The sequence below is a fragment of the Clostridium swellfunianum genome, from assembly GCF_023656515.1.
Taxonomy (GTDB): domain Bacteria; phylum Bacillota; class Clostridia; order Clostridiales; family Clostridiaceae; genus Clostridium_AT; species Clostridium_AT swellfunianum.
In genome coordinates this window covers 1-230,686 of record NZ_JAMOFV010000006.1, presented here as the reverse complement: position 1 = coordinate 230,686, position 230,686 = coordinate 1, and the positions used below count along the sequence as shown (strand labels likewise).

Genomic DNA, 230,686 nt, shown 5'->3' with positions numbered 1-230,686 from the left:
AGTTCAAAAAATAAAAAATAACGCACAAATTTGTACGTTATCTAATATTTTTATTTCCAATTTCTATCGATAATATCCCACATCATCTTTCCTAACTTAGATATGGTTACAATTCCATAGACATTATTAGGAAGAGCCTTAGACATTACTACAAATACAAAATTACCTTTGTCCAAATTCATTATAGATGCATCATTCTCAATACCATCAAGACTTCCTGATTTATTACCTATCTTATTCCATTCTCTTTCTGGTATATAAAAAGGAATCTTCTCTCTATTTTGACTTCTTCTTAATATGTTTAAAATAAAATTACTGCTTTCCCTATTCAAAAAACTTCCTTGATACAGTCTTTTCAGGCAGCGTGCCAAATCGAAACTACTACTAAAATTATCAAGTCCATTTTCCCTAGCTTCAAAGTCCATCATTTTTCTTTTTATAATTGTTTCCTTAAGCTTTAATTCTCTTATAGTATTATTTATTTTATCCATACCCAGAACATCTATAATCTTATTAGTTGCGGTATTATCGCTTTGAATTAACATAACTTTCAAAAGTTCTTCTAGACTGTATTCCTTTTCATTCATCTCATGAATAATACCAGCTCCATCAACCATTTCCTGCTTGCTAATAAAATACTTTTGATTTAAATTGAGGGCTGAATTATCAACTTCCTTTAGTAATGACATAGCTATAGGAATCTTTATACAACTTGCAGAAGGCATGGCCGTTTTTTCATTATAACTGTATGTATATCCACTGTCTATATCTTCGAAATAAAAACTATATTCCCCAATTCTTGTATCAAGATATCTTTTTAATTCCTTCATGACACTCCTCCATTATGAGTAAATAGGCATGCAAAATTCTGCATGCCTATATTTTAGTCACCAAATGATATTCCTATACTTCTTGCAACAGTAACTAATTCACCATCAGGATCAACATTCTTAGTTTTTCCTATAACATTTTCTAATGAATCGTAGGAAAGTTGATTACCTTTCAGGCAAACCATATTGCCGAACTTGCCTTCGTTAATTAAATCAACTGCAGCAACGCCATATTTTGTGGAAAGAACTCTATCATAAGTTGAAGTAGTTCCACCTCTTTGAATATGTCCAAGCACTGTGCTTCTAATTTCGTGGTCTTTAATTAATCTTTCAAGATCAAGAGCAAGCTTATTAGCAATTCCTCCAAGTCTAACTGGATCTGGACTGTCTTCAACTATCTTGCTGATTACAACGTCTCCATCTTTTGATTTAGCACCTTCAGCAACTACAATAATGCTAAATACTTTACCCTTTTTCTTTCTGTCGTAAATTTTCTCGACTACTTTATTTATATCATAAGGAATCTCAGGAAGAAGTATAACGTCTGCAGAACCTGCAATACCAGATTCTAAAGCTATCCATCCTGCATTTCTTCCCATAACTTCAAGTATCATAATTCTATGGTGTGATTCAGCAGTTGTATGAAGTCTATCTAAAGCTTCAGTAGCAACTCCTACAGCTGTATTAAATCCAAAGGTTACGTCTGTTGATGCTAGGTCATTATCTATTGTTTTTGGAACACCTATAACATTAATACCTTTTCTTGCAAAGTCTCTAGCACTTGTTAACGTACCATCTCCACCTATAACAACTAGAACGTCTACGCCTTCATTTTTAAGGTTTTCAACAGCTACATCAGACACGTCCTTTTTAACCACTTTCCCTTCTTCTTCTACATGATAATCAAACAAATTGTCTTTATTTGAACTATATAATATTGTACCACCTCTATGTAATATACCGGATGTACTATCAAGATCTAGCGAAATATAGTCGTTATTGTATAATCCTCTATAACCAAACTTATAACCTATAACTTCATATCCATATTTTAAAATCGCTGTTCTAGTAGCTGCCCTTATTACTGCGTTTAGTCCAGGACAGTCTCCACCGCCTGTCAGTAGTGCAATCTTTTTCACTTTATCTGCCATTCACTAATCCCTCCAAAACTTTTAGTTCTATTATACAACGTAAAATGCTAAAATTAAACATAGTTATAAACAATTTGCACTTTTTCTAAATCTGCATAATAAAGCTTAAATATGCTAAGTATTTAATGTTTTTTTATCAAGTAGCATAACATATTTCTATTTTTAGCACATGATTCTATTTTTCATCTTAAGTTTATTATTACCCTTTCGTTATAAAAATACTTAAAAATAATAAAAGCTCTATGAATATTTGCATTCATAGAGCTTTTATTACATTGTAACCTTAATTACATTTAATGCTGCTAATGCCAATAATATAACACCTATGAAGATTCTATAAATAGCAAATATTCTCATAGGTCTCCTCTGTAAAAACTTAATAAACTTTTCAATAACTATATATGCTACAATAAATGAAACCACGAATCCAATGCAAAGCGCTATAACCTCTGTTGAGCTTTGAATAGCCATACCTTTTTTTAATAGAGTCCAACCTGAAGCAGCTACCATCGTAGGAAGAGCTAGAAAGAATGAAAATTCAGCTGATGCCACTGTGGATAATCCGCTAATCCAAGCTCCCATTATAGTAGAAGCTGACCTCGACATTCCTGGCCATAGCGCAAGGCATTGGAAACAGCCAATCATAAATGCTTGCCTAAGAGTTACGTCCTCAATATTATTAATACCTTTTCTTTTTCTGTACTTATTTTCAATAATTATCATTAAAAATCCACCAAAGATTAAGGCGGCAACAACTGTAATAGTTCCGAATAGATGTTCATCTATGTAGTCATTTAAGAGTATTCCAATCACCGCTGATGGTATAAAAGCTACTAGAATATTAGACCATAGCTTAAAGCCCCATTTTCCAGGCATTAAGTTTTTAAGAGAATTCCAAATCTTGTCCCAATATAAGAATACTACAGCTAATATAGCTCCTAGTTGAATAACTATTTCAAACATATTAGCAAAATCGCCTTTGAAATTAATTAAGTCTCCTACGATTATCATGTGTCCAGTTGAAGATATAGGAAGATACTCCGTTATTCCTTCAACTATACTGATTATAATTGCCTTTAAAATCAATATCATTTGTTTCACTCTCTCTCATCAAAAATTATAAATAACTATTCCTATTATACTACTTTATTAAACATATTCAATTAAAAAACAGGAGAATTGCACCTAAAGTTCTCCTGTTATAAAATTTATTCAGTTACAACTTCGCTTAATATTTCCTGTTTAGATTTTTCCATATTAGGAACAAAGCTTTTTAGAAGTTTTACTACACCCTTTATTTCATATTCACCTAGGCTAGCAGGTATAAGAATACTATCTCCCTTTCTAATACTCTCTTTATTACCATTTGAAATTATTTCGCCTGCTCCTTCTACAACTGTAAATATGTAGAATCTCTCGTTATCGCTACATTCCTTAAAACTTTCAGTTACCTCATAAAGTTCTAAAGCAAAATGTTCACACAAGCAATAATAAGTTTTAGAGAATCCGTTTCTTTGAACCAATAATCCTCTACTCTTTTCACCTCTTAAGCTTAAGTTAACTACATCTAATGCCTTATCTATGTGAAGCTCTCTACCTCTGTTATAATCATAAACTCTATAGGTAGTATCACTATTTTGCTGAATCTCCGCTATAATAACTCCTTCTCCAATAGCATGGACAAGACCGCTTTTTACGAAGTATACATCTCCCTTTTGAACAGGTATTTGATTCATAAGCTCATCAAACTCACCAGTTTCTATGGCTTTTTTAAACTGCTCTCTTGTGCAATCTTTAGTCCCTACTACTAAGTTAGCCCCCTCAAAAGCTTCCACAACATACCAAGCTTCAGTTTTTCCCATTTCCCCTTCTGCTTGCATTCCATATCTATCGTCAGGATGAACTTGTACAGATAGTTTATCTTTAGCATTTATTAGTTTAACCAATAAAGGAAACCACTCTTTAGAAATACTTGTACCTATAATTTCACTGCCTACTTTTTTAATCAGTTCATCAAGTTTCATTCCTTTATATTCGCCATTTGCAACCACGCTAGTCCCATGTGGATGGCATGCTACATCCCAGCTTTCTCCTATATCTCCTTCAGGAAGATTGCTTCTAAAAAGCTCTAAGTCTCTCCCCCCCCAAATTTTATCAAAATAAATATTTTCAAATTTCAAAGGATACATTTAATTCACTCCTAATAATATAGTATTTTTACATATTATCTATTTTATTTTATGGTAACACTATAATCAATAAAGAATTATAATATTTTATTGTCTCAACAATATTTTTATGTTAATATAGGCTTGTCTGAATTTTATCATTCATTTTTATTTTTATATTGCAATATAAATTTCAATTTTAGGAGGTTGTCTTGCACATGAAAGATTTAATAAAAGAATATTCTTTAATACTGCTTGGAAGCGTTATACTTTCTATTGCTATAGCAGCATTTTTACTCCCATCTCAAATAGGTAGCGGAGGTGTTACAGGTATAGCAATGGTAATAAACAATATATTTGGAATTAAGGTAGGTCTCTTAACTATCATACTTAATATTCCTCTTTTCATTTTTGGATATAAGCTAATAGGAAGAAAATTTGCAGTAAGAAGTGGATTTGTTGTTGTTTTATCTTCACTCCTTATAGATTATTTCAACTCCATATTTCACTTCAAACCAATAGATGATATCCTTCTATCTTCTATTTTCTGCGGAGTGCTTTTTGGAGTTTCAGTATATCTTATATTTATGTCTTATGCTTCAACCGGAGGCTTAGATATACTAGCAAAGATAATAAACAGCAAATTTAAAAATCTTCAGCTTTCAAATATACTTCTTGTACAAGATTTTATCGTATACAGTCTTATAGCTTATGTATTTGGTCCGCGCTCAGTTATGTATGCTCTTATAGCAAGCTTTATCAGAACAAAAACTATAGACGCAATACAGGAAGGTATAGCTTCCTCAAGACAATGTATAATCATATGTCAGAATTCAACTGAAATGATATCTGTCATAAATACCCAGCTTGTTAGAGGCGTTACTGTTTTGGATGCAGTAGGAGGTTATTCAAACGACAAAAAGAAACTTATATATGTAGTTATTCAAAGAACTCAGCTAAATGCACTCAGAGCCATAGTAAAGGAAATAGAACCAAATGCTTTTGTTGCAGTTTCACCTGTAAATGATATCTTAGGTAATTACAGACAACTTTTAACTATGCAGTAATTTATACAAATAAAGGATGGTATCCCCAAAAATTTCTTTTAGGATACCATCCTTTTTAATAAAATAATGTAAGTTCAGGCATTTTTAAAGTTTCATTTGATCCAGTATTATACTTATCTAAAAGCTCCTTAACTTTTTTATAATTGCTCTTTATTGTATCTGCAGTATATTTGTCAGTAGCTTCTGTAATTCCCTCTTGAGCTTTTCTGAGGTTATATTCTCCTCTTTCGAGATTTACATCCTGAGTTACATAATAGCATCCAGCATTATTGAGGTTCATTATATCAGTTTCGTCAGAGCCATATGCATATCTTATTTCCTTAATAGCTTCTTCATTCTTTCCATTTAATAAATAAATTGCACCCAAAGTCCTATGATACTTTGCTGTACTATCTGATATTTTAATGGCTTGCTTTAGAAGGTCGATTGCACTATTAACGTTTTTATTTGATATATTAATCAAAGCCATATTATATTTAATTTCTCCATCATTAGGCTTTACAATTTCGGCGAACTTGAAATACTCTAATGCTTTTTCTGTATTTTTAGTAGTGTACCAATAGTAGTTAGCTATTGTAAGCATTATGTTATAATTATAAGGTTCCTTATACATTGCCGTTCTAAAATAAGGTTCTCCTTCCACACTCTTCCCTTGAGCTTTAAGAATTTCAGGCATTAAAAATCCATAATTATCTGTATAATTTTTATTTTTTGCTATAGATTCTCTGCAGTATCTTTCCGCATCAATATAATTAGCCTTATTTAGATAGTACCAACCAGCAGTATGAAGCACTCTGTAATCATTTTTATTCTCAGCTATAACATTCTCAATTAGCTCGTCAGCTTTTTCATTTTGCTTTAAACCTTGAAGTGCAGCAGCTTCTATAAGTTTAATCTCAATTTTACCAAGCTGGTTTTGCTTCAACTCATCAATCAGTTTAACAGCTTCCTCAGAGGTAGCATCGCTTAATGAATATATTTTAGCTAACCACATCTTATAAGCTAAATTGTTCGGATTTTTTTCAGCTAGGCTTGTAACATTTTCTATTAATGTATCCTTATTATACATTGATATTTGTGCAAGAACATCATAAATCTTATACTCATCCTTGTCTATGTCCCAAGCTACTTTAAGTTCCCTATACCCTTCCTCCCATTGACCTGCTATCATTAACATTCTTGCATATTCAGCAATTTCGTAAGCTGATCTAATATCAACAGGATATCTTGATATTAGTTCTTTAGCTTTATCAAGCATGTTATTCGCCATATATATAGTAAACATTGTTTTTATAAGCTGTTTATCATTAGGAAACTGTGTCAAAGCCTCCTCACCATGCTTTAAAGCTGAGCTATAATCTTTATTCATAAACTCAGTGAATGCAATATAATTAAGTACTTCTGGATTCTTATTTCCAAGTTCCTTTGCCTTTACTATATACTCCTTTGAGCTTTCAATGCTTCCCATAACAGAATATATCTCAGATATTTTTGCATACCAAATGCCTTCCATAGAACCTTTTTCTTGGAGCTTTAAGTATTCCTCGAGAGCTTTATCATATTGTCCTTTATAAAAATATTCTTCAGCTTCATTACTTGTTATTAAAACCTTTTGTACTATACCAGAAGATGTACTAACTGAACTTTGAAGTCGCTGTACGGAAATTCCAAGTGATGAAATAATAAAAACTCCTACTACACCAAAAGCAATATAGGATATAGTATTTTCTTTAAAACTCTTTTTTAGACTTTCTATTATGTCTTGGGCATTTTCTTTATTAATGTTCTTCTTTATTTTATTTACTGCAGACAGTATATCATGCTTACTTACTTTTAGCTTAGACAACTTGTCCTTATTTAAGACAGCCTTCAACTTACTAATATCTATCATTATTATCCTCCTATGTTACGCTAAAATCATACAACTAATTACATTAATAACTTCTCATATGTTAAAAAACGTATTTATAAACATTTTAACAAAAGTCAACTGAAAAAGCCATAAAAATAAGGTAGAAAATTCTGTATTTGTTTAGTTTAAAGCCTTATGCTAAAATAAAGATAATTTATTTAAATTTATGGGGGGATTTTTTTGAGAAAAAAGCGAAGCAGTAAACATAAGAATAAACGTAAAAAAGTCATTATAGCAATTTTAATAATCCTATCTTTATGTGGAGCATTATTTTACGCTTATAAAAGTCTTGCAGAAAACAAAAAAAATCAAAATGTTATCAGTTCTGAAGTAAAGCCAATTGTTCAACAGGAGGAGCCCCAACAAGAAAAAATCAAGCCTATTGAAGAACGCAAAACTCCTGTTAAAAAAGAAGTTATAGTAAGCAGCACAGGTGATTCAACTTTAGGCTGGGATGAAAAATTTTCCTTTAATGGTTCTTTAGGGCATGTTTTTGACAAGAATAATAAGGACTACTCATATTTTTATAAAAATGTAGCTCCTATATTTGAAGCTGATGACATAACAACTACAAACCTGGAAACAACCTTTACCAATTCAAATATTAAAGCATCTAAGGAGTTCACATTCAAGGCTCCTCCGGAATTTGTTCAAGCTTTAACTAACGGTTCTATAGAAGGGGTGACTATCGCTAACAATCACACAAGAGATTATTTGGAACAAGGTCTAATTGATACAAAAAATACATTAAAAAAAGCTGATGTAAAATATTTTGGAGAAGGTGAAAAATGGATTGAAAATGTTAAAGGTCAAAACTTCGGCTTTTTAGGTTACAAAGGCTACAGCTATGATAAAGCCTTCCTGAAAAAATTAGACGCAGATATTGAAGAATTAAAAAATCAAAATGCAATTATATTAATTAATTTTCACTGGGGAGACGAAGGAACATATTATCCAAACAATGTTCAAAAGTTTCTAGCTCATTATTCTATAGATAAAGGAGCTGACATCATAATCGGTCATCATCCCCATGTTATTCAAGGTCTTGAAAGTTATAAAGGTAAAGTAATAGCTTACAGTCTTGGAAACTTCTGCTTTGGAGGAAATAAAAATCCATCTGATAAGGATAGTTTTATTCTTCAAACTAAATTTAATTTTGAGGACGAACAACTCAAATCCTATGAAATAAAAGTTATACCTTGCAGTATTTCTTCAGTAACCAATTTAAATAACTATCAGCCAACTCCACTAGAAGGAGCTAAAAAAGAGGAGTTTTTTAAGAAGATAAATAAACTTTCTCAAAACTTAAACTTTGAATTAAAAGATGATTTTTTCTTAATTGATGTCAATAATTAATATATGAGTTATAATAGTCTTCGCTGTTATTTTACAAAAGGTGGTGTCTTAAATAAATACGAAATCAATTTTAAGCGTTATAATCTCCAAAATAATTATAAAACTCTCAAAGCTTCTTTTTAAAGGCGGAAGTAATTTTCCTGGCAAAATAGCATTAAAAATAGATAAAAATATATTAAAAACTGTTGCAAAGGGCTATGAAGTTATACTCATAACAGGGACTAACGGAAAAACTACTACTACAAATATGATTTATAACATGCTTGAGGAGAGTTCTAAGACCGTAATAACAAATAGTACAGGTGCAAATATGCTCCCCGGTATAGTTTCCTGTTTTATTGAAAACTACACCTTTAAAAAAAGTAATTCAAAAAAATATGCGGTAATTGAAGTGGATGAGGCAAATGTTCCTTTAGTAACCGAGTACATAACTCCAAGAATTATAACAGTTACAAATCTTTTTAGGGATCAACTAGATAGGTATGGCGAAGTATATACTACACTTCGTAAAATAATGGATGGAATTAAAAAGGTACCATCATCATCCTTAGTTCTAAATGGTGATGAATCTCTTCTCGGAGATTTAGAGTTAGAAAATGAATTGATTTACTATGGTTTTGATTTTGCAATGGATGAAAACAAACAAATAGATATTAATGCAGATGCAAAGTTCTGTAAAAAATGCAAAAGCCCTTACCGATATAATTATATAACCTACAATCATTTAGGCAGCTTTTACTGTGAAGAATGCGGTTATGCAAGACCAGACCTTGATTATACGGTTAATAATATAGTAGAGCAAACTCCGAGTGGTTCCCTTATATGGCTTGACGGTATAGAATTTTTCATAAATCAGCCTGGTACTTACAATATATATAATGCCCTTTGCGCTTACGCTGTTGCTAAAACCTTGGAAGTAGAAAGTACAATTATATATAAAGTTTTAAAAAGTACTTCCTCAAGTTTTGGAAGGCAGGAATCAATTACTATCGAAGGTAAGGAAGTTAAGATAATTCTTGTTAAGAATCCCGCTGGCTTCGACCAGGCAATTAATACTATAAGCCTTGATAATAGAACTATAAGTACAGCTTTTATACTAAACGATAATTATGCAGATGGTAGAGACGTTTCTTGGATATGGGACGTTAATTTTGAAAAGCTTACAGATTTAGATATAGATACGATACTCATAGGCGGAGTCAGATTATATGATATGGCTGTTAGACTTAAGGTTGCAGGACTCCCCAAGCAAAGTTTCAAGCTGTGCGAAGAATACGAAATTCTTCTTGATGAAATTAAGAGTATACAAACTCCTACTGTTTATATACTTGCAACTTATACCGCAATGATTAACTTTAGAAAGTATCTTCATAGCAAAGGTTTCATAAAAAAACTTTGGTAAACTATAATTAGGGAGGGTTATACTAATGGAACTAAATATTTGCCACCTGTATCCCGATTTATTAAATGTATATGGTGATTTAGGAAATATTTTAATTTTAAAATATAGAGCTGAAAAAAGGGGCATTAAGGTCAATATCTTCAACCTTTCCATTGGAGATGCCTTTGAAGCCGAAAAATATGACATAGTATTTTTTGGAGGCGGCCAAGATTATGAGCAATCTATAGTCTCTAAAGATCTAATGGATATTAAAAGAGACGAACTAATCAATTTCATCGAAGATTCCAAGGTTTTCCTATGTATCTGCGGTGGTTATCAGCTCCTTGGAAAATACTATACTACTCCAGAAGGTGAAAAGCTAAGCGGCCTAGGTGTGCTTGATATATATACTGAAGGAGGAGATAAGCGTTTTATAGGCAACACAGTTATTTACAACGAAGAATTTAACGAAACCTATACAGGATTTGAAAACCACTCAGGAAGAACCTATATCGGGGACCTGAAACCCCTAGGAAAGATTATTGCAGGCTATGGCAACAATGGTGAGGACGGGTATGAAGGCTGCATATATAAAAATACTTATTGTACTTATTTCCACGGATCTCTGCTTTCAAAAAACCCTGAGCTAGCAGACAGACTTATTTTAAAAGCTATGGAGCATAAGTATGATGATGTTGAACTTGAACCTATCGATGACACTTTTGAAATCAAGGCTCGGGAATTTATAGTAAATAGAGAAAAAAACAAAAAGAAAATGTAGGCTTACGGTCTACATTTTCTTTTCCATTGTTAATGCTAAGTTGAAATAATTAACAGACTCATTCACTTGGCTCAAATTATAGTACATATATCCCATTTCAATATATCTATTATATATTTCCTTTTTATTACCAAATCTTAGCAAAGCATCCAATGACAGATTCATATACATCTCAGAGGCGATCAAATTATTTTCTCTTCTTAAAATACGAGACTTTAGATAATACCCTCTTTCAATAAATTTGACATCGTCTAGGCTGATAGCATAATTCAATGCCTCATCACATATATTTTGAGCATATTCAAGCACATTATTATCTATAAGTTCATCTACAACAAGCAGCATAAATCTAACCAACTTTTCCGCATTACTTTTAGGAAATAACGTTAACGAGTTTCTAATATAATCTAAGGCTTTCTCATTTACCCCTATATCAAACATTGCAGTAGCATAATTATAAATAGCCATAGCCTTGTATTCTAACTCATAGCCATATAGTTTATAAGATTTTTCTTCATACTCCTCAAATTTACCTTTATCCATTCTTAAGGATAACACACCAAGCATGTGATACGCCTCTGCTCTGCTTAAATTTCCTTCCAAGTAATCAATTAACTCTTCAAGCCTTATTGCTATTTCATAGGCTCTACTCTGGTTTTCTAGCATTATATAACAAGCAGCCTCGTTAAAAGTCGCCCTTGCCAATATAGTCATTTTTTCTTTTTCCTTAGCATACTTTCTAACATTGCTATAGTAATTAGCAGCCTGAAGATACTCCTTTGTAGTATATAAAAATCTAGCCATATCCATGTAATAAGTTAAGTAATTTTCATCCTCATCTGATTTTTGACAATATTCATAATACCTTGTACCTAAAGATTGAAGATTATCCACATTTCCTCTATCAAGATAATAATTAAAAAGTATATGTATCAATCTAAAACATAGATCATAATAATGGTACTTTTCAGCAAAAGTTAGATTATACAAAGTCTGTTCTTCTATATTTTCAAGCGAGTAATTTTTCCTAAGGTTTTCTATATTACTCTCAATCTGTTCTTTAATCCCCTGTTTTAAATATTCCTTATCTATAGAAAGCTTTTCAGAAATTATATCTAATATCCAATCTTCTGCTTCAACTTTATCATTCTCAATACAACTCATTTTAGAAACAGAAATTTTATTCTCACAAATATCTTTTAAGGTATATCCTTTGTAAACTCTAGCTCTTCTTATCTTTTCTCCTGCAGATAGTACTTCCAAAGTTATTCCCCCTCTCACTTGCTAATCAAAACCTTTAAAAACTCCTAATCCCTTAAAAATATCTACTCCTCTTTGAAGGTATTTAAAGGCTTCTTTTGCCTGACCCTTATCAGTATAAAATTTACCTAATTGCATGGCTATTTCAGCTTCCTCTCTTTTGTGCTCACCACTATTCACATAACTTAGAGCCTTCTTCAAGGTTTCTTCTGCTTCTGTCATATTATTGTCTAATACTTCGATTCTATATCTAAGCATATAATAATTTATTCGTACCTTATAGTCATTTTCTGAGGAATTGTCTAATATTTGCTGAAGAATTCTTCTAGAACTTTCAACATCCTTTTTCTTTATATAGCTTTCGCAGATGTTGACCAAAGTTTCAGAAAGCCTTGAATCTTTATTTCTTTCTCTTAATTCTTTTGATTTACTAAGATGAAAAAAGGATTCTTCATAGTCTTCAAATTCGAAAAACAGTTTTCCTAAATTGTTCTCAATCTCTGCTAGATATGAATTATCATAAAGTTCTCTAAAGATTGATAAGGTTTTTCTAGAATATTTTAATGCATTATTAATATCACCTTTTTCACCATATCGTTTGCAAACATCCAACAACGAAGCTGCATATTCTTTCTTTTCATCAAGCTGCCTGAACTTTTCTCTTGACAATTTTGCATGTTCCACTGCCTTCTGAGTATTTTCTAGCTTAAAGTATGTGAAACTAATGTAATAATATATCTCACCTAGTAAAAAATCATTTCCTACATCATTATCCTTGAACACTTTTTCAGCCTGCTTAAAATAGCTATAAGCTAACTGATATGCTTTAAGTCCTAATGCTATAATCCCTAGCTTTAAAAATGTAAATATTATATCCTCATAACTGTTTAATTTGATAAATATTATATTAGCAGCGAGAAAGTTTTTTTGAGCTAATGAGTGCTCATATCTTCTTATATAAATTACACCTCGAAGATACAGGTTTTTAGCCTTTCGATATTCTAAATTATACTTCTCAGCATAATAAAGAGCTTGTTCAACCTGCTTGTCTGCAGAGACTAAATCTTCATTTAATATACAGGCTTCAGTCATATTTTCAAAAAAAGCGCAGATATTTTCTGCTTGGGTTTCCTCTGATTCCATCAAATACTCAATGGAAGTATTTAATGTACTAGCCAAATACTCTAAAAGATCCATGCTTGGATTAGATTTGCCTGATTCTACAAGGCTTATTTGCCCAGGCGTTATCCTATCGCCAGCTAAATCCTTCAAGGTCATATTTAATTCTTTTCTTCTTCTTTTAAGTTTTTCCCCCAAAGATAATATTTCCATAAGTAATCTTCCCTTTGCATATTTAATAAAATTCAAAAAGATACATAAAATTTTAAAATCATTATAGCATATTTTGTGAATAAACGCTAAATTTATTATTTAATTTTCAAAATATACGTAAAAAACTCGAGAATTTAAATTTCTCGAGTTTTAAAAATTTATCTCATTTTCCTCATCATATCATCATAGATGTCGCCCATTATGCCCATCATCATATCACTTGATCTTCTAAGTCTTTTTCTTGTATTTCTATTTAATTGAGGAGCAATCATCATTCCTGCTGCTGTGCCTATAATAGCACCTGTAGTCACATTCTTAATCATACTCATATATAAACACTCCTTTCAAATATATTATAATATTAGAGTGCTCAGATTTGGATTAATTAAACGTTGAAATTACTGTTAAGAAGTTCATCCATTGCATCGTTGGCAAGTTTATCACATCTGTTATTGTATGGATTATCGGAGTGTCCTTTAACCTTTATAAATTCAACTTTATGATATTTTATAAGATTTATAAGTTTTTCCCAAAGTTCTCTGTTTTTAACTGGTTCCTTTGTTGAACTTTTCCATCCATTTCTCTGCCAATTGTCAATCCATTTTTGATTTATAGCATTTATCACATATGCAGAATCGCTGTATAATTTTACATTGCAGGGTTCCTTAAGCATAGAAAGAGCCTGAATAACTGCTGAAAGTTCCATTATATTATTGGTCGTATTTCTAAAAGCTTGCTTAACTTCCTTTTCAATACCGTTATATATAAATACTATTCCAAAAGCACCAATTGTATTTTCTTTCCCGTTTCCTCTGCAAGCACCATCAGTGTATATTTCCACGTTTTTCATCTTGTAACTCCTCTTTTGCACCCTTTACTGAAAGTTTTTTAATATAGCCTAAAAGCTTTGCTACATTTTGACTTCCCACAAGCTTTGCTATGAAAGCAACACCTTCTTTAACTGTTCTAATTATATCCTCTTTACCTGTCCAATTTGCAAGTATAACTTCTTCAGGCACTTCATTTATTATTTTATTCATAGCAAAGAAAACCACAGCCACATCATCAATTTTCCCTATCATTGGTATAAAATCTGGAAGCAAGTCTATTGGCGAAGCAATGTAAGCAATAAGTCCACCTACTAGAAGTTTTGTCTTTATTTGAACTCTCTTGTCTCTAAATAATCTCCACAAAAGCGCTGCGATATCTGGTATTAATAAAGCATATTCTACTATATTTTTATATTTATCTGGCACCCTTGTTTCTATGTTTTCTCTTACCTTTGTATAGTTGTCCGCAATCTGTATTTGAGTTTTATCAGCCTTATCACTTTTTTTAATTAACGAAGAAACTTCCTTTTGTGGAGCATAGATAATATCCTCCATCTCCACCTCTATAGCATCCTTTACTAGCTCAACAGACTTTAAAGTAAAAATCACATACGGTACTACTTTCATAAGAGTATCTAAATCAATAGTTAAAATATCCTTATCAACTGTAATTCCATCTATATTAATTTCTTTCAATAAATTCTTTAAAGCAAAATTTTTAATTGGTGATAATATTCCCACCTTTGCTACTTTAAATTCAAAGATTTTTACATTAACTATATTACCTTGTATACTTCCAATACCAATAGCAGCTTGAAATGGAATTTCAACACCTTTTTTATAACTTCCATATACAGTTATTATATTATCTATTTTTATATTCTTTATAGTTAAACCTTCAACTACTACATATTCCCTTATTATGCCTAGAGCATCCTCTGAAGATAATCTAGCCTTTGCATTAGTAAGCTTCATAGCTCTACCCCCTATTCACATATCTTTTTACAACATAATTAAAGTATATAGCAATTAAAAATTTATGCAACAACCAATTATTTAGTTAACAAAATTTACTTTAGCAAAATTTATGATTTTCGTTAGACAGAAAAAATTAAATCTATATAATAAGATTATGCGATGGACAACCAATCAAAATAATCATAAATGGGAGATGCAAAGATTTGATTATTCTTTGCATACAGAACAAAAATTTCAGGAGGGTTACTATGAATAAGAACATGAAACGATACTTCTATATTCCGATGTTTACTGCACTTCTCTCCTTGGTTTTGCTAATAATATTTAATTTAGATAATAAATCAGTTAACTCCAAATTATACGTAGATTTTTTAAAGGATACTTCAAACAAAAGCGTTTCTACTGTTTATGTAACTAACTCACCAATCATTAAGGTTAAACTAAATAATGGTCAGATATACGAAACGGATAATCCAAGAACAGATAACTTTAAAGAGGAACTTTTAAAGCAAGGAATAAAGGTTTCAGAAAATGCTCCTTTTTCAGCTAAAGAAGCTATACCCACTGTGCTTTTTAGTGCTTCATTGGTTTTTATTGCAGTGATGGCAGTTAAAACTTCAAGTATTCCTTCAAGAAGACTGAAAGGAGTTGACGCTCTTGATGTTACAGCTGTATCAAATGCTACCTACAATTTTGACTATGTGGCAGGTAATGAAGAAGCCAAAGAAAGTGTAAAAGATATTGTAGATTTTCTTAAAAGTCCTGAAAAATATAGCGCTTATGGAGCAAGAATGCCTAAAGGTATTATGCTTTATGGCGAACCTGGTACAGGAAAGACTCTTCTTGCAAAGGCTGTTGCTGGAGAGGCAGGTGTTCCTTTCTATGCCATATCTGGATCTGACTTTGTTCAGGTTTATGTAGGGGTTGGTGCTAGCAGGGTAAGGCAGTTATTTAAAAAAGCAAGATCTAACGGAAAAGCAGTAATATTTATTGATGAAATAGATGCTATAGGTAAGAAAAGAGATGGTACGAAATCCGGAGGAGGTTCAGACGAAAAGGATCAGACTCTAAATGCACTACTTACAGAGATGTCAGGTTTTAATGAAAAAGAAGGTATAGTTGTAATTGCTGCAACTAACAGGCTTGATACACTTGACCCTGCTCTTTTAAGACCTGGTAGATTTGACAGACATATAGAAATTAGTTTACCTGATGTGGCTGCTAGAGAAAAGATACTTGCTCTACATTTGAAAAATAAGCCAACAAAAGATATCAATATCCATGAGTGGGCGCAAAAGACCTCTTATTTTTCTGGTGCAAAGCTTGAGAGTTTAGTAAACGAAGCTGCTATATTAGCCGCAAAGGAAGATAGTAAATTCATTCAGAATATTCATATTGATAGGGCTTACTCTATAGTTCTTGCAGGCTATGACAAGATAAACAGAGATCATATCAAGGATAAGGATAAGAGAATTACAGCTTACCATGAAGCGGGTCATGCTTTATTAACTCTTAAAGTACTTCCAGATGACAAACTTTCAAAGGTAACTATAATACCAACAAGCAAGGGCGCTGGTGGTTATACCTTAAGCATACCTGAGGATAAGCTTTATCAAAATAAGGATTATCTATATCGAAGAATGATGGTACTTTTAGCTGGTCGTGCTGCTGAGGAGATTATCTTCGGAGAAGACTATATAACTACGGGTGCATATAACGACTTCCAGCAGACTACAAGAATGGTTTCTAGCATGGTTACACAGTATGGAATGGGGGAAAGTTTAGGACTTCTAAACCTTGAAGAGCTTTCTCACTTAAACTTTAACAATACTGAAGATATAGTTAATGAATGCAAAACAACAATTGATTCTCTATATGAAGAAGTAAAGAAAACCATTATAGAAAATAAAGACTTACTAGATAGAATAACAAATGAACTGCTTGAAAAAGAAACACTATTAGCAGAAGATATAGACATGCTGGTTGCATAATAGGCATATAAAAAGTGAAAGGAAACTAGTCCTTTCACTTTTTTCTTTGTAAATTTAATATTACGGCTGTGATTGCTCCACCTAAAAGCCCTCCTATGTGTCCAAAATTATCTATATTGGACATAGTAAAGCCAATAAATAGGTTAATGATGATTACTGAAGCAATATTTTTTAAAAAGTCCTTGCCTAAGTTTTTTCTCATCTTTATAGCAAATACTAATGCAGTTCCGAGAAGGCCAAAAATAGCTCCTGAAGCTCCAATAGAAACACTGTCTGAAAAAAGATAACTTAATAAGGAAGATGCGATTCCACTAATAAAATATATAAATATATATTTATTTCTTCCATAAATTCTCTCAATTAATGGTCCTATAGAATTTAGTGCATACATATTTAAAACTAGATGCAGCAATCCCCCATGAAGAAACATGCTTGTTATAAGTCTGTAATACTCTCCTGATGCTATTAACTCGTTAACCTTTGCTCCCAATAACACTAAAACATTTATATCGCTATCTATTATATTTCCAGATAAAAATGCTGTAAGCGCATACATTATTACATTTATACAAATGAAAGTATAAGTAACCCATGGCTTACTCTTATTACTTTTCTCTTCAGTCCTCTTGGAGTCATAATAGTTAATCAAATTTACTAATTCCTGTGCTGTTTCCTCACATTCATAGCCATAGGCAAGCAGTTTGTTTGAGGTATAGTCCAAAGTAATAACATCTTCTTCGTACATGACGTCGTTATTATCTTGAAATATTTCATCTTTTTTTACAGTATTTACTTTCACTAGTTGAAGGTTATTACAGTTAAGAATTTCTCTTAAATTAGTTAATAACACTTCCTGATTAAACTCTTTAGTATAATCCATAAATATAATAACTCTTTTAGAGCTTATATCAATATTTCTCACTAGGGCCCAGGCAGTACTTAACCCTTGGATGCTGTTCAGTTCTATGACACCATAATCATAGAACTTACAAAAACCATTTATAATATTTTTAATAAAAATGTCTTTCATAAAATTCTCCCTTTTCTTTTATTATGAGATCGCTAATAACTTAATATTAATTATCTACAGCTAAAAATTCAATACTTATATTACTGTTTTAATATATTACTATGTTATTCAGTTTTTATTCTGTTAGAATAAAAAACGTCTGAATATATCACTAACCCAATATGTAATTATATACTCGCAACCGTTTATGAAAGGTATTAAAAAAAGTGTCTGATTCAGACACTTTTTATACTACAATGGATGTTATTACTAAATTAGAATGTTCTAAAAGATCTATTTCATAAAATGGAATTGGTGCCTTTGTTTCACTATCATACAGCACCCTAATAACAGGACGATCAGGGAAATTTCTGTTCTGTCTTATAACATAACCTTCTACTGAATTGGAAAGCTTCACACAACATCCTAAAGGGTACACTGCAAAGGTCTCTCTAAAGTTTAAAACCATCTCGCTGTCAAAAGCTGTACCACTACCAGCCAATATAAGCTCATAGGCTTCATTAGGACTAAATTTTCTTCTATAAACTCTATCATTGCTTACAGCATCATAAACATCACAAATACATACAATCTTGCCGAACTTTGATATTTCTTTGTCTACTAATCCGTATGGATATCCCCTACCATCAATTCTCTCATGATGTTGAATTACAGCCTTTATAGCATTATCCGGAATTCTTAAATTCTTTTTTAGTATTTCCTCACCATATTCTGGATGCTTTCTTATCTCTTTAAATTCCTCTTCTGTTAAAGCCCCATTTTTAGTAATTATTTTATTATCAACCCTTACTTTACCTATATCATGCAGTATTGCACCGATAGCCAAATCTTTAAGTTCTCTCTCATTAAAACCATTTGTTAAACCTAGAAAAGATGCCATAATACAAGTATCTAGCGAATGAACATACGTATAATTATCATATGTTCTTATATCATAGAGGCTTGTATTAACATCGCCCATTCTAATTATATAATCAACCATATCTTCAACAATATTTAAAGAGTCTTTAACCTCTCTACTATTACACGTATAAACATTTTTCATAATTTTAGACATATTATGTATTGCTGTTTGCTTAAGCTCAGTCAATTCCTCATCTTCACTTAGAATATCATCTAACCTAACGTCTTCAACATAAACAAAAAATACCCCTAGTTCCTTAAGTTTTTCTACATATCTACTGTTTAAACTAACTCCGGATCTTAAAAGTATCTTTCCATCGTTAGTTAAAATATTCTTTCCAAGAACTTCGTTTTCTTTAACTCTATCTATAAATTCTAGCCGCATACTTTCCTCCATTTTGCGGGAGCACTAATCAGTTAATGACTCTTGCTGCCATTCAAAGACTGTTCAATAAATGACCTTCATACCTTTGATATACGAGTGTCCCTTTTTTGGATATTAATATTATACTACACATTTCTCTGAATTTCAGCAGATTTCTTACATTTTTTATAATTCTACTATTTCTCTAATAAAAAAAGGATAACCATAAATTATCCTTTTGAAGAAGACTTATTCCTCATACTCTTCTTCTTTGCCTTTAATTTTTTCAAAAACTTTATCTATTTCTTCTTCTATAATTGTACAGGCCTCATTTATCTTATCTTCCATTTCACCATGGTCTTCAATAAAATCAAACTTTAATACCCAAGTTGGATTATATTCTTCAACCATTTCCTCTATTATAAAACCATTATCTTCGAAAGCCTCTAGATTGAATAAATCAAATATTGCTGAAAACTCCCATTCTTCTACATCTCTTTTGGTATCAAACACTAGGTTTACTTTTTCTCCATTATAGAAAAATTTTGTAACATAGGCTGCGCCTTCATGAACCTTATAACTTCCAATTTCCTTCAGAAAAAAATTTGTTTCATTGTCTCTTTCCATTAACACCAACGATGAAAAATCCAAAAAAATCATCCTCTCTTTACCTAATATCTTTTAATATAATAACACATATTTATTATTTTTAAACAGTAAAAATAATAGTAACCTTTACTAATTTACAATTATTGGTTATCATTTTATTAGAAGTAATTTTTTAGAAGCAGGAGAGGGGTTATGAAAAGGCATAGAACTAGAATTCATATTATTCCTATATTTATAATACTGACATTAATTATTGCCAGCTGTACTATAGCTTATAGATACAGTCAAAATAAATATAAGGATATCAATTTTACTGCAGAACGATATTTGACTACAGGACTTTTAAATAAGTTTAAACTGTACAAGGTAGAAAAAATGGATATAAGTTTTTCTGATGGAAGTCTTGCGGTTATTACCGTATCGGGACTTGAGAATAAGGCACCTCATAAAAATGTAATGTATAAAATGATCTTAGAAAAAAATAAGTATGGTGTCTGGAAGGTAAGAAAAGTATATAAAAATCTACAAGATACTAAAAGTTTGAATTAAAACATGAAATAGATTTATAATAATTAAGGATTAATCAAAGACCAAAATGGTCTTCAATTAATCCTTCTTATTTTTTACTCTATTTGGTTTTGCCTTCGGTCTTATAATAACATCTTTCTTGTTACTTTTCTTTCCAAAGCCACTAGTTGTAGCTTTTGAAGAATTAGCTCTTTTATTCCATCCACTTAAATCAATAAACCATAGAAAAAGAACTATAAATAAACTTGATGGTCCATATATCCAAAATACGTTATTCTGAATATTTAATTTTAAGGCTCCAACTAAAATATTTGGTAAAATAAGCACTATTACAGCTACTGCAAAAACAATCCATTTGTTTATTTTTATTTTTGATAGCACATAATACTTAAGCACGTTGTATACCACAAGAACTATTACTGCAAATAACAACATCTGAACTAAAAGCTTTACCCATACCATGATATAACCTCCTTTTGTGTACAAGTTGCGTCTGTCTATATAATATTATGATATATTTTTGAAAATATATCAATAAGTAATGTTTTTTATATAGATTAAATTTTTTCAAAAATATTTGTTATAAAATTGTCAAAGTGTCATTTTACTGATATAATATAAATTACATAATAGATTATTATACATTAATTTATAAATTCATTTTCGTTGTCGGACTAGCCTATAGATTAATTTAACTACACTGTTTAGTGATGCGGGGAGGGAATAGTATGGATGGAGTGTGCTGTCAAGGATTAGATGAATTGGATTTTCAAATATTAAGTATATTATTTAACGATTCAAGAACTCCTTTTCTTGAAATTGCTAGGCAATGCCATGTTAGTGGAGGAACAATCCATGTAAGGATGAAAAAGATGGAGGACATGGGGATAATTAAAGGTACCAAACTTTTAGTAGATCACTCAAAGCTTGGCTATGATGTATGCTGCTTCGTTGGAATACGTCTAGATAAATCTTCTTCTCATTCCTCAGTAATAGAAGATTTAAAGGCTATAAGTGAAATAGTAGAACTACATTACACTACGGGTGATTATTCACTTCTTATTAAGATATTGTGTAAAAATATAGCCAATCTTCAAGATTTATTAATGAACAAAATACACAATATACCTGGAATTCAAAGTACAAACACCTTTATATCTTTGTTAAAGCCTATAGACAGGAATATAACATTATAGTTAAACGATAAAAGGTCTCATCTAAGAGACCTTTTATTGTTTAGTATATATCTTCCTCATTCATAATTTTTTCAAACCTCTCTCCTTTTGTGGTTTGGATTGTAATATTCGGCGTCACTCCAGTTACTTTAACTACTGTATAAGGATATGTTATAGCCTGGATTACGTTGATATCTGGTGATGGTCCTTTATCTTCAATAGTTATAAGTGTTTTTCCTTCATTGTCTTCAATTGATAAAACTCTAATACTGTATCCACCCGTATTCTTCTTTCCTAAAAGTACAGCTACATAATAATACCCATCCTTTTCATACACTAAATATCCTTTGTTAGCCTTCAAGTTATTTATAGAATTACTCATATTCTGAGGCAAAGCTTCTTTTCTCACCTCTTCAAAAGTTATTTTATTTGCGTTAATCCCTTGAGGTTCTCTATTTTTTTCTTCAAAAGAAGCTGTATTTCCTTTTATAGCCTCATTAGTATTCTTATTTTTTATTCCTTTTGTTTCCGTACATCCAAACAAAAATATAGTAAGCAAAAATAAAACGGCAGTTCTTTTCCATCTAATCATATTATCATCCTTTAAAAATATTTCAAAAAATACCTATTAGTATAATTGTATCCATTTAATGAAGTTTTTATTATTAATTTATACGAAACAAACAATACTAATAATTTTTAAAAAAATGTAAATACTATTTATGTATACTAAAATACAAAGGAGATGTACCATATGAGATTTTTGGATACACTAGCATTATTATTAGTAATTATTGGTGCTGTAAATTGGGGTCTAATAGGATTTTTTGATTTCAATCTAGTTTCAGCATTGTTTGGAGAAATGACAGCTTTCTCAAGAATAATATACGCTTTAGTTGGTATAGCTGGTCTATATTCTCTATCTTTTCTTGGAAGAGACAGAAACTATGATAGAAATGATGGCACAGTTAAATAGGTGTGTTAATTGCAAAAAAGGCAAGCGCTTAGCTTGCCTTTTTTGTTAGAAATCAATATTAAACCTTTCTTTTTCCAACTTATCTTTTACATTATACCTGTCAATGATAGTATTTATGTAACTCATTTCATCAACTTCATTAAAATAAAGTTCTTTATCTAATGCTTGAGCTTTATTCCTGTATACTTGTGCATAATTAATTATAATCTGCTTTTTTAAAACAAAAAGCTCCTTTGTAAGCTCATCACCCTTTGTCCACTTAAATGAATCATAAAGCTTTTCCATAGAATCAGCTCCTTGTTCAAGCCGAGCTATTATTTGCCTTTTATTAAGCTGATTTTCGTAGTATAGCTTTTTATATTTCTCTACTTCTTCTATATTTTTCTTAAAGGTTGCATCTATTTTGCTTTCATATTTTTTATAGTCCTTGTAATGTCCTTTATCATTGCTTGGAAAGAACCAAATAATACAGAACAATAGCATTACGCTTAAGTATGCAATTATAATCCAACCCAAAATACTACCTAAAGATTTACGCAACGAAGTCAACTCCCTAAAATACTTCTATTTTATATTTATAAAAGCATTTTAGGGAAATAGAACTACTTTATAGAGATTTAATAATTTCAAAAAGTCTTATAGCAGCATTCTTAGGTCCATCCTTTTCTTTCCCTTCAACCCCAAGACAAGTTTTTATCTGTCCTACCTTAACTCCTGTTTTAAAGAAACTATCAAAATATCTATCTATAAGTATATCTGTTTCTTTTTGCTTTTGGTGAGGTCCAAAAGGATTAGCAAAGTAGGATTCTACCAATCCCTTTTCAGATGTTGTACCCTTAGCCATTCTAGCCCCTGCCCTAAATACAGGTACTGCATCTTTTAGACTTTCAAAGTATTCTATTTCTGATTCACCTTCTTCAACATCCTCATAATTGTTTGCATAAAGAAATAAATCCACGGCATATCCCTTTATAATTTCTTTATAGGTTGCAACTGGCATTACCAATCTAGCATTTATCTTGTCTGGATTCATGAATATACTTCTATCTATTTCCTTAAAGGCATATCCCTGATCTAAGTCATCCAATCTTACAAAAGCTCCAATTTCAGTTCCATAGCCTAATGGCTTTCCTTTTTCATTAAGCTTTAGTACTCCCATATCATCAAATACTATTGTCATATCACTTATATAATCTTCGCTTAACCCTCTAAAAGCCTCAAGACTTTCAGACTTTCCTGCGCCGCTATCACCCATTATTACAACATTAGCTGATTTGCCATTTTTCATAACTATATTAACCATAGCACCATGAATTGGCAGATACCCTCTTTTAATCATTAAAACATTATGAAGAGTAAGAGTCATCTTCTTCATGTATCCAAAGTAATCTATTGCATCACCATAGCTTACATAACCAAGCATAATATTATTTTTATCGTCATCATAAAATACAGTTTTAACCGCCGCATCATCATCTCTAGCACCAAATACATATACTATGTCTGGTTTGCGATCTGCATAATCCTCTTCTCTTGCCATTTCAAATAAGTTACTCAAAGTAACCCCATGAGACATAAAATCTCTATGGAAATATATAAATGCTAGAAGACTTCCTACCTTTGCAGGATAGCAGAAAAAGTGATCCTTGTTTATTGTACAATCACTTAGTGGATTTTCAAAAGTTTCGTTAAAGAAGCCGCTTCTTGTATTTTTTTTAGGGTATGATATAAACGGTGCGTTTAAAAGTATAGAAGTTATAAATGGAATATTTTTTAGAGCTGAGTAATCCTCTGGCAAATCCCATCTATTATTGTTTACTATAAGACCTGCATTGCCTCCAGCAGGAAGTTGTCTATAAACTGTTGGTTTATGACCTAAAACATGCTCTTCTATTCTTCTATAAGTATTTAGCACAAGTTTAGAAAAGTTCGTATTAGCATCTATGAAGCTTACATTTTCATAGCCTTCTCCACCATTAACTTTACTGCTTTGAACTATTGTATATCTTTCAAGCCTTCTCCAAAAACTGTATAAATCCTCTATAAAATCAACAAAGCCTTCTTTATCTCTTAATATTTTTTCATATTTTGAATTTAGGTCTATTACCTCTGATGCCTTCTCAATAGTTAAAAGTTTCAAAAGCCCAACAAGCTCTTCAGCGTATACTTCAGTTTCTTTAACTCCCAAGCTCTCTTCCAAAAACTTATAAATATTTGTTTTTCTTGCTTTAGCTCTTTCTAAGTGTGAAATTACAACCCTTTTAAAACCACTGCTATCTATAAGCTTCTCCATAGTATCACAATATTTAACTGTAAAATTTATCATAGCTTTATCATTGCTTAGGGAAAAATCTTTTTTCATCTTAATCCTCCTAGTTAATATAAAGTTTAATTTAAGAATAAGTAGATTATAAAAAATAAACCAACCTATCCCAATTTATACTCTAACATAAAAAATGAATAAATAACATACAAATTACTTCACTTTCACAATAATTTAAAATTTACACTCTACTCCACCACGAGCCTTGGCCTTTCTATTCATCTGTTTTTGAAGCCTTGATTCTATTTTATCTCCATTTATAAGTTTTTTAACCATGTGCTTCTCTGTAGCAAAAAATATTCTTCAATCATAGTATGTACCAGGATGTCTTTTTTCGAACAATTAACAGGAGGGAATTTTAGTGTATTTTGGAATAAACCCCGAGTATTATGAGGACCTTTATAGGGAGCACCTGCCTAAAAGAGAGAATTTATTGGATTTAATCAAGGAAGCGATGAAGGATGAAAGACATGATAGAATAAAATATAAAAATATGATGGAAATGTCCAAAACTGAAAAAATTAGAAAACAAATTGAATTTGCTTATATGGACGAGGGCAAACACTACAAAATGTTCCAACAGATATATTATGCTCTTACAGGAAAGATGATTGACATACCTGCTCCACAAGTAGAAACCTATAATAAGCTTATTGATGCTGTGGAAACAAGTATTAACGGTGAACTGGAGGCTGTTGAGCTCTATAGAAAAATTCAATCTATGCTTCCAAATATGAAGCTTAGAGATATGCTTTTTGAAATTATAACAGATGAGCAAGAGCATGCTACTAGATTTGTTTATGTGTTTTCTATTCTTGATAAATAAAATTTGCTATAAACTTTTACAAACTACAAGTACTTGAGTTACTTAAACCTTAAGTACTTGTAGTTATATATATACCTTTTTAGATAATTAAATAAGAATTGTTTTTATAAATTATAATATAATAGTATTGCAAACAATTTGCATTTAGTTATATAATTATACTTAGGCTATTTTTAGTCAATACTTTATATATCATTTATAAATGGAGTTAATATTTTTATGATTAATATTAGGAACTTATGTTTTTCTTATAATTCTGCTCAGCCCTACTTGCTAGACAATATAAATCTGAACATTAAGGCTGGATCGTACGTATCAATACTGGGGGAAAACGGAAGTGCAAAGAGCACCCTCATAAAGCTAATTTTAAAACTCTTAAAGCCTCATTCAGGAAGTATAAGTTTGAGAACAAATATGTTAGGGTACGTTCCTCAAAGAATGGAGAGCTACAACTCTCAATTTCCTATAACGGTTAATGAGATGCTTATGTGCCATCTCAAAACACTTAAACTTAAAGATAAAAATTTAATTACTGACAGCTTAAAAAAAGTAAACATGCTTCAGTATAAGAACTCTCTTATTGGAACTTTATCTGGAGGCCAGCAGCAAAAAATTTTTATTGCAAGAGCCATTATGGCTACTCCCAAACTTATCATTCTTGATGAACCTTCAACAGGAATTGATATTCCAAGTCAAGAAGAAATATACAGTTTCTTAAAGAAATTAAATAAAGACTTGGGTGTAACCATTGTCTCTGTAGAGCACAACTTAAATGCTGCTCTGGAAAACTCTACTCATATATACAAAATGGAAAGAGGAAATGGTACTTTATATACTGTTGAAGAATGGAGGAAAATATGTTAGAGTACAGCTTTATGCAAAATGCTTTAATAGCAGGCATTTTGATTTCCATACTATGCCCAACCGTTGGAGTTTTTCTTGTGCTTAGGAGATATTCCATGATGGGTGACACCCTGTCTCACTCGTCCTTGGCAGGAATCGCTGTTGGACTAATTTTTGGTTTTAACCCGCTTCTGAGCGCATTTATATTCACTTCAATTTGCGGGCTTTTAATCGAATTTTTGAGAAACTATTATAAAAAATACGCTGAGCTTGTTATGTCAATTATACTTACATTTAGCGTAGGCCTTGCTATCATTTTAATCAGCACAGGAAAATCAACAGCAAATGTGAATACATATTTGTTTGGAAGTATACTAACAGTGACTAGGAAAGACTTATATATAATAGCTATATTGAGTATAATTTCAATAGTTGTCTTGTTATTTTTATATAACAAACTTGTATATATAACTTTTGATGAAGAAGGAGCTTACACCTCAGGAATAAATGTTAAGCTCATAAATTATTTATTTACACTCCTAGTTGGAGCAACCATAGCCGTTTCTATAAGAATAATGGGAATACTGGTTATATCCTCTATGATTGTTATCCCTGTTGCAACTGCTCTCCAGCTTAATTTAGGTTTTAAGAAGACCTTGATGTTTTCTATTTTGTTTGGATTAATTGACATTATTACAGGACTTGTTTCTTCCTATTATATAAACAGTGCACCTGGAGGTACTATTGCTCTTGTGTCTGTAGTCGTTCTTATATTGGTCTTAGTTTTTAAGGGAAGCAAATCATCTTTATTAAAATAAGAAATGGGTTGGTATTTAACATGCCAACCCATTTCTTTATTTATGTTTTTTGCAATCCTCACAAATACCTTTAATCTTCAAATCATGTTCCATAAGAGTAAAGCCAGTTCTATTTTTTATTATCTGCTCTATCTGTACCATAGGACAGTCTATCTCCACCTCTTTATGGCATAAACTGCACTCTAAAGTATGCTTATGAACTTCCTTTTTGATTCTATAATTAAACTTACCTTCTCCAAGATTAAATTTATCTATAATACCTTTGCTCTCTAGAATCTCCATAGTTCTATAAACTGTGGACAAATCTATAGATAAGCCCCTGCTTTTGCATTGTTCATATATATAATCAACACTTACCGCATCTTCACTGTTTAAAAGTATTTCTAGTATATTTAATCTTCCTTTTGTTACTTTAATGTTACATTTTTTAAGATAAGCTTCAAGTTCCATCATATCACCACACAAACAATTATGGTAACATTATAACACATTCTTTATAAATCTCTAAGCATTTTATATCTTTACCTAGCTATTCTTTTTTACAAGTATTTTTTTAATCCTTCTGTTTTCAACTTCTAAAACCGTAAATACATTATCCTCAATTAGAATACTCTCACCTTTTTTAGGAAATCTGCCAAAAGAATCAAGCAGAAGTCCGCTTACGGTATCATAGTTTTCAGAATAATTTGTATCTAGCAGATCATTAAGTTCTGTCATATTAATTCCACCATCTATTTCAAATTCGTTCTCTCCCTTTATTGCTATTTCCTCTTCCATCTCATCATACTCGTCATAAATGTTGCCTACTATCTCTTCCAGCATATCTTCTATAGTTATAAGTCCAGCTGTAGTGCCATATTCGTCAATAACTATTCCTATATGTGTACTCCTCTTTTGCATTTCCTTAAGCAGCATATCTATTTTCATATATTCAGTAACAAAATAAGGTTCCTTAATAAAATCAGAAAGTTTAAATTCCTCCTGTTCACTGTTAAAAGCCATATAATCTATTATATCTTTTGTATATAAAACACCAGCTACATTGTCGATGTTATCTTCATATACCGGTATTCTGGAATACTTCTCATCTATAATCACCTTTAAAGTTTCCTCAAAACCACTATCAAGTGAAAGCATTACCATATCAGGTCTTGGTGTCATAACATCGCTTACAGTAGTATCATCAAATTGGAATATACTGTTTATCATATCCGTTTCAGTTTTTCTAAATATCCCTCGCTCTTCACCAACATTAATCATCATTCTAATTTCTTCTTCAGTGATTTGATCTTCATGTTCACTTTCAGAGCCATAAATTAGGTTTACAAAAAAATTTGTTGCTTTCGTTAAAGCCCATACTAAAGGCATAGCTATCCTATCTATAACTCTAATTACTCCAACTGCCATTGAGGCAATTTTTTCTGACCTTCTAAGAGCAAGCCTTTTGGGTATTAGTTCTCCGAAAAGCAAGGATAAAAAAGATATAAATATAGTAATAAAAACAAAAGATATGGTATGAGCAAATTTAACTAAAAAGCTAATACTTGAAACTCGTAGGGAATCTTCCAATACTTTTGATAAGCCAACTGCAGCTGAGGCTGATGTAAAAAAACTTGCTAGTGTTACTCCTACTTGTATTGTGGATAAAAACTTACTTGGTTCTTTAATAATGTTCAATAGCTGCTCTGCTTTCTTATCACCTTCATTAGCCTTTTTCTCTAAAGTTATTTCTCTTAAAGAAATAATACTTATTTCTGCAGCAGCAAAAAAAGCATTAATTCCTATAAGTATCACTAAAATAAAAATTTCTCCAAGCAAAATATCTCACTCCTTTGCTAAAAGAGTATATAATATAGCATTGCCATAAAAACTATAAATATAAACTAAAAATAAAAGTTAGGCTGTTATACCTAACTTTTATCACATATGTATTTATGCTTTATAGAAGTATCATTTTTAATCCAAACAATACAAGTATTACTCCCCCTAAGTAATCCGCATATTTTCCTATATAATCAATTCTCTTTAAATATCTAGATAGGAAAAATGCTCCTAAAGACATTACCAAGGTTACAACTCCTATGAATATGGTATCACTAAGTCTAGCGGCCATACTTGCAATATCGTGAAAAGCTGTAAACCCAACCACCATTGCATCAATGCTTACAGACATACCTAAAACAAAATACATGCTTGGCTTAATAAGAGGACATTCACCCTGGTTTTCATAACCTTCTTTTATCATCATAGCTCCTACAAGAGCTATAACAATGCCGCCAACAACTTCAGGCATACTGGCTATATATGTATTAAATAAAAAACCTGCATAAGCTCCTATTAATGAAAATAAAAACTGAAAAAACCCAAATGATAATGCAAATAAATATTTATTATTCCTTCTTACTTGGTTATTTAAGCCTATGCAAACTGCAACACCAAAAGCGTCTAAGGACAGTGCAATTGCTATTGAAAAAAGCGAATAAAAGCTCAATCACCTAACCTCCCAACTATATAATCCTTATATATAAATACTACATTTTTATTTATCTGCTCGTAAGCAGCATTATTATTTTACTTTAAATTATATAAAAAGTCTAATGCATTTTATGACAAATAATTGTAAATATAAGAGCAGAATTAATTTCTGCTCTTTGTTATGGATAAATAATTTTAATTCCGTTTTTTATTATTTTAAATTCTGCTATCTTTCCCTTCGTAATCTCTCCATCAATATTAAAAGCCACAGGCTTGTCGCTTTCTATTCTCACTTTACTGCCTTGGTAAAAAGAAACTTCTTTAATATCCTCGTGAGTTCCCTTTATAACCTTCGGAAAAAGAGCAAGTATTTTTAATCTGCTGACTTTTTCTATAGCACAAATGCTGAAAAGACCATCATCTATTCTAGCTTTTGGCGCCACAAAAATACCTCCGCCATAATATCTACCATTTGCGATAGCCGCAAGAAGTCCATCTAATTCTAAAACCTTTTCGTCAATGTTAATTTTAAGCTTATAGCTGTTATATTTAAATACAGTTATAATAATTCCAATAATGTAGGCCAGCATTCCTCCCACACAAGGAAACTTTTTGACTTTTATTGCATTGTATGCAACCTCTGCATCAAAGCCTACAGAAGCGATATTAATAAAATATCTATAGTTAAAAGTGCATAAGTCTATAAATTTTTCTTTTCCATTTATGATTTTCATGAGTAAATCCTCAATTTTATAGTTTTTTGAAAAATTATATATACTCTTTATAAAATCATTACCCGTTCCGCATGGGATTACTGCTAGAGAGCTAGAACTGTTCACCATTCCGTTTAAAACCTCATTGAGAGTTCCATCTCCTCCTACAGAATATATTCTGTAATCTCCCTTTTGACTATAGCTTTTTGCTATTTCGGTTGCATGACCAGCACATTTTGTTATTTCAATAAAATACTTGTCCTCTTTATTTTTAAATATTTCTTCAATTATAGGTATAAGTTTAAGGTTTTTTCCTTTACCTGCTGCCGGATTAATAATAAAAAGATGCTTCATATGTCACCTCAATCTTTTGTGAATCTATTCTACGCTATAGTTTATATTATTGAGGATTATAAGTAAAGTCTGATTGCATAAGAAGATATCATGATATCACGATATCTTCTTATCTAGATGAAAGCTTTTACTTAGTGCCTTCTAATTCTTTATACTGCAGTTTATAAAGATTATAGTAAAGCCCTTCTTTTCCAAGCAGCTCTTCATGATTTCCTATCTCTCTAACCTTTCCTTTGTGAAGTACGATAATCTTATCTGCATTTTTTATGGTTGATAGCCTATGAGCTACTATTATAGTAGTTCTATCTTTAGTTATCTTATTTAATGCATCCTGTATCAGACTTTCTGTTTCTGTATCTATATTTGATGTTGCCTCATCTAAAACAAGAATTGGAGGATTGAATGCTATAGCTCTTGCAAAGGCTATAAGCTGTCTTTCTCCTTGAGAGAATGTAGTTCCTCTTTCATTTACAGCATCATCATACTTATTAGGAAGTTTCTCAATAAACTTGTCTGCATTTACATATTTACAGGCTTTTATAATGTCCTCATCAGTTATGCTGCCATTATTTAATCTTACATTGCTCTTAATATCACCAGTAAATAGGAAAACATCTTGAAGAACTGTTGCCAAGTTTTTTCTCAGCTCCTGCTGATCCATTTGCTTTATGTTTATTCCATCTATCAGTATTTCACCCTTTTGTATATCATAGAGCCTGCTTATTAAGCTTATTATAGAAGTTTTTCCTGCTCCAGTTGCCCCTACAAAGGCTATCTTTTCTCCAGGTCTGATTTTGAAACTTACATCTCTTAAAACCCATTGCTCATCATTATAGGCAAACCAAACATTTTTAAATTCTATTTCACCTTTAAGTCTTTCAATATGAACGGGATTTTCTATATTTTTTATCATATCCTTATTATCCATAAGCAAAAATATTCTCTCCGCAGAAGCCATTGAAGACTGAAGTATATCATACTTTTCAGTCAAATCAAATATAGGCTGGAAGAATTGCATTAAGTAGCTTACAAAGGCAAAAAGCATTCCCACAGGTATATCCTGATTCAACACCTTTAATCCACCAAACCATAAAAGTCCCGCCAAAGTTAAGGTTGAAAGCAGATCTACTGAAGGCCTAAATAGTGCAAAAATAGTAAGCTGTTTCATTGAAGCTTGGAAATAGGATTTATTTATTCCATCAAACTCATTAAACATTTTCTCTTCTTTATGATATATCTGAACTGTCTTTACTCCGGATATATTTTCTGAAAGGGAAGAATTTATTTTAGCAAGCTTTGCTCTAACATCTCTGTAAGCATCTCTATCATATTTCTTAAATATGATAGAACCAGCTAAGACAAAAGGGACTGATGCTAGTATAACTAGAGCAAGCTTTACATTTAGAGAAAACATTGCAATGAGTATGCCCACAATAATAAATATATCCTTAAATACATAAACCAAAACGCCAGTATACATTTCATTTAAGGCTTCTACATCGTTAGTTACTCTTGTTACAAGCCTTCCTACTGGATTCTTATCAAAGAAGGAAAGCGACAAGCCTTCAACATGCTTAAACAGATCATTTCTAATATTGTAAATTATTTTTTGACCAGCTACCTGAAGAAGATACATCCATACATATCCAAGTGCGAATACTGAAATGCATATTAACAAAGTATAAATCACTGTCTTTATAACACCTGCAACATCATCTCTTCTAAGCACTTTTAACTCTTCACTAGTTAAAGGATATACTGTATATGTATTTCCCTCTTGAGTAAGCTTATCAACATTTATAGCATAGGGCTTTTGTTCATTTACTCTTCCATCGGCAATGAAGTATTTTTTATCATAGTAAAGCATAGTAACAGCCTTACCTCCTGCCCTTTCTCCTTGAGCAACATAGCTGTCTCCTATTTTAATGCTGTTAGCAACAGGCTCTTGAAGCATAGTATAAGGCTTTTTGTAACCATTTATATTATTATCTATGGCATTTTTAATAAGTATTGGTCTTAATAAATCTAATCCTGTACCTAAAAGCATCAACAAGATAACTGCTATCAGATACATTCTAAACGGCTTTGCATAAATTAAGAGCCTTTTCATAAGTCTTGAGTCATAGGATTTAGCTAAGCTCTCTTCGTTGTATTTTTCCATAACTAAACCTCCCCCTGCTCTTGTATTTTCTGCTCAAGCTGCTGTTTTTCATATATATCATAGTAAAGTCCTTTATTAGCTAACAGCTCATTATGAGCGCCAAGCTCAATTATTCTTCCCTCATCAAAAACTGCAATTAAATTCGAATCCTTAACTGCTGAGATTCTATGAGAAATTATTATAGAGGTCCTGTCTTCCATGATTCTTTTCAAGTTTTCAAGAATCTTTGTCTCTGTCTTAGCATCAACTGCCGACAAACAATCATCTAATATAAGAAGTTCAGGATTCTTTATAAGGGCTCTAGCAATAGATATTCTTTGTTTTTGTCCACCTGATAAGGTTACACCTCTTTCTCCTACTACAGTATCAAACTGCTCAGAGAAATCCATTATGTTTTCATATATATCAGAATCCTTTGAAGCTTGAATTACCTTGTCCATATCAAGTTTCTCAAAGGGAAGATTTATGTTTTCTCCAACTGTAGATGAAAATAAGAAGGAATCTTGAGGAACAAAGCCTATGTTTTCTCTTAGAACCTTTAGTGGAATTTTACTTATGTCCTTTCCACCAATGGTTATTTTACCTTCCTCTACGTTGTAGAGCCTAACAAGCAGATTTACCAAGGTGCTTTTGCTACTTCCTGTCCTACCTATAATACCTAAGGTATCTCCGCTTTTAATATAAAGACTTATATTATTAAGAGCTGGTACTTCTGTCCCTGGATAACTAAAGGTTAAATTGTTTACTACTATGTCTCCTTTAATGGAGTCTGTTTCCTCAACAGCCTTATCAACTATTTCTGCCTTTTCATTCATAACCTTTTCTATTCTCTCTAATGAAGCAAAACCTCTTTGAATATTATTAATAACCCATCCAAAAGCCATCATGGGCCATATTAAATTTCCTAAATACATATTAAAGGCAATAAAATCTCCAAGTGAAATATAGCCGTAGATAACAAATATACCTCCTACCCCTAAGAAAATTACAAAGCTTAAGGAAGCTATAAATTCTATAACGGGATGAAATATAACTATAACCTTTACTAAGGACATATTGGTTTCTAGATAGTTTTCATTCTCTTCTAAAAACTTTTCATATTCCTTCTGTTCCTGTACGAAGGATTTGATAATTCGTATGCCTGAGAAATTTTCTTGAACCATTTCAGTAAGCTTTGAAAAAGCCTTTTGAACCTTTAGGAATCTTTTATGAATGTTTTTTCCGAATTTTAGTGCTACTAGAGTTACAAATGGAAGTGGAATTAGCGAGAGCAGTGTAAGTCTTAAATTAATTGAGATCATTATTATTATAGTTGTTATAGTTAAAGTTATGGAGTCTGTAAGCATCATAACTCCCTGACCTAAAGCCATTCTTACAGCATTTAAATCATTAGTAGCCAGAGCCATCAAGTCTCCAGTTTTATTTTTATTGTAAAAATTAATAGACAGCGTTTGAAGATGTTTAAAATAATTGTTTCTCATGTCATATTCAATTCTTCTCGATGTGCCTATTATATACATTCTCCATACGTATCTGCCAATAGCCATAAGAAAAGCAATAGCAATTATGTATGCTATGTACTTTAGAAGCAAGTCTTTAGTTGCTGTTCCTCTCGATATGTTATCTGTTATATAGCCTAAAAGTTTTGGCGGTATAAGTTGAAGCATGTCCACAAGGATAAGAAAACTAATGCCTATTAAGTACTTAAAGCGATATTTATAGGCATATCTAAATAATGTTTTGATTTTTTTCATATTAATCCCCCCCAGTATTATCTTTTTACATAAGTACTATTAGTCCTTATGTCCCCTTTTGTATACCTTTTCAATTTAACTCGAAAAAAAGTCCGCCTATAGCGGACCTGTATTAAGCTGTTTGCTCGCTAGCCTTAAATACCTTCTCAAAAGCTCCTAATGCAAATTCAAGCTGTTCTTTTGTATGTGTTGGCGTATAGCTTGTTCTAAGTAGTGCACAGCCTGGTTCTACTGCAGGTGCAACTGCTGGATTTACATATACCCCTTCCTCAAGAAGCATCATAGTTAGCTTAAAGGCCTTAAAATCCTCTCCTGCAATTATAGGAACTATTGGAGTTCTAGTTTCTCCAACTGGTAGTCCAATAGCCTCAAAGCTTTCCTTCATGAACTTAGCATTATCCCAAAGTCTTTTAATTCTTTCTGGTTCTTTTTGTAAAATATCAAGAGCCGCCATAGCTGCTGCTGCACTTGCTGGAGGTATTGAAGCACTGAAGATAAATGGTCTTGAATGATGTTTTATATAATCTACTACATCTTCCTTGGAAGCAACATATCCGCCAAGACTTGCTAAGGACTTACTGAAAGTTCCCATTATTATGTCAACCTCATCCTCAAGTCCAAAGTATTCTGCCGTACCTCTTCCGTACTCTCCCATAACCCCTAATCCGTGGGCATCGTCAACCATTACTCTAGCTCCGTACTGTTTAGCTAGTCTTACTATTTCTGGAAGGTTTGCAATATCTCCTTCCATACTAAATACCCCATCAACTACTATAAGTCTTCCCTTATCCTCTGGTATTGACTTTAAAATCCTTTCCAAGTCTTCCATGTCATTGTGCTTAAACTTTAAAAACTTTGCAAAACTTAGTCTGCAAGCATCAACAAGACTTGCGTGATTCTGTTTATCTCCGATTATATAATCATTTCTTCCTGCTATTGCAGATATAATTCCTAAATTAGTTTGAAAACCAGTACTAAAAACAAGTGCAGCTTCCTTTTTAACAAAAGCTGCCAATCTTTCTTCAAGCTCAATATGTAAATCTAGCGTTCCATTTAAAAACCTTGAACCTGAGCAGCCTGAGCCATATTTTTCTACAGCTTTTATAGCTGCTTCCTTAAGTCTTGGGTCTGAGGTTAGTCCCAAATAGTTATTGGAGCCAAGCATTATTACTCTTTTTCCCCCGATTATAACTTCTGTATCCTGCCCAGAAGTAAGGGCGTGAAAATAAGGATATATTCCAGCCTTTATCGCCTCTTTAGCATCATTATAGTTAAAACATTTTTCGAAAATATCAGCCATTAGATAATTTCTCTCCCTTCGGTATGAATAAAAAAGAAAAATATAATTCCAACACAAAATAATTATAAATATATATTACCATATAAATATAATAATACCTATAATTTTTTATTAAGTTTTATATTTTTACTCATATTACCATACTTTAATAATCCTACAAGTCAATGGTATCACTTAATTATTAAATAATTATCTAAATAATTCTTAAGTTTTCCTTAAAACTAATTAACTGCTTCTATAGTTTGACTAGAGAAGCAGTTAATCCACACTTACTTATTAATCTTAAGTTATCTCTGTTCTTTTATAAGACCTTTCCTATATGCCTCAAGCAGCATTTCCAAAGCTCTTATCTGCTGCTTAAGTTCAATTCCTATATCAGTATCTCCTACCCGCTTTCTCTCAACCTCCTGCTCTAAAACTACAGTTGTAGAAAGTATATCTTTTTCCTCTTCTATTGCCTTCTGAGTAGATTCAAAAGGTTCGTGAGAAACTAAAACTAATCCATATGAATTATATATAAGAGTATAACCCGCTATTCCTGTCTGCCCTTGATAAGCTCTTGAAAAGCCCCCATCAATAACTAACAACTTACCTTTTGCTTTGATTGGACTTTCACCTTTCTTGCTTTTTACAGGTATATGACCATTAATTATATGTGCACTTTCAGGATTAAGTCCAAATTCTTTTAAAATAGAAGCACACATTTTTTCATCGTCTCTATATTTAAAATATGGATTTTTCTTTTCAACATGAGTTTCTTCCTCTGCTATAAAATATCTTTCAAAGGTAGTCATCTTGTTTTTACCGAAGAGAGGCGAATCAGTTCCAGTCCAAAGGTACCATATAACATCCATACCATAAAGCTTGGCTTCAGGATTGTTCTTATAAAAATAACCTTCTCTTGCCAGTATTTCAAATCTATCTAAGAGTTCTTTTCCTTTGTACTCTCGTCCAGTAGCACCTATCTTAACTTTTTTTAAACTTCCATCTTCATTTAAAGGAATACATCCGTGATATAAAAGATTCGAATTATAGTTTAAATACATGCTGCCTTTCGCAAAGAGAAAACTTATATGCTTTTGAAGCTTTTCGCTATTTAGGAAAGAAGACTTAAGCTTTTCCATAAGCTCTCTTTCTTCTATAGTGAGCTCATATGGATTTTTAGGGTCTATAGTAGGAAAATGTATGTCCTTCAATTTGTAATTTTTCCCTTCTAAATCAATTGTACCCTCACCATAATTTATCTTTTCTAAAAGAAGTCTATCCTCCATGTTGAAATGAGAACGCCTCTTAATTATTTCACCTTCAAGTTTAAATTGGATAATTGCAATAGCCTTATGCATTTGAGCTATAAGCTTAATATCTTTTTCACTGTAATTTTTATCGCTTTCTATTTTAGGTTTAAAATTCAAACAATCATCATTTTTATAAAATTCCAATGCAAATGTAGCAAGAGGCAGAAGATTTATTCCATAACCATCTTCTATAGTATCTAAATTAGCATATCTGGCACAAATTCTTAGCACAGTAGCAATACATGCTTCACTTCCTGCTGCTGCTCCCATCCAAAGAATGTCGTGATTTCCCCATTGAATATCTACTGAATGATAATTCATAAGAGTATCCATAACAATATCAGCACCAGGTCCCCTATCAAATATATCTCCTACAATATGAAGCCTATCAACTACTAATCTTTGAATAAGTTTTGATATAGCTGTAATAAATTCATTTGCTCTTCCTATTCTTATAATTGTCATTATTATTTCACTGTAGTATTCTTCCTTATCAAGCCTATCCGGCTGTTCATGAAGCAATTCTTCGATTATATATGCAAAGTCTTTGGGAAGTGCTTTTCTAACTTTTGAACGAGTATACTTAGAAGATACATATCTGCATATTTCAATGAGCCTGTATAGAGTTATTTTGTACCAATCTTCTATGTTACTCTCATCCTTAAGCATAAGCTCAAGCTTTTGCTCTGGATAATAAATGAGTGTAGCAAGACTTTTTATATCCTTTTTTCTCAAAGAGTTCCCAAAAATATCATTTATTTTCCTTTTTATAACACCTGATGCATTTTTAAGCACATGGATAAAAGGCTCATATTCTCCGTGAATATCCGTTAAGAAATGTTCTGTTCCCTTTGGCAGATTAAGTATAGCCTGAAGATTAATAATCTCCGTACAAGCTTCTGCTATTGTAGGATATTGATTTGACAAAAGCTTTAAATATTTCAAATCATATTCCAGTCCTTCTGTTAGATTTTCCTCTGCAAGTGCCATTACCCTTCCCCCTAATTTCATGATAAAAATGATAACAATACACAATATTATATGTAAAATATCACAATTATGATACCATATTATTTATATAATATATCACATACCGATTATTATCAAGGCATATTTATGATATATAACAAAAGCGTAATCTTGTACTAAATACACAAGATTACGCTTTTTTAATGCCTTCTATACTTTATCATAGTTATCAGCCATTTCCACAGCAGTTTCAGCATTTAATATTCCAAAACCCGTACTTTTATCTTTTCCTTTTTCCATCACATCATCTGCTGTTTTATTTAGTATTTGTTCTATTTGTTCTGGTGTTAAATTGGGATTAACCGCCTTCATCATAGCTGCAGCACCAGCTACTATTGGGGCCGCCATGCTTGTACCATTTCTATAATCATAATTACCTCCAGGAATAGTACTTAGTATATTCTCACCTGGAGCTGAGATTTTTACCGAAGAACCAAAATTAGAAAATATGCTTTTTTCATCATTTGAATTAATAGAAGCCACTGTATATGCCCCCTCATCTCCTGCAGGGCTAGTAAAGTCGGAGTTTCTATCATTGTTTCCTGAAGATACTACCACAAAAACTCCTTTACTTCTTGCATATTTAATAGCTTCCCCAATATAAGGATCCATAACATCAAAACCTACACTAAAATTTATTATGTCTACACCTTTGTCTGCAGCATATTTTATTCCGATAGCCATTATATCAGAAGATCCTTCGCCTTTTCCATTTAGAACCTTAACAGGTATTATCTTTACATCATAATTTCCAACTACACCAGCAACCCCGAAGTTATTTGAAGTATCCGCAGCTATTATCCCCGCCACATGGGTGCCATGCCAGTTGTCATCCATTGTATCATTGCTGTTATTTATAAAATTAAACCCCTCCTCCTTTAACACTCTATCTTTAAGATCAGGATGATTATAATCTACCCCTGTATCCACTACAGCAACCTTTATCTGCTTCTTCTGTTTATGAACCTTCCATGCTAAATTGCTTTTCGTGTGGATTATTGCCCACTGCTCTGTCAAATCTATATTATCAGCAGTGCCAGCATTTGAAAATTCTTGTACACTACTTGTCATGTTCTCATGTTGGGCAGTATCTATCTTTGGTGAGCAACCGCTTAGTAAAATACAAAAAGAAGCCGATGTTAAAAGTAAACTTCTCATAAATCTATTCATATTTTTAAACCTCCTCACCATATTAATAAATTTATTTATTGTGCCTTTTATTATACAAGGTCACATGACGAGTTTATATGAGGAGTTTATGGAAAACTAACCAATCACCTCTTTCCCTCCCCCTAAAAATCAAAAATAAAGTTAATATTTTGCTTGTACAATTGCTATGAAACATAATATTATATTATTTATGCACAATATACTTAAAGACTTACAGTAATATACTTAGGAGGAATCTATGAAAAAATCTTCAAAAGACATAATAGTAATCGGCTTTGCACTTTTTGCAATGTTCTTCGGAGCAGGAAATTTAATTTTCCCTCCAACTTTAGGAAAAATGGTTGGAACTAAATTCTTACCTGCTATAATCGGCTTTCTTTTAACCGGAGTTGGACTTCCTCTTATGGGCATTATTGCTTCAGCTAAAATCAATGGCAGCTTTGATGATATGGCCAGCAAAGTGTCAAAAAATTTCTCACTGATTGCAGGTACAGCTTTAGTACTTGCTATTGGTCCTCTTTTGGCAATACCAAGAACTGCTGCTACTACATATGAATTAGGTATAAAGCCTTTGTTCCCATTTATAAGTCCACTAGCAGCTATCATAATATACTTTCTAATTAATTTAGCTTTTGTATTGAAGCCTTCTTCAATAATTGATAACATAGGAAAAATACTAACACCAATTTTACTTTTAATGCTTGCCTCAATAATTATTAAAGGTATTGTTACACCTATAGGGGCGATAACTGCAACTCCAGTTGCAAATGTACTGCCAAGAGCACTTCTAGAGGGATACCAAACTATGGATGCAATGGCTTCTGTTATGTTTTCTTCTATAATAATTGCCTCGGTAGCTTCTAGAGGCTATAAGAAAAACTCTGAAATAGTATCCACAACAATTAAAGCAGGTCTTGTTGCAGTGCTTGGTTTAGCTTTTGTATATGGAGGACTTCTTTACTTAGGTGCTCAAACAGTTCAAATATTTCCCCAAGATATAACGAAGACTGAATTAGTTATTGAGATAGCGCGTAGAACTTTAGGCAGCTTTGGCAGCATAGCACTTGGACTTTCTGTCGCTCTTGCCTGCCTGACTACTTCCATTGGTCTTACAGCTACAGCAGCAGAATTTTTCAGCAAAACACTTACGAATGGAAAAGTTTCCTATAAGGTTAATGTGATGCTTATAACAGTATTAAGCATATTTGTTGCAATGATGGGAGTGGATAATATTGTGCAGTTTGCTTCTCCAATTCTCAGCATACTTTATCCAGTGGTTATAGTCCTCATATTAACTACACTGATGGGAAAATTGATAAAGCACAATAAAGTAGTAGCTGCAGCAGTTTATACAACACTTGTTGTCAGCATAATTGATACTTTAACTGGTCTTGGTTATTTGCCTACAGCAATTAAAAGCATATTCCTTCTGATTCCTTTAGCAAGCAATGGTTTCGCATGGGTTATACCTGCATTTGTTGCTATGTTTATAAGCTCTTGGCTTATAAAGGATGAAGGTATAGATAGAGAAGAGTTAAAAAAGACAGCTTAAAAAATAATTTTGATTTACTGAACAGACTTTATTATATGGTCTGTTCATTTTTTGTAACATTCCTGCTTTAGTTGAATATAATGGTAAGAGATTGATTTATCCTTAAAAATATTGGTATGAGGTTATGTATTAATGAATAAGAAAGCCTTAGCATTTGTCTTACCATTTTTACTTGCTGTTTCGTTAACCAGCTGTACTAAGGATACTAACTTAGGTCTTGATCAACCTAACACTCCTGTTATTATACCAGTAACAACCGAGCCTGCTAAAGATCAAGTAAAGCCTGCTCCAATTTCTGAATCTCCTAAAGAAGAAATAAAACCTACTCCCCCTGCTGATCAACTACCAAAGGAACCTACAACTTTTAGGCAGGGTGATAAAGGTAAAAAAATTAAAGAAATACAGCAAAAGCTAAATAAGTTTGGCTACAAACTTATTGTTGATGGTGATTATGGTTCTTCAACAACCGCTGCTGTAATAGATTTTCAAAAGAGAAATAAAATTAATGCAGATGGAGTTGTTGGACCTGCAACCTTCAAAGCTCTAGAAAAAAATCCTACTGCAGAGACTACGTATATACCGCCAGCACCAAAGCCCTCATCAGTGACTCCACCAAAAACCAATGGTGCAGCATCATTGGAGCAATATATAAACAATAAAAATTTTCCTAGCAAAACTAAATATCTTATTTGGATTGATATTCCAAAACAGAGGGTTAATATTTTTACAGGCTCAAATAAGAATTGGAAGCTTCTAAAATCAATGGTCTGCTCTACTGGAAAGTCTTATACTCCGACAATTAAAGGAAACTTTGAAGTTGGTGTAAAGGGCAGTTACTTCATAGCAGATGGAGGAGCTCGCTGCAAGTGGTATACCCAAATCAAAGGTAATTACCTTTTCCACAGCGTATTATATGATAATAAAGGCGAAAGAATTATAGACAGTACCTTAGGTGTACCTGCATCGCACGGTTGTGTAAGACTTGCAACAGAAAATGCAAAATTTATATATGACAACATACCTGCAGGAACTGCTATTTGGTCGAATTAATTTAAGAAAAGGCTAGTCCTTTTCTTTTTTATTTATTAAAAACAGTTAAAAATGCTATACTAGTAATATAAGAAATGATTTGTCCTTGAAATGAGGTAGATGCAAATGAAAATTGAAACGACTAAAGATGTATCTTTCATATTAGATACTTTAAATAAAAATAATTTCGAAGCCTATATAGTGGGTGGCTGTGTTAGAGATAGCTTGCTGAAAAGACAGCTTAGGGACTGGGACATAACCACCAGTGCACTTCCTGAGGAAATTATAAAGCTTTTTGATAAAACCATTCCTACAGGCATAAAGCACGGGACTGTTACTGTGGTAATAAATAAGGAAAATTACGAGGTAACAACTTATAGAATAGATGGCGAATACTCAGATAACCGCCATCCAGATGAAGTTGTATTTACTCGTTCCTTGAAAGAAGACTTGAGTCGAAGAGATTTTACCGTAAATGCCTTGGCTTACAATGAGGTTGAAGGCCTTGTAGATATGTTTAATGGTATTGAAGATCTAAAAAATAAGACAATTAGATGTGTAGGTGATCCGAATAAACGCTTTACTGAAGATGCTTTAAGAATGCTTAGAGCAATAAGGTTTGCTTGTCAACTTAGGTTTAGTATAGAGAAAGACACCTATGAAGCTATAGGCAGTAACTATCATCTTCTTAAGAATGTAAGCTCAGAAAGAATCCGTGATGAACTAGATAAAATTCTTATGTCACCTGTTCCTAGTAGAGGTATTATAATGCTCCAGGAGACTAAACTTTTAGATAATATAATTCCTGAGCTTAACGAATCTGTAGGCTTCGACCAAAAAAATCCACACCACGACAAGAATGTGTTTGATCATATTATGGCGGTTTTAGATAATTCTATTGAAAGCCTGCCTGTTAGATTAGGTGCTCTTCTTCATGATATAGGAAAGCCAAGAACCTTTACTATCGATAAAAAAGGTATCGGCCATTTCTACGGTCATAATATAGTTAGCGCAGAAATGTCGGAAGTTATTTTAAAGAGATTAAAATACGACAATGCTACAATTAAGAAGGTTCTAATTATTGTAACAGAGCATATGTCTGCATATAATAACATGAAAAACAAAACGCTGAAAAAATTTATTTCACGCGTTGGAGTTGAGAACTTAGACGATCTTTTTGAACTTCAGATTGCTGACAGCAAAGGCCATAAAAAGAATGCAGATTATAGCCCCATCCTGAAAAGAAAAAATGATGTTAAGAAGATACTTGATAATGGTGAACCATTTACAGTAAGCCAGCTCAAAATTACTGGAGATGATTTGATTAAGCTTGGAGTTAAGCCTGGTAAGGAAATTGGTGTTGTTTTAAAGGATTTACTTGAGAAGGTTATGGAAAAGCCGGAGTTAAATACTAAAGAAAAACTCTTGGATATAGCTAAAAATAAGTTTAGATAACATAGAAGCGAGAACCAAGTTTGGCTCTCGCTTCTCTTTTTACAACTGTTCTGCAAATTTTACTAGCAGGTCAGCTTTATCAGTGTCAATCATTTTTCCTCTTTGTACTTTAACTTCACTTATATAAGTTTTTAGCATGGCTTCTTTCTGCTTTAAATTTCCCTTACCCTCAGCAGATTTTGCCTGTTGAAGCTTGTTAACAAGAGATGGATTTTTCTTATTGGCAAATCTTTCTGTTAAGCTGCCCAGACTGTCATAGGTTACTTTCACTTCGAACTCCACATTAAGCACTGCCTTATTCCCAGCCTTGTCGATAGCTTCTACCGTAACTATATTCTTACCTATACTCAAATTGTAAGCTTCAGCTTTATAATCAACAATACTCAGTAATAAAACGCCTGTTAAGTTATCTGATGCTGAGAATTTAAAATTAACTGTTTCATCCAATTTATATTCAGTTTTGTTCCCAGAAACAGTTATTTCAGGTGCTGTAGTATCAATAATAAATTTTATAGAAACATTGCTTCTATTTCCAGCCTTATCAACTGCCTCAACACTTAATACATAGCTTCCGTCTTCTTTAATCTCTTCACCATTATATAGCTTATCATTTAGTGTCATAACATAGCTACCTTCATTAACTGATACAAGCGGAGTAACTGTTCTATTATAAGTTCCACTATCCTCAACTCCACTTATTGAAATAACAGGAGCTGTCTTATCAATTATAAAATTAATGATGGTTTGGGAAGAATAATTATCTCTATTTACTGCGGTTACCACTAGTATATAAGTGTTCTCATCAGTTATAGGCGTTCCATAGTAATTATCTCCATTTAAAGTCATTGAGTAAGTACCCTTGTCAACACTTACAACTGGAGTGACAGTTTCCTTATAAACCCCATCGTTCTCTAAGCCTGTAATAGTGATAACAGGTGGAACTGTATCTGTTAATCTTACTATCTCTGTTGTGTTTCTTATTCTTAATCTATGCCCTTCTGGATCCTCAGAAGCTAGACCTATTACGCTTACTCTATCTCCAACTATTATTGAAGAATCCCACTTGCCATTCTTATCAGTATTTCCACTTCCATCATTGATATAGCCTTCCACATAGGCTCTCGCTTCCCCAGTTCCATCATTAACAAAGATATTTTGTCCATCTATCTTTGTAACCTTGCCTTCGACCTTTACAAGCCAACCTTCGTTTTCGTCTTTCATGCTGTCAGCTGTACTCATAGCCTTTGGTGCTACAGGATTTATTGAAGTATCAATTATTTGAACATCTTTAATTTCGTTGGCAACTTGAAGTTCTGAATCTCCTCCATAAGCATCCACATAGCCTGTAACTCTAACTTTTTGCCCAAGCTTAAGTTCAGTTTTAGAAACACCGAACACTGTTATTCCGCCTGTAGCGTCTTGAACATAAACAACTTCAAAGAATGCATTCTTAGGAGATACAGCCTCTGATTGAGCTGTAACTATTCCTTCAATAGCAAATCTCTTACCTAGGTTATCCGGTACTCCATTTTTGTCTGCATCTACTCTTACTTCAGCAATTGTTTTAAGTTCTGCTGGCGCTGCTTCAGACATCCAGCTTATAACATTTTCAGTAATTTGCTTATTTGAATAAGCATTATCTCCACCTGCTGTTTCAAAATCTGAGAAGAAAGTTGTTCCTGCAACTACTACCTTACTTCCATTTGAAAATTTTTCAGCAGCTAAGGAATAAACATTTCCCTTTTCAACTGGAACAGCATCATTTTGAAGGTCTGAATCTAAAATCTCTGTTGTATCAAGTCCTTTTACAAGCCAATCTACAGCGCTTTCGTCTCCATTTTGCTTTAATATAACAGAACATCCACTGTAAGCACTGTAAGTATATCCATCAAGAATATTATTAGTTAAATTATATTTTGAACTAGTATAATTATTGAAATACAGTCTAAATTCTTGTCCTCCGTTTGAAGTCTTGTCTATTACTTCATCATCGTTAAATCTCAGGTTCGAGCCTATAGCTTCAAGGATTGTGTTTCCTTGGGCCGCACTCTGATAGCTAGGATCAGTAACACCCTTATCATTGTAGTCCGCTCTAGAGGTTATTATTAAATTTCCACCAAGCTTTACAAAGTTTTTAATAACTTCAATTTCTGCATCTGTAAATTTAGATTTGTAAAGACCGTATTTACTGTCATCTTTACTTTGAGGGTCTGTTATTATAAGTACCTTGGTGTGCTCTAAATCAGATGCAGTTAATTCGTCATTATTTTGTACAAGCATGAAGCCTTTTTGCTGCAATGTATCTGCTAAAGTAAGCATCTTGCCCTTGTAATCTCCAGATACATATTGATTATAATGCCCTCCATCAATTACAACTTTAACTAACTCTTCCGCAGTACCCACGCTCATAGAAGTCGTATTTGTAAAATTGTTTTCTTTTCCATCTATTGTTATAGTTGTTTTTGCATAAAGCTTAATTTCTCCTATAGTTTTTGGTGTCCAAGTTGTTTTGGTTGTACTTGTTAATGCGGATGCTACTGAAGCTATAACACCTTCACCTATTTTATGTTCTGCATCTATAGAACCTTCAAAAAATTCAACCTTAACATCTTTCAGTTCAGTAGTTCCGTTGTTATAAACTGTTGCAGTTATATCTACCGGATTATTTACTATTTGTGGGTTTTGTGATACTTCTAGCTTTGATATTCCAACTGGTACTACGCTTCCTACCCAAACTGGAGCAGTAACAGCTATATCTTTGTCACTCTGATCAACTTTCACATAGTAATAGGTATTTCCTTCAGGAAGTGTTAAATTCCACTCAGCGATATTGCTATCAAAGGTCTTTGAAACAGCTACAGCTCCACCATTAACTATAATAGAAACTTTTCCAATTTTATCAGTTAAATCTGGATCTTCTATTTTAATCTTAGCGTTTAAGCTTCCAGTATTGCTTAAAATACTTCCCATTGGTTTATCATTTACCGTATAGAAAATCTTAAGATTTTCATCTTCAGTAGAATATATTCTTCTATTTCTCATTGCATCATAAAGAGAATCTCTTGTTAGGTCTTCTGCTAACATAACAGTTCTTGCTGTATTAGCATTAACCCATTTCCCTTTATGGTTATCCTGGTTATTAGTTGGTGCTAAGTGCCATCCTTTATCAAGAGCTCTTGTGTAGTACTCATAACTTGGGAAGTATCCACTACCTCTTACTGGCCCTTCACCATTACCAACCTCAACCATGTTTACTACATTATCAGCAGCTACAGAATAAAAACCGAAGTCTGCAAAATCCCCAAAGGTCTTGCCTGGGTGATTTAGCTGAGATATAGAATTTGTATCTCCAGCAATTTTATTGTAGTATGTTTTTAGATCCATTGCTGAATTGCTTCTTGAAGCAAACCAAGGAGTATTAAAGGTATTTATGTGTCCCCATCCACCTGTACTTCCACTCCAAGTCATTTCAAATCCAGCTATTCCTACAAATTTTCCATTCTCAGTATATTTATCTGCAGAAGTATGAAGCTGTTTCCACTCTGTGCTTGTAGACTGGCTGACATCAGTTATATTTTCGCTTGCTTTATCATTATCAAACCAATTGGAATGATCTGTTATAGCAACATAATCAGCCTTTGCATTGTTTTTCGCCCATTCATAAGCTTCATCAGGAGTACCTACACCATCAGATAGGCTGGTATGGGCATGAAGTTGACCATAGTATAAGTTGTATTGCTTTTGTGCTGCTTTTCCTACTGTAAAAGACCACTCTCTGGTTGAAGGATTTCCTTTTGTATCAGAAAGTTCAACCTTAGCATAGTGGCTCCCTTCACTTAGTGGTGTACTCAATTTGTAAGATATACTTGTAGCAGTTTTTTCAACACTTGTTAATGCAGTACCATCTAATATAAGTTTGATAGTATTTTCATTTACACCGGAAACATCACTAAACTCTACTCTTATTGCCTCAGGTTGAGTATTAACATCAACAGTTTCTCCATCTGCTGGCACTACCCTAGTTATAGTGGGACCTTCTTTATCTTCAATAGATTTAACAACAACTTTAGTTGAAGCTTTTATATCAGAATGTATCTTTGAAGTTGCTGTAATTGTGGTTTCTCCTGCTTTAACACCTGTTATTTTACCATCAGCTACAGTTGCTATTGTTTCATCTGCTGAATTCCAATTCACACCCTTTTCAGTGGTATCAATTGGATCATAAGAAACAGCAATCGTTTTATTATCTCCTTCTGTTAATTCAACTATTTCAGGAAGACTTAAGTTTTTAAGAAGAATCTGAACTGAGCTAACCTCTTCTATTTTAGTTGTGCTCTTTAAACCTGGATGTGGTGTAAAATAAGGAGTCAAATTTCCTGTAAGCTTTACATATTTCCCAGCTGCGGTTGGATTTGTCTTCAATCCAAAATTCGCTCTTAATTCTGATGGAGTTTTTGGCAGCTGCACATAAAGCATTTTAGTAACATCTTTTTCATCTTTACTATCAGCTATAGCAAATGCAGTATCTCCATCAAAATCAGAAAATAAAACAGTTTTTTCTGATGTTGGCTGCCCGACAATATACCCTTGTACTGTGGCTATCCTGTTGTCTTGTACTGGAATTGCTTCAGTCACGCTATAAGGCAATTCCCAAGTACCTGCCCCTGCAGCCTTAACTATATTTATATTGCCTATACCAACAAAGTTAGAAAAAACTAGTAAGAAAGTCATTACTAATCCCAAAATTTTAAAATCTTTTTTCTTTAACAAACAATGTTCCCCCTTGATTTTTGTATTTTACACAGCAATCACTAGTTGTTATGTAGCTAAGTTTATACAATGTTGGGTAATGATATAATAAACTTGTCTTATCCCTCCTTTATTTTAATAATCAATGAAAATATATATTAAGTCTTGCTTAGTAGTTCATACTTAAAATGAATTCAAACTTGTAGAGTATTAGTATTATATTAAATTTATGTAATTTTATTACATTTCGCTAAGAAACAAAAACTTAGGATTAACCCCTAAGTTTTTTATTGTTATTAAATTTAAGATATTTGCTTTCAATAAACGCCACTGAAATAAACGCAGTAATCGGCACAGTAAGTACAATACCAATACTTCCCGCCAAACTTTGAATAAGTTCTGTACATATCAAATCCATATTCATAATTTGCAAATATGGCATACTAGATGCCATTATTAAAATAATTAATGGCAGCGAGCTTCCAGCAAAAGCTAATATAAGAGTATTTGACATTGTTCCGATAATATCTTGTCCAACATTCATCCCTGAATTAAAAAGCTGCTTTTTATCTAATTTTGGATTTACACTGTGCATTTCATAAATTGATGAAGCAATTGACATTCCTACGTCCATTACAGCTCCTAAAGAAGCTATTAGAATTGCAGCAAACATTAAGCCATTTATACTGAACTTTGAATTTTCAGCAACATATATAAGGTTCTCGGCATTATCCATGGTTACACCTGAGAGATGTGCAGCTTGTCCTGCTAAATAAGATATAACTCCAGCAACTATTACTCCAGAAATTGTTCCAAGCATTGCAGATGCTGATTTTTTACTCCAGCCTGTGATGAGTAAATGCGTAACTACTGTTGTTGCAATAGCTGTTATGATTGCTGCGGTTATTGGGCTTAAGCCCCTAAACATCATTGGAACCATAAAAAATAAAACCATAACTCCTGTAAAAATTAAGGATACTATAGATTTTAGTCCCTTTAGCTTCCCTATTGCTAATATGACTAAAAAGAAAATTGCAATTAATACATATATAACCTTATCCCTTTTATAGCTGTAAAGGCTTATATCGCTAAGTGTTCCATCATTAAGATAAAGGCTTGCAATAACCTCCATATTCTTTTCAACTTTAACATTGTATAGTCTGCTCAATCCATTTTTTACAGCAAACCTTTGTTTTGCGTATTTTCCTGTAAGTATTTCTATATCTATATCCTGATTTCCTAATTTCATGCCTTCCACTACTGTATCATCATTTAACTTTTCAGCTTTTATATTAATTACCTTGGCTCTTTCATAAAGCACTGTCCTTTTTCCTCTGGAGGTCAGTACACTAGGCTTTCCCACCATTCCTGAAAAATAAACTATTAATATGCAGGCTGCTATAGCAAGTAAAATTGATATGACAGTATACTTTTTATTCATAGGCTATCCATCCTTTGTTTAAAACTATATTAATTTCAATAGCTTTGCTTACTAACGCAAGTAACTTCAGGTTACTCACAATGTATTTATATACTACCATATATTTACATAATTATCAATTTTCTATTGGTTTGATTTTGTATATATTTCAAAAAATTTTAAGAGCATGACCACCTGGTCATGCTTCACTTAAATTAGGACACCTCAATCTTCATAAAATGCATCTTCTTAGCCTTTTCTTTAACATGAGTTGCATTTCTCAGGTTATAACTATGCTGAGAAATCAGAGGAACTCTTCCACCTTTATCTATGCTAAAAGCTGTTACCATTGCAGAATGATATATTCTTCCACTTTTATCTTCATACTGTATGATATCTCCAAGTTCCAAAAGCTGAATATCATTTACTTCCTTAGCCTTTAATCCTCTTAGTCTTGACTGATTTCTCACCTTTAGAGTCCAGTAAAGAGAATGAGCTACAGTCCAGGAAACAGACCAAGTATCATCTGATGATCTTGAGCCGTTCATTCTGTACCACCAGGGTGAAGAATCAAACGCCAAGGGAGCTCCGCCTGCCTTCAGGCATTGAGAAATAAAATTAGTACAATCTCCTCCGCCATCATCACGCCCTGGGATAAATTTAAACTCAGGATTTGGGTTTAAAGCATAGGTCAGCGCGTATCTTACTGCGTTTTCATGGTTATATCTATTAGTTCTATCAAAATTACCGAAGTAATACATAAAATGCTCCTATTACTAATTATTATTAATTATATTCTATGCTAGAGCACCTTTAAAGGTTTCTTTCTCTTACCTTAATTTATAGTGTATTTACTTAATACATAATAAAAAGAGCCTAAGCTCCGCTTAGACTCTGCTAATCTTCAATATTACTTTTTAATCTTCTTAATAGCCATCACAATTGGTACAGTTATAAGAGTGCCAACAATTACTTCAGGAATTCCATTTGTCAAAGCTATTCCGTAAATAATTTTTGCAGCACTGTTTGCTCCTGCTCCTGGCTTTAAAAATGCAAGGTTAGGATACAAAAGATAAATCATGGTAAGTACAACAAAAGTATTTGTAAGAGTTCCTACTACTGCTCCTGCTCCAACCTTTATATTTTCATTTTTTCCAAGCATTAATTTATAGGAATAATAGCTTACTATACCTATTAAAATTCTTGGAAGAACAGAAACTATTGGATTTTGAAAAGCTGGCGAGAAAATACTGCTTGGAGCCGTATAATTTTGAATAAGGCTGAACATTCCAAAGAAGAACCCTATTACTGCTCCTACCAAAGGACCTTCAATGATAGCCCCTACAATAACTGGAATGTGAAGTATTGTAGCCTTAGCCATTGGCAATGGTATAAAACCATAACCTGTTGCACCTAGTACAATAGAAATAGCTGACAGCATACCAATAGTAGTTAGCTGTCTTGTGCCAAGCCTATGACCTGACCTTGTTGTTGATACGTTTTGATTCATTTTTACCCCTCCGTTCTTACTCCCCTTAAGGATATAAGTCGAATTTTAAATATAAATTTTTAGCGGTTCAGTTTCGTAAAGAATACCGACCATATAGTATTGTAGCACTTTTTTATTGTAATTTCCATAACACTTATTCAATTTTTTTACAATTAATTAATTGCTTTAGTGTAAAACACAAAAACCTCTTCTTGTTGAAGAGGTTTTTTATATATCTATTTAACTTTTAACACACCAAGCTTAGCAATATCATAAACTGAATTCTTTTCTTCCCTGATAACTATTTTTTCCTCTATGGTTTTCCCATCCTTTGACATTGTAAAAATTATTGGAGCTATAACTTTTAAAGATACTCTATTGGAGCTATTTATAATTTCAACAACTCTTTCACTATTATAGCCTCTGAGTTTGAGCTTTAATTCTCCTAAAACCTTCAGGCACTGTCCTTCCAACTGCTCCTTTAAGAAGCCTTTGTCTTCGCAGGATTTTAAAGCTAAAGCAGCTACTATACATAGTCTTTCATCAAACCAAGCTTCATTTTCTTCAAAGGACTTAATTAAAAATTTCACTGACTTTCCAAGCTGATTAATATATATGACAAGGTCTTCCTTCCCCATTGTAAAAGCAAGCAGTGTCATTGAAGTTACTTCTATCTTATTGTAAAGTCTATCCTTGTTTGCATCAGCAAAGCTTCCATCTGCAAATTGATTTTTTGCGAGCACCCTTAATATGTTATATCTTGGATACTTATAGTCTAATATTGCATTATCACCTTTTTTCTCAATCTCAGCTTTGCTTGGCATACCAGCAGGTTTGTAAACAAAGGTAGGGACATCAAGGAAGTTGGCTCGTGAAATATCCTTGCTGGTTTCCTCAGATATATCCACTGGAACAATGTGAGTTATAGGCATGCCTAACACTGGGTCTTCAATTATCTCAAGCATTATGAATGAAGTTTCAGGGCTAATTATTCCGTATTCCTTTGAAAGCTCAATAACCTTGGCTCTCATAGAATCGTAAACTTCTCCTCTTTCAGTTTTCATTCTTTCTTCAATAGAATCTATTCTTTTTCTCGTCCAAACCTTTTGAACAAGCTCTGCATTTTCCTTTAAATCCAAGCCGTCTAAATCTACAGTCTTTGTATAATCCTTATCTCCAACCTTGCCTTTTATAGTAATCTTTCCTTCTATGTCTCCAGACACCTTTGCAAAGATTGAAAATGGTTCTCTGTCATAGATATAATCTATAGTCCTAGGATAAGTTCTGTCAACCTTCATGCTTCCCCAGTCTATCTCTTGAACATCTACCTGAGGGTTTTCAATTCTAGAAAATTGCTTAATAATCATATCTTCTATACTTTCGCCTTCATAAAGAAATTCTGCTTTTCCATAGCCAAGCTGTGCAAGTTTATTAATTACATAGCTGTTGGCTGAAGTATCTATTCCAAAAGTAAAAATTCTATTATCACCTATATTTTTTCTAACATAATCAAGCATCTGTTCTTCATTTTCAATTATATCATCAGTAAAGAGAAGAATAGTACTGTATCCAAAAGCATTCTTTTCTGAAAGTGCATACTTGAGTGCCTCAAAAATTTGAGCTCCTTTTTTAGCTTCAAGGTTGTTAATCCAATCAGTAGCCTTTCTTAAATTTTCATCATTAAATGGCACTTTTCCAAGTTCAGAAAAGAAATGAAGCCTACTTTCAAAAGCAACTATGTTAAAGCTGTCTCCCTCAGATAAGTTTCTTATACAAAGTTGAAGTGCATCCTTAGCTTCTTCAAGCTTTGCACCTGTCATAGAATAAGAAATGTCCACAAGAAAGATATAATTATTTGGCCTTTCCTCTTCCAAACTTTGAAGCTTTGGAAATAGTCTTAAGTAGAGTATTCCTTTGTCTTCATTGTCCTCTAAATATTTATACAGCATACCAGCAGCTTCTACCGGCTTTTCTTCCTTAAATACAAGTACAAGATCATTATCAAGTTTTGAATTATAATTCTCAAAAGTAACTTTTGCTAAGTTTATCTCTTCTTCCCATTCAACCCTTATATCATGGCTAGGAGATTCTATACTTATTTTAGTGAGAGGCTCAACTAAAAGATTCAAACTGCTTTTATAGCTTACAATCCCTTCAGCACTGCTTTCATTTTCCTGAGCCCTATCTGCATGCAAAGGAGGAATTATAGAAGGTATAGTAAGCATTAAGCTGTCATCTTCATAAACAAGCATATCCATATAGGAGAACTTTATTTTAACGGATTCCCCGGGCAATATTTGACCTATAGTGAATTGATACACATTAGGATAAGGCTCATCTAAAGAAAGAGCATTAACCTTTGTTTCCTCTGAATCCTCATACATTCTTTTAGCCTCTTCCCAGTCCTCAACTACAGCTTTTAAGGTTCTTCCGCCTAAGGTAGCCTCAAAGCCGGTTATAACTGCAGTATCAGGAATAGGAAACGTATACATACCATCTATACTCATGCTTCCTTTGTTCTCATAAACCTGCTTAATTGAAATCTCAGCATATTCTCCGCATAAGTTTCCGCTAATTCCAACCTCTTTCAAGCGCACCTGCGCCTCAGGCTGCTTGCTGCTCTTTAGACCATAACCTAACATAAATTCCCTCCTGTATTCTTTACTTGTACGTGACAATTACTAATAGCCACGAATCCTCATAAATACTTATCATAAACCCAATAATTACATACTACTTATACTTTCCATATAAAAAATAATTATTAATTTTTTTGTTGTAAGATAGTGTGGCAATATAGTGTCAGATTCCTCGTAGAAACCATTGAGGTAAAAAGCCTAAGTGTCTTTTTACGGTAATCTTGTGAGTGAGAATGAGGACTCTTAAGTTGCCACTTTCTTAACACAGCTAACGGCTTACTGGAGGAATTTGACCCTCTATAATCCACACTATTTTAAAACAACATCTATATTTCTTTTTTATATAATCTGTAGGTTCTGTAAAGGAGTCCCCCTGTTTTCTCAATATCAATTCTCATAGCATGGTTGGTTTCTCCTATAGTAGACCCCTCACCATATTTATACCCATTTTTTATAGCGTTCTCATAGCACTTATAGAGCATTGCTCCGCTTACTGCTTTTTTTCTAAACTCAGGAACAACAAACATTCCAAATATTCTAAGCCCGTCTATATTTTTCTTATACCATAAAAATTTTATGAATCCAAAAGGAAATAAACTTCCATTAAGCTTCTTAAGCACTTGGTTATAGTCTGGAAGTGCAATTAAAAAACCCACTGGCTTTCCTTCGCTTCTTGCAAAGATGATAATATCCTTATCTGCTAAAGGCTTTAATCTGGCTATTTCAGCCTTAACTTCCTCTAAAGTTGGTGGTGCAAGCTCTTCCCAATCATCAGGCATGCCTATTTCCATTATCTCCTTGGCATCCTTTGCTTCTCTATCTAAATTATTTAAATCTATAGTTTCAACCTGAAAATTATAGCGCTTCATTGCATATTCAACTAACTTGCGGTTTTTGTCAATTGAAGCAGCAGAATCGATATCATGATAATAAGCATATAAGTCCAAAGATTTACTAAATCCATATTCATTGAAAAATTCCACATAATACTCAGGATTATAGGAATTCATAAGCACTGGAGGGCCATCAAAGCCTTTAACTAAAAGACCTTTATAGTCATCACCATTTGTAGGAGAAAGAGGTCCCTTAATTGAATTCATTCCTCTTTTCTTAAGCCATGAGGAAGCTTTATTAAATATAGCAAAAGCAACTTCTTTATCATTAATACTTTCAAATAAGCTTATATAGCCTTCTTTCATGTTTTTCTTTTCATTTAAAGATTCATTAATCCCAACGCAAATTCTTCCTGCAGGCTGACCATTTAAGTAAGCAATAAAAAACGCATGCTCACCTTGCTCAAACAAAGGATTATCTTTACCTAGCAAGGTTTTTAGCAAATCTCCCTTTAAAGGAGGAACCCAATATGGATCTTCCTTATAAATTATCCATTGTATATCAATAAATTTCTTTAGTCCTTTTTTATCTTTAACCTCAATTATCTCTACCATGCTCCACCCACCCCTAATCTCTAGTTTGACATAGATGTATTAAATCCCACATGTGCATCAAACTTTTCATGTGATAGATACTCAAAGTTCTCTTCACGAAGTACAATATCTTTTAAAAGTTCTGTTTTGCCTTCATAAGTTCCGCAGTAAGAGCTTAAAAGTTTTTCAATACTTTTCCTATATTTGTCCTTGTTCATTAATATCGCTTCAAGAGCCTTCACTGCATCCTTATCATTTTCTGCAACCTTTCCTATGTTATATTTTTCAATCATAGTAAGTGTTCCTATATCATTTGTTGTTGCCTTTCTAAATGTAATTTCAGGAGTTTTGTTTAAGAGGCTTTCAATAAAAATTCCTGCTGAAGGTCTGCCAATTAAACAATCAGCTGCTGCAAGCATTTCGTCAAAGTTACCAATATATTGAAAAGGCATTATATTAATATCTATATTAGTATTCATAGCTTTAAATTTATTAATTTTCTTATAAATTTCCTTATCTCTTCCGCAGACTACTATTAGGTTTAATGGCTTTTGGTAATCACTGCATATAAGCTTAACCATATTCATTAAGAGGTTTCCGCCTATGCTTCCGCTGGCTAAAATTACACTATCTCTTCCATTATTTAATTCATATTTTTCTTTTATTTTTTTAACATCTTTGTGTTTAAAGTGCTTCTTTTCTGCTAAAGGTCCTATAAGCCTGTACTTTGCATCATTAAGCTTATCAAGCTTTTTATTAGGGTTTTTGTATATAGAATTTTTATAGGCTTGAATTACAAAATCCTTGTAATAACCAAGTACATATTCTATCTTTTCAAACAAAGTAGTTTCCTTATTGATGTCAATAGAAAAATAAGTTTTACTGAAATCAAAGTTTTGTATAGCTTCTCCTGTTTCCTTAAAGTAACAAATATGAGTAGCATACGGATTTACTAAGTCTAGAAATGTAGAAATCTCTGTTATGAATATGTAAAAAGGTACGCCCTTCTCCTTTGCATATACTCCAATAGCCTTGTTAAAGCCATCTGCAGTAGATACTATGATGTCAGGTTTTACCTCCTCCAGCTTCTTATAATATGGCGCTGTATCGGAAACCTCAATGAATGGAAGAATAAACATTCTGGCAATAAAGTTCACAACTAAATCTAGGGTTCTAATAAAGTTTTTTCTTATTAAAAAGTTCCAAAGCCTTACTATGCCGCTTACACTGTCTGAACCTATCATTTCACTACCAGCCATGACTGTAACTTCGGCTTCCTCACCTTGAAGTATGTCTTCAAGTATCCTTGCCATTCTAAGATGACCCATCCCGAATTTTTCGTATACAATTAAAACTTTCTTAGGCATTATATAAACCTACCTTCCATTTTGATGCAGAATAATCTATGCTGTCTGATTTATTATTAATATAGATAAAATAATTATTCCTAGACTAATTATACTACAGTCCGTATGAAAACTAAATAGTAGTAATAATGAGAGTATGGCAAAAATTTGGATATGCAATTATAAATCTATATAAATCAGCGATATTTGAAAACATACTTACATATAATTAACTATAATTAGGGGGGTTGATTATTAATGGAAAAAACAAAAAAGCTAGTGGAAGAATTAAGAAAATTGAATTTTTCCAAAATGTACAATGAAGATTTTCTTCTTACTTGGGAAAAAACTGAGGATGAACTTTCTGCAGTATTTAAGGTGGCTGATATATTAAGAGACCTTAGAGAAAACAATATTTCTACAAAGCTATTCGACAGCGGCCTAGCTGTTTCCCTATTCCGTGATAATTCCACTAGAACACGATTCAGCTTCAGCAGTGCAGCAAATTTATTAGGTCTTGAGGTTCAAGACTTAGACGAAGGAAAATCTCAAATTGCTCACGGTGAGACTGTGAGAGAAACAGCAAACATGATCTCCTTTATGGCAGACGTTATCGGCATTCGTGACGACATGTATATCGGCAAGGGAAATACATATATGAGAGAAGTAAGCAAAGCCGTAAAAGAAGGACATAAAGCAGGAGTTTTAGAACAAAGACCAACCCTGGTTAACCTTCAATGTGATATTGATCACCCAACTCAGACAATGGCAGACATGCTTCATATTATTAATCACTTTGGCGGGGTAGATAATTTAAAAGGCAAAAAAATTGCTATGACTTGGGCTTATTCCCCTAGCTATGGAAAGCCTTTATCAGTGCCTCAAGGTATAATTGGTTTAATGACACGTTTTGGCATGGAGGTTGTTCTTGCTCATCCAAAGGGCTACGAGGTAATGCCAGAAGTGGAAGAAATAGCAATTGAAAATGCAGCTAAAACTGGCGGCAGCTTTACAAAAACAAATTCTATGGAAGAAGCTTTTGCTGATGCAGATATGGTTTATCCTAAAAGCTGGGCATCATTCTCAGCTATGCAAAAAAGAACAGAGCTTTACGGAAATGGGGATTTTGATGGCATTAAAGCTCTTGAAAGAGATTTGTTAGCTCAAAACGCTAATTATAAAGATTGGGAATGCACCGAGGAGCTGATGTCATCTACAAAGGGAGGAAAAGCACTTTATTTACACTGCCTTCCTGCGGATATTTCCGGGGTTAGCTGCATAGATGGAGAGGTTGAATCTTCTGTGTTTGATTGTTATAGAGATCCATTGTACAAACAAGCAAGCTATAAGCCATATATAATTGCTTCAATGATACTGCTTGGCAAAGTTAAAGATCCTGTTGCTTTGTTTGAGAGACTATTGGAGGATAAACCCGAAAGATTTATAGGTTAGACAAAATATTTCTATATAGTATAGGGTGCCTAAGCACCCTAATTTATTTTAGTTAACTCTATTATTTATTATTATTCTAAAATCATAAATCAACTCATATTGTAAATTAGTATTAATTATATTGGGTCTAATGATGGATGAATTAACTATAAAAGAGAATTTATCGCCAGAGCTTTACTGTGAACTTAAGATGCTTTTAAACAATATATCAACTATATCAAGTAACACTAAAGTACATTTCATAAAATCATCGGGTGAAATTTGTTTTATCTACACATTAGATAAGAATAACTTAAACAGTATAAGAAACATAGAAATATATGGCCTTTTTGCCTCCAGCATAAACCAATTTAAAAGTCTCGAAGACTATCTATACATGGAGGTTGGAATAAAGCTTCAAGCAAGCGGTACACCTTTAGAAATTAAAACCATAAACGCTGGAAAACTTAAGCGCTGTGGAAGAGGCTCTCAAGGTATTAGATTTTTAGAAGAAATACTAATACCTGAAATCAATGAAATATTACATCACTATAACTATACCGAAAATATTAAATATATTTATGGCATAAGCGCAGAACTATCTCCAGAGACCAATTCTTTAGCCAGAGCAAAATTCTATAGTAAAAATGGATTTATAATGTCAAATTGTCATTTTTATAAATATTTATAAAGCTATAGCTTTTATTCTTATCATGATTTCACGAAAAGAAGATAACTAGATATCGCGATATCATGATATCTAGTTATCTTCTATACTATTTAATTCATGTGTTAACCATAAACTATGGGCTCCTTGTTCGATAACTACCTGATTAATTCAATCTAGTTTATAAATTCTATATATGATAAAGCAAGGCTGTTACTATTGTCTATATTAGTCCCTTAAGCATTAATCCCGCCACCGCTAAAGCCGCCTTTTCATGCGCTGAAGCATAGCCTTCCACATTAAATAAGATTTCTTTTTCCCTTATAATATTATTACCTTCAATAATACCTAATATCTCTCCTAAATTATTATTTCCTTCCCTTATAAAATTGCCGTCCAAATTAGCCAGTATTTCCCCGCTTTGTCCTGCTCCTTCTCTAATAAACCTTCCTTCAAAATTAACCAATATATGTCCAAAGTCATCACTGCCATCCTTTATATATCGCCCTTCTACCTTAGCTAGAACCTTACCCTTTGCAGGGCCTCCATCCCTTAAATATCTCATATTCTCATCCCCCAACAATTGTAGAAATATCTTTTATTAAATTTTATGTTTATAAATTGTTATTATTACAAATAAATATTAATGAAGGAGTTGATTTTAATGAGATATGTAATAGTTTGCCTTATAAAAGGAGAAGCTTTAACTTTCCACGAAAAACTTGTAAGTGAAATTTGCACTAAATTTAAGGTTAAAAGACAAAGACTTCCGGCACATTTTACTATTAAAGCACCCTTCGAGCATGAAGATATAAGTCAGCTCGAAAGGCTTACGGAAGAATTCTGCAGTTCAGCACAAATTACTAATATTAATCTGAATGGTTTTGGACACTTTAGAGAAGACGTAGCCTTTATAGATGTAAAGACCTCTAGCCAGGCAGTTAAAGTTCACGACGACTACATAGATGCTCTTAAGACTATTTCATGGCTTGAATGGAAAAGAAACGAAGGAAAAGGAAGAGTATTTCACTGCACTCTTGTTTCAAAGATTCCTAAAGGAAAGTTCAAGGATATTTGGAACTATATATCAACCTTTAATTGCCATTTCGAAACGACCTTTGATAATATTTCAATACTTAGATGGGATAAGGATAGATGGGTTACTCACAATGAATATATGCTAAATTCTGAAAGTAAAAATACTGAGAAACTATAGAAGGGTAGCTTCCTCTTGAAAATTTTTTACTGAGCCAGGAAAATATAATGTTAGTTCGGCGTTTTCTACGAGGAAACTATCTGCCATATCATAACTATTTTTGCTTTAAATTCACCTTAAATATCATTATCCTTAAATTTTTTACTTAGCTCCCCCATATCTTCAGCAACTCTACCAATGCTAGCACTGTGATACTCAAATCTTCCACCTAAGCTTGATATTATATCTTTTGCCTTTTGTGCCATGCTAAAATCAGTTTCAACAACAAGTTTATAGTTGTTGTCATTGAACTCAGAAAAGCCTCCAGTTACATTTACTATAGGACTTATAGCAGTAAGAGGCGACCTTTTCATATCAGAAGGATCTATGCTAAGATTTGAAAGACCATAGGCAGAACTTGTATCTGCTAGGTTTCTCTTTATATTTCTATTGTTATCATCTATCTTAATGTGGCTATTGGTATAACCCGCTGCTTTTAACTTTGCCATGGCTTGATTTGCTCTTTCTAGAGTCATAAAATAACCTTCTACATACATAGTATATCCTCCTTAATAACTTTTCTCAGAACTTAATTTATAATATTTTTCTCTTTATATAAAATTATTATTCTTATATTATTTTTCTCAAACCTTCTAAATATATAGAATTACTTTAGCAAACCATGGTAATAATATTATTACATAACTAGGAATTCATAACAGGATACATTTAACAATTGTATCATTTCAAAACGGAATACAGGAGGCGATACAATTGATTATTGTATCGTGCAAAAAAGAAATACAGGAGGGTAAACAACTATGAGAATTCCAAATCATATTGGAATTATACCTGATGGTAATAGAAGGTGGTCTATAGCTAAAGGGTTAACAAAGGAAAAGGGGTATGATAAAGGCCTTGATCCTGGTGTACAGCTATTCAGGCTATGCCAGAAGCTCGGAGTTAAAGAATTAACCTACTATGGGTTTACAACGGACAATACAAAAAGACCCTCGATTCAAACAAGAGCCTTTACGGAAGCTTGTGTTAAAGCAGTAAGCCTTCTTGCACAAGAAGATGCTTCTCTTTTAGTAGTTGGAAATACTGAATCTCAAATGTTCCCTAAAGAACTTATACCTTTTACCGAAAGAAGAAATTTTGGAAATGGAGGTATGAGGGTAAATTTTCTGGTAAACTACGGATGGGATTGGGATTTAAGCAGTCTTAGCGTTTCAAGTAAAAGCATTAAAAACAACTTAAAAGGCGGTATACTTGGTTATCTGAATTCCTACGATATATCTCGTGTTGATTTGATAATACGCTGGGGGGGCATGAGAAGGTTAAGCGGTTTTCTTCCTGTTCAGTCCATCTACTCAGATTTTTATGTTGTAGATGACTATTGGCCTGATTTTAAGTCAGAACATTTATACACTGCTTTAGAATGGTACGGAAAACAAGATGTTACCCTTGGAGGATAAAAGAACTGAAGATTTAATTCTTCAGTTCTTTTTGTTCTAATTCAGTTATCCCCTCAATTATGTTAACAAAATTCTCAGTTAGTTCTTCTGCCTTCTCAATATCTTTAGCCTCAACAAAAAGCCTGCATAAAGGTTCTTCAGTATCTGGCAGTATAAGCACCCATCCGCTTTCAAAGGTAAGCCTCACACCCTCTATTAAATCTAAAGAGTTGGAGTTGCTTTCTTCAATTATGCTTCTCATAACTTTCCCTTTCATATTCCAAGGACAAGTTATATCTTTTCTCCTATTGAAGTATTTTGGAATTTGTGAAGCTAGACTAGATAGAGGAAGATTCCATGAAGCCATTAAATTTAAACCATATACGCACATACTTATAGCATCCAAACTCATTAAATATGAAAATACAACCTCTCGTCTGCTTAATTTATTTTCATTTTTAATATAGCTTTCCAATATATTCTTCTGCGACGTCTTTGCTCTTACAAACTTCGCCCCACACTGCTCTGCTATATATTCCATAACTGAAGATGCAGTTACAGGAACCACCAAGGTTTTAAGCTTTGTTGACTTTAAAAGCACAAGGGCATTTAACGCTTCAATTAAGCTATCCTTTATTATATTTCCTTTCTCATCCACAACTACTGCAAAATCCCCTTCTTCGGAGATATTTACACCAAGGCTTGCGCCACTTTCGACAACTTCTTTACTTAAGCCTAAAATATTGTTATATTCGGCATAGAGCTTTACATTTATTCTAAGCTCAGCGAACATGCTTTGCATTATTGAAAGCAGCATAGAATTTCTTACACTAAGTACAATCTTATATCTTTGGCTTCTTATATTGTGAACACCCACTCCATTAATTATCTGCCTTACATAATACTCCATGTAATCTGACATATGAATCATTCTTCTAAAATCGTCAGTTTTAACCCTTCTAAAATCCTCCCTCACAAAGGAATTCTCTATTTTTCTTTCCACAGTCTTCTCAATATCACAACCATTTGCATCCATGAAAAGAATATTAACCTTTTGAGGATTATCTTCACTAATTGAAACGTGAATAGCGCCTTGAACTCCAAAAAACAAAGTTGCATACCTAGTCATCGGTGTTACCATCTTTTTAAGATCATAAACCTCAACTCCCATTGACAACAGGCCTGTAGCTAAAGAGTATTTAAACATCTGAGCAGCCCCATTATCACTGCAGCTTATAGCTACCTTTGCCTCATGCTTTAAAAGTGACCCATAGGCCGAACCTAACTTCGATACAAATTCAGGTGTAATGTCCACGTTAACAATTCCACTTATTCCGCGCTTTCCGAACAAGGATCTGGAAAACTTGCCCCCCCAGATTATATTTTCTTTAACTACAGTGCTTGACTCAATTTCTTTATTTGGCCATATCCTAACTCCAGGTTTTATAATTGCTCTTTCACATACTAGAGTTTCATCACCAATAGCACAGTATTCAAATGCTGAAACCTTAGATTCAAGCTGAACATTATTGCACACTACTGCACCTTTTATTTGCGTATTGCTTCCCACGTAGCAATTGTTTAGAAGTATGCTTCTTTTAACCTTAGTTCCTGTAGATATTATATTTGACTTTCCAAAAATACTGTAAGGTCCAATTTCAGTTTCAGAATATATTTTACAGCCACTGCCTATATAAACAGGTGCTTCTATGGAAGCTACAGAAGATATCTCACAGTTATCCCCAATCCAAATTCCATCCCTATACTTATCCCCTTTTATATTCACTTTTACTATTCCCTTTAGTATATCAAAGTTACATTTCATATATTGCTCAATATTTCCTATATCACACCAATACCCATCCTCCACAAAACCATAGACTGGCCTATGGTTTTCGAGTAATATAGGGAATAAGTCATTGCTAAAGTCGAACTTCTGGTCTTTTTCATAATAAGAAAAGATTTCGGGCTCTAAAATATATATTCCAGTGTTCGCCTTATCACTAAACACTTCCCCCCAGCTTGGTTTTTCCAAGAACCCTGTTACCCTTCCTTCCTTATCTGTTACTACAACCCCATACTCTAGCGGAACTGCAACCTCCTTTAAAACCAAAGTAGCAATTGATTTCTTATCTCTATGAAACTCGATGGCCCTTGATAAATCAATATCCGTTAAGGCATCTCCGCTTATTACGATAAAAGTATCGTCTAAAAAATTCTCACCATTCTTAACGCTTCCTGCCGTACCTAGAGGGAACTCCTCAATAAAATATCTAATGTTTACGTCAAAATCTTTCCCATCCCCAAAGTACTTTATAACCTCATCTGGCAAATATTGCAGAGTTACCGCTATGTCTGTTATACCATATTTTTTTAAAAGCTCTATGGTATACTGCATGACTGGCTTTTCTAGAATAGGCATCATTGGCTTTGGTGTATTGCAAGTTAGCGGCCTAAGCCTTGTACCCTCACCACCTGCCATAATTACCGCTTTCATAGTTGTTGTTTCCCCCTTATACCACTTAAATAAAAATAAAATTAAATGTTTGCTGCTTTCTTTCTTGTTCTCTTTGGCCTAGTTTCTTTATCTGCAGCACTTTCTTCTATAGCTGTATCCTCAGACTTTTTCTTTCTTGAAGCTGCTTTTTTCTTTACTTTAATCTCTGTAACTTCCCATTCGGTACCCTTGGCTTCTTCTCTTACTTTTTCATATAAAGCTATAGTGTCAGCTGCGATCTTATCCCAAGTATACTTTTTAAGGACTTCACCATATGCATTTTCACTTACAGCTTTTCTAAGAAGATCATTATCTAAAAGTTCAATCACATTATCTTTAATACTATCTTTTGAACCAGGTATAAGCTTCATTCCGCTAACCTTGTGCTCAACAATTTCCTTTAGCCCCCCTACATCAGAAACAGCAACTGGGCATCCTGCTGCCATAGCTTCAAGTGCTACAATTCCAAAAGGCTCATACAAGGATGGGAATACTGCAACATCTGATGCTTTATATAGCTTGGCCTTTTCATCATCTTCAAGATAGCCTAGAAATAGTATCTTATTCTCAAGCCCCATAGCTCTTGCCTTCTGCTTAAGTTCCTCTGACATAGCCCCCTTGCCCGCTATAACAAATTTAACTTCGCTGCAGGCACTTAATATATCCGGAGCAGCTTCTATTAAAAGCTGAATACCTTTTTCATAAACATGTCTTCCCACGTAGAAGATAATTTTCTCTTCATCTCGTGCAAAGTTTCTTCTAAATTCTGCTATGTTAAAGCAGCCTTCAAATGCCTCCACACTTACTCCATTTGGCACAATATAAAGCTTGTCTAATGGAGTGTTAAAAACACTGTGTATCTCTTCCTTCATATATTGGCTGCATGCTATAACCTTCCAAGCCTCATAAGTCATCATCCACTCAACTGATGATATATAACTTTGCATTTCAGTTCTTATTCCGTTGTTCCTTCCATGCTCTGTAGCATGAATTGTGCAAACCATTGGTATATTATAAGAACCTTTTAATACTTTTGCAGCATAAGCTGAAAGCCAATCATGCCCATGTATAATATCAAATTTCCCATTAGCATTAATTAGTTTTATACCTGCTTCTATCATTGCAAAGTTAAGATGCATTACCCATTTGGTAAAATCAGAACTGTCAAGGCTATAAGGAATAACTCTATGTACAAATACCCCTGCTCCCTCTTCTTCTAGAGGAATATTTTCTTCTTCACAGGTTATAACATGTACTTCGTGCCCAAGCCTACCTAAGTTTTTAGATAAGTAATAAACATGATTGGATAGTCCCCCAATATTTTTAGGTGGATACTCCCAGGACAACATTAATACTTTCATAATTTACCCCCTCTTTTGTATTAGAAAATGCAATTTTAAACTTCAAGTATTTCATTTAAGCACGCTAGCATTTTTGTTCATATTTACAATTATATACCATTATTATAAAAATTCAACTATTCACTCTATATTTTACATAAATTATGTTAAATTTAAGTTTATTAAGACACAAACAGCGATTAGTCTTATTTATTTAAAGCTTACTTTCGTTTTCTTCATAATATTTTATTTTTATACCAACTTCCATTTAATTCAATACGTTTACATTTTGCTGCAAACGTTTCACCTCAACAAAATATGCATTAAGCAATTATTTTTCTTTCATTTGCAAAAAATGTATAAATAGATTTTCATATCATTAATTATCGTAACATTTTTTCAGAAATATCATAGTATGTATTGAAAGTTGACAAGCTGCTTTCAAAAATTTTATTAGGATGGTGTGAATTGATGAGAAGAGCTTACAATAATTACTGGAGTCCGCTTGGTTATATCGACGGCGATACAATATATTCAAATGATGGTAACGTGCTTGGTTTCTACGCTGATAATAATATATATAATCCCTATGGCTACCGTCTAGGTTATTATGATGGTAATAGATTGTATAATCACTATGGGGAATACAATGGTTACTTAAATAATAATGTTGTTTATAATTCCTACAATAGTCCAGTAGGCTTTTTAGACAATTCCCTAGATTTCCTTCTTGCATTAGCTTTATTGTTTTTCTTCCTATAAATCATAATAAAAAAGGTTAAAACTTCTTAATTGAAGTTTTAACCTTTTTTATTTACAAGACTACTTTTTAAGAAGCTCGCTTATTGCAGCTATATTTCCAAAAGTAGAGATAGCTTCATTTGGAATTATGAGTTTATTAGCTGGGTTCTTAGCCATTTCCTGAAGAGCTTCAACCTGTTTTAAAGCTATGACTGTCTCGTTAGTACCTGATTCTATTATAGCCTTGTTAACTTGGGCAATAGCTCTTGCCTGAGCTTCTGCTATAGCCTCAATAGCTTTAGCTTTACCTTCAGCCTCTAAAAGCTGTGACTCTTTTAAACCTTCAGCACGTCTAATATTAGCTTCCTTTTCTGCTTCTGCTGTAAGTATCTTAGCTTGCTTTTCACCTTCTGCTCTTGCAATATCACTTTGCTTTTGCCCTTCTGCTTGAAGTATAACTGCTCTCTTGTCTCTTTCTGCCTTCATCTGTTTTTCCATAGCCTGCTGAATTTCAGCTGGAGGAATTATATTTTTTATCTCAACTGAAAGTATTTTAATACCATAAGCATCTGTTATTTCATCAACAACTTTTAATAACTCGGAGTTAATAACATCTCTACCCGACAATACTTCATCAAGAGACATATTACCAACAATATTTCTCATATTAGTTATAGTTGAGTAAACAATACCTGATTTGTAGCTTTCTATATTATAAACTGCGTCCTTAGCATTCATAACCTTGTAGAATATAACATTGTCTATATTTATCTTTACGTTATCTTTGGTGATAACATTCTGAGGTTCTATATCAAGAATTTGCTGTTTTGTAGAAACCTTTTTTCTAACAAAATCTACAAAAGGTATAACAAAGTGCCAGCCTGGTTCTAAAACTCTATGAAATTGTCCTAGTCTTTCAACTACGTACAAAGAACCAGTATTAACAATTTTAATTGATGAGAATACAAGAATTAATAAAATAAGCGCTATTACAAAGCTTAATAAAACATATTGCATATTATTTTTCCTCCTCTATCTTTTCAAAACTTTCTTTCATTACAACTAATTTGTTGCCATCTAAGCCTGTTATTCTAACTTTATCTGCCTTTTTAATCGGTTCCCCTATATTTTTTATTGTCCAGTATATACCGTCAATCTTAACTTTTGCTGTTTCAATTACATCTTCGTCTACAATTAGCTCTCTTCCAATGTAACTTTCTTCCATAGTAGAAGTTTTCTTAACTGTATTTTTTAGTGTTCTTTTCACTAGTGGATAACCTAGCGCCATAGATACTGCACTTACGGCTATAAAGGTTATAGTTTGAGTAGCCATGTTAGCTCCAACTATTTGTGCTATTATAGCTGCTATACCCCCTACCGTAAACCAAACAAATAAAAAAGCACTGGTTGCTATGTCAATCACCAAGGCTGCCACGGATATTATTATCCAAAGAATTAATGGTTCCACGGTTTCCCCCTCCTCTTCTATATTAATTAACTAAAATTTTTAGTCCTATAAATATAATTATATAACAGAGCTTCCTAAAAAAGTATTGTTTAAAACTTATTCTCTATTATTATATATACTATCGGGCTATGAATATATAATACACTATTTTATAAAATTAATAAAGTTTTGATTAACGCGTTTATCGGTTACTTTGTACCTTTTATCCTGATTAACTTTACTTCTATAAAAGTAGCTTAATCAAGCTTGATTTATCTTGAAAATTTGCAGTTTTGCTTTACTGACAGATTTCTAATGGTATAATAATGTTGAATTTGAAAAATTATAAAAACAAATATATGATTGAATTGGAGTGAAATTTATGAATTTTATTAGAGTTGCAGCAGCTTCTCCCGTAACAAACGTGGCTGATGTAAATTTTAATTTAAAGAATATAAAAGAATGCATAGACAAAGCTGTACATGAAAACTCAAAGCTCATAGTTTTTCCCGAGCTTGCAGTAACTTCTTATACCTGCGGAGATTTATTTTTGCAGCAGAGTCTTTATATCAAAGCTCTAGAAGCAGTTCATGAACTTTGTAAATTCTCCTTTACAAAGGATATATTAATTGCAGTAGGTGCTCCACTTGTATATAAGGACAGCATGTATAACTGCGCTTACATAATATTTAAAGGAAAGATTCTCGGTATAGTTCCAAAGAGCTTTATCCCTAATTATAGTGAATTCTACGAAAAAAGATGGTTTACTCCAGGGCTTAATATAATTGATAAAACAGTTAACCTTAATTTTCAAAAGTGTATTCCCTTTGGAACAAATTTGATATTCAGCTGCGGTCGTTTCAGATTTGGCTTTGAAATCTGCGAGGATCTTTGGGTTACTATTCCTCCAAGCTCCTACTTAAGCTTAAGCGGCGCAAATATAATAGGAAACCTTTCCGCTTCCAACGAGATAGTAAGCAAGGCAGATTACAGAAGAAGTCTGGTTGAAGCTCAAAGTGCTCGCTGTATGAGTTCGTATATATATGCTTCATCTGGAGTTTTAGAATCCAGTACAGATTTAGTATTCAGCGGACATCTTTTAATAGGTGAGAATGGGATGCTTTTAAAGCAAAATGAACGCTTTAAAAGAGAAAATGAAGTTATAACTGCCTTAATTGATATAGATAAACTATCTAACGAAAGGATAAAAAATGTAAGCTTCAGCGATAGCAGAAAAATAGTTCCATATGAAGCACAAGAAATATATTTTGAATTTAGCTCCAATAAAATAGAAAACTTTGATAGATTTGTACATAAGCACCCCTTTGTACCGGCTGATGAAAGCCTTAGAGAAAAGCGCTGTAAAGAGATATTTACAATTCAGGCTTCTGCTCTTGCAAAGAGACTTTCACATACAGGTCTTAAAAAAGCTGTTATTGGGATTTCAGGTGGATTGGATTCAACTTTAGCTCTTTTAGTAATTCTTAAAACCTTTGATATATTAGACTTACCTAGAGAAAACATAGTTACAATAACTATGCCTGGCTTTGGAACCACAGACAGGACTTATACAAATGCAGTTAACCTCTGTAAGAACCTAGGTACCGATTTAAGAGAAATAAATATTGTAGATGCCTGCCTTCAACACTTTAAGGATATAGGACATGATGCTTCCTTACATGATGTAACTTATGAAAATGTTCAAGCAAGAGAAAGAACACAGATACTTATGGACTTGGCTAACAAGGAAGGTGGAATATTGGTAGGTACAGGTGACTTATCAGAATTGGCTCTTGGATGGGCAACCTACAATGGAGACCACATGTCCATGTATTCTGTAAACTGCTCAATACCAAAGACTTTAGTAAGATATCTTGTAAGATATGCTGCTACTAAAGAAGTGGATGAAGAAATCTCAGCAATACTATTAGACATTTTGGATACTCCAGTAAGCCCGGAGCTTTTGCCTAAAGACAAAAATGGAGAAATATCACAAAAGACTGAGGATATAGTTGGCCCTTACGAGCTTCATGACTTTTTCCTATACTACTTTATAAGGCAGGGAGCTTCACCAGAGAAGATATTATTCTTGGCTAAGCACGCTTTTAAAGAGGATTACGACAGTGAAACTATAGAAAAGTGGTTTGATAAGTTTACCAGAAGATTCTTTACTCAACAGTTTAAGCGTTCTGCCCTTCCGGATGGTCCAAAGGTTGGAACTGTAAGCTTATCCCCTCGTGGTGATTGGAGAATGCCATCGGATGCTAGTTATAATTCGTTTATATAAAATATTATCTCAAAATTAAATTCAGACTAAAATTATGGCGAAAATATATAAAATATGCTTCCTGAGCAGATCACTATAAAGTACTCTCTAAGCTCAATCAGCATATTTAATATTTTTTCGCTATTTTTATTATAAATCATCCTATAAGCAAACTGCATTACCTATATATATCGACTACAAGTCCAGAAATTTCATCTATAGTAGAAGCAATACTCAGGTTATCCTTTTCCTCAGACAATAGCATTTCAGTAAGTTCTTTAAGCTTTTCATCGATGGTTTCAACAGTCATAAAGTACTGTGTCTGCCAGAAACTTACGTCCTTGTTCACATCATACATATAAGCTAAAACAGATTTCAAATAATCCTGTATAAGCTTTTTATAAGCATGAACATCTGAGTAACACTTAGTTATAGCAAGCCTATTACCCTTTTTCTTTATATCCTCCTGCAGTTTTTTAAGCTGCTCTTCATTTTTTTTATCTCTTGCAAAATTAAAATTTTGCGAAAAATCTTTTTTAGAAGCAACACCTTTTTTATCCTCAGAGGAAACTGGAGTATTTCTCTTTACTCTTGATATTTCCAAACACTTCACCCTCTCTATATCTGATTAACTTATACTTATTATATCGGATTGTTATTGAAAATATAAAGAGCCACTATTTTAAATTTCCTCTATATTAACTTCCCTTTTCTCTCTGCTTGACTTATAGCATGCCTCTACAACCCTTTGTGCCTTAAGGCCATCTTCAAAGGTTGGGGTAAGCCCTTCTTCCACTTCTTTTCCTAAAATTATTTCTGCAAAATTAACTATACTTGCCTTATGGCTGTCATAGAAGAATCCCATGGTTGATCCACCATAGTATTTTAAAATATTTTTGTTTCCCTTTGCACTTTTTATGTATGAAATATTTTTGTTGAAATCATATATTTCTATATTCATAGAGTCAGCAGAGGTCATTCTAAGGCTTCCTTTTGTTCCGTAAACGACAAAAGTAGTTGATTCTTCCTTATCTGCAAAGACCCTTGAAACCTCCAGATTTCCCCTTATGCCGTTTTCAAGATGCAGCTCGCAGTTTGAGATTTCATCAACACTTGTTCTATCCTCAAAAAATATTCGCGACTCCGCCTTAACTTTTTCTACTTCACCCATTGTAAAATGAATTATGTCAATTAAATGAATTCCTAAGTCTAAAAGAGCTCCCCCTCCTGAAGCTGCCTTGGTTCTCCAAACGCCTTTCTTATTAGAGTCTAAATAGCTTTTGTGATAAAGCTTTATTTTAAAGTCTATAATTTCTCCTATAGTACCTTCCTCAAGTTCTTCTTTAATTAGCCTTACAGCTGGTACAAACCTATAGATTAAGGCCACAGCATTTTTAATCCCTGCTTCCTTAACAAGCCTTGTCATCTCTTCAGCTTCCTTACAGCTTGAGGACAAAGGTTTTTCGCAGTATATAGGCATTCCCGCATGAGCAGCAGCCTTGACTATATCCATGTGAGAATCATTGGGAGTACAAATATCTATAAAATCAATATTTTTATCATTAACCGCCTCGTCTAAATCTTGTGTGTTTTTTGTACCATTTACAGAACCTTGTGCAGGTCTTCTTGTATAAGTCTTAACCAAATTTAAATTATAAGGCAAATTCAAAGTCATATTTGCTGCATAAGCACTTATAGCATGAACCCTGCCTATGCCTCCAAGCCCTGCTATTGCAAAATTTACATTCCTTCGTTCTTCAGCATACATATTTTAAAACCTCATTCCAAAATCATTTACACACTGCTTTATAGCTTTTTCAGTACTTAAAAACTCAATTCCTAAATTTCTAAACTTTTTATTGGAAATTCTAATATCCCTTGGCAAGTCCTTATACCTTTCCTCATCCTTTTGAATTATATTCTCAATTCTATAGGATAAACCAAGCTCTTCTACAACTAGCTTAGCTATGTCATAGGTACTTAAATTATTTTCGCTTCCTGTGTTATAAATTCCATAAGGCACTTTAATTATATTTGGAATATTTTTAAGCAAATCATAAGCATAGGTCATGCCTCTAAATTCATTGGTAGGAATCTTTAAGCTGTTTCCTTTAATAGCTGCAGAAACTACATTCCAAACTATGTTGGAATTAACCTTTTTAAATCTTTCAGGAAGTCCAAACATCCAAGTTAGCCTTAAAATCCATGCTTCTTCTAAAATATTTTTAATCTCTTCTTCAGCTTGAAGCTTGTGCTTTCCGTAGGTTGTGTTAGCAACTGGAATACTCTTCTCGCTGTATGGTCCTGCTTCTACATTTCCATTAAAAATCTGCTCAGTACTAAAATGAAGAAGCTTTGCTTTAGACAAGCTGCAAGCCTTTGCAATATTTATGCTTCCTTTAACATTTATAGCAAATGAAAGTTCTTTATTTTCCTCGCACTTTCCCGTATCTGCTAATGCAGCAGTATGAAGCACATAATCAGGCTTAGCATCTCTTATAGTTTCAATAACCTTTGCTTCATCAGTAATATCCAAATCTCCTCTTTTTAAAGAAATAATATCATACTTGTTCTTATAAACTTCGTAAAATCTTGAGGCAAGAAATCCTCCTGCCCCTGTTACCAATATTTTTTGCATGAATACCTCTCCTATCTTTAGTAATAAAGCTAAAGTATAAATACCAGCTAGATATCTTCTTATCTTGATATCTTGATTTCTAGTTGCTCTTTAAAATAACCAAGCATAGCAGTATTTTTACCACAGGCTGCTTTTATATTTCTTGTCCCTTACCTATATTTCACCACAATATTTAAGCTCTTGCAATCTATTTTGCCTGCTGATTGATTTTTTCTAAATCTTTTCTAATTTTCTGTTCTATATAATAAGTCTTTCTAGATAGATTATTTTTATTTTGAGAGAGCTCCTCCTCTTCCTTTTCTTTTATTTCTATTTGATGCATTGCATATAAATAAGTGGTTTTAAAAGATACAGCACATCCGATAAAAAATAGCATTAATGCTATAAAACCTATTAAAACCCTCTTGCTAAATACCTTGCTTGTCTTAATAATTCTTGCGTCTTCAACTAAATCATATTCGTTCATCATTTTACTACCCCTCATTTCCTTTTTACCTTCGATTAAATTGCTTTATACAATATATGAATCATAAAAATCCTATATACTGAATTATTGACAAGAATTAATCAAAAATTTCACTTACCACATATTGAGTTTTAAAAAACCATATGCTATAATTAAGAAAAAGGGGAGTAGCTAAAGCTTTTTAAGCTTTTAATTGTTCGTCATTACGGCCGAAAGCCCGGGCAATTAGCTCTATTTGAGATGCAAGACCTTTGTTCACACTGCTGAGCAAAGGTCTTTTTATTTTGCTCTAATAAAGTTTTTTTATTTGTTAATAATATGAAAGAGGTGAATTGTATGTGGTTTGTAAAAAGTAAAGATGAAGTTATTAATGAACTTCAGGTTAATGCGCTTCATGGACTTACGTCAGAAGAAGCAAAAGCTAGACTAGAAAAGTATGGTGAAAACAAGCTTGCTGCTAAAAAAAGTAAAAGCCTGTTCCAATTGTTCTTTGCTCAATTAAATGACGCAATGATCTATATTCTATTAGGTGCAGCTCTTATTTCTGGCATACTAGGAGAAATAAGTGACTCAATAATAATTGCACTTGTTATTCTTATCAATGCTATAGTAGGCCTTATTCAGGAATCCAAGGCTGAAAAAGCTCTTGAGGCACTCAAAAAGCTTTCAACCCCTAAAGCAATTGTTAAAAGAGATGGAGAGCTTAAAGAAATTGCTTCAGAGGAAGTAGTTCCTGGTGATTTAGTAATTATAGACGCAGGAAGATATATTCCCTGCGACTTAAGACTTATTGAAACAGCAAATCTTCAAATCGAAGAATCAGCACTTACAGGCGAATCCGTTCCAGTAGATAAAAACTCAGATTTAGTTTTAGATGCTCCAGATACTCCTCTCGGGGATCAAAAGAACATGGCCTTCATGTCAACTCTATCAACTTATGGTAGAGGTGTTGGAGTAGCTGTTGGAACTGGTATGACTACTGAAATAGGTAAAATCGCTAAAATGCTTGAAGAAGGTGGAACTGAACAGACTCCACTTCAGAAGAAGCTTGCTGAGCTTGGAAAAATCTTAGGCTTTGCTGCTCTTGGTATATGTGCTGTTATGTTCGTAGTTGGTATAATCCAAGGAAGAGACTTATTTGAAATGTTCTTTACAGCTATAAGCCTTGCAGTTGCGGCTATACCAGAAGGCCTGCCTGCTATAGTTACTATAGTTCTTGCTATAGGCGTTCAAAGAATGATAAAGGAAAATGCCATTGTCAGAAAACTTCCTGCAGTTGAAACACTCGGATCTGTAAACATAATTTGTTCCGATAAAACTGGTACATTAACACAAAACAAAATGACAGTTGTTAAATTCTATGCAGACAATGCTTTTGGCGAACTTTCTTCATTAAATATAGATGAACCAGAGCATAAACTTCTTTTAGAAAACATAGTGCTCTGTAATGACGCTACTTATACTGAAGAATCAAAAACTGGCGACCCAACAGAGATAGCTCTTTTAGAGGCAGGAGTTAAATTTAATATATTTAAGACTGATCTTGAAAAGCAGCATCCTAGAATAAACGAAGTGCCTTTTGATTCTGATAGAAAGCTTATGACAACAGTTAACAAATATGATGAAGAATACTATGTATTCACAAAGGGTGCAACAGACAACCTTCTTAAGATTTGTAAAAATGCTTATATAAACGGCGAGGTAGTTCCATTAACTTTAGATATAATAGACGAGATAATGAACAAGGCAAATGCTATGTCTGATGACGCTCTTAGAGTTTTAGGTTCAGCCTTTAAAAAGATTGAGTCACCTCACGTTGAAATAGATACTTTAGAAACTGAATTAACCTTCATAGGTCTAATAGGTATGATTGACCCGCCAAGGCTTGAGGTTAAGGACTCAATAGCACTTTGCAAGAAGTCTGGAATAAAGACAATAATGATAACCGGAGACCATAAAAACACTGCTTTTGCAATAGCTAAGGAGCTTGGCATTGCCGACGATCCATCACAGGCTATTTTCGGAGCAGAGATAGATAAACTTTCTGATGAAGAGTTAAGCAATAGAATTGACAACTTAAGAGTATTTGCTAGAGTTTCTCCAGAGCATAAGGTTAAAATAGTTAAGGCCTTCAAGGCAAAGGGAAACATAGTATCCATGACAGGAGACGGTGTAAATGACGCTCCATCACTAAAAGCTGCTGATATCGGAGTTGCAATGGGAATTACAGGAACGGACGTTGCAAAAGGTGCATCTGATATGATACTTACAGATGACAATTTTAAGACTATAGTTTCTGCAATAGAAGAAGGAAGAAATATTTACAACAACATTAAGAAATCTATTATCTTCCTATTATCCTGCAACACTGGAGAAATAATTGCCTTATTCTTTGCTATACTTCTTGGTTGGGCATCACCGCTTAAACCAATTCACATACTATGGGTTAACCTTGTTACTGATACGCTTCCAGCATTATCTCTTGGAGTTGACCCAGGAGACCCAAATGTTATGGAAGAAAAGCCTCGTAATCCTAAGCATAGCTTGTTTGCTCAAGGTGCAGGCGTAAGTTTAATTTTAAATGGTATCTTGATAGGTTTATTAACACTGGCTGCCTTTGTTATAGGAGCAAGAGTTTACACAGGTACAACTGCTTTATTCCCAATCTTCCCTGAAAATATTTCAGAAGATGCTTTAACTCATGCACAAACTATGGCCTTTGTTGTACTTAGCGTATCTCAGTTGGTTCACTCAATAAACATGAGACACCCAAGCAAGTCTATTTTCCAAATTGGCTGGTTTACAAACAAGTTCCTTATAGCTTCAGTTCTATTTGGAATATTCCTACAGGACGTAGTTATAACAGTGCCATTCTTAAGAGATGTGTTCAAGGTATTTGATCTTAACGCAAAAGATTGGTTATTTGTAGGCGCTTTATCAATAGTACCTCTTATAGTAAATGAAATTGCTAAGATATTTATAAGAATGAAACATAAAAAGTAAAAAAGAAAAACTGGAGATTTTTCTCCAGTTTTTCTTTTTTACAATTAACCTAAATTAAAGTTCATCCCAATTAATATACTTATTAAGCTTATCAACAAACTTAGCTAAATATTGTTCTTCAAGCTCTGTAAATCTATTAAGTTCTGGGCTGTCTAAATCCAAGACACCATAAACTACATTATCTTTTACTATAGGAAGAACTATCTCGGAATTTGAAGCAGAATCACAAGCAATATGACCCGGAAAGTCATGGACATTAGCTATTCTTTGAATTTTTCTTTCAGCAGCTGCAGTTCCACATACTCCCTTTCCAACAGCAATTCTATTGCAAGCAGGAAGTCCTTGAAAAGGTCCAAGCACTAGCTCACCGCTTCTCATAAAATAAAAACCCGCCCAGTTTAATTTATCCATACATGACTTTATAATTGCACTTGCATTACTTAAGTTAGCTAAAGCGTCCTTTTCGGAACTGCACTGACCTTCCACAAGTATAAGCATATATTTATATTTTTCTTCAGTTGTCATTTTTGATAAAGCATCTAGTTTAAACATTATATGTAGTCCCCCTTGTAATTTCACCTATATTTTAAATAATGTTTATTGTATCACTTTACTAGTTATAATTTCAATCTCTTTATTTTCAGGTTTTGCTTTAACAAGTATATTTCCATTCATATCTGTTCTAAATATTGCAGTCTTATAATTTTCATATCTATTCAATATTTCTCTGCTTGGACTTTCTCTTCCATCGCAGGTAATTATTACAGCTCTAGGATTTAACACCCTAACCAATCCTTCTGCTGAACTTGTATCTAATCCATGATGAGGAACCTTAACGATATCTGCATTTATAAGTTCTTTTTCTTTTACAAGGCTTTTTTCTCTATCCAATTCGACATCAGCCATGAAAGCATACTTTACATTATCTATTGTTCCGACAAGAACCGTTCCATTGTTATTTTCAATTTCCATATCTTCTTTTTTAGGCAAGAGTGCTTTTATATTTATACCTTCATTTTTTATAACAAAATTTTCATTTATGTATTCAACTTCAACATCTCTATCATTCAAATATGAAAATACTAACTCTCTATACTTCTCCTGATGTCTTGGAAGAACAACCTTCTTAACCAAATCATTCTTCACAAGCTTTTCTAGACTTCCATAGTGATCATCATGATAATGTGTTATAATAACCTCTTCAAGCTTACTTACTCCTCTGGATTTTATATAGTTTGATATATTCTCATAAGAACCTTCAAAGCCTGTATCAATTAAATAGCTTTTATCTGGTCCTTTTATTAAAATACAATCGCTTTGTCCTGTATCAATAAAATGAACCTCATATTTATTTGTTTCTGCATCCACTCTATACCCAAATATCAATATAAATATGAGAGTTATAATCATAATGCGTTTTTTCACTGCTTTTCACTCCTTTCCAAACTTAATAATAGTTTTTCTTACCTCAAAGTAATTATGCAAAAAAACAAGAAACAGCAGGTTAATCCGCTGTCAAAAATCTATAGCTATAAAAATAATTTTACCATTACAGGTGCTAAAACTACAGTTATTAATCCGGCTACTCCAATAGAAAGACTGCTCATGGCTCCTTCTGTTTCGCCAAGTTCCATAGCTTTTGTAGTTCCTAAAGCATGGGCCGCAGTTCCTATAGCCGTACCAACTGCTACCTTATCCTTTATTCTTAGAAGCTTGCAGATTAAATCACCTGCCACAGCACCGAAAATTCCCGTTATAATAATAGCTGCAACAGTTATAGCAGAAACCCCTCCAATTTGATTTGATATCTCAATACCAATAGGAGCAGTAACAGATTTTGCAATCATAGAAGTTTTTATCAGTTCCTGCAACCCAAACAATTTCCCTAGTAATATAACACTTACCATGCCAGCAACTGAACCAGCTGTTATTCCTATTAAAATAGGTGCAGCATTTTCCTTTAAAAGTTTAATCTTCCTATATAGAGGTACAGCAAGTATAACCGTTGCAGGGGCTAGAAAAAATGATATTAACTGCCCGCCTTTATTATAAGACTCCACACTTATATTAAATTTAATTAAGAATAAAATAATTAAACTTTGACTTATAAGTAGCGGATTAAAAATAGCCTTCTTTGTTTTCTTATTTAAATAAACCCCTATTTCAAAGGTTAAAAGCGAAATCATTATCCCAAATAATGGAGTGTCAAAGAGCTCCCTCATATTACCTGCCTCCTTTCAAAAGCTGCACTGTGATTCCTGTAACTGCTATAACTATTATCGTAGACAAAACAATCACTATAAGCATTGGGATAAGGCTAGTTTTTATAATATCAAAACTAGATATAACTCCAATCCCTGCAGGCACAAAAAAGAAAGCCAAGTGCTTAAGTAGAAAATCAGTTACACCTTCTATTGACTCAAGCTTAATAATGCCAGTAATTAAAGCGATAAGAAGTATAACCATACCTATAACATTACCTGGTATAGGTATATTGAATAATCTATTTAGGGCTTCACCTAAGAAACAAATGACTAATATAATAGCAAGCTGTCTTAAATACTTCATCTGTAACTCTCCTCCCAGTTTATTCTCCAGCAAATTTACTATATTATCATACCACTTTATCACTTATATTTTTGCATTGTTTGAAAAGAATAAAAATATAGACAATAAAAAATTAAAGAGCCTAAGTCTTCTTAAGCTCTTTAACAAATCCCTTATTAACTTTTAAGCTGCCACTACTCTTGATACTATAATAGCTATTCCAAGAAGCATGCCTGCTATAACTATTGCTACAGCTACATTTCCTTTCTCAAGCTCTTTGTTAAAATCTAGTGGAATCATTTTGTCAAATATAACGTAACCTACTGCTAATATAAGTATTCCTAAAAGTCCGAATAACGCACTAAGTCCTAAGTTATTTAAAACCTCCATACTAATACCCCCTTGTCTTTTTATTTAATTATACCATAATTACTTAAATTTTCTAGCAAATTTTATATAGTTCTTGGCAGAATCTTCAAGCTCTTTCTTTTCTTCATTAGTGAGTTCTCTTACAATCTTTACAGGAGAGCCAATAGCTATAACTCCTGAAGGTATCTTCTTCCCACTAGTGACTAGACTTCCTGCTCCAATAATAGTATAGTCTCCAACCTCAGCACCATCTAAAACAATTGCTCCCATACCAATTAAACAATAATCACCAATAGTGCATGCATGAACTACTGCATTATGCCCTATAGTCACATAATCTCCTATTCTTGTTGCATAATCACTGTTGTTTATATGGACAGTACAATTATCTTGTATATTAGTGCCTTTCCCAACCTTTATATAATTTTCATCACCTCTAATAACAGCTCCAAACCAAACACTTGAGTCCTCATCTATTGTAACGTCACCAATCACATCCGCACTTGGAGCGATAAAAGCACTACTATGTATTTTAGGATATTTATCTTCGTATTTATAAAGCATTAGATCACCTCTTATAGCTATATTTTAAGCTTTAGCATTCTCATTCACCTTAGGAGGTGCTATGAAATAATTTACGGCAATAGCTACCGTTATCCCCACAAAGGTATCTAGAATTCTATTTATACTGTAAAGAATAGGGCTATTTCCTTTTAAATTAAGCATTATAGCACAAAATACAACCCCTGCAATAGAAGCAGACTCCTTCCAATTTAAAAGGTTGCATAAGTAAATTACGCAAACAATTCCTAATCCAACTAGAATAGGGTTTTCAGGGCTTATAGAAGCGCAAATAAAACCAACCAAGGCTCCTATCATAGTTCCAAGCATTCTGTTTCTCCCAGCCTTAAAGGAATTCTCCACAGAATTCTGCAATGAAATAATGGAAGCAATAGCTGCATAAAAAGGATATTCCATTTTAAGCGACTTTGATATAAGCACTGAAATAACCACAGCTATAGCAGTTTTTATATTCCTCATCCCTACTTTTTTAAACTGAAGCTTCATTATACTTTCCTTTCTTATATACTTATAATTGTAGTCATCTACAAATATAATTTTATCTCTTAAGCTAAAAGATTTTTTTCATTATTGTAGATATTCCCCTAATAGAATGTTAACCTGCGCTTTTTGACCTTAGCTTTTTACATTTTCATATAAAACATCTCTTTATAGGCATTATAATGTGTATAGAAAAAGTGTGCAACTATATAAGTGCTAAAATTCTGATCTTTTAGCTGAATAATATATAAAAAAAAACCATGCCTCATCAGTATCTGCATGGTTTTTTATACTATCTATCCTAATATAAATTATCTAAATACTTACGTTTTTTCCCTCAAAATAAATATTCTTTATTTTCTTCAGATAGAATTACATTCTCAAAAAATTGATATGCTTCTTTAAAATATGTTTCTCTCTCTTCTTCAAACCAAAAATGTGTTAAACCCAAGAGCTTAACCTTAGCCTCAGATGCAATTAAAGCAGCTTCACGAGGAGTGAGATGTGGTATATTGGGAGCCATACTTTTCATTCTCTCAGTAGCAGTTGCCTCGCACATGAAAAAATCCGAGTTTTGTGCTAAACTTTTAATATTATCATTAAAAACTGTATCACCACTATAAGAAAATACTTTACCGTTATTTTCCACCCTTATTCCATAGCTTTCTACACTATGGCTCATTTCAAAAAAGCTTACCTTTATACCTTTTATATCTATAGTATTTCTATCTTGAATAGAAAATAATTTGTATACATCTTTATATATAAAGCTTTTGTATTCATCAAATGGAGTAAGCGGCAAATATACCTTTATCGCTTTATTCATTGTTTTAAACTCCATCATAGTCTCAATAGCATATTTTAAAATATGCATATCCGATGTATGATCCCTATGTAAATGAGTTAAAACAATTGCATCTAAATCATTTATACTGCAGTAATTTTGAAGCCTGCTCATAACTCCGTTACCACAGTCAATTAGTATATTTACTCCTTTATCCTGCAGCAAGTAACCTGAACATGCACCATTTTTTCCCGGAAACGTCCCATAGTTACCTAAGACTATAAGCTTCATTTATATTTCTCCTTACAAATAGCTTTACTGTCATTATATTTTAAATTAATCATTATAAATATGAAATAGGAACCCAATCTACACATCACTAATAGTTCAATTTTCAAAAACAATAAAGCTTAGTTGTGATTGCGGCACTTGTATTGTCATTTTATTGTCTACCTTATCAATCACATAATTATAATTACTTCCACATTCTAAAGCATAAGAAACTGAAACTCTTCCAGCTTGCTGTACCTCAAAAAACCCCTCTTTTAGATCCTTATTGCCAATCACATATACGTCGCTATTATCTCCAACCCAATGGGTCACGTTGATGTTCTTTGAAATACTAATTATTTCCTCATCATCAACAAATCTACATTCTTTTATATAGGTGTTAAGTTTTTTACGAAAATTTATTGCTTTCCTTAAATATTCTAACAAGTTAATGTCCTCTTCATTGTATATATCGAATTTAGTTAAAGGATTTACCCATAACACAGACCCTAATAATACAGCTCTTTCAATATCTTTATAAAATAATTCCTTTCTGAGTTCTGAGTCACTTACCTCTTTAGGATTAACCATATTTATTTGCACATATTCGGGAAAAGTATACTTATACAGGTTAAAGAATTCGTCTCTAACATCTCCGTTCCAGGTTAGGTTCCCCCAAATATAGCTACCATATATATCCCCACAATTTTCTATCATAATAAAAGTGTCTTGATTAAGCTCGTTTATCTGTGCTTTAATATCCTTAAGAATTTTTAAATACCCCTGTGGGAACTCTCCAATATCTTTATGAGAATGACTATAATCATAACACGTGCAAGGCTCAGCCGACCCTAATTGATCCAGATATATTCCTTTAGCACCATAAGCTTTTATCATCCAAGTAGCTGTATCTATTACATACTTTTGCCATAACGTATCTGAAGGGCAGGATACAGTAAACTCATAATCTCCATATTTCTCAAATATCATGTTTCCTTTACTATCTTTTATAGCCATTGTTTTCCCCAAAGTATTAAAGTAATCAGATTTTACATCAAAAATTCTAGTATTAATATAAAATGTAGAAATACCGTTATTGTCTTCTATATACTGGCATCCTTTGTGTAGATCCATAGAGGTTCCTAATTCAAGGTCAGGATAATATTCAGGATAGTTTTGATCAAATCCCATCCTATTCCAACCCGCCATAAAAAAATGATCTATACCAAAACTTTTAGCATAATTAAATAAATAAGGTATGTCACTAAATGAATATTGAACTTGTCTTTCTCTTTTAAAATTATACATATTCATCAAAACACATTGATCTTTTAAGTATTCTGGATTCTCTGGCATTGTTATATATCTATCTATCCATTTCCTATATATCTTAGCCCCCCAATGCCAATCTTTACAGTTGATGGACATAATATATGGCTTTGAATTCCAGCTTTCATTCCTAGATATTTTCTTGTATTTTCTTATGGCAAACCCTACCCATGGATTTATGTCATTTGAAGTCTCAAATCTTAATGCTGTAATTGGAAATTCATCATCACAAGAACTTATATAGAATCCGTTATTTTTATCATAATAATACATCCATGTCATAGATGCTAAACCACAATAATTTAATTCCCTATAATTAAAGTTTTCTTCTTTAACTCCCGCTCTCCACATATTTTTAAAAACAGGTTTTTTATATTCTTCATAAGGATTTATTGTTTTTTCCCCTGCATGATGTGGAAGTATAATAATATCATCTTCCCAAGTATCACCTAAATAAATCCCCCTAATTCTTGGGTATAAAATCTCAACAATATCATACTTATTGCTATTATTATCAATAGCAATACTCCAATTAAGTAAATCCGACTGCTGGCTTATAGATATATCTGTTGTCACCTTAAAATCATCATTTACTAAATATTTAACTCTTAGAGTCTCGCTATTTCTTTTTTGTATTATTTCTGCACTTTCAACTTTTGTTGGATAAACCTTGTATAGTTTATTTTCAAAGTCTATACAAGTAAGTTCAAATATTTCAGCATCATTTTCTTGTTTAATATACTCATCGCCAGAAATCAGATTAATTATTGAAACGATTTTCATCTTATTAGTATCAAAACCAACAGATAAGAACCTATTCTTAAGTTCCATAATCATAATCTATTCTCCTAATATCCATTTCTTTCATATTGTTCCCAAGCAACTTTATTAAGTCTTAGCGCATCTGGCATATGATTACTAATATAAATAGAAGGATCTTTTCCCAACTTAATCAACTTCTCAACAATTTCAGCTTGTAATGCCCAAATTAAATAAGCTGCAGCTATCCCAGAAGATGGGCAAATATCTTTATTTATCTCATTTACATGCACTAACGTATCCCCTATGTTGCCGCAATTATCAAGAACTATATCACAAACTTCATATAATCTTTTGCCTGATTGGTGCTCTCCATTTAATTTACTAGAGTATTCCACTGATGTAATACCTATTGTATTTATTCCTCTTTCTTTAGCTCTTAAAGCAAGTTCAACTGGCAATATATTTTTTCCTGATACAGAGCCTATAATAAGGACATCTCCAGGTTCCATATTTGACTTGTTAAGTATAAACTCTGGAAAACCCTCAATACCATCAAGGTACGCTGTAGGTCTATTTAGGTTAACCCTCTTTCTAGTTGGATTTTCTACCTGCACAGAAAGCCTAACTGGTCTCATTGACATTAGCCCACCTGTTCTTCCAACTGCTTCATACATAAGCATATGCCCCGTATCCATTAAGTGAAGCATTCCATTATTAGTTATTGAATTTATAATAATTTCAGCTGCTTTATCAATAGCTTCTCCTTGTGTTCTTTCAATTTTATCTAATATCTCCCTCATGCTTTTAAAATAAATACTAGATAACACTAATCTTCACATCCTTTAATGATTTTTTTATCCCCTCAATATTTTTATCTAAATTACTCCTTCCAGTTTGTATAAAGCATAATATAATACTTCCAACCACTGGTGTAAACTCCGGTTCTTTTATATGAATATTTAAATATTTATTTTCTAGAAGTTCATTTAAGGGATTTAATATTAACCCTTTAAAATTACTTATCCCCCCAGTTAAGCATAAATTATATTTTTCATCGTACATTTCTAATCTATTAATAACTCCCTCTGCTAGTTGAAATAACTTATAAGCACAGTCATTTGCAATGTCTTTACATACAAAATCATGATTTTCTGCTCCATACTTAACGAGCTTACTGAGTGCAGCTATCTCTTTCACTCCACAACTACCATTATACAAAAAGCTTTTTAAATCATTTATACTTTTTATATTAAAAGCTTCTAGAATTAAATTCGAAAGTATCGTATCTCTACCCATAGAATCATAGTTTCTCATCACAGCCTTTAATGCCTGTACTCCCATATAATAGCCACTTCCTTCATCTTGTGATATTGCTCCCCACCCCCCCACTGTATGCATCTTTCCAATGCTATTTCTTCCAATCGCAAATGAACCTGTTCCGCTTAAAATTACTATTCCTCTATCGTTACCTAAAGCACCATAGAAAGCATTCAACTCATCTCCCATAATACTAAACTTAGTTTGAAATTCTTTTAGTAAAGTAATTTGACTAGAGTATTTTTTTAAACCCGGAACACAAATTGATATATAATCCACATTAGATTTATCTATTCCCAGCAAGGCATTATTAATTAATTTTTCTATGTTGTTTATAGCTTTATCTTCACGTATATTCGCTGTATTCGTACCCTCGGTAATTAAATGCTTTTTCACCTCACCTTCTTTGTTGCATAACAGAAGTTCAGTTTTACTTCCTCCGCCATCAATTCCAATATAATAGCCCATATTAAAAGCTCTTTATCCTTTCTTTATATTGAGAAATCAGTTTTTCATTAAATTCATATCCACCTTCTACATTAGCAGTCATAAATACAGGTGGAATTGTATTGTTTTTTAAAAATTCATTAACTACATCAATGACTATTCGGTTTACTATATATGAACCAACTATAGTAGATACAGGAGCTACTAATTGATTGGTTTGTTCTATTTTAATGGCTGCATCACTATCCTTTATGCAATTGTCTATTACTATATCTGCCAAATCTTTAAGCTTGAGTCCAGAACTATGTCTTGATTTTGCTTTTTCTGATACGCTTGCTGAGGTTATTGCAATAACATTAAGTCCCATTTCTTTTGCTATAATAGCTGCTTCAATTGGAACAGCATTTATACCTGAATTTGAGCATATTAATATATTTTCGTCTTTTCTAATATCAGCGTTATTTAGTACTACTTTTGCATACCCCGATAATCTTTCCAATTCTGTGCTCTTAAGAACACCCTGATGAAGCATTGTATTGCTATCAAAAATAGGGTTTACAGGAACTAATCCACCAGTTCTGTAGAACATTTCTTCCATTATCATATGAGAATGCCCTGTAGAATAAGTATGAAGCACCCCTCCATTATTAATAGATTCATATATTAACTTTGATGCTTTTTCAATATTATCAGCCTGAGTTTTCTCAATCTCTTGTAGCATATCTCCAATTATTTCCAAGTAGATACCTTTGCCTACCATAATTAATCCTCCATATTTATAAATAAGGAAGGATCTTACTCCCTCCTTTATACTTACTAATACTATTTATTAAGCATTGTATTACCTTGACTATCTATTGATTTTGTAACTTCGTCAATCTTTGCTTGATTGAACCAGATTTTTTCGAGGCTCTTATTAACTAAGTCATAGTATTCGGCACCATTTGAAAGTGTTGTGAATGGAATAGAATACTCCAAAGCATCTATTAAATGTTTATTATCTTCTCTTTCTTTTATAAATTCGGATATATCTACACTTTTACTTGCTGGTAAGCCCATTTTTGTTGAAAGTGCTATTTGCTGTCCTTCTTTGCTAGACAGGAATTCTATAACCTTCCACGATGCATCTGGGTTTTTAGCACCTTTTGGAATAGTCCATGAATTTACAAAAGCTGTAGTCGCTTGCTTCTTTCCTATTGGAAGCGGCACCTTAACATAATTAATACCCGCTTTATCAAAGGCAACAGACGTTGATAGTCCTCCAATCTGCATTGCTACTTTTCCTGCAAGAAACGCAGCACTATCATCTGTACCAAATTGTTTTGCCTCTGTTATAGTCGGTGACACCTTATGTTTATAAGTTAAGTCATATAAAAACTGTATTGCTTCTTGTGATTCTTGAGAACTGAGTATACTTTGTTTTTTATTACTTGTGGTATAACCAGCACCATTTTGTATCAGCCATGTGAAAATTGAATCATTAGTTTTAGAAAAATGATATCCCCACTGAACTGGCTTTCCATTTTCTAATTTAGTAAGTTTTTTAGCAGTCTCTAAGAAATCATTCCAAGTCCATCCTGCCTTTGGTATAGGAACCTTTGCATCTTCAAACATTTTTTTATTGCAATACATTACAAATGAAGTTATATCACGCGGAGCTGCATATATCTTTCCATCAAATTGTAATGCATCTAAAACTACAGGATATAAATCCTTCTTATAGCTGTCTGTAATATACTTATCTAGAGGCTGTATGGCACCTGCTTTAGCAAACCTTGGTACCACATCCATAGCTAGCATCATTACATCTGGTACTTGGTCTCCTCCACCAGCTACAACTGTAAGAACTTTATCAGCATACTTAGTTGCAATTTGGTCAAATTGAAGTTCATAATCAGGATTAGCGCTTTCAAATTTAGACTTTAATTCCTTAAGTGGTTTAGAATCTTGAAAATTCCACCAAGACATAACCCTAACTACTGTCTTCTGCTTTGGTGCATTAGTTTTAACTTCTTGTTCTTTTCCACATCCAAAACTTGATGTGCATAAAATTGCTGCCATAGTTGCAATAGCTAGTAACTTTTTCATTTTACATTTCATAACAAAGCCCCCCATTATTTTTTATGTAAATACCTTTATTAATACAGGTACTTAACAATCATAATTAATCTACTTTCCACCCATTCCAGAGGTTAATGTTCCATTTACTATATACTTTTGGAATATTAGAAATACCAAAATTACCGGAAGTATAGCCATCGTAGTTCCAGCAAGAAGAGGTCCTCCTGTTTGCTGCGAAATGCTCTTAAAATAGGCTATTCCAACTTGGATAGGCATTTTTTTAACATCATTCATCATTATTAATGGATACAAGAAAGAATTCCAATGAGAGTTAAAGCTTATAATAGCAAATGTAGCCATTGCTGGTTTTGCATTAGGTAATATAATTCTCCAAAATACGCCATATCGTGAACATCCATCTATTATAGCTGCATCTTCAATTTCCTTAGGTATTGATAAAAAATATTGTCTTAAGATAAACATTCCTGTAACACATATACCCGAGAAAATTGTAGGTATTAGCAATGCTTGATATTTATTCAACCAATTAAAGTTTCTAAGTAATATATAATTAGGAATTAAAGTCACCTGACTCGGAACCATCATCGTACCTAGAAATAATATAAAAATAATATTTTTACCCTTAAAACTTATTTTAGCGAAAGCATAGGCAGCCATAGATGCCACTAACACCTGAACTGTTGTAACAAACAATGTAATGAATACAGAGTTTAAAATGAACCTTCCCATAGGTACTGTCTTCCAAGCTTCTTTATAGTTTGACAATCTTATAGGTTTAGGTATTAAGTCTAATGGATTACTATTTAAAAATTGCTGAGTTGATTTTAGTGACGATGCAATAGTCCAAATGAAAGGATATATAGTTATAAATGCATATAGAATTAAAATCAAATACAGTAAACATTTACACAGAGATTGTGAGAATTTACTTCTGCTTTTATATGTCTCTCTTTCCATTAATATATATCCTCCTTCTTAAATTTAAATTGAATTAAGGTCAAAACTATTAATACTAAAAATAAAAACCATGCTATCGATGACGCATATCCCATATTATAAAGCCTAAATCCATTATGATATATATAATACATTAATGTATCAGTTGCTCCTGCTGGGCCACCTTCTGTCATTACATAAACGGCTTCAAAAATATTAAAGGATTCTATAGTAAGCAGTATTATTACCAAAAACATTGTTGGTGCAAGTAATGGAAGAGTTATATGTCTTATCTTTTCCCATTTAGTTGCTCCATCTATTTCTGCAACTTCGTACAAACTATCCGGAATCGTTTGCAGTCCTGCTAAAAACATCAACATATAATACCCGCTTGCCTGCCATATTCTCATGATAACCAATGCAGGCTTTGCAGTTAGTGGGTTACCCAGCCAATCTACACTAGATATTCCAAAGGTACCCAAAACAGAATTAAGAACTCCATTTTGAGGGCCATAAATCCATAACCAGACCATACTTATAGCCACTGTTGATGTTATACATGGAATGTAGAAAGCAGCTCTAAAAAATCCCCTGCCTTTAAGTCCTTTATTTAGTATAAGTGCTAAGATTAATGATATCACTAAAATTGAAGGAACCATCGTCAACACAAAAAACAAAGTGTTACTAACACATTTTATAAATGATGAATCTTTAATTAATCTTGTGTAGTTTTGTAATCCAACAAATTTAGGGGCCTGAAGTAGATTCCAATCTGTAAAAGATATGCCTAAAGAAGTGATTATTGGAATAAAGCAAAATATGCAAAACCCTATTAGCATTGGTAAGATAAAACTCCATCCAACTAAAGACTCTTTCGTAGAATTTTTCAAACCTTTTCTATTACGAGGTTTTTGTAAGTTAGCGGTATACTGTTTTATAGTGTCCATAAATACCTCCCATTCTCTCCCCTATATATTCTCAATTAAATTAATTAATTTATAAATTATGGTTTATAATTCGAATTGTAAATATTCTAATATCCATGCTACTACCCTTTATTTATTAAGCATTACATAAAACTTATACTTATCTCCCCTATATAGAGATGTAACATATTCCATAGGTGTATTGTTGTTTAAATATGATATACGCTCTATTTTTAATATAGGTGCCTTTAGTTTTATATTAAGGATTTCATGCTCCCGTTTATTTGCGAGATCAGCTTCTATTGATTGACTTGCTTTTACCGGGCTTATCTTATAGTAATTTTGTAAGATTTCATATAGAGAATTGGTTAAATTGTGATTTTCTAAATCTGGACAATAAAAATACGGTATAAATACTGTTTCAATTGCCATTGGTTCATTATCCGTATATCTTAATCTTTCGATAGCATAGACCTTTGAGTTTTTTTCTATCTGAAGCTTATTTGAAACTTCTTGTTCTGCATTAACGAGTTCAAATTTCAATACTTTTGAAGTTACCCTTATTCCTCTTGATCTCATTTCTTCAGTGAACCCCTGAAGGGAATTTAGCTGCATTACCATTAATGAAGTATTTACATAACTTCCTTTTCCATGCTTCCTAATAATATATCCTTGATGCATAAGTTCATCGTAAGCCTTTCTAACGCTAATTCTGCTTACATTAAAATAGGAGCATAATTCTTCTTCTGTTGGAAGCTTCTGGCCCTCTTTAAATTCTTTCTTCTCTATTTTATCAATTATGTATTGAATAATTTGCTGGTATTTAGGCGTCTTGTTTAGTAGATTGTTCATACTACACTTCCTTCCAAGTGCTAATTTGCTATCATATACTATTGATATATTGACATGTTATAATGTTGTCATTACAACCTATAATTTAATTATATCACCATAAACCTCCAAGTCAATAGTACTATTTCAAATTTTCTATATTTTTCAATTATTTTTTATTTTCCTTTAATTTTTAAGATCTTAAAAATTAAAGGAAAATAAAAACAGCAGCCCCCTCAGGTCACTGCTGTTTTTTATTATGCTGAAAGCTTTTCTTCTTCAAAGCTTCTTATTTGTTTCATCTTAACGGAATCCTTAAGCCTAACATATAAATAGAAAGGAACTCCAAACAACATCAATAGGAAGCCGTACATAACTACCTCAGCTCCTGCTCCATATACAGCCCAAGTTGCATAAGCGAATCCCATTAAAGGAACTATTGAAGCTTTAATAAACTTCCAAAGGTTAAACTTGCCTTCACACTTAACTAGCAGCATTATCTCTGCTGCAGCTGTACTAGCGTATACTGGCAGATATGCTAGGGTTGCTAAAATCATTATAAAGTTAAAAGCCGCGAGCATTGACTTTGAGTAGTTCATTACAAGTAATATATTAACAAGCACTGAACCTATTATAAGTGAAGCGTGGGGAGTATTGTACTTAGGATGTACCTTTGCAAATATTTCTGGAAATACTCCATCTTCTCCTGCAGCATAAGACATTCTTGCAGTAGACATTATCCATCCCATTGCTGTTCCCATAATTCCTAATACTGAAACTATTAATATAATATTAGTTACTCCGCTTCCAAGGTACTGAGCCAATATATCAACTATCGGTGAGGAACTATTTGCCAATGCATCTTGAGGCATAGCTCCCATGGCAAAAAAGCTTATAGCCATATAAATAATTACTGAAATTATCATTCCAAGTATTGTACTAAGCTTAATGTTTCTTTCAGGGTTTTTAATTTCCCCTGCAGTAACAGATGCACTCTCAAAGCCTGTAAAAGCCCACAGTGTTGCAGCTGCTGCAGCTGGGATAGTTTCTACACCTTTTCCTTGTGGAAAAGCTGGTCTTATATATTCAGGATTAAAATGATAAGCAGTCAAAGCAACAAATATAGTGAATAATACCACTTTAATAATTGTTGTCGCAGTCTGTGCTATTCCTGCCTTTTTAACACCCATAACGTTAACTAGTGTGAAAATCCATAATATAGCACTTGTGTATAAAAATGCAGCTAATTTATTATTAGCTATAATAGGAAATAATTTACCAGTATAACTGGCAACAGAAGTAATAATTGCAGCATTACCTATCCATGACGCATTCCAGTAAAGCCATGCATTCATAAAACCCATAAAATCACCAAAGGCAAGCTTTGAAAACTCGTATGGACCTCCAGTTTTAGGTATCTTTGAACCTAACTTTCCAAAAGAAAGTGCCAAAAATATTGATCCAATTCCTGTCAATATCCATGCTATCATAGTAGCCCCAGGTCCCGAACTGCTAGCTAAAGTTGCAGGCAGCATAAATATTCCTGACCCTACCATGTTTCCTACTACAAGTGCTGTAGCAATAACTAGTCCTAACTCCTTTTTAAGGTGGGTGTTTTTGTTCATTTATCATTCCTCCGATATTATTAAATTATAACAGGATAACCTTAATACTCTCCTTACAGCCTGCTAGGTTACCCGTTGAAATCCAATTAGAAATTCAACCTAGAAAACAATATCACACAGCATGTCCCTAGTCAATAATTTTACGAATAATTTTTCAAGGCAAATGTATAAATATTATCCTTTTCCGAAAATTCAAATTAATATGTGATTATTTTGTAGAACGATAGTAGTTGAATTCTAATAGAAGTTATTTTATAATATTTTAAGTAATACTACATATAGTGGTAATTTGCAGAATAAAATACTATATGTAGATAATTTTATATCGGGGGTTATAGCTATGAAAAACAGCATAAAATCTCTGTTTAAGAGAGTTTATACAGCAGACTTAGAAAAGGATAAAAACAAAACTGTGTACGATTTATTCAATTGGAAGACAGTTGATGTATTTTTAAAGGACTATAAAACCTCAAAGGTTATAGTTGATATGAAGGACTTGGAGTTTCCTGAGCACTATTCCCAAAATGCTTGTAATATTATAGCTTCTAAATATTTTAGAAGGGCTGGAGTTCCTAATGGACTTGGATACGAAAACAGTATGAAGATGGTAGCACATAGAATGGTTAACTTCTGGACTGATTCGTTAGTAGATGAAGGTATTATTGAAACTGAAGAAGAGAGAAGCATTTTCTATGATGAGATGGTTTATGGGCTTTTAAATCAGATGTATGCGCCAAATTCACCTCAGTGGTTCAACACAGGGCTAGCTCAATCTTATAATATAAAAGGTTCTAAACAAGGCAGCTTCTACTATAATGAGGTTTTAGACAAGGTAGTTGAATCTGAGGATAATTACTCAAGAACTCAAGCTTCTGCCTGCTTTATAGTTTCCATAGAAGATAAGCTTTTAGGACATCACTCAATTTCTGAACAGTTTGTTACAGAAACTAAACTTTTTAAAGGCGGCTCAGGTACAGGTACAAACTTTAGTTCGCTAAGAGCCAAGGGCGAAAAGCTTTCAGGTGGTGGAGTATCCTCAGGGCTGATGAGTTTTTTAAAAGGTCTTGACAGAAACGCTGGAGCAATAAAATCTGGCGGTACAACAAGACGTGCTGCCAAAATGGTTTGTCTCGATGTTGATCATCCTGAAATAATGGAGTTTATAACCTGGAAAGCTAAGGAAGAAGATAAGGTAAGAGCTCTTGGGAAAATGGGATATGATACAGATATAGATGGAGAAGCTTATGAAACAGTTTCAGGACAAAATAGTAATAACTCTATAAGATTCTCAGACAAATTTATGACAAAAGTTAAAAACCTACATAACAATCCTGAAGAAGAATTGGAGCTTAAAGGAAGAATAGACAATAGATTAGATAGAAACATAAAAGTTTCAGAACTTTGGGATGCTTTCAACGATTCCGCTTGGCATTGTGCTGACCCCGCTCCTCAATTCGATGATACATTTAACGCTTGGCACACCTGCCCTGCTGGCGAGGATGGAGTTTATGGAGCAGACTATAATAGAATCAACTCCACAAATCCATGTGGTGAGTATGCCTTTTTAGATGATTCCTCCTGTAACCTTGCTTCTATAAATGTATTTAAATTTTATATACATGAGGACAAAAGTTTTGATCTTGAAGGCTATATGCATTTAGTTGGCTTAGTTCAATTAGTTTTAGAGGCTTCTATTCATTGGGGACAATATCCAACTGAAGACATCGCAAGAAAGACCTATATGTTCAGAACCACCGGTCTTGGTATAGCAAACCTTGCAGCTTTATTTATGGTTATGGGCTACCCTTACGACTCTGAAGAAGGAAGAGCTCTTGCAGCTTCCATAGTAGGAATTATGACTGGCCACTCCTATTTTGTTTCTTCACTTATGGCTGAAAAGGTTGGAGCTTTTAAAAAGTATGATGTAAACAAGGAATATATGCTTAGAGTTATAAGAAACCATGCCAGAGTTGCTGGAGCATTAGCTTCAAACTACGAAGACTTAAACTATGAACCAGTTAAGGTTAACCACGACCTTTTAAATAAACTTGGCTTGTCATCTATGAGCGCAGCTGTTAAAAAATCATGGAAAAATGCTCTTGAGTATGGTGATAAGTATGGTTTTAGAAACGCTCAGGTGTCAGTTATAGCTCCAACAGGAACTATATCTTTTGCGATGGATTGTACTGCGACATCAATAGAACCTTTCTTCAGCCATATAGTTTATAAAAAGCTTGTTGGTGGTGGATATATGACAGTGGTGAACCCTGTTATAGAAATGTCTTTAGAAAATTTGGGATATGCTAAGGATCAAATTGATGACATATTGAATTTTGTTTTAAGAAAAGAAGTTGTGAAAGAAAAGGACTATGAGTATGAACGAATACTTGATGGAAAGATAGAAGGAGCTCCACATTTAAAGAAAGAGCACTTGGCAATATTTGATACTGCAAATAGGTGTGGAAGCGGAGAAAGATATATTAAACCAATGGGACACGTTAAAATGGTTGCAGCAATAACTCCCCTTATCTCAGGAGCAGTTTCAAAGACTGTAAACCTTCCTAAAAATGCCACTGTAAAAGATTTTAAGGAAGTTGTTCTTGTTTCATGGGAAGTTGGTGTAAAGGGGATAACCTTGTACAGAGATTCCTCAAAGGCAGCACAGCCTTTAAATACAAGCTTAAGCCTGGAGAGTGATGATATAAATCTAGATAGTCTTACCTACGCTCAGCTTCTTCAAAAGGCTAAGGAACTTCAGACAGATAGACATTACTCAAAGCGAGACAAACCTGTTGGAATAAGATATGGTACTACGCATCCAGCTCAAATTGAGGATGTTAAGGTATATACTACTGTAAACAGACGTGAAAATGGAGAGATTTCAGAAATTTATATAACTACAGACAGAGAAGGAACTATAATTACTGGACTTTTAAACTCCCTCTCAAAATCAATTTCAGTAATGCTTCAATATCATGTACCCCCAAAGGATATAGCCAAAATGCTTAGAGGTCAAAAATACGAACCTTATGGTTTTGTACAAAAGCACCCATACATCAAGTATGTAAGCTCAATTTCAGATCTTATAAGCAAAATTATAGATATTGAGCTTGGAGATTTCTCTCGCTGCCAGGTTAAACCAGATGACTATATAGGCAGCACTGTAGAAAAAAGTCCTTTCGCTCAGCACCCAATAACTAATGCAGTGACTGAGGCAGCCTTTACCGACCCTTCTAAATCAAGTCACAGCCACGGTGACTCTGATGGAGAAAAGCTTTATGGAGTAACTTGCCCTAACTGTTCCAGTACCCGAATGGTTAGAAACGGAACCTGCAAGGTTTGCTTGGATTGTGGATCTACAACTGGCTGCAGCTAGTACCTTACTGGATTTTTGAAAGTATAGCTAATCAAAAAAACTGTAATTTAAAGAGGTGTGAGACTAGTCAATCACACCTCTTTACCATTGAAATAAACTAGAAAAAGCTAGTTTAAATTATGCAGTCAGTTTTTTAATCTTTACTATTATAATTATTAGAATTGGAAAAAAAACTTGAAATGGAAGAGCATAGTATTTATAATACTTTATAGTCCATGAAACCAAGCTCATTACATCTTCGTATAGTATATCAGATAAATTAAGAAGAATCATGCCCACTGGCAAACATAAAATCTTGTAATTATCTATTTTTAGTAATCTACTAATTCCTAAAGATGCAGCATACAAGCATAAACTTATTTTTATCATTCCAAAAATATTAAGGATTACACCTCCAATTATCTCAAGTCTCTGAATGAATTCACCAACTCTAATTCTGCTAAGTAAAGTATAAAATGGGAAGTATAGGAAACCTATTGCTTTTTCACTTAAAACTGAAACCTCTAAGAAAGTGATTAATAGTAAAAATGCTCCTCCGAGAACTAAACCAACGAAATAGCCTTTTCTTAATGCCTTACGGTTATTTACATTAGCAAATATAACAGTAAATAGTACACATTCTCCAAATGGAAAGGTAATGGCAGACCAACTCCCTAATAAAACCGGAGATATACCTCTGGCCATTATAGGCAAAATTTTTCTAATATCCACCTTGCTTAGAAGAAGACTGCTTAGAACAACTAAAATAATTAGGGTTGATATGCTTGCAAATAATGCAAATCTGCCTATAACTTCGCATCCTTTTTTAACCATATATACAGCAGTAATTGTAGATAAAAGTGTAATTGTTATTCGTGGAACCTCTGGCATGGTTAACACACTCATAAATTCTCCAAAATCTCTTAATGTAAGTGATCCTATATGCAAAAAATACCATACATAAAGAATATTAATAGTGTTTCCTAATATTTTTCCCATGGCTTCCCTATTTATTGTGTACAAGTCTTTTTCAGGAAAGAGTGTATTTATCTTACAATAAAGCATAAACAATATAAAAGATATACTAATAGCTATAATTATAGAAATCCACGAATCTCTTCCACCTTCTGCCGCAGTTGCAAATACCATTGCTCCATCAAGAATGACCGCTATTACCAATGCTATTGATTGCTTTGATGAAATTATCTCTTTCATATTACTTAATCCATTCTCCTATAATCATAATAATAATCTTTCTAATTCCCTCTGAAGGATTTGGTATTTTTACATTCAATGCAGTTAAGAGGCTTAGCGTAAATGCCGCAGCAAACATTAATATATACGAAATAGATTTTTGAAATGTATATTCCCTCAACACAGGATAGCCATCAATAATAAATAGAATTCCATACCCTATGATAACAAATGCTATAATCAAGTTATTTCACTCCCCGCTTAGTTTTGTAACTTTTCCTGTGCTCCTTATATTTGCAATTACTTCTATGCTTACTGGCACTTCTTTGAATTTTTCATCCCAGTTATCTTTTATACTGTTCCAAGCCTTAGAATTATCTATTTCTATCTGCTTTCCAAAACCAAATATATCTGAACTATAATTTTGCTGAACACTTTTAATTGTTTTGCTAATGCGTTGTTCTATATCAGACTGGAGGAGATTTTGAAGTTCTTTTATAGAATCTTCATCCAGATAATTCATAGAATAATTCATTTCAGCAATTGATGCATCCATTTCAATAGAAAGTGAAATACTTACATTTTTATCATCAGTATTACTTCTGATTTTTGTTTTGGAGTTAAAAACTTCCATGGTTACTACCTTGTTATCTATTACATTTTTGCTATCATTAATCGGAATAATTAATAAAGGATTTTCAATTTTATTTTTAACTATAAGCACCATTAAAGTTTCATAGGGGCTCAATTCTCCAATCTTCTTATGATTACGAATTACTGCTGCTCCCTCAATCTTTATACCATTTTTGTCCATATCGTGAGTGACTCTAACAATAGGAAGAATAGGTTCAAAGCTTTCTTCTAAAGACTCCGAAAAAAAGTCCATTAAATCAACTCTTGGAAACGTTCCTGTAAATCTTTCAGTTTTCACTGCATATCTTAAAGTAAAATATCTTTCACTTTGCAAATCTGATTCTAATCTCACCATCTCTTCAGCTGATGAGCCACTGCTAATAAATAGTATATTATCCTGCCTTACTTCAGCATCCCTATAAAAAAAATCCAAGGCTTTAAAAACATTCTCTTCCGCTATACTTTCATTGAGTATAATAGACTGAAGATGACTCCAATAGAGTTTCCTTCCATATAATACTGCACATTTTCTTATAGCCTCAAATATACTTTTTCCTTTTCCAGCTAAAACTACAGGAACTAATTCAATTCCTCCAGAGGTTGGTTTTGCATTTACTGCCTTCATAGTAACCTTGTACATCTCTTCACCTTCCACGCAATCTATACCCACAGCAGTAATAATAAATCTTTCTTCAACTTCCGTATAGTTCCAACACCCACTCAAAAGTGTGCTGCAATAAATAAGCAATAATGTATATATATTTTTTTTCCACTTCATTATATAGTATCACCTCGTAGAAATTTATTTCTTGACACTCTTTCGGATAAGATTTCTAGCGGCAACTATTCTTGTTCTATACTTCATATACCACCATGGAAGTCTGAGCATAGTATCTTGTATATCATAACTTTTGAAGGTAGTAACTCCAAGAGTATACGGAACCCCAAAAGATCGAAGTGACAGCATATACACTATTAACAACATAAGTGCAAAAACAAGCCCATAAAACCCTAATACTGCGGAAAATGCAAGACAAAATAATCTTATAAAAATAACTGGGCCTGCTGTAAATGGTATTAAAAAGCTTGTAGTCCCTGATACTGCCGTCATAATTATAATTGGTGCGCTAACTAATCTTGCAGTTACTGCCGCTTGCCCAAGTATTAATCCACCTACAATGCTTACAGTTGGTCCTATGTTCGGAGGCAGTCTTCTGCTTGCTTCTATAAGAGTTTCAAAAACCAGAAGCATCAGCATAAGCTCAAAAATTGTTGGAAATGGTATTGAACTTCTTGCAGCCATGATGCTGTAAAGTAAATTAGTTGGTATAAGCTCTTGGTGATACGTCACCATGGACAAATAGATAGATGGTGCTAAGCATGTTATAACAAAGGACATATATCTTAGAACTCTATAAAAGCTTGCTATAGCATAATTCTTATAATAATCATCATTTGACTGAAAGTTTTCAACAAATAAGTATGGAACTGTTATAACATCCGGACTTCCATCGCATATTATTACAATCCTACCTTCTAATAGCTTTGAACATGCAATATCAGGTCTATCAGCAAAGCCTGTAGTAGGGAAAACAGAAAGAGGCGCATCAGTGATGAAACTTTCTATGTAGTGAGAATCCAAAATTCCATCAATGTCTATTCTTTTCATTCTTTCAAAAAGTTCTCTTATAATACTGCTAGAGGCAATATTCTCCATATAAGCTACACATATCTTTGTTTTTGTTTGAGCACCTATTGTTAAATAGTTTATCTTAAGATTATGGCTGTGAATTATTTGCTGTATGAGTGTTACATTAGTTTCAATTGATTCCGTAAATCCTGCTTTTGGGCCTCTCGAAACCTTATTTGATTCAGGTTCTGTAATGGATCTTTCTCTTCTATTGGCACAGTCTGCAACAACGGCTTCTCTAGAACCTTCTATAAACAATACTGTATTTCCTCTTGTAAGCTTCTCTATGCATTGGTTAATTGAGTTAATCTTGCTATTATCATGAGTGAAAACTACCTTTGTAAGGACAAAGTCTACTCTTTTTGCTCCTTCAATTTTGCAGCTAATATCTTTCAACATGATAGGACTTATAATATTATCTACTACTTTGTCAGTATCGCATAGATTTTTTATAAATACAGAACAGAATTTTACACTGTCTTCTGCTGAACTCTCGAATTTTTTAAATGCAATTTTCTGATTGTTGCTTAGAATATTTTTAACAATTTCTAAATTTTTATCTATATTATCTGAAATAGGTATAATATTCTTTTTAATGTCCATATCTATCCCCATTTTCTTTAACTGATTTAAAAAAGTATATATTAGTATATATTATCCTAATATGTTTAAAGATTTATTCTAAAGCCGGTATTTCAAACAAATAGAAAAATAGAATGTTCCGCTTTTGCAGAACATTCTATTTTTCTAATTAGCTCTAGCTTCCTTCATAGCTTTCTCGCCTTTTTCCTGAGCTGTCTTTAATGCTTCATCAATAGTCTTCTTGTTGTTAAACACTTGATCAAGCTCTGCTCCTAAAGTATCTAATGCAGGTATAACTCCTATTTGCCTTGCTCCCATCCAGCCCTTATCTAAAGATTTAAGGGGAACTTCTTTTACTGGAGTTTCCTTTAGAAATTTTTGATATACTTCACTCTTTATAGCAGAGTCTCTAACCGGCATATAACCTGTTTGCATTGAAAAGTAGGCTGTATTTTCAGTATTAGTTAAATATCTTAGGTACAACCAGGCTGCAAGCTTTTGTTCTGGCTTAACAGTATTAAACATAGCCACATTTGTACCATAATATAATTGAACTTGTTCCTTGCTAGTTGGAAGCGGAGCTGCAAACCACTTAGCCTTTAAGCCCTTTTGAATATAAGGAATTGCTGAAGTAGACGCTACGCACATCGCTGCTCCACCTTTTATTAAAGTATTGTTAGCATTTTTATCTTCCCCTGCTAAAGTAGCAGTCTTATTCTGAATCATGCCGTTTATTAAATCAATAGCTGTTTTTGTTTCTGGTGTGTTGAAGTTTATTTTATCTATCTTTTCATCAATAACTTCTCCACCAGCTTGCCTTACCCAAATTCCAATATCAGTTGAAATATTATTTTCAAAGGCTACACCGTAAACCTCTGGCTTTCCATCATTGTTAGAATCAACAGTAAGCTTTTTAGCTGCATCTTTAAATTCATCCCAAGTTTTTGGAACTGACACACCTTTTTCCTTAAGCATGTCCTCATTATAATAAAGCACCATCATGCTCTTATTAAACGGAACAGCAAAGGTCTTGTCCCCAAAGGTATTATCATCTCTGTATATTTTAGGTATATCATTTATTTCTTCCTGGGTCATACCTACTTCTTTGTTGTTTAAGTATGGATTTAAATCTTCAACTAAGTTCTTATCAATATACCAAGTTAGTCTGTTGTTATAAATTTGAGTTATAGTAGGAAGCGTGTTGCTTTTTGCTGCCCCCATAAGCTTATCAAATAGTTCTCTGTAGTTTCCTTGATTTACAAGCTTAACCTTTATCTTTGGATTCTTTGTCATAAAGTCGTTTGTTATCTTCTGCATAGCTTCTTGATTTACACCACTCATGGCATGCCAAAACTCGATTTCAACCTCATTTTCTATTTTAGTTTGAATTTGCGCTGGCTTTTGTCCTTCTGCTGTTGAAGTATCCTTCTTAGCTCCGCAGGCTGTTAAGCTAATTGTCATAACCCCTGAAAGTATTAGCGATAGTAATTTTCTGTTCATCTCTAAAATCCCTCTCTTATACAAAATATTTATCCTTTAATCCCACTGCTGCCTACACCGTTTATAATGTATTTAGACAGCAGAATAAAAATGATTAGCATAGGTAAAATGATTACGGCCGACGCCGCCATAAGTATATGGTAGTCCATACCTGCCTCTGATGAGAACTTTGATAGAACTATGGGCAGAGTCCTCATTTCCTCATTATTTGTTACAATAAGAGGCCACATAAATGAATTCCAGCTATTTATTATTTTCAAAAGTGCTATAGTAATAATTGCAGGCTTTGCAATAGGCATCATTATTCTTGTAATGTACTTAAAGTCGCCGCAATTATCAACCTTTGCAGCGTAATAAAGTTGTTTTGGAATTCCTAAAAAGTATTGTCTTAAGAAGAATATAGCAAATACGCTTGTGCACCATGGAATAATCAATGCCTTGTAGGTATTTATCCATTTAAGATGGCTTAAAAGAACAAAATTTGGTATTAAAATCACTTCCCCAGGCACCATCATGGTTGCCATAAGAATTGTAAATATGATATCTCTTCCTTTAAACTCTAAATTTGAAAAAGCAAAGGCTGCCAGTATTGTAGTTATGAGTTCCCCCAAGGTTATAGATACAGTTACTATAACACTGTTAAAAAGATATCTCGCAAAATTCTTGAGCTTAAGTACTTCTAAGTAGTTATCCCATCTAAATTTTTTAGGCAAAATCACTATTTCTTTTGTAAATATCTCATCTGGCGCCTTTACGGAAGTGAGAAAAATCCATATAAAGGGCAGAAGAATTAATAAAGCTCCTGATATTAGAACTAAATATATTAAAAACTTATCTAGAATTTTTTTACTCATATCCCTTCGCTCCTTCTAGTAATGAACTTTCTTTTTAGCAATATAAAATTGGAATATAGTAAAAACCAGTATTATCACTAGAAGTATAAAAGATGCAGCTGAAGCTACTGAAAACTGCCAGTTCATATAAAACTTATTAAATATATAGTAAACAATAGTCATTCCGCTGTTTAATGGCCCAGCCCCTCTATCGTACAGAACAAATATCTCGTCAAATATTTTAAATCCTCTTATTATGGATGTTATGCTGAGAAAAAATATAATTGGGGATAAAAGCGGCAGAGTTATTTCTCTAAAAACCTTAAAGCTGCTGGCTCCATCCACCTTAGCTGCATAATAATATCTGTCATCAATATTTTGAAGCCCTGCTAAAATTATTACTACATCATATCCTAAGCCTTTCCATATACTTAAAAGTATTAACAGAGGCATTGTAAACCTGCTGTCTCTTAAAAAAGAATGCGTTTGGAACCCAAGACTGCCTAATATGTAGTTAATGAGTCCTGCATCTGTATTGAATATCCATTTCCACCCTACTGATATGGCTATTGTAGATGTTACAAATGGTAAAAAATATACACTTCTAAAAAAGCTCCTCAACTTAATATTTTGATTCAATAAAACTGCTATAAATAATGCTAGTCCAATTGAAAGAGGAACGGATATTAATACATACAAAACTGTATTTTTAAGTGCCATATAAAAATCACTATCTGTGAGAACATAAGTGAAATTATCAAATCCTCTTTTATATACTATATCTCTTATATAATCAAACTTGGTATAAAAGCTCATTGCAAGCATTTTTGCCACAGGATAAATTTGGAACAAGGTTGTGATAATGAGGCTTGGAAGTAGATATAAATAACCTTTAGTGTTTCTCAGTTTCATTCTCTGAAATAATGAACCCTTCTAAAATGTATATACACCTTGTCCCCTGTGCTAAATTGAAAATTACCCATCATTAACCCTCTTAATATTATTCCATCTGCTTCAAGCTTGAAGTGCGTCTCTTTTCCTAGGTTTTGCAGGTCACTAATAATGCCCTGAAGGTCATCTTTGGCAATTTTACTATCCTTAGAAATAATAATATCTTCAGGCCTTATGCCTATTATCTCTTGCTCCCCAACTTGTTTATGCTTTATTTTCAAGCCTACATCCTGCTTAATTAAATTTATCTTAGGACTTCCAATGAAGCTGGCAGAGAATATTGAATTTGGCGAAGTATAAAGTTCTTCTCCTGTAGAGTACTGAATAGCTCGGCCTTTATTCATTAAAATAATTTTATCAGATATAGCCATGGCCTCTTCCTGATCATGAGTTACAAAAAGAGTTGTTATATTAAGCCTATTTTGAAGTTCTTTTACTTCTTCTCTCATTTCAACTCTTAAAGCTGCATCAAGGTTTGAAAACGGTTCGTCCATCAAAAGAAGTCTAGGCTTTTTAATAAGAGCTCTTCCTATGGCTACTCGCTGCTGTTGCCCACCAGAAAGTTCCTTTGGCTTTCTTTTTAATAAATCTCCTATCCTAAGAATTTCAGAAATTACTAAAGCTTCTTCCATAGCTTGCTTTTTCTTCACGTTAGCCATTCTAAGAGGAAAAATAAGATTCTCCATCACAGTCATGTGAGGATACAAGGAGTAGTTCTGAAAAACAAGACCGATATTTCTTTTTTCTATAGGAACTTCATTTATTCTAGTCCCTTCGAAAAATATAGAGCCTTCCGTAGGCTCTATAATTCCTGCGAGCATATATAAAAGCGTACTTTTTCCACAGCCGCTTGGTCCCAAAATGGATACAAGGTTTCCGCTGTTAATCTCAATATCCAAATTATTTACTGCTAAAACTTCATTGTATTTTTTAGTCAGTTGTTCTATTTTAATTTTCATATTATCACCAATAATAATTAATTTGATTTCGTATGGATTATAACATTGTATATATAAATTTACCAATAGTAAAAAATAATAGTTAAAATTGCAATTATTGGGGTTTTGAATAATGAATAAATTTCATAGATAAGTCTACAATCTAAACAGGGACTTAAAAGGATAGAATGTATTGTGGCAACAGGCATTCTATCTTTTTTGCTTTTAATAATAGTTCTATTGAGTTAAAATATTTCTATAAATAACTAATATAAGGTTGGTGAAAGCATGGCTATATACTTTAATGGAAATATAATAACGCTTGAGGAAAACAAAACAGCTGAGGCTTTTTGTATTAGAAATGGAAGCTTTTTAGCTGTAGGGTCAGAAAAAGAAATTTTAAAACTAAAACAACCGAATGAGGAATTGATAGATTTGATGGGCAGAACAATAGTGCCTGGCTTTAATGACTCTCATATGCATTTTTTAGGTTATGCTGTATTTAAAAGTAGGGTTAACTTGAGTGAGGTATCTTCTATAGATGAATTAATAGAGAAAACCAAACAGTACATAAAGGAAAATAATATCTCGAAAGGTGAATGGGTTATATCAAGAGGCTGGAACGATAATCATTTTAAAGAACTCAGACTACCAAACAGATTTGATCTAGATAAGATAAGCACTGACCACCCTATATTTTTTTCAAGGGTATGTGGTCATATTGGTGTTGCTAATTCCAAAGCTTTAGAGCTTTGCAATATAACCTCAATATCAGATAATCCTGAAGGCGGTATAATAGACAAAGAAAACAATCAACCAACAGGAATACTTAGAGAAAACGCTATGAATTATATATTTGAAAATCTTCCTTCCATAACAAAGGAAGATATAAAAAAGGTTTTAAAAAGCGCCTTCGAAGATGCCTTAAGCTGTGGGCTTACTACAATCCATACTGAGGACATGGGTACAGCAGGTGACTTAAAAACACTAATTGATGCCTATAAGGAGCTAGAAACAGAAAAACATCTTCCCTTAAGATTTGTACTTCAGCTTAACTTAAATAATATAAAACTTATAGAAAAGGCGAAATCCCTTGGTATTAAATCAAGACTTGGAAGCAACAGATTAAATATCGGTGTTCTTAAGCTTTATCAAGACGGCTCCTTAGGCGGAAGAACTGCTGCCATGGAAAAACCTTATGAAGATGCTGATACTGATGGTGTGACAATATATAGTCAAGAAGAACTGGATGCCTTGGTACTTGAAGCTCATAGAGCAGGCTTTCAAATAGCTATTCATGCTATTGGTGATAGGGCTATGAGAATGATCTTAGATTCCTATGAAAAGGTAAAAAGATTATATCCTAATAAAGACTTGCGCCCTATAATAATCCATTGCCAGTTTACAAATAAAGACCTACTCGAGAGATTCAGAAATTTAGGTGTAGTAGCAAATGTTCAGCCTTCCTTTGTCATGACAGACTTCCCAATAGTTGAGAAAGCTGTTGGAAAAGAACGTGCTGTTGAAAGCTATAACTGGAAAACTATACTTGACATGGGCATCAATGTTTCCTTCAGCTCTGACGCACCTATAGAGAGCTTTAATCCTCTTTACGGAATACATGCCGCTGTTACCAGAAAAGATTTAATTGGAAGCCCTTTTGAAGGTTGGTATAAAGAACAGTGTATTAGCGTTGAGGAAGCTCTCAAAGCCTTCACCTTAGGCTCAGCTTATGCTAACTTTGAAGAGACTATTAAGGGTTCTATCGCTCCTGGCAAGCTTGCAGACTTTGTAGTACTTTCAGATAATATACTTTCCATAACCCCTGATAATATAAAGGATATCGTAGTATTAGAAACCTATGTAGATGGCAAACAAGTATACAAAAGATGATTTTATCAAAAAACACCTATACTCACTATTGAATATAGGTGTTTCTAATATTTTTTATAAATTTTAGATTACATATATATAGCAGTTATCCCTTTCTTCTTTTATTCCTCTGTGCAAAATCTTTATCAATTTTTTCTTTCCAGCGCTCATCAATCTTTTTGCTTGCACGAAATTCGCTTACAACATTGCTGACGGACTCATAATTCAATCTCGTTCCCTTACCATCAGCATTGTAATTCGCGGCTCTATCTGCTCCAATGCCGAATTTAGCAGCTGTAGAGATTGCATCAATATTAGCTCCGAGGAAAATAAACTCCCAGTCATATTTCTCCTTTTGTCTTTGAATCATGTATTTTATCTTTTCGCAAGTAAATTCCTTACTTGCATTTTCAATTCCATCTGTAGTAATCACAAACATCACCTTGTCAGCTCGACACTCTTCGCTAGTATGCTTTTGTGCATTTCCAATTTTATGTATCGTCTTTCCAATAGCATCTAAAAGTGCCGTGCATCCCCCAACAAAATAGTCCTTTTCTGTAATTGAGCCAATCCCTCTAATATTGATTCTATCATGAAGAAGTTCGTAATTATCATCAAACAATACCGTTGTTACAATTACTTCCCCCTGCTCCTGCTGTTGCTTTATCAGCATTGCATTATAACCCCCAATAGTATCGCCTTCAAGTCCTGACATAGATCCACTCTTATCAAGAATAAATACCAATTCTATTATGTTTGTTTTCATTTTGTTACCCTCCTCTATATGTGTTAAGATTAACGATATCTATAGGTCTCGTTAATCTTTCATAACCTAAGGATAACAATTTTAAACTTTCATTTGGTCGCTTTGTAAGCGACATCTACACACCAAGTAAAGCTTGGTCAAAAAAGAACAACGCCTCATTTATTTCATGCACATTATAAGTGCCTTCTTTTATAAAATACTCAATAATCACATCAAATTTATTGCTGTTAGACAATGCATAACCTGCTTTGCTTAGAAGATCACTAGTTTCATCTAAATTAAGCTTTAGAGAAATGGCGAAGGCTAGAGCTGTTTCTCTGCTTGGCTTATATCCTTTATTGCTGCGTATTTTAGAAAATAGCTTGCGGTCTATATTTTCTCTGTTATAAGTCTCAACATCTGTCATGCCTTTTTCATCGATAAGCCTTAAAAGCATTTGAGAAAAAGATTCTTCCAACTATATGAATAATATATTTTACGGGCAGATTGTAGCCTTTCGTCGTCACAGCTTGACCAACCTCGCAGTTTCCAATATAATTGCATTCTTCTTGTAGCCTTTTAGCACCGGCAGCAGAAAAAACAGCTCCGCATACTCCAGCACCCATCTTGAGAGCCCTATTTGCAGCATTTACTACTGCATCTACTTGCATTTTAGTTATATCATTTCGAACTATTTGCATTGGCATACTATCCACTCTCCTTTATCAAGCTTCTTACTCCTAAAAATAATTATAGCCTTAGCTGCAAGGTTATTCAAACATACAAAGCAATCCAATATAATCAATTTTTATAAAAAATAATGCTTGATCTTATATAAAATCAAGCATTATTTTTACCTTTATATTTAGTGATGATTTTTCTCAGCTGCTTCTGCATCTGCCTTAGTTTCATGAACCGTACCAAATGGATGTTGGGGTGGTGCATAAATAGAATACAGCTTAAGAGGTATATCTCCTGTATTAATTATATTATGCCATGTATTTGCAGGTATCAAGATTGCAAAATCATCCTGTACGTTTGCTTGAAAATCAAGCTTGTCTTTCCTACTTCCCATTTTAACAATTCCCTGACCTTCTTCAACACGTAAAAACTGGTCGAGGTTTGAGTGAATTTCCAGACCTATATCTTCACCCACTGGAATACTCATAAGTGTAACCTGAAGATGCTTTCCCGTCCACAAGGCAGTTCGGAAAGCATCATTTTGCTTGGTAGCCTTATTGATGTCAACTACAAATGGTTTTGGTCCATAATCCTTTAATTGTATTGGGTTATTGTCCTCTAAATCTTCTGAACCATCAAATCTGTAATCATAACCTGTTACATCATCAAAGGGAATATAGGGTTCGTTATTCTGTCTATAAAACTCTGAATCATATGCTGGCATGCAGCTGAAGCAAGGGCATTGACAGTTGTTATAAGCGCTATACATCATATCCGAACTATACGCTGGCGTGTTGCCACAATATGGGCATGGATATGTTCTATAATTATTACACATACCGTTCCTTCCTTTCATAAACTTACAATATTATCTTATGATTATCATCAGAAAGTGTGCTTAGATATGCTGTAAATTTTCATTTTTCTCTATTCTTCATAACAAATAATTGGAGTGCCCCCTTCTATATTTTCATAAATTGCTTTAGCTAAATAAGGTGGGGCATTTACGCATCCATGGCTTCCTCTTGTCTTATAGATTTCTCCACCAAAGGAATATCTCCAGGTTGCATCATGTATTCCTATATTTCCGAAAAAAGGCATCCAATAAGTTACTCCTGCTTCATAACCTGGACCAGTTAAAGTTGCCCCCTTTTGCTTATAATTAAGCATATAAGTTCCAATTACTGTAGCATGTCCTTTATTAGGATTACCTGTTACAACAGCTCCTTGAGTGATAAGCCTTCCATTTTTATAAAACCACAAATGCTGTCTTGTTATATTAATTTCTACATATGTATTACCTATCTCATCTTTGCCCCTAGGTAAGGATCTTTGAGAGTATATTGGCTCCTTCTGAATTATTTGTCCGTGTTTTATATTCTCAAACAAAGCCTTTATTTCATCACCTTGATTGATTTTCCAACCATAAAGTCCGCCCTCAACTATCACAGTCTTACCTATAGAAGTCTTAAAATTCCTTGCTATCCCAACTGTATCATATTTCCTACTAAGGCTTTTTAAATATTTCATCGCTTCTATTTCACTTATTATTACATCAAGATTTTCATTAACATTAATCCATTGATTTATTATTTTTCCATCTAATGTTTCCTTTGCATTATCAAATATATAAGTTATATTTGTCTTCACATACTTATTTAATAAATCCCTAGTTTTAGCAGTTTTTTCAGAGTTTAAGGTATACCCTGGATTCACGTAACAAAAGCTTTGATTTAAATCTAGCTTAGCTTCTCCTTTTAATATGCACTCTTTTATCTCTAAATTTAGCCTATCCCTATCAATCTTATTTCCATATACCTCCTTAACCACTTCGTAGCTACCGTTAGAATACTTAAAACTCACATTCTGTGGTTCAGTAAAAGGCTGCTTTAAGCAGTTTAAGCCATTTACTATACTTATTAGCTTACTTTCGTCATATAAAACTAAATTATCTATAGTATATTGTTGAGATTTTAATAAAGAACCTATCCATTTAAAAGCATTCTTCCTGTTCAAACTTTCGAAAATATTAACTTCTTCATTATATGTAATTCCTATATCTCGTCCTATTATTTCTTCTATTTCTTCATTTCTTTCTATTAACATCAACTTATAGTTTTTAATAGAATCTCTAAGTATACATTCAACTTTTCTGTGACCTCTTAAAGATACATTTACCCCATTAATTGTAGTGTTAAAAAAGAAATGATTAACGAAATAGGTTGAAATAAGTATATATATTAATATACTGGATGCAGCTATAATTATAATATTTCCTGTGCACCTATTACTAATAAGGTTTTTAATTTTGCAGTTTTTCATACGGCTTATACCTTTCTTAATAAACAAACATATTTAACTAGTTTATAATATGTTTGAAGTTTTCTTTTTAATACATAAAGTCCTATTTTCAACGGCTATCTACAATCTTCATTTTACAAAGTCTCATAAACCAAATAGCCTCCATGTGCATAGTATATATTAATGCGGTTGGTATATAACCCAATAGCTATGCTATTAAATTAAGGTCATGGAGGATAGATGCTGATGGTAATACGCAGAAAACACATTTTGTGTTTTATTATTCTCTTTTTAATCTTATTTTCTCTAGTTAGTTGCAAAGACAAGGAGCAAATAAAATTATTGAGTGATAAAGTGATTGAACTCGAAGAAAACAGTAAAAAATTAAACCTTACAATAGATGGATTAGAAAAAGCTAATGAAGAACTTCACTCAAAAAATGATGAACTACTAAAGAACAATGAAAAGCTTAAATTAGAAATGGAAGATCTTAAATCTAGCAACAAAAAACTGCTAGAAGATAACAGTACCCTTAAGAAACAAAATATCGAATTAGAAAACAAACTTGAAGCTTCTTTAACAAATAAAAATTTCTATTCAGATATACAAGTAGATAAACTCGCATACCTAACCTTTGATGACGGCCCCTCCGATAATACTCCTAAAATTTTAGATATATTAAAAGAAAATAATATTAAAGCTACCTTTTTTGTAAACGGCCATCCTGAAAGAAAAGAAATTTATAAGCGAATAATAAGCGAAGGTCATGTTATTGGAAATCACACCTATTCTCATGATTATGCCGCGCTTTATAAAACTATAGAAGCCTTTGATAATGATAAACAAAAACTTGATAACTTCATATTTGGAATTACAGGCATAAAGCCTCAGATTCTTCGTTTTCCTGGCGGTTCTAATAATAGGGTAAGTTACAACTACGGTGGAGTAGATTTTATGAGTAAGCTTACAACGCATATAAAACAATCTGGGATTAAATATTTCGATTGGAATGTAGATTCTACAGATGCCTCAGTAAGCACTCAAAGCAAAGATAAGATTATATCTGGAGTATTGAATGGATCAAAAGGTAAGAAACAAGCAGTTATACTAATGCATGACAGCAACCCAAAAACAACTACTGTTCTAGCGCTGCCTAGTATCATCAAAGGCTTAAAGGAGCAAGGTTTCAGGTTTTCTATTTTATCTTCAGAAGTAAATGCTATTCAATTTAAATAAACGGCACCTATCCCTATATCACTATATTGACACTGGGCTGGTACCGTTTATTTTTTTAATTATTCAGTTTTATATGGTTTATTTTCTTAGGCTAACCTTTTCTATATAGCTTATCTTATCTCACATTAAACTTATTTAACTCTTCATTTAATTTTTCAGCCAAGCCTTGAAGGTTCATTACATATCCATTAAACTCATCCATAGTAGAGCTTATTTCTTCTGTTGAAGCAGATACCTCTTCTGAAGAGGAAGCTGCTTCTTGTGATACCGCAGATATGTTTTCAATTTGACTAATGACTTCTTCTTTTTGGCTACTAATATTTTGTATTTGATTTTTTATACTATGAACCATTGTAATTAAGTTGTTTATTGCGCTATAGATATCGTCAAATACTGCATTGGTTTCTTCCACGGCTTTATCTTGCTCTATTAAAATAGCTTCTGCTTGTCCCATAGCTTGCACTGCCGTCTTTGCCTTTACTTGAATCGCTTCTACAATTCTTTTTATCTCTTCTGTAGAGTTTTTAGACTGTTCAGCCAACTTTCTTATTTCATCTGCTACAACAGCAAAGCCCCTACCAGCTTCACCCGCTCTTGCAGCCTCAATAGAAGCGTTAAGAGATAATAGGTTTGTCTGTGCAGTAATTTGTCCAATAGTATCTGAAATCTTATTAATTTCTTCTGTGCTTTTGTTCATATCATCAATTGTTTCTGCTACTGATTGAGAGGCTCTCTTGTTTTCTACTGACTTCTTTATAAGAAGTTTAACAATTCCCAATCCCTTGTTACTTAAAGTTTTAGTATTTGATGATACCTTGTCCATATCTTTTGTAGAGTTTGTAATAATGTCTAATCCATTAGCCAATTCTTCCATTTCAGAAGCTATTTCTTGTGTGCTTGAAGCTTGCTCCGTTGCTCCATGTGATATCTCTCCTACTGCCCTTGATACCTCTGAAACAGAAGCTGTTGTTTCTTCTGTCATGGCTGTAAGATTACTTGCAGTATCTAAAACAGTTTGTGATGAATTTTCAACACTTCTTAAAATAGCTGATATATTATCTAGCATAAGATTGAAATCATTAGCTAGCACACCTATCTCATCAGCCGAATTAACATCAATAGTTTCTGTTAGATCTCCCTTTGATGCTTTATTCATAACATCTTTAATCTTATTTATATTGACTGTTAATGATCTTGTTATTATCACAGATAATCCAACTGCTATAACACTTACTACTCCTAAAAATATGGCGAGTGTTACTAAAATAGAACGTGTATCTTTATTTAATTCATTTATTTCCATCGTTCCAAGTACTGTCCATTCGGTTAAAGGGCTGTTAGTGTATACAGCAAACTTTCCAGTTCCATTATACTCATACTCTGTAAATCCTTCTTTTTTTTCTTTAACTTCATTCCAAACTGGAAGTTTTGCAAATGTATCAGTTCCAATCATCTTCTTATCAGGGTGTGTTAAAAGTGTTCCATTTCTATCAAGTAACACAGCATATCCGTTTTCACCAACCTTAATTTCTGAAAGACTTTTTGCTAGTTGAGTCAATTCAATATCTAGAGCTACGACACCAACTATCTCACCATTCTTCTCAACTGCTTTTGCAATAGATATTGTATACTCCTTGGTAGATGCAGCTATATATGGATCGGTGAATATAACTTTTCCCTTGTTTTCTATTGCCTTCTTATACCACGGCCTTGATGTTGGGTCATAATCTTTTCCAACATCTTTTTGAGGATACTGATAAAAGCTTTTTGTAGCTGTCCCCATATATACAGAAAGAAAATTATTGTTGCTTTGCTGCATGCCTTTAAGATTATCAATTAAATAAGGTACATTCTCTGGGTTACTTTCTATATTTATAAAATTTAAGTTTTTTGAAAGCATTTCAATATTATTTCCTATAAGAGAAATTTCTTTATCAATTCCTCTGTTAACCTCTCTCAACATCTGAGAACTTGCACTTTCTAAATTTCCCTTTATTACTGAAGTTGATTGTATATAGGAGGTTACTCCCAGTCCAATCATTGGAATAATACAAATACCTATTAAACTAACTAATAGCTTGCTTCTTATACTTTTAAAACTAAACTTGAATTTTGACTTTTTCACAATAAGATTTCCCCCTGTCTTAGCCTAATTTAGCCATACGATTCTAATTCTCTTAAATTTTTTAATTAAATTAATTTTTATGCATATCTCTTGAAATTTTACACTAAATTGCTACATTTTTCAACATATTTTTTGTAATTGTAAATACGTTTTCACTTATTGTACTAAACAGGAAGATAAAACTAAGCATGCCTTCTGAATAGATATTAAACAAAGGTAACTAAAAATTACAGCCTAAGTTCGCTCCCTCCTCATTTTTCTCACTGAGCCTATAGTTGTATTTTCCGGTATCTGAAGTATCTTGCTTTTAGCATTATTTATTTGCTGCGAAGTATATATTCCATGATGACCTGAGAATAAATAACTAATTATACAAGCCATAAATATGTAGATTATCCCTTCTCCATGAAACAATTCCAACCCTAAAATAAAGGAAGAAACTGGAGTGTTAGTTGCTCCGCAAAATACTGAAACTAATCCTAAGCCTGCAAGAAAGAATGGGGATAGATTGAGCACGCCTCCGAGAGTATTTCCAAAGCTTGAACCAACAAGGAAGAACGGAGTAACCTCTCCACCTTGAAATCCTGAACCTAGAGTAATAGATGTAAAGATAATCTTCCATAAAAATGCCGATTTTGATACTATTTCTTCAAATGAAGCTTTCAAAACCGGTAAACCTAAGCCTAAATAGTCTCTAGTACCAATTAGTGTCGTCATTAATATTATAATAAATCCACCAATAATACTTTTTGTCATTGAATTTTTAAACAGTCTTGAAAATATTCTTTTACATTCGTGTATGCCCTCGCTAAAAACAATGCTAATTATACCAAAAAGTATAGAAGCTATAATAACTTTTATTGCAACCATAGTTGATAACTCGGGAATACCACTTATTACATAGTGAGAATGTACCGCTCCAAATTCTGTAGCAACTAAATTTCCTATAAAGCTCGCTATAAAACATGGAATTAAAGCACTATATTCCATTGAGCCCATTGATATTACTTCCATCCCAAAAATAGCACCTGCCAGAGGAGTTCCAAATACAGACCCAAATCCACTGCTGATACCGCTCATTAAAATTATCCTTTGATCTATCCTATCAAGCCTAAACACTTTTCCTATGTATTCTGCAATACTTCCACCCATCTGAACAGCGGTACCTTCTCTTCCAGCAGACCCACCAAACAAATGAGTAATTATAGTTCCTATAAACACTAAAGGAGCCATTCTTAATGGTATTTCTTTGTCTCCTTGATGAATTTGATCTAGAATTAAATTATTACCCTGTGCTGACATCTTTCCATATTTAGCATACAAAAAACTGACAAAAGCCCCTCCTAAAGGCAAAAAATAAAGCAGCCAAGGAAATTCCATCCGCTTATTGGTTACAAACTGCAAACTAAACAAGAATAAAGCTGATAATAATCCTACTACTATTCCTACTATGCTTCCTAATATAATCCACTTTATTAAATTTGCTAACAAAGCAACATGGTGGACCCTTTCTCCAAGCTTTAAAAATGTCTTTTTAAATTCTGTCATAAAACCCCTCCTGAGATATCTTATAAAAAATAAGCATAAAAAACTCCTACAGGTATACTTATAGTATTGCCTGTAGGAGTCATTAGCATTAAGCAATTAAGGTGAACTCCATCACCTGTAAATTATATTTTAAGAATAACATATAACTGAAATTTATTCAAGTAAACCAGCTTATTACATAGCTCCCAGCTATATATTTATTAATTTTAAAATTTTAACAACCTTAATCTCCATCAAACAAATTGCCGATAGTTCCGAGTATGCTTCCTTCATCTCTTCTTGCTCCACCAACTCTTGAAGCAGATAGCACCCTGTCAGCAAGTCTGCTGAAAGGAAGTGATTGAATCCAAACCTTGCCTGGTCCAGTAAGTGTAGCAAAGAATAAACCTTCGCCGCCAAAAAAAGCACTTTTAATTCCACCTACAAATTCAATATCATAATGTACATTTCTTGTCATTGCAACTAAGCATCCTGTATCAACCCTAATAGTTTCTCCTGGTGTTAGTGTTTTTTCATATATTGTTCCTCCTGCATGAAGAAAAGCCAATCCATCTCCTTCAAGCTTCTGCATTATAAAACCTTCGCCTCCAAAAAAACCTGCTCCAAGCTTTCTCCTAAAATCTATTCCAACAGAAACACCTTTAGCTGCACATAAAAAAGCATCTTTTTGGCATATTATTTTCCCATCATACTGCTTTAAATCCATAGGTATTATTTTTCCAGGGTAAGGCGCTGCAAAGCTAACTTGCTGCCTTCCATAGCCTCCATTTGTGAATACAGTCATAAAAAGACTTTCACCAGTTAAAATTCTCTTTCCTGCTCCGAAAAGCTTTCCCATTAATCCATTCCCGTTGTTACCTGTACCATCGCCGAATATGGTCTCCATCTGAATTCCTGCTGACATCATCATCATTGCTCCAGCTTCTGCTATTACACTTTCTCTTGGATCTAGATCAATTTCAACAAATTGCATATCATCCCCATATACAGTATAGTCAATTTCATGTGCACTTCCGTAACGTCCATCCATAATAATAATCCTCCTATTTAAAATACACTAAAATACTATTATTAACTTTCTAAATTAATTCTATCTAAAGCCACTTTTTTCGTCTAAAATATCCTAGCATTAAAGCTATTATAGCTAAAGTAACTATCCAAAAGGCTGGATAAGCCCAGGGTAGCTCAAGCTCAGGAAAATATCTGAAATTCATTCCATATATACCGGCTAAAAATGTTAATGGAATAAACATAGAAGAAAATATTGTGAGTATTTTCATGACATCATTTGTTTTGTTGCTTATACTAGACAGATAAGTATCAAGCATTCCAGTCATTATATCCCTGTAAGATTGCATTATATCAACAACCTGTAAAATATGATCATATACATCCCTTAAATAAAGCCTTGTACTTTCCTTTATAATTACAGAATCCGTTCTCGTAAGGTTCCCAACAACTTCTCTTAAAGGCCATATAGAACTGTTTAGGTAAATCATTTCTCTCTTCAGGTTATATATAGCTTGTAGCACTTCTTTCTTAGGCTCCTCCATAAGCTGCTGTTCTATATCCTCTGAACAGTCTCCAATCTGCTCAAGTATAAAAAAATAACTATCTACAATAGCATCAATTAAGGCATATACTAAGTAATCTGGTCCCTGTTTTCTTATGTTTCCCTTGCCTGTGAGTATTCTTTGCCGAACTTCATCAAATACATCTCCTTCAAACTCTTGAAAGGAAAATACATATTGTTCCACTAATACAAGGCTTACCTGCTCTGTTACTATTTCTTTTTTCTTATAGTTATAATAAATCATTTTTAGAACAATTAAAATATAATCCTCATAATCATCCATTTTAGGCCTTTGGCTTATATTTAATATATCCTCTAACATAAGAGGATGAAGCTTAAATTCTTTACCTATCTTTTCTATAATACTTATATCATGAAGTCCTTCTATATTAACCCACTTTATTGTATCCTTACCTTTTCTATCAAAACATTCTTCAATCTTTTTTAGTTCTTTCTTTTCTGAAAAGTCCTTGCCGTATTCAATTAAAGTAAGCTTAATCTTCTCTGTTTTATGTTCTCCATTATAAAATAAGGTTCCTGGCGATTCCCCTGCTCTTTTAGTTGACTTTCTCACATACCTGGTCATTTTTCCACCTCGAAACAAAAGAACTCCAAGCTCTAATCAAAGAGCTTGGAGTATATAAATCTATTTTAGTAAAGCTAATGCTCTTTCAACAACATTTTCTACTGTAAAACCAAACTTTTCAAACAATAAGTTTGCTGGTGCGGACTCTCCAAAGTGGTCTAGTGAAATTACATCTCCATCAAGCCCAACATACTTATGCCATCCAAAGGAAGTTAAAGCTTCAACTGCAATTCTCTTTCTGCAAGCGTTAGGAAGTATAAGTTCTTTGTATTCCTTGCTTTGAGATTCAAAAACTTCTAATGAAGGCATACTTACAACTCTTACGTCTACTCCCTTTTCCTTTAAGACATCAGCTGCATTGTAAATAAGTTCTACTTCTGAACCTGTAGCCATAAGTATTAAATCCGGAGTTTCCTTTTCACTGTCTTTTAGTATATATGCACCCTTTAAAGCTTCTTTTGAAGACTCTTCATAAAGAGGCAAATCTTGTCTTGTAAGTACTATCGCAGTTGGTCCATCTTCTCTTGTTATTGCTGAATACCAAGCAGCTGCTGTTTCCTTTGAATCTGCTGGTCTATAAACGTGGAAGTTTGGAATACTTCTAAGTGCTGCTAATTGTTCAATTGGTTGATGTGTAGGTCCGTCCTCACCTACTCCGATGCTGTCGTGAGTTAAAACATAAACTACTGGAAGCTTCATTAGTGACGAAAGTCTCATTGCCGCCTTAGCATAATCTGAGAATACAAAGAAGGTTGCAACAAAATTTTTAAGTCCACCATGTACTGCAATACCGTTTCCAATGGCTGACATAGCAAACTCTCTAACACCATAGTGAAGATTCCTTCCTGTTCTATCCTCTGCTGAGTAGTCTCCCTTATCTTTCATATAAGTTTTGTTGGATGGAGCAAGGTCAGCTGAACCTCCAATAAGATTTGGAACTAAATTAGCCAATTTGTTTATAACTTCTCCGGAAGAAGCTCTTGTAGCAGCTTTTTTGTCAAACTTCCAAAAGTCTTCACTATTTAACAAGTCTACTGACAGCTTACCACTATGCCATAGCTCCCACTCCTCTGCAGGCTCTGGATATTGTGCTTTATATGCTTCAAATAACTTGTTCCACTCTTCTTCATTTTTCTTTCCTTCTTCAATTAAAGAATTCATATATTCTCTAACATCTTGTGGAACATGGAATTCACCTTCGTAAGTCCACTTTAAAAACTCTTTTGTTTTGTGAATATTTTCTATACCTAAAGGTTCTCCATGCACACCTGCAGTTCCTACCTTTGGTGAACCGTAACCTATTTGAGTTTTTATTACCAAAAGACTTGGCCTCTTTGTATCAGCCTTAGCTTCTGCTATTGCCTTGCTTATAGCCTCAACATCATTTCCATCTTCAACAGTTATAACCTGCCAGCCATAAGCTTCGTATCTTTTTCCCACATTTTCTCTAAAGGCTATGTCAGTATTTCCTTCTATTGATATATTATTTGAATCATATAAAACTATTAGCTTATCAAGCGCTAAAGTTCCTGCTAATGATGCAGCTTCTGATGTTATTCCTTCCATCATGTCCCCATCACCTGATAAAACATATGTATAATGATCTACTACCTTAAAGTTAGGCTTGTTGAATTTTGCAGCCAAGTGGCTTTCAGCTATGGCCATTCCTACTGCTGTCGCAAACCCCTGACCCAATGGTCCTGTAGTAGTTTCAACTCCTACTGTGTGTCTATACTCTGGATGACCAGGAGTTTTGCTTCCTAGTTGTCTAAAATTCATTAGGTCGTCTACTGATAATCCATAACCAAATAAATGTAACAGGGAATATAAAAGCATGGAGCCGTGTCCTGCTGAAAGTACAAATCTGTCTCTATCCTTCCATTCTGCATTAGATGGGTTGTGTTTCATATGTCTAGCCCAAAGTGTGTAAGCCATAGGTGCTGCTCCAAGTGGAAGACCTGGATGACCTGATTTAGCCTTTTGTACTCCTTCAGCTGACAGTATTCTAATGGAATTGATTGCTAATTGATCGATAGTGTTCATCTTAAGCTCTCCTTTGCTCATAAATTGTGAGTTTTATTAATCCATTATCTAGCTTCAGTGTATATTATAACTCATGTAGCTAGAATAATCCAACACTGTAAAATCAAAAAATAATTACTCATAATTTTCTGTACTTTTCCGCCAAATATAGTATATGGTATATAGCTATTTATATGTGTAATACTATAATCAGAAGGAGGTGGCAATATGAAAAATATAGGCATACAAAAAGAACTAAGTACTATAAGAGACTATCTTAAAGAGAACGGTTATAATGTTTTTGAGGTTGATACTACAAACATAACAAGTAATACAACTTTAAAAAGCTTTGATGCTTTAGTAGTGAATGGAGCTAACGACAATTTTATGGGGATTGATAATACAGAAACAAAGGCACCAGTTATAAATGCTGATGGTCTTACTCCCGAAGAGATAAAAGGTCAAATAGACAAACTTATGAAATAGAAGTTAAAGAAGGAATTCGCATGGAATTCCTTCTTTAATTTATTACAGCTTGCTGCCTCTTATAACAAGTGCAAAAGAGTCCACTGTAAATTCTTCTTGCAAGAAGCCTCCATAAACCTCTATATTCTTAAAGCCAGCCTTGCTAAACATATCAACTAGTTCATCCTTCTTTAGTGCAATTAAATCTACAGAATTTAAAAATCGTTCCTCAGTACCATTTTTACTAATTATAAGTTCAGTTTTAAATTCTACCTTTTCTTCTTCATCTTTGTATTCGTAATTTCTTACAAATCTAACACCTTTTTCTGGTCTGTCAATTGTAGGCAGCGAAGTTACATTTTGGTTTATAACTCTATCATAGTTCACGATTTGAATTATTAAATTACCGCCTTCAGCTAAAGTTGTATATAAATCCTTTATGAATTCCTGAATTCTTTCTTTATTCTTCAAATGAACTATAGAATTTCCTATGCAATAAGCTAAATCATATTTTTCCTTTGGAAATTCTTCGTGAAACTTCGTCATATCTCCAACCACAAAGTTAGCATATAAGCCACCTTTGCCCTTAGCAAGCTCTATCATCTCCTCTCCTAAGTCAATAGCATCAACTCTGTGGCCCTTCAATGCTAGTGCCATGGAATATGTTCCAGTACCACAGGCTAAATCTAACACCTTTGAGTTCCCCTTCAAATCTTTCTGCAGGAAGCTTAATGTTTTCTCATCCTTAGGAAACACAACATCATAAACTTTGCTCAATTCTTTGTAAAATTTCATTTATATAACCTCTTTCTTAAAATATTAATCTAAAAAATTTAGTGTTTTTACTAGTCTATCTTGACCCAAAATAGTGTTATTAAATATTTTTCTAGTACTCTCTATATAATCCTCAGGACTAAGAAGTGAAGGGCTATAGTGCGTAAGCCATAGTTCCGTAACCTTACCTGCCTTTGCAAGATTTGCTGCTTCTGAAAAAAGCATATGCTTATTTTCTATAGCTTTTGTAAAAAATTCATCCTCTCCATACATTCCTTCACATATAAAAAGGTCTGCTTGACAAATAAATTCAATCAAGCTTTCCATTGGTCTAGTATCTGTACAGTAACAAAGTTTCAGACCTTTCCTAGCTTCTCCAAGTATCATATCTTGAGTTAGAAGCCTTCCATTATAGTGAATTTTTTCTCCCTTTCTAAGTCTGTTCCAAAACTCCATAGGTATATCTTCCTCTTCGGCCCTTCTCCTGTCAAACTTTCTCATTCTTTCAATCTCTATTTTATAAGCAAGACAAGGCATAGAATGTTCTACCGGCTGAGTCTGAAGTATAAAATTATTTATTTTCAGGGTACTAATTTTATCATCTTTTAGTTCAATGAGCTTGAGTTCATAAGGCAATTGCGGAACTATAACTGTAAGTCCCCTTACAACTCCTATTAAACCTGGTGGACCAATAATAGTTAGCGGTTCATCCCTGCCTGAATTAGCTATTGTAAGTAAAAGTCCTGGAAATCCTACTACATGATCCGCATGATAGTGTGTAAAGCAAATAGCATCAATATATTTAAATCCCCATTTTAAAAGTTTTAAGGAAACTTGTGTACCTTCTCCGCAGTCTATCAAAAGCATTCTTCCGTTATAAGATACTAGTAGGGAAGTTAGATATCTACTGGCAATTGGCATACTTCCGCCACATCCTAAAAGAGCTACATCTAACATATTCGTTCATCACCTTTATTATAAGTTTGTGGTAATAATTACTATATAATTATAACCATATAGTAACCTATTTATTAAACCTATACAACAAAAAAGGCTTATGTGTTTTATCACAAAGCCTTTTTATAAAATCCTTATTGTTATGAGAATAAAATTCTATCACTTAGGCAGTCCCTTCCCTGAACCCTGTCAAACTGCTCAAGCAGCTTGTTTACAGTAAGTTTTTTCTTTTCTTCCTCTGCAATATCGAGTACTATGTTGCCTCCGTGCATCATAATTAATCTGTTGCCGAGAGTTACAGCATGATTTAGATTATGAGTTACCATCATAGTAGTCATGTTGTTTTCCGAAACTATTTTTTTAGTGATCTCAATTATCTTTTCTGAGGTCTTTGGATCAAGCGCTGCAGTATGTTCATCTAATAGAAGAAGCTCTGGTCTTCCCATGACTGCCATCACCAAACAAAGCGCCTGTCTTTGTCCTCCCGATAAAAGCTTAACTTTTGTGTCCAATTTATTTTCAAGACCTAAATTTAATTCAGTCAAAAGTTTTTTAAAAATGTCTAAATTTTTCTTTGAAATACCTAGCCTTAAATTAAAAGATTTTCCTTTGTTATATGCCATAGATAAGTTTTCAAGTATAGTCATATCTAAAGCTACTCCCTTTGAAGTATCTTGAAATACTCTTCCAATATGTCTTGACCGTTTGTATTCGGGAGTACCAGAAAGCTCTTTTTCATTTAACCTTACAGAGCCTTCATCTTCTTCTATAGAACCTGAGATTATATTTAGTAATGTTGACTTTCCTGCTCCATTACTTCCTATTACAGTTATAAAGTCTCCATCATTAATAGTAAAATTTAATCCATCAAAAAGTACATTTTCATTTATAGTATTTTTATTAAATACTTTGTATAAATTCAGTATTTTGAGCAATTTGTTCACCCCCAGGTATTGGTTTCTTCTTTCTTTTAAAGCCTAAATTGTTACTGCTTAGAGAAATTGCAGCTATTACTATAATTGCCGTTATAAGCTTCAAATCCGTTGGTTCAAGTCCAAACTTAAGGGCAAGAGCAATTGCTCCCTTGTATGCTATTGAACCTATAATTGCCAATGTTGTCGGTTTAATGAAACTCATATTTTTAAACATAGATTCTCCTATGATAACTGCTGCTAATCCCATAACTACTATGCCAGTTCCCATTGTTACATCTGAAAAGCCTTGATACTGCGCCATCATTGCCCCTGATAAGGCGACAAGTCCATTTGAAAGCATTAAACCTAGTACTTTTACTGCATCTTTATTTACTGAAAGCATAGTCACAAGTTGTTCATTGCTTCCAGTAGCTATCAAAATAAAGCCTAGTTTAGTTCTTAAGAATAAGTCTAAAGCTATTTTTACTACTAATGCAAACAGTGCTATGACAACTAAAGGTGAAAAGCCTCCTGAAAAAATAGTATCTTTCCCAAATAGCGGAAGGTTTGATTTACCCATAACTCTTAAGTTTATGGAGTAAAGTCCTATCATAACCAGTATCCCACATAGAAGATTAGTTATTTTAAGTTTAACATGTATTATTCCGGTAAAAAATCCTGCTGAGCAACCTGCTGCAAAAGCTAGAATGCAAGCAACAATCGCATTAGAATTCTTTGCTAGACAAGTTGCTGCTACTGCCGCGCCTAAAGGAAAACTACCATCAACAGATAAGTCAGGAAAGTCTAGTATTCTATAGGTAATATATACGCCTATTGCGACAATTGAAAATATTAATCCTTGTTCCAATACACCAATTATAAGTTCCATGCTGCTGCCCCCTTATATTCACTAATAATGCTTAGAATTAATTACTGTGTACCTCCAGTTACCTTCTCAGCCTTGCTGTTTAACTCTTCCGGTACAGTTATATTAAGTTTCTTTGCTGTATCTATATTAATAACAAGCTGCATATCCTTTAAGGTAGTCACAGGGATATCCTTAGGTGACTTTCCATTTAAGACTTCTACAGCTGCAAGTCCTGTCTGATAGCCAAGCTTGTAGTAATCAATTCCTGTAGTTGCAAGTGCTCCCCCTTCAACCTGACCTCGTTCAGATCCTATAACAGGTATATTCTTCTTATAGCACTGATTTGTTATTAAAGGTATTGAAGAAACAACTAGGTTATCTGTTGGAACATATAGTACATCTATTTTATCTAAAAGTGACCCTAAAGCTTGCGGAAGTTCATTTACATTTGTTACTCCTGCTGTAAGTACTTCTAAATTAAATGATGGTGCAGCTTTCTTTGCTGCTTCTACTTGAATTTCTGAATTTGTCTCACTTGTATTATAAATAATTCCTATTTTCTTACTTTTAGGTACTAATTGTTTTAAAAGCTCAAACTGTTTTTCAATTGGAATATTATCTGAGGTACCTGTTACATTTGTTTCCGGTTTGTCTAAGGATTTTACAAGACCGGCCTGCACAGGGTCAGTTACTGCAGTGATAAGTATAGGGATATTCTTTGTAGCATTAAAAGCAGCCTGAGCTGAAGGAGTTGCTATTGCCAAAATCATATCCTCTTTTTTTGATACAAAATTTTTAGCAATTGTCTGAGCCGTTGCCGGCTCACCTTGAGCATTTTGGAAATCTATTTGAAGGTTTTTGCCCTCTTCAAAGCCTTTAGATTTTAATGCTTCTATAAAACCTTTTCTAGTAGAATCTAGAGCCGGGTGCTCTACAATTTGACTTATACCTATCTTTACAGTCTTTTTCTCATTCTGAGATGAATTAGATATGGATGCCTGAGTTTTTGCGCATCCACCGAGAATTGATGAGCTTACTAGTAAAGCCATTAGAATTGAAGATTTTTTTCCTACCATACTACCATCCTCCTAAAAATATAATTAAAAATAATAAAAGCTCTCCATAGGAGAGCTGATAAAGCAAAAAGAGCCAAAAGAAACTTATTTCTTAAGCTAAAAATATCTCCTACTTAACTACCATCCTACAATTTTATCCTACTTTAAGAAGCATCCCTCGCTTCTTAATTACTACACTAACATACAATCCTACAATAACTTTATCCGTTTAAAGTTATAATCTAAATTTTACCACGACTATTCTAAATTTACAATACTAAATTTTCTTAATTTTATTAATTAAGGTTCAGATATTGATCTGTGCCCTAAGCCTATTACTATATCATTTAAATGTAGAACTCCTATGCTCATGAAAATAGCAACGCTTAAATGCTCTCCACCTCTTGCTATTCCTATTTTGCCACCAATATTTAGACCATTAGCCTTTTGCGCTACCTGAAGAATTGCCTCTCTTGTTGCTCCAATTATTGCTCCATCATGCACATGACAATCCCTAATAACTCCACCTCTCTTAGAGGCAACTATAGCCCTTTCAAGAATCTTGCTAATTGAGCTATTAATGCTTCCGCCTACATCTACAGCTGTAGTTAAAATCCCTTTTTCCTTAAATTGTTCCTCTAAACCCTTCTCTTCTTCTCTTAAAGATATAGCCATTTGAATTGCTGCCTTAGCTACAACAATACTATCAATATTCATATAAAACCCTCTCTTATATATTCTTATTTTTCCAAAAGTCCTTTAATTGCAAATTAAGTTTATTTATATTTCCACCTATAACCTTAGGCTGCCACTCTAGCGGAAAAAGTCTTTTATAAGTATTCTCAGAAAATCTATCATCTATAAGCAGAACCACACCTCTGTCCTGCTCAGTTCGAATTACCCTTCCAACAGCCTGAAGCACCTTATTCATTCCGGGGTAGATGTAGGCATACTCAAAGCCTGTTCCTTTTGATTCATCAAAGTAATCTTTTATTATATTTCTTTCAAGACAAACCTGAGGAAGTCCTACGCCTACTACTATAGCCCCAGAAAGCTTGTCACCATTGAGGTCTATACCTTCACCAAAAATTCCGCCCATTACCGCAAAGCCAACTAGTGTACTTTCAGTGTCTTCAGAGAAATTATTTAAAAAGTCCTCTCTTTCTTCCTCACTCATGCCAGAGCTTTGAATTATTTTTTTTACTTCCAGGTTAATAGCTTCAAACCTTTCATACACTTCCTTCATGTACTGATATGAAGGAAAGAAAACTAAATAATTTCCTTTTCTAGCTGTAACGACATTGTTAATTGACTCAGCAATCTTGTCATAGGTATACTCTCTTCTTTTAAACTTAGTAGATACTCTGTCTTCTATTAGCAGGCATAAATTTTCTCTTGGAAAAGGCGATGCCAATCTTATCCTGTAGCTGTTTTCATCTCCCCCAAGCACTTGAATAAAATATTCCATAGGACTTAAGGTGGCAGAGAAAAGCACGGCTGCTCTCCCTTTTTTCATACCTTCTTTCAAAAGGTGTGATGGGTCAAGGCAAAAGAGCTTAATTATTACTTCTGAGTTTGAAGCCTCTATATAAGTTACAAATCTTTCATCATAAAACTCTGCAGTCCTCATAAAAGCATGCAAATTAAAGTATAAATCTAAAAGTTCTTCATTAAAATTTGAGTCCTTATGCTCTAAAAGATATTTTTCTGCAGCTCCTAAAAATTCATTAATCATTGGATAAAGTTCTTTTGGAGCTTCCTTTTGTACCAACTGAACCTCTCCACGCTCCTCACACTTTTTTCTATACTCAATAAATTGTACGTTAATTTTATTTAACAACTTATGAAGCTTTGGTGCAGCACCTTTAACAGATTTCTTTAAGTCCAATATTAATTTTTTTGAAAGCCGGGCCGAAAACATTTCCCTTCCTCTGTCAACTAAGTTATGAGCCTCATCTATTAAAAATACAAAGTCTCCTCCGCCTTCCATAAAAAAACGTTTAAGACTTGCACTTGGGTCAAAGACATAATTGTAATCGCATATAACGCAATCTGCCCAATTAGAAAGTTCAAGTGAAAATTCGAAGGGACATACAGTATGCTTTCTTGAGTATTCTTCAATGATTTCTCGGGTAAATGTATCTACAGAAAATATATCCTCTAAAGCATCTTTAACTCTATCATAATGCCCCTTTGCATATTCACATTTCTCAGGATTGCACTCAGCCTTTTCCTTGAAACAGATCTTATCTTTCGCGGTTAAAGTCAAGGTTTTAGCCTTTAATCCGTTATCTCTTAAATTGCTAAATGCTTTTTCTGCAATAGTTCGAGTTATGGTTTTAGCTGTTAGGTAAAATATTTTACTTGAATGTCCTTCTCCTAGAGCTTTAATTGCTGGAAAAACTGAGGCCATAGTTTTACCAATACCTGTTGGTGCCTGTGCAAAAAGCTTGCCACCTTCTTTTATGGTTTTATAAGCCGCAACTGCTAGTTCTCTCTGGCCTTTTCTATAAGTTTCAAAAGGAAACTTAAGCATTTCGATTGCTTCATTTCTTTTCTTATTCCAATTAAGCATTACCGTTGCCCAATAAAAATAACCCTGAACAAGCTCACTAAAGAAGTCTTGAAGTTCATGGACATTAAATTGTTTTAAAAACTTTTTTGTATATCTATTATCTAAATTATAATAGGTAAGCTGAACATTTATATTTATAAGATTATTTTGCATTGAATAAATATAGGCATAGCATTTTGCCTGAGCCCAGTGAAGAATATTATAATCTTCTTCTAATAGTTCCAAGTCTCTTGTTGTAGTTTTTATTTCATCAATTATAACTCCATCTTCTCCTACATAAAGGCCGTCTATTCTTCCGCCAACTTCTAAAATTAGCTCGTCGCCTTCCACACTAAAACTTAAAGGGACTTCCTTTGAATAACCTTCTCCGTAGGCTTTTTGTATAATTTGATGTGCCCTAATTGCTTCTGTATTTCTTGAGCTCCCCGTAAAGCCTGATACTATATCTCCATGCATCAGCACAAATTCTACCAGGTCTCTAACGGAAATTTTTATTTTCTTTTTTGATTCCATAACTATTAGTTAATTTCTCCTCTTCTACTAGGAATTCAGCAAGCTTAAGATGCCCTTTTACATTGCAAAGCTTGCAGTTGAAATCGATTTAACGCTTTAGACCTAATAAACTAATTGTATAACAATAAGAAGTGAATTACAAAACATTTTGCTACTAACTATTTTTGCATATGCTATAATAAGTTTAATAAAATTTCTAACAAACAGGAGGATTTCTAATATGAAAACTAAATTTAAAGCCTATGTCGGGACCTATACAAACGGCGAAAGCAAAGGCATATATAGTTTTATACTTGATACTTCTTCGCAAAAGCTAGATAATATAAGACTTGAGGCTGAACTTGGCAACCCAACATACCTAACTATAACTAGCGACAATAAATATCTTTATTCTGTAGTAAAATCTGGTGTAGCTGGAGGAGTATCTGCTTATAAAATCGGTGATGAAAAACTATGCCTGCTAAATAGTCAGCTATCTGAAGGCAGCTCGCCTTGCCATGTTAGCCTCACTAGGACTAATGATTATCTATTTTCTGCGAACTACCACAAGGGCGAGGTAGCAGCCTACCCATTAGATAAGGGCGGAACTGTTGCTGAAATATGTTCCTTATTTATTCATGGAGGCTCTGGTCCAAACAAAGCAAGGCAGGAAAAAGCTCATGCTCATTACGCTGCTTTGGCACCTGATGAAAAGTACCTCTGCGTAATTGATCTAGGTATAGATAAGCTTGTAGTTTATTCTTTTAATTCTAACAAGCTTGAAAAACATAAAGAGATATCCTTCAAACCAGGATGTGGTCCAAGACATATGGCATTTCATCCTAATGGTAAATTTGCATATGTACTTACTGAGCTTAGCGCTGAGGTAGCTGTACTAAACTATAGCAAAACTGATGGAACCTTTGAGATACTTGAATATATATCTTCTCTGCCAACAAATTTTATGGGAGAAAACACAGGCAGCGCCATCCATGTATCCCAAGATGGAAATTATCTATATACTTCAAATAGAGGTCATGATAGTATTGCTGTATTCAAGATTTCACAAGAAACAGGAAAGCTTGAGGTTGTTCAGCATATCTCAACAGAGGGTTCAGGGCCAAGAGATTTTGCCTTAACGCCAGATGGAAACTTTCTTATTGCAGCAAATCAAAATTCAAGCAATCTTGTTCCATTTTCTATAGATAAATCTACCGGGAAGTTATCACGAGTTGGTGATATTGTTTCACTTCCAAACCCAGTTTGCATAAAATTTATATCGCTTTAGACCAAATAAAAAGATGTTTTGAACTTAGCAAAACATCTTTTTATCATTATTTATCAGTAATTTTCTCAATATCTCTCCTATTCTTGTAAATCCTATCAATAGTTCCTCCTCCAAGGCAAACTTCATCTTGATAGAATACTACAGCCTGGCCTGGAGTAACGGCTCTTTGAGGTACATCGAAAATCACAGTACATCTGTTATTGTCCTTCATATGTACTGTAACACCTTGATCTGGCTGTCTATATCTAAACTTAGCTGTACATTTAAAGGTTCCTTCAGGTTTGTTATCGCTTACCCAGTTTAGATCTGATGCTTCCAAGCCGTAAGAGTGTAGCTCGGGCTTATCTTCACCTTGAACGACATAAAGAATATTTTTCTTTAAATCCTTATCTACAACAAACCATGGCTCACCGGTTTTTCCCATTCCACCGCCAATGCCAAGTCCTTTTCTTTGTCCAAGTGTATAATACATAAGACCATCATGTCTTCCAACAACCTTACCATCTAATGTCTTAATATCTCCTGGCTGTGAAGGAAGATAATTAGCTAAAAACTTGTGGAAGTTTCTTTCTCCTATAAAACATACACCTGTACTATCCTTTTTATCAGCTGTCTTAAGTCCATATCTTGCAGCAATTTCTCTGAGCTCAGGCTTTTTTAAATGTCCTACAGGAAACATAGTTTTAGATAATTGATACTGTCCTAACTGACATAGAAAATAGGTTTGATCTTTATTAGAATCCACTCCCCTAAGCATTTTATATTCACCGTCTCTGAATTCAACCTGTGCATAGTGACCTGTAGCTAGATAATCTGCGCCAATTTTTAAGGCATAGTCCAAGAAAGCCTTAAACTTTATTTCCTTATTGCACATAACATCTGGATTTGGAGTTCTTCCTTTTTTATATTCATCTAAAAAGTAAGTAAACACTCTGTCCCAATATTCCTTAACAAAATTAACAGTATAATAAGGTATGCCTATTTGATCGCAAACTCTTCTTACATCTTCATAATCATCTGTAGCTGTACAAGCACCATTTTCATCCTGCTCATCCCAATTTTTCATAAAGATTCCTATAACATTGTAACCTTGCTCCTTTAAAAGAAGTGCAGCTACTGAGGAATCAACTCCGCCTGACATACCGACAACAACTGTAGTATCTTTTGGTTCTTTTCTCATCTATATTAACAACCTTTCCTTTTAATTTAAACTATTTATATTTTAGCCTATTTTCTCACTAAATAAATATTATAAGTAAATAAATCATATAAATCAATATAAGCTTACATTATAATTTTTGGTAAGCAGATTACTGGAGGTAAGTAACAATGAAAACTCCTCATACAATTCAAGGACTGATAGATCTAGAAAAATTAGATAACTCATTCATAATTGATATGAAATATGCTAGCTACGACAATTTTATGGGTAAAAAACTATATCCATTAAATAAATGCATTCTTCAGCTTGAAACAGCTAAAAAGCTAATCAATGCGAATAATTATGCTAAAGCTCTAGGATATAAATTAAAGGTATTAGATGCATACAGACCTCTTTCAATTCAAAATCTTATGTGGGAAACCCTTTCTGATGATAATTTTGTTGCCCCTCCAACAAGAGGTTCAAAGCATAATAGAGGCTGTGCAGTTGACATTACTTTAGTTAATTTCGATGGAAATGAATTAGAAATGCCCTCTGTATTTGATGATTTCTCTGAAAAGGCATGGATAACATATACTTCTGCCGCAGAGCATCAGCTACAAAACCGTGAGTTTCTGGCCAAAATAATGACTTCAAATGGTTTTGAAAGGATAAAAACTGAATGGTGGCATTTTAATGATGCTGAATTTAATAAATATCCTTTACTGGATATTTGCCTGGAAAGCTTCTTGTGAATCACCAAAGCTAATACTTATGAATAAAATGAATAATGCTTTAATTGTGAGAAATACGGAATCTAGATAGCATGATAGTTCTTATGCACAAGAAATATTTGCAGGAGGATTTTCTATGGATATGTCACTTATTATTAAAAGTATTGTTTCTTTATTTCTAATAATGCTTGCAGGTGTTTATGGAAGAAAAAAAGGATTTATAAACGACAGTGTGAGTGCAGGATTAACAAATATATTATTGGAAATTGCATTACCTTGCATGATTGTTTCATCCTTCAATTTTACTTATGATGCCTCTGTAAAAAGCAATGTTATAAGAACTTTTTATTTAAGTATTGCAGTGTATATTTTTATTGCAGTCATTTCTTTAATACTATTACATCCTATAAAAAATGAAAAGAAAACTATACTCCACTTTTCAAATGTTTTCACAAATACCGGTTATATTGGTTTTCCAATATTAAATGCGATATATGGTACAGAAGCTGTCATGTACGGTTCAATATTCAATATATTTTTTACAATTTTCCTTTGGACATATGGAATCATGATGTTCAAGGGTAGCTTTAAAAAAAGAGTGCTTTCTAAAGAAGTACTTAAAGCTTTGAAAAACCCTTCTCTCATTGCTGTTTATATTGGAATTACTATGATGGTATTCGATTTGAAAATGCCAGATGTAATTATGTCAAGCACAAGTGCCGTAGGCAATATGACCGGACCGCTCTCTATGATAATAGTTGGAGCACTATGCTGTAAAGTAAACATAAAAGAATATCTGACTGATTGGACCATATATTACGGCACAGTTGTAAAATTAATCTTAATCCCAGCTGCTTTATGTGTTATATCGCAATTAATAAATGATAATTCGATAGTTCTAAATTCTGTAATTATTCTAGCTTCAATGCCAGCTGCTGCAATGACATCCATATTTGCAGACAGTTTTGATATAAAGAGGGGCTATGCTTCTGTAGTTGTTGTTAGCACTACTTTGTTTTCAATATTCACGTTACCATTACTATTAAAAGTATTAATATAGAAAATTCTTTTCAAAAATATACCTCCCTCATAATTATGAGGAAGGTATATTTTTACCCATTATTTCGTGATATTTCTCTACTTTTATCCGTACAAGCTTTCATAGCTTCGATAACAGTTCCTCTAAAATTATTTTTCTCTAAGGAATAAACTGCTTCTATAGTTGTACCTCCAGGTGAACAAACATTATCTTTTAAATTACCTGGATGAATTCCAGTTTCAAGCACCATTTTCGCAGCACCTAGAACTGCCTGCGCAGCAAAATTATATGCCTTAGCTCGTGGTATGCCATCTCTAACCGCTCCATCTGCAAGAGCTTCTATAAACATATAAACATAAGCTGGAGAGGAACCGCTTACTGCTGGCACGGCATCCATAAGTCTTTCCTCTATAACTTCAGCCTTGCCGAAGCACCTTAAAAGCATTAATACTTCTTCAAGCTCTTCCTTAGAAACCATATCATTAGAACAAACCGCAGTCATTCCTTCCCCTACAAGAGCAGGCGTATTAGGCATAGTTCTAACTACCTTAACACTTCGTCCTAAAGCCTTCTCCATAAAATTTATAGTTATACCTGCTGCTATAGTAATTATAATAGCATCACTCTTAGCATAATGTTTTATTTCATCAATGACTGATGCATAAGCATGAGGTTTAACAGCTATAAAAAGTATATCAGAGAACTTAGCCACTTCTTTATTGTCATGAGTAGTTAAAATCCCATACTTCTCTTTTGTTATGTTTAAATTCTTATCTCCAGAATTGCTCCCCATTACATTTTCTCTGGAAACTATATCTGAACTTATAATACCGCCAATTATAGCTTGAGCCATGTTCCCACAGCCAATAAAACCTAACTTTTTATTCACATGCCTCATCCTTTATATATTTATTTATCTATCTCGTTTAATTTTTCCCTAATTAGATTTATTATGTATTTTCTATCTTCTTTATTATTTACATAATCCAAGTTGTCAGTTTGTATCTTAAGAAGAGGAGAAATATTGTAATGTTCAAAGTATTCCTTATATTCATTATTAAGCGTCTCCCAGTATTCTCTTTCTACTACTTGCTCGTAGTCCCTTCCTCTCCTCTTTATCTTCTCCACAACGCTGTCTACGCTTGTCTCAAGATAAATCATAAGCTTAGGTGCCTGAACATGCTCAAGCATATTAGCAAGAAGCTCTTTATATAATGCATACTCTTCCTTCTCCATGTCACCACCATCACAGAGCATCTTTGCAAATATAACATCACCATATATACTTCTGTCCATTATGGAACCATCAATTTCTGCAGCTTCCTTAAGCATTGCAAATCTTCTGTTTAGGAAAAAGATTTGAAGTGGAAAAGAATATCTTTTTCTATTGTAATAAAACTTATCTAAAAGAGGATTATCCGTAACAGGCTCTAGAAACGGCTTGTATCCAAACTCCTCCATAAGTATCTCCATAAGGCTAGTCTTACCTACCCCAACTGGCCCATCTATGATTATAGCATTCATTATCTTTTCTTCCTTTCTACTGCTGCTTATAAGCTGGAAAAACTTTAAATATTCGTTCACAATTTTTCTCCTTTATTTCTGCAAATTAAACCTCAATCCAACAAAAAATATTATACCTTGCCTAAGCTTATAAATTCAATTTGTTTTTTTAATCAAAAGCTATTGACTTTACTCAGCATCTGTTGAAACAGTGAGAAATCTATTTATTATTAAAGAAAATAAACCAATTATGAGAAATAAAACAGCTATTGAAAATTTATCACCAATAAATCCAAGTAGTGGGGCTAGTATTATTGTAAAAAGAGAAGTAAGCTGACTTTCAATGGACATTACAGTGGCTCTTTCATTCTTATTCATATGATCACCACAAACATCCACTACGATTGGTCTTCTTGCATCCTTTAAAACGTACAAAATAAAATAAAGTATTATGACAGCTATAGTTAGATTTCGTCTTATACTTATAAACAATATAACCGCTAATATTCCTGCTGCGTCAAAAGTTATACTTAAAAGTTTGTTTGAACTTTTATATTTATTAAGCTTATATACATTTTTAGAAGCAATAGCACTAAATATGTAAACAACCCCATATATACTGCCTAGATATATCTTCACTTTATTATCGCTGCTTAAACCTTGTAGACTTGATACAGCAGCAGCAAGTATAGTAACTTTTAGTATGGGTTGAATATAATCTTTAATTGTCTTAAATATTCCGTCATAAAGAGCAGAACTTATCAATACTTTTGTAAGCACGCTATTACTAAAAACCTTCTTAATTTGAATTACACCTTTATTAAAGAACTTCTTAAAACTTAACGTAGTCTCATTTCTTTCATCCAAACTGTCTGGGTAAGACCAAATTAATAAAAAATCTATCATAAATGGAATTATTGATAATAAAAAGATCCATCTAACACCTGGCAGATTAAGAACGAATAAAATTGATATAAAAGCAGAGAAAGAGGACCCGATAAGAGAAAAGAATCTGGTTCTTCCATATACAAAATTTTTGTGTTCAAACCATCCTTTTTGCTCTAGATATAAGTAAATCATAGCCTTATGCGTTCCTGAACGAAAAGCTTCTCCTAAGCCGTAAAAAAACATAGCTATAACCAAAACATAAAAATTCGTACCTATAAAAAATATTGCAAAGGAAATCATATAAAAAGTAAAACAAATCATTAGTTCCCTCTTTTTTCCATAGTTATCAGCAAATATGCCCGAAGGAACTTCAAAAATATAAATAACAAACTCTCTTATAGAATACAGTAATCCTACTTGAAACAGATTTAGTCCCATACCAAGAAGATAAATAAGAAGATAAGGCTCGAAAAATTCAAGATTTTTCAATAAACCATAGAAAGAGAATTTCCAAATCTGCTTATCCTGTTCAATTTGCTTGTAAGTATCCATAATATCGCCACCCCTTCAATATTAACTATTATTTAATAATTTTTAACACTATCCTTATTGTGCTATTAATAAAATTACTATATAATTTATGATATCGTACTTCGATATCTAAAGTCAATATAATTGCTATCACAGACACTATGTCATTATGTGTAGTGATCTTTTATAGTTATTAATTGATTTTTAAACTCTAAAAATCAAACTCATCAGGGGGTGTATAAATTGAATAAGACAATGAAAAATGAATTTTATTTCCTAAACAAGCATGAACAAAATAGCAGATTAAAGGAAATATCGTTAGTATTTTTAAAACTAGGCATCACTTCTTTTGGTGGTCCAGTCGCTCACGTTGCTATGATGGAGGACGAAATAGTAAAAAATAGAAAGTGGCTTAGCAAAGAAAAATTTCTAGATCTTTATGGTGCTACAAATCTTATTCCTGGTCCAAATTCCACTGAACTTGCGATTCACCTTGGCTATGAGCGTGGTGGTTGGCTAGGATTAATATTAGCTGGTGCCTGTTTCATACTTCCGGCAATGCTCATAGTTTTGTCCTTTTCCATAATTTACACAAAATATGGTGCACTTCCTGAGGTTTCAAATATCCTATATGGAGTTAAACCAGTTATAATTGCAATAGTTTTTCAAGCATTTATAAGGCTAGGACAATCTGCAATCAAAAGTAGAACGACATCCATTATTGGTGTAGCGGTTATAGTCCTTTCCATTCTAGGAGTCAATGAAATTTTACTTCTAGCCTTGGCTGGTTTATTTATGCTTATTTCAACTGATTCATCTAAATTAAATAAATCTAAATTTTACTCTCTTGCCCCTATCTTGATGCCTTTTGCAGTACTTCCTTCAGTTCAGTTACAAAAGACCGGTATGGATACGTCAAAAGTATTTCTATCCTTTGTGAAAATAGGTTCAATACTTTATGGTAGTGGTTATGTACTTCTTGCTTTTTTAGAAGCAGAATTTGTTGAAAAATTTGGCGTGCTTACTAACCAACAAATACTAGATGCAGTCGCAGTAGGTCAGTTTACTCCTGGTCCTGTATTTACTACTGCTACTTTTATAGGCTATATACTTGAAGGAATTTCAGGAGCTATAGCTGCTACAATTGGAATTTTTCTTCCGGCTTTTCTTTTAGTTGGCATATTAAATCCTTTTGTTTCAAAGCTTAGAAGCTCTAAAGCACTATCGAATATTTTAGATGGAATTAATGTTGCCTCTTGGGGACTTATGGCTGTGGTAAGCTTAAAGCTTGGAGTTTCAGCAGTTACTGATGTACCTACAGCAATACTTGCTATAATTTCACTATTTATCGTGTTCAAATACAAAATTAATTCAGCTTTTATGGTGTTGTTTGGAGGTATTGCAGGACTGGTTGTTTATCTTATATAATTAAAGACATACAGCTGAAAGGATTGATATAATGCACGACAATATAATAAGAAAGCTATTTCTTGGCTTTATTCAAATACACATACTGCACCATGCAAAAAAAGAACCCTTCTTCGGCTCTTGGATGATTGAAGAGCTACGAGAACATGGCTATCAAATGAGTCCCGGAACACTATATCCTATTCTACACAACCTAGAAGCTAATGGCTTGCTTGATAAAGAAGAGAGACTTGTCGATAAAAAAATAAGGAAGTATTATAAAATCACTGAAAAAGGTGTTGAAGTCTTAAATGAGGCCCGAAGCAAAGCTTATGAACTTTTTAAGGAAATTAAGGAATAAAGAAAAGCAGCAGAAAGTTTAACACTTCCTGCTACTTTTCTTTATTTTGCTTTTTAAGCTCCTTTTCATATTCCTTGCAATAAGAATTAATAGTACATTCACTGCAGTTCGGTTTTCGTGCAGAGCAGGTTCTTCTTCCATGAAATATCAAAAGATGATGTGCCTTTGACCAGCGTTCTTTAGATATATTCTTCATAAGCTGCTCTTCAGTATCTGTGACATCCTTTCCCTTTGCAAGTCCTATTTTATTGGATACCCTATATACATGAGTATCTACTGCAATAGCAGGTACCCCAAAAGCATTTGACAATACCACATTTGCAGTTTTTCGCCCTACACCCGGAAGGCTTACAAGTTCCTCCATAGTTGCTGGAACCTCACCATTGTATTGTTCTAGAATCATATTGCTTAAAGCAATTATATTTTTAGCCTTATTTTTATAAAGACCAATTTCCCTTATCTCTTTTTCAAGCTCCTCCTGCTGTAGTTTTGCAAAGGCTTCAGGAGTATTATATTTTCTAAAAAGCTTCTCAGTTACCTGGTTAACTTTTTTATCTGTAGTTTGTGCACTTAAAACCGTTGCAATTAAAAGCTCGAAGGGACTTTCATGAACAAGCTCGCAGTGAGCGTCCGGATATGTTGTTTCAAGTATGTCTAAAATTTTATTATATCTTTCTTTTTGTTTGCTCAAATATAACCCTCCAGTATTTCTCTTACGCACATAAGTTTATTAATCTTTGTGCCTTCGAATTCTAACTATTTCTCAGGGAATACCCTAATTAAAAACTTAATGCTTAAAAAAATGGCAAGAAGTACAACAAATATTCCTCCCATGCCCTTAGTCATAACTCCTAAAGCAGCCATAAAGGTTTCATATACTGTCATAACAAACCCTCCTTCTTTATTAAGGCTTTATAATATTTAAAATTATGCCGCCAGCTATAACAGAACCAATTTGTCCAGCTACATTTGCTCCTATGGCATGCATTAGTATAAAGTTTTGATTATCTTCCTTCTGAGCCATCTTTTGAATTACTCTTGCTGACATTGGAAAAGCAGAAATTCCCGCTGCACCTATCATTGGATTAACTTTATTCTTTAAGAATAAGTTTAACACTTTTGCAAAAAGTACGCCACCAATTGTATCAAAAACAAAAGCTACAAGTCCAAGTCCTACTATCATAGCAGTTTGCAGACTTACAAAGTTTTCTGCTTTCATTGAGGAAGCTATAGTTATTCCAAGAAGCAAGGTTATTAAATTTACCAAATCCTTTTGTGCTGTTTCAGACAATCTTTCTAAAACTCCACATTCTCTTATTAAATTACCAAACATTAAAAAGCCAATGAGTGCTACTGAAGTTGGAGCGATTAAACCCGCAACTACTGTTACTACTATTGGGAAAAATATTCTTGTTCTCTTTGATATGCTGGCAGGCCTATAAGCCATTCTAATTTGTCTTTCCTTCTTAGTTGTAACAAGTTTTATAGCAGCCGGCTGTATAACTGGCACTAAAGACATGTATGAGTATGCAGCCACCGTTATTGGTGCGATATACTTGCTTTGAAAATAGTTGGCAACAAATATGGATGTTGGTCCATCTGCAGCGCCTATAATCCCTATAGATGCTGCATCCTTTAAGCTAAATCCTAGTAGTGTTGCTGCTGCTATTGTAAAGAATATCCCAAACTGAGCTGCTGCTCCAAACAGCAACATAAAAGGATTTGATAACAACGGTCCAAAATCAATCATTGCACCTATTCCGATAAATAATAAAAGTGGAAATGCTTCTGTAGATATCCCAACCTTGAATAAGAAATCTAAAATACCTTCTACATGTGTACCATTTACAATTTGATTTACGGCACCTGACATAGGAATATTAACTAGTATTGCTCCAAAACCAATAGGCAAAAGCAGCGAAGGTTCAAAGTCCTTTGCTATTGCCAAATATATTAGTAAGCCCCCAATTACCCACATAATAACCTGCTGAATAGTTATGGAAGCTATACCTTCTAACAAAAAACTCATACTGCATCCTCCTCTATTAAATAACATTGATTCCAATTTGAGCTAACAGGTTTAGTATAGCTCAACTGATTAATAATTAATCTTAATTTTTCTGTAAAACAACAATTTTTAATGTTTAAGGATGCAGCAAAAATAAAACACGGAAGGCTTTGATTAAGCTACTTCCGTGTCACAACACTTATATTAATTTTATTATTAAATGTGTAATTTCAAGTACTACTTTACATTTAGTTTTTCTTTAAGCTTAGCAAGCATATCAGTAGTCATAGAAGCTAAATCATACTTAGTTTCAAAGCCCCACTCTTCTTTTGCTGCGCTGTCATCTATTGAATCTGGCCATGAATCAGCAATTGCTTGTCTTATCGGGTCAACATTGTAGCTCATTTCAAAGCTTGGTATATGCTTTTTAATTTCAGCAGCAATTTGTCCTGGTTCGAAGCTCATAGCTGTAATATTAAAAGCATTTCTATGAACAAGCTTTGAAGGATCAGCTTCCATAAGCTTAACTATAGCATTTAAAGCATCTGGCATATACATCATATCCATGTATGTTCCTTCAGCTATAAATGAGCTGTACTTTCCACTCTTTAACGCTTCATAATATATATCAACTGCGTAGTCAGTAGTTCCGCCTCCTGGAGGTGTTACATAGGATATAAGTCCTGGGAATCTAACACCTCTTGTATCTACTCCATATTTTTTGAAGTAATAATCACAAAGAAGTTCTCCTGAAACCTTAGTTACTCCATACATAGTTCCTGGTCTTTGAATTGTATCCTGTGGTGTTAAAATTCTTGGTGAACTTGGTCCAAAAGCTGCTATGGAACTTGGTGTAAAGAAAGCACAGTTGCACTCTCTTGCAACCTCAAGAGCATTGAAAAGTCCTCCCATGTTGATTTCCCATGCTAAAGCTGGCTTAGCTTCTGCTACAGCTGATAAAAGCGCTGCAAGATGTATAATTGAATCAACATTATATTTCTTAGCTATGTCAGCCATCTGCTTAGCATTAGTAACATCCAACACTTCAAATGGACCACTTTCAACTGTAGGGTTTCCTTCAATTTTTCTTATGTCAGTTGCAACAACATTATCATTTCCATAGATACTTCTCATGTGCATTGTCAGCTCTGAACCAATTTGTCCTAGTGCACCTGTAACTAATATTTTTTTCATAATGAACCCTCCGTTAATTTGGATTATATAATTCCAAGCTTCTTTCCTACTTTTTCGTATACAGCAATTGCTTCATCAAGCATTTCTTTTGTATGAGCAGCTGTTGGCATATTTCTAACTCTAGCTGTTCCAAGTGGTACTGTTGGGAATACTATAGACTTTGCATAAACTCCATTTTCAAAAAGCTCTTTGCTGAATTGCTGTGCTTTCTCAGCATCACCAATTATGCATGGAGTTATTGGAGTCTCGCTGTGTCCAATATCAAAGCCTAATTCCTTTAAGCCCTTCTTCAAATAATTTCCGTTTTCCCAAACTTTTTTAACTAACTCATCGCTTTCAGTTAGAATATTTATAGCTTCTATACAAGCTGCTGCATCACCAGGTGTATTTGCAGTAGAGAATAGAAATGGTCTTGCTCTAACCTTTAGCCAGTCAATTAAATCCTTTGAACCAGCAACATATCCTCCTACAACCCCTATTGCCTTTGAAAGAGTTCCTATTTGGAAATCTATTTTCCCTACTAAATTGTGATGAGTTGCTGAACCGCTTCCATGTTCTCCTAAAACCCCTGAAGCATGAGCATCATCAACATAAGTTATTAAATCGAATTCTTCTGCTATCTTAACTATTTCAGAAAGTAGAGCTATATCTCCATCCATTGAAAATACACCATCTGTTATAACCATAAGCTTTTCATAAAGACCAGACTCTCTAGCTTCCTTAGCCTTCGCTCTCAAATCCTCCATGTCAGCATGCTCAAATCTTATGATTTTTGCTCCAGAAAGTCTGCAGCCATCTATAATTGAAGCATGATTTAAAGAATCAGACAGTATAGCATCCTTCTTATTCATAACTGCTGAAATAGCTCCCATATTGCAGTTGAAACCTGATTGAAATACTATAACAGCTTCTGAATGTTTAAACTTAGCTAACTTTTCTTCTAGCTCATCATGTATATCTAAAGTACCATTGATTGTTCTTACAGCGCCTGCGCCTACACCGTACTTTTCAGTTGCTTTTATTGAAGCCTCAATTAGTCTTGGGTGATTAGCAAGTCCTAAATAGTTATTAGAGGATAGGTTTATAAGTCTTTTTCCGTTTATGTTAATAACTGGCCCGTTTCCCCCCTGAAGTGAATTAATTACATTGTAAAGTCCTTTTGATCTTAAATCTTCCAAGTTCTCAGTTAAAAATTTTTGTAAAGCTTTACTTCCCATGCAACTGCCTCCCTACATTTAAACAATTTATATGTATTGTATGTAAAAATTTATTTTTTAGCCCACAATTATAGTATATAAAAATGAATGTAAATTTGCAATAAAAATAATCTATGATATTTTAATTTCATTAAATCAAAAACTTAAAAGAAAATAAATATCAAAGTGGATGGTTCCATCTTGATATTTATTCTCAGCTCAATCTTTATGCAAAATTATTTAATTATATATTTTCTAACAATAGCTTTCATTTCTTCAAGTTTATTTTCCATGTCAGCTACCATCTTAAATTGTGTTCTAGCTCTGTCAAGATTATGCTTTTCTCTATGGATTTTAAAATAAGTATCTCCATTAAGGAAATCCCCTAAAAATCTCATACCGCACTCAAAAGTCATCAATTTAGCGGAGAAAGGCAGGTATTCAATTTCAGTTTCTGTTAGAGACTCTCCAGCCATTTCCAAGTAACCTTTTGTATAGGTTTCGAAAAGTTCTAAATCCATACATACTTTTGATAAATCTATTTCATCTTCCTCTGCTGGATTAGCACCTGAACGAATTGAATCTCCAAAATCGTAAAGGGATAATCCTGGCATTACTGTATCAAGGTCAATTACGCATATTCCTTCATTAGTTACGTCATCTATCATTACATTATTGAATTTTGTATCGTTATGGCTAACTCTAATTGGAAGCTTTCCTTCTTTGATAAGGTTAACTAATACGTTAGCTTCGCTAGCACGCTCCATTACGAATTCTACTTCAGCAGAGACTTCATTTAATCTTCCTGCAGCATTTAATTTTACAGCCTCCATAAAATCTTGATATCTTTTTTCTGTGTTGTGAAAATTAGGTATGGTTTCATGAAGCTTGCTTGCTGGGAAATCAGAAAGCAGCTGCTGAAACTTTCCTAACGCCTTACCAGAGTTGTAGAAATGGTTTAAGTTTTCAACAACTTGATAAGTTTTTGCTCCCTCTATGAAAATATAGCTTCTCCAGTAATCTCCCTCTTCACTTTTGTAAAAACCTTTTCCATCTAAGCTTTTAATTAAGTTTAAAGTTTCTCTTTCCGGATTGCCTCCTGCTTGTATAATTTTTTTCTTTAAATGCTCTGTTATATTTTCAATATTCTCCATTAAATTTTCAGGAGTTTTGAATATTGAAGTATTTATTCTCTGCATTATATATCTTCTTATAGTTCCATCTTCTTTTTTAAAGCGAGCTTCAAAGGTATCATTTATATGCCCATGTCCATACCTATTTGCCTCTATAAATTCACCTTCGAAATCAAAATTCTTAACAAGCTCTTTAAAATTCCACTTATTTTCCATCGTTAATCCCCCATAAATTTTCTGGATAAACTCTATTTTCTATTAATTTTCTTATCGCTTCTTTTACTTGAGGCTTATCTTCCTTGTAAGTAACACCATACCATTTTTCATTACATCTTAGTACTTTTACTTTTGCCTTGCCTTGAGATATCAATTTGTCAACAACAGTTGGCAAGAAATACTCAGCTTTTAATATATTGCCTTTACTCTCTTCTAAAAACTTTGGAAAATTACTCTTTAATTCTGTAAAGATGCTAGGTGTAAAGCCCCAAATATTCATAGAAACAGTACTGCCTTTAGGAATATCAATCCAAGTTTCATTATCCTCAGTGTATTTTGCACCATCATCAAACTTTTCAATATGAGTTCTTTCATTAATTTCCTTTAAATAGTCTTCGTCATCAACGCTGCATACTCCACGAGCAACATGTCCATGATCTGTAAGAGTATTTTCCAGCAGAAATCCAACCATTGAATAATCATAACATCCCTTGCTGTCTTTAGCATTCACAAGAAAATCATGAATTATTTTAAAGGTAGAGGCACCATAAAAATCATCTGCATTAATTACAGCAAAAGGAGTATCCACAACATCGCGACAACATAAAACAGCATGACCTGTACCCCATGGTTTTACTCTGCCCTCTGGAACCTCAAAACCTTCTGGCAAATCTTCAACCTTTTGAAATACATATTCTACTTCAACTAATTTTTCTATTTTAGCACCAATTATATTATGAAAATCTTCTTTTTTATCTTCTTTAATAATAAATACAACCTTTTGAAAACCAGCCTTTATAGCATCATAGATAGAATAATCTATAATAATTTCTCCATTAGGTCCTATAGGATCTATCTGCTTTAATCCACCATATCTGCTTCCCATTCCAGCTGCCATAACGACAAGAGTTGTCTTAACCATATTCTTAATGCTCCTTTCAACATATTAATGCATTATTTTTTATACCCGTTTGGGTTATTTACCTGCCATCTCCAGGAATCCTCGCACATTTCTAAAAGACCTTTTGCCGCATGAAAACCCAATTGCTCTTGTGCCAGTGAAGTATCAGCATAGCAAACTGCAATATCTCCTGGTCTTCTATCAACAATTTCGTATGCAATCTCTCTTTCAGAAATCTTTCTAAAGGCTTCTATCATTTCAAGGACGCTGTAGCCTTTTCCAGTTCCAAGATTATAAGTCACAAGCCCAGGATTAGTCATTAACTTTTCCAGCGCTTTTAAGTGCCCTATAACAAGGTCAACTACATGTATATAGTCTCTTACTCCTGTTCCATCAGGTGTATCATAGTCATTTCCATAAACATTCAGCTTCTTAAGCTTTCCAACTGCAACCTGGGTTATAAATGGAACCAAGTTATTTGGTATTCCATTAGGATCTTCACCAATAAGCCCGCTGTGGTGAGCTCCCACAGGGTTAAAATAACGAAGTATTGCTATATTTAAGCTCTTATCTGCTGCATATAGATCTCTTAGAATTTCTTCAATCATAAGCTTAGTACGCCCATATGGATTTGTAGCGCTAAGTGCAAAATCTTCTTTTATAGGAAAGCTTATTGGATTTCCATATACTGTAGCAGATGAGCTAAACACTAAATTTTTAACATTAAATTTTTTCATTACCTCACACAAAGTTAATGTGCTGAAAATATTGTTGGTATAATATTTAAGTGGAATAGCAACTGATTCTCCAACAGCTTTTAAACCAGCAAAATGCATAACCGCCTCAATATTGTTATCTTTGAAAATTTCCTCTAATCCATTTTGATTACATAAATCTTCTTTATAAAATTTCAGTTTCTTACCAGTTATTTCTTCAACTCTTTTTATAGCTTCTTCGCTGCTATTGCAAAGATTATCTACTACAACTACCTGGTAGCCTGCCTGCAGCAGTTCAACGCAAGCATGACTTCCAATGTATCCTGCACCACCTGTTACTAATACTTCCATTCTAATTCCTCCATTTCCTCAACTTTATAATGTATTTGTTTCTCATGTTTATAAAGTAACTAAGCAGTTATAGCTTAGTGACCTTTTCTTGCGCCTATAGTGCAATATAGCATGCTCCATATATTCCAGCATCATTTCCAAGCTGAGCTTGCACAATCTTTGTATGACTTGCATAACTACTGATTACTCTCTCTCTAAAACTTGAATTTAAATCTTCGAAAAAGGTCTTACCTTGAGCGGATATTCCTCCTCCTACAACTATTAGCCCTGGATCTAAAAGGTGAGTTATACTTACAATGCCAGTTGCTATATTGTCAACAAATCTTTTATATACTTCAACTGCTAAACTGTCTCCAGACTTAACAAGCATCATAATTTTTTCACCATTGATTTCTGCTTCATCAACTTTTATACCAAGTTTTGCAGCGCTATTTACATAGTCTCTTATAAAAGCTGAAGTAGAAGAGTATCTTTCATAGCAGCCTTTGCTCCCACATGAGCACTGTTCCCCTTGCTGATTTACAATTATATGCCCTATTTCTCCAGCTGCTCCGCTTACTCCACCAAATACGTTTCCGTTAATTACAATTGCTCCTCCAACTCCTGTGCCAAGTGCAATACATACAAAAGTACTTTCTCCTTTTGCAGCACCAATCCACATCTCACCTAATGCAGCAGCGTTTACATCATTTTCAACAAAAGTCCTTAATCCAGTCTTCTGTTCAATTGTCTCTGCCAATCTAGCCCCTGAATATTCATGGAAATTATACGCAACCGTTACTACACCATTTTTACTATCTACCAATCCAGCAGTACAAATTCCAACAGAATCAATGCTAAATTGTCCTCGTAGATTTTCTATTATTTTCATCATTTCTTCAGGTATGCTTACTTTACAATTATATCTAGGTGTAGGGAACTTATCTTTAAGCAATATCTTTCCATCTGAATTAATTATTGCATATTTTATAAACGTACCACCTACATCAAAACAAACAACATTTTTCATTTATTTTCTTCCACCTTTTCATCATTCATAAGATTTTATTATATAAACTTCCTAAATATAGTTAACATACTCTATAAATTATCCTTGATTTTATAATATTATTTTTTAATCAATTATTCTTTAGCAATAAGGTCTAATTATTTGCACTTTTAGACAAACATAACAATTTAGGACAATAGCATTTTTTGCTATTGTCCTAGCTTTTTCTATATCTTTGCTTTAACTGAGGAAGCGTATTCTGAAGGCGACATACCAGTAGCATTTTTAAATTGTCTGGAAAGATAATGAATAGATGAGTACCCTAGTATCTCTGCAATTTCAGTAAAGTTAAATTTGCCTTCCCTTATAAGTTTTTTAGCTTCCTCTACCTTAAGAGATTTATAATACTCCATAACACCAGTGCCAGTCAGCTCCTTGAACATTGCTTTTAGAGTGGTAGGAGATAGACTGGAATATTGGCATACATCATTAAATGTAATGTTGTGTCGTAAATTATCCTCCAGATAGCTTATTATTTTATTGGTCATATCATTATGAGTTCTTTCTCTAACAGAAGAAGAAAGCCTATCATGTGGTAAAATATTTGTACTCCTTCTTACTAGGTATATTAAAAGCTGTTGCAAATAAATTTTTATTAATTGTTCTGAACCAAAAAGTGACTCTGTCTTTTTTTCCAGACTAGTTGTGCTAGAAACATTTAACGGAGTGGAAAATGCTTCTAAAGCTTCTTTAATTATTTGTGCTAATAAATTTTTAACTACATCTCCTGTGGAAACAATTTTATTTTCAAAAAATTTCATAGCTTTGGATCTACATTCAAAGGATATCACAATAATATTAGGCGCAATTTTTCCGTTAGCCCACAAATTATGAAACTCATTAGGCTTGTGAAAGATCATCTCTCCCTGCTTAAGCTTGAAACCTTTATCATCTGCCATAATTTCCAACTCACCTTTGTCTACATACACAAGCTCCCAAAAATTATGAGTTTCTCCTTCAAAAATATAGTCGCAAGCAAACTCAAAATAATGCACAGTTATTATACTATCTATCTGAAATTCATCATTTAAAACTGTTCTTGTAAAATTCATCGAAGCTCTCCTTTAATTTGGCAGCACAACTTGTATCTATTCTAAAATTAATTCACCAAAATACTGTGGAAGATGAAAATTAGGGGTACCATTAGTTATTTCATTCCAACAGCCATAATGAGGATATACTGTTTCATCTCCACACTTATAAAAATTCCCCTTAATTTTATACTCTGATTTAAATTCTATCTTTCCATAATATTTTTCTACAAAACAAAATGGTACCTCAAATTCTACAGACCAAAAATCGGGTCCAGTATAGCTTATAACATTAAATATATTTTTATCAACATCATCTATAAATTTCCTACTCTCCTTATCTTTACCGATTTGTAATAGGAAATTACCCTTAGAGTTAATTTCTAAGTTTATGTATTGTGAAGATTCACTTGGTAAAGGATTAAAAAAGAATTCTACACAGCTGTCTTTGTATACAGGTCCATTAAAATCAAGATATTTAGCAATAGGATTTTTTTCTACGCATATAAACTTTACCATAAGCTTTGAATTATTATAAACAAGTTTAACCTCAGTTAAAGGTCTATAATTATTCTCATCCCACGGGTAACATTCTATAGATAGTGATGGAATGTCATTCCATAGTTGCATATTCATTTTTTCTTGCCTTATTTTCTTTATACTATAATTTTTCATAGCTCACTCCCCATTAAATTTTATATCGAAAGAAAGCTCCATCATTATCTGACAGAGCTTTCTTTATAATTTAAATAATCCTACCTTATTTAACAGAAACCCGTTTAATTCCATAAGGTTTTAACTAAAATAAATTCCTCATGTTTATTTTTATATACCAGCTGTATATTTTTTCCTCTTTAGAGGCTGACTAATGTATAGCTCTTAACAGCATTCTAACATTCTCTGGTGTATATGGCAATCCTGTTATATATACCTCCCTGCCTTTTCCCAGCTTATCTACTGAAAGATTACTATCCTATAGTATATGTTTTAAACATTCCTTAGGGGCTCTTCCAACTATTAGTTTATTTCCATCTGTGTACCCCTCTTCTCTTCCCTCCAGTTCCTTAATTAGCTTGCTTCTTAAATCCTGGATTCTTGAAGAATATTTATCATCTCCAATAAGGTCGTGAAGTTCTTTGGGATCAGTTTTTAAATTAAAATATTGCTCTTGGCCAGTTTGAGAATACCATATATACTTATCTTTTTCTGTAACTATATAGTGATTGGAAACAGCACCTCCGCTGTGTTCCCCATGTATGTATTCTCTCCAATTCCCATTTAAATTTCCTTCTATTAATATTCTGATGCTTTTCCCATCTACAGTATCTGGAATATCTACACCTGCTATATCTAATAATGTAGGCATTATATCCCTTAGTTCAACAACCTTGGAAATAGTCTGTCCTCTATTTTCTCCCAATAACTTGCCTGGATCATATATTATAAATGGTACAGATATACTACCTTGGTATGGATAGGTCTTTCTAAATAGATTATGATCTCCTAATAAATCTCCATGGTCTGACGTAAATAGTATTATAGAATTATTTAAACAGTTATACTCTGATAGAACTTGAAGAAATCTTCCTATCTGGTGGTCGATATGAGTTATCAGCCCGTAATAAGAAGCTTTTGCTCTCTTCAATGCTTTTTTATTAACTATTCCCTTTGTACAGTTAAAGATTTTTCCTGATGCTTCTTTATCTTCTGTATCAGCCCAATCTCCAATTGGGGAATCTTCTATATCTTCGTTTATGTACTGATTATAATAAACCTCAGGAGGATCTAATGGTGAATGTGGTCTTACATAGGACATCTTTAGGAAAAATGGCTTTCTTGGATCTCGTCTTCTCAAAAAATCTATAGATTGTGCTGTTACCCAATTTGTTGGATGAAACTCTTCACTATGCATCCACGGTCTTGATATCCAGGAATTACACTCTAATCCAGAATCAATTAAATCAATATTAACATTTTTTTCTTTTAGCCAATTTAAGTAATCATCGCATTGATCAAAATGCTCACTCATTGGAACGTTAGAGTTTCTGCAATAGTGAAAATAGCCATCGTGCAGAACAACATTATGAAATCCACAGAGATTTCTTGTAGGATATACGTGCATCTTTCCTATAGCCTGTGTATGGTAGCCTGCATTTGCAAATTCTGAAGCAATTGTATGTTCATAATTCCAGTCAACTTTATCCATATATCCCACTCTTCCATGTGATTTCTGGGACATGCCAGTAAGTATGGAAGCTCTTGCTGGAACACAAGTAGGTGTCGCTGAATAGGCACTATCAAATAAATACCCATGACTAGCCATTGTATCCAGATATGGGGTTTCAACTACAGGATGTCCTAAAATCCCAAGACAGTCTCCTCTCATTTGATCTACTTCAATTAGAATTACATTTGGTTTCATCTTTATCTCCTTATTAAAAACCTTCCCGTACCACTTCTTCAGGTTTTTCTTCTGTAGGTTTTACCTCTCCCGCACAAATTTCATATATCCTTTTGTGGGTGTTTTTAACATACTCCATCATTTCTTCATATGGTTTTCCGCATACGTCTATAAGTCCAATATTACAGTTCTCTCCATCGAATCTTCCTAGAACTGCCTGGTCGTTCCATTGAAAATAATGTACTCCTACTAATTGCGGTATGGCCGCTGCCTTTTCCACATACCAACTATAGAATTTTCCTCTTTCTTTCTGATTTTTCATCCCCCTTAGTCCATTTGACAATAATCCCACATCCAATGCACCAGCATGAAATTCCCCTATGATAACCGGTAATCCTGTAATCTCTGATGCCTTTTTAATTTCCTCTGCATCTGGATTTAATTTATAGCAATTTATTGAAAATACATCGCAGTATTTGCTTCCGGCATAGAAATCATCAGATACAACCCATGCCCATCTCAAGCCTAAATTCAAGTGGTTAGGATCATATATCTTCGCTACTTGTGCAGGTACCTTTATGTATTGCTCTATAAGAATACGATTGAACTCTCTTAAATCTCTTTCTGCCTGTTGAGAAAGCTTTGATGCTTTCTCTATGGGATTTTTAAGCTGATTAAAACTTGTAAGTTTTAGATTCCAAGCTTCTGAAAACTTGAGTATATCTTTTTTGTATTTATTGGACAAATATTTAATCATTTCATCCTTTGAAACAAAACTTTCGGGATTTGCAATTAAAAACTCAGCAATATTGTAATCTCCAAAAGCCCAATTAGGCTCATTTCTAAGGAAGTAGCCAATCATATAACAATCTTCTGCTTTATTTTTAAGTCTTTTATAACAGCAATGGGCACTTTCAACATACTCTTCACTGAACACATCAGGAAAATCTCTGAAAATTTTTCTTTCTGTATCAGGGAAACCTATTTCAGTAACATATGGCATCTTTAATTCTGTTCCTAAATTTGAAACAGACCAATTAGCTATAGTATTAAACCCATATTCCCTCAACTGCTTTCTTACTATATCCTTCCATGATTCTCTCCATTGTTCTCCAAATACTCTGATTAAATTAGCTGTTATAAAACTTACAGAATCTATTCCCGTACCATTATGCCTCCAAGCCTCACTGAAGATGCCTTCTTTTAGCGGAAGACAACTGAATAAACCCTCTATTCCATTTACTGGTACCTCTGAATAAGGCCCAACACAATCCGGTCCTACGCTGAAAAAAAGATGTCCTTCCGGATCTACAAGCCACCATCTGTCTTTAAACTTCTCCGTTCTAAAAAAGCCTGTTGAAGCTGTTTTATATTTTGTCCATCCTCCTACAGTATCAAACTCACCTTTGAGCGGTTCATGAACTTCTTTTATCCAATTCTTTAGCCCAGCTGCCATAGCTTCAACACTTTCTGTCTTACCTGTCCATTGTTTTTCAATTAGTTGGCCAAGTTCATCTACCATAGGTTTATTTGGAATTTTATAAACTGGCTCTTCATCCATCAGTCTCGGCACACCTATCCAAACTGTTTGAGGATTGGATGACGCAGGAATCTCAACACTAAATCTATTGACCTTCTCTGCCTTAACTGGTGTTCCAACAGATACATTTTTTAATCTACCGGGGGTACGAGGTAAAAATAAAGTATTCAAATCTAAACTTTCTAATTTTAAACATACATCTACTTTGAAACCCGGAAGAACCCCCATTGCTATATCTGAAAATCTATCTTTATCGCTTCCTGCTTCCCAAAAGCACATATGAAAATATAGTGAATGCTCCTCTTTAAAATATACAGGCACTACTAAATATCTGTCTTTATTCCAGGGAACATTACCAACTGTTCCTTCATTACCGCTGAAGAAGATTTTCCCACCTTTTTCAGGTGCATCTATACGGATTGCTGGTTCTGATGTTCCAGGAATATTATCATTAAAAATCTTTAAGTCATATGGTATTTCTAAGGATTCATAAATATTAAATAAATATTCAGCCATTCCTAGCATTCATCTCTTTCCTTAAAATCTATTTATATAAAAATGATTTTGTTTATTTAACAAAGACTACACATAATATATTTTTTAGGCTTCGAGTTTATCTTAAAGGACAATATTCCGGATTAGGTGCTGGAATTTTCGCCTCTATGCTGTTCCTCCATACAATTAACCTTTCATGCATTTCTAAAGCTAATTCAGGTAACTTGTCAGCCAAATTTTTTTCTTCACTAATGTCTTCTCTTAAGTTATAAAGTTCTAGCCTATTATCCTCAGAAAACTCAATTAGTTTATAATCGCCAACTCTAATAGCACATCCAGGGGTTCCCCCTTGATTTCCATAATGAGGATAATGCCAAAAGATTGGTCCTCTTTGAAAACTATCACTACCTCTTAATAGAGCCTCAAAACTTTTTCCATCCATATGCTGCTCAGGAATTAATGGAAGACCTGCTATCTTAAGTATTGTAGGGTAAAAATCTGGAGATGTAACAGGCTCATAACAAATACTTCCTGGTGCTACTACATCTGGCCATCTTACAATTAGAGGCTCCCGAACACCTCCTTCATACATCCACCCCTTTCCTTCACTTAAAGGAGCATTACAAGTTGGAGACCCTTCAGCTGTTGCCAACCCTCCATTATCGGATGTAAATATAACTACAGTATTTTCGAGTTGTTCTTTTTCTTCTAGCACCTTCATTAATCTGCCTATATTCCAATCTAAGTTGTAAATCATAGCAGCATATACCGAATCTGATTGCATAATTCTCCTTTGGACTTTTAAATGTTTTTTATAATTACAAGGGAAAAACTCTCCTTCTTCAATACACTTTACCTTATTAATTCCTAATTTTTTTGCCTTTTCTTCAAATCGCTTTATATCCTCATATTTGGCTTCTATTGGAGTATGTACTGTATAATGCCATAGGTTTAAGAAAAATGGTTTTCCATCATTATTATTAATTAATCTAATTGCCTCATTCGTAATTCTATCTGTTAGGTATTCTCCATCTATACCATCACTAAGATTTTCAATGTCATAAGGACTAAAGTATCCTTTAGCTGGATGGCCTAAATGGCAGCCTCCGATATTTACATCAAAACCATGTTTGTCAGGATAGTACTCTTCTGTTCCCAGATGCCACTTTCCAACATGCCAGGTATTGTATCCTCCTTCTTTTAAAGCTTGAGCTAAGCTTTTTTCTTCAAGAGGAAGATACTTCACATATGGTGCATCAATAAGTTTTCCTCTTGTATGAGCTCCAATCCAGTCGGTGACCCCTACTCTAGCCGGATACTTCCCGCTCATTATGCTTGCTCTTGTCGGAGAACAAACAGGACAAGCTGCATAAGCATCAGTAAAAAGCATTCCGTCCTCTGCAAGCTTGTCTATATTAGGAGTTTCATAAAAATCACTACCATAGCAGCTTAAATCCTTCCACCCCATATCATCAATTAATATAAACACTATGTTTGGCTTATTATATCTATTCACATGATTCATTAATTTTCACCTCTATGTTTAATACCTTTATATTAATATACACTGTTTAATTAAAAGATAGGCGAGTAATATATTATTAAGCTACTTAATACCTTCATTTATTTATCTTTTGCTATGAATTTACCATCATTTATATTAATCTCAAATTCATGGCAATAATTTATAGAAATACTGCCATCTTTGTTAAAGTCAATAGGCAGAAATACATACCTAGAATTATGATAATTTTCTCCATCCCATCTATCTGAAACATAAATATAAGTTATTTGTTCATCACCTTCAATTGGTAGAATAAACGCAGGCTGAGTACAATAAGTAGTTTCGTCTCCTATATTTTTCAGTAAACTCCACCTTCCATCTATTGAATTTGCAAATGCATATTTACATTGATTTGGCTCCCAACCGGTACAAAAGGATGAAATCATATAGTATACTTGACCCTTCTTTACAAGGGCTGGAGCTTCCCTATATTCTCCCTGCCATAGCTTATGAACTAAACTCTCTACATTCATATAATCTTCTGTAAGCTTATAAACATGTAAATCAGCATTATCTCTTGACGCAGAAATAAAATATGCTGTTCCATCTTCATCCTTATATAAGGTACAATCTCTTGACATATAGCCATAGGGATTAAAGCTGCCATGATAGACAAAATCTCCATCTGGACTGTCACTAGTTGCAATTGCACAAGCAGCACAGCTATAATCTATTCCATTCTCATAATGAACCCAAAGTACATACTTTTGAGTTAATTCATTGTAAAGCACTTTAGGGCGCTCTAAATTAACCTTTCCCCCTAATTCATTGAGCAATCTTAAATCTGTTCTAATTCGGATAGCTTCAGTCTTTGAATCAGTTGTTAAAATATTATTTCTAAACTCCCAGTTCATTAAATCTTTTGAACGATAACAGCTTACATAATTATCTTTTGTTCTATTTTCCCCATACCAGTAGTAAAATCCATCTTTGAATAGCATATGCCCGCCATGAGCGTGAATTATATTACCGTTTGTATCGTACCAAACGGCCCCATTTTCTAATTTCGAAATCATATTATTATTTCTCCTTCCATATGATCCTTTGTAACCTATAAAAATAGGAAAGACACTATATCTTTCCTATTTTTTATTATTTTATTTTATATAACCAAGTTTCTTCGCTTCGGCATTAACTTCGTCAACCATTTTATCTAAGCCATTTGATTTATACTTGTTATAAATATCTCCCCACATTTTCTCTACAGGATCTTTACCCATCATAATTTGTAGTAGATCATCTGCTGGTTTGATAACAAACTTGTCCTTTAGTGGCGTAGACATATAAGTAAGTCTCATATCAACCTTTGGAGCTTTACATTCAGTCTTAATTATTTTCATATAGTCTTCACCCATCTTTTTAGTTGCTGGGTAAATAGTTGGTTGTTTAAATTCTGTTGTACCTTGATCCCACTCAATGAACCCATTTACTCCTGTAAAAGGATATTTTTTACCAAGATTAACATCAGGTTTTCTTACAATTTGGCCATTTTCTTTAGTATAGTCTTCTCCTTCAATACCAAATCTAAGCATAGTAGTATACTCATCTGATAAGAAGTATTCTATCATCTGCATTATTCTGTCTCTTTTTGCATCGCTTACACTTCCATTGATATATAGCTCAGACCAATATGTTTTAAACATTGAATAATACTTGTTTCCATCAACAGCAGGAAGAGGAGCTAGAATCTTAACAGAGTCTTCAAACTTCTTGTTCGGATAAAGATCTTTCCACTTAGAAGCTAATTCACCGTTAATTTTTGATATACTTCCAGACATAACTAAAGCGCTTATTTGTCCTTGACGGAACTTATCATAGGATATATTTGTTTTAGCGTTTGCAACGTCTGGGTCAATCAAACCTTTAGTATACATGTCACGAGCTAGCTTAAAGGTTGGAAGAGGATCATTTGCAAAATATGTTGGTACATACTTGCCGTCCTTTTCAATCCACTTATAATCACTTCCGCTTCCGTCTGACATAGCAGCAGGTAAGCTGTAGGTAAAGAATAGTCCATCAAATAAAGTTGGATTTATAACTGATAGACCAGCTATATTTTTCTTTTCTGGGTCTTTTTCTTTAATTGCTTTAAGCATAGCTTGGAACTCTTCCCAAGTTGTTGGTTCCTTTGTGATTCCTGCTGCTTGAGCTAAATCCCAACGATATACTACTAAACGGTCAAGAGCATTATACTCTGGGCTGTCCCATGTTTTTCTAGGTATATTATATAATTTTCCATCTTCTTTTAGAGCTTCAATATCACTAACATTTAAATATTCCTTTAACTTAGGATATTTTGATAAATCTGTAGGTAACGCTTTTACTATCCCCTTTTTTATCCAATTATGATAGTTTGAAGTACCAATTGCATCTATTGAGAAAAGATCAGGCAATTGTTTTGAAGTTGACCATAATTGAATTTTTTGAGAATAGTCATCCCAGGTTGTATTAACCGGCTTAATTGTGATATTAAGATCTTTTTCTAACTTTTGAAGGACCTTATCAGAGTCCCTGCCAGCAAGAGCTTTTTCAATTTCCCAGTGAGCAATTGATATCTCCATATGTTCCTTTGATGAATCTTTTCCAGTTTCTACTTTCTGATTTTGAGCTGGTTTGCTTGTGCAACCTGCCAAAGTAGAAACTAGCATCAAGCTAGTAAGTACTAAAGTAAGTACTTTTTTCATAAAACTTTTCCCCCTTATAAATTGAATTATTTAAATAAATAGCTAATGCTATCTTATTTACTCTTTTATTGAACCCACCATAACACCTTTTACAAAGTGTTTTTGTACAAACGGGTATACACAAATTATAGGTATTGCAGAAACCATTATAGTAGCCATCTGCACCGATTGCATATATACCTTTGAATTTCCTAAAATAGCTTGAGCCTGTGTTGAAATTTGTGAACTATAATTGATTAAAACTTCTCTTAAATATATTTGAAGTGGATATAAGGATTTTTCATTAATAAATATATAAGCATTCCACCACTCATTCCACCTTTCAACTGAGTAAAAAAGTGCAAAAGCTGAAATAAAAGGAATTGCTGTTGGTAGAATTACTTTAAATAATACTGTTAGTTCATTCGCTCCATCTATTTTTGCTGCCTCTATTAGACTAGGCGGAATAGTTAAAAAATAGTTTTTCATTATAATTAAATAAAAGGTGTTTATTGCAGTTGGAAATATCATCGCCCATATAGTATTTGTCAGGTTCAAATCAGATACTACAAGGTAATATGGTATTAATCCTCCATTAAAAAGCATTGTAATCATAATAAAAACTAAAAAAACATTTCTGCCTGGCAAGTCTTTTTTTGAAAGAGCATATGCACCAGTAACTGATAAAAACATATTTAAGGAAACCCCTACAATAGTTATGAAAAAAGAATTCATCAGAGATTTTAAAAAAGCTCCATCATTAAAAACTGTTTTATATCCAGTCAAATCCAAAGCATGAAACCAAAAATACGGATTATGCTCCGCTACAGATTTGGCATTTGAGAAAGATAAAATAATAACATTGTAGAAGGGATAAATAGTTAGTATAGCAAGAAAAATAAGAAATACATAAATTAATATATCAACATAATTAAATTTTTCAAGACTGTAAGCCCTTTTCCTTTTATGCTTCATATACTTCACTCCTTTCTAGAAAATACTGTTTTCCCCGCTTTTCTTAACTATAGTATTTGCGGTTAATATTAAAACTAAGTTTATTATTGATTTGAATAGTCCTACTGCTGTAGTATAACCAAAATCCGTACCTACAGAGAAGGCCATACGATAAGTATAAGTATCTATAGTATCTGCAACAGCATAAACCGGGGAAGAGTATAAATTAAATATTTGATCAAAGTTAGCACCATTTGTCATAAGTTGTCCAACAGCTAAAATAAGCATTATAGCAACTGTACTTCTTATTCCTGGCCATGATACATGTATTAATTTATGCCATCTGTTAGCACCATCAATACTAGCTGCCTCATATAATACAGGATCTATTCCTGCAAAGGCTGCTAGATAAATAATTGTGTCCCATCCTACTTCCTTCCATATATTTGATAACCAAATAAAAGGTCTAAATCCTGACAAACTGGTTAATGGAGATATAGGATCAGCACCTACTGCTCTCATAAGCTGATTAACAGAACCACTGTTTCCAAACATAGTAATAACTACTCCTGAAAGCACTACCCAGGATATAAAATGCGGAAATGTAAGTACTGTCTGGAAAAACTTTTTAGCTCTTTCTTTTCTAACTTCATTTAGAATCATAGCAAGTATTATAGCAGAAGGAAAATGAAAAGCTAATTTACCAAAGCTGAATATAATAGTATTTTTAAAAGCTCTCCAAAAGTCCACATCTTTAAACATAACTTTAAAGTTTGCTAGTCCAACAAATTCACTTGTCCAAATGCTATTATAGTCAAATTCCTTGAAGGATAATATTAACCCACCCATTGGCAGATAGGAAAATATTAAATACCACAATAATACAGGAATAAGCAATAAGTATAATAACCAGTAATTTTTAATACTCTTTTTCAAATTAGATTTTTTAACGTTTACATCTCTTTGTTTAATCTGAAGTCTATTTTCGCTTTTAGTTTGTTGTATCATCTGCGTCACCCCCTGTATTTATTCTATAACATCTATTCTATTAAACAATGTAATTAAAACTTATTTATATCTACATTTTAAACATATTGTTTTAATGTTTTTATTGTTTATGTCTAATTATTATATAAATAAGGCTAATTCTAATAATTTTACATTTGTAATCATATAAAATTCTTATATAATTTTATTTAGCAACATAATTTAACACCATTAAGGAGCTTCAAAATGAAAAAGTTTCTGAAAAAAAGCGTAAAATTTCAATTTACATCTATCATTATTGTTTGGGGCGTAGTTTTTTTCTCTATTATTTCCATAATGTCAGTGAATATAATTCATCTTACAAAAACAAAACAAAACCTATATATTAATACTGCTGTTACAGATTTTAATAATAAAATTAATAGTGTTAATAAAGAAGTAGAGGGGATATTTCAAAATCTTCAATATGATAGCGATGTTATTACATATCTGTCTGCAGAACATGATAGCAACTACATGAATATATTATCTGTTATTAATAAAAAAGCCAGTTTATTTTATTCAAGTAATTCCAAGATTGTTGAATTGGCACTTGTAACTAAAAAGAGCTCTAATTCTCTGCTTTTAAATCCTAAAATTCTGAGAGAACTACAAAGCAAAATCTCTCCTTTTGGGATAAGTTATCTTGGAGCCCAAAATTATAATCCTGACCCAGATTATACTTCTCAAAAGAAACTATTGCTTTTATTTGGTGTTAATGTTTATGACTATACAAAAAATAATGTAGATGAACAAGATGTTTTAGGAAGTATAATAATTGGATATAAAATAGATGATTTTTATTCTAAATCTTTTTACAAGGAACAAGGTGATTTATCTTTTTATCTCTTTGATAGAAATCAGATATATCCTATTAATGTTCTTGAATCTCAGGATCAGATAAGCATCAATAAAGATCAATTAAATAAATATATAAACAATAGTATTGATTCTGTAAACGTTAATAACAGGAATGAGATGTACTATATAGATTATGTGAAGCCTTTAGATACATATCTAATAACTTCTATCTCAAGGCATATGTTAATTAAAGATTTGGCAACCACTAGTATACCTATTATACTAATTTCCTTATTTTCCATTGTAACTTTATTTATAACATATAAAATTATATCTTTAGGAGTTATAAAACCCCTTAACAAGTTTTATCAACACATTTCAGAAGGCTGGCAGCAAGGGGTAGATTTTTTAAAGGGTTCTATAAAAATTGAAGGAAATAAAGAAATAATGACTTTTGTTCAAGAATTTAACTCAATGATGAAGGAAATCGATCGTCTTACTAATGATCTTCTTGAAACTATGAGCAAGTTGTATGAAGCAGAAATGGAAAAAAACAAGGCAGAAATAGCGTATTTGCGGAGCCAGATAAATCCTCATTTTTTGTATAATACCCTTGAAACTATAAAGGGAATTGCTATAGAAAATAATGTTCCCCAAATCCCTCAAATAACAACTGCTATGGGTAAGATGTATCGCTACAGCATCAAGGGTAGTCCTACAGTTACTCTTAAAGAAGAAATCGAAATTGTAAAAGCATATTTGACTATCCAAAAGGCTCGTTTTAATGATAGTTTTGATATAATTTATAACTTTGATAAAGATATATTAGATTTTCAGGTTTTAAAAATGATATTGCAACCCTTAGCTGAAAATGCAGTTTTTCATGGTCTTGAAAAAAAGACAGACCACGGCTTGCTTTACTTAGGCGGACAAGTTTCTAACGGTAATTTGATACTCACCATTCAAGATGACGGATTTGGAATGTCTAAAGAAGAATTATATAATATAAATTGCCATTTAAAAGCAATAACAAAGGTTCAAGATGATTTTACACGTGAACATACAGGTATTATAAATACCAGCAATAGAATTAAACTTGCCTATGGAGAGCAATACGGTTTATATTATGAAAGCTCAGAAAACACTGGGACTAAACTTTTAGTGACCTTGCCACCACTAAAGAATCAGAAAGGAGAGATATGAAATGTATAAAGTTTTATTAGCTGACGATGAAAGTTATGTAACTAAATCAATTGCAAGCACTATCCCTTGGGAAGAACTTGGTTTAGAGCTTGTTCACATAGCAAATAACGGAGTCGAGGCTCTTGAATATATAGATACCTCCCCAGTAGATATTGTAATTACTGATGTTAGAATGCCAGGAATTAGCGGGCTAGATCTATGTAAACAGTTAAACCAAAAAAATAAGAATATAAAAATAATTATAATAAGCGGCTATGCTGATTTTGCCTATGCTCAAAAGGCAATGAGATTTGGATGTATTAGTTATTGTCTCAAGCCCATTGAATATGAAGAACTACAATACTTTTTAAATATTGCTGTAAACAAATTAAATGAAAAATATAGAAATAATCCAGTCAATTTACTAGATAGTATTGAAAGTGAAAATTTAGAACAGATTAGAAAAGGTCTTAAACTTAATGGGATAGCTCAAGATAATCTTTATACTGCTATAGCCTTAGGCAATGATATAATGGTTGATTACAAACTGCGTAATAATTGTATATGTCTAAAACTAGGTGTAGGGAAATATGCTTATCTTTTTGAAAATCCACAAGAACAAATGATATTTATTAAAAAGGCACTGCAAAATCCTAAAATATTAGGAATAGGTTACTGTAAAAAAGCAAGCAATCTAAAAGATCTCAAAAGTGACATTCAACATTGCATAAATCTATCATATCAATTTTTTATTGAAGGGCAAAGCTGTGCCTGCAGCGAAAGGTATTCTTCTGACTTTGCGTCAGAAAAAATGAATAGCATACGCCTCTTCTTGGCTTCAAATAACTACCATGAAGTTATAGGTGTTTTACAGGATATACAACACTCAACTTATAGAAAATTATTTCAGATTCAAGATGCTTTAAAGCTGTGTAATTCTATATATTCTTCGCTTACCACTGAGGACGATAAATATATATATACCTTTGATCAGCTTGTTCAAGAATATGGAAACTTTAATAATATGCTCATAAAATCCATGGAGTTTTTAACGGAAAGTAGGACGTTAGATGTTAGCCAATGCTATCAAGCAAGCTCTAACTTTCTAAAAATTATAAAGTATATCAACAACAACTATACTGATGATATATCTATCAAAAATGTAGCAGATATGCTTAATCTTAGTCCAAACTATATAAGTCAGCTTTTCAAAAAGGAAACTGGTACTACCTATACTAAATACCTAATGAGACTACGAATAGATAAGGCTAAAGAATTAATGGATAACACAATGCTTTCTATTAGTGAAATTAGCGAACAAACAGGCTTTAATGACTACTTTTACTTTTTAAAAGCATTCAAAAAATCTGAAGGAATAACTCCCGGGAAATATAGAAAAAAGTTATGATTTCTTTTAAAAATATGCGTATAAAAAAAGCATATTATCCACTACGACAATATGCCTTCCTTAGTGAGCGTATATAGTTTTTGTAAAGCATAACTATGTACGCTGCATTATATTTATATATTATCTATATATACCTCTGTACTCTTCAGGTATAAGTTCCGCAATAGCCTTCATCAAAGTAATTATAGCTCTTTCATCATAAGCATGCCTATCTTCTCCATTTTCTTTGATTGGAAGTTCCATTGGCTTTCCAACCCTTAAGCCAACCTTTGCATGATAAAAAGTTTCTGCAGCCATATCCCCTTCTTTACTAATGGGCATGAATTTTTCTGTTCCCCAAATACCTAAAGGAACTATAGTGGCCTTAGTTAGCTTTGCTATAAGAAGGATGCCCTTCTTAGCTTCTATCATACTTCCTGTTCTGCTGCGGGTGCCTTCTGGAAATATCAAAATGTTATTTCCGCCTTTAAGTATATTAATAACCTTGGTTAGACCTTCCTTATCAGCAGTGTTAGGTTTAACTACTGTAGTTTTAAGAAGCCTCACACCAAAATTAGTTGTAGCATTCTGGGTAAGCTTTATTCCGGCAACATAAGTTACATCTTGCTCTCTCAATAGCCTGTCTAAAATAAGCCCGTCTGAATTGCTTAAATGATTGCAAATAAAAATCACAGGCTTTTTAAGCCCTATTATATTTTCTTGCCCTTTAATATCTAAATCAACATATTTTTTTATTATATGGTCCACAACTTTTCTTGCAATAAAATCCACAAATGTGTCTGGAAGGTATTGAATAAGCTTTGCAATTTTAGGAGAAATCACTTTGGCTCCACCTTTCATATTTAAATCTAAAATATATTATAATTGCAAAGCTTTTAAAAGTCTATGGTAATAATCCTTTACATAAGGCGAGTTAATAGTTTTTTCGTCAATATCCAGCGTCTTATTCAGCAAAGCTTCATTAATAAGAATATTTCTTTGAAGTATATTCTTTCCTCTCCATCCACAAGAGGTTACTGAGTATTTCTCTTTAAATATATTATTGTCTATATTTAAAAGCTCCTTTGAGTTCACATCCTTCATATGCTCATAAGGTATAAACTCTTCTATATTTGAAAGTTTTACTCTCATGTTAAACGGGCATGTATCCTGACAGCTGTCACATCCAAATATTCTTCCTCCAAGCTTATCAAACCAAACATCTTCAATATGTTTTCTTTGAGTTATATAAGACAGGCATACATTAGGACAACTTCCGCCCTTATTTATTGCTTTTGTAGGGCATTCCTTTAAGCACAAACTGCACTCTCCACATTTTTGTTCAATAGGCTTGTCAATTTCTATTTCTAGGTCCGTTATAATTTCACCTAAAAACACATAGGAACCATACTTTTCTGTTATAAGCATATTATTTTTTCCAATAAATCCTATACCGCATAAATAAGCTATATATCTTTCTGGCAGAGGATTACTGTCAACAAAATATATAGCTTTTCCTCCCATGGTTTCTATATGATTACACACCATCTTCAAATAATTTGAAACAACTATATGATAATCTCTTCCTCTTGTATATTTGGAAAAATAAAAGTCAGAGCTTTTTTCTACATCATGTAAATACGGAAAAGCAAAGGATATAATTGTCCTACCTTGTTCCATATGAATGAAAGGGTTTATTCTCTTTTCAACATCTTTTTCCTCAAATTCATTCTCAAGAGCTTTATGCTTTCTTTCTTCAAAGAAGCATTTTAATTCGTCAAATCTTCTGCACTTACAAAAACCTATCGTATCTAGGCCCAAACCCTTGCAAAAATCCATTATGTTTTGTTTGTAATTCATTGATTTTCTTCCTTATGCAAATTGTATTTTTCTTTAGTATATCAGCTTTTCTCATAAGATTAAACTATATAACCATCTCGTTATATATTCTTTGTTTTCTTCCCTTATAGTCCTTAATTTCAATTATTGTACTAGGTAAAGCGTCTATTATTTTGGCTGGTATTCCTACCGCTGTTGCGCTGCAGGGAACATCCTTTAAAACCACTGCATTAGCTCCTACCTTAGCAGCTTTTCCTACATAAATTGGACCAAGCACCTTTGCTCCAGCGCCTATAATGACATTATCTCCTATAGTAGGATGTCTCTTTCCTTTATCCTTTCCTGTACCTCCAAGAGTAACACCGTGATAAATAGTTACATTATTTCCAATCTCAGCAGTCTCACCTATAACTACACCCATGCCATGATCTATAAACAATCCTTTTCCAATCTTAGCCCCAGGATGTATTTCAATACCCGTTATGAATCTGTTTATCTGCGAAATTAATCTTGATAAAAAGTACAGCTTTCTATTATATAATCCGTGTGCAATTCTATGCATCATAATTGCCTGCATCGATGGATATAAAAATAAAACCTCAATGAAACTCCTCGCTGATGGATCATTCTCAATTATATTATTGACGTCATATTTTAAACTTTCAAACATTCTATATCCCCCCTTTGTTGTTCAAATCTACTGCTTAAAATAATTTATTCATATCCAACTAGATATCACGATATCTAGATAAGAAGATATCATGATATCTTCTTATCTTCTTATCTAATTGGTCTTATCATTAATTTACTCTATTCATAAAGCCCCATTGATATATATTTTTCCCCTCCATCAGGAGCTAGAGTTACTATCTTTTTACCTTTTCCAAGTTCCTTAGCAAGCTTTAACGCAATTGCCACATTGGCTCCAGAGGATATTCCTATTAATATTCCTTCCTTTCTTGCTACTAGCCTTGCAGCTTCAAAAGCTTCCTCTTCCGAAGCAGTAATTATCTTATCAACAACTTCCTTAACATATATATCAGGTATAAATCCAGCACCTATACCTTGTATTTTATGTGGTCCAGGCTGACCTCCTGAAATAACTGGAGACTTTTCTGGTTCCACTGCTACAACTTTAATGTCTGGATTAATTTCTTTAAGTCTCTTCCCAACTCCAGATATTGTTCCACCTGTTCCAACTCCTGCTACAAACAAATCTAAATCCTTAACGTCTTTTACTATTTCTTCTGCTGTAGTAGCATAGTGCTTGTTTGGATTTGCCTCATTCATAAATTGCTGAGGGATATAAAATCCATTTTCCTTTTCGGCTATTTCCTGTGCCTTTGCAATAGCCCCCTTCATCCCCTTAGCACCTTCTGTTAAAATTAATTCCGCTCCGTAAGCTCTAATTAAGCTTCTTCTTTCTACGCTCATAGTCTCAGGCATAACTATTATTACTCTATAGCCCTTTAATTTTCCAATCATAGCAAGTGCTATTCCAGTGTTTCCACTTGTTGGCTCAACAATTGTATCTCCTTCTTTTATAAGTCCAAGTTCCTCTGCCCTCTCAATCATTCCAAGAGCAGCTCTATCTTTAACACTTCCACCTGGATTATATTTCTCAAGTTTTAAATAAACCTCAGCCATATTATCGTCAATTAAATTGTTTAATTTTAACAAAGGTGTATTTCCTACCATTTCTAATGCATTGTTAAATATCATAATAAAAATCCTCCTTAAACTATTATTAACAAACTTTTAAAGAAGCAAAGTACTTATAAGATTAATGTGCGCACTTTTAAAAAAATAAAAACTCCGCCTCTTAAAATATTATTAAGAGACGAAGTATAACTCCGCGGTTCCACTCTAATTGGACAAAAAATCCCAGCTCAATCAAGCACAGTACTATGCTCTATCACTATAACGGGCGAACCCGATGCTTCCTACTTAAAAGATAACAATTATCTAAAGTTCGGCGCATAACTCCGAAAGGCACTTCATATAAACTTCTTCATAGAAACCCTCTCAGCTTTGGGAATCCTCTCTGTATGGTCCATTCATATTACTTTCTTTCTTCACAGTATTTCCGAGTAAATTAGTATGATTTATATATTTTCATTATATTCTTTTCTCAGGATTTGTCAACACTTTATTAAAATAAATTATAAAAACTTACCTGCAAAATTTGTGTTTTCCAATTATTTTAATAACTGGTCTTGACCATATCCATTTATTTGTTGTTTTTGCTGGATTGTAATAGAATACAGCTCCTCCTGATGGATCCCATCCATTTAATGCATCTCTTGCAGCTCTTATTGATGAAGGATACATTTGTGCATGAATTTGTCCATCTACTATCGCAGTAAAAGCTCCTGGCTGATAAATTACTCCTGCTATTGTATTTGGAAATCTAGCGTCTCTAGTTCTATTCACTATAACAGCACCAACTGCAACCTGACCTTCATAGGGCTCCCCTCTGGCCTCGCCATTAATACATCTTGCAAGAAGCTGTACATCCCTGTCGCTTGTATTGTTTGTTTTTGATGCAGTTGTTGTTCCTGCTGCAGGTGTACTGCCTCCAGCATATTGTCCTGCATTTATTCCTAAAGCTGTTAAGGTTCTATCTCCTGCGATACCATCTGCCTTGAGTCCGTTCTTAGATTGAAAATTTCTCACTGCCAAGTAGGTTCCATAGCCATAAGCTCCATCAAGACTCCCTTTATAGTATCCCCAGGATTTAAGCCTTCTTTGTATTTCAGTTACTATAACGCCTCTTGATCCCCATCTATATGCTACAGCTCCAACTGGATTTCTAAATGGAGACACATAAATAGAACTTGCTACATATGTAATCATTATAACAGCCAAATAGAGAGCTATTTTTTTGAAGCTAAATACCTTCTTAAACATAGATTCCCTCCTTTTCAACAAAATAATATACAAATGTAGTTTGTGCCAATAGAAAAAAATAATACATTAATACAAATACAAACCCTGACAGTTTGCACTATCAGGGTTATATAAAACTTCCTACAAAAGCAACTATTGTTAAAAGAATTATTAAAACTACAGTAGCTTTAGCTATAAAATTTTGAAATTTATTGTTAACATAGCTCCCCATAACTTCTTTGTCATTTATTAGTTTTAACATAAATATAAGAACTATGGGGCATAAAACACCTGCTAACTGCTGAGTAATTAATATTATCTTTATCAATGAAATTCCTGGTACAAGTATCGCAGCTCCGCTAACACCAATAATAAACAAAATTAAACCAAAAAATACCGGTGCTTCTTTTACCTTATTATTTAGACCGCTCTCAAAACCAAAAGCCTCACAAACTGCATATGAAGTTGAAAGAGGTATTACAAAACATGCCAAAAGGGATGCTCCTAACAGTCCAATTGCAAACAATATGAAGGAATAATTTCCTGCTAAGGGCTTCAGAGCAATTGCAGCATCCTGGGCAGTTTCAATACCTATTCCAAATTTAAAAAGTGTTTCAGCTGTACACACTGTTATAAACAATGCTGTAAGCACTCCCCAAAAGGTTCCTAAGTATACATCTAATTTTTCGTACTTATAATCCTTTAGAGAAATACCTTTATCCACTATTGAAGATTGAAGATAAAACTGCATATAAGGTGTTATTGTTGTACCTACCATTCCAATAAGAACTAAGGAGTAATTTCTCGTAAACACTGCATTAGGCTTAACAGCACTAGTTAAAATGCCATACCAATGCGGCTTTAGTAAGAAAGCAGTTACAATGTAACTAAAAAAAGTAAAAGTTAAGCCTAAAAATATTTTTTCTGCAGTAGAGTAATCTCTCCTGAGCAATATAAATGGAATTAAAATAATTATTGCAGGAATTGAAATATATTTACTTATATGAAAAAGTTCCAAGCTAGCTGCAATTCCTGCAAAATCACCTATGCAAACGCCAAGATTTGCAATTAACAGGACACTCATTGCAAATAATGCCCATTTAACTCCAAATCTTTCTCGAATCAAATCTGATAATCCCTTACCAGTAACTACAGCCATTCGAGCATTCATCTCTTGAACAACTGCAAGTCCTATACCTATTGCAAAAAGGCCCCAAAGCATTGAATAACCATATTGTGCTCCAATTACAGAATAGGTAGTAATCCCCCCTGCATCATTGCCTGCATTTGCAGTTATTAGCCCTGGTCCTAAAATACTAAAAACAAATAATACTCTGCTCCATTTTTTCTTCATGAGTCACACCTTCTTCCATACAGGCTAAATTAACTGATCTTTTTAGTCTTTCGCCTCCATGTCGGAAGAAGTACTTCATCTATGATATCTGTCATTATAACTATACCGCAAAGCTTATCATCACTATCCACCACAGGCAGTGAAATAAGATCATATTTTACTGCAATCTCAATTGATTCATCTATACTCTCACTGTCTTTCATTTTTACAACATTAGTATCCATAATATCTCTAAGCTTGCTTTCAGGTGAAGAAACTACTAAATCTCGAAGTGAAACAACTCCTTGAAGCTTCTCATCTTCATCAACAATATAGATATAATAGGCAACCTCATTATCTGGCTTAAGCTCTCTTAAAAGCTCAATTGTTTCCTGAGCAGCTATATTTATATTAAAGGAAATGAAATCTGTATTCATAATACTCCCAACAGTTTCATCCTCATATTTCATAAGCTCTCTTATCTCTTCAGCATCTTCTTCTTCCATTCCCATAAGAAGCTTTTCTGCAGTTTCTTCATCTATCTCATCTAAAATATCAGCAATTTCATCGTTAGGCATACTGTCAAAAAGCTCTGCAGCCTTTGTCTCGCTAATGCTTTCAAGCAAGTCTTTTTGAATCTCTGGTTCTATTTCCTCCAAGGTATCTGCAGCAAGGTTTTCATCCAAGCTCTCAAATACTTTTGTTCTATAGTTTATATCCATCTCTTCAAGAATATCAGCCAAATCAGCTGGGTGAAGCTTCGAAAGTTTTTGATATGGTACTGAAAGCTTTAAATTATCATTAACCATCTCAAGGGATTCAACACTTTCCCACATAATAAGACTATCATTAATTTCCTTGTTTATAATTCTAAAGAAACCTTTTACTAAGGACTCCATTCCAGCTCTTCTTCCAAGCGCCAATGCACCGGTATCAACAGCAAGTACTCTAAGCTCTCCTGCAATTTCTCCCATTCTTAAATCGTTAACTCTAACCACCTTTTTGCCATTGATATCAACAATTTGTTTGTCAAGAAGGTGCTTAGACAATAGATAAGAAAAGCTTCTGGGTATAATTTCCTTAGCATCTCTCACCTTTACAACATAACCCTTGTCGCTTTCGCAAAAATCAATGTTTCTAAATTCATAGTTAAACATCTCACCATTTTTCTTAATCTTATAGCCAATAGCTCTTGGGTAACCATCCTCAGTTGTTACATAAACATCCCAAAGCTTTCCAAGAGAATCGCCATACTCGTCAATAACCTTTTTGTAAAGAAAGCTGCTTAGAAAAAAATTAGTAAGTTTTTTCATAACTATTCCCCTTTCTGTTTACAGAGGAACGTTAATAAAAATGGATAAGCGTCCCTCTGCCTATATTTAGTTTTTGCATAAAATTTGTCCTCTCGCATCGAGGGGCACCGTCCATTCATCTCACCACCTGGTTTTAAAATAATAAAAAAAGAGCGCAGAAGCTCCTCTAAAATTCAACAATGGTTTTCGTTGAGTTTTAGCACTATACAGCGTATGACCTAAGTCTAGCTACATTAGATAAAACCTTAATTCGGTAGTACCTGTTGACCCATTGGCATCTCTCGATGTTTCCGGGCAGTAGCGTGTGTCCGTATAGGAGCCTCACCTAACAAACATATTCTCTTTATACTATAAATTATATTACAAAAATCTTTAAATGCAACTGTATTAAGCAAAATTTATTTAAATTTCGTTATTTTTTTATACTAGGTTTGTTTTGTTACTGTTTTCAATTATATTGCTCTCGTTTTGTCTAGTTTTCAAATATATGATTGGTTGTAATTAAATAAATTGCTATTATATATTTATTTAATAAAAGCTTTGATTGTGATAATATATAATGGATTTTAAATTAGTATTTAAAGGAGACTCTAATGAAAAAACAAACTGATATTAACATAAATAAATTTCTTCCAATAAGCAAGCAAGATTTAATAGATAGAAGTATAGACCAGTTAGATTTCGTGTTTATAAGCGGCGATGCCTATGTTGATCATCCTTCCTTTGGTACTGCAGTTATTGCACGTATTTTAGAGGATGAAGGCTTTACTGTGGGCATAATAGCACAGCCTGATTGGAGCAGTGCAGAGGATTTTAGAAGATTAGGAAAACCAAAATTAGGTTTTCTTATCAATTCGGGCAATATTGATTCTATGGTCAATGCGTATACTGCTGCTAAAAAGAAGAGAAGCGATGATCTATATTCTCCTGGTGGAAAATCAGGCTTCAGACCTGATAGAGCAGCTATAGTTTATGCAAACAGAGCACGTGAAGCTTATAAGGATGTTCCAGTAATACTAGGAGGCATAGAAGCTAGTCTTAGAAGATTTGCTCATTATGATTATTGGGAGGACAAAGTAAGACGAAGCATACTCCTTGATTCTAAAGCTGATATAATTGTTTTTGGAATGGGTGAAAAGACAATTATAGAAATAGCAAATCTCTTAAAATACGGTATGTCTATAGATAAAATGACTAATTTAAGGGGCACTACCTACGCTTCCAAGACTCTAGACAATGTGAAAAATTATGTTGAGCTTCCTTCCTTTGAAGAAGTCTCTACGGACAAACTAGCTTATGCAGAAAGCTTTAAACTAGAATCTTATGAGCAGGATGGCATTAGAGGAAAAACTTTAGTTCAAAAGCATGGTGACAGATATGTGATTCAGAATGCTCCTCAGCTGCCTATGGCTCAAGCTGAAATGGACAGAGTTTACAATCTTCCTTTTGCAAGAGATTATCATCCGATATACAAAGCTCAAGGCGGCATACCTGCTATAAATGAAGTTAAATTTTCTATAATTAGCCACCGTGGCTGTTTTGGGAGCTGCTCCTTCTGTGCGTTAACTTTTCACCAAGGTAGAACTATCCAAAATAGAAGTCAGGAGTCCATATTAAAGGAAGCTGAGCAGATGGTTAAGGAAAATGACTTTAAGGGCTATATCCATGACGTCGGAGGTCCTACAGCAAACTTCAGACACAAATCCTGCAAGCTTCAGGAAGAGCATGGAGTTTGCAAAACAAAGCAGTGCATGCATCCTTCTCCTTGCAAAAACTTAATTGTTGACCACAGCGAATATTTAAGTCTTTTAAGAAAGCTGAGAAGAATGCCTGGCGTAAAAAAAGTGTTTATCCGTTCTGGAATACGATACGATTATTTAATATACGATAAAAATGATCAGTTCTTTAATGAGCTTTGTGAGCATCATATCAGCGGGCAGTTAAAGGTTGCTCCTGAGCATATAAGTACAAGAGTCTTATCACAGATGGGTAAGCCAACTCGAGAAGTATATGAGAGGTTTGTCAAGAAATATCATGACACAAATAAAAAGCTTGGCAAGAAGCAATTTCTAGTTCCGTATTTGATGTCTAGCCACCCTGGAAGCGATTTAAATGCAGCTATAGAGCTTGCACTCTATATTAAAGAGATGGGATATACTCCTGAACAGGTTCAAGACTTTTATCCAACTCCTGGCAGCCTTTCAACAACAATATATTATACAGGCATAAATCCATTTACCAAGGAAGAAGTTTATGTTCCAAAGCAGCAGAGAGAAAAAAATATGCAGAGAGCTTTAATGCAGTATAATCTTCCACATAACTACAATTTGGTAAAAGAAGCCCTAATAAAAGCTAACAGAGAAGATTTAATAGGGTATGATAAAAAGTGCCTTATTCCTCCTAGACCTCCAAAAACTAAAGCTAAAAAGACAACTACAGATAAAAGTTATGATTTCTAAAATTTTACATGAACTTCCATACTGCCTGTGATATACTATAGCTATTAATGATTCAAAAGGAGACGAAAATTATGGAGAGGGCTGGACGTGAACACTTTGAAGATGCCAGAAAACTTGCGATAAGAGAATATAACAAAAGTGTTTCCAATGGTCAAATAGGCTATTTGCCATCCTTGGAAGGTATCCTTAAGGATACTGAAATAGTTGCTCAGGTGGATTTAGGGTTAATCGAAATACCCTTAAAGAAAATTATAGGTACCTATACTCACCTTAGGAGCTTATCCTTCGCCAAGAATTTTATGCCTTTAATTGATACAGAATTTAGGGTAAAATGGTCTTCACTTTGTGATGCCCACCTTAAGGATGGTATTAGAGATTCAATTAAGGTTTATGAATATTTAAATTGGTTTTATGTAGTGGAAGGCAATAAAAGAGTAAGCGTTCTAAAATATTTTGATGCATACTCTGTTTCCGCTAATGTTACAAGACTTATACCAAAGCTTGATGAGAATAATAAAGCCATACGTTTATACTATGAGTTTCTTAAATTTAATAAAATAACAGGAGTACATTCTATATGGCTCAGTAAGGAAGGAAGCTATGAAAAGCTGCTAGGATACCTTAAAAAGTTTAATCCCGGTAGTTCCTTCTTTGATAATAAATATAAATACTTTGAAGTTTATATTTATAATACCTTTAGAAAAATATATCTTTCCTCTGGAGGTAATAAACTTTCTATAACTACCGGGGATGCATTGCTTGAGTATATTAAAATTTATGGTGTTCCCAAAACTATAAATGAAGATAAGCTTACAAGCAGGATGAAGGAATTTCTAAAGGAACTTGAGGTGCTAAGCAATAGCGACAGCATTGATCTTTCAACGACTCCTCTAGAAAGCAGCCAAAGTAAGGTGATAAACACCTTAACCTCTTTGGTTATTCCTAGAAAAAAGTTAAAGATAGCCTTCGCCTATGCTAGAACTATAGAAAATTCAGGCTGGACCTATGCGCATGAGCTTGGCAGACTTCATCTTGAAACAGTACTTGGAGATCAAATTACTACCTCTTATATTGAAAATGTTCCAGAAGATAAGAACGCTTATACTGTATTTAAGGAACTTGCAAATGACGGTAATGATATTATATTTACAACAAGTCCCATTTATCTAAACTCTACTTTAAAGTGTGCCTTAGAATTTCCTCAAATAAAATTCTTTAACTGCTCAGAGGCGCATCCTTATAAACATGTGGGCAACTATTACGGTAGAACCTATGAGCCTAGGTTTTTAACCGGAATCATTGCTGGTTCTATGACCAAAAACAATATAATAGGCTATGTTGCTACTAGCCCTACTCCTGAAGTTATAAGTTCTATAAATGCTTTTGCTTTAGGTGCTAAGATGGTTAACCCTTATGCAGTTGTAAAAGTAGCTTGGACAAACGAGTGGAACAGCAGAGTCAAATTTACGGATGCTGGGGGAAAACTCATAAAGGAAGGTGCTGATATTATCTGCAATCGTACTTTGGATGTTCCTCATACCGTTTCTCACGATTACGGAGTATATTCAATGCTTTGCACGATAGATAGCCAACGAGGGGTTCCGGATAAATATCTAGCTACTCCGATTTGGAATTGGGGAGTCTTCTACGAAAAGATAGTTAAGAATATACTTAATGAAACTTTCAAAACAGTTATAGATATGTTCAGTACCAGCAGCAAGCTTATTAATTTTTGGTGGGGTATCGACACTGGAGTTGTTGATATATTTTACTCTAAGGAACTTATTCCTCCTGAGACTCAAAAATTAGTCAACCTAATGAAAAAGATGGTAATGAATAATGCCTATACCCCTTTCACTGGTCCTATATATGATAAGGATGGTACTTTAAAAGTAAATAATGATGAAACTGCCACTTATGAGCAAATTCTTTCTATGGATTGGTTTGTTGAAAATGTAGAAACGCTGCAGAATTAACTGCAGCGTTTTAAATTTCTATTATATGATATTGAAAGGCATTAATAACCTTAATATCTTTATATTGATTATATCTACACTTCATTCCATAGTTTAGATGAACATGCCCATGAAAAAGGTATCTAGGCGAATATTTGTCCATTAATTTATTAAAACATTTAAATCCTGTATGGCAGGGATCATTATCATCTCCTATTCCAAAGGCTGGAGCATGAGTTACTAATATATCAAAGCCCTTATTAATCCAAAGCTTGGGCTTCAATTTGAATATCCTTTTGCTCATTTCCTTTTCAGTATACTGAAAAGGTCCAAAGCTGTATTTATGACTTCCACCTAGACCTAAAATCCTTAAGCCTTTATAGTTGATAAGCCTTCCATCTATGGATTCGCAGCCTTCAGGCGGATTATTCAAATATTTTGTATCATGATTTCCTGGTACATAAAATAAAGGTGCTTTTATCATAGTAACCAAAAAAGAAAGATAATCAGCTTTTAAATCCCCACAGGAAATAATAAGCTCAATATCTTTAAATTTCTCAGGCTGAAAAAAATCCCAAATATATGGATTTTCCTCGTCCGACACTAAAAGTATCTTCACAGTAACCCTGCCTTCTCTTACGTTGTAAGTAACTTATTTTTTCAATTTGTATAAAGCGTAATCAGTCGTAAATAGCCATATTGCATCACCAATTATTAATGCAGGGAATATAATTATTCCCATAAACCTAGCTATAACTTCAATCATTACAGCAAAGGCTGAAAATAATATAAACCAAGTTCCAAGCCTGTTAGAAAGCTTGCTTCCTAAAGATATTACAGCTATGAAAAAGAAAATAGTATTAAGTATTAAGTATATTCCACAAACTAAAAGTTCGTTATTAAAGCTCATTATGTATCCAAGGCTATTAAATATATCTATACTTATTGGAAGCTTGCTTATGGCAGCTGCATATGCAAGGAGTAATATGCTTGCTGCACCTATACAGTAATTAAATTTAATCTTATTACTTCTAGAACAAATATACAATGATGTTATTCCTAGTACTGGAATGCACAATATATTCAAAAACATTACGGGCTTAAGCAAATAAAGATTCTTAATATTGCCCGTAATTAGAAAAACAAGCAACCCTATATATCTAAAACATGAAGCAATAAGTGCTGACAAACTTAATATTCTTATTTTATGGGGTGCAAACTTTAAGCTAAAGACTATACCATAATAAATTAACAAAAATATAAGTAATATTACTGCTAAGTAAATGAAATATGTATTCATAACCACTCCACCCATATTGTTTTTACTTATATTTATTATAATTTATTATGTTTTATTCTAATTTTGACTCTTAATTATTCTTTAGTCCTAAAATTTCAAGACCACCCTTTATGCACTCTATAGTAAGCGGAAAATCTGGTCCTCTCTCACCATCAATGTCAGTTACCAAATCTTCGTGGCATTCAACATAAACCTTATCAGTTTTAAAGTAAATCAAGTTATGAGCATGATCTAAATGCTCTCCCTTAAGCATCTGTATTAAGAGCGCAACCATATCCTTAATATTGCCTGCTTTCATTATTATAACATCCAAATATCCGTCATCAACTTCGGCCTTATATGCAAACTTCAGGTTTCCTGCTGTTTGCCCGTTAAAGATAAGCATGAGGTACATATCCCCATCATACTCTACTTCTTTTGAAGTTACTTTAATCTTAAGCTTCTTAAAGTTTGGAAGCTGTTCAATCCCCTTTACATAATAAGCCAGCTTACCCATAGTATTTTTTAAGGTTACGCTGGTCTTTTGAGAGATATCTGTAAAAAGCCCAGTACTTGCAACATTAACAAAATACTTATCATTAATTTTTCCTATATCAACATTTTTAACCTGGCTGTTTAAAATCTGTTCACAGGCTAATTCCACCTCATGAGGCATACCTAGAAATTTTGCAAAGTCATTTGCTGTTCCTGTTGGAAGTACTGCAATAGGAATATTGATATTTAATTGCTTCATATGATTTACTACATTATCAACAGTTCCATCGCCGCCAGCTACTAATATGTATTTATATGTATTATCAATGTCATCAAAAGCTTTTGATATGTCGTAGTCAAGGCTAATTCTAAACGGTACTACAGTATAATTATATTTTTGATGTACTGATATAACTTTGTCAATGTCTGCTATTATAGTATTTTCACCTGAAAAAGGATTATAAATAAATTTAACCTTATTCATACCAAAATCACCCTCTAATATCATTATCATAAAGACTATTATATTATTAATACAGAAAATCCACAAGATAACCTTGCGATTTCCTGTGGATTTTTACAAATTATTCAAATTACACTGAAGGAGTAGCTGGCTCTGATATATTACTCAAAGCCTTTTCTGCATCATCTTGTAATCTTGATTCAACTGCTAAATCACCAAGGGATACTATACCAACTAAGCTATTATTTTCAACTACTGGAAGTCTTCTTATTTGTCTTTCACTCATAATTCTTGCTGCATCATGAATTTCAGTTTCTGAATTTACTAACACAGGATTTGAAGTCATTATCTCCCTAACTGTCTGATTTCTGCTATTTTCACCGTGAGATACAGATCTCAGAGCAATATCTCTATCAGTTATAACACCAACGACCTCTTCTTCTCTGCAAACAGGGATAACACCTACATTATATTGGTTCATAAGCTGTGCAGCCCTTTCTACTGTATCCTCAGGATTTAAAGTAGCAACATCCTTAGTCATTATTTCTTTCACCTTCATATAGTTTCCCTCCTCTTCTAAAACACACTCAAAAGAAAATTTTCTTTCATTATATTTTTAGCAGAAAAGATAGGTTTTATTAGATGAAGATTTTTCATATGCAGTTATAAAACAATTACGCTGGATTCTTTTTCTTTCTATTCTGATATTTGTATATAAGGGAGCCACCAAAAGCTAGTAAAATTATTATGATTATAGGTATAAAAATTTTTTTAGAAAAAGGATGTCTCATACTTTGTCCTAAGTATGAATAAGCAAGCATCTCTGGACATATGCCAATCATAGAAGCTATTATAAAATCATTATATTTTATTTTTGTAAGTCCAGCAGCATAGCTTAGAGGATCATATGGAAACAATGTTGATAATCTCATAAAAAGTATTATCTTTAAACCATGAACTTCAATATTTTCATCAAGCTTTAAAAGTTTCCCTTTGGTTATCTTATCAACGAAAGGTTTTCCTAAGCTTTTAGCTAAATAAAAAGCCAATGTAGAAGAAAAATAAATTCCTATCATTGTTAATAAAAATCCTTTTATAGGACCAAATATATTTCCTGCAAGCACAGTAAGTACTACTGAAGGCAATACGACAAATATAGCCTTCAAAGAGTATATAGCTACAAAAACCAGCGCTGCTAAGGGGCCAAAACTTACTATGTATCTTCTCAACCTTCTAATGTTTATATGCCTTAACAATGTTCCAAACTTAATTAAGATATAAATAAAAAAGACGGAAATACATAATATAAGAATAGCCTTTATAATATCCTTAGTTTTAGTATTCATAAATTAGCTCCTTATTGTTTATATAATATATAATAGCATTTACACTACCATTGTTCTATAAAATAATTTCTATAAATTTAAAATATTATTATCCTATTAAATATTAAGTAAAAGTATGCTATAATGTATTGTATTAATTTATATCCAATTTACTTCGGCAAATAAATAAAACTAGCAATTTTATTTTACCCGTATTTATATCTTTATAACTATTTTAGGAGTGATTTTAATGGCAAAGATGAATGCAGTTCCGAACATCTTTACTTTTGCTAACTTAGCCTGTGGCGTATTATCGCTGCTTATGACCTTTAACGCGAATTATAAGTGGGCTTGTCTATTTATAATAATAGCAGGACTTATTGACAGATATGACGGCAGAGTTGCAAGGTTTTTACAGGTTTCCAGCGATATAGGTAAAGAGCTTGATTCACTGGCGGATTTAGTTTCTTTTGGTGTGGCACCTTCTATTCTTGTATTTCATTTATACAATTATATGAACCTTGGAATAATTGGTTATGTATTGGTTTTGATTTTCCCAATATCTGGTGCATACAGACTAGCAAGATATAATTCGATGCCCTTTAATAATATTTTTATGGGGATCCCAATAACAGTAGCAGGTTCTTTTCTTGCTCTATATTCATTAATAACTATTGAATACAACTCAAATCCTGCCTTATCAATTATTTTCGTAGTATTGTTATCTTATTTAATGGTAAGCAAAGTTAGATTTAAAAAGGTGTGATTACTCACACCTTTAATCTTTATTCACTTCATTAAATTTTAATTCTTCATCTATCTCTGTTTCAATATGATGTGCAGCCATCTTTCCTTTCATAAATTCCGATTTAAGAAGACAATATTCTAAATAATTATGAGAAGCTCCTTCTAGAACTTCTATAATACTATCTATAATTTCTCCTAGCTCATCAGCTCGTTTTAAGGCTTCCTTTACATCTTTTCTTTTAGATAAAGCTATTTTATTAAGTTCATCTGCTCCACCTATAAGCAATCTATAAGAATTTACAAGCTTACCTAATAATTCAGTTAAATTATTTATATCAGAATAGTAAGTTTCTATAAGTTTTCTACCGCTCAATTAACCACCCTAATCATATTGATGACATAACTATTTATATTAATCAAGCAATATTTTTATAACCTATTCTCCAAGGATTTTCTTCCTTAACTCTATTCCTGCTGGTGTATCAGCTAATCCTCCTAAAGCTGTTTCTCTAAGCTCGCAAGGCATCTGCTTTCCTACTTTATACATAGCAAGTACAACATCATCAAAGGGTATTATGCTTTTTACTCCACCCATTACCATATCTGCTACTGTAAGTGCACTCACTGCTCCTGAAGCATTTCTCTTAGCACAAGGTGCTTCTACAAGACCAGCAATAGGGTCGCAAACAAGGCCTAATATATTCTTTATAACAATTGCTGCAGCATGAAGAGCCATCTCAGGAGTTCCTCCCATCATTTCAACAATTGCAGCTGACGCCATAGCAGACGCTGATCCAATTTCAGCTTGGCACCCTCCCTCAGCACCAGAAATAGTTGCATTTTTAGCAATTAATATACCAACTCCAGCTGCAGTAAATAAAGCCTTTATCAAATCATCATCACTCTTACCAAGCTTTTCTCCAGCTGTTATTAAAGTTGCTGGAAGTACACCACAAGAACCCGCAGTTGGAGTTGCCACAATCCTTCCCATAGCTGCATTTACTTCCGAACATGAAATTGCTCTGGCCATAGCTTTGACCATGAACTCTCCAGTTAAGGTGTTTCCTTTAAGCAAGTATTGCTGGAGCCTGTAAGCATCCCCACCTATAAGTCCACTTACAGATGTAACCTTGTGGTTTAAACCATACTCTGCCGCTTCTTTCATAATACTCAAGTTCTTTTTCATTTTATTTAAAATGGTCTGTCTATCCAAACCGCTTTCTTTTTCTTCATATATCAAGGTGTATTCCCATATTGGAATACTCTGTTTATTGCAAAGTTGTATAAGTTCAGTTCCTTGATTAGGAAACATGTATTTTCACTCCTCTCTATTGTTCGGAAATTGGGCTTATAACTCTTACGTTTTTTATATGCTCCAAGCTCAAAATCTCCTCTACAACCTTTTCCGAAACCACATTATCGGTTTCGAAAATCATTGTTGCAGTTTCTCCTTTACTGCTTCTATAAACTTTCATGAAAGCTATATTAATGCCTTCACAAGACATCAACGCAGTTACTTTTGATACCATTCCCGGCACATCAACATGCTTGATAATTAAAGTTGGATAAACACCTGTGAATTCCAGAGGTTCTCCATCGATTTCAGTTATTGAGATATTTCCTCCTCCAATTGAGGAGCCCAAAACTTCAACAGTAGTTTCATCTTCTTTAGTAATAATAAACTTCACTGTATTAGGATGCATATCTCCAAGATCAGCTTCTAAAAACCTTATATCTAACCCCTGATCCTCTGCAATTTTAAGTGAATCTCTTAACCTTTCATCCCATGGATCCATACCAAGAATGCCGGCCACTAAAGCCCTGTCAGTTCCATGTCCTCTATAAGTTTTTGCAAAAGAACCATGAAGTAAAAATTTTACCTTATTAATCTTACCTCCCGCTACAAGCTTTGCTACCTTTCCAAGCCTTGCTGCACCTGCAGTATGTGAGCTGGAAGGACCAATCATAGCAGGTCCTATTATATCAAATGCACTATATTTTCTCATCTATATTCACACCACCTATTGTTCTATTTGTAGACTTTTGAAAATAAAAGTCTTTTTAGGTCTACTTATGTAACTTATCTTATGTATAATTTACATCATTCCTTCTAAATTTGCAAAGGTAATTTAATAGCAAAAGAAGAAGCTTGAGTATTATTTAGGATATAATACTCAAGCTTCTTCTTTAATATTTATAGAACACGCTTCCACCAACAAATTCTCTTAAGATAGAATTTTCCGGTACAACTTTCATATCCACTTCTTTGAAGAAATTCAGAAAGCTTTTAAGTCTCAACGCTTCATAGTAGACAGGGCTTTCTTGGGTAATTTTTTTAAGTTCTTCTAATGCATATTTTTTAAGAACGCAAAGTTCATAAACAAGTGTTGAGTTGAACATTACGTCTGCTTCCTCCTGAAATGTAAAAATATTCCTCTCTTCTCCTCTTCTTATAGAAGGCCACATTTTTAGAGTTTGCTCTGCTCCGTAACCTCTTGATAAGTAATCTCTAACCATTCTCCTCATCATTCTAACATCTGTTGTAGCAATTCTATTATGATTATCAAGATTTAGCTGAGTTAAAGCACTTATATAAATTTTAAATTTATTCTCTCTAGAAATGCTGGATGTAAGCATTTCGTTTAATCCATGTATGCCTTCCACAATCAATATACCATTTTGAGGGAGCTTTATTCTTTCTCCATTCCACTCTCTTTGTCCTTTCTTAAAATTAAAGCTAGGTATTTCTATCTCGTCCCCCCTAAGCAATGCTTCCAAATGCTCATTAAAAAGTTCTAAGTCCAACGCATATATGGATTCAAAATCATATTCTCCATATTCATCCCTTGGAGTTTTCTCTCTATCAACAAAATAATCATCAAGGGATATTGGCACTGGGAGACATCCATTTACTCTAAGCTGAATACCAAGTCTCCTTGCAAAAGTAGTTTTACCTGAAGAAGAAGGTCCAGCTATAAGGACAAGCTTTGTATCCATCCTTTCATGAATCATATCAGCAATATAGGCTATTTTCTTCTCGTGCAGTGCTTCAGCCACATGAACAATGTTTATTATGTCTCCATTATCAACTTTCTCATTTAATGAACCAACATCACCAACACCTAAAATATTTCCCCATTGCTCTGTTTCATAAAAAATTTTAGCCAGCTTCTCATACTCGACAAACTTTGGTATAACAGTTGGGTTATCTTCTGTTGGATACCTTAACATAAAGCCTGACTCGTAGCACATTAAATCATAATATTTCAACACACCAGTGGAATAGGCCATAGAACCATAGAAATAATCATATCTTCCATCCAATTCGTAAAGCTTAACTTTGTCTACTGAAATATTATTAAGAAGCCTAAGCTTATCCTCCATTTTATAGTCTTCAAAAATATCTATTGCTTCCTCTCTGCTAACTTCTAGCTTCTTAATTGGTAAATCCTTATTTATTATTTCTTTCATTTTAGATTTTATATTTTCCACGTCTTGGCAAGTGAGAGGAATGTTTTTGTGAATTTCTCCAAACAAACCTTTTCCAATAGCGTGCTCAATAGTAATCTGAGCCTCAGGAAAAAGCTCAAAAACTGCCTTGATAAGCACAAATTGAAGAGTTCTCACATAAGTTCTCATGCCCAAATTAGTCCTTATGTCAACAACATCAAATGTATTGCCTTCCTGTAAGGTTCTTGTTAGTTCATAATAGTTGTCATTTATTTTTGCCAATACTACAGGTAAAGCCTGCTCCTCATAGTTTTCATTAAATATTTCATATAAAACCTTTCCTTTTTCAACCTCAATAATTTTTCCGTTGCTCAACTTTAATTGTAATTTTTCCATATTGCTGCCCCCTCTCTTACGAGTAATTACTTATTTTAGAAATTAATAATATTATAATACCTATTATGAAAAAATGTACTTAATCTACTTATAATTTCTAGATTTTTAACAAAAAATATACCTGCACTTGCTCATTCTTTACGTAACACAAAAAGGATGTGATTGTTAATGTTTATTGTTATGTTAAGAACGATAATTTTATATTTTATAGTTGTAATAACCATGAGGATAATGGGTAAAAGGCAAATAGGAGAAATGCAGCCTTTTGAACTAGTTATCGCTATTATGGTTTCAGAATTAGCTTCTCTCCCAATGCAGGACACTAGAATTCCATTAGTACATGGAGTTATCCCTATAGTGACCTTGCTTTTTTTGCAGGCAGTAATATCTATGGCTGAATTAAAAAGTGAAGTTGCTAGAACTATATTCAGCGGCAAGCCTAGCATCATAATAAAAGATGGCACGATTGATATAAAGCAATTAAAGTATGATAGATTTAATATAAATGACCTCTTTGAAGAATTAAGGCTTCAAGGGTACTATAATATTGAGGACATTCAATATGCCATTTTAGAAACTAGCGGTCAGTTATCTGTAATTCCAAAGACTGAGCTAGAGCCAGTTACTAGACAGGATATGAAAATAAAAACTACTCAGGATCTTCTCCCTGTCACTTTAGTTCTTGATGGAAAAATTAATCATCATAACTTAAAGGTTGTGGATAAAAATACTTCCTGGCTTAGTAGTCAGCTTAAGCAAAATAATATTGCCTCAGTAGATAAAGTTTTTATAGCCTTAATAGACTCTAAAGGCAAATTTTTTTATCAACTTAAGGAAGGAGGTACAGATTGATAATGAGAAACGTAGTGATAGCTGTTGTTATCTTTTTAGTCATGATAATAGCAATGTTATTCTCTTTAAGCTATCTCAACAATGTATCTTCTACTCTTCAGAGGGTAAACGATGAACTTGAGCAGTTTATTTCTGATGACCAGTGGGATAAGGCTTATAAATCAGCAATGGAATACACCCATAGGTGGGAATATCATTCAAAAATCATAAAAATCTTTGTAAACCATCAGGAAATAGATAATGTTGAAATGGAGCTTTGGAAACTTCCTCAATATGTTAAGGAGAAAACTAAGGATGAGGCCCTAGCAAGTGTTCACGCTTTAAAGTTTCTTCTAAGCCATATATCGAAATTAGAAAAGATAAACCTGCAAAATATTTTTTGACAAATAATATATAAATAGTATATGCTAATTAAGCAATGTGCGTCACAATAGATTTTTGATAAAATCTATTGTTAAGATTAGCCAATATATTTTATAATTAAACTATGGAAAATCTATCTTTATTAGATTATAATAGAGATAGATAGTTTAAGACCCACTGGGACAATATAAGTCCCTAATATATGATGAAAGGTGGAATTTTTAATGGCTTTAGTTACTACTAAGGAAATGTTTAAGAAAGCTTACGAGGGTGGCTATGCAATAGGAGCATTTAACATCAATGACATGGAAATCATTCAAGGTGTTGTTAATGGTGCAAAGGCTCAAAAATCACCTGTTATACTTCAGGTTTCTTCAAGTGCTATGAAATATGCTGGAGCTAAATATTTAAAACATATGGTTGATGCTGCTGTTGAAGAAACAGGAATTGATATCGCTCTTCACTTAGATCACGGTGCAAGTCTAGCTGCTTGTACAGAAGCTATCGATGCTGGATTCACTTCAGTAATGTTCGATGGTTCTCACTATGACTACGAAGAAAATGTAAGATTAACTAAAGAGGTTGTTGATTATGCTCATTCAAGAGGAGTTGTTGTTGAAGCAGAGCTTGGTCAATTGGCTGGAGTAGAAGATGAAGTATCAGTTGAAAAGAGCGTATATACTAATCCAGCTCAAGCTGAAGACTTTGTAAAGAGAACTGGTATTGATTCCTTAGCTATAGCTATCGGAACAAGCCATGGTGCTTTTAAGTTCACAGGAGAAGCAAAATTAAGATTTGATATACTAGAAGACATCCAAAAGAGATTGCCTGGTTTCCCAATAGTTCTTCATGGTGCATCAGCAGTTGATCCTAGATATGTTGAAATGTGCAATGAGTTTGGTGGAAGCATAGCAGGAGCTAAAGGCGTTCCAACAGAAATGCTAAGAAAAGCTTCATCAATGGCTGTTTGCAAGATTAACATGGATACAGACCTAAGACTTGCTATGACAGCAACCTTAAGAAAGTTCTTTGCTGAAAACCCAAAGGAAATCGACCCAAGAAAGTATATGGGTGCAGCAAGAAGCGCACTTCAGGCATTAGTTGAAGAAAAAATCACAGCAGTGCTTGGTTCAAATAACTCTCTATAATAAACAAGAGATAGGCGAAAAACTCACCTATCTCTTTTATTTTTGTATATAGTTTATAATATGCTTTATTATTATATTTATCGATCCGTCACCATTTCGTTGAAATTCAAGACGATTGGGATCATCATAGGTTTCTTCATTAATATACAGATCTATGTCACTGTCTATTTTAAGTCTAACTCTTTTTAGCTTCTTAGCCACCCATTCTTTATCTATAGCTATAGTTTCATCTATGCCTGAAGCTGAAACAAATTGCACAAAATCCTGCTGTGCTTCATACTGATCTTTAAAAAGGTCTTCAGAAAGAGCTTTTACATCTATACTATCTTCCTGTTTAAGTTTCTTTTGAATTGTGCTCCTTACAATTTCTTGAGTTGAAGCATCTTCATTAAGCTTGTTTCTGGTCCATGTTTCAGCAGCATTATAAAATGCTTTTGTTATATCTCTTTTATTATTTATTATAGTACAGCCCAAATAATTGGAAATAAAATAATTTGAACCATACTCATCTTTTTCTTTATTATTACTCTTATCTATAACTAAAAGATTAAAATCCTGTCCTTCTTGAAGCGGCTTAATAAATGCACATTTTTGAATCTTTTGGCTGCTTGCTGGAAGTCCTGTAAACTGAGGAACAATATTTATTCCTATCTTGTTATCAACAAACTCTATAGCATGAGTATAGTTCTTTATATAATCCATCTTCATAATCCCTAGCATTGGTCCATATTCTGTTGCAATGGAAACAATAAGCAAATCTCCTGAAGCTATATTTCCTCTTGATTTCATAAGGATAAACATTTGTCTAGCTAGTTCTTTAGAAATCTCTAAAAGACTATTTTGTCCTCCTAGATATTCCTGCGATAAATCCTTTACTATGTTTCTTTCCTGATTAAAAACAGCATATTTAAGCTCCTCATCCTTCAAACACCTATCCACATGTCTAAGCAAAAATTTGTAGGTATCTTCATTTAGTTCCAGATACTGTTCATTAATAACCGGTTCTTCTGAACTATTATCTAATATATGTATTATAGCTTCATTTATATGAATCTCTTTAATATATTCCACTTTAAACCCTCCTGTGTTTCTCTGAAAGTACGTAATGATTATTAATCATCACGCCTCCTGTGTTTCTCTGAAAGTACGTAATGATTATTAATTCTTACACCTGCTGCCAAATTAATTCATATATTAATTTAATGATAAAAAGACAATATGTCAATAAAAAACATGGAGCATTAGTTAATACCCCATGTTTTTTATATATTACCAAATTTTATAATCGATTCCCCTAGAATTTCAATTTACTTTTCACCTGTACCATTTTAATTATTTCTTTGTTTTTAAAACAGTATCTGTTATTTTGCTTCTAATATAAGTGTGTCATCACCTTTTAATTCTACTTCACCTTTAAAATTTAGATTTTTACTTGTGATTTTATTTGAAAATAAAACTTTGGCCTTGTTTATATCTATCTTTTCCTTTAAAGATTCGCTTCCTAAATTAACATAAACATATACGCTCTTGTTATCCAAAGTTCTCTTAAACGCAAAAACATTACTGCTGTTTGTTTCTACAAGTTCAAAATTTCCATACTTAATAACATCATTATTGTTTCTGATTGCAATAACATTTTTATAATGATTTATAAGAGAGTTTTTATCCTTTAATTGTACGCTTACAGCAACTTTTTCAGACTCGTTAGTGGAATCAATCCAGGAGGTGTTTTCAGAAGTGTCTTTCGCATCCCATATAAAAGGTTCTCTGATTCTCTCATCCGGCTTTACACCAGTCATACCAGTTTCTTCACCATAATATATATATGGAGTTCCTGGAAGCGTTAATAGTATAGAAGCAGCTTTTTTTGCCTTTTCCACATCGTTTAATATACTCATTACTCTGTTTTGATCATGGTTTGTTAAAAATGGACTGTCTATAAAATTTAAATTCTGCTTCGCATACTGTTCAAAGGAGTTAACAATAGTGAAATCTGCATTTCCAACGCTTCCTGATGAAACCATATTAACAATAGCCTCTCCTGCCGGAAAGTTAAAAGCAGAATCCAAAGTATTCATGTACTGAGCTATTGTAGGAGTCTTATCCCATACCTCACCAACTAATACTACGTCTTTGTTCTCACTCTTTACAAAATTACTAAATTCCTTCCACCATTGAATATTTTTATCTGTTTCGTTATATATGTGCATAGCGGCATCTAATCTGAAGCCATCTATTCCTAAGTCTAAGTAAAATTTAGCTACCTTTTTCATTTCATCTCTAACTTCTTTGTTATCAAAGTTTAAGTCAGGCATACCTTCCCAAAAAAGTGCATAGTAATGTTCTTGTCCACTAGGTACCCATGGTTGAGGACTTATAGCTGAACCTTCTGTAACATCAGTATTTTTATCAGCCCATACATAGTAATTTCTATGCTTGTTGTTCTTATCTGAAGCTGCTTCTTTAAACCATGGATGCTCCTTGCTGGTATGATTCATAACTAAATCCATAACTACCTTTATGTTTCTTTTGTGAGCCTCATTTAAAAGGTTCTTTAAATCCTCTATTGTTCCATAATCTGAATTTACGTTATAGTAATCTGTAACATCATATCCGTGATAGCTTGGTGATACATTTATAGGCATAAGCCAAATCCCGCTAACCCCTAAATCTTTGCTTAAATAATCAAGTTTTTGAGTAACGCCTTTTAAGTCACCTTTTCCATCTCCATTGCTATCATTAAAAGCTCTTACAAATATTTCATAGAAAACTCGCCCATTATAGACTTGTTTTTGATTTAAGTCACCTTGCGCAATCGTTTGTCTTTTGCAGCCAAAAAATAATGTACTTATGAGTACAACAACAAGTGATAACGATAAAAACCTTTTCTTCATTGTAATTCCTCCATCTTAATATTTTAGAGAGTACTAATCTGAAATAAATCAGATTAGTACTTCTTAACTGCTCTAGGATTATACTTATAACATAAATTTAAAAATTCTTCATCTGGAACAAAGTTAACCTGCAGCCTTTCGTTGCCTCCTGTTACCATAGCAGAATATACCTTTTTGTCATTAGTCTTTGGATATAAATTTAATACCTTTGAAGGTTTATTTGAATAACTTTTTATGCTGTCGCTATCCTCTAATGCAATTACTTCCACATTCTTAATATTAAAAGCAACCGCTCTGCTTCTTTTTTTCATTTCAACAATTTTATCCACATCAATCTCACCATTTGTAAAAACATACTCATATTCAACGTAAAGTTTTTTCTTTCCAAAGAAAGCTGCTCCCGCCAGAATAGCGCAAACTATTGCTATAGGCAATGCACCTAAAGTTATCAAGGCTAAAAATCCAAACACGTAAAAACCTGCATTGACAATTTTATATGCTGATGTTTTATAGGTAGTTATTAGCTGCTCATAAAAATTATCCATTATTCTTTCCCCTTTGTATTCCTTTTTTGTACGTAAGAATATTTTATTCTTACGCCCTTTGTATTCCTTTTTTGATTGTAAAGTATTATTAATTCCTTAAATTTTCGTATGAAATTCTTTAAAGTTATTATAGCATACAAACTCTAAATAAAAAAATATATTTTCCCCAATAAATTATTTTCTCGACTCTACACATAATAAATATGGTATAATTAGTTAACTTTCACAAAAGCTCTACATGCAAAAGGAGGCTATAACTTGAGTTTAGATAAATATTTAAAAACAGTGAGAAAGCTTAACAATATGGGAAGATGGGCTCCAGAGTTTATGCACCAAAGAGCTACAGTAAGCGAGCACTCCTTTTTAGTTGCTCAAATAGGACAAATGCTTGCTATTATCGAAGAAGAGCATGGAAATAAAGTTAACTGGGAGCGTCTCTTTAAAAAGCTTATAAACCACGACGTAGTTGAAGCTCTTACAGGGGATATTCTAAGCTTTGTTAAACACAGAAAAACTGAAATGAAAAAGATGGTAGATATAATAGAAGAAGAAGTTGCTGAAGAACATCTGCTGTCCTATATGGAAGAACCATATAGATCTATTTACAAAAATTTAATGTTTGACGGCAAAGATGAAACCTTAGAAGGCCAGATTCTACGTGCTGCTGATTATATAGATGCCTTAATAGAATGTATAAATGAATTGAACCTTGAGAACTGTGTCCCTTTCGAAGATAAATATAATACAATACTAAGCCAGCTTAAGTTGGTCAATCTTATAAGTGCAAAGTATTTTCTTGAAGATATACTTCCTGGACTTACCTCAGATTGCAAAAAACTAGATAAATAATGGAAGATTATCTTTCAAATAAAATATATATACCTTCTAATTGTAACTATCAGATTGTTAAATTTTAAAAATGTACTTATAAACCGGTAATGCATATGGTATAATTTTCTTTATTAATTATACACTTACTCTTGCCGATACAAAAATTATTACAAGCTTCACTTAAATACAGGAGGCATATAAATGCAAGAACTTGAAACCAGGATACTAAATATAGATGTAGAAGCTATTCGAAATAAATTGATAAGTTTTAACTCCAAAAAAGTTAAGATAGAAAATCAAATAAACAGAATATATGACTTTGAAGACAAACGACTTTTAAACAACAAAGGATATGCTAGAATTAGAACTATTGAGGATATGTTAAACAATAAAACAGTTCATTATATGACTACAAAGAAAATGATAAGTCAAGAAAAATATAAGGTTATGGAAGAATACGAAACAGCAATAGAGAGCTTTGAGGAAGGCGAAAATATATTTAAATCACTAGGGCTTAGCTTAGTACAGACTATAAATAAATATAGAGAAAGCTATAAGTATAAAAATACTCTTGTTGAAATAGATATTAATGATAAAAGCTTTTGTCCCTTCCCTTACATAGAAATCGAAACAGCTTATGAGAATGAACTTCAAGAAGTAGTAAGTCTTTTAGGATATAAAATGGAGGATACAACTTCTAAAACCATATTTGAAATTTTAGCTGATAAGGGAGTTAAAGGCTTATAATGTTCGGTTATGTTACTCCTTGTAAAATGGAATTAAAAATAAAAGACTTTGAAAAATTTAAAGCCTACTATTGCGGTCTATGCCGAACAATAAAGAAAAACTTTGGCAACCTTCCAAGACTTGCGCTTAATTATGATATGGCTTTTTTAGCAATTTTACTTGATTCTTTAAACGATGATACTATCAAGGTAAAAAGGCAGTTTTGCAGCTTTCACCCTATGGAAAAAAGGCTTATTCTTGTAGAAAGCTCTCCGTTAGAATATTCAGCTTTTTGTAATGTCTTGCTTACCTATCACAAGCTCTTAGATAATGTAAATGATGATAATTCGATGTTGAGCAAAATTTATTCATCGGTTTTAAACATTTATCTGAAGAAATCTCCTGAGGAATATAAAAAGCATTCAGAGCGCATAGGTTGCTCTCTGAAAGAGCTAAGCAATATAGAAAATAATCCTTTTGACAAAAGCTTGGATGAAATAAGCCATCCTTTTGCTGATTTGACTGGTTTTATACTTTCAGCTTATTATGGAGAAACTAACCATACAGATAAGCTTTATTGGCTTGGATATAACCTTGGAAAATGGATTTATATAATTGATGCTTTTGATGATTTAAAAAAAGATATTGAGGCAAACAAGTTTAATGCCTTGAATTCTATACATAATAAAGATAACAAGTCTTATATAGAGCTTGTTGAAAGCATTAAATCCCGTGTTGATTTTACACTAACAAGTTGTGCCCAAAGCTGTATGGAATATTTAACTAAGCTTCCTATTAAAAAAAATTTTGATTTGTTAGTTAACATACTGCAATATGGGCTTATGGAAAAAATGGACAAAGTTTTATGTTTGGATATAAATAAAGGAGGAAAATAATGAAGAATCCATACGAAGTACTAGAAATTAGAGAAGGCGCATCTCAAGAAGAAATAAAAAAGGCTTATAAAGAGATAGTTAAAAAGTACCACCCTGATCAATATGGAAATAATCCGTTAAGAGACCTGGCTGAAGAAAAGCTTAGAGAAGCAAATGAAGCCTATGATTATCTTATGAATAACACTAGTAGTACTCCAAAATATAAGGAAAACAGTTATAAGAATTACGACAGTAATAATTCAGGCTATGGAAATTATAGCGAAATAAGACGAGATATTGAGACTGGAAACCTTAGAGCAGCTGAGGAAAAGCTTAACAGAATGACTGTTAGAGATGCGGAATGGAACTACCTTATGGGACTTATAAATCTAAAAAAAGGCTGGTATGACAATGCCTATAATTATATTGTAAATGCCTGCACTCTTGATCCAAATAATTTTGAATACAAGCAAACGCTTAATAATCTTCAAAACAGAAATGCTGGCTACAGACAAACATACTATGGTAGAAATACACACAGAAGTGACAGTGATTTTTGTGATGTATGTACTACACTTTGGTGTGCTGATACCTGTTGTGAATGCTTTGGAGGAGATATCATAAGCTGTTGCTAAAATATTTTAGTGTTGGGAGTGTGAGCTATGAATAAAACCATAAATATTGCTAGAGGCGGATTATTTACAGCCTTGGGAGTACTTTTTATATATCTCAGCACAATTTCACCAACAAGCAAAATATATATCCTAGGTATAGCTTCCTGTATTATACCCTTATCAATAATTACTACAACTGTTAAAAATGCATTCTTTATTTATTTGTCTACTAGCCTTTTAAGTGTACTGCTTATTGGTTTTAAAGGAAGCGTCGCTGCATATGTTTTGTTTTTTGGTCTTTATGGTTTTGCTAAGTATTATATAGAAAAACTTAGAAAAGTACCTTTAGAAATTTTACTAAAACTTGTATTTTTTAACTCTATGACAGGATTATTATATATTTTATATAAGGTATTTTTTGTAGGACTTCTTAGAGTCAATATACCTATTTATGCAGCCGTAGTAATGCTTCAATTTGTATTCATAGTATTTGATTATGCAGTTACCTTATTTATTTCTTATATACACAGGTATTTTGCAAAAATCCTATAATTATATATTAAATTTCAAAAACACATATTCATTTAAATATGTGTTTTCTTATATATTGACATTTGTTGATACTTAGCATATAATGTTATAAAATGTTAGGCTTTGAACAGGAGCAGTAGTATTTAATTCAAGCTCAGAGAGCTGTTGGTTGGTGTGAAACAGTGTTTGATATAATATGAACTCGCCTGGGAGCATACTTGCAGAAAAGCAAGTACGGATAATCCGTTATCTTAATTGAGCTGAGTCTTAATCAGAAATTTTTACAACTTCTGATTAGGTCTAATTAGAGTGGTACCGCGAAATCTAAATCTTTCGTCTCTTTCTTGAGATGAAGGATTTTTTATTTTATCTTGATATTAACAATTATAAGGAGGCAGATAAAATGGCTAACTATGGTACAGAAATCGATAAAAAGTGGCAGCAGAAATGGGAAGAAACTGAGCTCTATAAATTTGATGAAAAGAATTTAGATAAAAAATTATATGTGCTTGAAATGTTCTCTTATCCATCCGGAGCTAATCTTCACGCAGGTCACTGGTTTAACTACGGCCCAGTAGATTCCTGGGCTAGAATGAAGAGAATGCAAGGTTATAATGTGTTCCAGCCAATGGGCTTTGATGCCTTTGGACTTCCTGCTGAAAACTATGCAATAAAAACAGGAATACATCCTAAGGATTCAACTCTTAAAAATATTGATACTATGGAAAAACAACTTAAGGCTATGGGAGCAATGTTTAATTGGGACAATGAGGTGGTTACCTGCTCGCCAGACTACTACAAATGGACCCAATGGGTATTTTTAAAGCTTTATGAAAAAGGTCTTGCTTATAGAAAGAAAGCTCCTGTAAATTGGTGCCCTAGCTGTAACACAGTTCTTGCTAATGAGCAGGTTGTTGATGGTCACTGCGAACGTTGTGAAACTGAAGTTACTAAAAAGGATCTAACTCAATGGTTCCTTAAGATTACAGATTATGCTGATGAACTTCTTGAAAAGCTTGATACCTTAGATTGGCCTGAGAAGACTAAAGCGATGCAAAAACACTGGATTGGCAAATCTACAGGTGCTGAAGTAACCTTTGAAGTTGAGAATTCAGCCCTAAGCTTTGATGTATTTACCACAAGAGTTGATACTCTTTTTGGAGTTACTTATGTAGTGTTAGCTCCTGAAAATGAACTTGTAGATAAACTAACACTTCCTGAATTCAAAGCTGCCGTTGAAGAATATAAAGAAAATGCAAAAAAACAGACTGATATAGAAAGACAATCTATTACAAGAGAAAAAACAGGTGTATTCACAGGTTCTTATGCTGTTAACCCTATAAACGGTAAAAGAGTCCCAATTTGGGTAGCAGATTATGTACTTGCGACCTATGGAACTGGTGCAGTTATGGCGGTACCTGCTCATGATGATAGAGATTTTGCTTTTGCTACCAAATACCAACTTCCTATTGAAAGAGTTATAGAAAGCGATACAAACCTACCTTATACAGAGTATGGAAAACTTGTTAACAGTGAAGAATTTAACGGCCTTACTACTGAAGAGGCTAAAGAAGCCATAGTAAAAAAATTAGCTGTTGCTAAACTTGGCTCCTCTAAAGTAAATTATAGATTAAGAGATTGGCTTGTTTCAAGGCAAAGATATTGGGGAGCACCAATTCCAGTTGTTCATTGTGAACACTGCGGAATAGTTCCTGTGCCAACAACTCATCTTCCTGTGGAACTTCCATATAACGTGGAATTTTCTCCAGATGGAAAGTCCCCGCTTGCTAAGAGCGAGGAATTTATGCATACTACTTGTCCACGCTGTGGACATGACGCACAAAGAGATCCTGATACTTTAGATACCTTTGTGGATTCCTCTTGGTACTTCTTAAGGTATCCAGATAACAAAAACAGCGATAAGGCTTTTGATACTGAGAAAGTAAACAAGATCCTTCCAGTTGATAAATATGTAGGAGGACCTGAGCATGCCTGCATGCACCTATTATATGCTAGATTTGTTACTAAGGCTCTAAGAGATATGGAATACCTAAACTTTGATGAACCATTCCTTTCGCTTACTCATCAAGGATTAATACTTGGACCTGATGGACAAAAGATGAGTAAATCAAAGGGAAATACAATAAACCCTGATGATTATATTAAAGAATACGGATCCGACGTGTTTAGAATGTACTTGATGTTTGGCTTTGGATATACTGAAGGTGGCGCTTGGAGTGATGATGGACTAAAATCCATTGCTAGATTTGTTGACAGAATTGAAAGATTATTGGAAGCATCAAGAAGCGTGATAAATTCTTCAGATAGTAAAACTAGTATAGATAAGGCTGAGAAAGAACTTAACTACTGGAGACACTTTGCTATAAGAGGTGTAACTGCTGATGCAGAAATACTTCAGTTCAACACAGCAATAGCAAGAATGATGGAACTCACCAATGCATTTTCAAAGTATATTAACGAAGAAAGCAAAAATGGTTCCTTCTTAAAAGAAGTAGTTTCTGACTTTATCAAACTTTTAGCACCATTTGCACCTCACTTTGCTGAAGAACAATGGAGTCTGTTTGGAATGGAATACTCAGTCTTTAATCAAAACTGGCCAGTTTTTGATGTTTCAGCACTTGTTAAAGATGAAATTGAGATAGCTATTCAAGTAAATGGAAAAGTTAAAACAAGAATTAACGTTTCATCTGAATTGAATGAAGATGGAATAAAGGAAGCTGCCTTAAGCAACGAAGATGTTGTTAGCTCTCTTGAAGGGAAAACAGTTGCTAAAGTTATTGTTATTAAAGGAAGACTTGTTAATATAGTTGCTAAATAACTTGCGAATAAATAAGGTTTTAAAATTAGAAAAATACAAATAGAGTGTACCTCTAAAGGTACACTCTATTTGTATTTTTCTAAGGTTTTTTCAGTAGCCTGAAGCAAATTGTTTAAATCGTAAACTTCTCCCTCTTCTATAAGCTTATTAATTTGAAGCTGGAATCTTGTAGATTCTGCTGCTTTCCCTATAGACGCTAAGGTTAATATATTATTCATTATATTTGAAATTAAACTGGATTTAACTTCAAACAGTTTTTGAGCATCTTTAATTTCATCCTTTATTTCGAGCATTAATTGGTCTAAATTAAAAGCTGCATCTGCTGCGTGCTTAAGCTTTTGTCTTATGTAATCAGGTATCTCATGCTTATATTTATAGTTTAAGGAATGCTCTATGGTAGCCCAAAAATTCATGGCCAAAGTCCTAATTTGAAATTCTGCTAAAATATCCTTTTGCCCCTCAGCTAAATTAACTGGGTATTTTATAACCATGTGATAGCTTCTATAACCACTCTCTTTATAATTTGCCACATAATCCTTCTCATACATTATCTGCATATCTTTTCTATTTCTAATAAGCTGCACAACCTTCTCAACATCATCTACAAACTGGCACATAACTCTTATTCCAGCTATATCCTCCATCTCATACTCTATTCTATCTAGAGGTATATTAAACTTGTTAGCCTTCTCTAAAATACTAGCAATTTCCTTTACTCTTCCAGTAACAAATTCAATTGGCGAGTATTCATTTTTTCTTCTAAGTTCTGTTCTTATGCTTCTAAACTTAACCTTAAGCTCCTCAACTGCCTGTTCGTAAGGTATTAAAAATGTTTTCCACTCTCTAATTGCCATAGCATTTCATCCTTTACATCAATTGTCTTATTTACTATTATAATATATTTATCATAATCCTTAAATAATAATTTACATTAGTTATTTTATTGAAAAACAATAGAATATTTTTAACAATTTGTTATAATAGTAATAGTATATTTATTCAAAAGACTTTAGTAAGTGGGTGATTTAATGAAAGAAAATATCTTTTCTGGTTTGGAAGACCTAGGTTTTGATAATATAGATGAGGTTGATATTTTTAATAAAAAGAAGGAAGAAGAAAAGGAAAATTCTCAAGAAAAGAAAGAGGACGACCCTAGGAATTTGTTATATGATGCAAGTGCAACTTGTCCGGTATGTGGAAATAAATTTCAGGCAAAGGCTGTAAAGAGTTCAGCATATAGAAGGCAAAAAAATGATAGTGATCTTTTTGTGAGATATGCTCTAATAAATCCTTATTTTTATGAAGTATGGATTTGTAATGCATGTGGTTATAGTGCTATGAAGCAGGACTTTGACAAAATTAGAGATTATCAAATAGAACTTATTCAAGAAAAAATAGCACCTAAATGGCAAGGAAGGCGTTATCCTGAAGTTTACGATGTTGAAATAGCTATAGAAAGATATAAACTTGCACTTCTGAACAGCGTTGTCATGGAGTCTAAGACTAGTAGAAAGGCATTGACATGTTTAAGGATAGCTTGGATGTATAGACTTCAATTAGACAATAAAAATGAGCAATTGTTTTTAAAACAAGCCTTAGAAGGTTTTAATGATGCTTATATGAACGAAGATTTCCCTATCTGCGGTATGGATAAATATACTGTGATGTATCTTATAGGCGAATTAAATAGGCGAACAGGAGCCATTGACGAGGCTAATCTATGGTTTAGCAAGCTAATAACCACTCCAAATGTTCCACAAAAAATAAAAGATCTTGCTAGAGATCAAAGAGATGTTATTAAAGAAGAAACATCTAAAGTGGAAACTTCTGAGGATTCTACTGAGGAAACTAAGAAAAGTGGATTTTTCTCTAGGTTTTTCAAATAAGGTTTCTGATTATGTATAATTTTTTCGTTATATTATGAAAGGAAGGCAAAATACTTATGTTTAAATTCACCAGAAAAAAAGCAAGCCAAAATGCTGTTCTTGAAGAATGTGCCTCTACCAAAGATTCGGGTAATGAAAACTCAGTTAATAATCTGCAGGCATTAAATAATTTTGACTCAACTATATCGAAAATTGAGGAAAAAACATACTCATTTTCTTCAGTATCCAGTCGTATCAGTGATGCTTTTAACGAGATAACTTCATCTAATCTAAAGCAAAGAGATGACATAACAGATACCTTTAATACATTAAAAGCTTTTAGCTCTGATATGGAAAGCATGGCTGAAGGAATAACAAATGTTCAAATAAAAGTATTGGACACAAACAATATTGCTGATGAAGGCTTGAATAATATTGAAAATCTTGATACCTCTTTAAGTGAACTTAAAGAAGCTTTTAAAAACTCTACTTCTACCGTAAGTGATCTGGTATCAAAAATTGAATCCGTAAACATAATAACAGATTCAATAAGTCAAATAGCAAGCCAAACAAATTTACTGGCTTTAAATGCTGCTATTGAAGCTGCAAGAGCAGGTGAAGCTGGAAGAGGTTTTTCAGTTGTTGCAGATGAGGTAAGAAAGCTTGCAGAAAATTCAAAGCTTGCAGTTTCCAACATTACAAAAATATTAGACGAAATTAAGCTTGACATTTTAAGTACTTCTTCAAATATGAATGATGGTGAAAGTGCTCTTCAATTCCAAAATGAAACCTTAAAGACTACTAAAGAGACCTTCTTAAACATAAAAAATTCAATTGATGAAGCAGCTTTAGAAATTGATAGCAGCATCGCTGCTCTTGTTGCTACTTCAGATAAGAAAAATCATATATTATCAAAGGTTGAAGCCTTATCTTCAATAGCAGAAAATAATGCAGCATTATGCCATGAAGCTGCTGCAGCTATTGAGTCGCAAGATTCCATTAATGATGATTTTAAACAAAATCTTCATGAATTGAAAGCTATTCTTATAGAATTGAATAAGGAATAATTATAAAGCAGCAGGATTACATCCTGCTGCTTTCATAATTATATAAATAAGTTTACATTTGAATCTTCTGCTTCTCCTAAGTAATAACCAACTCCTCCAATTTTAACTCCATCTATAAGTTCTTCTTTCCTTAGTCCCATAACATCCATGGACATTTGGCAGGCAACTATTTCAATTCCATTTTCTATTGCCGCTTGAATTAAATCTTCAAGTGAGGAAACATTTTTGTCTTTCATAACCTTTCTTATCATCTTTCCGCCTATTCCCATCATGTTCATCTTGGAAAGCTGAAGTTTCTTACTTCCTCTTGGCATCATCCTGCTGAACATTTTGTCCATAAGACCTTTTTCAACGCTTACTTTTTCATGCTTTCTTAATATATTTAATCCCCAGAAGGTAAAGAACATAGTAACCTTCTTTCCCATTGAAGCTGCTCCATTGGCAATTATGAAGGAAGCTATTGCCTTATCTAAATCACCACTAAAAACCACCATGGTTTTATTGTCCTTAACAGCAGCATTACCTATCGAAGTATTTGTATAAGTTACTGCTGTTTCACTGCTCTTTTTTATAAAAGCAGTAATTGTTCCACCCTTCTTTTCTATATCTATAAGTTCATTGTTTGTTCTCTTAGACCATGCCTTTATATCTTCATAAAATCCTGGATCAGAAGCTGTAACCTTTAGAATTTGACCATCCTTTAAATCATCAACACACATTTTAACCTGCATTAATGGGCCAGGACAGCATAAACCACAGGCATCCAAACTCCTGTCAAAAGCTAGTTCTTCTCTGTTTTCCTTCTTAACTGTTTGTGTTTCTGGATCTATTGTAAGTTCGCTTTTGTTTCCGCCTTTATTGTTTCCATTATCCTTTCCAACTGGTTTGTAGTTCATTGTTGAATAAGACTTGTATCCTCCAGTAAGATTTTTAACCTTAAAGCCAGCCTGTGCCAATATTCTGTCGGCAATATATCCTCTTAGTCCAACTTGACAGTATTCAACTATCTCCTTATTCTTATCTAGTTCATTTAATCTATTTCTTAAATCGTCCACTGGAATATTAACAGCACCTTCAATATGCCCGTTATTAAATTCCATTTCTGTACGCACGTCAACTAGTACTGAATTATCCATGTTGTAGTCTTCTAACTCCCCAAAGGTCATTGGATGCATTCTTCCTGCCAATACATTCTCTGCTACAAAACCAGCCATGTTAACAGGGTCCTTAGCTGATGAGAATGGTGGTGCATAGCAAAGCTCCAGCTCAGTTAAGTCACTAACTGTTCCTCCTAGTCTTATAACTGTCGCAATAACATCTATTCTCTTTTCTACTCCATCATAACCTAGTGCTTGTGCACCCAAGATTTTTCCTTCTTCATTAAAAATTAGCTTTATTGACATTTGAGTTGCACCAGGATAATAAGCAGCATGTGAATTCGGATGAACGTATATAACCTTGTAGGGTATATTTAATCTCTTAAGGTTTCTTTCATTATTACCTGTACTTGCTGCAGTTAAATCAAATACCTTTAATACTGCGGTACCTTGTGTTCCCTTATAAGCACTGCTAATTCCTGCTATATTGTCAGCAGCAATTCTTCCCTGCTTGTTCGCCGGGCCTGCTAGAGGAATAGCTGTCTTCTGTTTTGTAATAAAATCCACAACCTCTATGGCGTCTCCAACCGCATATATATTTTCTACACTTGTTTGCATTTTTTCGTTAACTATTATATGACCTCTTGACCCAACTTCTATACCAGTACCTTTAGTAAGGGTAGTATCTGGAGTCACACCTATGGCAAGTATAACCATATCAGCAGAAACCTTCTTCCCACTGTTTAAGGTAACCCCAATTTCTTTTTCACTGTCTTTAAACCCTTTTACTCCATCTCCTAATATAAGCTCTACCCCATGGTCTGACAATTCCTTTTCTGCTATAACTACCATGTCAGTATCAAATGGAGCTAGTATATGTGGTGCTGCTTCTACTAAGGTAACCTCAAGGCCTCTTTCCTTTAGATTTTCAGCCATCTCAACCCCAACATATCCTCCGCCGATTACTACAGCGCTTTTTGTTTCATTTCTGTCTACGTATGCCTTTATTTTGTCTGTGTCTGGAATATTTCTTAAAGTAAAGATTTTATTGCTATCTATTCCTTCAATATTGGGTCTTATTGCCTTAGCGCCAGGTGAGAGGATTAAATAATCGTATGACTCTTCATATTCTCCTCTTTCCTTGCTCTTTACTATAACCTTTTTATTCTCCGCATCAATTTCTGCAACCTCGCTGTTTATTCTAACATCAATGTTAAACCTAGCTTTCATAGCCTCTGGAGTTTGCACCAAAAGTTTTTCTCTATCCTTTATTGTTTCCCCTATATAATATGGAAGCCCGCAATTAGCAAAGGATATATATTCATCTCTCTCGAACATTATAATTTCAGCAGTTTCATCTAACCTTCTAAGTCTAGCTGCAGCAGAAGCACCCCCTGCAACTCCACCAACTATTAATACCTTCTTTGACATTATATTTCCTCCTCACTCAAAAGCAGTTTTACTAAGTTTTCTACTCGTTCGTCACAAACCTTATAGTTTATTTCAAGTCCATTTCTGTCTCCCTCTATTATCCCTGCAGCTCTAAGCTTTTGAAGATGCTGTGAGACAGTAGATTGAGGCATATCGAGACAATTCTGCATATAAGTAACATTGCATTGGCCTTTGTTTATAAGTCCTTTAACTATGCACAATCTAACTGGATGTGCAAGTACCTTTAAAAGTTCAGCAGTATCATTGTACTTCTTATAATCTTTCTCCATTTTTACTCTCCACTCATATTGTTAATATCTCTACAATTAATAGTATAGTTATATAATTAGCTTTTTATTCTAATTATTATATTTATATATTACGATATATAAATTGTTATTGTCAATTAATTTTTTGTAAACAAAAAGTCCTTTGTTTCAGGACTTTCTAATTTGTTGCTATAAAATTTTTATGGGATTGAAGTTTATGTAATCGGCTGAAGTTAAAATGTACTCTATTCCGTCTATTTCCCCTACCATAACTCTTTTTAAAGAATGTCCATGGAGATGTCCATAAAGCACCTTTTTCACACCATATTCCTTAAATATTTTAATAAGTTCTGTTTCTATAAACTTTTCGTTGGTAGGAGGATAATGAATCATAACAATATACTTCTTGTACCCCGCTTTTACCGCCATATCTAAAGAAAGCTTTAGTCTAATAAGTTCTCTCAAATATATCTTTTCATCATGCTCTGTAAAGTTTTCTCCTCCTGGGCATATCCATCCCCTCGTTCCGCATACTGCATAGTCCTCATAAGAGAAGAAGTTGTTTTGAATAAAATCCATGTCTTCATATAAAGCATTTAACTTTGAGATACTCTGCCACCAATAATCATGGTTGCCTCGAACTAAAATTTTTCTTCCTGGGAGCTCATGAATCCAATCAAGATCTTTTAATCCTTCCTCCATCTTCATTGACCAGGATATATCTCCAGCGATTAAAACAGTATCTTCTTTAGTTATTTTTTCAAGCCAATTATTTTTAATTTTTTCATGGTGCTCATACCACTGCTCCCCAAACACATGCATAGGCTTATCTCCGCTGAGAGCTAAATGAAGGTCTGATATTGCGTAAAGCCCCATTCAATTCATCCTTTCCTATTTTTTATTTCTATCCATATCCATTACGTACACTATTATTTTAGCGACAGCTTCATAAAGCTCTGAAGGAATGGATTCACCAATATCAACATTACTTAATAAATCTGCCATTTCCTTATTATACACTACAGGCACATCATTTTCCTCAGCTTTTTCAATAATTTTATCAGCTATTACTCCCATACCTGCTGCTGTAACTATAGGAGCTTCATAGCCTCCATCGTACTTTAATGCTGCGGCCTTTCTTATATTTTTCATAGACCCTCCTGTATTCCTTCTCCTGCACATAAACATTATCAATGTTTATGCCTCCTGTAAACTAACTATATCAACTATACCTTAATATTAATACTCCCTAGTTCATTATCATCGAAAAACTCTCTGCAATTAACTAAATTTGCCTCTATAATCTTCTTATCAACATTAAAAAATACGTTGTACCCTAGACTGGAAAGTTCCTTTACTATTATACCCTTTCCCTCAGAAAGTATTTTTACCCACTGATCCTCACATTTAATATCTACATTCATATTTTTATCTCTTACTTTAACATAAGCATCTACAATACCTATCTTTGGAGTTTTAACACTTACAACTAAGCTTACATTTTTTGAATCTACCTTCTTACCTGATTTTCTATCATCCTTAATTAAAAGCTTACACTGATATTCATCTCTAGTTATATTTATTGGAACGTCTAAATAATAATAATGGTTTCCGATAGAATTAAAGACCTTAAACTCATTAATGTTTTCTTTAAGGACTTGTAGAAGCTTTCCGTAGCCCTCTGAATTTCTAGACTTACTCTCAGTTAAAATGTTCTTTATTGTCTCCTTCATTTCTTCAGTTTTAGCTGAAAGCTGTTCTTTAACTTCTAGCTCTAGTGTATTTTTATTAAGCTTAGTCAAACTAGTTTTACTTTCTACTGCTTCTGGTCTCTGTTCTTTTACTGCTGCATCAGATTTTGTTTTCTCTTCTGCTTTCCCTATAGTTGTATCTATATCTGCTTTTACTTCTTTTACTTCTGCCTTTGCTTCTTTCTCTGCTCTCTCTGTACTTATGACTGCATCTGAGTTCGAGTTCACATTTCCTTCTGCTTTCATAATACTATTGCTTTGTCTTTCCAGTATAGGCTGCTCTCCAACAATATTTCCTTCGCTTTTAACTTCATTGCTAGCGTCATTAAAAACCTTCTGAAAATTTATTTCATTATCTATATTCTTTATCTGTTTGTATATGCTAGATTCATTTCTAAATATTTTTATAAAACTTTTTATATTATCTTCATTTATATCAATACTATTTTCAATCATAGTTAAGAGCTCATCTTCTGAGATATTCTTCAGTTCATTAAAAAATATTTTTAAAGTTTGTTTTATCTCCTTGCCCCTCTCACTATTTATATCTATATTTTTACTGTTAATATATTTCGTTATAAAACTATCAGCTTCTGCGTCATTCTTAAAAAGCTTTTCTCTAAAATTAACTAAAGTCTTAACTTTAGAAACATTCTCCTTAGTAAGCGGCATCTCGTGCTTAAGCATCTTTTTTAATATGTTATAATCTTCTTTAGCAACATCTAAATTACTCTCACTTAATAGCTCCTCTAAGGAATCTTTGACTACCTCCTGCTTATCCTCACCATTATTAATAAGCCTTATCTGAAGTTTTCCATCACGATCTCCCTCTACTTGAAACTTGGCCAAGCCTTCAGGTATATCTAGCAGTGGATTCTCTAGCTTTGCAGAAAACTGCCATCCATCTAAAAGCTTTAATATAAGTTCTTTATTCATTTCACTAGCTGATATTATCTTTGCAGTAAATACTTGTCCTATTTCAAAACTCAACTTGCTGGATACTCTTTTATGATTTATATTATAAGCTCCAATAATATTGCTTATTCCTGCCATGCTTCCACCACCTTATATTCTGTTATATAATTATCGTAGCTAAATACAAAAAACTTAAGCAATCAGCAATCTCAGAAATATAACAATATAAGAATATAAAAAGTTTTATTCTTATATTGTTATATTTTCAAACTTAACTTTAATATAGATTCTATGCAATATTGAAAAAACCCGAGAAACCTCGGGTTATACAACAACTATTTTATTATAATTTTTCTTTCCTCTTTTAACTAACATACTGCCATCTTTAAAAAATTCTTCTGAAACAATCATGTTAGCATCAGTGATTTTTTCATTATTAACTGTCAAACCGCCTTGCTGAATAAGTCTTCTAGCTTCTCCCTTCGATGGAAGTATCTTTGCTGCAACAAGTACATCAACAATTGTTGAGCCAATAATACTGCTGGCAACTTCTGCTGTTGGCACGTTGCTCATATCTCCTCCACCTGAAAATAAAGCTTCTGCCGCAGATTTGGCTTTATTTGCTTCTTCTTCACCGTGAATAAGCTTGGTAACTTCGAAAGCAAGTATTTTCTTTGCTTCATTTATTTCTGCATCCTTAAGTGAACCAAGCCTTCTAACTTCATCCATAGGAATGAAGGTTAGCAGTGAAAGGCACTTCTCAACATCAGCATCAGCAATGTTTCTCCAGTATTGGTAGAAATCATAAGGCGAAGTCTTTTCAGGGTCAAGCCATAAAGCTCCTTTTTCAGTTTTACCCATCTTCTTGCCTTCACTATTTGTTAAAAGTGCACAGGTCATAGCAAAAGCTGGCTTGCTTTCTTTTCTTCTTATAAGGTCAACGCCTGCAAGCATATTAGACCATTGATCATCTCCACCTAGCTGCATAACACAACCGTATCTTCTATTAAGTTCAAGGAAGTCATACCCCTGCATAAGCATATAGTTAAATTCCAAGAATGAAAGTCCTTTTTCTAATCTTTGCTTAAAACATTCTGCAGTAAGCATTCTGTTAACAGAGAAATGAACTCCAATTTCTCGGATAAATTCCACATAATTTAAATTTAGCAGCCAATCTGCATTGTTCTCGAGTATAGCCTTTCCATCCCTAAAATCTATAAATTTCTGCATTTGTTTTTTTATAGCCGAAACATTATTTTCAATATCTTCTTTTGTAAGCATTTTTCTCATATCTGTTTTGCCTGACGGATCGCCAATCATTGCAGTACCTCCGCCAACTAGTGCTATTGGACGATGTCCTGCTCTCTGCATATGAGCCATCATCATCATTGCAATAAAATGTCCAACATGCAAGCTATCAGCAGTTGGGTCAAAACCTATGTAAAAGGTTATCTTTTCTTTCTCTAAAAGTTCTTTTATTTCTTCTTCGTGTGTAAACTGCTTTAAAAAGCCGCGTTCCACAAGTGTATCATATACGCTTGCCATTTGTATCTCTCCTTTACTTAAGCACATCAATTATCTTCTATATAGTATATAGTTAAAATGTGATTTTATCAATATTTTACGTCTTTTTGGTAAAGATAAACGTAAATATTTATCGAGTTTTATACAAAGAATGCATAATTCATTTGAATATACAGTATATTTTATGTTAAAATTTAATTATAAAACTAGCTATTAAGTAATGGTTTTAGAAAGGATGTTATAAAATGCAGAGTTGGAGCTTTAAATCTTTTGTATTATGCAACGAAATTAATTTAAACAAGATATCAGCTCACTTTGGTATTAACAAAAAGTTTAAATGGGAGGATCCATTAGTTCTTCATGACAACGCCCTTAAAGGCATATTAAAGGATACTAGTAATAAGAGCGTTTACATATATTATTATGGTTCTCTTGTGTTCATTAACATGGAACATCACGAAACTATGGATGTGGTAAATTATCTTAAGAACATAGATTTAACCCTAAAAAACAACTTTCCTGATGAGTATGTTGATGAATATAAGCTAGAGGTAGCTGCAGAGTATGAATACATGCTCTATAATGACTTGATGACTTCAAATGAATTTCATCCATACTATCTTGACATTTTATCTTCGGTGCTTGCTAAATCTACTTCACTAAGAAAAATCGAGAATGATACTGATAAGCTTCTAGACAGCATTGAGGATGTAATAAACTATCTTGATACTGGAAAATTTAATATGTCTGATGAGCAAATTGCTAAAACTTCTGCCAAGGTTTTACGCTTTAAATACCATACTATCTCTAATTTAATGCTTTTAGATAAACCTAAATCAGCTTGGGATAATGAAGATATTGAAAACTTTTTCGTTCAGGTTACCGAGCTATTTGACTTTAAGGATAGGTATCAAAAGATAACTCGTAAAACCGAAGTACTTCAAGATATAACTGATGTTTTTGCTTCTCTTACTCATGAGAAAAGAGGCACAAAACTTGAAATAATGGTTATAGTCTTAATACTATTTGAGCTTATTCTTGGACTTATCGAATTCTTCTTTAGTGCCCATTAAAAAGGCTGCACACACTGTGCAGCCTTTTATATTATGCAACGTATTTCTTAATAAACTCCGGTACTTCAATATCTTCATGGTTAACGCTTATATAAAACTCAATATTATTCTCTTGAGACAATTTTTCTAAATCAAAAAACAAATGTGCCGCATCTTTTATATCACCACGAACAATATTAAACAAGCCATCTATAAAGATGGTGTCCACATCATAGTCCTCGGAAATAATGCCGCACAAAAATCCATATAAACAATTGTAGTCCTTCAACTTGTAAGCATCTGTTGCTATAAATCTGATGTTTCTGTCTAGGTCAAATAAGTGTCTTCTGTCATCGTCGATATATACGACATGCCCCTTTGTGTTTGCTACCTTTTCATTTGCCATACTAATTAAAGCTTTTGTCTTTCCTGAACCTCTCTTGTTGCAAAATACCTGAATCATTGTTACCACCCCTTCGAGTTATTTTTAGGTGCTATTTCCTACATTATATAATATTCAGAATATTTATTCAATATTCTGAAGTATAATGTTCTTTAATAAATTGTTAATTTATTATTTTGCCTAACCCTGGGTATACAACCTTAAAAAAATCTCCGCTTAATGAATTAATAAAAGTTACCCTGCCAATGTTTTTAAAAGCCTTTTTCATCTTGCTGAAGCCTCTTCCAGATTTGATAAACCTTCTGTTGTTATCTAAAGCTATAAGCTTTTCATATATCCACATATTTCTTTTAACATAATTATGATTGCTTATATCCTTACCTTTAACTAATATGCCTGGACTGATGATACTTATGCTGTCTATGCCTAGTATAATTTCAATTTCTTTATAAAAAATTGTGTAATCCCTATACAAAACTGCATTTTTCACACCTTCTAAAAGTGCCTCCACTGGATAATTAACAGGGAGGAGTCTTTTTAAAGTTTCTTCACATGTATCTAGCATCGTAAGCAAGTCGCCTCTTATAAAAATTATCTCAGCTTCTTCTCTGTCTATCTTATTTACTATTCTTATCATGTTATGTGGAATATATACATAATTTTTCCTAGAAAACACTAAAATACCTCCAAGAGTTGCTGTATGTCTTCCTAAGTCTTTATCAAAACGAATAATTGAAGCATTCTCCATAAGTGTAATTCTATTTTCTTCATTAGATTCTATTCTATGGAATGAAAAGTATTTATCAACAATATCTCTGTCAATGCACTCTATAGAACTTTGGACAATTGGACACAATTCTAAGTTAAGAGAAAAGCTCTCTTGAAGTGCTGATGCAATTTCCTGTTTTCTCATGGTATCTGTTGTAGAACCTCTTCTTATATGAAAAGCGCCTGTTTCCCTAAGCTGGTAAGGTTTCTGACCACCATCATATATAGTTATAACTCCTAAGGTTTTACCATCATATTCAACAACCTCATAAACAATTGGTATAGGAGGTTCAGTTCTAGAACTTACAATTTGCTGTATCTGTTCCTCATTGTAGCCTCTACCTTCTATTCCTACTATCTTCTTGGTCTTATCTTCTATACCGATTATTATGTAGCCTCTTCCCCCTCTAGAATTGGCTATAGCACATACATCCTTTGCGAGTTCTTTTCTACCGCTTTCAAATTCCAAATCAATTTTTTGTTTAAAATCCAGCTTAGTACCTTCAACTCTCTTTATTAATGTTTCAAGCTTTTTTCTATCCATAAATTATACCTGACCTTACGTAATCCTTTACTATATTATATTAATACTTGCCAATTAATTGTGTTAAAAGACGGTGAACATTCACCGTCTTTTACATACTTACAACTATATTTTTCCCTCTATTCTTCGCAGAATATAACATCATATCCGCAAGTTTTAAAACTTCTTTTAGTTCTCTATGTTCCTCGTCATAATAGCTTATTCCGAAGCTCGCTGTTATTTTCACTCTTTTATTACTATAAAAAACTGGGGTTTCACTTATCTTTTCTCTGATAGAATTAATTTTATTATAAACCTTTTCTCTATCATAAGCATCATTTAAATAGATTATTATCTCTTCTCCACCATAACGCGCCACTATATCATCCTCAGCCATATTGCTGCTTATTATTTTTGTAAGCTGTATAAGTGCTTCGTCTCCAAACTGATGTCCGTATATATCATTAGCTTTTTTAAAGTCATCTGCATCAAGCATTACTATAGCAAAATTTCTATGAGGAGCTCTGCAAATCTTCTCCTCTAACTGTTCAAAAAAATAACCTCTATTAAATATTTTGAGTAGTGGGTCTTTTATTGAAGCATCTTTAACTTTTTTGTAGAGAAGACCATTTTCTAGTGCAATCGCTATCTGGTTAGATATGGTTTTAAGAAACTTAATATGATCGTTGGTAAAGAAATCTTGAAGGCTGTGCTCTACTATTATGTATCCAATAAATTTTTGTCCAAGTATTACAGGCACACCTATTACAGAATGAATATTGCTGCTTCCATATCGTCTGCAGAATGAAGTATCTTCGCAGTTTATTATAAAGGTCTCTCCCTTTTTAATCTTTTGCCTATACTCATTATCATATATATTAAAACTGTGTTCAGATACATTTGTTGCTTTTAAAATAAGCTTTTCTTCTTCTCTTATATAGATAGATGAATAAGCCACTCCAAGAATACCTATTATCATATCATTAATCATAGGTATCAAATTGTCATTACTTATATTAGAATTAATATATTTGCTGATTTCAACTATATTTGAAATAGAGTCCAATTTCTTTTCAAGAGCAATATTCTTTTCAGAAACTATTTGTATAGTATTGTTTGTAATTTTTTTATAATTTTCAAAGTCTTCTTTAAGTCTCTTATAATTTTGAAGCAAGCGATCATAATCTTCTAATGTTCCCAAATACCCCATATTGTTTTAAACCCATCCCACTCTTTAGTTTTTAATTTATCCCATATATACTAATTCTACATTTAGCAATAAATTCCTTCTAAATAATATAAAAGTTGCTAATAAATAACCTTCCAATTCTCATTTACAGTGGCTTCTATAGTACCTCTTTCAAGAATATAATTTGCTATGAGCTCAGACATATCTATAGGTATATCCTTAACAATAGGCTTATTCTGAAACATTATATATTCACCGCCGCCTCCTGCTCTATAGTTATTCATAACTACTTCATATTCCTTATCTAAATCTATAGTTCTCCCACCTCTCTCAAGCGTTACCACTCTGTTTCCTATAGGTTTGCTAATATCAATAATATAATTTATACCTTCCCACATATCATAATTGTAATGCTGAGGTTTTGGTGTTGAAAACACTTCATTAGCCCTAATTTCTTTGCCATCATATTGCTCAAAGTATGATGCACTTCTTTCTAGAGCAGCCTTTATATCATGTCCTGTAATTCTTATAACTCTTAGTGTATTAGGGTAGATGTAATTTGAAACAATATCTCTCATAGTTACATTACTAGGAAACCCTAGAGCATGGTTATCAAACAAGGCAGTGTTAGAGATTGATGCCCCTGAATACTCCATTTGCACTTTATTTATAAATTCGATTAAAGCATTATCTCTAGTTCTTATTGTCATATGATCTCTAACAAGCATGTCTCCCTTTATTTTTCCTATTGGTCTATCCAGCCACTCTTGAGTTTTGTCCTCATATTCCTTAATCATTTCGATAACTTCTGAATCAGCCTTTATACCTTTTATAGAAAGTAATTCTGAATTTTTCTCAATAATTCTTATTTCACTATCACTTTTCTCAAAAACAATTTCTGCTTTCCCTAATACTAATCCCTGTGTTCCTGGCTGAAGTACTAGAACTCCATTTATCTTTCGTCCATATATAGAGCGATGTTGATGTCCAGTTAAAAGCACGTCTATTTCTGGTACTTCTACACAAAGCTGATAACCCTGATTTTCACCTGTTAGATTTTCTGTAGGCTCACCTGTTTCAACATTTCTTTCAAAGCCTCCATGATAACTTACAACAACCAAGTCAACTTTTTCTTCTTCTTTTAAGACTTTAACCCATCTTTTAGCATATTCTACTGGGTCTTCGAACCTTATCCCCTGAATAATAGCTGGGTTTTCCCAGTTGGGTATATACTTTGTAGTTAACCCTAATATGCCAACTTTAATGCCTTCCTCAAAGGTCTTAATGTAATATGGCTTTCCAGTATAGCAGCTTCCACCTTCAGAAAGTATTATATTAGCTGAAAGCCATGGAAAAACCGATTCTTGAAGTGCTCTATTTAATATTTCACTTCCATAGTTGAATTCATGATTTCCTATAACTGCAGCATCATATTTTAGGTGATTTAAAACCTTTATAACTGGATTTATTTTGCTGCTATCTATTCTTGAGTAATAATAAGTTAAAGGAGTACCTTGTATTAAATCTCCATTATCTATCAGAAGAAGATTGTAGTTATTTTTCTTTTCTTGATTTATCAATGTTGCAACTTTAGCAAGTCCTAAATCTCTTTCTTCATTATTAGCATAATTTATTGGAAGTATGGCACCATGAATATCGCTTGTTTCCAATATTGTAAGCTTTATCTTTTTAGACTTTTCAGCCATGTATTTTCTCCTTTCACTCGAAACACTGGGTAGTTTGGATTATTCGCTATCGCTCATAAACTACCCGCCGAAGTCCATTTAGGACTTCAACCTCCTTTCACTCGGAACACTGGGTAGTTTTATCATTCGCTGCCGATCATAAGCTATTATTATACTTATTATTCAACATAACTATTTTTTTATTATAACATAAGGAAGATATTGGACAACAATATCAAATGGTAATATATTTTCAAAATATCAAATATTACTTAATGCTAAACGATATATTACCCTGTAAAGAATAGATTTTAGTATTTTGCTTATCCTATAATATAAATTCAATAAATTTTAAATTGGAAAGCGGTGAGTAATAAATGCTGATTTTTAGAAAACTAGTAGCTGCAGGATTGTCTCTAGTTGTTGCATCAGGATTTCTTTCAGGCTGCGGAAAGAAGGAGGCCCCAAAGCCAGCAGCATATGTCCCTAAGGAGTTAAAGGTTCAATTCGTACCATCTCAAGCTGCTGAATCTTTAGAAGCGAAAGCTAAGCCACTTGAAAAACTTCTGGGAGACAAATTAGGAATACCTGTTAAGGTTAGTGTTTCAACTAACTACAATACTATAATGGAAGCTATGTCTTCAAAGCAGATAGATGTTGGCTTCCTACCACCGACTGCATATATTCTAGCTAAAGATAAAGGAGCTGCAAGTGTTGTTCTTCAAGCTCAAAGATTTGGGGTTAAAGAAGATGGAACAAATACGGATCAACCTGTAGACAATTATAAATCTATGATAGTTGTAAAAAAAGATTCACCAATTAATGCAATTTCGGACTTAAAAGGCAAAAAGATAGCTTGGCAGGATGTCACCTCAACTGCAGGATATATATATCCTGCTGCTGAAATGAAAAAGGCTGGAGTGGATCCTGAAAAAGATATTCAAGGCATAACAGTTAAAGGGCATGATAAAGGGGTTCTTGCTGTATTAAATGGCGACGTCGATGCTGCTGCAGTTTTCGAAGATGCACGTAACAATGTTAAAAAGGACTTTCCAAATGTATTTGCTGATACAAAGGTAATTTATCGTACACAAGGTATCCCAAATGATACAATAGCTGTACGCGCAGATATGGATCAGGCTTGGAAGGATAAGATTGCTGATGCATTTGTTGCTATAAGTAAAGATCCAGAAGGTCAAAAGATAGTTAAAGACATCTATTCTCATATTGGTTATGTTAAATCTGATGATTCTAAGTTTAATGTAGTTCGTGAATATCAAAAGGCAGTTCAATCAAAATAAGCCGCAAATTTGCGGTTTATTTTTCTCTAAACTAGTTTTTCTTCTTATATATCCTGAAACTATATCTATTAAGGTTGCCATAATAATTATTCCAAGGAGAATTATTCCCACCCTGCTCCAGGCCTGAGCTTCTAACGCAAATTCCGGAAGTACCTGTGGAATTACCGCAAACCACACTCTTTGTATGCTGTTTGCCCCACAAGCAGTTAAAGCTTCAGCAGGCTTTAAATCCATACTTTCTATAACCTCACTAAAAAGTTTTCCAAACATACCAATAGAGTGTACGCCCAAATCAAGAACTCCTGAAAAAGCACCAGGCCCTACTGCTTTTATAAACAATATAGCCATCACTATTTCTGGAAAGGTTCTAACAAAGCTTAATAAAAACTTTCCTATTGCTGTTGTAGGCTTCCACTTTGCCATGCTGCTTGCAACGAGGAAAGCAAAAGGAATACATTATATCGCAGAAACAAATGTGCCTAAAAAAGCAATTGATATTGTGTCTAAAAGACCTCCTAATAAATCTTCTCCTTCTGGTATGTATATGTAGCTCCAATCTGGATTAAAAAGCCCTTTAAATATTGATCTTGTTATTTCCCCAGCAGTAGTTTTAATTCCTTGCAGTTTAATTCCTGAGGAAACCCATGTATACAAAGCTGCAATCATAAGCAAAATCACAATTGTTCTTACCCTGTTTTTAGATGTTTTTCTCATAGCCTCAGCCATCATAGCAATTTCTCCCTAATCTTAGTGCTTACAAAATCTATAAGTAGTACTATCGTCAATGTGAATAAGATAATTGAAGCGGTCTGGTCATATCTAAGCCAATTCAAGGTCCTGTCAAGATATAAACCAATTTCACCAGCTCCTACTAAACCTAGTACAGCTGCAGCTCTTATGTTGATTTCAAAGGTATATAATAAACAAGCTATAAACTGTGGAAGTATTTGAGTTACTACACCAAAATGAATCCACTGCAATTTATTGGCTCCTACAGTAGTCATAGCTTCAAGAGGTCCAGGATTTATAGCTTCAATAGACTCATAGGATAACTTTGCTATTAGCCCAAAGGAGAAAAAACTCAACGCTATAATACCTGCAAGAGGTCCTATTCCAAAAACAGCTACAAATACAGCTGCAAATAAAAGGTCAGGAATAGTTCGAACAAGATTTAGCATAAATCTTACCGGATAGTATAGCGAAAGTATTTTATTAACATTACTTGCTACTAAAAATGTTACTGGAACAGCAAGTATTGCACCAAAGGTTGTTCCAAGTACAGCTATTCTAATAGTTTCAAAAATGGGAGTAACTATATTTCCAAAATAGCCCCAATCTGGCTCATACTATTCCACTCCCAGCATCTTATCTTTCCCTATAGAACGGCCATAAATATCTGCAAAAACTTCATCTGTAGCTTTTTCAATTGAACCATCGAATACTAATTTTCCAGCTCTAAAACCTAGTATACGCTTTGCATATTGTCTAGTTAGATCAATATGGCGGAGATTCACTATTGTTGTTATTCCAAGTTCTTGGTTTATCCTTTTCAAGTCGTCCATAGCTTGAAAAGTAGTTACAGGATCAAGAGAAGCGGCTCATCAGCAAGTATTATTTTAGCTTCCTGAGCTAAAGCTCTAGCTATAGACACACGCTGCTGTTGCCCTCCAGAAAGCTCATCAGCTCTTGAGTTTGCTTTTTCCTTTATATTGACTCTAGCTAGTGCATTAAAAGCAAGCTCTAAATCCTCCTTTGGAAACCATCCTAATAGTGTTCTCACTGTTGAGTGATATCCTACTCTTCCAGATAAAACATTTTTCAATACCGAAGAACGTGTAACGAGATTAAAGTTCTGAAATATCATCCCTATATTTCTTCTAATTTTTCTTAACTCTTTCCCTTTTGCTAAAGTAATAGACTTTCCACCTATTAAAATTTCACCTTCAGATATATCATGAAGCCGGTTAATACATCTTAAAAACATTGATTTCACTGCGCCAGATAACCCTACTATAACAACAAATTCCCCATCGTTGATTTTAACATTTACATTACTTAATCCAATAGTACCATTAGGGTATATCTTAGTAACATTTCTAAACTCAATCATAGGGCATCAGCTTTCCCTTCATCTATTGCTTAGTTTTTACAATAAATCCACTTAAATATATTTGATAAGCAAAAATTAATATGTATTTGCGTATTTATTATCTTATATTTAAATACACATTTAAATTTCTCTTAATATCTGATGCTTCATCTGCAATTGAGTTTATAATTATATTATCAGCTTGAATTTTTGTATTAAAATTATGAAAGCCCTGCTCTTTTAAATAACTTTCTACATCCTTAGCGTTTTCACCTTGAACTATTAGAGCCTTTCTTCCAACATAATCCCCATTCACATACACTTCATAGCAGTCATGAGCCATCTTCATGTTATTATCTTGTAGGTTTCCAGAATTTAACATTAATGGAAAAGCTCCATTTGAATCGTAAAAGCCATTACCAAACATTGTTTAGTCACTCCTTTTCTTAACAAAATTTATTTATAGTCTATTATTCCTGCTTTCAACAAATAAAATACCCACGGAAGTCCGTGGGCAATAACTTTATATATTTTCAAATTCATATAGGGTTGTAGAATATAGCAGTTTTGAACCTTTTCCTGCCGCATAGGTAATATAATCTACAGCCTTAAATTTCTTCATACACTGAACTAAGTTTATCGCTACAAACCATGGTTTATTATCCTCATCTATGGCTATTTCAAACTCTATATCATCATCATATTCTAGCATATCCTCAATAATTTCACTGGTACTTGCACAAAGCTTTTTAATTTGTTTTATAGCTTTGAAAAAGTCAAATTTTAATGGATAAGTTTTTTTAATAGCTTCACTTAACGATGTTTGGTATTGCTCTTTATATACATTAGTTAGAAGAAATTTATCTTTTCCTATAGAATATTCCAATTCAATGCATCCCCAATCACCATGTATGTGCTTCTCCATAACTACTCTCACATCAAAAAAAGATTGCTCTATTTTCGCAGATTTTATTAGTTTTTGAAATATAAACTTGTTAAATTTATTTTCCGTATCCTTAAAAAAATTCTTTAGTTCTTCTACACCTGATAAAGTCAATTTAATTTGTTTTTTTCTTCTACAATCTGTAATCTTAAAGTTATCACCCTGCTGTTCTAAGATACAAACCCCTCTTCCTTCTAAATCATCTGCAGGCTTTAAGATAACCTTTTTGTGATTTTTAACAAACTTAAGAAGCTCTTCGAAATCATTAAACACCCCTGTAGGCGGAAAATAATATGCTAATTCAGCTTTAGTACTTAAAATTTGATACAGATCATATTTAGTCAACCCACTTTTTATTCTCATAGTTTTCTCACTCCAATCCTTCAATTTAGCCCATAGTTTAATCCGTCTCTTAATTATTTTATTAGTACAACTTGTACTTTGTTACCAGGCAAAATTAAAGGATTAGCAATAAGCTAATCCCTATAAACTGTTCCATATTCTCTTTAATTAAAATATCAGTTTCACTCATAAAAAAACCCGGTTTATCCAGTTTTTTCAATGAATATGTTCTATTTTAAACCTTGCTCGTAAGATTCAACCATTCTCTTAACCATTTGGCCGCCTACTGATCCATTTTCTCTTGAAGTTAAATCTCCATTATAACCTTCTTTAAGATTAACGCCTACTTCTTGAGCAGCTTCCATCTTAAATCTGTTTAAGCCTTCTTTAGCTTGTGGTACTAACACTCTGTTACTTCTGTTTGACATAGTAAATTCCTCCTTGTTGTAATTTATTTTGTTGTCCTATGGTTGTAATATAAGTATGTGCCGATTATGGCTTTTAATTCTATGGAACTTAAGGTATAAATGGTATAAAATCACAAAAGAGAAGATTTTAATTCATATCTCCTCTTTACTCTTAAATTATTTATTTCCATAGTAATTTTCTAGCATATAGCTTTTGGACTTGTTACAGCTCTAACTTCTAGCCATTCTTATATATTCACTTTTTAATTTCACTCTTTTGTTTGAAGGCTTTAAGTGTTTAAATTGTTCTATAAATTTAAAAGCTAATTCCTTATAGCCTTTATTAATTATATTTATTGCTATACTGTAGGCAATATCTAATATTTCATCTCTATTTTTATATTTAGAAAGCATAAAAGTCACACTGCTTAGTATATCAAGTGCTTCAGTATTACTTTTTACTTCCTTAAGCTTTATCTGCTCATATAAAAGCCCAACATCCCACTTAGTTATTGCTTCGTTGGCTTCAACAATATCTATGGCCTGCTTTATATAACTTTTAGCTTTCTCAAACTCTCCTAATTCATTATACAGTGAGGCTCCAGCCATATAGTAGTTTACTAAAGTTGCCTCTCTATGTGAATACAAGTTAAATTCCTTTTCGGCATCAATAAAGTATTTATGTGCTTCTTCATACTGATTTAATTTTAAACTTATCATGCATAAATAACTATTGATATACAGTATTGGGTTTTCAACAAAAGGTCCATCAGGCTTAGTCAAAGCCTCAGTAAAGTAATATAAAGCTTCCTCATAATTTAGTAATCTATAATGCATTTCACCTAAATTAATATAAGTGATTACTATAAATTCTGCGTATCCATTGCTCTCACAAAGTTCTTTCAGCTTTTCATAGTACTCTAATGCACTTTTATAATCCTGCAGTTTCTCTACATAGACAGCAGCAATATTATTAGCTACTCCGAGCATACCTCTTTTATAATTAGACTTCTCAAAACAATCATATGCCTGCTGAAGAAGCTTCAAATGTTCGTCTACACTAGTCATTTCTTTATATAATTCCACCAAAGTATTAAGAATTTTACCTTTATGTATTAAATATTCATCTCCGCAAATCCTAAGTGCTTCATTACAAATTTCACGAGCCTTATAATGTTCTTTTCTTATGTAATATAGCCAAGCCCAATAAATGCTTGCCTCTAATTTGCCTTGTATATAATCTATATCTTGAAGTATTAAATTTGCACTTTCTGCAAACTTTATACCTTCTTCTACCTCGCGTTTGCACAAATAGTTATGAGCTATCTTAATTAAAGCATCAACCTGATAAAATTTATTTCCTAGCATCACTGCATTATCATATGCATTTTTGAAGTAGTTTAAACTATCTTCTATATTTCCGATTTGTTGATGTACTTCACCTAATCTAATATTCATCTCAAAGATACGATTATCCCCCTCATTGACTACTATCAAAGATAAAGCTTCTTCATAGTTCTTTATTGCTTCTACTAAATTGTTTTTTTCTTCAGCTTTTTTACCTATCTCTATAAAATTTTTAACCTGATTTTTAATTTCCTTTGGTATATCTACATTTTTATTTAAAAACTTCATTTATTCACATCCCTAGCATATGTCTTCTATATCAGATAATTCAACTCTAACTCTTTCCCTGACCCTGTCCTCATATAGTTCATATAAGCCCGCTTGACTTGTTTCATCTAAAACTGTTTCAGGAAGTTCAATAGTAAACCTGCTTCCTTTTTTGTATTGGCTCTCTACTCTAATGCTGCCATTATGCATTTCCACAAGTCCCTTAACAATAGATAAGCCTATTCCGCTGCCCTCTCTATTTCTAGTAAAGGATTTATCTACCTGCCTAAACCTTTTAAAAATAATCTTTAGCTTATCTTCATGGATACCTATACCATTATCTTCAACAGAAATATGCACTTTATTATCGTAACTATTAATACTTACTACAATACTTCCGCCTCCATCTGTAAACTTTAAAGCGTTAGATAATAGGTTAAGCATTATCCTTTCTATTTTATCTGCATCACAGGCTATAATTCTTTCATTCAGCTCAGTTTTAAAATGGATATTAACTGACTTTAATTTTGCATACACAGCTATAGACTGAACCACATTTTTAACAATAGAAACCACATCATAATTATGAAACTCTAAAGAAAGTTCGCTAGAGTATATCTTTGTTATATCAATAATATTGTTAATTAGCTTTAAAAGTCTCAGCGCATTTTGCTTCATTGTGTCCATATACTTCTCAAGCTTTTTGTCAGTATCAATAATACTTCCATTTAAAGCGTACATCTCAATAAGCTGCATTGCTCCCATTAGTATGTTCAATGGCGTTTTAAACTCATGAGAAAGATTTGCAATAAATTCTGTTTTAATTTTACTTTCTTCTAGTTTATCTTGGCTTTCCTCAAGAGCTTTTTTTAGCTTTTCAATCTCCTTGAATTCATTATCAAGTTTTTCTTCTGAATGAAAATTTGAAACACTTGTATCTCCCATATTTATATTTCTCCATAAAATATTTTTACCGACTGTTTAATATTCGACAGAACTCATCATTTTCCTGCAATTTGAGAAAAATAAAAATCTCTGCAAGATTAATTATCTTGCAGAGATTCTATATGGTGCGCCATCAGGGACTCGAACCCGGGACCCACTGATTAAGAGTCAGTTGCTCTACCAACTGAGCTAATAGCGCATATTTTGTTTTGGTTTGTCCAACGAAATTTATTATATTATATTAATAAACACATGTCAACACTTTTTTAAAATACCCTTATTTTTTCTGGTGCACCCAACAGGAGTCGAACCTGCGACCGTTGGATTCGAAGTCCACCACTCTATCCAGCTGAGCTATGGGTGCACTATAGAACACTAGCCCAAAATCTAAGATTTTGGGCTTTATGTANATATGAATGTTGAGTTAATCAACCCAGTAGCAATGGATGAAGGACTAAGATTCGCTATCAGAGAAGGCGGAAGAACAGTAGGTTCAGGCGTTGTTACTACGATAGTTAAATAGTCAATAAAATATAGGACTGGGTTTCTAGACCTAGTCCTTTTATAAAGTTTTAAATCTCTATGAGGTTAAAAATATTACCAATTCTAAAAATGTTGACATAAATGTTAACATATGATAGATTATTTAAGTAATACACTGTGATAAGTATGCGTTGGCGTTCTTATATAGGTTACGAGCAGGAGGTGTAGATTGTGAGAGTGAAAGTGACATTAGCATGTACAGAGTGCAAGCAAAGAAACTACAATTCAATGAAGAATAAAAAGAATGACCCAGATAGACTTGAAATGAAAAAGTATTGTAAATTCTGCCACAAACATACATCTCATAGAGAGACTAAATAACACAGGTTTATTAATAATAAGGATGTGAATTAAATGGCTGTTAATGGAAATGCTAAAGAGGTAAACTATTCTAAAGAAAATTTCTTTACTAAGGCTTTTAGAGGAATTAAAGCGGAGACTAAAAGAATTACCTGGGCTCCCAAAAAGGAAATTAAAAAAGCACTAGCAGCTACACTAATCTTCTGTGTTATTTATATGGTAATTGTTGGAATATTAGATTTAGGGTTCAGCAACCTCTTCAAGTTGATTTTTAAATAAACTATAAAGGAGGTAGGGACCAAGTAGTAATACTGTCCCTGAAATTATGGCAGAGAGAGCTAGATGGTATGTGGTTCACACATACTCTGGGTATGAGAATAAGGTTAAAGCTAACCTTGAAAAAACCGTTGAAAATAGAAACTTTCATCATTTAATACATGATATACAAGTTCCTATGGAAGAACAGGTTGAAATTAAAGATGGCAAGAAAAAGACTGCCTTGAAAAAGATATTTCCTGGGTATGTTCTTGTTAAGATGATAATGAATGATGACTCCTGGTATATAGTTAGAAATACAAGAGGGGTTACAGGATTTGTTGGTCCAGGATCTAAACCTGTACCGCTTACCGATGAAGAGGTTGAGACTATGGGAGTTCAGGAAAAGCCTATAGAAATTGACCTGGAGGTAGGAGAAACCGTGAAGGTTGTATCTGGTCCACTAGAAAACTTTATGGCGTTGATTCAGGAAGTTAATACTGAAAAACATAAGCTTAAAGGACTAGTTAACATGTTTGGCAGGGAAACACCTGTGGAACTTGATTTTAACCAGGTAGAAAAATTAGATTAGTGCTTAATAAGGCGAGGGATAACCTAAGTCTTAATAAGTGGGAGGACAAAAGTCCGCATTACCACATTATAGGAGGTGTAAACTCATGGCTAAAAAAGTAACAGGAATGATTAAACTTCAACTTCCTGCAGGAAAAGCAACTCCAGCACCACCAGTTGGTCCAGCTCTTGGTCAACACGGTGTAAATATCATGGGATTTTGTAAGGAATTCAATGCAAAGACTGCAAACCAAGCAGGGCTTATAATCCCAGTTGTTATTACAGTATATCAGGACAGAAGCTTTAGCTTTATACTAAAGACTCCTCCAGCAGCAGTTCTATTAAAGAAAGCAGCTGGAATTGAAAGTGGTTCTGGTGTGCCAAATAAGACAAAAGTTGCTAAGGTTTCTAAGGCGAAAGTTAGAGAAATAGCTGAGCTTAAGATGCCAGACTTAAACGCTGCTTCCGTTGAAGCTGCAATGAGCATGATAGCTGGAACAGCTAGAAGCATGGGTATAGTTGTTGAAGAATAATTTTAAATTTAGAGTTTAATATCTACCAGCTTAAACGTAGTTTTACGTTATCGGTGGGAGGTAAAAACCGTTAATACCACAAAGGAGGTTTAGCAAAATGGGAAAGAATTATATAGAAAGTGCTAAACTTGTTGATAAAAATACTCTATACTCTGCAGTAGAAGCGTTAGAGCTTGCTGTTAAGACATCAAAGGCTAAATTTGATGAAACTATAGAGCTTGCTGTAAGACTTGGTGTTGATCCAAGACACGCAGATCAACAAGTTAGAGGAGCTGTTGTACTTCCTCATGGAACTGGTAAATCAGTTAGGGTTTTAGTATTTGCTAAAGGCGACAAAGCTAGAGAAGCTCAAGCTGCAGGTGCTGAATTCGTTGGAGCTGAGGATCTAGTTGATAGAATCCAAAAGGAAAATTGGTTTGACTTTGATGTAGTTGTTGCTACTCCAGATATGATGGGTGTAGTTGGAAGACTTGGTAGAGTACTTGGACCTAAGGGTTTAATGCCAAATCCAAAGTCAGGTACAGTTACATTTGATGTAGCTAAAGCTATAGCTGAAATTAAGGCTGGTAAGGTTGAATATAGAGTTGATAAAACTGCTATAATCCATGTTCCTGTAGGAAAGAAATCCTTCGGAGCTGAAAAACTAGCTGACAACTTCCGTGTAATGATGGAAGCTATAATTAAGGCAAAACCATCAGCTGCTAAAGGTCAATACGTTAAATCAGTATCAGTATCTAGCACAATGGGTCCTGGAATAAAGATCAACCCAGTTAAAGCGCTAGATTAATATTGACTTAAGCTTATAACTTTGATATAATATCACTCGTTGTAAGAATTAAATATGTAAACATTCCGTAGACAGTAGGTGCAGTAGCATAAAGGGACTTCCCAACCTACCGAGGGTTCCAATATAGAATTTTGTTGGTCTCTCCACGTCTGCGGAGGGACTTTTAATTTTATAAAGCAGTTCTAGACTGTGAGGAGGTGGACACACAGTGGGTAACAATTTAGATGTTAAAAAGGCTAAAGTTCTTGAGATAAGAGAAAAAATGGAAAAGGCTCAAGGAATAGTATTTGCAAAATACCAGGGCTTAACTGTTGAAGAAGATACAGAGTTAAGAAAGAAACTTAGAGAAGCAGGAGTAGAGTATAAAGTTTACAAAAACACTTTAACAACTCTAGCCGCAAGAGAACTTGGATTAGAAGGTTTAGTAAGTCATCTAGAAGGTCCTGTATCAGTAGCTTTTGGATATGAGGATGCTACAGCTCCAGCAAGAATACTTAATGACTTCGCTAAAGGACATAAGAAGTTAGAGCTTAAGGCAGGTGTAGTTGAAGGTACAGTTTATGATGCTGCAGGCATTGCTAAACTTGCAACTATTCCATCAAGAGAAGTTCTTATTGCTCAATTACTTGGAAGCTTCAAGGCTCCATTATCAAATCTTGCATACTTATTAAATGCAATCGCTGAAAAGCAAAGTTCAGCTGAATAGTAAATAAAATTAAAAATTTTGGAGGTGCTCTTAAAATGACAAGAGAAGAAATTATTCAAGCTATAAAGAATATGACTGTTTTAGAATTAAACGAGTTAGTAAAGGCATGTGAAGAAGAATTCGGAGTTAGCGCTGCTGCTCCTGTAGCTGTTGCAGGCGGTGCTGCTGCTGCTCCAGCTGCTGAAGAAAAGACTGAGTTTGACGTAGTATTAGCTAGCGCTGGTGCTGAAAAGATTAAAGTTATAAAAGTAGTTAGAGAGTTAACTGGTCTTGGCTTAAAAGAAGCTAAGGAAGTAGTTGACGGAGCTCCTAAGACATTAAAAGAAGGCGTAAGCAAGGACGATGCTGAAGCTATGAAGGCTAAGCTTGCTGAAGTTGGAGCAACTGTAGAAATAAAGTAATTAAATTACTTGTTAGAAAGAGGCACTTTTCTATAAAGTGCCTCTTTTTTAAATATACATGTTGACATAGGGTTCTAGTTATGGTAACATAATTAATTGCATTGATTATAATTCATAAAATAGCAATACTAATATTTATTAGCACTTTATTCATTTTATGAATTATTTTGACATAAATGGTTATACTAATACGATGAATGATAAGAGCGTTTCCAAATGCACAAAGTCCTAGGAGATTTTATGTGCTTTTGGTTATTTTTACTTTAAGCAAGGGGTGATAATCCATGGTACATCCTGTCCAAGTTGGAAAAAGAACAAGAATGAGTTTTTCCAAACTTAAAGAAGTAGCAGATATGCCAAATCTAATCGAGGTTCAGCTAGACTCCTATCAGTGGTTCTTAGATGAAGGACTACAAGAGGTTTTTGATGACATTAACCCGATTACAGACTACACTGGAAATCTTGTACTCGAATTTGTAGGTTATAAGCTTGATTTAGACAATATCAAGTACAGTGTAGAAGAGTGCAAAGAAAGAGATGCAACATATGCAGCACCATTAAAAGTGAAAGTTAGGCTTTTAAACAAAGAAACTGGTGAAGTTAAAGAGCAGGAAGTTTTTATGGGAGACTTCCCACTTATGACCGAGCAGGGTACTTTTGTTATTAATGGAGCAGAAAGAGTCATAGTAAGCCAGCTGGTGAGGTCACCAGGAGTTTATTATAGTTATTCAGTAGATAAGACAGGTAAGAAACTGTATGCTTCTACTGTAATACCTAATAGAGGTGCTTGGCTTGAATACGAAACTGACTCTAACGATGTTATATATGTTAGAATTGACAAAACTAGAAAGCTTCCTATAACTATTTTGGCAAGAGCTATGGGTTATGGAAGTGACACTGAGTTAATCTCAATCTTTGGTGAAGAAGAAAGATTAAAGGCAACCATTGAGAAAGATAGCACAAAGACTAAAGAAGAAGCTTTGCTTGAAATTTATAAAAGATTAAGACCAGGAGAGCCTCCAACTGTAGATAGTGCTATGTCTCTTATAGATTCACTTTTCTTTGATGCAAAAAGATATGATTTATCTAGAGTAGGAAGATATAAGTTTAACAAGAAGCTAGCTCTTCATCTTAGAATAGCAAATCAAATTGCAGCTAAGGATATTGTTCACCCGATTACTGGTGAAATATTAATTGAAAAGGGACAAAAAATAGATAGAGAGAAGGCACTTGAAATTCAAGATGCTGGAATTAACTCTGTTGATATAGTTGTTGAGGACAAAATTGTAAGAGTTATCGGCAATTTCTTTGTTAAATTAAATAAGGTTGTTAATTTTGATGTTTCAGATCTTAATATAAGAGAACTCGTGCATTATCCTACCTTAAAAGAAATTCTTGATAATTACAGTGATGAAAAAACTATAAAAGATGAAATAAAGAAAAATATACATAGATTAATTCCTAAGCACATTGTAAAAGATGATATATTTGCAACCATCAGTTACGAGCTAGGATTAGCGTATGTTATAGGCCATGTTGATGATATAGATCACTTAGGCAACAGAAGGTTGAGATCTGTAGGAGAGTTATTACAGAATCAATTTAGAATTGGTCTTTCAAGAATGGAAAGAGTAGTTAAGGAAAGAATGACTATTCAAGATCAAGAGGTTATAACTCCTCAGGCACTTATTAACATAAGACCAGTTGCTGCAGCCATTAAAGAATTCTTTGGAAGTTCTCAGCTTTCACAATTCATGGACCAGACAAATCCACTTTCAGAGCTTACTCATAAAAGGAGACTTTCAGCATTAGGTCCTGGAGGTTTATCAAGAGAAAGAGCTGGATTTGAAGTTAGAGACGTTCACCATTCTCACTATGGTAGGATGTGTCCTATAGAAACCCCTGAAGGACCCAATATAGGTCTTATAAACTCATTAGCCACTTATGCAAGAGTTAATGAGTATGGTTTTATAGAAAGTCCTTATAGACTTATAGATAAAAAGACAGGGAAGGTAACTAATGAAATAATTTATCTTACCGCTAATGAAGAAGATGAATATCTAGTAGCTCAGTCTAATGAAGTAATTGATGAAGACGGAATATTCGTTGACAGGAGAATAACTGTTAGAGCTCAGGAAGAGGTTATAGTTGTTCCTAGGGAAGATGTTGATCTTATGGATGTTTCGCCAAGACAACTGGTTTCTGTAGCTACAGCTATGATACCATTCCTAGAAAATGATGACGCCAGCCGTGCTCTAATGGGTTCAAACATGCAACGTCAAGCGGTGCCGCTTTTGAGAGCTAGTGCTCCTGTAGTTGGTACAGGTATTGAATTTAAAGCTGCTGTTGATTCAGGAGTTCTCCCTAAGGCTAAAAATGCTGGGGTAGTAACTTATGTAAGTGCAAATGAAGTTAGAGTTAAGAAAGACTCAGATGGAGCTGTTGATACTTATAGATTATTGAAATTTAAGAGATCTAACCAAGGAACTTGTATTAATCAAAAGCCTATAGTAAGTAAAGGCGAAAAAGTTGAGGTTGGAACAGTACTAGCCGATGGACCATCAACTGACTTAGGTGAAATAGCATTAGGAAAGAATATCCGTATAGGTTTTATAACTTGGGAAGGGTATAACTATGAGGATGCTATGCTTATCTCTGAAAGACTTGTGGCAGAAGATGTGTTTACATCCATTCATATTGAGGAATATGAAGCAGAGGCTAGAGATACTAAGCTAGGGCCTGAAGAAATAACAAGAGATATACCAAATGTTGGTGAAGATGCTCTTAAAGATATAGATGAAAGAGGAATAATAAGAATAGGAGCAGAGGTTCGCTCAGGAGATATACTTGTTGGTAAGGTTACTCCAAAGGGTGAAACTGAACTTACTGCCGAAGAAAGACTTCTACGTGCGATCTTTGGTGAGAAAGCAAGAGAAGTTAGAGATACTTCACTTAGAGTTCCACATGGTGAAGCTGGTATAATTGTTGATGTTAAGGTGTTTACAAGGGAAAATGGAGATGAGCTTCCTCCTGGAGTAAATAAATTAGTTAGATGTTATATAGCTCAAAAGAGAAAGATATCTGTCGGAGATAAAATGGCGGGGAGACACGGTAACAAAGGGGTTATTTCAAGGGTTCTGCCAGAAGAAGATATGCCATTCTTACCAGATGGAAGACCACTAGAGATATGCTTAAATCCTCTTGGAGTTCCTTCACGTATGAATATAGGTCAGGTACTTGAAGTTCACTTAGGGTGGGCTGCTGCTAACCTTGGTTGGCACATTGCTACGCCTGTATTTGATGGGGCTACAGAAAGCGATATATTAGAATGTCTTGAAAAGGCAGGCTATGACGCTGATGGAAAGACTGTTCTATATGATGGAAGAACTGGAGAGCCATTTGACAATAGAGTTACTGTTGGATATATGTATATTCTTAAGCTTGCTCACTTAGTCGATGATAAGATACATGCTCGTTCTACAGGACCATACTCATTAGTAACTCAACAACCACTTGGAGGTAAAGCTCAATTTGGTGGTCAGAGATTTGGTGAGATGGAAGTTTGGGCGCTAGAGGCATACGGTGCTGCTTACACACTACAAGAAATCTTGACTGTTAAATCTGATGACGTTGTAGGAAGAGTTAAGACCTATGAAGCCATAGTTAAGGGAGAAAATATCCCTGAACCGGGCGTTCCAGAATCATTTAAGGTTCTTATCAAAGAACTCCAAGCTCTTTGTTTAGATGTAAAAGTTCTTAACGACAACAACCAAGAAGTTAAGCTTAAGGAATCTGTAGAAGAGGAATTAGAAGAGTTAGAAGTTAATATAGAAGGTACAGAGGAATTTGTTCCGCCAGCTCCTAGTGAAGAATTCTTCGAGACAGAAGATGATGTCGAAGAAGAGCCTGAATTGGATTATGATGACCTTCCGCTAGATAGCTTTGATGATGATTTAGAACTAGACGATTTTAATGAAGAACACTAATTATGAAGGGAGGATATACCCTTGTTTGAATTAGATAATTTTGATGCCATACAAATTGGATTGGCTTCACCAGAACAAATTAGAGAATGGTCTAGAGGTGAGGTTAAGAAGCCTGAGACTATTAATTATAGAACATTAAAACCAGAGAGAGATGGCTTATTCTGTGAAAGAATATTTGGGCCTCAAAAAGACTGGGAATGTCACTGCGGAAAGTACAAGAGAGTTAGATATAAGGGTATAGTTTGTGATCGCTGCGGTGTTGAGGTTACTAAAGCTAAAGTTAGACGTGAAAGAATGGGGCATATTGAACTTGCTGCCCCAGTATCACATATTTGGTACTTTAAGGGTATTCCATCTAGAATGGGACTTATTCTAGATATGTCGCCAAGAGCTTTAGAGAAAATACTTTATTTTGCTTCTTATGTTGTTCTAGACCCAAAGGAAACTCCATTATTGAAGAAACAACTCTTAAGCGAAAAAGAGTATAGGGAGTCTGTTGACAAGTATGGAGATGAAGCTTTCGTTGCAGGCATGGGAGCCGAATCTATAAAGGTACTTTTGGCTGAAATAGATTTAGAGTTACTAGCAACTGAGCTTAAAAGAGAGCTTAAGGATGCTAATGGTCAAAAGAGAATAAGAATAATTAGAAGACTTGAAGTTGTTGAGTCCTTCAGAAAGTCTGGTAACAGACCAGAGTGGATGGTTGTCGATGTAGTGCCAGTTATACCTCCAGATTTAAGACCTATGGTTCAATTAGATGGAGGAAGATTTGCTACTTCCGACTTAAATGACTTATATAGAAGAGTTATAAACAGAAACAACAGGTTAAAGAAACTTCTTGACCTAGGTGCGCCTGATATAATCGTTAGAAACGAAAAGAGAATGCTTCAGGAATCTGTTGATGCATTAATAGATAATGGCAGAAGAGGAAGACCTGTAACCGGTCCTGGAAACAGACCACTTAAGTCCCTTTCTGATATGTTAAAAGGTAAGCAGGGAAGATTTAGACAAAACCTTCTTGGTAAGCGTGTTGACTACTCAGGACGTTCTGTTATAGTTGTTGGGCCAGAACTTAAGATGTATCAATGTGGCCTCCCTAAGGAAATGGCTCTTGAATTATTTAAGCCTTTTGTGATGAAAAAACTTGTTGAAAGTGGAGTTGCTCATAACATAAAGAGTGCTAAAAGAATGGTTGAAAGAGTTCAGGCTGAGGTTTGGGATGTATTAGAAGAGGTTATAGAGCATCATCCAGTTCTTCTAAACCGTGCACCTACACTACACAGACTTGGAATTCAGGCCTTCCAGCCAGTTTTAGTTGAAGGAAGAGCTATAAAACTTCATCCGCTTGTATGTTCAGCATATAATGCAGACTTCGATGGAGACCAAATGGCGGTTCACGTTCCACTATCGGTTGAAGCTCAAGCAGAAGCGAGGTTCCTAATGCTTGCAGCAAATAATATTCTTAAACCATCTGATGGTAAGCCTGTAAGTGTTCCTACGCAGGACATGATTCTTGGGTCCTATTACCTAACTATGGAGAAAGAGACTGAAGAAAAGGACATAAGAAAATTCTCATCGCCAGATGAGGTTATTATGGCTTATCAGGTTGGAGAAATAACACTTCATAACAAGATTATGGTTAAGATTACAAAAGTAGTCGATGGTGTAGAGAGAAGTGGCATTATTGAAACTACTCCAGGAAAGCTTATATTTAATGAGTCCATACCACAAGATTTAGGATTCGTTGATAGAAGCCTTCCTGAAAATGAATTTAAGCTAGAAGTGGATTTTCTTGTTAATAAAAAAACATTAAGTAAGATAGTAGATAAATGCTATATGAGACATGGAGCAAGCCAAACATCTATTATGCTTGACAATATAAAGGCCAAGGGATATCACTATTCAACAATAGGAGCTATAACTGTATCAACTTCTGATATGATAGTTCCTAAGGAAAAGAAGACTCTATTAGAAGAAGCAGATGCTGCTGTTGACAAGATAGAAAAAATGTATAGGAGAGGTTTCATATCTGAGGAAGAAAGGTATGAAAGAGTTATAGAAAAGTGGACTAAGACTACAGAAGATGTTGCTGACGCGCTAATGGATAGCTTGGATAAGTTTAATCCAATATTTATGATGGCAGACTCTGGGGCGAGAGGTTCTAAGAGTCAGATTAAGCAGCTTGCTGGTATGAGAGGTCTTATGGCCAATCCTTCAGGAAAAATTATCGAACTTCCGATAAGAGCATCCTTTAGAGAAGGTCTAGACGTTCTTCAATACTTTATATCAACACACGGTGCTAGAAAGGGTAATGCCGATACAGCGCTTAAAACAGCAGACTCTGGATACTTAACAAGAAGACTTGTTGATGTAAGTCAGGACGTTATAGTAAGAAGTGAAGACTGTGGAGCTACTGAAGGATATGAAGTAAGTGAAATCAGAGAAGGTAATGAAATTATCGAGTCTTTGGACGAAAGATTGACAGGTAGGTATAGTGCTGAGGACATAATTCACCCTGAAACTGGTGAAGTTATTGTTCCGAAAGATACTTATATGGATGCATTTACAGCTGAAAAGGTTGGAAAGTCAGGAATTAAGAAAGTTAATATCAGATCTGTATTTACATGCAAAGCTAAGTTTGGTGTGTGTGCTAAATGTTATGGTATGAATATGGCTACTGCAGAGAAGATAAATAATGGTGAAGCCGTAGGTATCATAGCTGCTCAATCAATCGGTGAGCCAGGTACTCAGCTTACGATGAGAACCTTCCACACTGGCGGTGTTGCTGGTGCTGACATAACACAAGGTCTTCCTAGAGTTGAAGAATTATTTGAAGCTAGAAAACCAAAGGGACTTGCAATAGTAAGCGAAGTTGCAGGCACTATAAGAATTGAAGAAACAAAGAAAAAGAGAATAGTTTATGTAACTACTGAAGCAGGAGAAGAACATAGCTATGACATACCATTTGGCTCTAGATTAAGAGTTAATAATGGTGATGTTATAGGTGCTGGAGATGAAATCACTGAAGGTTCTGTAAATCCACATGATGTTCTTAGAATAAAGGGCGTTCTAGGAGTTAAGAACTATCTGCTTTCAGAAGTTCAAAAAGTTTATAGACTACAGGGTGTTGACATTAACGATAAGCACTTAGAAGTAGTAGTTAAACAAATGACTAGAAAGATTAAGGTAGAAGATTCAGGAGATACTGATTTACTTCCAGGAACATTAATAGATATGTTTGACTACGAGGAAGAAAACACTAGGGTTGAAGCTTTTGGTGGAAAGCCTGCTATTGGTAGTGTAGCTTTATTAGGTATAACTAAAGCGGCACTTGCAACAGATTCTTTCTTGTCTGCTGCTTCTTTCCAAGAGACTACAAGAGTGCTTACAGATGCTGCTATTAAAGGTAAAATTGACCCACTTGTTGGTCTTAAAGAAAATGTTCTTATTGGTAAGCTAATACCTGCAGGTACTGGTATGACAAGATATAGATCAATAAAGATTAATACTGAAAATGAAGAGCTAGGTAAAGAAACAGCTGTAGAAGTTTAAACTTTGAATTAAGTTTGTTGACATAATACAGCTTAAATGATAAAATACAATTTGTGTGATTTCTTAGGGATATAGGTTTAAAACTTATATCCCTGTGAAATTGTTTTAGGGGGTTGCACTATGGTAGAACGGCTAGTAGGTAAAAAGGTTGTTGGAATAAAACAAAGTATAAAGGCCATAAAAAATGGTGAAGCTAAAGCATTATATACAGCATTGGATGCAGATGCAAAGCTAATTGAACCTGTAGTAGAACTAGCAAAAGAGAATTCCCTAGAGATTCACTATATTAAAACTATGAAAGAATTAGGCAGGCTTTGCGGTATAGATGTTGGAGCTGCAACAGCAATACTGCTTAAGGATTAAATTTAGTCAAAAACAAAATTTATATAGCACAAATTAAAGAGGAGGTGTAAGTATGCCAACAATTAGCCAATTAGTAAGAAAAGGCAGAAAAGACGTTGCAGAAAAATCAAAGTCACCTGCATTAACATCATCACCACAAAGAAGAGGTGTGTGTACAGTAGTTAAGACTACAACTCCAAAGAAGCCTAACTCAGCGCTTAGAAAAATCGCAAAAGTTAGACTTACTAACGGATATGAAGTTCTTGCTTATATCCCAGGAGTAGGACACAACCTACAAGAACACAGCGTTGTTCTTATAAGAGGTGGTAGAGTTAAGGACCTACCTGGTGTTAGATACCATATTGTCAGAGGAGCATTAGACTCAGCTGGAGTAGCTAACAGATTACAAAGTAGATCCAAGTATGGTGCAAAGAGACCAAAGGCTAAGAAGTAGTCTCTTAAACCAAACGGTGCAAAGTCTTCAGCATTTATTTATAAATATTAAATTATGAAGTACAGAGCACTTGTCGGTAGTTAGTACCGAGTACCGATGAACTTAAATATTAAATGTTAAGGAGGGAAGTAAAGTGCCAAGAAAAGGATATATAGCTAAAAGAGATGTATTACCAGATCCAATATATAATAGCAAGGTTGTAACTAAGCTTATAAACAGCATAATGGTAGATGGTAAAAGAGGAGTAGCTCAAAAGGTTGCTTATGATGCTTTTGCTTTAATGGCTGAAAGAACAGGAAAAGATGCCTTAGAGGTTTTCGAAGCAGCAATGAACAACATAATGCCATTACTTGAGGTAAAGGCTAGAAGAATAGGTGGAGCTACTTATCAGGTTCCAATGGAAGTTAGACCAGACAGAAGACAAACTCTAGGGATAAGACATTTACTTGATGCAACTAAAAAAAGAGGCGAAAAGTATATGTACCTTAAATTAGCTGGTGAGCTAATGGATGCTGCTAACAACACAGGAGCAGCAGTTAAGAAGAGAGAAGATATGCATAAAATGGCTGAAGCGAATAAAGCTTTTGCTCATTACAGATATTAATATAGAAACTGTTTTGGCTTTTGCCAAAACAGTTTTATAAAATCTAGACTATGAATAAAGTATGAACATCGAGAGGAGGAAAAAGCGTGGCTAGACAGTTTCCATTAGAAAAGTTTAGAAACATAGGTATTATGGCGCATATAGACGCAGGTAAGACCACAACAACTGAACGTATACTGTTCTATACTGGTAAAACGCACAAAATAGGTGAAGTTCATGAAGGCGCAGCAACAATGGACTGGATGGTGCAGGAGCAAGAAAGAGGTATAACAATTACATCTGCTGCTACTACTGCACAATGGAAAGGTCATGCAATAAACGTTATTGATACACCTGGACACGTAGACTTTACAGTTGAGGTTGAGAGATCTCTAAGAGTACTTGACGGGGCTGTTACAGTACTTGATGCAAAGAGTGGTGTTGAACCACAGACTGAAACAGTATGGAGACAGGCTGACAAATATGGTGTACCAAGAATGGTTTATGTAAATAAGATGGATGCAACAGGAGCTGATTTTTTCCGTTGTGTGCAAACATTAAGAGACAGACTAAAGGCTAATGCAGTTCCAATTCAAATACCAGTAGGTCAGGAAAGCGGATTTGTTGGTATGGTTGACCTTATAAGAAATATAGCTATACTACATAAGAATGACCTTGGAACTGAAATAGAGGAAGTTGAAATCCCAGCTAATCTAAAGGATCAAGCTGAAGAATATAGAGCAACTATGGTAGAAGCAATTGCTGATACTGATGAAGAGTTAATGATGAAGTATCTTGAGGCAGAAGAAATAACAGAAGAAGAACTTCATGCTGCATTAAGAAATGCAGTAATAGCTAATAAGATAGTGCCAGTTATTTGTGGATCTTCATATAAGAACAAAGGTGTTCAAGAGATGCTTGACGCAGTTGTAGCATATATGCCATCACCACTAGATGTACCTGCTATAAAGGGTGTAAATCCTGATAATGGTACAGAGGATGAAAGACCATCAGATGATGATGCTCCTATGGCAGCTCTTGCATTCAAGATTGCAACTGATCCGTTTGTTGGAAGACTTGCATTTACAAGAGTATATTCAGGTGTCATGGTAAGTGGTACTTATGTTCTTAACTCTACAAAGGGAAAGAAAGAAAGAATAGGAAGACTTGTTAAAATGCATGCTAACCATAGGGAAGAAGTAGAAGAGTTACGTGCAGGAGATTTAGGAGCTGTTGTTGGGTTAAAAGATACTACAACTGGAGATACTCTATGCGTAGAAACTCATCCAATAATACTTGAAAGAATGGAATTCCCAGAGCCAGTTATAAGAGTTGCTATAGAGCCAAAGACAAAGGCGAGTCAAGAAAAAATGGGAATTGCCCTTAATAAACTAGCTGAGGAAGATCCAACATTTAAAACATATACAGATATAGAAACTGGTCAAACAATTATTGCAGGTATGGGCGAACTACACCTTGAAATAATTGTTGACAGACTTACAAGAGAATTTAAGGTTGAGTGTAACGTTGGTGCTCCACAAGTTGCTTACAAAGAAACTATACGTAAACCTGTTAAGGCTGAAGGTAAGTTTGTTAGACAGTCTGGTGGTCGTGGTCAATACGGACATTGTTGGATAGAAATGATACCAACAGAAGGTGAATATGTATTTGAAAATGCTATTGTTGGGGGAGCGATTCCAAAGGAATATATTTCTCCAATCGATGCAGGTATAAGAGAAGCTTCACAAAGCGGTATTCTTGGCGGATATGAAGTTATGAACTTCAAAGTTAAGCTTTTTGATGGATCATACCACGATGTTGACTCTTCAGAAATGGCGTTTAAGATTGCAGGTTCTATGGCGTTTAAGAACGCCATGGCTAAAGCTGATCCAGTCCTTCTTGAGCCAATGATGAAGGTTGAAGTAACAGTTCCAGAAGAATATATGGGAGATGTTATGGGAGACCTTAACTCCAGAAGAGGAAGAATTGAAGGTATGGAAGCAAGAGCAGGTGCTCAAGTTATAAGAGCATTCGTTCCACTTTCAGAAATGTTTGGATATGCAACTACTCTTAGATCAAGAACTCAGGGTAGAGGAGTTTATGCTATGGAATTTGACCATTATGAAGACACTCCAAAAAGCATTCAAGAACAGGTTATAGGAAGTAAAAAATAATTACTAAATTTAAGCAGAGGCTACTTTATTAGCTTTTGCTTAAATACATATATTTAAATCAATAATATAATTATGTGTTAATAGNCGATATCCCTGTATAATGGGGTAGACGATGGGACTCGAACCCACAACAGCCGGAACCACAATCCGGTGCTCTGCCATTGAACTACGTCTACCATGTGGTGCGACATCAGGGATTCGAACCCGGGACCCACTGATTAAGAGTCAGTTGCTCTACCAACTGAGCTAATATCGCACATTTATTGGTGTGACTTAAGGGATTCGAACCCCTGGCCTACTGCTTAGAAGGCAGTTGCTCTATCCAACTGAGCTAAAGTCACACATTGGAGCGGGTGATGGGAATCGAACCCACACGACCAGCTTGGAAGGCTGGGATTCTACCATTGAACTACACCCGCATTTTATGGAGCGGAAGACGGGATTCGAACCCGCAACCTTCACCTTGGCAAGGTGACACTCTACCGTTGAGTCACTTCCGCAAATTGGTGCAGATGAAGGGAGTCGAACCCCCACGCCGTAGGCGCTAGATCCTAAGTCTAGTGCGTCTGCCAGTTCCGCCACATCTGCATCTATTTTATTTTGGTGGCTCACCGGGGAATCGAACCCCGGACACCATGATTAAAAGTCATGTGCTCTACCGACTGAGCTAGTGAACCATCTGGCAGGGATAGCAGGATTCGAACCTACGAATACCAGAGTCAAAGTCTGGTGCCTTACCGCTTGGCGATATCCCTGTATAATGGGGTAGACGATGGGACTCGAACCCACAACAGCCGGAACCACAATCCGGTGCTCTGCCATTGAACTACGTCTACCATGTGGTGTGACTTAAGGGATTCGAACCCCTGACCTACTGCTTAGAAGGCAGTTGCTCTATCCAACTGAGCTAAAATCACACATGGAGCGGGTGATGGGAATCGAACCCACACGACCAGCTTGGAAGGCTGGGATTCTACCATTGAACTACACCCGCAGGACAAAATAAAAAAGCTATTACTAACTTTTGATGGTCGGGGTGACAGGGATTGAACCTGCGACCTCATGCTCCCAAAGCACGCGCGCTCCCATCTGCGCCACACCCCGATATGGTGCACCATCAGGGACTCGAACCCGGGACCCACTGATTAAGAGTCAGTTGCTCTACCAACTGAGCTAATGGTGCATATTATTGGTGTGACTTAAGGGATTCGAACCCCTGGCCTACTGCTTAGAAGGCAGTTGCTCTATCCAACTGAGCTAAAGTCACACATTGGAGCGGGTGATGGGAATCGAACCCACACGACCAGCTTGGAAGGCTGGGATTCTACCATTGAACTACACCCGCATTTTATGGAGCGGAAGACGGGATTCGAACCCGCAACCTTCACCTTGGCAAGGTGACACTCTACCGTTGAGTCACTTCCGCAAATTGGTGCAGATGAAGGGAGTCGAACCCCCACGCCGTAGGCGCTAGATCCTAAGTCTAGTGCGTCTGCCAGTTCCGCCACATCTGCATCTATTTTATTTTGGTGGCTCACCGGGGAATCGAACCCCGGACACCATGATTAAAAGTCATGTGCTCTACCGACTGAGCTAGTGAACCATCTGGCAGGGATAGCAGGATTCGAACCTACGAATACCAGAGTCAAAGTCTGGTGCCTTACCGCTTGGCGATATCCCTGTATAATGGGGTAGACGATGGGACTCGAACCCACAACAGCCGGAACCACAATCCGGTGCTCTGCCATTGAACTACGTCTACCATGTGGTG

The 230,686-nt window shown here is 33.6% G+C and carries 205 protein-coding genes, 22 tRNA genes, 4 pseudogenes, 2 riboswitches and 3 other annotated features; of the genes and pseudogenes, 62 read left to right on the top strand and 169 right to left on the bottom strand.

All coding sequences use genetic code 11. From position 1 onward, the window contains the following. Positions 1–50: 50 nt before the first annotated feature. The 4 genes from NBE98_RS01200 to manA form a co-directional block, all read right to left on the bottom strand. The gene (locus tag NBE98_RS01200; protein WP_250811547.1) at positions 51–830 is read right to left on the bottom strand and encodes a serine hydrolase; all 780 of its coding nucleotides are present in this window, start codon (positions 828–830) and stop codon (positions 51–53) included. Positions 831–883: 53 nt separating this feature from the next. Then, positions 884–1,981, bottom strand: a complete 1,098-nt coding sequence (locus NBE98_RS01195) for a 6-phosphofructokinase (protein WP_250811546.1) — start codon at positions 1,979–1,981, stop codon at positions 884–886. A gap of 270 nt (positions 1,982–2,251) precedes the next feature. Next, the gene (locus NBE98_RS01190; RefSeq protein WP_250811545.1) at positions 2,252–3,073 is read right to left on the bottom strand and encodes an undecaprenyl-diphosphate phosphatase; all 822 of its coding nucleotides are present in this window, start codon (positions 3,071–3,073) and stop codon (positions 2,252–2,254) included. Between the two features lie 116 nt (positions 3,074–3,189). Then, entirely contained in the window at positions 3,190–4,170 is a 981-nt protein-coding gene (gene manA, locus NBE98_RS01185) for a mannose-6-phosphate isomerase, class I (protein WP_250811543.1), read from the bottom strand. A gap of 197 nt (positions 4,171–4,367) precedes the next feature. Here manA and NBE98_RS01180 point away from each other — a divergent pair, with 197 nt between their 5' ends. After that, positions 4,368–5,216, top strand: a complete 849-nt coding sequence (locus NBE98_RS01180; protein ID WP_250811540.1) for a YitT family protein — start codon at positions 4,368–4,370, stop codon at positions 5,214–5,216. A gap of 55 nt (positions 5,217–5,271) precedes the next feature. Here the strand turns inward: NBE98_RS01180 and NBE98_RS01175 are convergent, their stop codons facing one another. After that, a complete protein-coding gene (locus tag NBE98_RS01175; protein WP_250811538.1) occupies positions 5,272–7,107 on the bottom strand; it encodes a tetratricopeptide repeat protein in 1,836 nt (611 codons plus the stop codon). 201 nt (positions 7,108–7,308) lie between these two features. Here NBE98_RS01175 and NBE98_RS01170 point away from each other — a divergent pair, with 201 nt between their 5' ends. The 3 genes from NBE98_RS01170 to NBE98_RS01160 are packed head-to-tail and all read left to right on the top strand — an operon-like array spanning position 7,309 to position 10,646. Then, complete coding sequence (locus tag NBE98_RS01170) at positions 7,309–8,484, top strand: CapA family protein (RefSeq protein WP_250811536.1); 1,176 nt, start codon at positions 7,309–7,311, stop codon at positions 8,482–8,484. A 52-nt stretch (positions 8,485–8,536) separates the two neighbouring features. After that, positions 8,537–9,886, top strand: a complete 1,350-nt coding sequence (locus NBE98_RS01165; RefSeq protein WP_250817418.1) for a MurT ligase domain-containing protein — start codon at positions 8,537–8,539, stop codon at positions 9,884–9,886. A 25-nt stretch (positions 9,887–9,911) separates the two neighbouring features. Further along, positions 9,912–10,646 (top strand): type 1 glutamine amidotransferase, encoded by a 735-nt coding sequence (locus NBE98_RS01160; RefSeq protein WP_250811532.1) that lies wholly within the window; start codon positions 9,912–9,914, stop codon positions 10,644–10,646. A 9-nt stretch (positions 10,647–10,655) separates the two neighbouring features. Here NBE98_RS01160 and NBE98_RS01155 read toward each other — a convergent pair whose 3' ends face one another. From NBE98_RS01155 to NBE98_RS01135, 5 genes are all read right to left on the bottom strand, one after another. Then, positions 10,656–11,909 (bottom strand): helix-turn-helix domain-containing protein, encoded by a 1,254-nt coding sequence (locus NBE98_RS01155; RefSeq protein WP_250811531.1) that lies wholly within the window; start codon positions 11,907–11,909, stop codon positions 10,656–10,658. Between the two features lie 21 nt (positions 11,910–11,930). Beyond that, a complete protein-coding gene (locus tag NBE98_RS01150; protein ID WP_250811530.1) occupies positions 11,931–13,238 on the bottom strand; it encodes a helix-turn-helix transcriptional regulator in 1,308 nt (435 codons plus the stop codon). A gap of 158 nt (positions 13,239–13,396) precedes the next feature. After that, positions 13,397–13,567 (bottom strand): YtxH domain-containing protein, encoded by a 171-nt coding sequence (locus NBE98_RS01145; RefSeq protein ID WP_250811529.1) that lies wholly within the window; start codon positions 13,565–13,567, stop codon positions 13,397–13,399. Positions 13,568–13,623: 56 nt separating this feature from the next. Beyond that, positions 13,624–14,088, bottom strand: a complete 465-nt coding sequence (gene rnhA, locus NBE98_RS01140; protein ID WP_250811528.1) for a ribonuclease HI — start codon at positions 14,086–14,088, stop codon at positions 13,624–13,626. Further along, positions 14,063–15,043: a YkvA family protein gene (locus NBE98_RS01135; protein WP_250811517.1), complete on the bottom strand. Its 981-nt coding sequence runs from the start codon at positions 15,041–15,043 to the stop codon at positions 14,063–14,065. The genes rnhA and NBE98_RS01135 overlap by 26 nt, the downstream gene beginning before the upstream one ends. A gap of 251 nt (positions 15,044–15,294) precedes the next feature. On the opposite strand from NBE98_RS01135, the gene NBE98_RS01130 reads away from it, so the two are divergent. Continuing rightward, complete coding sequence (locus tag NBE98_RS01130; protein WP_250811515.1) at positions 15,295–17,037, top strand: ATP-dependent metallopeptidase FtsH/Yme1/Tma family protein; 1,743 nt, start codon at positions 15,295–15,297, stop codon at positions 17,035–17,037. A 34-nt stretch (positions 17,038–17,071) separates the two neighbouring features. On the opposite strand, the gene NBE98_RS01125 is transcribed toward NBE98_RS01130, so the two are convergent. The 3 genes from NBE98_RS01125 to NBE98_RS01115 form a co-directional block, all read right to left on the bottom strand. After that, entirely contained in the window at positions 17,072–18,067 is a 996-nt protein-coding gene (locus NBE98_RS01125) for a rhomboid family intramembrane serine protease (RefSeq protein ID WP_250811507.1), read from the bottom strand. Positions 18,068–18,293: 226 nt separating this feature from the next. Further along, positions 18,294–19,355, bottom strand: coding sequence for an HD-GYP domain-containing protein (locus NBE98_RS01120; protein ID WP_250811505.1), 1,062 nt, complete (start codon positions 19,353–19,355; stop codon positions 18,294–18,296). A gap of 228 nt (positions 19,356–19,583) precedes the next feature. Then, positions 19,584–19,985, bottom strand: coding sequence for a DUF6762 family protein (locus NBE98_RS01115; protein WP_250811501.1), 402 nt, complete (start codon positions 19,983–19,985; stop codon positions 19,584–19,586). Between the two features lie 150 nt (positions 19,986–20,135). Between NBE98_RS01115 and NBE98_RS01110 the strand changes: the two genes are divergently transcribed. Further along, positions 20,136–20,492 carry a hypothetical protein gene (locus tag NBE98_RS01110; RefSeq protein WP_250811499.1) on the top strand — a complete coding sequence of 119 codons (357 nt, stop codon included), beginning with the start codon at positions 20,136–20,138 and terminating at the stop codon, positions 20,490–20,492. 57 nt (positions 20,493–20,549) lie between these two features. Here the strand turns inward: NBE98_RS01110 and NBE98_RS01105 are convergent, their stop codons facing one another. Continuing rightward, positions 20,550–20,933 (bottom strand): hypothetical protein, encoded by a 384-nt coding sequence (locus NBE98_RS01105; RefSeq protein WP_250811497.1) that lies wholly within the window; start codon positions 20,931–20,933, stop codon positions 20,550–20,552. 266 nt (positions 20,934–21,199) lie between these two features. Between NBE98_RS01105 and NBE98_RS01100 the strand changes: the two genes are divergently transcribed. Next, the gene (locus tag NBE98_RS01100) at positions 21,200–21,667 is read left to right on the top strand and encodes an Lrp/AsnC ligand binding domain-containing protein (protein ID WP_250811495.1); all 468 of its coding nucleotides are present in this window, start codon (positions 21,200–21,202) and stop codon (positions 21,665–21,667) included. Between the two features lie 40 nt (positions 21,668–21,707). On the opposite strand, the gene NBE98_RS01095 is transcribed toward NBE98_RS01100, so the two are convergent. Further along, a complete protein-coding gene (locus NBE98_RS01095; RefSeq protein WP_250811493.1) occupies positions 21,708–22,238 on the bottom strand; it encodes a protease complex subunit PrcB family protein in 531 nt (176 codons plus the stop codon). 162 nt (positions 22,239–22,400) lie between these two features. Between NBE98_RS01095 and NBE98_RS01090 the strand changes: the two genes are divergently transcribed. Beyond that, on the top strand, positions 22,401–22,622 hold the full coding sequence (locus NBE98_RS01090) for a DUF378 domain-containing protein (protein ID WP_250811489.1): 222 nt from the start codon (positions 22,401–22,403) through the stop codon (positions 22,620–22,622). A 45-nt stretch (positions 22,623–22,667) separates the two neighbouring features. Here NBE98_RS01090 and NBE98_RS01085 read toward each other — a convergent pair whose 3' ends face one another. Next, on the bottom strand, positions 22,668–23,162 hold the full coding sequence (locus NBE98_RS01085; protein WP_250811488.1) for a hypothetical protein: 495 nt from the start codon (positions 23,160–23,162) through the stop codon (positions 22,668–22,670). 67 nt (positions 23,163–23,229) lie between these two features. After that, positions 23,230–24,984: a phosphoenolpyruvate carboxykinase gene (locus tag NBE98_RS01080; protein WP_250811487.1), complete on the bottom strand. Its 1,755-nt coding sequence runs from the start codon at positions 24,982–24,984 to the stop codon at positions 23,230–23,232. 322 nt (positions 24,985–25,306) lie between these two features. Here NBE98_RS01080 and NBE98_RS01075 point away from each other — a divergent pair, with 322 nt between their 5' ends. The 3 genes from NBE98_RS01075 (at position 25,307) to NBE98_RS01065 (ending at position 27,432) form a co-directional block, all read left to right on the top strand. After that, positions 25,307–25,771: a ferritin-like domain-containing protein gene (locus NBE98_RS01075; RefSeq protein WP_250811484.1), complete on the top strand. Its 465-nt coding sequence runs from the start codon at positions 25,307–25,309 to the stop codon at positions 25,769–25,771. Between the two features lie 219 nt (positions 25,772–25,990). Further along, positions 25,991–26,635, top strand: coding sequence for a metal ABC transporter ATP-binding protein (locus NBE98_RS01070; RefSeq protein ID WP_250811482.1), 645 nt, complete (start codon positions 25,991–25,993; stop codon positions 26,633–26,635). Next, the gene (locus tag NBE98_RS01065; protein WP_250811480.1) at positions 26,629–27,432 is read left to right on the top strand and encodes a metal ABC transporter permease; all 804 of its coding nucleotides are present in this window, start codon (positions 26,629–26,631) and stop codon (positions 27,430–27,432) included. The genes NBE98_RS01070 and NBE98_RS01065 overlap by 7 nt, the downstream gene beginning before the upstream one ends. Positions 27,433–27,468: 36 nt before the next feature. Here NBE98_RS01065 and NBE98_RS01060 read toward each other — a convergent pair whose 3' ends face one another. The 9 genes from NBE98_RS01060 to NBE98_RS01020 form a co-directional block, all read right to left on the bottom strand. After that, complete coding sequence (locus tag NBE98_RS01060) at positions 27,469–27,882, bottom strand: Fur family transcriptional regulator (RefSeq protein WP_250817416.1); 414 nt, start codon at positions 27,880–27,882, stop codon at positions 27,469–27,471. A 75-nt stretch (positions 27,883–27,957) separates the two neighbouring features. After that, positions 27,958–29,250 carry a hemolysin family protein gene (locus tag NBE98_RS01055; protein WP_250811478.1) on the bottom strand — a complete coding sequence of 431 codons (1,293 nt, stop codon included), beginning with the start codon at positions 29,248–29,250 and terminating at the stop codon, positions 27,958–27,960. Positions 29,251–29,371: 121 nt separating this feature from the next. Continuing rightward, entirely contained in the window at positions 29,372–29,923 is a 552-nt protein-coding gene (locus NBE98_RS01050) for a manganese efflux pump MntP (protein ID WP_250811474.1), read from the bottom strand. A 163-nt stretch (positions 29,924–30,086) separates the two neighbouring features. Next, complete coding sequence (locus tag NBE98_RS01045) at positions 30,087–30,974, bottom strand: diacylglycerol/lipid kinase family protein (protein WP_250811473.1); 888 nt, start codon at positions 30,972–30,974, stop codon at positions 30,087–30,089. A 127-nt stretch (positions 30,975–31,101) separates the two neighbouring features. Then, positions 31,102–33,135, bottom strand: coding sequence for an ABC transporter ATP-binding protein (locus NBE98_RS01040; RefSeq protein WP_250811472.1), 2,034 nt, complete (start codon positions 33,133–33,135; stop codon positions 31,102–31,104). A 2-nt stretch (positions 33,136–33,137) separates the two neighbouring features. Further along, entirely contained in the window at positions 33,138–34,889 is a 1,752-nt protein-coding gene (locus NBE98_RS01035) for an ABC transporter ATP-binding protein (RefSeq protein ID WP_250811471.1), read from the bottom strand. Positions 34,890–35,001: 112 nt separating this feature from the next. After that, on the bottom strand, positions 35,002–36,189 hold the full coding sequence (locus tag NBE98_RS01030) for an aminotransferase class I/II-fold pyridoxal phosphate-dependent enzyme (protein ID WP_250811470.1): 1,188 nt from the start codon (positions 36,187–36,189) through the stop codon (positions 35,002–35,004). Between the two features lie 287 nt (positions 36,190–36,476). Then, positions 36,477–38,474 carry a fructose-1,6-bisphosphatase gene (locus tag NBE98_RS01025; RefSeq protein ID WP_250811467.1) on the bottom strand — a complete coding sequence of 666 codons (1,998 nt, stop codon included), beginning with the start codon at positions 38,472–38,474 and terminating at the stop codon, positions 36,477–36,479. A gap of 189 nt (positions 38,475–38,663) precedes the next feature. Then, positions 38,664–39,683 (bottom strand): S8 family serine peptidase, encoded by a 1,020-nt coding sequence (locus NBE98_RS01020; RefSeq protein ID WP_250811466.1) that lies wholly within the window; start codon positions 39,681–39,683, stop codon positions 38,664–38,666. 238 nt (positions 39,684–39,921) lie between these two features. Here NBE98_RS01020 and brnQ point away from each other — a divergent pair, with 238 nt between their 5' ends. The 3 genes from brnQ (at position 39,922) to NBE98_RS01005 (ending at position 43,719) form a co-directional block, all read left to right on the top strand. Then, entirely contained in the window at positions 39,922–41,235 is a 1,314-nt protein-coding gene (gene brnQ / locus NBE98_RS01015) for a branched-chain amino acid transport system II carrier protein (RefSeq protein ID WP_250811464.1), read from the top strand. Between the two features lie 132 nt (positions 41,236–41,367). Beyond that, positions 41,368–42,285 (top strand): L,D-transpeptidase family protein, encoded by a 918-nt coding sequence (locus NBE98_RS01010; RefSeq protein ID WP_250811461.1) that lies wholly within the window; start codon positions 41,368–41,370, stop codon positions 42,283–42,285. Between the two features lie 105 nt (positions 42,286–42,390). After that, the gene (locus tag NBE98_RS01005) at positions 42,391–43,719 is read left to right on the top strand and encodes a CCA tRNA nucleotidyltransferase (RefSeq protein WP_250811459.1); all 1,329 of its coding nucleotides are present in this window, start codon (positions 42,391–42,393) and stop codon (positions 43,717–43,719) included. 39 nt (positions 43,720–43,758) lie between these two features. Here NBE98_RS01005 and NBE98_RS01000 read toward each other — a convergent pair whose 3' ends face one another. The 7 genes from NBE98_RS01000 to NBE98_RS00970 form a co-directional block, all read right to left on the bottom strand. Beyond that, positions 43,759–48,489: a CehA/McbA family metallohydrolase gene (locus NBE98_RS01000; protein ID WP_250811457.1), complete on the bottom strand. Its 4,731-nt coding sequence runs from the start codon at positions 48,487–48,489 to the stop codon at positions 43,759–43,761. 250 nt (positions 48,490–48,739) lie between these two features. Further along, positions 48,740–49,909, bottom strand: a complete 1,170-nt coding sequence (locus NBE98_RS00995) for a YibE/F family protein (RefSeq protein WP_250811450.1) — start codon at positions 49,907–49,909, stop codon at positions 48,740–48,742. A 194-nt stretch (positions 49,910–50,103) separates the two neighbouring features. Continuing rightward, complete coding sequence (locus tag NBE98_RS00990; RefSeq protein ID WP_250811448.1) at positions 50,104–50,649, bottom strand: amidase domain-containing protein; 546 nt, start codon at positions 50,647–50,649, stop codon at positions 50,104–50,106. 149 nt (positions 50,650–50,798) lie between these two features. After that, positions 50,799–51,398 carry an ECF transporter S component gene (locus NBE98_RS00985; RefSeq protein WP_250811446.1) on the bottom strand — a complete coding sequence of 200 codons (600 nt, stop codon included), beginning with the start codon at positions 51,396–51,398 and terminating at the stop codon, positions 50,799–50,801. A 215-nt stretch (positions 51,399–51,613) separates the two neighbouring features. Continuing rightward, the gene (locus NBE98_RS00980; RefSeq protein ID WP_250811445.1) at positions 51,614–54,019 is read right to left on the bottom strand and encodes a VIT and vWA domain-containing protein; all 2,406 of its coding nucleotides are present in this window, start codon (positions 54,017–54,019) and stop codon (positions 51,614–51,616) included. A gap of 323 nt (positions 54,020–54,342) precedes the next feature. Next, a complete protein-coding gene (locus NBE98_RS00975) occupies positions 54,343–55,464 on the bottom strand; it encodes a hypothetical protein (protein ID WP_250811443.1) in 1,122 nt (373 codons plus the stop codon). Positions 55,465–55,484: 20 nt separating this feature from the next. Then, positions 55,485–56,810 carry a glycosyltransferase family protein gene (locus NBE98_RS00970; protein WP_250811442.1) on the bottom strand — a complete coding sequence of 442 codons (1,326 nt, stop codon included), beginning with the start codon at positions 56,808–56,810 and terminating at the stop codon, positions 55,485–55,487. 237 nt (positions 56,811–57,047) lie between these two features. Here NBE98_RS00970 and ygeW point away from each other — a divergent pair, with 237 nt between their 5' ends. Continuing rightward, positions 57,048–58,241, top strand: a complete 1,194-nt coding sequence (ygeW, locus tag NBE98_RS00965) for a knotted carbamoyltransferase YgeW (protein ID WP_250811441.1) — start codon at positions 57,048–57,050, stop codon at positions 58,239–58,241. A 133-nt stretch (positions 58,242–58,374) separates the two neighbouring features. Beyond that, the gene (locus NBE98_RS00960; RefSeq protein WP_250811440.1) at positions 58,375–58,911 is read left to right on the top strand and encodes a hypothetical protein; all 537 of its coding nucleotides are present in this window, start codon (positions 58,375–58,377) and stop codon (positions 58,909–58,911) included. A 199-nt stretch (positions 58,912–59,110) separates the two neighbouring features. On the opposite strand, the gene NBE98_RS00955 is transcribed toward NBE98_RS00960, so the two are convergent. Next, the gene (locus NBE98_RS00955; protein WP_250811439.1) at positions 59,111–59,452 is read right to left on the bottom strand and encodes a hypothetical protein; all 342 of its coding nucleotides are present in this window, start codon (positions 59,450–59,452) and stop codon (positions 59,111–59,113) included. A gap of 99 nt (positions 59,453–59,551) precedes the next feature. On the opposite strand from NBE98_RS00955, the gene NBE98_RS00950 reads away from it, so the two are divergent. Next, positions 59,552–60,103: a 2'-5' RNA ligase family protein gene (locus tag NBE98_RS00950; protein WP_250811438.1), complete on the top strand. Its 552-nt coding sequence runs from the start codon at positions 59,552–59,554 to the stop codon at positions 60,101–60,103. Positions 60,104–60,219: 116 nt separating this feature from the next. Here the strand turns inward: NBE98_RS00950 and NBE98_RS00945 are convergent, their stop codons facing one another. Further along, entirely contained in the window at positions 60,220–60,639 is a 420-nt protein-coding gene (locus tag NBE98_RS00945) for a hypothetical protein (protein ID WP_250811436.1), read from the bottom strand. A gap of 264 nt (positions 60,640–60,903) precedes the next feature. On the opposite strand from NBE98_RS00945, the gene NBE98_RS00940 reads away from it, so the two are divergent. Further along, positions 60,904–61,560: an undecaprenyl diphosphate synthase family protein gene (locus NBE98_RS00940; protein ID WP_250811434.1), complete on the top strand. Its 657-nt coding sequence runs from the start codon at positions 60,904–60,906 to the stop codon at positions 61,558–61,560. A gap of 13 nt (positions 61,561–61,573) precedes the next feature. Here the strand turns inward: NBE98_RS00940 and NBE98_RS00935 are convergent, their stop codons facing one another. Both NBE98_RS00935 and NBE98_RS00930 read right to left on the bottom strand, forming a co-directional pair. Further along, the gene (locus tag NBE98_RS00935; RefSeq protein WP_250811433.1) at positions 61,574–64,036 is read right to left on the bottom strand and encodes a sugar phosphate nucleotidyltransferase; all 2,463 of its coding nucleotides are present in this window, start codon (positions 64,034–64,036) and stop codon (positions 61,574–61,576) included. Positions 64,037–64,077: 41 nt separating this feature from the next. Next, a complete protein-coding gene (locus tag NBE98_RS00930) occupies positions 64,078–65,397 on the bottom strand; it encodes a glycosyltransferase family 4 protein (RefSeq protein ID WP_250811431.1) in 1,320 nt (439 codons plus the stop codon). Positions 65,398–65,847: 450 nt separating this feature from the next. Between NBE98_RS00930 and NBE98_RS00925 the strand changes: the two genes are divergently transcribed. Next, on the top strand, positions 65,848–66,138 hold the full coding sequence (locus tag NBE98_RS00925; RefSeq protein WP_349305975.1) for a 5-fold beta-flower protein: 291 nt from the start codon (positions 65,848–65,850) through the stop codon (positions 66,136–66,138). A 60-nt stretch (positions 66,139–66,198) separates the two neighbouring features. On the opposite strand, the gene NBE98_RS00920 is transcribed toward NBE98_RS00925, so the two are convergent. Next, complete coding sequence (locus NBE98_RS00920) at positions 66,199–67,134, bottom strand: SPFH domain-containing protein (protein WP_250811427.1); 936 nt, start codon at positions 67,132–67,134, stop codon at positions 66,199–66,201. Position 67,135: 1 nt separating this feature from the next. Further along, a complete protein-coding gene (locus NBE98_RS00915; protein WP_250811425.1) occupies positions 67,136–67,585 on the bottom strand; it encodes an NfeD family protein in 450 nt (149 codons plus the stop codon). 361 nt (positions 67,586–67,946) lie between these two features. On the opposite strand from NBE98_RS00915, the gene NBE98_RS00910 reads away from it, so the two are divergent. Next, positions 67,947–69,851, top strand: a complete 1,905-nt coding sequence (locus NBE98_RS00910) for an NAD(+) synthase (protein ID WP_250811424.1) — start codon at positions 67,947–67,949, stop codon at positions 69,849–69,851. 157 nt (positions 69,852–70,008) lie between these two features. On the opposite strand, the gene NBE98_RS00905 is transcribed toward NBE98_RS00910, so the two are convergent. The 4 genes from NBE98_RS00905 to NBE98_RS00890 form a co-directional block, all read right to left on the bottom strand. Next, positions 70,009–70,434 (bottom strand): YaaR family protein, encoded by a 426-nt coding sequence (locus NBE98_RS00905; RefSeq protein ID WP_250811422.1) that lies wholly within the window; start codon positions 70,432–70,434, stop codon positions 70,009–70,011. Between the two features lie 78 nt (positions 70,435–70,512). After that, entirely contained in the window at positions 70,513–71,598 is a 1,086-nt protein-coding gene (locus tag NBE98_RS00900) for a Gfo/Idh/MocA family protein (protein WP_250811421.1), read from the bottom strand. Between the two features lie 3 nt (positions 71,599–71,601). Then, a complete protein-coding gene (locus NBE98_RS00895) occupies positions 71,602–72,510 on the bottom strand; it encodes an SDR family oxidoreductase (protein ID WP_349305974.1) in 909 nt (302 codons plus the stop codon). A gap of 145 nt (positions 72,511–72,655) precedes the next feature. After that, positions 72,656–72,937 carry a hypothetical protein gene (locus NBE98_RS00890; RefSeq protein ID WP_250811416.1) on the bottom strand — a complete coding sequence of 94 codons (282 nt, stop codon included), beginning with the start codon at positions 72,935–72,937 and terminating at the stop codon, positions 72,656–72,658. A gap of 333 nt (positions 72,938–73,270) precedes the next feature. Between NBE98_RS00890 and NBE98_RS00885 the strand changes: the two genes are divergently transcribed. Further along, the gene (locus NBE98_RS00885; RefSeq protein WP_250811414.1) at positions 73,271–75,937 is read left to right on the top strand and encodes a cation-translocating P-type ATPase; all 2,667 of its coding nucleotides are present in this window, start codon (positions 73,271–73,273) and stop codon (positions 75,935–75,937) included. A 54-nt stretch (positions 75,938–75,991) separates the two neighbouring features. Here NBE98_RS00885 and NBE98_RS00880 read toward each other — a convergent pair whose 3' ends face one another. The 17 genes from NBE98_RS00880 to NBE98_RS00800 all read right to left on the bottom strand — a co-directional run bounded on the left by NBE98_RS00880 (position 75,992) and on the right by NBE98_RS00800 (position 91,224). Beyond that, positions 75,992–76,489, bottom strand: a complete 498-nt coding sequence (locus tag NBE98_RS00880) for a GAF domain-containing protein (protein WP_250811412.1) — start codon at positions 76,487–76,489, stop codon at positions 75,992–75,994. Positions 76,490–76,534: 45 nt separating this feature from the next. Continuing rightward, positions 76,535–77,362, bottom strand: a complete 828-nt coding sequence (locus tag NBE98_RS00875) for a ComEC/Rec2 family competence protein (RefSeq protein WP_250811410.1) — start codon at positions 77,360–77,362, stop codon at positions 76,535–76,537. Positions 77,363–77,466: 104 nt separating this feature from the next. Continuing rightward, positions 77,467–78,159: an LrgB family protein gene (locus NBE98_RS00870; protein ID WP_250811408.1), complete on the bottom strand. Its 693-nt coding sequence runs from the start codon at positions 78,157–78,159 to the stop codon at positions 77,467–77,469. A 1-nt stretch (position 78,160) separates the two neighbouring features. Beyond that, complete coding sequence (locus tag NBE98_RS00865; protein ID WP_250811406.1) at positions 78,161–78,505, bottom strand: CidA/LrgA family protein; 345 nt, start codon at positions 78,503–78,505, stop codon at positions 78,161–78,163. Positions 78,506–78,667: 162 nt separating this feature from the next. Continuing rightward, positions 78,668–78,874 carry a DUF350 domain-containing protein gene (locus NBE98_RS00860; RefSeq protein ID WP_250811404.1) on the bottom strand — a complete coding sequence of 69 codons (207 nt, stop codon included), beginning with the start codon at positions 78,872–78,874 and terminating at the stop codon, positions 78,668–78,670. 39 nt (positions 78,875–78,913) lie between these two features. Continuing rightward, positions 78,914–79,417 carry a gamma carbonic anhydrase family protein gene (locus tag NBE98_RS00855; RefSeq protein ID WP_250811402.1) on the bottom strand — a complete coding sequence of 168 codons (504 nt, stop codon included), beginning with the start codon at positions 79,415–79,417 and terminating at the stop codon, positions 78,914–78,916. Between the two features lie 24 nt (positions 79,418–79,441). Further along, positions 79,442–79,921 (bottom strand): FUSC family protein, encoded by a 480-nt coding sequence (locus tag NBE98_RS00850; RefSeq protein ID WP_250811400.1) that lies wholly within the window; start codon positions 79,919–79,921, stop codon positions 79,442–79,444. Positions 79,922–80,252: 331 nt separating this feature from the next. After that, positions 80,253–80,990, bottom strand: coding sequence for an MBL fold metallo-hydrolase (locus NBE98_RS00845; RefSeq protein WP_250811399.1), 738 nt, complete (start codon positions 80,988–80,990; stop codon positions 80,253–80,255). Positions 80,991–81,086: 96 nt separating this feature from the next. Further along, positions 81,087–83,135, bottom strand: coding sequence for a DUF6259 domain-containing protein (locus NBE98_RS00840; RefSeq protein WP_250811397.1), 2,049 nt, complete (start codon positions 83,133–83,135; stop codon positions 81,087–81,089). 11 nt (positions 83,136–83,146) lie between these two features. Further along, entirely contained in the window at positions 83,147–83,887 is a 741-nt protein-coding gene (locus NBE98_RS00835) for a sugar isomerase domain-containing protein (RefSeq protein WP_250811394.1), read from the bottom strand. Beyond that, positions 83,877–84,845, bottom strand: coding sequence for a BadF/BadG/BcrA/BcrD ATPase family protein (locus NBE98_RS00830; RefSeq protein ID WP_284703583.1), 969 nt, complete (start codon positions 84,843–84,845; stop codon positions 83,877–83,879). The genes NBE98_RS00835 and NBE98_RS00830 overlap by 11 nt, the downstream gene beginning before the upstream one ends. Before the next feature lies 1 nt (position 84,846). Beyond that, the gene (locus tag NBE98_RS00825) at positions 84,847–85,584 is read right to left on the bottom strand and encodes a sugar isomerase domain-containing protein (RefSeq protein WP_250811391.1); all 738 of its coding nucleotides are present in this window, start codon (positions 85,582–85,584) and stop codon (positions 84,847–84,849) included. Between the two features lie 62 nt (positions 85,585–85,646). Continuing rightward, complete coding sequence (locus tag NBE98_RS00820) at positions 85,647–86,924, bottom strand: ABC transporter substrate-binding protein (RefSeq protein ID WP_250811389.1); 1,278 nt, start codon at positions 86,922–86,924, stop codon at positions 85,647–85,649. Between the two features lie 69 nt (positions 86,925–86,993). Further along, positions 86,994–87,863: a carbohydrate ABC transporter permease gene (locus NBE98_RS00815; protein WP_250811387.1), complete on the bottom strand. Its 870-nt coding sequence runs from the start codon at positions 87,861–87,863 to the stop codon at positions 86,994–86,996. Continuing rightward, a complete protein-coding gene (locus NBE98_RS00810; RefSeq protein WP_250811385.1) occupies positions 87,863–88,789 on the bottom strand; it encodes a carbohydrate ABC transporter permease in 927 nt (308 codons plus the stop codon). The genes NBE98_RS00815 and NBE98_RS00810 overlap by 1 nt, the downstream gene beginning before the upstream one ends. A gap of 108 nt (positions 88,790–88,897) precedes the next feature. Continuing rightward, positions 88,898–89,620, bottom strand: a complete 723-nt coding sequence (locus NBE98_RS00805) for a GntR family transcriptional regulator (RefSeq protein ID WP_250811383.1) — start codon at positions 89,618–89,620, stop codon at positions 88,898–88,900. A gap of 236 nt (positions 89,621–89,856) precedes the next feature. Next, positions 89,857–91,224, bottom strand: coding sequence for an APC family permease (locus tag NBE98_RS00800; protein WP_250811381.1), 1,368 nt, complete (start codon positions 91,222–91,224; stop codon positions 89,857–89,859). Between the two features lie 340 nt (positions 91,225–91,564). Here NBE98_RS00800 and NBE98_RS00795 point away from each other — a divergent pair, with 340 nt between their 5' ends. Then, entirely contained in the window at positions 91,565–94,600 is a 3,036-nt protein-coding gene (locus NBE98_RS00795) for a vitamin B12-dependent ribonucleotide reductase (protein WP_250811379.1), read from the top strand. Positions 94,601–94,717: 117 nt separating this feature from the next. On the opposite strand, the gene NBE98_RS00790 is transcribed toward NBE98_RS00795, so the two are convergent. The 8 genes from NBE98_RS00790 to NBE98_RS00755 form a co-directional block, all read right to left on the bottom strand. Next, positions 94,718–95,794 carry a GerAB/ArcD/ProY family transporter gene (locus tag NBE98_RS00790; RefSeq protein ID WP_250811377.1) on the bottom strand — a complete coding sequence of 359 codons (1,077 nt, stop codon included), beginning with the start codon at positions 95,792–95,794 and terminating at the stop codon, positions 94,718–94,720. A 1-nt stretch (position 95,795) separates the two neighbouring features. Then, a complete protein-coding gene (locus tag NBE98_RS00785; protein ID WP_250811375.1) occupies positions 95,796–96,017 on the bottom strand; it encodes a hypothetical protein in 222 nt (73 codons plus the stop codon). A gap of 6 nt (positions 96,018–96,023) precedes the next feature. Further along, on the bottom strand, positions 96,024–97,184 hold the full coding sequence (locus tag NBE98_RS00780; RefSeq protein WP_250811373.1) for a Ger(x)C family spore germination protein: 1,161 nt from the start codon (positions 97,182–97,184) through the stop codon (positions 96,024–96,026). Positions 97,185–97,208: 24 nt separating this feature from the next. Then, positions 97,209–98,699, bottom strand: coding sequence for a spore germination protein (locus NBE98_RS00775; protein WP_250811371.1), 1,491 nt, complete (start codon positions 98,697–98,699; stop codon positions 97,209–97,211). A 144-nt stretch (positions 98,700–98,843) separates the two neighbouring features. Then, positions 98,844–100,178, bottom strand: a complete 1,335-nt coding sequence (locus NBE98_RS00770) for an ABC transporter substrate-binding protein (RefSeq protein WP_250811369.1) — start codon at positions 100,176–100,178, stop codon at positions 98,844–98,846. 29 nt (positions 100,179–100,207) lie between these two features. After that, entirely contained in the window at positions 100,208–101,032 is an 825-nt protein-coding gene (locus NBE98_RS00765) for a carbohydrate ABC transporter permease (RefSeq protein WP_250811368.1), read from the bottom strand. A 15-nt stretch (positions 101,033–101,047) separates the two neighbouring features. Further along, the gene (locus NBE98_RS00760; RefSeq protein ID WP_250811367.1) at positions 101,048–101,923 is read right to left on the bottom strand and encodes a carbohydrate ABC transporter permease; all 876 of its coding nucleotides are present in this window, start codon (positions 101,921–101,923) and stop codon (positions 101,048–101,050) included. After that, the gene (locus NBE98_RS00755) at positions 101,920–102,921 is read right to left on the bottom strand and encodes an ABC transporter ATP-binding protein (RefSeq protein WP_250811366.1); all 1,002 of its coding nucleotides are present in this window, start codon (positions 102,919–102,921) and stop codon (positions 101,920–101,922) included. Before NBE98_RS00755 ends, NBE98_RS00760 begins: the two co-directional genes overlap by 4 nt. A gap of 267 nt (positions 102,922–103,188) precedes the next feature. On the opposite strand from NBE98_RS00755, the gene NBE98_RS00750 reads away from it, so the two are divergent. Continuing rightward, positions 103,189–104,793: an amidohydrolase gene (locus tag NBE98_RS00750; protein WP_250811365.1), complete on the top strand. Its 1,605-nt coding sequence runs from the start codon at positions 103,189–103,191 to the stop codon at positions 104,791–104,793. Between the two features lie 85 nt (positions 104,794–104,878). Here NBE98_RS00750 and NBE98_RS00745 read toward each other — a convergent pair whose 3' ends face one another. The 4 genes and pseudogenes from NBE98_RS00745 to NBE98_RS00730 all read right to left on the bottom strand — a co-directional run bounded on the left by NBE98_RS00745 (position 104,879) and on the right by NBE98_RS00730 (position 108,520). Next, on the bottom strand, positions 104,879–105,538 hold the full coding sequence (locus NBE98_RS00745; protein ID WP_250811364.1) for a vWA domain-containing protein: 660 nt from the start codon (positions 105,536–105,538) through the stop codon (positions 104,879–104,881). Positions 105,539–105,653: 115 nt separating this feature from the next. Next, positions 105,654–106,224, bottom strand: a pseudogene (locus NBE98_RS00740) (macro domain-containing protein). A gap of 158 nt (positions 106,225–106,382) precedes the next feature. Beyond that, on the bottom strand, positions 106,383–107,036 hold the full coding sequence (locus NBE98_RS00735; RefSeq protein WP_250811363.1) for a cupin domain-containing protein: 654 nt from the start codon (positions 107,034–107,036) through the stop codon (positions 106,383–106,385). An 89-nt stretch (positions 107,037–107,125) separates the two neighbouring features. After that, positions 107,126–108,520, bottom strand: coding sequence for a L,D-transpeptidase family protein (locus NBE98_RS00730; RefSeq protein WP_250811361.1), 1,395 nt, complete (start codon positions 108,518–108,520; stop codon positions 107,126–107,128). Positions 108,521–108,841: 321 nt separating this feature from the next. Between NBE98_RS00730 and NBE98_RS00725 the strand changes: the two genes are divergently transcribed. Continuing rightward, a complete protein-coding gene (locus NBE98_RS00725; protein ID WP_250811360.1) occupies positions 108,842–109,735 on the top strand; it encodes a polysaccharide deacetylase family protein in 894 nt (297 codons plus the stop codon). 115 nt (positions 109,736–109,850) lie between these two features. Here the strand turns inward: NBE98_RS00725 and NBE98_RS00720 are convergent, their stop codons facing one another. The 5 genes from NBE98_RS00720 to tkt form a co-directional block, all read right to left on the bottom strand. Continuing rightward, positions 109,851–111,860 (bottom strand): methyl-accepting chemotaxis protein, encoded by a 2,010-nt coding sequence (locus NBE98_RS00720; RefSeq protein WP_250811358.1) that lies wholly within the window; start codon positions 111,858–111,860, stop codon positions 109,851–109,853. Positions 111,861–112,094: 234 nt separating this feature from the next. Continuing rightward, positions 112,095–113,408 carry a voltage-gated chloride channel family protein gene (locus NBE98_RS00715; protein ID WP_250811355.1) on the bottom strand — a complete coding sequence of 438 codons (1,314 nt, stop codon included), beginning with the start codon at positions 113,406–113,408 and terminating at the stop codon, positions 112,095–112,097. A 66-nt stretch (positions 113,409–113,474) separates the two neighbouring features. Beyond that, positions 113,475–113,533, bottom strand: a riboswitch (Fluoride riboswitch). A 98-nt stretch (positions 113,534–113,631) separates the two neighbouring features. After that, positions 113,632–114,438 (bottom strand): TIGR00266 family protein, encoded by an 807-nt coding sequence (locus tag NBE98_RS00710; RefSeq protein ID WP_250811354.1) that lies wholly within the window; start codon positions 114,436–114,438, stop codon positions 113,632–113,634. A 64-nt stretch (positions 114,439–114,502) separates the two neighbouring features. Beyond that, positions 114,503–115,567, bottom strand: a complete 1,065-nt coding sequence (gene corA, locus NBE98_RS00705) for a magnesium/cobalt transporter CorA (RefSeq protein WP_250811353.1) — start codon at positions 115,565–115,567, stop codon at positions 114,503–114,505. 60 nt (positions 115,568–115,627) lie between these two features. Next, positions 115,628–117,610, bottom strand: coding sequence for a transketolase (gene tkt / locus NBE98_RS00700; RefSeq protein ID WP_250811352.1), 1,983 nt, complete (start codon positions 117,608–117,610; stop codon positions 115,628–115,630). A gap of 207 nt (positions 117,611–117,817) precedes the next feature. Here tkt and NBE98_RS00695 point away from each other — a divergent pair, with 207 nt between their 5' ends. Further along, a complete protein-coding gene (locus NBE98_RS00695; protein ID WP_250811351.1) occupies positions 117,818–118,075 on the top strand; it encodes a YkuS family protein in 258 nt (85 codons plus the stop codon). 42 nt (positions 118,076–118,117) lie between these two features. Here NBE98_RS00695 and NBE98_RS00690 read toward each other — a convergent pair whose 3' ends face one another. The 7 genes from NBE98_RS00690 to NBE98_RS00660 all read right to left on the bottom strand — a co-directional run bounded on the left by NBE98_RS00690 (position 118,118) and on the right by NBE98_RS00660 (position 125,710). Then, on the bottom strand, positions 118,118–118,849 hold the full coding sequence (locus NBE98_RS00690) for a class I SAM-dependent methyltransferase (RefSeq protein WP_250811350.1): 732 nt from the start codon (positions 118,847–118,849) through the stop codon (positions 118,118–118,120). A gap of 24 nt (positions 118,850–118,873) precedes the next feature. After that, positions 118,874–119,785 carry a ribonuclease Z gene (locus tag NBE98_RS00685; protein WP_250811349.1) on the bottom strand — a complete coding sequence of 304 codons (912 nt, stop codon included), beginning with the start codon at positions 119,783–119,785 and terminating at the stop codon, positions 118,874–118,876. A gap of 140 nt (positions 119,786–119,925) precedes the next feature. After that, on the bottom strand, positions 119,926–120,720 hold the full coding sequence (locus tag NBE98_RS00680; RefSeq protein ID WP_250811348.1) for an ABC transporter ATP-binding protein: 795 nt from the start codon (positions 120,718–120,720) through the stop codon (positions 119,926–119,928). Beyond that, positions 120,686–121,588, bottom strand: a complete 903-nt coding sequence (locus NBE98_RS00675; protein WP_250811347.1) for an ABC transporter permease — start codon at positions 121,586–121,588, stop codon at positions 120,686–120,688. Before NBE98_RS00675 ends, NBE98_RS00680 begins: the two co-directional genes overlap by 35 nt. Before the next feature lie 41 nt (positions 121,589–121,629). Then, positions 121,630–122,643, bottom strand: coding sequence for an ABC transporter substrate-binding protein (locus tag NBE98_RS00670; protein WP_250811346.1), 1,014 nt, complete (start codon positions 122,641–122,643; stop codon positions 121,630–121,632). Positions 122,644–122,922: 279 nt separating this feature from the next. After that, entirely contained in the window at positions 122,923–123,339 is a 417-nt protein-coding gene (locus tag NBE98_RS00665) for a HutP family protein (RefSeq protein WP_250811344.1), read from the bottom strand. Positions 123,340–123,352: 13 nt separating this feature from the next. Further along, complete coding sequence (locus NBE98_RS00660; RefSeq protein WP_250811342.1) at positions 123,353–125,710, bottom strand: ATP-dependent DNA helicase; 2,358 nt, start codon at positions 125,708–125,710, stop codon at positions 123,353–123,355. Between the two features lie 220 nt (positions 125,711–125,930). On the opposite strand from NBE98_RS00660, the gene NBE98_RS00655 reads away from it, so the two are divergent. Continuing rightward, complete coding sequence (locus tag NBE98_RS00655; RefSeq protein WP_250811340.1) at positions 125,931–126,977, top strand: lactonase family protein; 1,047 nt, start codon at positions 125,931–125,933, stop codon at positions 126,975–126,977. Between the two features lie 46 nt (positions 126,978–127,023). Here the strand turns inward: NBE98_RS00655 and mnmA are convergent, their stop codons facing one another. Further along, positions 127,024–128,157 carry a tRNA 2-thiouridine(34) synthase MnmA gene (mnmA, locus tag NBE98_RS00650; protein ID WP_250811339.1) on the bottom strand — a complete coding sequence of 378 codons (1,134 nt, stop codon included), beginning with the start codon at positions 128,155–128,157 and terminating at the stop codon, positions 127,024–127,026. A gap of 149 nt (positions 128,158–128,306) precedes the next feature. Between mnmA and NBE98_RS00645 the strand changes: the two genes are divergently transcribed. Further along, a complete protein-coding gene (locus tag NBE98_RS00645) occupies positions 128,307–128,873 on the top strand; it encodes a M15 family metallopeptidase (RefSeq protein WP_250811338.1) in 567 nt (188 codons plus the stop codon). A gap of 115 nt (positions 128,874–128,988) precedes the next feature. After that, complete coding sequence (locus NBE98_RS00640) at positions 128,989–129,912, top strand: AEC family transporter (protein WP_250811337.1); 924 nt, start codon at positions 128,989–128,991, stop codon at positions 129,910–129,912. 52 nt (positions 129,913–129,964) lie between these two features. Here the strand turns inward: NBE98_RS00640 and proC are convergent, their stop codons facing one another. The 3 genes from proC to NBE98_RS00625 form a co-directional block, all read right to left on the bottom strand. After that, on the bottom strand, positions 129,965–130,780 hold the full coding sequence (gene proC / locus NBE98_RS00635; RefSeq protein ID WP_250811336.1) for a pyrroline-5-carboxylate reductase: 816 nt from the start codon (positions 130,778–130,780) through the stop codon (positions 129,965–129,967). 20 nt (positions 130,781–130,800) lie between these two features. Continuing rightward, on the bottom strand, positions 130,801–131,415 hold the full coding sequence (locus tag NBE98_RS00630; RefSeq protein WP_284703677.1) for a deoxynucleoside kinase: 615 nt from the start codon (positions 131,413–131,415) through the stop codon (positions 130,801–130,803). A gap of 168 nt (positions 131,416–131,583) precedes the next feature. Beyond that, positions 131,584–132,834 (bottom strand): MFS transporter, encoded by a 1,251-nt coding sequence (locus tag NBE98_RS00625; protein ID WP_250811327.1) that lies wholly within the window; start codon positions 132,832–132,834, stop codon positions 131,584–131,586. Between the two features lie 222 nt (positions 132,835–133,056). On the opposite strand from NBE98_RS00625, the gene NBE98_RS00620 reads away from it, so the two are divergent. After that, positions 133,057–134,241: a chromate transporter gene (locus tag NBE98_RS00620; protein ID WP_250811319.1), complete on the top strand. Its 1,185-nt coding sequence runs from the start codon at positions 133,057–133,059 to the stop codon at positions 134,239–134,241. A gap of 31 nt (positions 134,242–134,272) precedes the next feature. Next, the gene (locus NBE98_RS00615) at positions 134,273–134,581 is read left to right on the top strand and encodes a PadR family transcriptional regulator (protein ID WP_250811317.1); all 309 of its coding nucleotides are present in this window, start codon (positions 134,273–134,275) and stop codon (positions 134,579–134,581) included. A 31-nt stretch (positions 134,582–134,612) separates the two neighbouring features. On the opposite strand, the gene nth is transcribed toward NBE98_RS00615, so the two are convergent. The 19 genes and pseudogenes from nth to NBE98_RS00530 all read right to left on the bottom strand — a co-directional run bounded on the left by nth (position 134,613) and on the right by NBE98_RS00530 (position 155,000). Beyond that, positions 134,613–135,272, bottom strand: coding sequence for an endonuclease III (gene nth / locus NBE98_RS00610; protein ID WP_250811315.1), 660 nt, complete (start codon positions 135,270–135,272; stop codon positions 134,613–134,615). A gap of 65 nt (positions 135,273–135,337) precedes the next feature. Next, a complete protein-coding gene (locus NBE98_RS22360; protein WP_284703582.1) occupies positions 135,338–135,466 on the bottom strand; it encodes an OadG-related small transporter subunit in 129 nt (42 codons plus the stop codon). Positions 135,467–135,485: 19 nt separating this feature from the next. Beyond that, a complete protein-coding gene (locus tag NBE98_RS00605) occupies positions 135,486–136,610 on the bottom strand; it encodes a sodium ion-translocating decarboxylase subunit beta (RefSeq protein WP_250811313.1) in 1,125 nt (374 codons plus the stop codon). Positions 136,611–136,826: 216 nt separating this feature from the next. Further along, positions 136,827–137,783, bottom strand: coding sequence for an L-threonine 3-dehydrogenase (locus NBE98_RS00600; RefSeq protein WP_250811311.1), 957 nt, complete (start codon positions 137,781–137,783; stop codon positions 136,827–136,829). Positions 137,784–137,806: 23 nt separating this feature from the next. Next, positions 137,807–139,000 carry a glycine C-acetyltransferase gene (locus NBE98_RS00595; protein ID WP_250811309.1) on the bottom strand — a complete coding sequence of 398 codons (1,194 nt, stop codon included), beginning with the start codon at positions 138,998–139,000 and terminating at the stop codon, positions 137,807–137,809. A gap of 215 nt (positions 139,001–139,215) precedes the next feature. Further along, positions 139,216–140,328 (bottom strand): phosphotransferase enzyme family protein, encoded by a 1,113-nt coding sequence (locus NBE98_RS00590; RefSeq protein ID WP_250811308.1) that lies wholly within the window; start codon positions 140,326–140,328, stop codon positions 139,216–139,218. Continuing rightward, a complete protein-coding gene (locus tag NBE98_RS00585; RefSeq protein WP_250811307.1) occupies positions 140,318–141,250 on the bottom strand; it encodes a sugar phosphate nucleotidyltransferase in 933 nt (310 codons plus the stop codon). Before NBE98_RS00585 ends, NBE98_RS00590 begins: the two co-directional genes overlap by 11 nt. Positions 141,251–141,282: 32 nt before the next feature. Next, a complete protein-coding gene (galE, locus tag NBE98_RS00580) occupies positions 141,283–142,296 on the bottom strand; it encodes a UDP-glucose 4-epimerase GalE (RefSeq protein WP_250811305.1) in 1,014 nt (337 codons plus the stop codon). A 94-nt stretch (positions 142,297–142,390) separates the two neighbouring features. After that, positions 142,391–143,305: an ROK family protein gene (locus tag NBE98_RS00575; RefSeq protein ID WP_250811303.1), complete on the bottom strand. Its 915-nt coding sequence runs from the start codon at positions 143,303–143,305 to the stop codon at positions 142,391–142,393. Positions 143,306–143,511: 206 nt separating this feature from the next. Further along, positions 143,512–144,396 carry an AraC family transcriptional regulator gene (locus NBE98_RS00570; RefSeq protein WP_250811302.1) on the bottom strand — a complete coding sequence of 295 codons (885 nt, stop codon included), beginning with the start codon at positions 144,394–144,396 and terminating at the stop codon, positions 143,512–143,514. A gap of 36 nt (positions 144,397–144,432) precedes the next feature. Continuing rightward, entirely contained in the window at positions 144,433–145,050 is a 618-nt protein-coding gene (locus tag NBE98_RS00565) for a carbohydrate-binding family 9-like protein (RefSeq protein ID WP_250811301.1), read from the bottom strand. A 190-nt stretch (positions 145,051–145,240) separates the two neighbouring features. Beyond that, positions 145,241–145,333, bottom strand: a pseudogene (locus NBE98_RS22565) (lacto-N-biose phosphorylase central domain-containing protein); the annotation flags it as partial. Between the two features lie 15 nt (positions 145,334–145,348). After that, entirely contained in the window at positions 145,349–146,797 is a 1,449-nt protein-coding gene (locus NBE98_RS00560; protein WP_250811298.1) for an arylsulfatase, read from the bottom strand. Positions 146,798–146,810: 13 nt separating this feature from the next. Next, a complete protein-coding gene (locus tag NBE98_RS00555; protein WP_250811296.1) occupies positions 146,811–148,841 on the bottom strand; it encodes a hypothetical protein in 2,031 nt (676 codons plus the stop codon). Between the two features lie 88 nt (positions 148,842–148,929). Then, positions 148,930–150,336: a sulfatase gene (locus tag NBE98_RS00550; protein ID WP_250811294.1), complete on the bottom strand. Its 1,407-nt coding sequence runs from the start codon at positions 150,334–150,336 to the stop codon at positions 148,930–148,932. Between the two features lie 98 nt (positions 150,337–150,434). Next, positions 150,435–151,391 carry a family 43 glycosylhydrolase gene (locus NBE98_RS00545; RefSeq protein ID WP_250811292.1) on the bottom strand — a complete coding sequence of 319 codons (957 nt, stop codon included), beginning with the start codon at positions 151,389–151,391 and terminating at the stop codon, positions 150,435–150,437. Positions 151,392–151,472: 81 nt separating this feature from the next. Then, on the bottom strand, positions 151,473–153,059 hold the full coding sequence (locus tag NBE98_RS00540) for an extracellular solute-binding protein (RefSeq protein ID WP_250811290.1): 1,587 nt from the start codon (positions 153,057–153,059) through the stop codon (positions 151,473–151,475). Positions 153,060–153,116: 57 nt separating this feature from the next. Continuing rightward, positions 153,117–154,013, bottom strand: a complete 897-nt coding sequence (locus NBE98_RS00535) for a carbohydrate ABC transporter permease (RefSeq protein WP_250811288.1) — start codon at positions 154,011–154,013, stop codon at positions 153,117–153,119. Positions 154,014–154,028: 15 nt separating this feature from the next. Further along, positions 154,029–155,000 carry an ABC transporter permease gene (locus tag NBE98_RS00530; protein ID WP_250811286.1) on the bottom strand — a complete coding sequence of 324 codons (972 nt, stop codon included), beginning with the start codon at positions 154,998–155,000 and terminating at the stop codon, positions 154,029–154,031. A gap of 225 nt (positions 155,001–155,225) precedes the next feature. Here NBE98_RS00530 and NBE98_RS00525 point away from each other — a divergent pair, with 225 nt between their 5' ends. Together NBE98_RS00525 and NBE98_RS00520 are read left to right on the top strand one after the other, a co-directional pair. Next, a complete protein-coding gene (locus tag NBE98_RS00525; protein WP_250811284.1) occupies positions 155,226–157,022 on the top strand; it encodes a sensor histidine kinase in 1,797 nt (598 codons plus the stop codon). Between the two features lies 1 nt (position 157,023). Next, entirely contained in the window at positions 157,024–158,409 is a 1,386-nt protein-coding gene (locus tag NBE98_RS00520) for a response regulator transcription factor (protein ID WP_250811283.1), read from the top strand. 120 nt (positions 158,410–158,529) lie between these two features. Here NBE98_RS00520 and NBE98_RS00515 read toward each other — a convergent pair whose 3' ends face one another. The 7 genes from NBE98_RS00515 to NBE98_RS00485 form a co-directional block, all read right to left on the bottom strand. Next, positions 158,530–159,231, bottom strand: coding sequence for a lysophospholipid acyltransferase family protein (locus tag NBE98_RS00515; RefSeq protein WP_250811282.1), 702 nt, complete (start codon positions 159,229–159,231; stop codon positions 158,530–158,532). A 36-nt stretch (positions 159,232–159,267) separates the two neighbouring features. Further along, on the bottom strand, positions 159,268–160,248 hold the full coding sequence (gene queG / locus NBE98_RS00510) for a tRNA epoxyqueuosine(34) reductase QueG (RefSeq protein ID WP_250811281.1): 981 nt from the start codon (positions 160,246–160,248) through the stop codon (positions 159,268–159,270). A gap of 64 nt (positions 160,249–160,312) precedes the next feature. Further along, positions 160,313–160,897 (bottom strand): serine O-acetyltransferase EpsC, encoded by a 585-nt coding sequence (epsC, locus tag NBE98_RS00505; RefSeq protein WP_250811280.1) that lies wholly within the window; start codon positions 160,895–160,897, stop codon positions 160,313–160,315. A gap of 140 nt (positions 160,898–161,037) precedes the next feature. After that, entirely contained in the window at positions 161,038–161,949 is a 912-nt protein-coding gene (gene cysK, locus NBE98_RS00500) for a cysteine synthase A (protein ID WP_250811278.1), read from the bottom strand. A 111-nt stretch (positions 161,950–162,060) separates the two neighbouring features. Then, positions 162,061–162,315 (bottom strand) — a binding site (T-box leader). Between the two features lie 84 nt (positions 162,316–162,399). Then, complete coding sequence (sleB, locus tag NBE98_RS00495; protein ID WP_250811276.1) at positions 162,400–163,137, bottom strand: spore cortex-lytic enzyme; 738 nt, start codon at positions 163,135–163,137, stop codon at positions 162,400–162,402. A gap of 106 nt (positions 163,138–163,243) precedes the next feature. Continuing rightward, on the bottom strand, positions 163,244–164,470 hold the full coding sequence (locus NBE98_RS00490) for an NRAMP family divalent metal transporter (RefSeq protein ID WP_250811270.1): 1,227 nt from the start codon (positions 164,468–164,470) through the stop codon (positions 163,244–163,246). Positions 164,471–164,499: 29 nt separating this feature from the next. Beyond that, a complete protein-coding gene (locus NBE98_RS00485) occupies positions 164,500–165,762 on the bottom strand; it encodes a magnesium transporter (RefSeq protein ID WP_250811268.1) in 1,263 nt (420 codons plus the stop codon). Between the two features lie 175 nt (positions 165,763–165,937). After that, a riboswitch (M-box (ykoK) riboswitch) is annotated at positions 165,938–166,102 on the bottom strand. A 253-nt stretch (positions 166,103–166,355) separates the two neighbouring features. On the opposite strand from NBE98_RS00485, the gene NBE98_RS00480 reads away from it, so the two are divergent. Next, positions 166,356–168,221 (top strand): YgiQ family radical SAM protein, encoded by a 1,866-nt coding sequence (locus NBE98_RS00480; protein WP_284703580.1) that lies wholly within the window; start codon positions 166,356–166,358, stop codon positions 168,219–168,221. 71 nt (positions 168,222–168,292) lie between these two features. Continuing rightward, positions 168,293–170,197 (top strand): BMP family ABC transporter substrate-binding protein, encoded by a 1,905-nt coding sequence (locus tag NBE98_RS00475; RefSeq protein ID WP_250811265.1) that lies wholly within the window; start codon positions 168,293–168,295, stop codon positions 170,195–170,197. A gap of 10 nt (positions 170,198–170,207) precedes the next feature. Here the strand turns inward: NBE98_RS00475 and NBE98_RS00470 are convergent, their stop codons facing one another. From NBE98_RS00470 to NBE98_RS00450, 5 genes are all read right to left on the bottom strand, one after another. Next, entirely contained in the window at positions 170,208–170,795 is a 588-nt protein-coding gene (locus NBE98_RS00470; RefSeq protein ID WP_250811263.1) for a metallophosphoesterase family protein, read from the bottom strand. Between the two features lie 33 nt (positions 170,796–170,828). Next, entirely contained in the window at positions 170,829–171,476 is a 648-nt protein-coding gene (locus NBE98_RS00465; RefSeq protein WP_250811261.1) for a hypothetical protein, read from the bottom strand. Positions 171,477–171,546: 70 nt separating this feature from the next. Further along, on the bottom strand, positions 171,547–172,434 hold the full coding sequence (locus NBE98_RS00460; RefSeq protein WP_250811259.1) for a YegS/Rv2252/BmrU family lipid kinase: 888 nt from the start codon (positions 172,432–172,434) through the stop codon (positions 171,547–171,549). Positions 172,435–172,543: 109 nt separating this feature from the next. Next, positions 172,544–172,972, bottom strand: coding sequence for a CBS domain-containing protein (locus NBE98_RS00455; protein WP_250811256.1), 429 nt, complete (start codon positions 172,970–172,972; stop codon positions 172,544–172,546). A gap of 115 nt (positions 172,973–173,087) precedes the next feature. Continuing rightward, the gene (locus NBE98_RS00450) at positions 173,088–173,759 is read right to left on the bottom strand and encodes a TVP38/TMEM64 family protein (RefSeq protein ID WP_250811251.1); all 672 of its coding nucleotides are present in this window, start codon (positions 173,757–173,759) and stop codon (positions 173,088–173,090) included. A gap of 229 nt (positions 173,760–173,988) precedes the next feature. Between NBE98_RS00450 and pssA the strand changes: the two genes are divergently transcribed. Further along, a complete protein-coding gene (gene pssA, locus NBE98_RS00445; RefSeq protein ID WP_250811249.1) occupies positions 173,989–174,504 on the top strand; it encodes a CDP-diacylglycerol--serine O-phosphatidyltransferase in 516 nt (171 codons plus the stop codon). Positions 174,505–174,516: 12 nt separating this feature from the next. Here the strand turns inward: pssA and NBE98_RS00440 are convergent, their stop codons facing one another. The 4 genes from NBE98_RS00440 to NBE98_RS00425 all read right to left on the bottom strand — a co-directional run bounded on the left by NBE98_RS00440 (position 174,517) and on the right by NBE98_RS00425 (position 178,331). Further along, positions 174,517–174,858 carry a hypothetical protein gene (locus tag NBE98_RS00440; RefSeq protein WP_250811248.1) on the bottom strand — a complete coding sequence of 114 codons (342 nt, stop codon included), beginning with the start codon at positions 174,856–174,858 and terminating at the stop codon, positions 174,517–174,519. A gap of 63 nt (positions 174,859–174,921) precedes the next feature. Further along, the gene (gene sdaAA, locus NBE98_RS00435; protein WP_250811246.1) at positions 174,922–175,797 is read right to left on the bottom strand and encodes an L-serine ammonia-lyase, iron-sulfur-dependent, subunit alpha; all 876 of its coding nucleotides are present in this window, start codon (positions 175,795–175,797) and stop codon (positions 174,922–174,924) included. A gap of 16 nt (positions 175,798–175,813) precedes the next feature. Beyond that, positions 175,814–176,491 carry an L-serine ammonia-lyase, iron-sulfur-dependent subunit beta gene (sdaAB, locus tag NBE98_RS00430; protein ID WP_250811245.1) on the bottom strand — a complete coding sequence of 226 codons (678 nt, stop codon included), beginning with the start codon at positions 176,489–176,491 and terminating at the stop codon, positions 175,814–175,816. Positions 176,492–176,672: 181 nt separating this feature from the next. Next, the gene (locus NBE98_RS00425) at positions 176,673–178,331 is read right to left on the bottom strand and encodes a nucleoside kinase (RefSeq protein ID WP_250811244.1); all 1,659 of its coding nucleotides are present in this window, start codon (positions 178,329–178,331) and stop codon (positions 176,673–176,675) included. Between the two features lie 168 nt (positions 178,332–178,499). Here NBE98_RS00425 and NBE98_RS00420 point away from each other — a divergent pair, with 168 nt between their 5' ends. The 3 genes from NBE98_RS00420 (at position 178,500) to fba (ending at position 180,694) form a co-directional block, all read left to right on the top strand. Continuing rightward, entirely contained in the window at positions 178,500–179,183 is a 684-nt protein-coding gene (locus NBE98_RS00420; protein WP_250811243.1) for a DUF421 domain-containing protein, read from the top strand. Between the two features lie 2 nt (positions 179,184–179,185). After that, complete coding sequence (locus NBE98_RS00415) at positions 179,186–179,566, top strand: DUF4363 family protein (RefSeq protein ID WP_250811242.1); 381 nt, start codon at positions 179,186–179,188, stop codon at positions 179,564–179,566. Between the two features lie 204 nt (positions 179,567–179,770). Further along, positions 179,771–180,694, top strand: coding sequence for a class II fructose-1,6-bisphosphate aldolase (fba, locus tag NBE98_RS00410; protein WP_250811240.1), 924 nt, complete (start codon positions 179,771–179,773; stop codon positions 180,692–180,694). Between the two features lie 36 nt (positions 180,695–180,730). Here fba and NBE98_RS00405 read toward each other — a convergent pair whose 3' ends face one another. From NBE98_RS00405 to NBE98_RS00395, 3 genes are all read right to left on the bottom strand, one after another. Beyond that, a complete protein-coding gene (locus NBE98_RS00405) occupies positions 180,731–181,765 on the bottom strand; it encodes a nucleoid-associated protein (RefSeq protein WP_250811236.1) in 1,035 nt (344 codons plus the stop codon). A gap of 290 nt (positions 181,766–182,055) precedes the next feature. Further along, complete coding sequence (locus NBE98_RS00400; protein ID WP_250811234.1) at positions 182,056–183,588, bottom strand: alpha-amylase family glycosyl hydrolase; 1,533 nt, start codon at positions 183,586–183,588, stop codon at positions 182,056–182,058. 53 nt (positions 183,589–183,641) lie between these two features. Next, positions 183,642–184,133 (bottom strand): DUF6106 family protein, encoded by a 492-nt coding sequence (locus tag NBE98_RS00395; RefSeq protein ID WP_250811226.1) that lies wholly within the window; start codon positions 184,131–184,133, stop codon positions 183,642–183,644. A gap of 258 nt (positions 184,134–184,391) precedes the next feature. Between NBE98_RS00395 and NBE98_RS00390 the strand changes: the two genes are divergently transcribed. The 6 genes from NBE98_RS00390 (at position 184,392) to leuS (ending at position 190,549) form a co-directional block, all read left to right on the top strand. Then, positions 184,392–184,982 (top strand): HD domain-containing protein, encoded by a 591-nt coding sequence (locus tag NBE98_RS00390; RefSeq protein WP_250811224.1) that lies wholly within the window; start codon positions 184,392–184,394, stop codon positions 184,980–184,982. A 183-nt stretch (positions 184,983–185,165) separates the two neighbouring features. Further along, positions 185,166–185,711, top strand: a complete 546-nt coding sequence (locus tag NBE98_RS00385) for a class IV adenylate cyclase (protein ID WP_250811222.1) — start codon at positions 185,166–185,168, stop codon at positions 185,709–185,711. Next, positions 185,711–186,586, top strand: coding sequence for a DUF5685 family protein (locus tag NBE98_RS00380; protein WP_250811214.1), 876 nt, complete (start codon positions 185,711–185,713; stop codon positions 186,584–186,586). Before NBE98_RS00385 ends, NBE98_RS00380 begins: the two co-directional genes overlap by 1 nt. After that, positions 186,586–187,200 (top strand): J domain-containing protein, encoded by a 615-nt coding sequence (locus tag NBE98_RS00375; RefSeq protein WP_250811212.1) that lies wholly within the window; start codon positions 186,586–186,588, stop codon positions 187,198–187,200. Before NBE98_RS00380 ends, NBE98_RS00375 begins: the two co-directional genes overlap by 1 nt. Before the next feature lie 27 nt (positions 187,201–187,227). After that, entirely contained in the window at positions 187,228–187,731 is a 504-nt protein-coding gene (locus NBE98_RS00370; RefSeq protein WP_250811211.1) for a hypothetical protein, read from the top strand. 93 nt (positions 187,732–187,824) lie between these two features. Then, positions 187,825–188,054 (top strand) — a binding site (T-box leader). 59 nt (positions 188,055–188,113) lie between these two features. Continuing rightward, positions 188,114–190,549: a leucine--tRNA ligase gene (leuS, locus tag NBE98_RS00365; RefSeq protein WP_250811210.1), complete on the top strand. Its 2,436-nt coding sequence runs from the start codon at positions 188,114–188,116 to the stop codon at positions 190,547–190,549. Positions 190,550–190,614: 65 nt separating this feature from the next. Here the strand turns inward: leuS and yjbM are convergent, their stop codons facing one another. Continuing rightward, positions 190,615–191,403 carry a GTP diphosphokinase gene (gene yjbM, locus NBE98_RS00360; protein WP_250811209.1) on the bottom strand — a complete coding sequence of 263 codons (789 nt, stop codon included), beginning with the start codon at positions 191,401–191,403 and terminating at the stop codon, positions 190,615–190,617. 174 nt (positions 191,404–191,577) lie between these two features. Here yjbM and NBE98_RS00355 point away from each other — a divergent pair, with 174 nt between their 5' ends. Continuing rightward, the gene (locus NBE98_RS00355) at positions 191,578–192,435 is read left to right on the top strand and encodes a DUF2225 domain-containing protein (protein WP_250811207.1); all 858 of its coding nucleotides are present in this window, start codon (positions 191,578–191,580) and stop codon (positions 192,433–192,435) included. A 56-nt stretch (positions 192,436–192,491) separates the two neighbouring features. Continuing rightward, positions 192,492–193,481 carry a methyl-accepting chemotaxis protein gene (locus tag NBE98_RS00350; protein ID WP_250811205.1) on the top strand — a complete coding sequence of 330 codons (990 nt, stop codon included), beginning with the start codon at positions 192,492–192,494 and terminating at the stop codon, positions 193,479–193,481. 38 nt (positions 193,482–193,519) lie between these two features. Here NBE98_RS00350 and NBE98_RS00345 read toward each other — a convergent pair whose 3' ends face one another. The 6 genes from NBE98_RS00345 to tyrS form a co-directional block, all read right to left on the bottom strand. After that, positions 193,520–196,009: a CoA-disulfide reductase gene (locus NBE98_RS00345; protein ID WP_250811203.1), complete on the bottom strand. Its 2,490-nt coding sequence runs from the start codon at positions 196,007–196,009 to the stop codon at positions 193,520–193,522. Continuing rightward, positions 196,009–196,299 (bottom strand): ArsR/SmtB family transcription factor, encoded by a 291-nt coding sequence (locus tag NBE98_RS00340; RefSeq protein ID WP_250811202.1) that lies wholly within the window; start codon positions 196,297–196,299, stop codon positions 196,009–196,011. The genes NBE98_RS00345 and NBE98_RS00340 overlap by 1 nt, the downstream gene beginning before the upstream one ends. A 168-nt stretch (positions 196,300–196,467) precedes the next feature. Next, positions 196,468–197,154, bottom strand: a complete 687-nt coding sequence (locus NBE98_RS00335; RefSeq protein ID WP_250811191.1) for a metallophosphoesterase — start codon at positions 197,152–197,154, stop codon at positions 196,468–196,470. Positions 197,155–197,169: 15 nt separating this feature from the next. Next, a complete protein-coding gene (locus tag NBE98_RS00330) occupies positions 197,170–197,430 on the bottom strand; it encodes an EscU/YscU/HrcU family type III secretion system export apparatus switch protein (RefSeq protein WP_250811190.1) in 261 nt (86 codons plus the stop codon). A 74-nt stretch (positions 197,431–197,504) separates the two neighbouring features. Further along, positions 197,505–199,082 (bottom strand): hypothetical protein, encoded by a 1,578-nt coding sequence (locus NBE98_RS00325; RefSeq protein ID WP_250811188.1) that lies wholly within the window; start codon positions 199,080–199,082, stop codon positions 197,505–197,507. Positions 199,083–199,268: 186 nt separating this feature from the next. Beyond that, positions 199,269–200,489 carry a tyrosine--tRNA ligase gene (gene tyrS / locus NBE98_RS00320; protein WP_250811184.1) on the bottom strand — a complete coding sequence of 407 codons (1,221 nt, stop codon included), beginning with the start codon at positions 200,487–200,489 and terminating at the stop codon, positions 199,269–199,271. Positions 200,490–200,713: 224 nt separating this feature from the next. Between tyrS and NBE98_RS00315 the strand changes: the two genes are divergently transcribed. Continuing rightward, positions 200,714–201,541, top strand: a complete 828-nt coding sequence (locus tag NBE98_RS00315) for an RMD1 family protein (RefSeq protein ID WP_250811181.1) — start codon at positions 200,714–200,716, stop codon at positions 201,539–201,541. Positions 201,542–201,572: 31 nt separating this feature from the next. On the opposite strand, the gene NBE98_RS00310 is transcribed toward NBE98_RS00315, so the two are convergent. From NBE98_RS00310 to NBE98_RS00295, 4 genes are all read right to left on the bottom strand, one after another. Beyond that, positions 201,573–201,983, bottom strand: a complete 411-nt coding sequence (locus NBE98_RS00310) for a hypothetical protein (protein ID WP_250811180.1) — start codon at positions 201,981–201,983, stop codon at positions 201,573–201,575. Between the two features lie 103 nt (positions 201,984–202,086). Beyond that, positions 202,087–203,235 carry an AlbA family DNA-binding domain-containing protein gene (locus tag NBE98_RS00305; protein ID WP_250811178.1) on the bottom strand — a complete coding sequence of 383 codons (1,149 nt, stop codon included), beginning with the start codon at positions 203,233–203,235 and terminating at the stop codon, positions 202,087–202,089. Positions 203,236–203,326: 91 nt separating this feature from the next. Next, complete coding sequence (locus NBE98_RS00300; protein ID WP_250811175.1) at positions 203,327–204,424, bottom strand: sensor domain-containing diguanylate cyclase; 1,098 nt, start codon at positions 204,422–204,424, stop codon at positions 203,327–203,329. A 98-nt stretch (positions 204,425–204,522) separates the two neighbouring features. Then, a complete protein-coding gene (locus NBE98_RS00295) occupies positions 204,523–206,109 on the bottom strand; it encodes a bifunctional metallophosphatase/5'-nucleotidase (RefSeq protein WP_250811173.1) in 1,587 nt (528 codons plus the stop codon). Positions 206,110–206,465: 356 nt separating this feature from the next. Here NBE98_RS00295 and NBE98_RS00290 point away from each other — a divergent pair, with 356 nt between their 5' ends. Continuing rightward, positions 206,466–207,389 (top strand): phosphate/phosphite/phosphonate ABC transporter substrate-binding protein, encoded by a 924-nt coding sequence (locus NBE98_RS00290; RefSeq protein WP_250811171.1) that lies wholly within the window; start codon positions 206,466–206,468, stop codon positions 207,387–207,389. Here the strand turns inward: NBE98_RS00290 and NBE98_RS00285 are convergent. From NBE98_RS00285 to NBE98_RS00235, 12 genes and pseudogenes are all read right to left on the bottom strand, one after another. Next, positions 207,381–207,842: a PhnE/PtxC family ABC transporter permease gene (locus tag NBE98_RS00285; protein WP_349305973.1), complete on the bottom strand. Its 462-nt coding sequence runs from the start codon at positions 207,840–207,842 to the stop codon at positions 207,381–207,383. The genes NBE98_RS00290 and NBE98_RS00285 overlap by 9 nt on opposite strands. Before the next feature lie 3 nt (positions 207,843–207,845). Beyond that, the gene (locus tag NBE98_RS00280; RefSeq protein WP_250811168.1) at positions 207,846–208,118 is read right to left on the bottom strand and encodes an ABC transporter permease family protein; all 273 of its coding nucleotides are present in this window, start codon (positions 208,116–208,118) and stop codon (positions 207,846–207,848) included. Then, positions 208,115–208,720, bottom strand: a pseudogene (phnE, locus tag NBE98_RS00275) (phosphonate ABC transporter, permease protein PhnE); the annotation flags it as partial. The pseudogene phnE and the gene NBE98_RS00280, both read right to left, overlap by 4 nt. A gap of 15 nt (positions 208,721–208,735) precedes the next feature. Continuing rightward, entirely contained in the window at positions 208,736–208,942 is a 207-nt protein-coding gene (locus NBE98_RS22560; protein ID WP_432432659.1) for a P-loop NTPase family protein, read from the bottom strand. Positions 208,943–208,965: 23 nt separating this feature from the next. Then, positions 208,966–209,499 carry a phosphonate ABC transporter ATP-binding protein gene (locus NBE98_RS00270; protein ID WP_432432658.1) on the bottom strand — a complete coding sequence of 178 codons (534 nt, stop codon included), beginning with the start codon at positions 209,497–209,499 and terminating at the stop codon, positions 208,966–208,968. 97 nt (positions 209,500–209,596) lie between these two features. Next, positions 209,597–209,905, bottom strand: a complete 309-nt coding sequence (locus NBE98_RS00265) for a hypothetical protein (protein ID WP_250811166.1) — start codon at positions 209,903–209,905, stop codon at positions 209,597–209,599. Positions 209,906–210,001: 96 nt separating this feature from the next. Beyond that, the gene (locus NBE98_RS00260) at positions 210,002–210,784 is read right to left on the bottom strand and encodes a YheC/YheD family protein (RefSeq protein ID WP_250811165.1); all 783 of its coding nucleotides are present in this window, start codon (positions 210,782–210,784) and stop codon (positions 210,002–210,004) included. 209 nt (positions 210,785–210,993) lie between these two features. Next, on the bottom strand, positions 210,994–211,191 hold the full coding sequence (locus NBE98_RS00255; protein WP_250811163.1) for an alpha/beta-type small acid-soluble spore protein: 198 nt from the start codon (positions 211,189–211,191) through the stop codon (positions 210,994–210,996). A gap of 210 nt (positions 211,192–211,401) precedes the next feature. Continuing rightward, on the bottom strand, positions 211,402–212,805 hold the full coding sequence (locus tag NBE98_RS00250; RefSeq protein ID WP_250811162.1) for a tetratricopeptide repeat protein: 1,404 nt from the start codon (positions 212,803–212,805) through the stop codon (positions 211,402–211,404). A gap of 12 nt (positions 212,806–212,817) precedes the next feature. Further along, a complete protein-coding gene (locus NBE98_RS00245) occupies positions 212,818–213,729 on the bottom strand; it encodes a sensor histidine kinase (protein ID WP_250811160.1) in 912 nt (303 codons plus the stop codon). A gap of 123 nt (positions 213,730–213,852) precedes the next feature. Further along, positions 213,853–213,928, bottom strand: a tRNA-Lys gene (locus NBE98_RS00240). An 88-nt stretch (positions 213,929–214,016) separates the two neighbouring features. Next, a tRNA-Arg gene (locus NBE98_RS00235) sits at positions 214,017–214,093 on the bottom strand. 33 nt (positions 214,094–214,126) lie between these two features. Here NBE98_RS00235 and NBE98_RS00230 point away from each other — a divergent pair. From NBE98_RS00230 to fusA, 14 genes and pseudogenes are all read left to right on the top strand, one after another. Further along, positions 214,127–214,252, top strand: a pseudogene (locus NBE98_RS00230) (EF-Tu C-terminal domain-related protein); the annotation flags it as partial. A gap of 191 nt (positions 214,253–214,443) precedes the next feature. Further along, on the top strand, positions 214,444–214,593 hold the full coding sequence (gene rpmG, locus NBE98_RS00225) for a 50S ribosomal protein L33 (protein ID WP_250811153.1): 150 nt from the start codon (positions 214,444–214,446) through the stop codon (positions 214,591–214,593). A gap of 33 nt (positions 214,594–214,626) precedes the next feature. After that, positions 214,627–214,851 carry a preprotein translocase subunit SecE gene (secE, locus tag NBE98_RS00220; RefSeq protein WP_250811152.1) on the top strand — a complete coding sequence of 75 codons (225 nt, stop codon included), beginning with the start codon at positions 214,627–214,629 and terminating at the stop codon, positions 214,849–214,851. A 46-nt stretch (positions 214,852–214,897) separates the two neighbouring features. Next, positions 214,898–215,419 (top strand): transcription termination/antitermination protein NusG, encoded by a 522-nt coding sequence (gene nusG / locus NBE98_RS00215; protein ID WP_250811148.1) that lies wholly within the window; start codon positions 214,898–214,900, stop codon positions 215,417–215,419. Positions 215,420–215,504: 85 nt separating this feature from the next. Continuing rightward, a complete protein-coding gene (gene rplK, locus NBE98_RS00210; RefSeq protein ID WP_250811147.1) occupies positions 215,505–215,930 on the top strand; it encodes a 50S ribosomal protein L11 in 426 nt (141 codons plus the stop codon). 97 nt (positions 215,931–216,027) lie between these two features. Next, a complete protein-coding gene (gene rplA, locus NBE98_RS00205; RefSeq protein WP_250811146.1) occupies positions 216,028–216,717 on the top strand; it encodes a 50S ribosomal protein L1 in 690 nt (229 codons plus the stop codon). Positions 216,718–216,764: 47 nt separating this feature from the next. Next, positions 216,765–216,893, top strand: a sequence feature (ribosomal protein L10 leader region). 32 nt (positions 216,894–216,925) lie between these two features. Next, complete coding sequence (rplJ, locus tag NBE98_RS00200; protein ID WP_349305874.1) at positions 216,926–217,423, top strand: 50S ribosomal protein L10; 498 nt, start codon at positions 216,926–216,928, stop codon at positions 217,421–217,423. Between the two features lie 35 nt (positions 217,424–217,458). After that, positions 217,459–217,824, top strand: coding sequence for a 50S ribosomal protein L7/L12 (gene rplL / locus NBE98_RS00195; RefSeq protein ID WP_250811144.1), 366 nt, complete (start codon positions 217,459–217,461; stop codon positions 217,822–217,824). A 284-nt stretch (positions 217,825–218,108) separates the two neighbouring features. Next, positions 218,109–221,810 (top strand): DNA-directed RNA polymerase subunit beta, encoded by a 3,702-nt coding sequence (gene rpoB / locus NBE98_RS00190; protein ID WP_250811142.1) that lies wholly within the window; start codon positions 218,109–218,111, stop codon positions 221,808–221,810. A 21-nt stretch (positions 221,811–221,831) separates the two neighbouring features. Next, positions 221,832–225,362, top strand: a complete 3,531-nt coding sequence (gene rpoC / locus NBE98_RS00185) for a DNA-directed RNA polymerase subunit beta' (protein WP_250811139.1) — start codon at positions 221,832–221,834, stop codon at positions 225,360–225,362. Between the two features lie 120 nt (positions 225,363–225,482). Continuing rightward, positions 225,483–225,725, top strand: coding sequence for a ribosomal L7Ae/L30e/S12e/Gadd45 family protein (locus tag NBE98_RS00180; protein WP_250811137.1), 243 nt, complete (start codon positions 225,483–225,485; stop codon positions 225,723–225,725). A gap of 52 nt (positions 225,726–225,777) precedes the next feature. Beyond that, positions 225,778–226,158: a 30S ribosomal protein S12 gene (gene rpsL / locus NBE98_RS00175; RefSeq protein WP_250811135.1), complete on the top strand. Its 381-nt coding sequence runs from the start codon at positions 225,778–225,780 to the stop codon at positions 226,156–226,158. A gap of 133 nt (positions 226,159–226,291) precedes the next feature. Then, complete coding sequence (gene rpsG / locus NBE98_RS00170) at positions 226,292–226,762, top strand: 30S ribosomal protein S7 (RefSeq protein ID WP_250811134.1); 471 nt, start codon at positions 226,292–226,294, stop codon at positions 226,760–226,762. Positions 226,763–226,848: 86 nt separating this feature from the next. Next, positions 226,849–228,915: an elongation factor G gene (fusA, locus tag NBE98_RS00165; protein ID WP_250811133.1), complete on the top strand. Its 2,067-nt coding sequence runs from the start codon at positions 226,849–226,851 to the stop codon at positions 228,913–228,915. 101 nt (positions 228,916–229,016) lie between these two features. Here fusA and NBE98_RS00160 read toward each other — a convergent pair. The 20 genes from NBE98_RS00160 to NBE98_RS00065 form a co-directional block, all read right to left on the bottom strand. Further along, a tRNA-His gene (locus NBE98_RS00160) sits at positions 229,017–229,091 on the bottom strand. Positions 229,092–229,095: 4 nt separating this feature from the next. Continuing rightward, positions 229,096–229,171: transfer RNA gene (locus NBE98_RS00155), tRNA-Lys, on the bottom strand. Positions 229,172–229,179: 8 nt separating this feature from the next. Next, a tRNA-Arg gene (locus tag NBE98_RS00150) sits at positions 229,180–229,256 on the bottom strand. Between the two features lie 4 nt (positions 229,257–229,260). Then, positions 229,261–229,334, bottom strand: a tRNA-Gly gene (locus NBE98_RS00145). Between the two features lie 6 nt (positions 229,335–229,340). Then, a tRNA-Gly gene (locus NBE98_RS00140) sits at positions 229,341–229,415 on the bottom strand. A 4-nt stretch (positions 229,416–229,419) separates the two neighbouring features. Further along, positions 229,420–229,503 (bottom strand) — tRNA-Leu (locus NBE98_RS00135). 13 nt (positions 229,504–229,516) lie between these two features. After that, a tRNA-Lys gene (locus tag NBE98_RS00130) sits at positions 229,517–229,592 on the bottom strand. A gap of 3 nt (positions 229,593–229,595) precedes the next feature. Further along, positions 229,596–229,670 (bottom strand) — tRNA-Gln (locus NBE98_RS00125). Between the two features lie 6 nt (positions 229,671–229,676). Then, positions 229,677–229,751: transfer RNA gene (locus NBE98_RS00120), tRNA-His, on the bottom strand. Positions 229,752–229,755: 4 nt separating this feature from the next. After that, positions 229,756–229,832: transfer RNA gene (locus tag NBE98_RS00115), tRNA-Arg, on the bottom strand. 3 nt (positions 229,833–229,835) lie between these two features. Beyond that, a tRNA-Gly gene (locus NBE98_RS00110) sits at positions 229,836–229,909 on the bottom strand. A 34-nt stretch (positions 229,910–229,943) separates the two neighbouring features. Further along, positions 229,944–230,019: transfer RNA gene (locus tag NBE98_RS00105), tRNA-Pro, on the bottom strand. 3 nt (positions 230,020–230,022) lie between these two features. Then, positions 230,023–230,098 (bottom strand) — tRNA-Lys (locus tag NBE98_RS00100). 7 nt (positions 230,099–230,105) lie between these two features. Beyond that, positions 230,106–230,182, bottom strand: a tRNA-Arg gene (locus tag NBE98_RS00095). A gap of 4 nt (positions 230,183–230,186) precedes the next feature. Then, a tRNA-Gly gene (locus tag NBE98_RS00090) sits at positions 230,187–230,260 on the bottom strand. A gap of 6 nt (positions 230,261–230,266) precedes the next feature. Then, positions 230,267–230,341 (bottom strand) — tRNA-Gly (locus NBE98_RS00085). Positions 230,342–230,345: 4 nt separating this feature from the next. Beyond that, a tRNA-Leu gene (locus NBE98_RS00080) sits at positions 230,346–230,429 on the bottom strand. A 13-nt stretch (positions 230,430–230,442) separates the two neighbouring features. Next, a tRNA-Lys gene (locus tag NBE98_RS00075) sits at positions 230,443–230,518 on the bottom strand. 3 nt (positions 230,519–230,521) lie between these two features. Next, a tRNA-Gln gene (locus NBE98_RS00070) sits at positions 230,522–230,596 on the bottom strand. Between the two features lie 6 nt (positions 230,597–230,602). After that, positions 230,603–230,677: transfer RNA gene (locus NBE98_RS00065), tRNA-His, on the bottom strand. Positions 230,678–230,686 lie beyond the last annotated feature (9 nt).

What these genes read in the sequence shown, in the direction of transcription:
- NBE98_RS00840 (WP_250811397.1), bottom strand. Translation starts at nt 83,135, where the DNA reads ATGATTATGGAACTTAAGAATAGGTTCTTATCTGTTGGTTTTGATACT.
- NBE98_RS00525 (WP_250811284.1), top strand. Translation starts at nt 155,226, where the DNA reads ATGAAAAAGTTTCTGAAAAAAAGCGTAAAATTTCAATTTACATCTATC.
- NBE98_RS00545 (WP_250811292.1), bottom strand. Translation starts at nt 151,391, where the DNA reads ATGATTTCGAAATTAGAAAATGGGGCCGTTTGGTACGATACAAACGGT.
- NBE98_RS00910 (WP_250811424.1), top strand. Translation starts at nt 67,947, where the DNA reads ATGAATTTTATTAGAGTTGCAGCAGCTTCTCCCGTAACAAACGTGGCT.
- NBE98_RS00180 (WP_250811137.1), top strand. Translation starts at nt 225,483, where the DNA reads ATGGTAGAACGGCTAGTAGGTAAAAAGGTTGTTGGAATAAAACAAAGT.
- mnmA (WP_250811339.1), bottom strand. Translation starts at nt 128,157, where the DNA reads ATGAGAAAAGAACCAAAAGATACTACAGTTGTTGTCGGTATGTCAGGC.
- NBE98_RS00810 (WP_250811385.1), bottom strand. Translation starts at nt 88,789, where the DNA reads ATGGACACTATAAAACAGTATACCGCTAACTTACAAAAACCTCGTAAT.
- NBE98_RS00900 (WP_250811421.1), bottom strand. Translation starts at nt 71,598, where the DNA reads ATGTATGCTGAAGAACGAAGGAATGTAAATTTTGCAATAGCAGGGCTT.
- NBE98_RS00475 (WP_250811265.1), top strand. Translation starts at nt 168,293, where the DNA reads ATGGAGAGGGCTGGACGTGAACACTTTGAAGATGCCAGAAAACTTGCG.
- NBE98_RS01005 (WP_250811459.1), top strand. Translation starts at nt 42,391, where the DNA reads ATGAAAATTGAAACGACTAAAGATGTATCTTTCATATTAGATACTTTA.
- NBE98_RS01035 (WP_250811471.1), bottom strand. Translation starts at nt 34,889, where the DNA reads ATGAAAAAAATCAAAACATTATTTAGATATGCCTATAAATATCGCTTT.
- NBE98_RS00375 (WP_250811212.1), top strand. Translation starts at nt 186,586, where the DNA reads ATGAAGAATCCATACGAAGTACTAGAAATTAGAGAAGGCGCATCTCAA.
- NBE98_RS22360 (WP_284703582.1), bottom strand. Translation starts at nt 135,466, where the DNA reads ATGACAGTATATGAAACCTTTATGGCTGCTTTAGGAGTTATGACTAAG.
- NBE98_RS00885 (WP_250811414.1), top strand. Translation starts at nt 73,271, where the DNA reads ATGTGGTTTGTAAAAAGTAAAGATGAAGTTATTAATGAACTTCAGGTT.
- NBE98_RS00340 (WP_250811202.1), bottom strand. Translation starts at nt 196,299, where the DNA reads ATGGAGAAAGATTATAAGAAGTACAATGATACTGCTGAACTTTTAAAG.
- NBE98_RS01175 (WP_250811538.1), bottom strand. Translation starts at nt 7,107, where the DNA reads ATGATAGATATTAGTAAGTTGAAGGCTGTCTTAAATAAGGACAAGTTG.
- NBE98_RS00615 (WP_250811317.1), top strand. Translation starts at nt 134,273, where the DNA reads ATGCACGACAATATAATAAGAAAGCTATTTCTTGGCTTTATTCAAATA.
- NBE98_RS00250 (WP_250811162.1), bottom strand. Translation starts at nt 212,805, where the DNA reads ATGAAGTTTTTAAATAAAAATGTAGATATACCAAAGGAAATTAAAAAT.
- NBE98_RS00330 (WP_250811190.1), bottom strand. Translation starts at nt 197,430, where the DNA reads ATGAAAAATATAAGAAAGGCCGCAGCATTAAAGTACGATGGAGGCTAT.
- NBE98_RS00975 (WP_250811443.1), bottom strand. Translation starts at nt 55,464, where the DNA reads ATGGTAGAGATAATTGAGGTTAAAGATAAAAAAGGACTAAAGAAATTT.
- NBE98_RS01090 (WP_250811489.1), top strand. Translation starts at nt 22,401, where the DNA reads ATGAGATTTTTGGATACACTAGCATTATTATTAGTAATTATTGGTGCT.
- NBE98_RS00640 (WP_250811337.1), top strand. Translation starts at nt 128,989, where the DNA reads ATGGATATGTCACTTATTATTAAAAGTATTGTTTCTTTATTTCTAATA.
- NBE98_RS00270 (WP_432432658.1), bottom strand. Translation starts at nt 209,499, where the DNA reads ATGATTGAGTTTAGAAATGTTACTAAGATATACCCTAATGGTACTATT.
- NBE98_RS00665 (WP_250811344.1), bottom strand. Translation starts at nt 123,339, where the DNA reads ATGAATATTGATAGTATTGTTGTAGCTAAGGCAGCAATTCAAATGGCT.
- NBE98_RS00820 (WP_250811389.1), bottom strand. Translation starts at nt 86,924, where the DNA reads ATGAAATGTAAAATGAAAAAGTTACTAGCTATTGCAACTATGGCAGCA.
- NBE98_RS00755 (WP_250811366.1), bottom strand. Translation starts at nt 102,921, where the DNA reads ATGAAAATTAAAATAGAACAACTGACTAAAAAATACAATGAAGTTTTA.
- NBE98_RS00585 (WP_250811307.1), bottom strand. Translation starts at nt 141,250, where the DNA reads ATGGTTAAGACAACTCTTGTCGTTATGGCAGCTGGAATGGGAAGCAGA.
- rplL (WP_250811144.1), top strand. Translation starts at nt 217,459, where the DNA reads ATGACAAGAGAAGAAATTATTCAAGCTATAAAGAATATGACTGTTTTA.
- NBE98_RS00560 (WP_250811298.1), bottom strand. Translation starts at nt 146,797, where the DNA reads ATGAAACCAAATGTAATTCTAATTGAAGTAGATCAAATGAGAGGAGAC.
- queG (WP_250811281.1), bottom strand. Translation starts at nt 160,248, where the DNA reads ATGAATTACAAACAAAACATAATGGATTTTTGCAAGGGTTTGGGCCTA.
- NBE98_RS00595 (WP_250811309.1), bottom strand. Translation starts at nt 139,000, where the DNA reads ATGGGAAGTAAAGCTTTACAAAAATTTTTAACTGAGAACTTGGAAGAT.
- NBE98_RS01135 (WP_250811517.1), bottom strand. Translation starts at nt 15,043, where the DNA reads ATGAAGCTTACTAATGCAAAGGCTAGATTATCTTCAGAGGATGCTCTA.
- NBE98_RS01145 (WP_250811529.1), bottom strand. Translation starts at nt 13,567, where the DNA reads ATGAGTATGATTAAGAATGTGACTACAGGTGCTATTATAGGCACAGCA.
- NBE98_RS00455 (WP_250811256.1), bottom strand. Translation starts at nt 172,972, where the DNA reads ATGAAGGTGAAAGAAATAATGACTAAGGATGTTGCTACTTTAAATCCT.
- NBE98_RS00750 (WP_250811365.1), top strand. Translation starts at nt 103,189, where the DNA reads ATGGCTATATACTTTAATGGAAATATAATAACGCTTGAGGAAAACAAA.
- NBE98_RS00805 (WP_250811383.1), bottom strand. Translation starts at nt 89,620, where the DNA reads ATGAACAATCTACTAAACAAGACGCCTAAATACCAGCAAATTATTCAA.
- NBE98_RS00325 (WP_250811188.1), bottom strand. Translation starts at nt 199,082, where the DNA reads ATGGCAGGAATAAGCAATATTATTGGAGCTTATAATATAAATCATAAA.
- NBE98_RS01105 (WP_250811497.1), bottom strand. Translation starts at nt 20,933, where the DNA reads ATGGTATGGGTAAAGCTTTTAGTTCAGATGTTGTTATTTGCAGTAATA.
- NBE98_RS01065 (WP_250811480.1), top strand. Translation starts at nt 26,629, where the DNA reads ATGTTAGAGTACAGCTTTATGCAAAATGCTTTAATAGCAGGCATTTTG.
- NBE98_RS00655 (WP_250811340.1), top strand. Translation starts at nt 125,931, where the DNA reads ATGAAAACTAAATTTAAAGCCTATGTCGGGACCTATACAAACGGCGAA.
- NBE98_RS00540 (WP_250811290.1), bottom strand. Translation starts at nt 153,059, where the DNA reads ATGAAAAAAGTACTTACTTTAGTACTTACTAGCTTGATGCTAGTTTCT.
- NBE98_RS00450 (WP_250811251.1), bottom strand. Translation starts at nt 173,759, where the DNA reads ATGAATACTAAAACTAAGGATATTATAAAGGCTATTCTTATATTATGT.
- ygeW (WP_250811441.1), top strand. Translation starts at nt 57,048, where the DNA reads ATGGAAAAAACAAAAAAGCTAGTGGAAGAATTAAGAAAATTGAATTTT.
- NBE98_RS00990 (WP_250811448.1), bottom strand. Translation starts at nt 50,649, where the DNA reads ATGTATTACTTCGGTAATTTTGATAGAACTAATAGATATAACCATGAA.
- NBE98_RS00855 (WP_250811402.1), bottom strand. Translation starts at nt 79,417, where the DNA reads ATGCTTTATAAATACGAAGATAAATATCCTAAAATACATAGTAGTGCT.
- NBE98_RS00690 (WP_250811350.1), bottom strand. Translation starts at nt 118,849, where the DNA reads ATGAAATTTTACAAAGAATTGAGCAAAGTTTATGATGTTGTGTTTCCT.
- sleB (WP_250811276.1), bottom strand. Translation starts at nt 163,137, where the DNA reads ATGTTTAAGAAGGTATTTAGCTTCAAAAAAATAGCTCTCTATTTGGCT.
- NBE98_RS00550 (WP_250811294.1), bottom strand. Translation starts at nt 150,336, where the DNA reads ATGAATCATGTGAATAGATATAATAAGCCAAACATAGTGTTTATATTA.
- NBE98_RS00335 (WP_250811191.1), bottom strand. Translation starts at nt 197,154, where the DNA reads ATGGGGCTTTACGCAATATCAGACCTTCATTTAGCTCTCAGCGGAGAT.
- NBE98_RS00845 (WP_250811399.1), bottom strand. Translation starts at nt 80,990, where the DNA reads ATGAAGCTTATAGTCTTAGGTAACTATGGGACGTTTCCGGGAAAAAAT.
- tyrS (WP_250811184.1), bottom strand. Translation starts at nt 200,489, where the DNA reads ATGGCAAGCGTATATGATACACTTGTGGAACGCGGCTTTTTAAAGCAG.
- NBE98_RS00480 (WP_284703580.1), top strand. Translation starts at nt 166,356, where the DNA reads ATGAAAAAACAAACTGATATTAACATAAATAAATTTCTTCCAATAAGC.
- NBE98_RS01045 (WP_250811473.1), bottom strand. Translation starts at nt 30,974, where the DNA reads ATGAAGCATCTTTTTATTATTAATCCGGCAGCAGGTAAAGGAAAAAAC.
- NBE98_RS01190 (WP_250811545.1), bottom strand. Translation starts at nt 3,073, where the DNA reads ATGATATTGATTTTAAAGGCAATTATAATCAGTATAGTTGAAGGAATA.
- NBE98_RS00570 (WP_250811302.1), bottom strand. Translation starts at nt 144,396, where the DNA reads ATGAATTTTACAAGAACAGTTTTAAATGATGAATTTCAGATAGATAGT.
- NBE98_RS00460 (WP_250811259.1), bottom strand. Translation starts at nt 172,434, where the DNA reads ATGAATAAGGTTAAATTTATTTATAATCCTTTTTCAGGTGAAAATACT.
- rpoB (WP_250811142.1), top strand. Translation starts at nt 218,109, where the DNA reads ATGGTACATCCTGTCCAAGTTGGAAAAAGAACAAGAATGAGTTTTTCC.
- NBE98_RS00830 (WP_284703583.1), bottom strand. Translation starts at nt 84,845, where the DNA reads ATGGGCTATTATATTGGAATTGATGGCGGAGGAAGTAAAACTGAACTT.
- NBE98_RS01110 (WP_250811499.1), top strand. Translation starts at nt 20,136, where the DNA reads ATGAAAAGGCATAGAACTAGAATTCATATTATTCCTATATTTATAATA.
- NBE98_RS00970 (WP_250811442.1), bottom strand. Translation starts at nt 56,810, where the DNA reads ATGCCTAAGAAAGTTTTAATTGTATACGAAAAATTCGGGATGGGTCAT.
- NBE98_RS00490 (WP_250811270.1), bottom strand. Translation starts at nt 164,470, where the DNA reads ATGAAGAAAAAATGGAGCAGAGTATTATTTGTTTTTAGTATTTTAGGA.
- rplA (WP_250811146.1), top strand. Translation starts at nt 216,028, where the DNA reads ATGGGAAAGAATTATATAGAAAGTGCTAAACTTGTTGATAAAAATACT.
- NBE98_RS00790 (WP_250811377.1), bottom strand. Translation starts at nt 95,794, where the DNA reads ATGAAAGAGATAATTTCATCAAAGCAATCAATAGCATTGGTAATAGCG.
- NBE98_RS01195 (WP_250811546.1), bottom strand. Translation starts at nt 1,981, where the DNA reads ATGGCAGATAAAGTGAAAAAGATTGCACTACTGACAGGCGGTGGAGAC.
- NBE98_RS00415 (WP_250811242.1), top strand. Translation starts at nt 179,186, where the DNA reads ATGAGAAACGTAGTGATAGCTGTTGTTATCTTTTTAGTCATGATAATA.
- NBE98_RS00935 (WP_250811433.1), bottom strand. Translation starts at nt 64,036, where the DNA reads ATGAAAGCGGTAATTATGGCAGGTGGTGAGGGTACAAGGCTTAGGCCG.
- NBE98_RS00780 (WP_250811373.1), bottom strand. Translation starts at nt 97,184, where the DNA reads ATGAAGTGGAAAAAAAATATATATACATTATTGCTTATTTATTGCAGC.
- NBE98_RS01180 (WP_250811540.1), top strand. Translation starts at nt 4,368, where the DNA reads ATGAAAGATTTAATAAAAGAATATTCTTTAATACTGCTTGGAAGCGTT.
- NBE98_RS00465 (WP_250811261.1), bottom strand. Translation starts at nt 171,476, where the DNA reads ATGAATACATATTTCATTTACTTAGCAGTAATATTACTTATATTTTTG.
- NBE98_RS00860 (WP_250811404.1), bottom strand. Translation starts at nt 78,874, where the DNA reads ATGGAGGTTTTAAATAACTTAGGACTTAGTGCGTTATTCGGACTTTTA.
- NBE98_RS00575 (WP_250811303.1), bottom strand. Translation starts at nt 143,305, where the DNA reads ATGAAAAATGTTGTTTGTTTTGATGTAGGTGGTACGTTTATAAAATAT.
- rnhA (WP_250811528.1), bottom strand. Translation starts at nt 14,088, where the DNA reads ATGAAAAACGTGGAAATATACACTGATGGTGCTTGCAGAGGAAACGGG.
- leuS (WP_250811210.1), top strand. Translation starts at nt 188,114, where the DNA reads ATGGCTAACTATGGTACAGAAATCGATAAAAAGTGGCAGCAGAAATGG.
- NBE98_RS00555 (WP_250811296.1), bottom strand. Translation starts at nt 148,841, where the DNA reads ATGCTAGGAATGGCTGAATATTTATTTAATATTTATGAATCCTTAGAA.
- NBE98_RS01200 (WP_250811547.1), bottom strand. Translation starts at nt 830, where the DNA reads ATGAAGGAATTAAAAAGATATCTTGATACAAGAATTGGGGAATATAGT.
- NBE98_RS00485 (WP_250811268.1), bottom strand. Translation starts at nt 165,762, where the DNA reads ATGAAAAAACTTACTAATTTTTTTCTAAGCAGCTTTCTTTACAAAAAG.
- galE (WP_250811305.1), bottom strand. Translation starts at nt 142,296, where the DNA reads ATGGAAGTATTAGTAACAGGTGGTGCAGGATACATTGGAAGTCATGCT.
- NBE98_RS00400 (WP_250811234.1), bottom strand. Translation starts at nt 183,588, where the DNA reads ATGAAGAAAAGGTTTTTATCGTTATCACTTGTTGTTGTACTCATAAGT.
- NBE98_RS00795 (WP_250811379.1), top strand. Translation starts at nt 91,565, where the DNA reads ATGAAAAACAGCATAAAATCTCTGTTTAAGAGAGTTTATACAGCAGAC.
- NBE98_RS00765 (WP_250811368.1), bottom strand. Translation starts at nt 101,032, where the DNA reads ATGAGTAAAAAAATTCTAGATAAGTTTTTAATATATTTAGTTCTAATA.
- NBE98_RS00600 (WP_250811311.1), bottom strand. Translation starts at nt 137,783, where the DNA reads ATGAAAAAAATATTAGTTACAGGTGCACTAGGACAAATTGGTTCAGAG.
- NBE98_RS00775 (WP_250811371.1), bottom strand. Translation starts at nt 98,699, where the DNA reads ATGGACATTAAAAAGAATATTATACCTATTTCAGATAATATAGATAAA.
- NBE98_RS00675 (WP_250811347.1), bottom strand. Translation starts at nt 121,588, where the DNA reads ATGGAACTTATAATTGGTGTATTGGAACAAGGATTAATATTTTCAATT.
- NBE98_RS00955 (WP_250811439.1), bottom strand. Translation starts at nt 59,452, where the DNA reads ATGAGATATTTAAGGGATGGAGGCCCTGCAAAGGGTAAGGTTCTAGCT.
- nusG (WP_250811148.1), top strand. Translation starts at nt 214,898, where the DNA reads ATGGCAGAGAGAGCTAGATGGTATGTGGTTCACACATACTCTGGGTAT.
- NBE98_RS01020 (WP_250811466.1), bottom strand. Translation starts at nt 39,683, where the DNA reads ATGAATAGATTTATGAGAAGTTTACTTTTAACATCGGCTTCTTTTTGT.
- NBE98_RS00565 (WP_250811301.1), bottom strand. Translation starts at nt 145,050, where the DNA reads ATGAAAAATTATAGTATAAAGAAAATAAGGCAAGAAAAAATGAATATG.
- NBE98_RS01100 (WP_250811495.1), top strand. Translation starts at nt 21,200, where the DNA reads ATGGATGGAGTGTGCTGTCAAGGATTAGATGAATTGGATTTTCAAATA.
- corA (WP_250811353.1), bottom strand. Translation starts at nt 115,567, where the DNA reads ATGACCAGGTATGTGAGAAAGTCAACTAAAAGAGCAGGGGAATCGCCA.
- NBE98_RS00940 (WP_250811434.1), top strand. Translation starts at nt 60,904, where the DNA reads ATGAGAATTCCAAATCATATTGGAATTATACCTGATGGTAATAGAAGG.
- NBE98_RS00295 (WP_250811173.1), bottom strand. Translation starts at nt 206,109, where the DNA reads ATGGCTGAAAAGTCTAAAAAGATAAAGCTTACAATATTGGAAACAAGC.
- NBE98_RS00290 (WP_250811171.1), top strand. Translation starts at nt 206,466, where the DNA reads ATGCTGATTTTTAGAAAACTAGTAGCTGCAGGATTGTCTCTAGTTGTT.
- NBE98_RS00605 (WP_250811313.1), bottom strand. Translation starts at nt 136,610, where the DNA reads ATGAGTTTTTTGTTAGAAGGTATAGCTTCCATAACTATTCAGCAGGTT.
- NBE98_RS00985 (WP_250811446.1), bottom strand. Translation starts at nt 51,398, where the DNA reads ATGAATCAAAACGTATCAACAACAAGGTCAGGTCATAGGCTTGGCACA.
- NBE98_RS00730 (WP_250811361.1), bottom strand. Translation starts at nt 108,520, where the DNA reads ATGAAAAACTGCAAAATTAAAAACCTTATTAGTAATAGGTGCACAGGA.
- NBE98_RS00945 (WP_250811436.1), bottom strand. Translation starts at nt 60,639, where the DNA reads ATGTATGTAGAAGGTTATTTTATGACTCTAGAAAGAGCAAATCAAGCC.
- NBE98_RS00645 (WP_250811338.1), top strand. Translation starts at nt 128,307, where the DNA reads ATGAAAACTCCTCATACAATTCAAGGACTGATAGATCTAGAAAAATTA.
- NBE98_RS00880 (WP_250811412.1), bottom strand. Translation starts at nt 76,489, where the DNA reads ATGTTTAAACTAGATGCTTTATCAAAAATGACAACTGAAGAAAAATAT.
- NBE98_RS01120 (WP_250811505.1), bottom strand. Translation starts at nt 19,355, where the DNA reads ATGCGGCTAGAATTTATAGATAGAGTTAAAGAAAACGAAGTTCTTGGA.
- sdaAA (WP_250811246.1), bottom strand. Translation starts at nt 175,797, where the DNA reads ATGTTTCCTAATCAAGGAACTGAACTTATACAACTTTGCAATAAACAG.
- NBE98_RS00245 (WP_250811160.1), bottom strand. Translation starts at nt 213,729, where the DNA reads ATGGGAGATACAAGTGTTTCAAATTTTCATTCAGAAGAAAAACTTGAT.
- NBE98_RS00315 (WP_250811181.1), top strand. Translation starts at nt 200,714, where the DNA reads ATGCAGAGTTGGAGCTTTAAATCTTTTGTATTATGCAACGAAATTAAT.
- NBE98_RS00305 (WP_250811178.1), bottom strand. Translation starts at nt 203,235, where the DNA reads ATGGATAGAAAAAAGCTTGAAACATTAATAAAGAGAGTTGAAGGTACT.
- NBE98_RS00865 (WP_250811406.1), bottom strand. Translation starts at nt 78,505, where the DNA reads ATGAAGTATTTAAGACAGCTTGCTATTATATTAGTCATTTGTTTCTTA.
- NBE98_RS01060 (WP_250817416.1), bottom strand. Translation starts at nt 27,882, where the DNA reads ATGGAACTTGAAGCTTATCTTAAAAAATGTAACATTAAAGTAACAAAA.
- NBE98_RS00425 (WP_250811244.1), bottom strand. Translation starts at nt 178,331, where the DNA reads ATGGAAAAATTACAATTAAAGTTGAGCAACGGAAAAATTATTGAGGTT.
- NBE98_RS00715 (WP_250811355.1), bottom strand. Translation starts at nt 113,408, where the DNA reads ATGACAGAATTTAAAAAGACATTTTTAAAGCTTGGAGAAAGGGTCCAC.
- NBE98_RS00995 (WP_250811450.1), bottom strand. Translation starts at nt 49,909, where the DNA reads ATGAATAAAAAGTATACTGTCATATCAATTTTACTTGCTATAGCAGCC.
- NBE98_RS00815 (WP_250811387.1), bottom strand. Translation starts at nt 87,863, where the DNA reads ATGGAAAGAGAGACATATAAAAGCAGAAGTAAATTCTCACAATCTCTG.
- NBE98_RS00260 (WP_250811165.1), bottom strand. Translation starts at nt 210,784, where the DNA reads ATGAGAATAAAAAGTGGGTTGACTAAATATGATCTGTATCAAATTTTA.
- NBE98_RS00760 (WP_250811367.1), bottom strand. Translation starts at nt 101,923, where the DNA reads ATGAAACTGAGAAACACTAAAGGTTATTTATATCTACTTCCAAGCCTC.
- NBE98_RS00255 (WP_250811163.1), bottom strand. Translation starts at nt 211,191, where the DNA reads ATGTCAAACAGAAGTAACAGAGTGTTAGTACCACAAGCTAAAGAAGGC.
- NBE98_RS00870 (WP_250811408.1), bottom strand. Translation starts at nt 78,159, where the DNA reads ATGAGGGAGCTCTTTGACACTCCATTATTTGGGATAATGATTTCGCTT.
- NBE98_RS01125 (WP_250811507.1), bottom strand. Translation starts at nt 18,067, where the DNA reads ATGAAAGACATTTTTATTAAAAATATTATAAATGGTTTTTGTAAGTTC.
- NBE98_RS00530 (WP_250811286.1), bottom strand. Translation starts at nt 155,000, where the DNA reads ATGATACAACAAACTAAAAGCGAAAATAGACTTCAGATTAAACAAAGA.
- NBE98_RS00385 (WP_250811222.1), top strand. Translation starts at nt 185,166, where the DNA reads ATGCAAGAACTTGAAACCAGGATACTAAATATAGATGTAGAAGCTATT.
- NBE98_RS00395 (WP_250811226.1), bottom strand. Translation starts at nt 184,133, where the DNA reads ATGGATAATTTTTATGAGCAGCTAATAACTACCTATAAAACATCAGCA.
- NBE98_RS00370 (WP_250811211.1), top strand. Translation starts at nt 187,228, where the DNA reads ATGAATAAAACCATAAATATTGCTAGAGGCGGATTATTTACAGCCTTG.
- epsC (WP_250811280.1), bottom strand. Translation starts at nt 160,897, where the DNA reads ATGTTTGAAAGTTTAAAATATGACGTCAATAATATAATTGAGAATGAT.
- NBE98_RS00625 (WP_250811327.1), bottom strand. Translation starts at nt 132,834, where the DNA reads ATGGATACTTACAAGCAAATTGAACAGGATAAGCAGATTTGGAAATTC.
- NBE98_RS01070 (WP_250811482.1), top strand. Translation starts at nt 25,991, where the DNA reads ATGATTAATATTAGGAACTTATGTTTTTCTTATAATTCTGCTCAGCCC.
- NBE98_RS00735 (WP_250811363.1), bottom strand. Translation starts at nt 107,036, where the DNA reads ATGTGTAATAATTATAGAACATATCCATGCCCATATTGTGGCAACACG.
- manA (WP_250811543.1), bottom strand. Translation starts at nt 4,170, where the DNA reads ATGTATCCTTTGAAATTTGAAAATATTTATTTTGATAAAATTTGGGGG.
- NBE98_RS00630 (WP_284703677.1), bottom strand. Translation starts at nt 131,415, where the DNA reads ATGAATGCTATAATCATAGATGGGCCAGTTGGGGTAGGTAAGACTAGC.
- NBE98_RS00380 (WP_250811214.1), top strand. Translation starts at nt 185,711, where the DNA reads ATGTTCGGTTATGTTACTCCTTGTAAAATGGAATTAAAAATAAAAGAC.
- NBE98_RS01080 (WP_250811487.1), bottom strand. Translation starts at nt 24,984, where the DNA reads ATGAAAAAAGATTTTTCCCTAAGCAATGATAAAGCTATGATAAATTTT.
- NBE98_RS01095 (WP_250811493.1), bottom strand. Translation starts at nt 22,238, where the DNA reads ATGATTAGATGGAAAAGAACTGCCGTTTTATTTTTGCTTACTATATTT.
- NBE98_RS00350 (WP_250811205.1), top strand. Translation starts at nt 192,492, where the DNA reads ATGTTTAAATTCACCAGAAAAAAAGCAAGCCAAAATGCTGTTCTTGAA.
- NBE98_RS00745 (WP_250811364.1), bottom strand. Translation starts at nt 105,538, where the DNA reads ATGAAAACAAACATAATAGAATTGGTATTTATTCTTGATAAGAGTGGA.
- NBE98_RS00825 (WP_250811391.1), bottom strand. Translation starts at nt 85,584, where the DNA reads ATGGTAGGCAAAGGTATCTACTTGGAAATAATTGGAGATATGCTACAA.
- NBE98_RS00800 (WP_250811381.1), bottom strand. Translation starts at nt 91,224, where the DNA reads ATGAACAAAAACACCCACCTTAAAAAGGAGTTAGGACTAGTTATTGCT.
- NBE98_RS01160 (WP_250811532.1), top strand. Translation starts at nt 9,912, where the DNA reads ATGGAACTAAATATTTGCCACCTGTATCCCGATTTATTAAATGTATAT.
- NBE98_RS00695 (WP_250811351.1), top strand. Translation starts at nt 117,818, where the DNA reads ATGAAAAATATAGGCATACAAAAAGAACTAAGTACTATAAGAGACTAT.
- NBE98_RS00355 (WP_250811207.1), top strand. Translation starts at nt 191,578, where the DNA reads ATGAAAGAAAATATCTTTTCTGGTTTGGAAGACCTAGGTTTTGATAAT.
- NBE98_RS00850 (WP_250811400.1), bottom strand. Translation starts at nt 79,921, where the DNA reads ATGAAGCTTCAGTTTAAAAAAGTAGGGATGAGGAATATAAAAACTGCT.
- secE (WP_250811152.1), top strand. Translation starts at nt 214,627, where the DNA reads ATGGCTGTTAATGGAAATGCTAAAGAGGTAAACTATTCTAAAGAAAAT.
- NBE98_RS01030 (WP_250811470.1), bottom strand. Translation starts at nt 36,189, where the DNA reads ATGGCTGATATTTTCGAAAAATGTTTTAACTATAATGATGCTAAAGAG.
- NBE98_RS00420 (WP_250811243.1), top strand. Translation starts at nt 178,500, where the DNA reads ATGTTTATTGTTATGTTAAGAACGATAATTTTATATTTTATAGTTGTA.
- sdaAB (WP_250811245.1), bottom strand. Translation starts at nt 176,491, where the DNA reads ATGAGAAAATATAGTGCATTTGATATAATAGGACCTGCTATGATTGGT.
- rplK (WP_250811147.1), top strand. Translation starts at nt 215,505, where the DNA reads ATGGCTAAAAAAGTAACAGGAATGATTAAACTTCAACTTCCTGCAGGA.
- NBE98_RS00300 (WP_250811175.1), bottom strand. Translation starts at nt 204,424, where the DNA reads ATGGGGTATTTGGGAACATTAGAAGATTATGATCGCTTGCTTCAAAAT.
- NBE98_RS00345 (WP_250811203.1), bottom strand. Translation starts at nt 196,009, where the DNA reads ATGTCAAAGAAGGTATTAATAGTTGGTGGAGTTGCAGGGGGTGCTTCT.
- NBE98_RS00280 (WP_250811168.1), bottom strand. Translation starts at nt 208,118, where the DNA reads ATGATGGCTGAGGCTATGAGAAAAACATCTAAAAACAGGGTAAGAACA.
- pssA (WP_250811249.1), top strand. Translation starts at nt 173,989, where the DNA reads ATGGCAAAGATGAATGCAGTTCCGAACATCTTTACTTTTGCTAACTTA.
- NBE98_RS01040 (WP_250811472.1), bottom strand. Translation starts at nt 33,135, where the DNA reads ATGGAAAAATACAACGAAGAGAGCTTAGCTAAATCCTATGACTCAAGA.
- NBE98_RS01025 (WP_250811467.1), bottom strand. Translation starts at nt 38,474, where the DNA reads ATGGCACTTGCAGAGGAAAATCTAACAGAAGGACTGGAATATGATTTG.
- rpsL (WP_250811135.1), top strand. Translation starts at nt 225,778, where the DNA reads ATGCCAACAATTAGCCAATTAGTAAGAAAAGGCAGAAAAGACGTTGCA.
- NBE98_RS00710 (WP_250811354.1), bottom strand. Translation starts at nt 114,438, where the DNA reads ATGGATGGACGTTACGGAAGTGCACATGAAATTGACTATACTGTATAT.
- yjbM (WP_250811209.1), bottom strand. Translation starts at nt 191,403, where the DNA reads ATGGCAATTAGAGAGTGGAAAACATTTTTAATACCTTACGAACAGGCA.
- NBE98_RS00770 (WP_250811369.1), bottom strand. Translation starts at nt 100,178, where the DNA reads ATGAACAGAAAATTACTATCGCTAATACTTTCAGGGGTTATGACAATT.
- cysK (WP_250811278.1), bottom strand. Translation starts at nt 161,949, where the DNA reads ATGATATTTAACAATGCATTAGAAATGGTAGGAAATACACCTTTGTTA.
- NBE98_RS00920 (WP_250811427.1), bottom strand. Translation starts at nt 67,134, where the DNA reads ATGCAATATGTTTTATTAAGCTTTGTAATAGCGCTTATTTTATTAATT.
- NBE98_RS00265 (WP_250811166.1), bottom strand. Translation starts at nt 209,905, where the DNA reads ATGTTTGGTAATGGCTTTTACGATTCAAATGGAGCTTTTCCATTAATG.
- NBE98_RS00980 (WP_250811445.1), bottom strand. Translation starts at nt 54,019, where the DNA reads ATGTTAGGTTATGGTCTAAAGAGCAGCAAGCAGCCTGAGGCGCAGGTG.
- NBE98_RS00520 (WP_250811283.1), top strand. Translation starts at nt 157,024, where the DNA reads ATGTATAAAGTTTTATTAGCTGACGATGAAAGTTATGTAACTAAATCA.
- NBE98_RS01150 (WP_250811530.1), bottom strand. Translation starts at nt 13,238, where the DNA reads ATGGAAATATTATCTTTGGGGGAAAAACTTAAAAGAAGAAGAAAAGAA.
- tkt (WP_250811352.1), bottom strand. Translation starts at nt 117,610, where the DNA reads ATGAACACTATCGATCAATTAGCAATCAATTCCATTAGAATACTGTCA.
- NBE98_RS00590 (WP_250811308.1), bottom strand. Translation starts at nt 140,328, where the DNA reads ATGGAAAATAAGTGGAATTTTAAAGAGCTTGTTAAGAATTTTGATTTC.
- NBE98_RS00950 (WP_250811438.1), top strand. Translation starts at nt 59,552, where the DNA reads ATGAGATATGTAATAGTTTGCCTTATAAAAGGAGAAGCTTTAACTTTC.
- NBE98_RS00685 (WP_250811349.1), bottom strand. Translation starts at nt 119,785, where the DNA reads ATGTTAGATGTAGCTCTTTTAGGATGTGGCGGAAGTATGCCAATTGCC.
- NBE98_RS00930 (WP_250811431.1), bottom strand. Translation starts at nt 65,397, where the DNA reads ATGAAAGTATTAATGTTGTCCTGGGAGTATCCACCTAAAAATATTGGG.
- NBE98_RS00925 (WP_349305975.1), top strand. Translation starts at nt 65,848, where the DNA reads ATGAGAAGAGCTTACAATAATTACTGGAGTCCGCTTGGTTATATCGAC.
- NBE98_RS00960 (WP_250811440.1), top strand. Translation starts at nt 58,375, where the DNA reads ATGGATGAATTAACTATAAAAGAGAATTTATCGCCAGAGCTTTACTGT.
- NBE98_RS00535 (WP_250811288.1), bottom strand. Translation starts at nt 154,013, where the DNA reads ATGAAGCATAAAAGGAAAAGGGCTTACAGTCTTGAAAAATTTAATTAT.
- NBE98_RS01010 (WP_250811461.1), top strand. Translation starts at nt 41,368, where the DNA reads ATGAATAAGAAAGCCTTAGCATTTGTCTTACCATTTTTACTTGCTGTT.
- brnQ (WP_250811464.1), top strand. Translation starts at nt 39,922, where the DNA reads ATGAAAAAATCTTCAAAAGACATAATAGTAATCGGCTTTGCACTTTTT.
- NBE98_RS00310 (WP_250811180.1), bottom strand. Translation starts at nt 201,983, where the DNA reads ATGATTCAGGTATTTTGCAACAAGAGAGGTTCAGGAAAGACAAAAGCT.
- NBE98_RS00890 (WP_250811416.1), bottom strand. Translation starts at nt 72,937, where the DNA reads ATGATGAACGAATATGATTTAGTTGAAGACGCAAGAATTATTAAGACA.
- NBE98_RS01130 (WP_250811515.1), top strand. Translation starts at nt 15,295, where the DNA reads ATGAATAAGAACATGAAACGATACTTCTATATTCCGATGTTTACTGCA.
- NBE98_RS00670 (WP_250811346.1), bottom strand. Translation starts at nt 122,643, where the DNA reads ATGGTAGGAAAAAAATCTTCAATTCTAATGGCTTTACTAGTAAGCTCA.
- fba (WP_250811240.1), top strand. Translation starts at nt 179,771, where the DNA reads ATGGCTTTAGTTACTACTAAGGAAATGTTTAAGAAAGCTTACGAGGGT.
- NBE98_RS00660 (WP_250811342.1), bottom strand. Translation starts at nt 125,710, where the DNA reads ATGGAATCAAAAAAGAAAATAAAAATTTCCGTTAGAGACCTGGTAGAA.